General features: G+C 68.5%; 206 protein-coding genes, 1 tRNA gene, 21 pseudogenes and 1 riboswitch (2 of these 229 running past the window's edge). Of the genes and pseudogenes, 124 read left to right on the top strand and 104 right to left on the bottom strand.

Features of this window, described 5'->3' with window-relative positions:
* The 3 genes and pseudogenes from OG302_RS01665 to OG302_RS01655 all read left to right on the top strand — a co-directional run.
* Window positions 1-881 carry the 3' portion of a low temperature requirement protein A gene (locus OG302_RS01665; RefSeq protein WP_371524982.1) on the top strand. It extends 385 nt beyond the left edge of the window, so the window shows 881 of its 1,266 coding nt (coding positions 386-1,266); the start codon falls outside the window, past its left edge; its stop codon occupies window positions 879-881.
* A 246-nt stretch (window positions 882-1,127) separates the two neighbouring features.
* On the top strand, window positions 1,128-1,781 hold the full coding sequence (locus tag OG302_RS01660) for a YrhB domain-containing protein (RefSeq protein ID WP_371524981.1): 654 nt from the start codon (window positions 1,128-1,130) through the stop codon (window positions 1,779-1,781).
* A 142-nt stretch (window positions 1,782-1,923) separates the two neighbouring features.
* Window positions 1,924-2,857: pseudogene (locus OG302_RS01655) on the top strand (transposase); the annotation flags it as partial.
* A 313-nt stretch (window positions 2,858-3,170) separates the two neighbouring features.
* On the opposite strand, the gene OG302_RS01650 reads toward OG302_RS01655, so the two are convergent.
* Entirely contained in the window at window positions 3,171-3,359 is a 189-nt protein-coding gene (locus OG302_RS01650; protein ID WP_371524980.1) for a hypothetical protein, read from the bottom strand.
* A gap of 17 nt (window positions 3,360-3,376) precedes the next feature.
* Window positions 3,377-3,748, bottom strand: coding sequence for a hypothetical protein (locus OG302_RS01645; protein WP_371524979.1), 372 nt, complete (start codon window positions 3,746-3,748; stop codon window positions 3,377-3,379).
* A 423-nt stretch (window positions 3,749-4,171) separates the two neighbouring features.
* Here OG302_RS01645 and OG302_RS01640 point away from each other — a divergent pair.
* Both OG302_RS01640 and OG302_RS01635 read left to right on the top strand, forming a co-directional pair.
* Window positions 4,172-4,952 (top strand): annotated as a pseudogene (locus OG302_RS01640) (transposase); the annotation flags it as partial.
* Window positions 4,953-5,222: 270 nt separating this feature from the next.
* The gene (locus tag OG302_RS01635) at window positions 5,223-6,278 is read left to right on the top strand and encodes a hypothetical protein (RefSeq protein WP_371524978.1); all 1,056 of its coding nucleotides are present in this window, start codon (window positions 5,223-5,225) and stop codon (window positions 6,276-6,278) included.
* A 63-nt stretch (window positions 6,279-6,341) separates the two neighbouring features.
* On the opposite strand, the gene OG302_RS01630 is transcribed toward OG302_RS01635, so the two are convergent.
* Entirely contained in the window at window positions 6,342-6,935 is a 594-nt protein-coding gene (locus OG302_RS01630) for a hypothetical protein (protein WP_371524977.1), read from the bottom strand.
* Window positions 6,936-7,202: 267 nt separating this feature from the next.
* A complete protein-coding gene (locus tag OG302_RS01625; RefSeq protein ID WP_371524976.1) occupies window positions 7,203-8,849 on the bottom strand; it encodes a GMC family oxidoreductase in 1,647 nt (548 codons plus the stop codon).
* Between the two features lie 222 nt (window positions 8,850-9,071).
* On the opposite strand from OG302_RS01625, the gene OG302_RS01620 reads away from it, so the two are divergent.
* Window positions 9,072-9,165, top strand: a tRNA-Gly gene (locus OG302_RS01620).
* A 745-nt stretch (window positions 9,166-9,910) separates the two neighbouring features.
* Complete coding sequence (locus OG302_RS01615) at window positions 9,911-11,089, top strand: acyl-CoA dehydrogenase family protein (RefSeq protein WP_371524975.1); 1,179 nt, start codon at window positions 9,911-9,913, stop codon at window positions 11,087-11,089.
* Window positions 11,090-11,124: 35 nt separating this feature from the next.
* Here OG302_RS01615 and OG302_RS01610 read toward each other — a convergent pair whose 3' ends face one another.
* The gene (locus tag OG302_RS01610) at window positions 11,125-11,295 is read right to left on the bottom strand and encodes a hypothetical protein (protein ID WP_371524974.1); all 171 of its coding nucleotides are present in this window, start codon (window positions 11,293-11,295) and stop codon (window positions 11,125-11,127) included.
* A 665-nt stretch (window positions 11,296-11,960) separates the two neighbouring features.
* On the opposite strand from OG302_RS01610, the gene OG302_RS01605 reads away from it, so the two are divergent.
* Window positions 11,961-13,439 carry an MFS transporter gene (locus OG302_RS01605; protein ID WP_371524973.1) on the top strand — a complete coding sequence of 493 codons (1,479 nt, stop codon included), beginning with the start codon at window positions 11,961-11,963 and terminating at the stop codon, window positions 13,437-13,439.
* A 171-nt stretch (window positions 13,440-13,610) separates the two neighbouring features.
* Here OG302_RS01605 and OG302_RS01600 read toward each other — a convergent pair whose 3' ends face one another.
* Window positions 13,611-14,204 carry a transposase family protein gene (locus OG302_RS01600; protein WP_371524972.1) on the bottom strand — a complete coding sequence of 198 codons (594 nt, stop codon included), beginning with the start codon at window positions 14,202-14,204 and terminating at the stop codon, window positions 13,611-13,613.
* A 58-nt stretch (window positions 14,205-14,262) separates the two neighbouring features.
* Window positions 14,263-14,718, bottom strand: a complete 456-nt coding sequence (locus OG302_RS01595) for a hypothetical protein (RefSeq protein ID WP_371524971.1) — start codon at window positions 14,716-14,718, stop codon at window positions 14,263-14,265.
* 132 nt (window positions 14,719-14,850) lie between these two features.
* Here OG302_RS01595 and OG302_RS01590 point away from each other — a divergent pair, with 132 nt between their 5' ends.
* On the top strand, window positions 14,851-15,408 hold the full coding sequence (locus OG302_RS01590) for a hypothetical protein (protein WP_371524970.1): 558 nt from the start codon (window positions 14,851-14,853) through the stop codon (window positions 15,406-15,408).
* Between the two features lie 27 nt (window positions 15,409-15,435).
* On the opposite strand, the gene OG302_RS01585 is transcribed toward OG302_RS01590, so the two are convergent.
* Window positions 15,436-16,365 (bottom strand): LysR family transcriptional regulator, encoded by a 930-nt coding sequence (locus tag OG302_RS01585; RefSeq protein WP_371524969.1) that lies wholly within the window; start codon window positions 16,363-16,365, stop codon window positions 15,436-15,438.
* 114 nt (window positions 16,366-16,479) lie between these two features.
* Here OG302_RS01585 and OG302_RS01580 point away from each other — a divergent pair, with 114 nt between their 5' ends.
* From OG302_RS01580 to OG302_RS01570, 3 genes are all read left to right on the top strand, one after another.
* Window positions 16,480-17,007: a DapH/DapD/GlmU-related protein gene (locus OG302_RS01580; protein WP_371524968.1), complete on the top strand. Its 528-nt coding sequence runs from the start codon at window positions 16,480-16,482 to the stop codon at window positions 17,005-17,007.
* Window positions 17,008-17,653: 646 nt separating this feature from the next.
* Window positions 17,654-17,797, top strand: coding sequence for a hypothetical protein (locus OG302_RS01575; protein WP_371524967.1), 144 nt, complete (start codon window positions 17,654-17,656; stop codon window positions 17,795-17,797).
* A gap of 228 nt (window positions 17,798-18,025) precedes the next feature.
* On the top strand, window positions 18,026-18,922 hold the full coding sequence (locus OG302_RS01570; RefSeq protein ID WP_371524966.1) for an MBL fold metallo-hydrolase: 897 nt from the start codon (window positions 18,026-18,028) through the stop codon (window positions 18,920-18,922).
* A gap of 317 nt (window positions 18,923-19,239) precedes the next feature.
* On the opposite strand, the gene OG302_RS01565 is transcribed toward OG302_RS01570, so the two are convergent.
* Window positions 19,240-19,686: a hypothetical protein gene (locus OG302_RS01565; protein ID WP_371524965.1), complete on the bottom strand. Its 447-nt coding sequence runs from the start codon at window positions 19,684-19,686 to the stop codon at window positions 19,240-19,242.
* A 131-nt stretch (window positions 19,687-19,817) separates the two neighbouring features.
* Between OG302_RS01565 and OG302_RS01560 the strand changes: the two are divergent.
* A pseudogene (locus OG302_RS01560) lies at window positions 19,818-19,978 on the top strand (MerR family transcriptional regulator); the annotation flags it as partial.
* 61 nt (window positions 19,979-20,039) lie between these two features.
* On the opposite strand, the gene OG302_RS01555 reads toward OG302_RS01560, so the two are convergent.
* Entirely contained in the window at window positions 20,040-20,204 is a 165-nt protein-coding gene (locus OG302_RS01555; protein ID WP_371524964.1) for a hypothetical protein, read from the bottom strand.
* 391 nt (window positions 20,205-20,595) lie between these two features.
* Window positions 20,596-20,931 carry an ArsR/SmtB family transcription factor gene (locus OG302_RS01550; protein ID WP_371524963.1) on the bottom strand — a complete coding sequence of 112 codons (336 nt, stop codon included), beginning with the start codon at window positions 20,929-20,931 and terminating at the stop codon, window positions 20,596-20,598.
* A 68-nt stretch (window positions 20,932-20,999) separates the two neighbouring features.
* On the opposite strand from OG302_RS01550, the gene OG302_RS01545 reads away from it, so the two are divergent.
* Window positions 21,000-22,025, top strand: a complete 1,026-nt coding sequence (locus tag OG302_RS01545) for a cation diffusion facilitator family transporter (RefSeq protein ID WP_371524962.1) — start codon at window positions 21,000-21,002, stop codon at window positions 22,023-22,025.
* A 53-nt stretch (window positions 22,026-22,078) separates the two neighbouring features.
* Here the strand turns inward: OG302_RS01545 and OG302_RS01540 are convergent, their stop codons facing one another.
* The 6 genes from OG302_RS01540 to OG302_RS01515 form a co-directional block, all read right to left on the bottom strand.
* Window positions 22,079-23,476 (bottom strand): cytosine permease, encoded by a 1,398-nt coding sequence (locus OG302_RS01540; RefSeq protein WP_371524961.1) that lies wholly within the window; start codon window positions 23,474-23,476, stop codon window positions 22,079-22,081.
* Window positions 23,473-24,162: a thiaminase II gene (gene tenA, locus OG302_RS01535; protein ID WP_371524960.1), complete on the bottom strand. Its 690-nt coding sequence runs from the start codon at window positions 24,160-24,162 to the stop codon at window positions 23,473-23,475. The genes OG302_RS01540 and tenA overlap by 4 nt, the downstream gene beginning before the upstream one ends.
* A gap of 5 nt (window positions 24,163-24,167) precedes the next feature.
* Window positions 24,168-25,010, bottom strand: a complete 843-nt coding sequence (gene thiD, locus OG302_RS01530; RefSeq protein WP_371524959.1) for a bifunctional hydroxymethylpyrimidine kinase/phosphomethylpyrimidine kinase — start codon at window positions 25,008-25,010, stop codon at window positions 24,168-24,170.
* A complete protein-coding gene (gene thiE, locus OG302_RS01525) occupies window positions 25,007-25,645 on the bottom strand; it encodes a thiamine phosphate synthase (RefSeq protein ID WP_371524958.1) in 639 nt (212 codons plus the stop codon). The genes thiD and thiE overlap by 4 nt, the downstream gene beginning before the upstream one ends.
* A 233-nt stretch (window positions 25,646-25,878) precedes the next feature.
* A complete protein-coding gene (gene thiM / locus OG302_RS01520) occupies window positions 25,879-26,658 on the bottom strand; it encodes a hydroxyethylthiazole kinase (RefSeq protein WP_371524957.1) in 780 nt (259 codons plus the stop codon).
* Between the two features lie 47 nt (window positions 26,659-26,705).
* A riboswitch (TPP riboswitch) is annotated at window positions 26,706-26,831 on the bottom strand.
* Window positions 26,832-26,929: 98 nt separating this feature from the next.
* Window positions 26,930-29,989 (bottom strand): LuxR C-terminal-related transcriptional regulator, encoded by a 3,060-nt coding sequence (locus OG302_RS01515; RefSeq protein ID WP_371749991.1) that lies wholly within the window; start codon window positions 29,987-29,989, stop codon window positions 26,930-26,932.
* 365 nt (window positions 29,990-30,354) lie between these two features.
* Here OG302_RS01515 and OG302_RS01510 point away from each other — a divergent pair, with 365 nt between their 5' ends.
* Together OG302_RS01510 and OG302_RS01505 are read left to right on the top strand one after the other, a co-directional pair.
* Window positions 30,355-32,121 carry a putative Ig domain-containing protein gene (locus OG302_RS01510; RefSeq protein ID WP_371524956.1) on the top strand — a complete coding sequence of 589 codons (1,767 nt, stop codon included), beginning with the start codon at window positions 30,355-30,357 and terminating at the stop codon, window positions 32,119-32,121.
* A gap of 288 nt (window positions 32,122-32,409) precedes the next feature.
* Complete coding sequence (locus tag OG302_RS01505) at window positions 32,410-32,787, top strand: hypothetical protein (RefSeq protein ID WP_371524955.1); 378 nt, start codon at window positions 32,410-32,412, stop codon at window positions 32,785-32,787.
* Between the two features lie 43 nt (window positions 32,788-32,830).
* Here the strand turns inward: OG302_RS01505 and OG302_RS01500 are convergent.
* The 4 genes and pseudogenes from OG302_RS01500 to OG302_RS01485 form a co-directional block, all read right to left on the bottom strand.
* A pseudogene (locus tag OG302_RS01500) lies at window positions 32,831-33,061 on the bottom strand (hypothetical protein); the annotation flags it as partial.
* Window positions 33,062-34,318: 1,257 nt separating this feature from the next.
* On the bottom strand, window positions 34,319-35,038 hold the full coding sequence (locus OG302_RS01495; protein WP_371524954.1) for an SGNH/GDSL hydrolase family protein: 720 nt from the start codon (window positions 35,036-35,038) through the stop codon (window positions 34,319-34,321).
* A complete protein-coding gene (locus OG302_RS01490) occupies window positions 35,035-35,502 on the bottom strand; it encodes a cupin domain-containing protein (protein ID WP_371524953.1) in 468 nt (155 codons plus the stop codon). Before OG302_RS01490 ends, OG302_RS01495 begins: the two co-directional genes overlap by 4 nt.
* A gap of 83 nt (window positions 35,503-35,585) precedes the next feature.
* The gene (locus OG302_RS01485) at window positions 35,586-36,422 is read right to left on the bottom strand and encodes a helix-turn-helix domain-containing protein (protein WP_371524952.1); all 837 of its coding nucleotides are present in this window, start codon (window positions 36,420-36,422) and stop codon (window positions 35,586-35,588) included.
* 323 nt (window positions 36,423-36,745) lie between these two features.
* Here OG302_RS01485 and OG302_RS01480 point away from each other — a divergent pair, with 323 nt between their 5' ends.
* The 3 genes from OG302_RS01480 to OG302_RS01470 are packed head-to-tail and all read left to right on the top strand — an operon-like array spanning window position 36,746 to window position 38,444.
* Window positions 36,746-37,090, top strand: a complete 345-nt coding sequence (locus OG302_RS01480; protein ID WP_371524951.1) for a hypothetical protein — start codon at window positions 36,746-36,748, stop codon at window positions 37,088-37,090.
* 45 nt (window positions 37,091-37,135) lie between these two features.
* Window positions 37,136-38,074: an aldo/keto reductase gene (locus OG302_RS01475; protein WP_371524950.1), complete on the top strand. Its 939-nt coding sequence runs from the start codon at window positions 37,136-37,138 to the stop codon at window positions 38,072-38,074.
* Between the two features lie 22 nt (window positions 38,075-38,096).
* Entirely contained in the window at window positions 38,097-38,444 is a 348-nt protein-coding gene (locus OG302_RS01470; protein WP_371524949.1) for a MerR family transcriptional regulator, read from the top strand.
* A gap of 239 nt (window positions 38,445-38,683) precedes the next feature.
* On the opposite strand, the pseudogene OG302_RS01465 reads toward OG302_RS01470, so the two are convergent.
* Window positions 38,684-38,979, bottom strand: a pseudogene (locus tag OG302_RS01465) (winged helix-turn-helix transcriptional regulator).
* On the opposite strand from OG302_RS01465, the pseudogene OG302_RS01460 reads away from it, so the two are divergent.
* Window positions 38,965-39,877: pseudogene (locus tag OG302_RS01460) on the top strand (NADP-dependent oxidoreductase). The pseudogenes OG302_RS01465 and OG302_RS01460 sit on opposite strands and share 15 nt — an antisense overlap.
* A 271-nt stretch (window positions 39,878-40,148) precedes the next feature.
* Here the strand turns inward: OG302_RS01460 and OG302_RS01455 are convergent.
* Window positions 40,149-41,087: an alpha/beta fold hydrolase gene (locus tag OG302_RS01455; protein ID WP_371524948.1), complete on the bottom strand. Its 939-nt coding sequence runs from the start codon at window positions 41,085-41,087 to the stop codon at window positions 40,149-40,151.
* Window positions 41,088-41,316: 229 nt separating this feature from the next.
* On the opposite strand from OG302_RS01455, the gene OG302_RS01450 reads away from it, so the two are divergent.
* The 7 genes and pseudogenes from OG302_RS01450 to OG302_RS01420 form a co-directional block, all read left to right on the top strand.
* Complete coding sequence (locus OG302_RS01450) at window positions 41,317-41,901, top strand: TetR/AcrR family transcriptional regulator (protein ID WP_371524947.1); 585 nt, start codon at window positions 41,317-41,319, stop codon at window positions 41,899-41,901.
* 472 nt (window positions 41,902-42,373) lie between these two features.
* Complete coding sequence (locus tag OG302_RS01445) at window positions 42,374-43,234, top strand: phosphotransferase family protein (protein WP_371749990.1); 861 nt, start codon at window positions 42,374-42,376, stop codon at window positions 43,232-43,234.
* A 340-nt stretch (window positions 43,235-43,574) separates the two neighbouring features.
* Window positions 43,575-44,591: an aldo/keto reductase gene (locus OG302_RS01440; RefSeq protein WP_371524946.1), complete on the top strand. Its 1,017-nt coding sequence runs from the start codon at window positions 43,575-43,577 to the stop codon at window positions 44,589-44,591.
* Window positions 44,592-44,815: 224 nt separating this feature from the next.
* Window positions 44,816-45,448 carry a DUF6000 family protein gene (locus OG302_RS01435; RefSeq protein WP_371524945.1) on the top strand — a complete coding sequence of 211 codons (633 nt, stop codon included), beginning with the start codon at window positions 44,816-44,818 and terminating at the stop codon, window positions 45,446-45,448.
* Window positions 45,445-45,849: a DUF5958 family protein gene (locus OG302_RS01430; RefSeq protein WP_371524944.1), complete on the top strand. Its 405-nt coding sequence runs from the start codon at window positions 45,445-45,447 to the stop codon at window positions 45,847-45,849. Before OG302_RS01435 ends, OG302_RS01430 begins: the two co-directional genes overlap by 4 nt.
* Window positions 45,850-45,962: 113 nt before the next feature.
* On the top strand, window positions 45,963-46,616 hold the full coding sequence (locus tag OG302_RS01425; protein ID WP_371524943.1) for a DUF6357 family protein: 654 nt from the start codon (window positions 45,963-45,965) through the stop codon (window positions 46,614-46,616).
* Window positions 46,617-46,620: 4 nt separating this feature from the next.
* A pseudogene (locus OG302_RS01420) lies at window positions 46,621-46,911 on the top strand (DUF6357 family protein); the annotation flags it as partial.
* Between the two features lie 112 nt (window positions 46,912-47,023).
* Here OG302_RS01420 and OG302_RS01415 read toward each other — a convergent pair.
* Entirely contained in the window at window positions 47,024-48,037 is a 1,014-nt protein-coding gene (locus OG302_RS01415; protein WP_371524942.1) for a mechanosensitive ion channel family protein, read from the bottom strand.
* A gap of 875 nt (window positions 48,038-48,912) precedes the next feature.
* Here OG302_RS01415 and OG302_RS01410 point away from each other — a divergent pair.
* A complete protein-coding gene (locus tag OG302_RS01410) occupies window positions 48,913-49,410 on the top strand; it encodes a hypothetical protein (protein ID WP_371524941.1) in 498 nt (165 codons plus the stop codon).
* A 541-nt stretch (window positions 49,411-49,951) separates the two neighbouring features.
* Here the strand turns inward: OG302_RS01410 and OG302_RS01405 are convergent.
* Window positions 49,952-50,140 (bottom strand): hypothetical protein, encoded by a 189-nt coding sequence (locus tag OG302_RS01405; protein ID WP_371750392.1) that lies wholly within the window; start codon window positions 50,138-50,140, stop codon window positions 49,952-49,954.
* Between OG302_RS01405 and OG302_RS01400 the strand changes: the two genes are divergently transcribed.
* The 3 genes from OG302_RS01400 (at window position 50,060) to OG302_RS01390 (ending at window position 54,301) form a co-directional block, all read left to right on the top strand.
* Window positions 50,060-51,178, top strand: coding sequence for an IS630 family transposase (locus tag OG302_RS01400; protein ID WP_371528614.1), 1,119 nt, complete (start codon window positions 50,060-50,062; stop codon window positions 51,176-51,178). The two genes, OG302_RS01405 and OG302_RS01400, sit on opposite strands and share 81 nt — an antisense overlap.
* 205 nt (window positions 51,179-51,383) lie before the next feature.
* Window positions 51,384-52,388, top strand: coding sequence for a pentapeptide repeat-containing protein (locus OG302_RS01395; protein WP_371524940.1), 1,005 nt, complete (start codon window positions 51,384-51,386; stop codon window positions 52,386-52,388).
* Window positions 52,389-52,801: 413 nt separating this feature from the next.
* On the top strand, window positions 52,802-54,301 hold the full coding sequence (locus OG302_RS01390) for a HEAT repeat domain-containing protein (RefSeq protein WP_371524939.1): 1,500 nt from the start codon (window positions 52,802-52,804) through the stop codon (window positions 54,299-54,301).
* A 243-nt stretch (window positions 54,302-54,544) separates the two neighbouring features.
* Here OG302_RS01390 and OG302_RS01385 read toward each other — a convergent pair whose 3' ends face one another.
* Window positions 54,545-54,769, bottom strand: a complete 225-nt coding sequence (locus OG302_RS01385; protein ID WP_371524938.1) for an SDR family NAD(P)-dependent oxidoreductase — start codon at window positions 54,767-54,769, stop codon at window positions 54,545-54,547.
* Between the two features lie 175 nt (window positions 54,770-54,944).
* Between OG302_RS01385 and OG302_RS01380 the strand changes: the two genes are divergently transcribed.
* Together OG302_RS01380 and OG302_RS01375 are read left to right on the top strand one after the other, a co-directional pair.
* Window positions 54,945-55,298 carry a beta/gamma crystallin domain-containing protein gene (locus OG302_RS01380; RefSeq protein WP_361835678.1) on the top strand — a complete coding sequence of 118 codons (354 nt, stop codon included), beginning with the start codon at window positions 54,945-54,947 and terminating at the stop codon, window positions 55,296-55,298.
* Window positions 55,299-56,178: 880 nt separating this feature from the next.
* On the top strand, window positions 56,179-56,598 hold the full coding sequence (locus OG302_RS01375) for an MmcQ/YjbR family DNA-binding protein (protein ID WP_371524937.1): 420 nt from the start codon (window positions 56,179-56,181) through the stop codon (window positions 56,596-56,598).
* A gap of 281 nt (window positions 56,599-56,879) precedes the next feature.
* Here the strand turns inward: OG302_RS01375 and OG302_RS01370 are convergent, their stop codons facing one another.
* A complete protein-coding gene (locus OG302_RS01370; RefSeq protein ID WP_371524936.1) occupies window positions 56,880-57,293 on the bottom strand; it encodes a winged helix-turn-helix transcriptional regulator in 414 nt (137 codons plus the stop codon).
* Window positions 57,294-57,394: 101 nt separating this feature from the next.
* On the opposite strand from OG302_RS01370, the gene OG302_RS01365 reads away from it, so the two are divergent.
* The 3 genes from OG302_RS01365 (at window position 57,395) to OG302_RS01355 (ending at window position 60,925) form a co-directional block, all read left to right on the top strand.
* Window positions 57,395-58,246, top strand: a complete 852-nt coding sequence (locus OG302_RS01365) for an alpha/beta fold hydrolase (RefSeq protein ID WP_371524935.1) — start codon at window positions 57,395-57,397, stop codon at window positions 58,244-58,246.
* Between the two features lie 400 nt (window positions 58,247-58,646).
* A complete protein-coding gene (locus tag OG302_RS01360) occupies window positions 58,647-60,620 on the top strand; it encodes a hypothetical protein (protein WP_371524934.1) in 1,974 nt (657 codons plus the stop codon).
* A gap of 59 nt (window positions 60,621-60,679) precedes the next feature.
* Window positions 60,680-60,925, top strand: coding sequence for a hypothetical protein (locus OG302_RS01355; RefSeq protein WP_371524933.1), 246 nt, complete (start codon window positions 60,680-60,682; stop codon window positions 60,923-60,925).
* 380 nt (window positions 60,926-61,305) lie between these two features.
* Here the strand turns inward: OG302_RS01355 and OG302_RS01350 are convergent, their stop codons facing one another.
* From OG302_RS01350 to OG302_RS01335, 4 genes are all read right to left on the bottom strand, one after another.
* Complete coding sequence (locus OG302_RS01350; RefSeq protein WP_371524932.1) at window positions 61,306-61,974, bottom strand: hypothetical protein; 669 nt, start codon at window positions 61,972-61,974, stop codon at window positions 61,306-61,308.
* Window positions 61,975-62,639: 665 nt separating this feature from the next.
* Window positions 62,640-63,017, bottom strand: coding sequence for a toxin Doc (locus OG302_RS01345; RefSeq protein WP_371524931.1), 378 nt, complete (start codon window positions 63,015-63,017; stop codon window positions 62,640-62,642).
* Window positions 63,017-63,256: a hypothetical protein gene (locus tag OG302_RS01340; RefSeq protein ID WP_371524930.1), complete on the bottom strand. Its 240-nt coding sequence runs from the start codon at window positions 63,254-63,256 to the stop codon at window positions 63,017-63,019. Before OG302_RS01340 ends, OG302_RS01345 begins: the two co-directional genes overlap by 1 nt.
* 383 nt (window positions 63,257-63,639) lie before the next feature.
* Window positions 63,640-63,762, bottom strand: coding sequence for a hypothetical protein (locus OG302_RS01335; RefSeq protein ID WP_371524929.1), 123 nt, complete (start codon window positions 63,760-63,762; stop codon window positions 63,640-63,642).
* A gap of 710 nt (window positions 63,763-64,472) precedes the next feature.
* On the opposite strand from OG302_RS01335, the gene OG302_RS01330 reads away from it, so the two are divergent.
* The 6 genes and pseudogenes from OG302_RS01330 to OG302_RS01305 all read left to right on the top strand — a co-directional run bounded on the left by OG302_RS01330 (window position 64,473) and on the right by OG302_RS01305 (window position 69,548).
* Window positions 64,473-64,763: a hypothetical protein gene (locus tag OG302_RS01330; RefSeq protein ID WP_371524928.1), complete on the top strand. Its 291-nt coding sequence runs from the start codon at window positions 64,473-64,475 to the stop codon at window positions 64,761-64,763.
* Window positions 64,764-64,932: 169 nt separating this feature from the next.
* On the top strand, window positions 64,933-65,322 hold the full coding sequence (locus OG302_RS01325; protein ID WP_371524927.1) for a hypothetical protein: 390 nt from the start codon (window positions 64,933-64,935) through the stop codon (window positions 65,320-65,322).
* Window positions 65,323-65,368: 46 nt separating this feature from the next.
* Window positions 65,369-66,198 (top strand): annotated as a pseudogene (locus tag OG302_RS01320) (IS5 family transposase).
* 180 nt (window positions 66,199-66,378) lie between these two features.
* Window positions 66,379-66,762 (top strand): cupin domain-containing protein, encoded by a 384-nt coding sequence (locus tag OG302_RS01315; RefSeq protein WP_371524926.1) that lies wholly within the window; start codon window positions 66,379-66,381, stop codon window positions 66,760-66,762.
* A 594-nt stretch (window positions 66,763-67,356) separates the two neighbouring features.
* Window positions 67,357-67,929 carry a hypothetical protein gene (locus OG302_RS01310; RefSeq protein WP_371524925.1) on the top strand — a complete coding sequence of 191 codons (573 nt, stop codon included), beginning with the start codon at window positions 67,357-67,359 and terminating at the stop codon, window positions 67,927-67,929.
* A gap of 485 nt (window positions 67,930-68,414) precedes the next feature.
* On the top strand, window positions 68,415-69,548 hold the full coding sequence (locus tag OG302_RS01305; RefSeq protein WP_371524924.1) for a PP2C family protein-serine/threonine phosphatase: 1,134 nt from the start codon (window positions 68,415-68,417) through the stop codon (window positions 69,546-69,548).
* 192 nt (window positions 69,549-69,740) lie between these two features.
* Here the strand turns inward: OG302_RS01305 and OG302_RS01300 are convergent, their stop codons facing one another.
* Complete coding sequence (locus tag OG302_RS01300; RefSeq protein ID WP_371524923.1) at window positions 69,741-70,457, bottom strand: TetR/AcrR family transcriptional regulator; 717 nt, start codon at window positions 70,455-70,457, stop codon at window positions 69,741-69,743.
* Between the two features lie 248 nt (window positions 70,458-70,705).
* Between OG302_RS01300 and OG302_RS01295 the strand changes: the two genes are divergently transcribed.
* Together OG302_RS01295 and OG302_RS01290 are read left to right on the top strand one after the other, a co-directional pair.
* A complete protein-coding gene (locus tag OG302_RS01295; RefSeq protein WP_371524922.1) occupies window positions 70,706-71,293 on the top strand; it encodes a flavodoxin family protein in 588 nt (195 codons plus the stop codon).
* 51 nt (window positions 71,294-71,344) lie between these two features.
* Window positions 71,345-72,334 carry an aldo/keto reductase gene (locus OG302_RS01290; RefSeq protein WP_371524921.1) on the top strand — a complete coding sequence of 330 codons (990 nt, stop codon included), beginning with the start codon at window positions 71,345-71,347 and terminating at the stop codon, window positions 72,332-72,334.
* 156 nt (window positions 72,335-72,490) lie between these two features.
* On the opposite strand, the gene OG302_RS01285 is transcribed toward OG302_RS01290, so the two are convergent.
* Entirely contained in the window at window positions 72,491-73,540 is a 1,050-nt protein-coding gene (locus OG302_RS01285) for a zinc-binding dehydrogenase (RefSeq protein ID WP_371524920.1), read from the bottom strand.
* A gap of 93 nt (window positions 73,541-73,633) precedes the next feature.
* Between OG302_RS01285 and OG302_RS01280 the strand changes: the two genes are divergently transcribed.
* Together OG302_RS01280 and OG302_RS01275 are read left to right on the top strand one after the other, a co-directional pair.
* A complete protein-coding gene (locus OG302_RS01280) occupies window positions 73,634-74,191 on the top strand; it encodes a TetR/AcrR family transcriptional regulator (protein ID WP_371524919.1) in 558 nt (185 codons plus the stop codon).
* A 453-nt stretch (window positions 74,192-74,644) separates the two neighbouring features.
* Complete coding sequence (locus OG302_RS01275) at window positions 74,645-75,556, top strand: GNAT family N-acetyltransferase (protein WP_371524918.1); 912 nt, start codon at window positions 74,645-74,647, stop codon at window positions 75,554-75,556.
* 547 nt (window positions 75,557-76,103) lie between these two features.
* Here the strand turns inward: OG302_RS01275 and OG302_RS01270 are convergent.
* Entirely contained in the window at window positions 76,104-76,826 is a 723-nt protein-coding gene (locus OG302_RS01270) for an ArsR/SmtB family transcription factor (protein ID WP_371524917.1), read from the bottom strand.
* A 109-nt stretch (window positions 76,827-76,935) separates the two neighbouring features.
* On the opposite strand from OG302_RS01270, the gene OG302_RS01265 reads away from it, so the two are divergent.
* From OG302_RS01265 to OG302_RS01245, 5 genes and pseudogenes are all read left to right on the top strand, one after another.
* A complete protein-coding gene (locus OG302_RS01265; protein ID WP_371524916.1) occupies window positions 76,936-77,436 on the top strand; it encodes a GNAT family N-acetyltransferase in 501 nt (166 codons plus the stop codon).
* A gap of 518 nt (window positions 77,437-77,954) precedes the next feature.
* On the top strand, window positions 77,955-78,728 hold the full coding sequence (locus OG302_RS01260) for an ISAs1 family transposase (RefSeq protein ID WP_371524915.1): 774 nt from the start codon (window positions 77,955-77,957) through the stop codon (window positions 78,726-78,728).
* A 173-nt stretch (window positions 78,729-78,901) separates the two neighbouring features.
* Window positions 78,902-79,507 carry a dihydrofolate reductase family protein gene (locus OG302_RS01255; RefSeq protein ID WP_371524914.1) on the top strand — a complete coding sequence of 202 codons (606 nt, stop codon included), beginning with the start codon at window positions 78,902-78,904 and terminating at the stop codon, window positions 79,505-79,507.
* Between the two features lie 372 nt (window positions 79,508-79,879).
* Window positions 79,880-80,551 carry a hypothetical protein gene (locus OG302_RS01250; RefSeq protein ID WP_371524913.1) on the top strand — a complete coding sequence of 224 codons (672 nt, stop codon included), beginning with the start codon at window positions 79,880-79,882 and terminating at the stop codon, window positions 80,549-80,551.
* Window positions 80,552-81,106: 555 nt separating this feature from the next.
* A pseudogene (locus tag OG302_RS01245) lies at window positions 81,107-81,319 on the top strand (hypothetical protein); the annotation flags it as partial.
* 143 nt (window positions 81,320-81,462) lie between these two features.
* Here the strand turns inward: OG302_RS01245 and OG302_RS01240 are convergent.
* Window positions 81,463-82,524, bottom strand: coding sequence for an Lrp/AsnC family transcriptional regulator (locus tag OG302_RS01240; protein WP_371524912.1), 1,062 nt, complete (start codon window positions 82,522-82,524; stop codon window positions 81,463-81,465).
* 104 nt (window positions 82,525-82,628) lie between these two features.
* Between OG302_RS01240 and OG302_RS01235 the strand changes: the two genes are divergently transcribed.
* Complete coding sequence (locus tag OG302_RS01235; RefSeq protein ID WP_371524911.1) at window positions 82,629-83,831, top strand: M20 family metallopeptidase; 1,203 nt, start codon at window positions 82,629-82,631, stop codon at window positions 83,829-83,831.
* Window positions 83,828-85,306, top strand: coding sequence for an MFS transporter (locus OG302_RS01230; RefSeq protein WP_371524910.1), 1,479 nt, complete (start codon window positions 83,828-83,830; stop codon window positions 85,304-85,306). Before OG302_RS01235 ends, OG302_RS01230 begins: the two co-directional genes overlap by 4 nt.
* 362 nt (window positions 85,307-85,668) lie before the next feature.
* On the opposite strand, the gene OG302_RS01225 is transcribed toward OG302_RS01230, so the two are convergent.
* The 7 genes from OG302_RS01225 to OG302_RS01195 all read right to left on the bottom strand — a co-directional run bounded on the left by OG302_RS01225 (window position 85,669) and on the right by OG302_RS01195 (window position 90,938).
* Window positions 85,669-86,085 carry a cupin domain-containing protein gene (locus OG302_RS01225; protein ID WP_371524909.1) on the bottom strand — a complete coding sequence of 139 codons (417 nt, stop codon included), beginning with the start codon at window positions 86,083-86,085 and terminating at the stop codon, window positions 85,669-85,671.
* A 47-nt stretch (window positions 86,086-86,132) separates the two neighbouring features.
* On the bottom strand, window positions 86,133-86,456 hold the full coding sequence (locus OG302_RS01220) for a carboxymuconolactone decarboxylase family protein (RefSeq protein ID WP_371524908.1): 324 nt from the start codon (window positions 86,454-86,456) through the stop codon (window positions 86,133-86,135).
* A gap of 52 nt (window positions 86,457-86,508) precedes the next feature.
* A complete protein-coding gene (locus OG302_RS01215; RefSeq protein WP_371524907.1) occupies window positions 86,509-87,285 on the bottom strand; it encodes an SDR family NAD(P)-dependent oxidoreductase in 777 nt (258 codons plus the stop codon).
* A 41-nt stretch (window positions 87,286-87,326) separates the two neighbouring features.
* Complete coding sequence (locus OG302_RS01210; RefSeq protein ID WP_371524906.1) at window positions 87,327-88,601, bottom strand: MFS transporter; 1,275 nt, start codon at window positions 88,599-88,601, stop codon at window positions 87,327-87,329.
* A gap of 34 nt (window positions 88,602-88,635) precedes the next feature.
* Window positions 88,636-88,986 carry a cyclophilin-like fold protein gene (locus OG302_RS01205; RefSeq protein WP_371524905.1) on the bottom strand — a complete coding sequence of 117 codons (351 nt, stop codon included), beginning with the start codon at window positions 88,984-88,986 and terminating at the stop codon, window positions 88,636-88,638.
* 197 nt (window positions 88,987-89,183) lie between these two features.
* A complete protein-coding gene (locus OG302_RS01200; RefSeq protein WP_371524904.1) occupies window positions 89,184-89,849 on the bottom strand; it encodes an SDR family NAD(P)-dependent oxidoreductase in 666 nt (221 codons plus the stop codon).
* Window positions 89,850-89,921: 72 nt separating this feature from the next.
* Window positions 89,922-90,938, bottom strand: a complete 1,017-nt coding sequence (locus tag OG302_RS01195; protein WP_371524903.1) for a zinc-dependent alcohol dehydrogenase family protein — start codon at window positions 90,936-90,938, stop codon at window positions 89,922-89,924.
* Window positions 90,939-91,154: 216 nt separating this feature from the next.
* Here OG302_RS01195 and OG302_RS01190 point away from each other — a divergent pair, with 216 nt between their 5' ends.
* Entirely contained in the window at window positions 91,155-92,039 is an 885-nt protein-coding gene (locus tag OG302_RS01190; RefSeq protein WP_371524902.1) for a helix-turn-helix transcriptional regulator, read from the top strand.
* 456 nt (window positions 92,040-92,495) lie between these two features.
* Complete coding sequence (locus OG302_RS01185) at window positions 92,496-92,864, top strand: hypothetical protein (RefSeq protein WP_371524901.1); 369 nt, start codon at window positions 92,496-92,498, stop codon at window positions 92,862-92,864.
* 266 nt (window positions 92,865-93,130) lie between these two features.
* On the opposite strand, the gene OG302_RS01180 is transcribed toward OG302_RS01185, so the two are convergent.
* Both OG302_RS01180 and OG302_RS01175 read right to left on the bottom strand, forming a co-directional pair.
* Complete coding sequence (locus OG302_RS01180; protein WP_371524900.1) at window positions 93,131-93,730, bottom strand: GPP34 family phosphoprotein; 600 nt, start codon at window positions 93,728-93,730, stop codon at window positions 93,131-93,133.
* Window positions 93,731-93,938: 208 nt separating this feature from the next.
* Window positions 93,939-94,784 carry an alpha/beta hydrolase gene (locus OG302_RS01175; RefSeq protein WP_371524899.1) on the bottom strand — a complete coding sequence of 282 codons (846 nt, stop codon included), beginning with the start codon at window positions 94,782-94,784 and terminating at the stop codon, window positions 93,939-93,941.
* 128 nt (window positions 94,785-94,912) lie between these two features.
* Between OG302_RS01175 and OG302_RS01170 the strand changes: the two genes are divergently transcribed.
* The gene (locus OG302_RS01170; RefSeq protein ID WP_371524898.1) at window positions 94,913-95,845 is read left to right on the top strand and encodes a LysR family transcriptional regulator; all 933 of its coding nucleotides are present in this window, start codon (window positions 94,913-94,915) and stop codon (window positions 95,843-95,845) included.
* 395 nt (window positions 95,846-96,240) lie between these two features.
* On the top strand, window positions 96,241-96,642 hold the full coding sequence (locus OG302_RS01165) for a hypothetical protein (protein WP_371524897.1): 402 nt from the start codon (window positions 96,241-96,243) through the stop codon (window positions 96,640-96,642).
* A gap of 227 nt (window positions 96,643-96,869) precedes the next feature.
* Here OG302_RS01165 and OG302_RS01160 read toward each other — a convergent pair whose 3' ends face one another.
* The 5 genes and pseudogenes from OG302_RS01160 to OG302_RS01140 form a co-directional block, all read right to left on the bottom strand.
* Window positions 96,870-98,225, bottom strand: a complete 1,356-nt coding sequence (locus tag OG302_RS01160; RefSeq protein ID WP_371524896.1) for an FG-GAP and VCBS repeat-containing protein — start codon at window positions 98,223-98,225, stop codon at window positions 96,870-96,872.
* Window positions 98,226-98,854: 629 nt separating this feature from the next.
* A pseudogene (locus OG302_RS01155) lies at window positions 98,855-99,056 on the bottom strand (transposase); the annotation flags it as partial.
* A gap of 310 nt (window positions 99,057-99,366) precedes the next feature.
* Window positions 99,367-102,129 (bottom strand): hypothetical protein, encoded by a 2,763-nt coding sequence (locus OG302_RS01150; protein WP_371524895.1) that lies wholly within the window; start codon window positions 102,127-102,129, stop codon window positions 99,367-99,369.
* A 1,098-nt stretch (window positions 102,130-103,227) separates the two neighbouring features.
* Window positions 103,228-103,596: a VOC family protein gene (locus tag OG302_RS01145; protein ID WP_371524894.1), complete on the bottom strand. Its 369-nt coding sequence runs from the start codon at window positions 103,594-103,596 to the stop codon at window positions 103,228-103,230.
* 124 nt (window positions 103,597-103,720) lie between these two features.
* Entirely contained in the window at window positions 103,721-104,113 is a 393-nt protein-coding gene (locus OG302_RS01140) for a hypothetical protein (protein ID WP_371524893.1), read from the bottom strand.
* 575 nt (window positions 104,114-104,688) lie between these two features.
* Between OG302_RS01140 and OG302_RS01135 the strand changes: the two genes are divergently transcribed.
* The 4 genes from OG302_RS01135 to OG302_RS01120 all read left to right on the top strand — a co-directional run bounded on the left by OG302_RS01135 (window position 104,689) and on the right by OG302_RS01120 (window position 108,338).
* Window positions 104,689-105,879, top strand: a complete 1,191-nt coding sequence (locus OG302_RS01135; RefSeq protein WP_371749989.1) for a sensor histidine kinase — start codon at window positions 104,689-104,691, stop codon at window positions 105,877-105,879.
* The gene (locus OG302_RS01130; RefSeq protein WP_371524892.1) at window positions 105,876-106,544 is read left to right on the top strand and encodes a response regulator; all 669 of its coding nucleotides are present in this window, start codon (window positions 105,876-105,878) and stop codon (window positions 106,542-106,544) included. Before OG302_RS01135 ends, OG302_RS01130 begins: the two co-directional genes overlap by 4 nt.
* Window positions 106,545-106,620: 76 nt before the next feature.
* Window positions 106,621-107,547 carry an ABC transporter ATP-binding protein gene (locus OG302_RS01125; RefSeq protein ID WP_371524891.1) on the top strand — a complete coding sequence of 309 codons (927 nt, stop codon included), beginning with the start codon at window positions 106,621-106,623 and terminating at the stop codon, window positions 107,545-107,547.
* Window positions 107,544-108,338, top strand: a complete 795-nt coding sequence (locus OG302_RS01120; RefSeq protein ID WP_371524889.1) for an ABC transporter permease subunit — start codon at window positions 107,544-107,546, stop codon at window positions 108,336-108,338. The genes OG302_RS01125 and OG302_RS01120 overlap by 4 nt, the downstream gene beginning before the upstream one ends.
* 36 nt (window positions 108,339-108,374) lie before the next feature.
* Here OG302_RS01120 and OG302_RS01115 read toward each other — a convergent pair whose 3' ends face one another.
* A complete protein-coding gene (locus OG302_RS01115; protein WP_371524888.1) occupies window positions 108,375-108,656 on the bottom strand; it encodes a twin-arginine translocase TatA/TatE family subunit in 282 nt (93 codons plus the stop codon).
* 579 nt (window positions 108,657-109,235) lie between these two features.
* On the opposite strand from OG302_RS01115, the gene OG302_RS01110 reads away from it, so the two are divergent.
* From OG302_RS01110 to OG302_RS01100, 3 genes and pseudogenes are all read left to right on the top strand, one after another.
* Window positions 109,236-109,574, top strand: coding sequence for a hypothetical protein (locus OG302_RS01110; RefSeq protein ID WP_371524887.1), 339 nt, complete (start codon window positions 109,236-109,238; stop codon window positions 109,572-109,574).
* A gap of 191 nt (window positions 109,575-109,765) precedes the next feature.
* Entirely contained in the window at window positions 109,766-109,924 is a 159-nt protein-coding gene (locus OG302_RS01105; RefSeq protein ID WP_371524886.1) for a hypothetical protein, read from the top strand.
* A 33-nt stretch (window positions 109,925-109,957) separates the two neighbouring features.
* A pseudogene (locus tag OG302_RS01100) lies at window positions 109,958-110,509 on the top strand (IS3 family transposase); the annotation flags it as partial.
* Between the two features lie 302 nt (window positions 110,510-110,811).
* Here OG302_RS01100 and OG302_RS01095 read toward each other — a convergent pair.
* Entirely contained in the window at window positions 110,812-111,117 is a 306-nt protein-coding gene (locus OG302_RS01095) for a DUF1330 domain-containing protein (RefSeq protein ID WP_371749988.1), read from the bottom strand.
* Window positions 111,118-111,301: 184 nt separating this feature from the next.
* Here OG302_RS01095 and OG302_RS01090 point away from each other — a divergent pair, with 184 nt between their 5' ends.
* On the top strand, window positions 111,302-112,204 hold the full coding sequence (locus OG302_RS01090) for a LysR family transcriptional regulator (RefSeq protein ID WP_371524885.1): 903 nt from the start codon (window positions 111,302-111,304) through the stop codon (window positions 112,202-112,204).
* 632 nt (window positions 112,205-112,836) lie between these two features.
* Window positions 112,837-113,653 (top strand): IS5 family transposase gene (locus tag OG302_RS01085; RefSeq protein WP_371524884.1). Its coding sequence is split into 2 segments (ribosomal slippage): window positions 112,837-113,340 and window positions 113,342-113,653, totalling 816 coding nucleotides; the frame shifts between segments, so codons are not numbered across the junction.
* Here OG302_RS01085 and OG302_RS01080 read toward each other — a convergent pair.
* Both OG302_RS01080 and OG302_RS01075 read right to left on the bottom strand, forming a co-directional pair.
* Complete coding sequence (locus tag OG302_RS01080) at window positions 113,645-114,073, bottom strand: DUF5959 family protein (RefSeq protein WP_362976536.1); 429 nt, start codon at window positions 114,071-114,073, stop codon at window positions 113,645-113,647. The genes OG302_RS01085 and OG302_RS01080 overlap by 9 nt on opposite strands.
* A 127-nt stretch (window positions 114,074-114,200) precedes the next feature.
* The gene (locus OG302_RS01075) at window positions 114,201-115,202 is read right to left on the bottom strand and encodes a pentapeptide repeat-containing protein (RefSeq protein ID WP_371524883.1); all 1,002 of its coding nucleotides are present in this window, start codon (window positions 115,200-115,202) and stop codon (window positions 114,201-114,203) included.
* Between the two features lie 503 nt (window positions 115,203-115,705).
* Here OG302_RS01075 and OG302_RS01070 point away from each other — a divergent pair.
* Both OG302_RS01070 and OG302_RS01065 read left to right on the top strand, forming a co-directional pair.
* A complete protein-coding gene (locus OG302_RS01070; RefSeq protein WP_371524882.1) occupies window positions 115,706-116,176 on the top strand; it encodes a hypothetical protein in 471 nt (156 codons plus the stop codon).
* A gap of 180 nt (window positions 116,177-116,356) precedes the next feature.
* Window positions 116,357-116,584: a hypothetical protein gene (locus OG302_RS01065; protein WP_371524881.1), complete on the top strand. Its 228-nt coding sequence runs from the start codon at window positions 116,357-116,359 to the stop codon at window positions 116,582-116,584.
* A 131-nt stretch (window positions 116,585-116,715) separates the two neighbouring features.
* Here OG302_RS01065 and OG302_RS01060 read toward each other — a convergent pair whose 3' ends face one another.
* Complete coding sequence (locus OG302_RS01060; protein ID WP_371524805.1) at window positions 116,716-117,969, bottom strand: IS256 family transposase; 1,254 nt, start codon at window positions 117,967-117,969, stop codon at window positions 116,716-116,718.
* Window positions 117,970-118,086: 117 nt separating this feature from the next.
* Between OG302_RS01060 and OG302_RS01055 the strand changes: the two genes are divergently transcribed.
* Window positions 118,087-119,193 carry a glutamate--cysteine ligase gene (locus tag OG302_RS01055; RefSeq protein ID WP_371524880.1) on the top strand — a complete coding sequence of 369 codons (1,107 nt, stop codon included), beginning with the start codon at window positions 118,087-118,089 and terminating at the stop codon, window positions 119,191-119,193.
* Here the strand turns inward: OG302_RS01055 and OG302_RS01050 are convergent.
* The 8 genes from OG302_RS01050 to OG302_RS01015 form a co-directional block, all read right to left on the bottom strand.
* Complete coding sequence (locus OG302_RS01050; protein ID WP_371524879.1) at window positions 119,144-119,689, bottom strand: transposase; 546 nt, start codon at window positions 119,687-119,689, stop codon at window positions 119,144-119,146. The genes OG302_RS01055 and OG302_RS01050 overlap by 50 nt on opposite strands.
* 65 nt (window positions 119,690-119,754) lie before the next feature.
* A complete protein-coding gene (locus OG302_RS01045; protein ID WP_371524878.1) occupies window positions 119,755-121,152 on the bottom strand; it encodes a serine/threonine-protein kinase in 1,398 nt (465 codons plus the stop codon).
* A gap of 558 nt (window positions 121,153-121,710) precedes the next feature.
* Entirely contained in the window at window positions 121,711-123,534 is a 1,824-nt protein-coding gene (locus tag OG302_RS01040; protein WP_371524877.1) for an ABC transporter ATP-binding protein, read from the bottom strand.
* Window positions 123,531-123,974 carry a lasso peptide biosynthesis B2 protein gene (locus OG302_RS01035; protein ID WP_371524876.1) on the bottom strand — a complete coding sequence of 148 codons (444 nt, stop codon included), beginning with the start codon at window positions 123,972-123,974 and terminating at the stop codon, window positions 123,531-123,533. The genes OG302_RS01040 and OG302_RS01035 overlap by 4 nt, the downstream gene beginning before the upstream one ends.
* The gene (locus tag OG302_RS01030; protein ID WP_371524875.1) at window positions 123,971-124,225 is read right to left on the bottom strand and encodes a lasso peptide biosynthesis PqqD family chaperone; all 255 of its coding nucleotides are present in this window, start codon (window positions 124,223-124,225) and stop codon (window positions 123,971-123,973) included. The genes OG302_RS01035 and OG302_RS01030 overlap by 4 nt, the downstream gene beginning before the upstream one ends.
* Before the next feature lie 31 nt (window positions 124,226-124,256).
* Window positions 124,257-126,095: a lasso peptide isopeptide bond-forming cyclase gene (locus tag OG302_RS01025; protein WP_371524874.1), complete on the bottom strand. Its 1,839-nt coding sequence runs from the start codon at window positions 126,093-126,095 to the stop codon at window positions 124,257-124,259.
* A 26-nt stretch (window positions 126,096-126,121) separates the two neighbouring features.
* A complete protein-coding gene (locus tag OG302_RS01020) occupies window positions 126,122-126,232 on the bottom strand; it encodes a keywimysin-related RiPP (RefSeq protein ID WP_107473153.1) in 111 nt (36 codons plus the stop codon).
* Window positions 126,233-127,557: 1,325 nt separating this feature from the next.
* Window positions 127,558-127,929: a hypothetical protein gene (locus OG302_RS01015; protein ID WP_371524872.1), complete on the bottom strand. Its 372-nt coding sequence runs from the start codon at window positions 127,927-127,929 to the stop codon at window positions 127,558-127,560.
* 6 nt (window positions 127,930-127,935) lie between these two features.
* Between OG302_RS01015 and OG302_RS01010 the strand changes: the two genes are divergently transcribed.
* Complete coding sequence (locus tag OG302_RS01010) at window positions 127,936-128,685, top strand: helix-turn-helix domain-containing protein (RefSeq protein WP_371524871.1); 750 nt, start codon at window positions 127,936-127,938, stop codon at window positions 128,683-128,685.
* 66 nt (window positions 128,686-128,751) lie between these two features.
* A pseudogene (locus OG302_RS01005) lies at window positions 128,752-129,487 on the top strand (IS5 family transposase).
* A gap of 21 nt (window positions 129,488-129,508) precedes the next feature.
* Here OG302_RS01005 and OG302_RS01000 read toward each other — a convergent pair.
* Window positions 129,509-130,006, bottom strand: coding sequence for a hypothetical protein (locus tag OG302_RS01000; protein ID WP_371524870.1), 498 nt, complete (start codon window positions 130,004-130,006; stop codon window positions 129,509-129,511).
* A 62-nt stretch (window positions 130,007-130,068) separates the two neighbouring features.
* On the opposite strand from OG302_RS01000, the pseudogene OG302_RS00995 reads away from it, so the two are divergent.
* Window positions 130,069-130,878: pseudogene (locus OG302_RS00995) on the top strand (transposase); the annotation flags it as partial.
* A gap of 203 nt (window positions 130,879-131,081) precedes the next feature.
* On the opposite strand, the gene OG302_RS00990 reads toward OG302_RS00995, so the two are convergent.
* A complete protein-coding gene (locus OG302_RS00990) occupies window positions 131,082-131,261 on the bottom strand; it encodes a hypothetical protein (protein ID WP_371524868.1) in 180 nt (59 codons plus the stop codon).
* Window positions 131,262-131,747: 486 nt separating this feature from the next.
* On the opposite strand from OG302_RS00990, the gene OG302_RS00985 reads away from it, so the two are divergent.
* Window positions 131,748-132,197, top strand: a complete 450-nt coding sequence (locus tag OG302_RS00985; RefSeq protein ID WP_371524866.1) for a spore-associated protein — start codon at window positions 131,748-131,750, stop codon at window positions 132,195-132,197.
* Between the two features lie 602 nt (window positions 132,198-132,799).
* On the opposite strand, the gene OG302_RS00980 is transcribed toward OG302_RS00985, so the two are convergent.
* Window positions 132,800-133,999, bottom strand: coding sequence for a serine hydrolase domain-containing protein (locus tag OG302_RS00980; protein ID WP_371524864.1), 1,200 nt, complete (start codon window positions 133,997-133,999; stop codon window positions 132,800-132,802).
* Window positions 134,000-134,570: 571 nt separating this feature from the next.
* Here OG302_RS00980 and OG302_RS00975 point away from each other — a divergent pair.
* On the top strand, window positions 134,571-136,040 hold the full coding sequence (locus tag OG302_RS00975) for a beta-propeller fold lactonase family protein (RefSeq protein WP_371749987.1): 1,470 nt from the start codon (window positions 134,571-134,573) through the stop codon (window positions 136,038-136,040).
* Window positions 136,041-136,367: 327 nt separating this feature from the next.
* Here the strand turns inward: OG302_RS00975 and OG302_RS00970 are convergent.
* The 7 genes and pseudogenes from OG302_RS00970 to OG302_RS00940 form a co-directional block, all read right to left on the bottom strand.
* A pseudogene (locus OG302_RS00970) lies at window positions 136,368-136,898 on the bottom strand (DNA glycosylase AlkZ-like family protein); the annotation flags it as partial.
* 178 nt (window positions 136,899-137,076) lie between these two features.
* On the bottom strand, window positions 137,077-137,316 hold the full coding sequence (locus OG302_RS00965) for a DNA glycosylase AlkZ-like family protein (protein WP_371524862.1): 240 nt from the start codon (window positions 137,314-137,316) through the stop codon (window positions 137,077-137,079).
* 38 nt (window positions 137,317-137,354) lie between these two features.
* Window positions 137,355-137,741: a hypothetical protein gene (locus OG302_RS00960; RefSeq protein ID WP_371524860.1), complete on the bottom strand. Its 387-nt coding sequence runs from the start codon at window positions 137,739-137,741 to the stop codon at window positions 137,355-137,357.
* 296 nt (window positions 137,742-138,037) lie between these two features.
* Window positions 138,038-139,066, bottom strand: coding sequence for a LacI family DNA-binding transcriptional regulator (locus OG302_RS00955; protein WP_371524858.1), 1,029 nt, complete (start codon window positions 139,064-139,066; stop codon window positions 138,038-138,040).
* 75 nt (window positions 139,067-139,141) lie between these two features.
* Window positions 139,142-139,978 (bottom strand): ATP-binding cassette domain-containing protein, encoded by an 837-nt coding sequence (locus tag OG302_RS00950; protein ID WP_371524856.1) that lies wholly within the window; start codon window positions 139,976-139,978, stop codon window positions 139,142-139,144.
* A complete protein-coding gene (locus OG302_RS00945) occupies window positions 139,975-140,988 on the bottom strand; it encodes an ABC transporter permease (protein WP_371524854.1) in 1,014 nt (337 codons plus the stop codon). Before OG302_RS00945 ends, OG302_RS00950 begins: the two co-directional genes overlap by 4 nt.
* Before the next feature lie 189 nt (window positions 140,989-141,177).
* On the bottom strand, window positions 141,178-142,200 hold the full coding sequence (locus OG302_RS00940; protein WP_371524852.1) for a sugar ABC transporter substrate-binding protein: 1,023 nt from the start codon (window positions 142,198-142,200) through the stop codon (window positions 141,178-141,180).
* A 269-nt stretch (window positions 142,201-142,469) separates the two neighbouring features.
* On the opposite strand from OG302_RS00940, the gene OG302_RS00935 reads away from it, so the two are divergent.
* The 3 genes from OG302_RS00935 (at window position 142,470) to OG302_RS00925 (ending at window position 146,508) form a co-directional block, all read left to right on the top strand.
* On the top strand, window positions 142,470-143,432 hold the full coding sequence (locus tag OG302_RS00935; RefSeq protein WP_371524850.1) for a carbohydrate kinase: 963 nt from the start codon (window positions 142,470-142,472) through the stop codon (window positions 143,430-143,432).
* 182 nt (window positions 143,433-143,614) lie between these two features.
* Window positions 143,615-146,176: a GH32 C-terminal domain-containing protein gene (locus tag OG302_RS00930; RefSeq protein WP_371524848.1), complete on the top strand. Its 2,562-nt coding sequence runs from the start codon at window positions 143,615-143,617 to the stop codon at window positions 146,174-146,176.
* Window positions 146,177-146,214: 38 nt separating this feature from the next.
* Window positions 146,215-146,508, top strand: coding sequence for a putative quinol monooxygenase (locus OG302_RS00925; RefSeq protein ID WP_371524846.1), 294 nt, complete (start codon window positions 146,215-146,217; stop codon window positions 146,506-146,508).
* A 389-nt stretch (window positions 146,509-146,897) separates the two neighbouring features.
* On the opposite strand, the gene OG302_RS00920 is transcribed toward OG302_RS00925, so the two are convergent.
* The 5 genes and pseudogenes from OG302_RS00920 to OG302_RS00900 all read right to left on the bottom strand — a co-directional run.
* Complete coding sequence (locus OG302_RS00920; protein WP_371524844.1) at window positions 146,898-147,425, bottom strand: transposase; 528 nt, start codon at window positions 147,423-147,425, stop codon at window positions 146,898-146,900.
* Window positions 147,426-147,448: 23 nt separating this feature from the next.
* Window positions 147,449-148,021: a helix-turn-helix domain-containing protein gene (locus tag OG302_RS00915; RefSeq protein WP_371749986.1), complete on the bottom strand. Its 573-nt coding sequence runs from the start codon at window positions 148,019-148,021 to the stop codon at window positions 147,449-147,451.
* 139 nt (window positions 148,022-148,160) lie between these two features.
* Entirely contained in the window at window positions 148,161-148,442 is a 282-nt protein-coding gene (locus OG302_RS00910; RefSeq protein ID WP_371524842.1) for a transposase, read from the bottom strand.
* A gap of 45 nt (window positions 148,443-148,487) precedes the next feature.
* Window positions 148,488-149,123, bottom strand: a complete 636-nt coding sequence (locus OG302_RS00905; RefSeq protein WP_371524841.1) for a hypothetical protein — start codon at window positions 149,121-149,123, stop codon at window positions 148,488-148,490.
* A 496-nt stretch (window positions 149,124-149,619) separates the two neighbouring features.
* Window positions 149,620-150,161, bottom strand: a pseudogene (locus tag OG302_RS00900) (IS110 family transposase); the annotation flags it as partial.
* An 800-nt stretch (window positions 150,162-150,961) separates the two neighbouring features.
* On the opposite strand from OG302_RS00900, the gene OG302_RS00895 reads away from it, so the two are divergent.
* From OG302_RS00895 to OG302_RS00855, 9 genes and pseudogenes are all read left to right on the top strand, one after another.
* Window positions 150,962-151,699 carry a hypothetical protein gene (locus tag OG302_RS00895; protein ID WP_371524839.1) on the top strand — a complete coding sequence of 246 codons (738 nt, stop codon included), beginning with the start codon at window positions 150,962-150,964 and terminating at the stop codon, window positions 151,697-151,699.
* Window positions 151,700-152,266: 567 nt separating this feature from the next.
* Window positions 152,267-152,671, top strand: coding sequence for a hypothetical protein (locus OG302_RS00890; protein WP_371524837.1), 405 nt, complete (start codon window positions 152,267-152,269; stop codon window positions 152,669-152,671).
* A gap of 97 nt (window positions 152,672-152,768) precedes the next feature.
* Window positions 152,769-153,446: an ATP-binding cassette domain-containing protein gene (locus OG302_RS00885; protein WP_371524835.1), complete on the top strand. Its 678-nt coding sequence runs from the start codon at window positions 152,769-152,771 to the stop codon at window positions 153,444-153,446.
* Window positions 153,427-154,338: a hypothetical protein gene (locus OG302_RS00880; RefSeq protein ID WP_371524833.1), complete on the top strand. Its 912-nt coding sequence runs from the start codon at window positions 153,427-153,429 to the stop codon at window positions 154,336-154,338. The genes OG302_RS00885 and OG302_RS00880 overlap by 20 nt, the downstream gene beginning before the upstream one ends.
* Window positions 154,339-154,630: 292 nt before the next feature.
* Window positions 154,631-155,182 (top strand): hypothetical protein, encoded by a 552-nt coding sequence (locus OG302_RS00875; protein WP_371524831.1) that lies wholly within the window; start codon window positions 154,631-154,633, stop codon window positions 155,180-155,182.
* Window positions 155,183-155,958: 776 nt separating this feature from the next.
* On the top strand, window positions 155,959-156,507 hold the full coding sequence (locus OG302_RS00870) for a DUF3105 domain-containing protein (RefSeq protein ID WP_371524829.1): 549 nt from the start codon (window positions 155,959-155,961) through the stop codon (window positions 156,505-156,507).
* 359 nt (window positions 156,508-156,866) lie between these two features.
* Entirely contained in the window at window positions 156,867-158,177 is a 1,311-nt protein-coding gene (locus OG302_RS00865; protein ID WP_371524827.1) for an LAETG motif-containing sortase-dependent surface protein, read from the top strand.
* Between the two features lie 121 nt (window positions 158,178-158,298).
* Window positions 158,299-158,486 (top strand): annotated as a pseudogene (locus OG302_RS00860) (transposase family protein); the annotation flags it as partial.
* Window positions 158,487-158,719: 233 nt separating this feature from the next.
* Window positions 158,720-158,911, top strand: coding sequence for a hypothetical protein (locus OG302_RS00855; RefSeq protein ID WP_371524825.1), 192 nt, complete (start codon window positions 158,720-158,722; stop codon window positions 158,909-158,911).
* 15 nt (window positions 158,912-158,926) lie between these two features.
* Here OG302_RS00855 and OG302_RS00850 read toward each other — a convergent pair whose 3' ends face one another.
* A complete protein-coding gene (locus tag OG302_RS00850; RefSeq protein ID WP_371524823.1) occupies window positions 158,927-159,505 on the bottom strand; it encodes a hypothetical protein in 579 nt (192 codons plus the stop codon).
* 90 nt (window positions 159,506-159,595) lie between these two features.
* Here OG302_RS00850 and OG302_RS00845 point away from each other — a divergent pair.
* Window positions 159,596-160,442, top strand: a protein-coding gene (locus OG302_RS00845; RefSeq protein ID WP_371524821.1) for an IS5 family transposase whose coding sequence is annotated in 2 segments (ribosomal slippage) — window positions 159,596-159,748 and window positions 159,750-160,442 — 846 coding nt in all. Because the reading frame shifts where the segments join, the coding sequence is not laid out codon by codon here.
* A gap of 24 nt (window positions 160,443-160,466) precedes the next feature.
* Here the strand turns inward: OG302_RS00845 and OG302_RS00840 are convergent.
* From OG302_RS00840 to OG302_RS00820, 5 genes and pseudogenes are all read right to left on the bottom strand, one after another.
* Window positions 160,467-160,808, bottom strand: a pseudogene (locus tag OG302_RS00840) (recombinase family protein); the annotation flags it as partial.
* Between the two features lie 195 nt (window positions 160,809-161,003).
* Window positions 161,004-162,017: an NAD(P)-dependent alcohol dehydrogenase gene (locus OG302_RS00835; protein WP_371524819.1), complete on the bottom strand. Its 1,014-nt coding sequence runs from the start codon at window positions 162,015-162,017 to the stop codon at window positions 161,004-161,006.
* Between the two features lie 60 nt (window positions 162,018-162,077).
* Window positions 162,078-163,085, bottom strand: coding sequence for a zinc-dependent alcohol dehydrogenase family protein (locus tag OG302_RS00830; RefSeq protein ID WP_371524817.1), 1,008 nt, complete (start codon window positions 163,083-163,085; stop codon window positions 162,078-162,080).
* 138 nt (window positions 163,086-163,223) lie between these two features.
* On the bottom strand, window positions 163,224-163,571 hold the full coding sequence (locus OG302_RS00825; RefSeq protein ID WP_371524815.1) for an ArsR/SmtB family transcription factor: 348 nt from the start codon (window positions 163,569-163,571) through the stop codon (window positions 163,224-163,226).
* A gap of 69 nt (window positions 163,572-163,640) precedes the next feature.
* Window positions 163,641-163,937: a Tn3 family transposase gene (locus OG302_RS00820; RefSeq protein WP_371749985.1), complete on the bottom strand. Its 297-nt coding sequence runs from the start codon at window positions 163,935-163,937 to the stop codon at window positions 163,641-163,643.
* Between the two features lie 855 nt (window positions 163,938-164,792).
* On the opposite strand from OG302_RS00820, the gene OG302_RS00815 reads away from it, so the two are divergent.
* Window positions 164,793-164,960 carry a hypothetical protein gene (locus tag OG302_RS00815; protein ID WP_371524813.1) on the top strand — a complete coding sequence of 56 codons (168 nt, stop codon included), beginning with the start codon at window positions 164,793-164,795 and terminating at the stop codon, window positions 164,958-164,960.
* A gap of 447 nt (window positions 164,961-165,407) precedes the next feature.
* On the opposite strand, the gene OG302_RS00810 is transcribed toward OG302_RS00815, so the two are convergent.
* The gene (locus OG302_RS00810; protein ID WP_371524811.1) at window positions 165,408-166,505 is read right to left on the bottom strand and encodes an integrase core domain-containing protein; all 1,098 of its coding nucleotides are present in this window, start codon (window positions 166,503-166,505) and stop codon (window positions 165,408-165,410) included.
* 127 nt (window positions 166,506-166,632) lie between these two features.
* On the opposite strand from OG302_RS00810, the pseudogene OG302_RS00805 reads away from it, so the two are divergent.
* The 3 genes and pseudogenes from OG302_RS00805 to OG302_RS00795 form a co-directional block, all read left to right on the top strand.
* A pseudogene (locus tag OG302_RS00805) lies at window positions 166,633-166,866 on the top strand (winged helix-turn-helix domain-containing protein); the annotation flags it as partial.
* Window positions 166,866-167,588 carry a cation transporter gene (locus OG302_RS00800; RefSeq protein ID WP_371524809.1) on the top strand — a complete coding sequence of 241 codons (723 nt, stop codon included), beginning with the start codon at window positions 166,866-166,868 and terminating at the stop codon, window positions 167,586-167,588. The pseudogene OG302_RS00805 and the gene OG302_RS00800, both read left to right, overlap by 1 nt.
* Before the next feature lie 79 nt (window positions 167,589-167,667).
* Entirely contained in the window at window positions 167,668-168,447 is a 780-nt protein-coding gene (locus OG302_RS00795; protein ID WP_371524807.1) for a sulfite exporter TauE/SafE family protein, read from the top strand.
* Window positions 168,448-168,614: 167 nt separating this feature from the next.
* Here OG302_RS00795 and OG302_RS00790 read toward each other — a convergent pair whose 3' ends face one another.
* Window positions 168,615-169,868, bottom strand: coding sequence for an IS256 family transposase (locus tag OG302_RS00790; RefSeq protein WP_371524805.1), 1,254 nt, complete (start codon window positions 169,866-169,868; stop codon window positions 168,615-168,617).
* Between the two features lie 772 nt (window positions 169,869-170,640).
* On the opposite strand from OG302_RS00790, the gene OG302_RS00785 reads away from it, so the two are divergent.
* Window positions 170,641-172,842 (top strand): hypothetical protein, encoded by a 2,202-nt coding sequence (locus OG302_RS00785; RefSeq protein ID WP_371524803.1) that lies wholly within the window; start codon window positions 170,641-170,643, stop codon window positions 172,840-172,842.
* A gap of 237 nt (window positions 172,843-173,079) precedes the next feature.
* Here the strand turns inward: OG302_RS00785 and OG302_RS00780 are convergent, their stop codons facing one another.
* The 4 genes and pseudogenes from OG302_RS00780 to OG302_RS00765 all read right to left on the bottom strand — a co-directional run bounded on the left by OG302_RS00780 (window position 173,080) and on the right by OG302_RS00765 (window position 177,208).
* Entirely contained in the window at window positions 173,080-173,421 is a 342-nt protein-coding gene (locus tag OG302_RS00780) for a DUF4386 family protein (protein WP_371749984.1), read from the bottom strand.
* Between the two features lie 32 nt (window positions 173,422-173,453).
* A pseudogene (locus tag OG302_RS00775) lies at window positions 173,454-173,588 on the bottom strand (amidohydrolase family protein); the annotation flags it as partial.
* Window positions 173,589-173,892: 304 nt separating this feature from the next.
* Window positions 173,893-174,384 (bottom strand): hypothetical protein, encoded by a 492-nt coding sequence (locus OG302_RS00770; RefSeq protein WP_371524801.1) that lies wholly within the window; start codon window positions 174,382-174,384, stop codon window positions 173,893-173,895.
* On the bottom strand, window positions 174,377-177,208 hold the full coding sequence (locus tag OG302_RS00765; RefSeq protein WP_371524799.1) for a CHAT domain-containing protein: 2,832 nt from the start codon (window positions 177,206-177,208) through the stop codon (window positions 174,377-174,379). The genes OG302_RS00770 and OG302_RS00765 overlap by 8 nt, the downstream gene beginning before the upstream one ends.
* A 462-nt stretch (window positions 177,209-177,670) precedes the next feature.
* Between OG302_RS00765 and OG302_RS00760 the strand changes: the two genes are divergently transcribed.
* Window positions 177,671-178,507, top strand: a complete 837-nt coding sequence (locus OG302_RS00760) for an IS5 family transposase (protein WP_371749983.1) — start codon at window positions 177,671-177,673, stop codon at window positions 178,505-178,507.
* A gap of 53 nt (window positions 178,508-178,560) precedes the next feature.
* A complete protein-coding gene (locus OG302_RS00755; protein ID WP_371524797.1) occupies window positions 178,561-178,998 on the top strand; it encodes a hypothetical protein in 438 nt (145 codons plus the stop codon).
* On the opposite strand, the gene OG302_RS00750 is transcribed toward OG302_RS00755, so the two are convergent.
* Both OG302_RS00750 and OG302_RS00745 read right to left on the bottom strand, forming a co-directional pair.
* A complete protein-coding gene (locus OG302_RS00750) occupies window positions 178,938-179,255 on the bottom strand; it encodes a hypothetical protein (RefSeq protein WP_371524795.1) in 318 nt (105 codons plus the stop codon). The genes OG302_RS00755 and OG302_RS00750 overlap by 61 nt on opposite strands.
* Complete coding sequence (locus OG302_RS00745; protein ID WP_371524793.1) at window positions 179,256-179,645, bottom strand: hypothetical protein; 390 nt, start codon at window positions 179,643-179,645, stop codon at window positions 179,256-179,258. It abuts the gene before it with no gap.
* Window positions 179,646-179,963: 318 nt separating this feature from the next.
* Here OG302_RS00745 and OG302_RS00740 point away from each other — a divergent pair, with 318 nt between their 5' ends.
* Window positions 179,964-180,944 carry a hypothetical protein gene (locus OG302_RS00740; RefSeq protein WP_371524791.1) on the top strand — a complete coding sequence of 327 codons (981 nt, stop codon included), beginning with the start codon at window positions 179,964-179,966 and terminating at the stop codon, window positions 180,942-180,944.
* An 85-nt stretch (window positions 180,945-181,029) separates the two neighbouring features.
* On the opposite strand, the pseudogene OG302_RS00735 reads toward OG302_RS00740, so the two are convergent.
* Window positions 181,030-181,134 (bottom strand): annotated as a pseudogene (locus OG302_RS00735) (Ku protein); the annotation flags it as partial.
* Window positions 181,135-181,516: 382 nt separating this feature from the next.
* On the bottom strand, window positions 181,517-182,455 hold the full coding sequence (locus tag OG302_RS00730) for a CHAT domain-containing protein (RefSeq protein ID WP_371524789.1): 939 nt from the start codon (window positions 182,453-182,455) through the stop codon (window positions 181,517-181,519).
* A gap of 569 nt (window positions 182,456-183,024) precedes the next feature.
* On the opposite strand from OG302_RS00730, the gene OG302_RS00725 reads away from it, so the two are divergent.
* Window positions 183,025-183,540 (top strand): hypothetical protein, encoded by a 516-nt coding sequence (locus OG302_RS00725; protein WP_371524787.1) that lies wholly within the window; start codon window positions 183,025-183,027, stop codon window positions 183,538-183,540.
* Window positions 183,541-184,477: 937 nt separating this feature from the next.
* On the opposite strand, the gene OG302_RS00720 is transcribed toward OG302_RS00725, so the two are convergent.
* The 4 genes from OG302_RS00720 to OG302_RS00705 all read right to left on the bottom strand — a co-directional run bounded on the left by OG302_RS00720 (window position 184,478) and on the right by OG302_RS00705 (window position 191,324).
* Window positions 184,478-184,822 carry a hypothetical protein gene (locus tag OG302_RS00720; RefSeq protein ID WP_371524785.1) on the bottom strand — a complete coding sequence of 115 codons (345 nt, stop codon included), beginning with the start codon at window positions 184,820-184,822 and terminating at the stop codon, window positions 184,478-184,480.
* 446 nt (window positions 184,823-185,268) lie between these two features.
* Complete coding sequence (locus OG302_RS00715; protein ID WP_371524783.1) at window positions 185,269-185,688, bottom strand: hypothetical protein; 420 nt, start codon at window positions 185,686-185,688, stop codon at window positions 185,269-185,271.
* A gap of 25 nt (window positions 185,689-185,713) precedes the next feature.
* Window positions 185,714-189,445: an FxSxx-COOH system tetratricopeptide repeat protein gene (gene fxsT, locus OG302_RS00710; RefSeq protein WP_371524781.1), complete on the bottom strand. Its 3,732-nt coding sequence runs from the start codon at window positions 189,443-189,445 to the stop codon at window positions 185,714-185,716.
* Window positions 189,446-190,754: 1,309 nt separating this feature from the next.
* The gene (locus tag OG302_RS00705; protein ID WP_371524779.1) at window positions 190,755-191,324 is read right to left on the bottom strand and encodes a hypothetical protein; all 570 of its coding nucleotides are present in this window, start codon (window positions 191,322-191,324) and stop codon (window positions 190,755-190,757) included.
* A 950-nt stretch (window positions 191,325-192,274) separates the two neighbouring features.
* On the opposite strand from OG302_RS00705, the gene OG302_RS00700 reads away from it, so the two are divergent.
* The 4 genes from OG302_RS00700 to OG302_RS00685 all read left to right on the top strand — a co-directional run bounded on the left by OG302_RS00700 (window position 192,275) and on the right by OG302_RS00685 (window position 197,172).
* Window positions 192,275-193,051 carry an SDR family oxidoreductase gene (locus OG302_RS00700; protein ID WP_371524778.1) on the top strand — a complete coding sequence of 259 codons (777 nt, stop codon included), beginning with the start codon at window positions 192,275-192,277 and terminating at the stop codon, window positions 193,049-193,051.
* Between the two features lie 2,015 nt (window positions 193,052-195,066).
* Window positions 195,067-195,441 (top strand): hypothetical protein, encoded by a 375-nt coding sequence (locus tag OG302_RS00695; RefSeq protein ID WP_371524776.1) that lies wholly within the window; start codon window positions 195,067-195,069, stop codon window positions 195,439-195,441.
* Between the two features lie 477 nt (window positions 195,442-195,918).
* Window positions 195,919-196,371, top strand: a complete 453-nt coding sequence (locus OG302_RS00690) for a hypothetical protein (protein ID WP_371524775.1) — start codon at window positions 195,919-195,921, stop codon at window positions 196,369-196,371.
* 354 nt (window positions 196,372-196,725) lie between these two features.
* Entirely contained in the window at window positions 196,726-197,172 is a 447-nt protein-coding gene (locus OG302_RS00685) for a hypothetical protein (RefSeq protein WP_371524773.1), read from the top strand.
* 608 nt (window positions 197,173-197,780) lie between these two features.
* Here the strand turns inward: OG302_RS00685 and OG302_RS00680 are convergent.
* Entirely contained in the window at window positions 197,781-198,590 is an 810-nt protein-coding gene (locus OG302_RS00680; protein ID WP_371524771.1) for a squalene/phytoene synthase family protein, read from the bottom strand.
* A gap of 918 nt (window positions 198,591-199,508) precedes the next feature.
* Window positions 199,509-200,720 (bottom strand): FAD-dependent monooxygenase, encoded by a 1,212-nt coding sequence (locus OG302_RS00675; RefSeq protein WP_371524769.1) that lies wholly within the window; start codon window positions 200,718-200,720, stop codon window positions 199,509-199,511.
* Between the two features lie 164 nt (window positions 200,721-200,884).
* On the opposite strand from OG302_RS00675, the gene OG302_RS00670 reads away from it, so the two are divergent.
* Window positions 200,885-201,862 carry a TetR/AcrR family transcriptional regulator C-terminal domain-containing protein gene (locus OG302_RS00670; RefSeq protein ID WP_371524767.1) on the top strand — a complete coding sequence of 326 codons (978 nt, stop codon included), beginning with the start codon at window positions 200,885-200,887 and terminating at the stop codon, window positions 201,860-201,862.
* Between the two features lie 276 nt (window positions 201,863-202,138).
* Here the strand turns inward: OG302_RS00670 and OG302_RS00665 are convergent, their stop codons facing one another.
* Window positions 202,139-202,546, bottom strand: coding sequence for an NUDIX domain-containing protein (locus OG302_RS00665; protein ID WP_371524765.1), 408 nt, complete (start codon window positions 202,544-202,546; stop codon window positions 202,139-202,141).
* 613 nt (window positions 202,547-203,159) lie between these two features.
* Between OG302_RS00665 and OG302_RS00660 the strand changes: the two genes are divergently transcribed.
* The 3 genes from OG302_RS00660 to OG302_RS00650 all read left to right on the top strand — a co-directional run bounded on the left by OG302_RS00660 (window position 203,160) and on the right by OG302_RS00650 (window position 205,868).
* Window positions 203,160-203,831: an HNH endonuclease family protein gene (locus OG302_RS00660; protein WP_371524763.1), complete on the top strand. Its 672-nt coding sequence runs from the start codon at window positions 203,160-203,162 to the stop codon at window positions 203,829-203,831.
* 601 nt (window positions 203,832-204,432) lie between these two features.
* The gene (locus OG302_RS00655) at window positions 204,433-205,662 is read left to right on the top strand and encodes a cytochrome P450 (protein ID WP_371524761.1); all 1,230 of its coding nucleotides are present in this window, start codon (window positions 204,433-204,435) and stop codon (window positions 205,660-205,662) included.
* Between the two features lie 5 nt (window positions 205,663-205,667).
* Window positions 205,668-205,868, top strand: coding sequence for a ferredoxin (locus OG302_RS00650; RefSeq protein WP_371524759.1), 201 nt, complete (start codon window positions 205,668-205,670; stop codon window positions 205,866-205,868).
* A gap of 51 nt (window positions 205,869-205,919) precedes the next feature.
* On the opposite strand, the gene OG302_RS00645 is transcribed toward OG302_RS00650, so the two are convergent.
* Window positions 205,920-206,228, bottom strand: a complete 309-nt coding sequence (locus tag OG302_RS00645) for a DUF6009 family protein (RefSeq protein WP_371749982.1) — start codon at window positions 206,226-206,228, stop codon at window positions 205,920-205,922.
* 139 nt (window positions 206,229-206,367) lie between these two features.
* Between OG302_RS00645 and OG302_RS00640 the strand changes: the two genes are divergently transcribed.
* Window positions 206,368-206,745, top strand: a complete 378-nt coding sequence (locus tag OG302_RS00640) for a nuclear transport factor 2 family protein (RefSeq protein WP_371524757.1) — start codon at window positions 206,368-206,370, stop codon at window positions 206,743-206,745.
* A gap of 1,058 nt (window positions 206,746-207,803) precedes the next feature.
* On the opposite strand, the gene OG302_RS00635 is transcribed toward OG302_RS00640, so the two are convergent.
* Window positions 207,804-208,766 carry a ScbA/BarX family gamma-butyrolactone biosynthesis protein gene (locus tag OG302_RS00635; RefSeq protein WP_371524755.1) on the bottom strand — a complete coding sequence of 321 codons (963 nt, stop codon included), beginning with the start codon at window positions 208,764-208,766 and terminating at the stop codon, window positions 207,804-207,806.
* A 295-nt stretch (window positions 208,767-209,061) separates the two neighbouring features.
* On the opposite strand from OG302_RS00635, the gene OG302_RS00630 reads away from it, so the two are divergent.
* The 19 genes from OG302_RS00630 (at window position 209,062) to OG302_RS00540 (ending at window position 227,329) form a co-directional block, all read left to right on the top strand.
* Window positions 209,062-209,781: a ScbR family autoregulator-binding transcription factor gene (locus tag OG302_RS00630; protein WP_371524753.1), complete on the top strand. Its 720-nt coding sequence runs from the start codon at window positions 209,062-209,064 to the stop codon at window positions 209,779-209,781.
* Window positions 209,782-209,893: 112 nt separating this feature from the next.
* Complete coding sequence (locus OG302_RS00625) at window positions 209,894-211,138, top strand: cytochrome P450 (protein WP_371524750.1); 1,245 nt, start codon at window positions 209,894-209,896, stop codon at window positions 211,136-211,138.
* The gene (locus OG302_RS00620; protein ID WP_371524748.1) at window positions 211,135-211,980 is read left to right on the top strand and encodes an NAD(P)H-binding protein; all 846 of its coding nucleotides are present in this window, start codon (window positions 211,135-211,137) and stop codon (window positions 211,978-211,980) included. The genes OG302_RS00625 and OG302_RS00620 overlap by 4 nt, the downstream gene beginning before the upstream one ends.
* A 41-nt stretch (window positions 211,981-212,021) precedes the next feature.
* The gene (locus OG302_RS00615) at window positions 212,022-213,506 is read left to right on the top strand and encodes an FAD-dependent monooxygenase (RefSeq protein WP_371524746.1); all 1,485 of its coding nucleotides are present in this window, start codon (window positions 212,022-212,024) and stop codon (window positions 213,504-213,506) included.
* A gap of 240 nt (window positions 213,507-213,746) precedes the next feature.
* Complete coding sequence (locus OG302_RS00610) at window positions 213,747-214,367, top strand: ScbR family autoregulator-binding transcription factor (RefSeq protein WP_371524744.1); 621 nt, start codon at window positions 213,747-213,749, stop codon at window positions 214,365-214,367.
* A gap of 270 nt (window positions 214,368-214,637) precedes the next feature.
* The gene (locus tag OG302_RS00605; protein ID WP_371524742.1) at window positions 214,638-215,471 is read left to right on the top strand and encodes a BTAD domain-containing putative transcriptional regulator; all 834 of its coding nucleotides are present in this window, start codon (window positions 214,638-214,640) and stop codon (window positions 215,469-215,471) included.
* A 303-nt stretch (window positions 215,472-215,774) separates the two neighbouring features.
* Window positions 215,775-216,656, top strand: coding sequence for a 3-oxoacyl-[acyl-carrier-protein] synthase III C-terminal domain-containing protein (locus OG302_RS00600; RefSeq protein ID WP_371524740.1), 882 nt, complete (start codon window positions 215,775-215,777; stop codon window positions 216,654-216,656).
* 42 nt (window positions 216,657-216,698) lie between these two features.
* Window positions 216,699-216,827 carry a hypothetical protein gene (locus OG302_RS00595; protein WP_371524738.1) on the top strand — a complete coding sequence of 43 codons (129 nt, stop codon included), beginning with the start codon at window positions 216,699-216,701 and terminating at the stop codon, window positions 216,825-216,827.
* 472 nt (window positions 216,828-217,299) lie between these two features.
* Window positions 217,300-218,262 (top strand): hypothetical protein, encoded by a 963-nt coding sequence (locus OG302_RS00590; protein WP_371524737.1) that lies wholly within the window; start codon window positions 217,300-217,302, stop codon window positions 218,260-218,262.
* Between the two features lie 41 nt (window positions 218,263-218,303).
* Window positions 218,304-219,182 (top strand): diiron oxygenase, encoded by an 879-nt coding sequence (locus tag OG302_RS00585; RefSeq protein WP_371524735.1) that lies wholly within the window; start codon window positions 218,304-218,306, stop codon window positions 219,180-219,182.
* On the top strand, window positions 219,182-219,427 hold the full coding sequence (locus OG302_RS00580) for a phosphopantetheine-binding protein (RefSeq protein WP_371524733.1): 246 nt from the start codon (window positions 219,182-219,184) through the stop codon (window positions 219,425-219,427). Before OG302_RS00585 ends, OG302_RS00580 begins: the two co-directional genes overlap by 1 nt.
* On the top strand, window positions 219,421-220,251 hold the full coding sequence (locus OG302_RS00575) for a hypothetical protein (RefSeq protein ID WP_371524731.1): 831 nt from the start codon (window positions 219,421-219,423) through the stop codon (window positions 220,249-220,251). The genes OG302_RS00580 and OG302_RS00575 overlap by 7 nt, the downstream gene beginning before the upstream one ends.
* On the top strand, window positions 220,251-221,252 hold the full coding sequence (locus OG302_RS00570) for an NAD(P)H-dependent flavin oxidoreductase (protein ID WP_371524729.1): 1,002 nt from the start codon (window positions 220,251-220,253) through the stop codon (window positions 221,250-221,252). The genes OG302_RS00575 and OG302_RS00570 overlap by 1 nt, the downstream gene beginning before the upstream one ends.
* Window positions 221,242-222,111 carry an alpha/beta fold hydrolase gene (locus tag OG302_RS00565; protein WP_371524727.1) on the top strand — a complete coding sequence of 290 codons (870 nt, stop codon included), beginning with the start codon at window positions 221,242-221,244 and terminating at the stop codon, window positions 222,109-222,111. The genes OG302_RS00570 and OG302_RS00565 overlap by 11 nt, the downstream gene beginning before the upstream one ends.
* Complete coding sequence (locus tag OG302_RS00560; RefSeq protein WP_371524725.1) at window positions 222,104-222,358, top strand: hypothetical protein; 255 nt, start codon at window positions 222,104-222,106, stop codon at window positions 222,356-222,358. The genes OG302_RS00565 and OG302_RS00560 overlap by 8 nt, the downstream gene beginning before the upstream one ends.
* A gap of 58 nt (window positions 222,359-222,416) precedes the next feature.
* On the top strand, window positions 222,417-222,935 hold the full coding sequence (locus OG302_RS00555) for a 4'-phosphopantetheinyl transferase superfamily protein (RefSeq protein WP_371524723.1): 519 nt from the start codon (window positions 222,417-222,419) through the stop codon (window positions 222,933-222,935).
* Between the two features lie 100 nt (window positions 222,936-223,035).
* Window positions 223,036-224,574, top strand: coding sequence for an APC family permease (locus tag OG302_RS00550; protein WP_371524721.1), 1,539 nt, complete (start codon window positions 223,036-223,038; stop codon window positions 224,572-224,574).
* 44 nt (window positions 224,575-224,618) lie between these two features.
* Entirely contained in the window at window positions 224,619-226,304 is a 1,686-nt protein-coding gene (locus OG302_RS00545; RefSeq protein ID WP_371524719.1) for a pyridoxal-dependent decarboxylase, read from the top strand.
* A 68-nt stretch (window positions 226,305-226,372) separates the two neighbouring features.
* The gene (locus tag OG302_RS00540; protein ID WP_371524717.1) at window positions 226,373-227,329 is read left to right on the top strand and encodes a chlorinating enzyme; all 957 of its coding nucleotides are present in this window, start codon (window positions 226,373-226,375) and stop codon (window positions 227,327-227,329) included.
* A 5-nt stretch (window positions 227,330-227,334) separates the two neighbouring features.
* Here the strand turns inward: OG302_RS00540 and OG302_RS00535 are convergent.
* Together OG302_RS00535 and OG302_RS00530 are read right to left on the bottom strand one after the other, a co-directional pair.
* A pseudogene (locus OG302_RS00535) lies at window positions 227,335-228,334 on the bottom strand (beta-ketoacyl-ACP synthase III).
* Window positions 228,334-228,827 carry the end of a fatty acyl-AMP ligase gene (locus tag OG302_RS00530; RefSeq protein WP_371524715.1) on the bottom strand. It continues 1,279 nt past the right edge of the window, so the window shows 494 of its 1,773 coding nt (coding positions 1,280-1,773); the start codon falls outside the window, past its right edge — the gene reads right to left on this strand; the stop codon is at window positions 228,334-228,336. Before OG302_RS00530 ends, OG302_RS00535 begins: the two are co-directional and overlap by 1 nt.

Here is a 228,827-nt window from a genome sequence, read left to right as displayed (position 1 = left end):
TCGCCTACTGGATCGCCCACCCCAATGACGTACGGCTGCGGGCCACGCTGCGTAAGACGGCGCTGACCTCGGTCCTGCCGCCGTTCCTGATCCTGTTGGCGGGCAGCTTCTTCACCGGCCTCACGCAGATCCTGATCTGGCTGTGTGCGGTCCTCGTCGACTACGCGGCCATTTACGTCCTGCGCGCTTCGGGTTGGCGGGTGGCCTCGCCAGGGCATTTCGCCGAGCGCCATGGCCTGATGGTGATCATCGCCTTGGGCGAGTCCATCGTGGCGGTAGGGGTCGGTGCCCGCGGTTACCCGCTCACATACCCGGTGCTGGTTGCCGCCGCCGGAGCGTTGCTCATCGCCGCCATGCTGTGGCGGCTCTACTTCCGCCACCTCAGTGACGCCGCCGAGGAGCGCATCCTCGCGGTGGACGGCGACGTCCGTACGCGGCTGGCCGGCGAGGTGTACACCTTCCTCCACCTTCCGCTTGTCGGTGGCATCGTGCTCACCGCGCTGGGTGTGGAGAGCCTGGTGCACCAGGTCGCCGATACAAAACACTACGACTTGTCGGAACCGTTGCATGGTCTCGCCGCGTGGGCATTGCCCGGCGGCGTCGGACTCTTCCTGCTCGCAGTGACCGCGATCCGGTGGCGAATCGGCCGTCTTTCCGCAGTGTTGCTCGCGGGTGGGGCGCTCTGCTCGGTGGCTGGAGTCGGCGTCGTACACATCCCCGGGCTGCTGGCGCTCGCGATGGTTGCCATGCTGTTGCTGGTGGCCGTCGCACTGCATCATCGCGAGGTGCGTACCCGCACCGTCGCGGAACGCGCGCAACCGGGCGGGGCCGGGCACGTAGCCCAGAAGGAGTCCGCGATCGTGCCGACGCCCAAGACCTGATCAACTGCCATTGCCAGCAGGCACGATCCCCGGGCTCGCGCGGCGGATCTGCGCTGCACAGTCGAACTCTGGGCTCGCACCACGTGGATCCGGATTCCAGTCAGCGGCCAGGAAGGCCGATGAACCCTCGGTGAGGTGGGCGGCGCGCCGTAGGCAGGTCAGGAGGCTGCCCCTTCGGGCGGTCGCGGGAAACCGGCTCGCGGGAAACCACTGGCTCGTCCCGAGTCCGTACGGGATGCTACGGGCGTGATCGAGCGAGAAGCCGCGGTTCGCATCGTCGAGGAAGAGCTTGAGCGTGACTACCAGGAGTGGAGGGCTTCGGGCGATGCGGAGGCACTGCGCATGGCTGTCGCGGACGTCGAGGAGCATGAACTGGTGTGGATCGTCTATTGGACGTCCGAGGAGTTCGTGCGCACTGGAAATCCGGAGTTCATGCTCGTAGGAAACGGGCCATACCTGGTCGACCGCGTCGACGGGGGTCTTCATCGTATCGGTGTCGTCTCCGCGGTGACCGAGGCGTGGGAAGACGACTATCGAGCCCGCATACGTGGGCTGCCGGTACGTACGGCGATGGACGATCTGCACGATGCCCTCCGCGAAGTAGCAGCCATACGCGGGCGCATGCACGCAGTGCGGGCCTTGCGTCAGAGGCTGCCGGTGCTTTCTCCCGCCGAGGCCATCGAGTACGTGAGCACGCTGACGGAGGGCGACGTTTCCGCGCGTCTCGTGGCCGTCGCCACCAGGGAACTCGTGGAGCCTCTCAGCCCGGTGCTCGCGGTGGAAACCATTCGGGAAGGGACGTCGCTTCGATGCGGTCAGAGCCCCGATGGAGGAGCGGAAAGCCGCACAACACGAGCGTGTTCAGCGAAAAACACGGCTGCGGTCAGGGTCGAGCCCTGACCATCTGAAGCCTTCTTGGCCTTCTTGGCCTTCTTCGCGAGGGCCTTCGCGACACCGGCGAGCTTGCGGGTGCCTTGTTCGTAGACGGAGAGCGCTGAAGCCGGTCCCACGCGCATTCCCGTGCACCAACGCCTGTCCCGCGCTTGTGCTGGTGCACTCCGAGAAGCAGGACGCCACCGCGACCTGGAGGAACCTTCGGACACCACCCGCTGATGGGCTTCGTCGATCACGGCCCGGGCGGCAGCGGGGAGCCGGTTGCCGCGCTGCGGCGGCCCGGGAACGCGGGCTCCAACACGGCCGCCGATCACATAGCGATCGCTGAACTCGTTCTGGCTCAGACGCCGAAGAAGTACCGCCGTGGCCGCCAGACACTGATCCGTACCGATTCCCGTGGTGGCACTCATGAGTTCGTGGCCTGGCTCGCCAAGCGCGGCCGTTGGATGTCCTACTCGGTCGGAATGACCGTCACCGACGCCATCCACCAGGCCGTTCTGAAGGTTCCCGCCTCCGCCTGGACGGTGGCCGTCGAGCCCGGCGGAGCCATCCGTGACGGCGCCTGGGTCGCCGAACTCGACGCGGGCAGCGACTGCCTCAAGGGCTGGCCAGCAGGCATGCGGCTGATCGTGCGCAAAGAACGCCCGCACCCCGGCGCCCAGTTGCACCTCACCGACGCCGACGGGCTGCGGCTGACCTGCCTTGCCACCACCGTTACCGGCGAGAAGATCGAGGCCCTGGAATTGCGGCGCCGCCGACGTGCCCGCGCCGAGGACCGCATCCGTAATGGCTGCGCCACCGGCCTGCCCAACCTGCCCCTGCACGACGCCGCGCAGAACCAGATCTGGTTGGAGATCGTCCAGATCGCCCTGGACCTGCCGGCCTGGATGCCCATGCTCGCCCTGACGGGCGAAGCCCGCAGGTGGGAGCCCCGACGCTTGTGGCTGGGGCTGTTTTCCGCTGCCGCCCAGCTTGTCGCCACCGGCCGCCGACGGCACCTCAGATTCGCCCGGCGCTGGCCCTGGACCGACATCATCACCGACGCGATCCAGCGACTTGACATCCTCCCAAACCCTGACTGACCAGCACATCCATCCGTCCCGCCGAACCTGAACCACTCCACCGGAACCGTGGAACCCGGCGCGCACCCGACGCGAGAGCCGGGCCTCCGTCAGGCCTGAAGAGCATCGCCGAACGCAAACTGGCCGCAAGCAGGAGCCGACGGCCAATCACGAAAGATCGAGGTTAGACAGCACAACGCCCCCGCCAGCAGCGAGGGCGTTGCGGAGGCTCAGTGGCTCGGCTCGTTGATCTGCACGACGTACACCCGTCAGTACTGGAAGTCGACCTGCCACATCCCGAGGCGGAGCGGAAAGCTCCACCTCGGTATATGAGTCAGCGTCGCCCTCTAGTCGCGACCCAGAAGACCAACAGGCCGCCCGGTACTGCGATGGCCGCGTAGAACAGAGCCGCTTGGGCGACGCTTCCGTCATCAGTCATGAATTCGCTGCTGATCAGCAGAATAAAGAAGAAGATGAATGCGGCAGCGAGCATACCTGTACCTTTTGAGGGTGGTGTGCGCATGCTCAACTCCTATGCCTTTAGTAGCACTTGGCGCCCTTGAACTTTGCAAGGTAGGTAAACTTGAACTCGACGCCCTTCTTGCACTTGTTGATCTTATCAGCCCCCATGGATACCACCGAGGCGTAGACGCCTGCGGCGACGGCTCCACCGATTCCCCCGGTGATGGCGCCGATCAGACCGGCTGCAGTGGCCGCGGACCCAGCGTTGACGGCCTTGGCCTGCGACTTGTTCAGCTTCACGTAGACGTACCAGCCGAGACTGACACCACGCGGCATGGCCTCAGGAGCCTTCCCCTCCGGAATTTCTCCCCGCACCACGGTCGCAACGGGGGAGTCCTTGAAGGCCTCGACGGCTTCTTCGTAGGTGTAGCCCTGCGAAGCGAGATCCACGTAAGCGCCATTATCGTCAATGCCAGCGACGGCGGCAGGATTTGTATCGCGCGGCCCGGCAGTTGAGGCAGACGCTGCGGGTGCAACTGCTACCAGTAGGGCACCGGTCATGACTGCCGAGCAAGTCGCTTTAAAAATACCGGACCTAGTCATTCTCAACCTCAGTGTTCATAACGCGACAGACGTCGCGGGCTGTTCGGACTCAAGGACCGTAACATGATCAAACTATCCTGAATCTGACTCAGTTGGGCATGGCTGGCAAAGGGTCAAAACCCGACTATTTAGAGTGAGTTGGCGGAGCATCAAGCTCTTGCGTGACTGCTCAGGCCGATGCCCAGTTCATTCCGCCTTGCCCAACCGAGACCTGATCGTCACCTGTTGTGAATCAGAGTGCGAACTACTGCTACCTGCAGTACGGAAGGCGCGTTCGGCCCGGTGGCCTCCGCCCCGACACTCTCCCGGCTCATCGACACCCTCGCCGCGTCCGGGCCGGAGGCCTTCACCGCGATTCACTCGGCCCGAGTCCAAACACGCCAACGCGTCGGGGAGTTGGCAGCTGCGAGCATTCCGGCCGCCGACGGCCAGGTGACCGTGGACATCGACGGCGTGCTGGTGCTCGAGCACTCCGAGAAACAGGACGCCACCGCGACCTGGAAGAAGACCTTCGGACACCATCCCCTCGTCGCGTTCGTCGACCACGGCCCCGCCGGATCAGGACAACCGGTGGCCGCCCTGATGCGGCCCGGCAACGCAGGCAGCAACACCGCCGCCGACCACATCACCAGCACCCGACTCGCCCTGGCCCAACTGCCCGGACACCTGAGGCGGGGACGCCAGACACTGATCCGCACCGACTCCGCCGGCGGCACCCACGCCTTCCTCGACTGGCTCTCCCGGCCCGGTCGGTGGCTGTCGTATTCCGTCGGCACGACCATCGCCGACACCATCCACCAGGCCGTGCTGAAGATCCCGAAGAAGGCGTGGACTCCGGCCTACGACGCCGACGGCACCGAGCGGCCCGAGCTCGCCCTGACCGGTAAGACCCGCCGCTGGGAACGCAAGAAGCTCCGCATGCGCCTGTCCTGCCGCCCAGCTCGTGAACACCGGCCGCCGCCATTGGCTGCGCTTCACCGCCCGATGGTCCTGGACCGATGTCATCACCCACGCAATCGACAGGCTCCATGCCTTGCCGAGCCCTGGCTGACCAGAAGCGTCGAACGCCCCGACAACCCGCACCACCACATCGGTGAAATGGAACCCGGCGCCCACCCGACACGACAGCCGGGCCCTCGCCCTGCCCCGGCCCCGAAAAGACCGCACACCACGTACACAGAGTCCCGTCAGCAAGCTGCCGGGAACTCATGAACGATCGAGGCCAACGGAGTGCTGAGGGCCCCTGGCTCCGGACGCCGCGCGCGTGCACCCTCAGGCTCGATAGGCTCTTTCACTGGATCACACGCTTACGGGGGATGACATGAGCCAGGTGCTCTATTCGGAACGGTCGAGGAATCCGCTGGCGAGGACCGTTCAGCTGACGGAGCAAGAACTGCGTCGTGGCAGCAGGGTGTCGCCGCTGAGCGAGCTGAACCTGCCGGCCATGGCCGACGCGTTCCAGCGCGGCCACTGGCTCGGTGGCGGCGGCTCGGAACGTCCGCTGGACCGGCTGGCCACCGGCAGCGGCATCGTCCCGATAACTCGCGTCAGTGGCAGCGCCGTTCCCGTGAAAGTGCGCCAGGCGGCCGAATTCGCGCTGAAACTCGGTTCGGCTGCGGTACGGCACTGTGGCGGGCCCGCCCAGGTGCACGCCTTGGCCGAGCTGGCTCGGACGGAGGGCGTGCCGTTGTGGATCGCCCGACGCTACGCCCACGGACCGGCCGGTCAGGTGGGCGTAGCCGTGGACCGCCGACTCGTCCGTGTGGACGTGTGGGGGCCGGGCGCTCCCTTCGTACGGATACGAGCGCCGCACGGGTTCCTGAGCAGCACCGCGGATCAAGCACAGGGGCTGCGGATGACCGTCGGGAACGTACCCGCCACCCTCGTCCTGAGGAGGAAGCTGCGAAAGTCCAAGAGCTACGCGCAGGCCAGGCTGCCCCAGGGCGTCTGGGAGTTGCGACGGGCGAACGGCGTGAGCTCCTGGCTGCTGCGCGACGAGCAGCGGGTGGCCTTGCTGCAGAAGCCCCCGCGCCGATCCGCCTTTGATCCCGGCACGGTGTTGCTGCCTTTGGCGTCCGTGGAGTACGAGAGCCGGGACCCGCTGGACGCCGTCGTGGCCCAGGCCTTCGCGGCCGCATTCGGCCTGGGTGACACTACAGGCACGGCCCGCTTCCGAATCCAGCGCTCGCGTGGTGACGGTGAGCCGCTGGTCACAGACGACGCCTGGGATCGCCCCTGGTTCAGCAACCTGGGCACGGGCAGGGACGACAACGAACCGGGCGGCTCGGACGGTTGGGGCTCGGACGGCGGGGACGGCGGAGACGGGGGAGGAGATGGCGGCAGTGATGGAGGCGGCGACGGAGGCGGCGGAGATTAAAGCGTGTTGCAGGACCTTGTAGAACCGCGACTGCCCCGGGGGATTTCATCGGTTGCGGTGCCGCTAGGTACTCGTGCCGCGACCGCGAATCCCGCCCCGCCGTCCACGGCGGACGGGGTGGCGCCCGGCGTGGGGGTACGGGGGGGTGCGCGCAGCGGGGCCGTCGACTCGCGCCTTCTTCAGCGGAGGCTCGGCGTCGACACGCAGATCAAGCCCCCACGGGGCGGTCCCGGCGCGCTGACGGTAGCGGGAGACGGCCACGAAACAGGTGTCGGCCTGCTGGCACTTCGCCTCTGCCGCACCCTCGGGCGGGGCGATCATGCGGCTCGTGTAGGCGGCCAGCGGCTGCGCCGGTCCAATCGCGAACCCCGCACCCTTGCGATCACAGCGATGGCCGTCGGCGTCGAGCGTGACCCGCAGCGAGTTCGTCGACGTGCGCTCGGTCCCCGGACTGGGGATGCCCACCACCGATACGTACGTGTGTAACTTCGCGTCGAGCGCGACGCGGAAGTAGACCGGTTCGCTGCCGCCCGGGAGCGTGCTGCGATACGGCGTCCCCTTGGCCAGCTCGGGGGCGCTGAGCAAGCTGGAACTGCCGCGGACGGCCTGCGCGCGGGGGTCGTAGCCGTAGGAGTCCGGCTCCGGGGCCGCGTTCACCGACGGAACCACCAATCGCCGGCAAGGACCACGACGCCCACGAAAAGCCATACCCAGACTCTGTTCCGTGCCCCCGCCAAGCCCCTCCCGACCACCGTGCCGCGGTGTGCCCTGCAAGACCGCGCCCTCAACGCGGCGGCTCGTTCACGGGAGCGATATCCTGCCGTCTGCGGCGCCTGACTGTCTGGCCATCGTGCTGGCCGGTCACGAACTGGCTGATAGAGCGGCTGTCCTACGATGAGGGAGCGGTGCGGCGTCGTCCGGGCCTCACTTGCCGTGGTGGGTCATCAACTCCGCGCACCGCTCGCCGATCAGCATGGCGGGAGCGTTGGTGTTTCCTCCCGTGATGCTCGGCATCACCGCGGCGTCGGCGACGCGCAGGCCCTCTATGCCGCGCACCTTCAGTTCTGGGTCGACGACGGCGTCCTGGTCCTCGTATCCGCCCATCTTGCAGGTGCCGACCGGGTGGTAGACGGAGTGGATGCGCTGCGGCAGCTCGCGGGCGAGGTCCGCGTCGTCGGTGATCGCTCGGCCCGGGTGCAGCTCGTCGGTGACGACCTCCGTGAGGCGCTTGTGCGCCATGACCTCCCGCACGAGTTTCATTCCCTCGACGAGGAAACGGGCATCGTCGGGATCGGAGAGGAAGCCCGGGTCGATCAGCGGGGCGGCGGCAGGGTCGGTGGATGCCAGGCGCAACTCTCCACGGCTCTTGGGGTAGATGAGCGTCGGCATCACGGTCAGCGCCGGCCGCTTGTCGACGGCGTGCCGGATTGGGGCGTCCTGGTTGGGGCTCGGATACGACCACGGAAGGGCGAGCAGCTGCAGATCGGGCTGATCGGCGGGAGTTTCGGCTGCGGCCGTGCGTACGAAGGCCATCGCCTCGAAGACGGTCCGGCCGAGCCAACCGCCGCCGCGCACCGTCTCGGAGAGCATTCCGGCGAAGAAGTGGCCTGCGGTGCCGCGGTGTTGTGCGCTGGGGGCAAGAAACGTCATCGGGACGAAGAGGTGATCGTGCAGGTTTCGCCCGACCGGCAGGTCGGCGGCGACATCGATCCCCAGGCTGCGCAGCTGGTCTGCCGGACCGATCCCGGAGAGCAGCAGAATCTGCGCGGAGCCCACCACACCGGCCGACAGCACGACCTCGCGCCCGGCGCGCAGCACCTGCCGCTGGTTGCCGTCGGCGATCTCCACCCCCACGCACCGGCCCTCTTCCAGCATGACGCGCGTGACCGTGGCCGCTGAACGTATCCGCAGGCCGACGGGCCGACCGTCACCGAGGTAGGCCTGCGCGGCGCTGTAGCGGACACCGTCGCGGGCGCTCATCTGCACGACGCCGACGCCCGCTTGTTCCGCGCCGTTGTAGTCGTCGTTGCGGGGTGAATCCAGTGCGTCGCTGAAGGCGTCCACCAAGGCGTGGGAGGCCGGGGTGAGTCCACTCTGCCGGGTGACCGCCACGGGGCCGCCGGCGCCGCGGTGTTCGGTCGCACCGTCTTCCCAGTCCTCCATGCGCTTGAAGGACGGCAAGATGTCGTCGTGCGACCAGCCGGTGCAGCCGGCTGCGGCCCAGTCGTCGTAGTTGCGGCGGTGGCCACGGACGAAGATCATGCCGTTGATGGCGCTGGAGCCGCCGAGCAGTTTGCCGCGGGTGACAGGAATGCGGCGGCCGGCTGCGTGCTCCTGCGGAGTGGTGTAGTAGCCCCAGTCGAAACGCTTCTTCACCTGGGGGACGGAGTGCATGATCGAGATCATCCCCGGGACCCGGATGACGCGCGAGCGCTCCAGTCGCTTCGCTCCCGCCTCCACCAGGATGACACTCGCGCCGGTGTCCGCGAGCCTGCGCGCCACAATGCAACCGGCGCTGCCTGCGCCCACGACGATGTAGTCCGCTTCATTACCTGATGGTGTGTCAGTCATGTTCGCAGTGAAACATGTTCGAGTTGAAGGGAGAATACGCAGGACCAAGCGAGCTGGGCCGTAATCCATGGGGCTGCGGGGGCGCTCTGAGCTCAGCGCTCCCTCTTCCCTCGCCTCATGTCATGCGGAGGGGCAGCAGCCGCGAGACCCCGGCAGGTCGACGAGTCCCTCGTGGCGCGCGAGCGTCGGGGGGTGGCGGTGTAATCCGGGTGCCCTTGGGGTGCCCGGCGGCTAGGGTCAATGTCGTTCAGGTGCGCAGGTTGCGGCTACTTCTCCTGCCAAGAGAGCAACGCGGGTTCGAATCCCGCCGCCGGCTCGGGCCGGTGTCGTCCAGTGGCCGAGGACGCTTACGTCGCCGCCGCCGATCTTGACCTCTGAACACGTGAGACGTGAGCCGTCCGCCGCGGGGAACCGGGCGGGCGGCTCGGTCGTGTCGGGTCAGCCATCCGACGTCGCGCTCCTTGGGGAGGTCCCTCAGGCGGGCGGTGGTCGAGCACCCAGGCAAGAGCAGGCCGGGTGCAGTTGCCCCAGCGGGCGTCCTTGGTCAGCGAGGGCTGCCGCACGTAGCGCGAGCTCGCCGCCGTCGGCAAAGACGGCCCCCGTGCCAGTGCTCGGGAGCGAGGGCCGGAGCCAGTTCGACACGTGTGTGCCGAAGCGGGCTGCTGCCGTGTACAGGATCTGTAGGGCGCGCAGCGCATCCGCATCGAGCGCACCGATCCGCACCATCCACACCTGACGGGACGGGCCGAAGGTGCCCATGGAACGCAGGAGTTGGCTCTGCTGGTCCCACGCCGGGCTGTCGCAGTGCGCGGATTGGCAGGTGGCCGCCAGCAGCCGGTGTGGAGGAACCACCTGTGCCGAGCGCCCCGCAGGCTGGGACAGGCTGTCGGGGCGCGGCGGATGCGGCAGAGAGCGCACCCGCACCGACCAGTTATCGCTGCCCTGTGGCCATGGTCAATGACCTCAACAGCCGTTTGGGCACGTCTGGTTGAAGCCTGCCGCCGGGCCGCTGGCAGGGTGCGTGAGACGATCTGGAAACAGGCCACAAGGAGAGGAATTTCATGGGGGACAGGGGTCGGCTGCATGTCAGTGGGGAACTGGCGGGGGTGCTGGAGCGGATCGATGCGCTCGGCGGGATGCTCGACGAACGGGCCGATGCTGCCGCGGAGTTGGGAAGACTGCCGCAGGATACGGCGCAGGCGTTGCTGGACACCGGGATCGTACGGGCCGAGCTCCCGCTGAGCCTGGGCGGATACGAGTTCGCGCCGCGGCAGCTGATCGAAGCGGTGGAGCGGGCGAGCTACCACGACGCCGCGGCCGGGTGGACCATGTTCGCGCTGCAGCTGATGACCGGGACCACCGCGGCGTACCTCGCCCGCGATGCGGCGGCCGAGCTGTTCCCCGAGGTGTCGAACGGGAAGTACGCGCTGCTCTCCGGGCACGGCACACGCCCCGGGCGGGCCGTCTCCGTGGAGGGCGGCTACCGTGTCAGCGGCCAGTGGCAGTTCGCCTCCGGGATGGCCCACGCCACCCACATCCCCAGTGCGATCCAGGTCGAGGGCACCGGTGAACTGCGGGTCCTGGCGATGCCGAAGTCGCAGGTGACCCTGGACGGCAACTGGGACGTGCTCGGGCTGCGCGCGACCCACAGCGTCGACTACCACTGCACCGATGTGTACGTGCCGCACGAGTACACCTATCTCGCGACCACAGACACCCCGGTCAACGGTGGCGCTGTCTATCGCCTCGGCCTGGTCAACATGTCAGCGATCGGGCACACGGGCTGGGCCCTCGGCGTCGGCCGGCGGCTCCTGGACGAGCTGAAGCGAGTCGCCGCGGCGCGGACCGGCTCGCGCGGCGCCGCGGTCGAGACCTCCCACTTCCACGCCGAGTACGCGACGGCGGAGGCCGGGCTGCGGGCCGCCCGAGCCTGGATGAACGACGTCTGGCGGGACATCGAACAGACCCTGGACCAGGGCGGTTTGCCGAGCACGGAGCAGGACACTCTCATCCGTCTCGTCCTGAACCATACGACCTCGACCGTGTGCGAGGTGGGTCGCACCGTCCACCGCTGGGCCGGATCGGCGGCGATCCGCCGCGGCCCGGTCGACCGCTTCCTGCGCGACCTGGGGACGGGCGCGCAGCACATCACTTCCAGTCCGGTCGTGCTCCAGAACTGCGGCAAGTGGCTGAGCGGTGCCCGCCCGGACGCCCGGTGGAGCTTCCTCGACCTGACCTGACCCTCCGGGGGTGGAGTCGGCCGTCTGGCACCTCGTCACAGTTCGCCCGCGGTGCTGCGTGCGGCGCGGGTGCGGGACACCCGCAGGCGGTCGGGGTCGGCGGCCGCCCCCTCCAGACCGCCCGGCCCGCGCAGGATCGGCACCCCTTCGTGGAAGTCGGCGAGGACGGCCCGGCAGTGGGGCGCGTACTCGGCTTCGTCGCCCACGCGCGGTTTGATTTCCAGCTGTGCCCAGACCCGTTTCCCCGTTTCACGTCCGGCCCCAGGCGGGTGCCGCCTCCATGCTGGCTGAGTGCGTCCACCAGCAGCAGTCCGCGGCCACTACGTTCCTCGGCGTGCGGGGTGCCCATGCACGGCAGGTCGTGTGAGGTGTCCACGACGGCGACCACCAGGCGGCCCTGGGCCGGGTGTTCGACGACGACGCGGATAGGGCTGCCCCGGGTGCGGCGCTGACGGTCTCCGGGGTATTGGTCAACGTGCGGTTATAGGCGGTGACGCTGTTCCGGGTGTTTGTTGTCGAAGCGTGAGGAGCCCGTACCGCCCTGGGTAAATCCGTTTGCGTCCCCGGCTTGCTGACCTACTCTGTCGGAGGTCATGTGCGGCGGGCCCCCGCCGCACCATTCGGCGCGTTCGGCGTCGATGCGTACCGCGTGCCCGGCCGGGAGGAGGTGGGAAACATGGACTGGAACTGCACAACGAGTGTTGCGGCCATAGTTGCCCCCGGCCGTGTGCCCCCGTTCGGCGCGCGGTAGGACTCTCCCCCTTGCGGCACCTCATGGTGGTGTCCGCTGCTCTCGCGATCCCTCGTGTCGCGTCCCGGGGTGTAGGACCGCGCGTCTGCTCCTACACCTCCGACACAGAATGTGATCGCCTTGACCAAGAAGTCCTCCCCCGGGGGCACCGTGCCCCTGCCGGTCCCCCTCACCACCGCGAACGCGACCGAGTTGCCCGATCCGAAGCGGTGGTGGGCCCTCGCCGTCATCGCAGGCGCCCAGCTCATGGTGATTCTCGATGGCACGATCGTGAACATCGCCTTGCCCTCCGTCCAGGATGGACTGGGCATGTCGGATGCGAACCGGCAGTGGGTGATCACCGCATACTCACTGGCCTTCGGCGGCCTGCTCCTCCTCGGCGGCCGGATCGCCGATCTGGTCGGCCGCAAACGCACCTTCATGATCGGGCTGATCGGATTTGCCGCCGCCTCCGCGCTCGGCGGTGCGGCCGACGGCCCCGGGACGCTGTTCGCGGCGCGGGCCCTGCAAGGGGCCTGCGCGGCCGTCCTGGCCCCCTCCGCACTGTCACTGCTGACGACGACGTTCACCGACCCCGCCGAGCGCGGCAGAGCGTTCGGGATCTACGGCGCGCTCGCCGGGGGCGGCAGCGCCATCGGGCTGCTGGTGGGCGGCCTGCTCACCGAGTACGCGACCTGGCGCTGGTGCCTGTACGTCAACGTCCCCATCGCGCTGGCCGCCCTCGGCGGCGCGCTGGCCCTCCTCAAGGACAGCCCCGGACAGCGCGGAGTGCGCCTCGACATCCCCGGCGCGCTGCTCGCCTCCGGCGGGCTCGTGGCGATCGTCTACGGCTCCAGCGACGCCGAATCCGCAGGCTGGGCCGACCCGTTGGTCCTGACCCTGTTCGCGACCGGTGTGGTCCTGCTCGCCGTCTTCGTGTGGTGGCAGTCCCACGCCAAGCATCCGATGCTGCCGCTGCACATCGTCAGGGACAGAACCCGTGCGGCGGCGCTCGCGACGATGGGCCTGGCCACCGTCGCCATGTTCGGCGCCTTCCTGTTCCTGACCTACTACCTCCAGGCCATCCTCGACTACTCACCCCTACGGACCGGACTGGCGTTCCTGCCGATGTCCGTCACGATCGTCATCGGCGCGACGCAGATCGCCGCCCGGCTCCTGCCCCACACCGCCCCCCGCAACCTGATGGCTCCCGGCATGCTCCTCGCGGCCGTCGGCATGCTGCTCCTGACCCGCCTGAGTGTGGACTCCGCCTACACCACCGGGGTGCTGCCCGCGCTGGTGCTGCTCGGCCTGGGCATGGGACTGACGTTCATGCCGGTCTATGCGACGGCGACCGCCGGGGTCGCCCCGAAGGACGCCGGAGTGACGTCCGCGACCGTCTCCACCTTCCAGCAGATCGGCGGCTCCCTGGGCACCGTCCTGTTGAACACGATCGCGTCGTCCGCCGCCACCCGCTACATCGACGCCCACCCGTCCCGGAGCCGGGGCCTGGGCGAGGGTATGGTGCACGGCTTTACCGTCGCGGCCTGGTGGTCGGCGGGCGTCCTGCTCCTTGCAGCGCTGGTCGCGGCCATGGCCAAGACGCCTGAGAAGCCCTAACGAAGTGATCTCCGAGGTCGTTGGACCACCCCGGATCGGATGGTGTTCCAGCGCATCCCGTTCGCGCTCCACTCCGGGATCGCCTGGGAGCCTCCTTCTCGGTCGGTGCGAGCCTGCGGGCGCGGGTGGCCTTGAAGCCGGTGACGACCATGGGATCGTCCCCCTCGTCGTTCAGGCAGATAAAGCCGAGGTCGGCCAGGGTGCCGAGGGCGGCCTCACGCAAGTGGGCCAGGATCTGGTCGCGGCGGGCGGCGGTATGTCGTGGGTGCGGCCGGGCCGGGCGGCCGGTATCCACACCAGACGGCCGCGCTCGTCGGTCAGCGCGATCACGTGCAGGCCGTGGCGGCGATGTTTGCCGGAGTAGTTCAGGCGGTTCGCCTTGCCGGCGCGGCGCTGGGTGGGGTTGAGGGTGCCGTCGATCAGGACGACCTCGCCGCCCCGCTTGGCGATCGTCTTCAGGGCGCGGTCCAGGCGAGGGGCCTTCGCGACCAGCAGGTGGATCAGCTCGTCGCGCCAGCGCCGGATGGTGGTGGCGGAGATGTCGTTGCCGCCAGCCATGTCGGCCAGGCGCTGATCGTGCCGCAGCACGGCCAAGACGATGGTCGCGATCCTCCCCGGCGGCAGCGCCCGCCACCTCGACCGTATCGCTTTGAGATGGCGTCGCAGCAGGTCGGCGAGGTAGTGCACGGTGTGCGGGGACAGCGGCAGGCGGCACTGGTCGACCAGGGACACGGTGTCCCCGGCGTGCTCTTTGGTTTTCGTCACACAATTCCAACAGCCGTCGGGGGCAGCTTGGTTACACCCCGATCGCCGTGCGGATCGGTCACGGGCGGGCGGTGAACTTCCCGTCGGGATGTTTGTGCAGCCAGCCACGGTCGGCCAGCTTCGTGAGCTTCCCGCGCAACGGCTCCAGCTTGCCCCGTACCTCGGTGTCCAAGTCCAGCACCTCGCCGATCTGCCGGGTGGAGACCGGGCCGACGGCCTGCCGCACCGCGCGCAGGATGCGCTGATACTCCGCCGACAGTGCGGACTCAGCCACCCCCGGCCCACCGTCGGGAACTAGCCGCACCGCCCGACCCGCCACCTGGACCACCGGCGACCCTGCCTCCGCGCGCTCGTCGGCGAGCTGCTCGCTCATCCGCTGCCACACCCGCTCGGCCACGGCCAGCTCATCGGGCTCAGCTCGTACCTCCGACAGCTGCTCGACCAGCTGCTCTTCGAGTCCGTCCAGCTCCGCACGCTGCGCGACGATCCGTTCCAACACCTCGGGATCCATCATGGGCCGGAGCGTAGGAGCGGCACCCGCAACGACGGACGGGAATCCACAAATCCACTCCTGCCAGACGAATGAGGGAGAGCTGTTGCCTGCCCGCCGTCAGCGCCGCCACCCGCACCGGATAGCGTTCTGCACATGACAACGGAGGAAAGGCCGCAACCGCCGATGCCGATGTGCCCGCGCTGCGGTGGAGTTGAGGTACGGACGGTCGAACAGGCGTGGTCCGGCAAGGGCGCCCTGACCAAGAGCCTCGGTACCCGCCTGGCGAAGGGCCCGGAGAAGAGCGGCGACGGCTGCATCCACTTCGTCGAGGGGCTCCTCCTGAGCCTCACGCTCGGCGGCGGTCTGGCCTACATGGGCGTCGAGAAGGGCAACCAGCTGTACACGCTCGGCGGTGTGGTCCTCGGGCTGCTCATCTTCGCCGCCACGCTCGCGGTGGTGCGCGACGACGGCCGGGAGAAGGACGCCGAGACGTCCGGCGAGATGCTGGCCAACGAGTTCTGGCTGCCGGCGCACTACTGCTACGGCTGTGAGGGCGTGTTCTGCCTGGGCGGCACCCCGTGGCGGGGTGTGCTCACCCCGGAGCAGTTCAAGAAGCTGGTCTGGCGTCAAGGCCGCTACGACGGCCAGTTGCAGCCGGGCGACAAGGCGAAGGACGCGGAGATCCCACCGGGGACCCTGATCGAGGGCTGAGGCGTGTCCGTTAATTCGGTCGTCTAGTCAGCGCTCTACCCAGTCCGGTGCCCACACGTCGTGCGGGGTTCGCCGGCCTGCGGTGCGCAGGTGGTCGCGCAGCGCGGTCAGCACGGGGTGCTGGTCTCCGCTGCGGAACAGCAGCATGTGCGGGTAGACCGGGGTCGGGTCGTGCAACGGGATGCGCCGTAGGTCGTGGGACTGGGGCCACAGGTATCGGTCCCCGCTGCCGATGAGGGTGGCCAGTGAGGCCGAGTCGGCCAGCGCGTCCATCAGGACCTCGTCACCGAAGTGGGGGCCGAGCGCGTCGATGCTCAGGCCGAAGGCCTCGGACAGCGCCTGATAGAACGCCGCCCACTCCGTGCCCGGCCTGATCCCGGGGATCCAGATGCGGTGGCCGGCCAGGTCCGCAGGGCTGACCCAGGGCGCGCCGGCCAGCGGGTGGCCGGGTCCGACCAGGAGCTCCACGGGTGCGTCCAGGAGTCGTTCGGCGCTGATCCCGGCCGGGATCTGGTCTGTTGGTAGAGCACGGAAGGACGCGTCGACGGTCCCTTCGAGCACCGCCTGGGCGGCCTCGGCGGCGTTCTCCCTGCTCAGTGTGACCGCGTCCAGGTCCGTCCCGGGGTGGGAGCGGTAGAACCGGTAGACGGCCTGGGCCGGGGAGATGCGCCGATTGAGGACATCGACGCGCAAGGGGCGGCTACCGGGGCGCACGGCCTGCTCGGCCTGCTCGACGGCCGCCAGGACCTTCTTGGCGTGCGGCAGGAAGACCTGCCCGTCCAGGCTCAGCCGCGAGCCTCGGGAGGTCCGCACCAGGAGCCTGACCTCGATGTGCCTCTCCAGGGCCGCGATCCGCTTGGACACCGCCTGCTGGCTGATCCCCAACTCGTCGGCCGCAGCCTGGAACTGGCCGGTCTCGGCGACGGTCATGAACGTCCGCAGCGCTTCAACATCCACGCTTGCACCCTACTTCCACAACCATGGGTTGTGGCGCGTGTGGTGCAGGGTTGTTTGATCGAGTGTCCTGCGCGGTGGTGGGATCAGCGCATGTCTACCCGTACAGAGCGAGTCATGTTCGTCCAGGCAGCTGAGTTCACACGTCATGCGGAGCGGATCGAGGAGGTGACCGATGCGACGTCTCGGCTGAACGTGCTTCCGTTCAGCGACAGCGAAGGTCGCGCGGAACTACTTTCCGTTGTGTTCGGTGGCCCGCTGCCGGAGTCGGTGACGATCTACCCGCCGTTCTTTACCGAGCATGGGCTGAACACGACGTTCGGGGAGAACGTCTTCGTCAACCAAGGATGCACCTTCATGGACAAGGGAGGTATCCGTATCGGCAACGGCGTCATGATCGCCCCGAAGGTCAGCCTCATCACCGGAGGCCATCCCCTGCCCCTGGCCGAGCGCCGCGAGTACCTCTCCTTCGCCCCGATCGTCATCGAGGACGACGTCTGGATCGGGACGGCTGCCGTGATCACGCAGGGGGTGACCATCTGTGCCGGTGCGGTGGTCGCTGCCGGTGCGGTGGTCACGCGTGATGTTCCTGCCGGCAGTGTGGTCGCGGGAGTGCCCGCCCGGGTGGTCAAGGCGATCGACTGAGCCTGGCCGGGCTGCCGCCCCGGGTGCGCAGCACTGCTGCGGTCTGCTCCTGATGCCTCGTCACGCCCGGCTGACCGACCGGCAGTGGGGACGACGTACCGAAGATCAGCGGCCTCCTCTTCACCGACCGGCTCCGGGCGGACAGGCGCGAGGCGACCGGCGGTGAAGGGCTCACTGACCACCTTGATGTCGAACCGCCGCCCCTGGCCTGGCCTGTCGGCGAGCCGAGTGGGAAGCAACTGGGCCATGCGCTGCGCGATTTCCGTGGGAGCGTCCGGATCCGCCAGGAGGGCTGCGACCGCAACACCCTGAGGCGCCACCCGCATGACGGGCCCTTCCTCGTCGGCAGCCCCGATCACAAGTGCCCACAGGTTGCCCCCGAGGCGACGTCGACGGCGAGTGACACACGGGCCCCGCACGTCGGTGGAGGCGGTAGGGCCGGATATGCGTCCAGCCCGAGAAGGACTCATTGAAGGGGCGACGGCAACGCTGTGCTTCTCGCGTTCGGGCGGTGTGAGTCCAACGAGCTCGTTGGACTCACACCGCCTAGATACGGCCGTATGTGCCTCACGCCGCCGATCGAGCCGATGCTCGCCCGCTCCCGTGAGCGACTTCCGGCTCCGGGGGCACGACCTGCGAGCCGTTCGTGGTCGAGCGGTTGCTCGAACTGCGCGGCGAACCCGTCATGCCGGGCCTCCACGCTTCCGACGCGCTCATCGACCCGGCCTATGCGGTCGAACGGATGGCTGAGACCGGCGCCGCCTTCATCGACGCACCCCGCCGCAGCTGACCTTGACTTCAGAGGATCCGGAGCCCCGCTCCTGAGGGTGGCCGTCATATGTCACTTATGCGGCTTTCCTTCGCATAGTTGAAGCTCGCAGAGCCGGATGTCACGGAAAGCACGAGTACCGGGCCCCCTTCCTTTGTGCGTTCGGTCCCGGTTATCACTGGTCGGGGTCGCACATCCCGTGCATCCCGCGTAGCCCGGTGCACCTCACGCGTTCAGGAAGAAGGCCCCATGGAAGCCAGGAACGGCTGGTACGTCGACACCCGCTGCACCAACTGCGACGTCGCCCGGCAGCTCGCGCCCGGACTCGTCGCCGAGGTCAAGGGCCGGTCCGAGGTCGTACGCCAGCCGCGCGACGCGGCGGAGCTGCGCGCGCTGCACGCTGCCGCGTACGCCTGCCACACGCGCTCGATCCGCCACCCCGAGCAGCGACTTGACCCGGCTCTCGACCCGTACCCCTTGGTACTGGACGGAGGCGGCGACGTGCTGCTGTGCGGGCACAATTCGACGCACACGGCCGGGGCCAACGCATACCTGCTGCGCCGTCCGGCGGACGGCACCGTGATGATGATCGACACGCCGCGCTGGAGCGCCGCACTGGCCGAGCGGTATGCGGCGTACGGGCCCGTCACCGACGTGCTCCTCACCCATCGAGACCACGCCGCGCACGGACGGCGCTACGCGGATCACTTAGGCGCCCGGCTGTGGATCCACGAGGGCGACCTCGACGCCGCCCCGGATGCCGACCGGGTCCTGCGGGGGACCGACTCCGTGGAGGTCGGACCCACAGGCTCCGGGGTGATCGCGTATCCGCTCCCCGGTCACACAGTGGGCAGCGTGCTGTATGTGGCCGACCAGCGGTACTGCTTCAGCGGCGACAGCTTCTACTGGTCGCGCACAACCGACGACCTGGAGGTGGCGGCCAGCGTCACCTGGTACTCCATCGAGGTGCTCGCCGCCTCGCTGGAACGGACCGCGGGAGACCTGCGGTTCGAGTGGCTGCTGCCCGGCCACGGGGATCGCATGCGTCGCCCGGTGGATGAGATGGCCCGGCGGATGCGCACCCTGGCGGAGCGCACACGCGAACTCCGCCCGCAGCCGGTCGACTTCGGGGCGCTGCGCTGGTAGGTCAGGAGCGATGAGCGCCCCACGGGCGCACTGCCTGCGGTGTCCGGGGCGGAGCACACCTGTCCAGCTCGCGCTCCGCGCGAGCTGGACCGCGGTACAGGGTGTGGCCCGGCTCCTGGAGTCGGGCCGCCTCCGCGTCCCCGCCCGCCAGACACCGCACCGGGCGGGACGGCAGTACCCGGGCGGGAGGCGGTGCGGCTCGGACCGGTGCCGGCGCGGCCTGTCGGGCGTACAGCGGAGCCTTGTCAAGGCGGTCGGGATCCGGGCGGGGATGTCGGCGGTGTGCTCGGTCTGGTCGGTCCGGCTCGCCGTGGTGATCAGCTCCCGACGGGTACGGGTTCCGCGTGGACCGACACGGCGGTGAAGTAGAGACCGTCGGCGCTGAGCCGGAGCGTCGGGGGCAGGCCCTCGCTGAGGGCATCGGAAATCTCGGCGGCCGGGTAGCCGAACAGGTCGATGCCGCGGAGGACAACCGGGCAGGCCGCCGGCCCGGTGAGCGTGAAGGGGTCGCGGGCGAGGCCGATGCCGGCCAGGCCAGGGGTGTCTTGGTACCGGCCGAGGCGGTCCGTGGTGTCGCCGTATGCGTCGAGCGTCAGGCCCCGGTACTGCGCGCTGAAGGCCCAGTGGGCGCCACAGACCCAGCCATCGCGGACGTCCGCGACGGTGGCGACGGCCCACTGAGCGGTGCGCTCGTCCGTGCCGAAGCGGAGGGTGCCGGCACGGCCGGGGAGCCGGAGACCGACTTCGGGAAGCAACTCGAACATGCGCAGAGGGTCCCAACCAACGGCACTGCGCCACAAGCCCGAAACGACGCTCACCTGCTGCTGACTTCCCAGGGGCATTTCCCGTACCCGCAGATCAGGCGGCTTGCGCGAGCCGGTCCGACCTGACCCGCGCGATCGACAGCCGCGCGGAACCGGTGCTCATCCCCTGGGGCTGCGCCGACGGCTTCTTCGAGGCGTATTGGCGCCGCCCCGAGGCATACCTGGACGAAGCACATGCGCCGCGGGGGCGGTGTGGACGAGGGGCGGCCCGGAGGCGGAACAGCGCGTGGTGACCTGCCAACTGCCTCCGGGCCGGCCTCGGCCTGTGGCCACTCGTGGCCTGAAGGGCGGTGTCAGCAGGGGCGGATGTCCCACGCGTCGGACCAGTTGCCCCAGCCCTTCTTGTTGTTCGGCGGGATCTCCGGCCACACGAGCTTCTTGTCCTTGTCGAGCACCTTGGCGTAGGCGCCGTCCTGATTGTTGATGTAGGCCCCCACCCCTTCCCAGTTGCTCAGCACGTGGGTTCCGCACTTCCAGAACTTGTAGATCTTCCAGCTCTTCTTCGCCGGGTCCCATGTCTCGGTGCAGAAACGGCCCTTGGGACAGGAGCTCAGCCCGTCCGTCGTGTGATAGATGTTTTCGGGAGCGGGGGTACCGTCGGTGACACCGCGAGTGTCGACACGGACTCACTGGCCTGGGCCTGAGTGGCCAACAGGGTGCCTGACAGTGCGGTCAGCGCTACAGCCGCCGCAAAGGACAGAGTCTTGATCGGCATGTGTTCGAACTCCCTCGGTTGCGCGTCGCGTGCTCGTTTCCTTCCGTGCACAGCTGGGCGCACCGGGACAACGAGCGCCCGACCTTTTGGCCCCTGCCAAAAGGTCGGGGAGGGCGGCGCCCTGACGCCGCCAGTCACCAACCAGGCGATGGCCAAGGGGAGTTGCCGCGTGGCAGTGCATGTTTGTCCGCGCGGCGGGATGCGACCAGCCCGCCTTCCCGCAGTATCGCCAGCTGCCGGCTGGCGTTTGGTACGGACACCCCTGTCGCGCACGTGAGTTCGGAGGTCGTGGCGCAGGTCAGTGCGCCGGACTCGTAGAGGAGTGCGGCGCGGGTGGGGCCCGGCAGGCGAGTCAGGAATGTTGGGGAGGCCGCAGTGACAGCGGTGAGGGGGGCCGGAATGCATTGCCAGCCGGACCGTGCTGTCGGCCTCAGGTCCTGGAGGGCGGCTCTGCACGTCTGGAGCCACACCCCCGGGGTACCCGACGGAGTGTTGTTCCCGGCAAGCACCACTGAGACCCCATGAACTGCGAGGCCAGATGACCGCCAAGCCGTCGACCGAGCTACCGTCGAGCATCCCGGCGTCGGCCAAAGGAGCGACCAGCGGGCAGGCCAAGAGGGACGAGTCCTCGAAGGACCAGGAGACGAAGACCACTGTGTGGGTGGCGCTTGCCGCGAACCTGGTCATCGCCCTGGCCAAGGTGGCGGGCGGACTGTTCGCGGGCTCGCCCGCGCTTCTGTCTGAGGCGGCCCACTCGATCGCCGACAGTATGAATGAGGTGTTTCTGCTGGCCGCGCTGCGCCGCAGCCGTAAACCGGCAGACCCTCAGCACCCCTTCGGATACGGCAAGGAACGCTTCTTCTGGTCGCTGCTCGCCGCCGTCGGTATCTTCGTCACCGGTGGCTGCTTCTCGGTCTTCCAGGGCATTGAGGCGCTGCGCTCCGAAAGCTCCGAAACCACGACCGGCTACATCGCGGGTCTCGTCGTACTCGGGGTCGCCTTCTTCGCCGAGGGCGGTTCCCTGGTCCGCGCGCTGTGGCAGGTGCGGCGACAAGAGGGCGGCGTCGGCTCCGACCCGGCCTTGCGTACCGTGATCGCAGAGGACGGTACCGCCGTGCTCGGCGTGACCCTCGCGATGATCGGCATGGGCCTGCACATGGCGACCGGCGAGGTGGCCTACGAGGCTGCAGCCTCCATGGCGATTGGCCTGCTGCTCATCGCGGTGGCCTACCGCCTGGGCAAGGATGCCAGGGAGCAGCTCATCGGAGAGTCGGTCGATCCGGAACTGCGTAAGGAGATAGCCCACTTCCTTGCCGAGCAGCCCGAGATCGACCGTGTCGCGAGCCTTCTCACGATGCGGCTCGGCATGGACTCGACGCTCGTCGCCGCCCGCATCGACCTCGCGCCCGGCCATGACAGCGAGGTCGTAGAACTCGTCATGGAGCGCATCAAGTCCGGTGTGGCCGAACGCTGGCCGCAGGCCGACCAGGTGTTCCTCGACGTCACTGAGGCGCCACCTCTCCCCGGTGCCGGGGTCGACCCGAACGTGCACGCGCAGTCCTGATCCAGGAACCCGCAGGCACGAAACCGATCCTTGATTGAGACTGCCGGGTGGCGCTAGCCGGGGAGCGACTCCTCGGGCGACGGTGCAACGTGCCGACGCCTTCGGCCCGCTGCGAGGGTGGCGAGGGCAGCTACCGCGAACGAGAGCAGGGAGGCGCTCATCCATGGCTGGACGGTGAGGCCCACGGCGTCCTGCAGCCAGGCCCACATGTCGGACCAGCCGGCGATGTTCGTGGGTGCGATCAGCTGGTAGGTGGCGAAGCCGAGGGTCCAGGGCACCAGCATGACCCAGCGGGTGGGGGCCTGTTCGGAGACGTCCCAGGTGCGGTGGCCGCCCAGGACGAAGAAGTCCACGACGAGGACGGCGAACATCGGGATGAAGACCGCGCCGATCAGGTAGAGGAAGCTGGCGTAGCTGTCCATGTTCACCAGGAGCGCCAGGGCGGTGGCCAGGGTGCCGCTGATCAGGCACAGGATGCGGCGGTCCGCCCGGGGGAGCAGGTTCTGGGCGGACAGGGCGGTGGAGTAGACGTTGGCGAAGGACTGGTCGACCTCGCGCAGCACCAGGACACCGAAGCAGATCACGCCGACGCTGGTGGCGGTGAAAGGGTCGAAGACCTTGTACGGGTCGGTGCTGTCGAACGCGATCACCGCCAGGGCGGCCACGCCGAGGACCGAGCCCGCCACGCCCGCGAGGGTCTGGCCGACGACCAGGCCGCCGAACGCCGCCTTCTCGCTGCGGGAGTGGCGCGAGTAGTCGGCGACCAACGGCAGCCAGGAGATCGACACGGCGATCACGCTGTCGGTGGCGAACCAGAAGTCCTTCCAGGAGCCGCCCTCCATCGGGATTCCGCGGCCGGCCAGGTCCCAGCCCAGGTAGCAGATGGCCAGGACGACAGCGATGGTGACGTAGCGGCGGATGAGGCGCAGGGCGCCGAGCGGGCGCAGCGTGAGCGCTGTGGTGACCGCGCCCGCGACGAGCACGTACAGCCAGCCGGGGCCCGGTTCGCCGAAGGCCTGGCGGGCCAGGATCTTCAAGCCGGTGGAGATGACCACCAGTTCGAAGACGGCCCAGCCGACCATCTGCAGCACGTTGAGGACGGTGGGCAGGTAGGACGCCTTCGCGCCGAAGAGGCCGCGCAGCAGCACCATCGAGGGCGCGCCGGTGCGGGCCCCGGTGATGGCGGCGAGGCCGAGGGCGAGAGTGCCGATCAGGGTGCCGATGACGGACGCGGTGACGGCGGCGGCGAACGACAAGGTCGGACTGCCGGTGCCCAGCGGGTCGAGGACGACCAGCATGCCGCTGAAGCCGAGCAGGCTCACACCCAGATTGGCCCAGAAGGTTCCTTGGTCCAGGCCGCTCAGGACCTTGGGGGTGGGCTGGTCGAGGGTGAGCGGCGCCTCGTTCGCCGGCGCCGGTGCCGGGGCGGTGGCATCGGTGGTGGTGGTCACTTTGCGGGCTCCGTAACCGGGGCAGGAGCGGCGCCGAACGGCCAGGTCTCCACGCGCCAGGCGGCGTCCCAGAACATCCACTCCCAGGTGGAGGCCGTGGTGAAGGCCGTACTCATGCGTGCGCGGGTGGCCGGGTCGGCCTGGTCCGCGAGCCGGTTGACGATCTGCCGGGCGTGTTCGGTGGCGGCTTCGAACTCTTCGTCGGCGTACGTGGCGATCCAGTCGCCGTAGGGGTGGGCAGCGAGGTCGCCGGCCTGCTCGAGGAGCCCCCGGCCCACCTCGGCGTAGATCCAGAAGCAGGGCAGGACCGCGGCGGCCAGCTCCGGGTATCCCTGGGTGTGGGCCACGGAGAGCAGGTAGGAGGTGTATCCGGTGCAGGTGGGGGAGGGGGCCCAGGCATCGACGTCGACGACGTTGCTCTGGTGCAGGGAGCTTTCGACGACAACGGCGTCGTGGGCGGACTTCGCGAAGAACGCGATGTCCTGCGGCCGGTCCGCTTTCGCGGCGGCGCTGGCCAGCGCACGGGCGTAGTCGCGCAGGTAGAGGGCGTCCTGGGCCAGGTAGTAGACGAACTTCTCCCGGTCCAGGGTGCCGTCGCCGAGGCCGGTGAGAAACGGCAGCTTGTCGATGGCCGAACGTATCTCGGCCGTGGCGGTCCACAGCTCGTCGCAGAACGTCGTGGTCATGGTGCTCAGCTCCAGTACTGGTGGAAGTGGTGGACAGGACCGTGACCGTGGCCGACGTGCAGGGTGTCGGCCGCGCGCAGGGCCCCGGTCAGGTAGTCCTTCGCGGCGCGGACAGCGGTGTTCCAGTCGTCGTGCTGCGGGCGGAGGGCGGCGATCGCGGCGGAGAGGGTGCAGCCGGTGCCATGGGTGTTGCGTGTGTCCACGCGAGGCGCGGACAGCTCGGTGACGCCCGCGCCCAAGGCGCCTGTGGCTCCTGTGGCGTCGGTGGCGTCAGCGAGGATGTCGACGGATTCTGCGTCGTGCGTGTGGTGGCCGCCCTTGAGCAGGACACGCTGGGCGCCGGCTTGGAGGAGTGCGCGGGCCTGCTCGACGGCGTCGGTGCGGTTCTGTGCGGCGGCGATGCCGAGGAGGTCGCCGGCCTCGGGGAGGTTGGGGGTGATGAGGTCGGCGAGGGGCAGGAGACGCTCGCGCAGCACGCTCACCGCATCGGCCTCCAGGAGACGGTGACCGCTGGTCGAGACCATGACGGGGTCCAGGACGACGTACCGGGGGCGGTGGCGCTCCAGCGCGTCCGCGACGGCTGCGGCGATGGCGGCGTCGGCCAGCATTCCGATCTTGACGGCGTCCACCCGGACGTCGGCGAACAGCGTGTCGAGCTGCTCGGTGACGAACGCCGCAGGCACGGCATGGATGCCGGTGACGCCCTGGGTGTTCTGTGCGGTCAGGGCGGTCAGGACGGCTGTTCCGTAAGCGCCGTTGGCGGAGAACGCCTTCAGGTCGGCTTGGATGCCGGCGCCGCCGGAGGGGTCGCTGGCGGCGATGCTGAGGGCGATGGGCGGGCTGGTCATGCGGGGACCTCCTGGCGCAGGGTGCGGATGAGGGAGCGTGCTGAGGCCTCGGGGTCGGGCTGTCCGCAGATCGCGCTGATGACAGCGATCCCGGCCGCACCGCTCGCCTTGACCGCGGCGGCCTGGGAAACGCCGATCCCGCCGATGGCCACGCACGGCAGCGGGCTCTCCTGGACGATCCGGGCCAGCCCGCCCAGACCGAGCGGGGCGTCCGCGTCCGGCTTGGTGGACTGCTCGAACACCGGACCGACACCGAGGTGGTCGACGGCATCCGGTACGTGCGCCAGCTGCCCGGGACGGCTGACGGACAGGCCGATGTAGGCGTGGGGACCGAGCCGGCGTCGGGCGGTCGTGGGGGAGAGGTCCCGCTGCCCCAGGTGGACGCCGTCCGCGTCCAGCCGGACCGCCACATCCAGACGATCATTGACGATCAAGGGGACGCCGGTGCCCGCGAGTTCGGCCTGGATCGCCTGGCCGAGCGCGCACAGCGTGCGGGCGTCCGCGTCCGGCTCGCGCAACTGGACAGCGGTCACACCGCCCTTGACGGCGGCTGCCACGGTGGCCGCGACACCGCGGTCGCCGCAGAGCCGGGTGTCGGTGACGAGATACAGGGAGAGGTCAAGTGGTGGTCGCATGGGGTGCTCCTTGGGGTCTCCCGGCCGGGCAAGGGCGTGGGAAACGCAGCGGGAGGTGCAGGGAAAGACAGGGCCCTGGCGTGCAGGAACCTTGAGTTGTCCGGCAGGGGTGAGGGTGTGCGTCTGCGGGGTCTGACCGACTTGGTGGTGGGTCGCACCCCAGGTCGGCGGAGGCTGTTCAGCAGGTGGCGTCCGGCCGACCGCTCACTGCAAACCCCGCAACACCCCTGCGCTCAGCGCAGGTTGAGGGCCTCGGCGAGCCGGTCGGGGCTGAGTTCGTACAGCGCATCGATCAGTGCGACCGCGAACGTGCCGGGCCCCGTCGAGCGCGTGGCGGCGCTCTCCGCGGCCACGGTGAGCAGGCCCGTCGCGGCAGTGGCGGCCAGCAGCGCGTCGCCGGTGACGGCCGTGCAAGCAGCCACCAGGGCGCCCAGTGAGCAGCCGGTTCCCGTCACCCGCTGCAGCAGCGGGTGCCCATTGGCCACACGCACCACGCGCGTCCCGTCGGTAAGGACGTCTTCCGGACCGCTCACGGCGACCGCGCAGCCGTAGCGCCGGCCCAGCGCGCCGGCCGCGGCCAGCGCCGCCTCGGGGGCATCCGTACTGTCCACGCCGCGCCCGCCCGTGCCGCCGCTGTCCAGCGCCAGGATCTCGGAAGCATTGCCGCGAATGACCGCTGGCGGCGCGCTCTCCAGGAGTTCGCGGGCCAGGCCGGTGCGCCAGGGCAGCGCGCCGACCGCCACCGGGTCGAGCACCCACGGGCGCCCGGCCCCGGCCGCTTCTTTGACCGCGATGCGCATCGCCTCGGCCGTCGCGGACGTGACCGTCCCCAGGTTGACCAGGACGCCCCCGGCCACCCGGGCCAGTGCTCCGGCCTCCTGCGGGCTGTGCACCATCGCGGGGGAGGCCCCCGCCGCGAGCAGCACGTTCGCGGTGAACTGCGACACCACGACGTTGGTCAGGCAGTGCACAAGGGGTGCGGAGCTCCGCAGCGACGCGATCACGTCGGCCACGGCCTCACGGGAAACGGCAGGGCCGTTTTGGGCAGGTACGGAGGCAGCATCCATCGTCAGCACCCTTCCTACGCCGGCATTACCCGGTCCAGGTTCATGCGGTCGGCAGAAAGGGGAGCAAGTCCCGTCCGCCCTCTCAGCCCGGCTACTCCCGAGCTCCCGCGGTGGTCACCACGCAATGTACCTCCCCCGGGAACGGGAGTTCGCACTCGGGGCACCGCACGGCACGACACGGCTCCGCTGGTGGCGGTCAGCGGTCAGCGGTCAGCGGTCAGTGCTCACGCGTGAGCGCGGTGGCGAGTTGGGTGCGGGAGCGGATGCCGAGCTTGCGGTAGATGCGGCTCAGCATGGTTTCTACGGTTTTGACCGAGATGAACATCTGCTGGGCCGCTTCCTGGTTCGTCGCGCCGGTGCGCACGAGTTCGGCCAGATGCAATTCGTGCTCGGTCAGACGTTGGGGCGTCGGTGCCGGCGAGTTGCTGGGTGCGGAGGGATGGCCTGTCAGGTGAGCCAGGTGGTTGTTCGCAAGCGCGGTCCAGGGGCGTGCTTCGGCGTCTTCGAAGAGCGTACGGGCCCTTTCCCACGCCGTTCGCGCAGCGGCGGCACGCCGGCGGCGGCGTTCGACACGGCCGCGCAGCAGGTGGGTGCGGCCCTCCTCGACGGGGAGGCCGAGCGCTGCGAAACCGTGGGCCGCGTCCGCCAGGAGTTCCGCGGCCTCGGCGACGGCGTCGCCACCGTCGAGGTAGCGGCACAGGCCTCGGGCGCGGGTCAGCGCTGCACGCAGAGCGGCGTGTGCGGGGTGCGCTCCCACCCGTTCCTGCATGTGATCCAGCAGACCGCGGGCCTCGTCCGTACGACCGCAGAGCGCGTACGCCTCCACCGCGTCCCCCTGCCAGCGCAGCACGGCTGGATCAGCGGCCCCCGAGCGCGACTCCAGCTCCGCGACCTCCGACAGCGTCGCGGCGGCCTTCTCGACGCGACCGGTGTGCAGAAGTGCGGCGCCCAGGGCCCATAGACCGCGTGTGGTGTGCAGCGCGTCCTGTTCCTCGCGCGAGGCGCGCACGCCGTGGGCGGCGTAGCGCAGTGCGTGGGCGAAACTGCCGCCGCCGGCCTCGGCCATGGCTGCCGTGTACCAAGCGGGACCGGGCGACAGGCCCGCCGCCGCCGTGAGGTCGACGGCACGGGCCGACCAGTGCAGCGCCTGACCGCAGGCACCACGCCCTGCCTCGACCTCGGCGAGGCTGCGCCACAGATCCACCAGGTCCTCCGGCTCACCGCACTCCTGGGCCGCGGGCATCAGGTGCAGGAGGAGAGCGCGGGCCTCGGGCAGGCGGGCGTCGAACACCGCGTGGCGGGCGGCGAGGTACTGAGGGCTGTTGCGGATCCCCAGCCGCGCAGGCGGCACGGCCAGCGACAGTGCCCGGTCCAAGGTGGCCGTGGCGGTGTCGAGGTGGCCCAGGACGCGCTGCATCCGGGCGGTCATCGTGAGCGCGGCCGCCTCCAGCGGGATGTCGCGAGCTGTTTCGGCCAGGCCGGTGGCGGCCTGCGCGTGGTGCAGGGCACTGGTTGCATCCGCGCCGGAGAGGTTGGCCTGCACTGCGGCGCGCAGTTCGACGGCGGCGAGCAACGCGGGGTCCTGGGCGGCGGTCCTGCGGGCGGTGGCGAGCAACGGGCGCGTTCCGGCGGTGTCCTGACCGTGCGCGTCGACAACGGACAGCAGGGCGTGCACCTGCTGGGCGGGAGCGCCGTGCTCCGCCACGATGCGGTCCGCCGCAAGGCGGGACAGCGCGGCAGAGCCGCCGGCCGCTGCCTCCTGCGCCGCCTCGGCGAGGCGGTCCAGGCGCAGCCGGTGCCGATCGGCGGGAGTGAGGCGTGCGGCGAGGAACAACAGCTCGGCCGCGCGCAGACGTTCGCCCACCGTGCGGGCCACGACCGCCGCGTGTGCGGTGTCTTCGGCGACGGCCAGGTCCGGGGACTCCTGGGCCAGCGCGGTGTGCAGGGCGCGCGCGACGGTTCCACGACAGCAGGCGGCGAGGGCACGGTGGATCGCGGTGCGTCGCTCGCGGGTCACCGTGGCGGCCGCGGCGTCGGCCAGCGCCGGCGCGGCGAACCGGTAGGGGAGAGGTACACCTGCGGGCAAGGGGCCCGTGCTGCCGTCCGTGGTGAGCAGCCCGGCGTCGCGGGCGTGGGCGAGATGGTCTTCGGCGCTGCGACACCCGCTCTGCCGCAGCAGGTCCGCGTCGCATCCGCCCGCGAGCGCCGCGACCTGAAGCGTGGCGCGGACGTCGGCAGGAACGGAGGCGAGCCAGGCGGCGGCGAGGTCGCGCACCTGCCGTGGCGGGTCAGGTGGCCCGGTGCGGCCGTCGGCGACGCCAGGAGGGGATCGCAACCAGGCGTCGAGCAGCCCCCGGTGGCCGCCGCAGTAGCGGTGCAGGGGTGCCGCCCACCGAGCGGGCCACCCCAGGCGCGCGCATTCGGCTGCCGTCTCGGCGAGGTCGCACGCGGGCACGGGCATGACCACCGGATGGCCGCCGAGGAGCGCGGCCGCGGCCGAGGGGTGGCCGCTGGTGCGTTCGGCTGCCACAGCGGTCAACCGATCGGCGGCAAGAGTGCGGATGGCGTAGCCGATCAGGTCCGCGCTGGCGGGGTCCAGCCACTGTGCGCCGTCGATCACGAGCAGGACCGGAAGACCTTCGGCGAGCAGACGGGTCAAGGCCAGCCGCAGCCGCAGCGGGTCGTCGTCGGGGCCGGTGGGCAGGGCGGCGACCCACGCGGGGTCCTGCGTGAGGGCGTGCGTGGCTGGGGCTGATGGGGCCTCTGCGGTCTCTGTGATCCTGGTGCTCCCTGCGATACCCGCATCCCCCATGGCCCCTGTGATCCTCCCGGTTTCTGGCGTCTGAGCGGGTGCCGCAGGCGTGAGTACGCGCGCTCCGCCCTCCGGAGACGCCGTGTCCTGCGAGCCCTGCGCACACCGCGAATGCTGCAGGGACTTGAGCGAGTCCGGGGAGGGGGCAGCGCCTTCTGGACGAGCGCCAGTCACCCCTGCACGTGCGCCGCCACCCTCGGCCCCCTGCACCGTCCCACCGTGCACGCCATCGCCGACCTTCTGCGTCTGTGCCGCACTGAGCAGCTGCACCAACGCGCCGTAGCGGACTCCGGCATCACCCTCCTGCGCCCGCACCCGCAGACACCGACGCATCACACCGGTGTCCCGCACGGCTGAAGCCTGCTCGGCCAGTGCCTCCAGCAGAGTGCTCTTGCCCGCACCCCACGAACCACTGACCGCCAACCGCCCGTGGCGCTCCAGCAGCGCGGCGGCGTCGCGGACCACGGCGGCCCAGCCGTCCTCCGCCGGACCTGCCTCGCCGCCCCTACCCGTGTGTCCTCGCACAGCGGGCACCGTAGGCGCCCGCCAGCCCCAGCACAACGCCTGGGCACGCCCCAGGTCCGGGACGAGGGATCTCCCTGACACGCCCTCTCACCGACCAGGTCCGCCGGGCCCGGCCCCACCGCCTCCCCGGTCGGGAGCGTGCACGACGGGGGCCTTCCCGGATACCGCCCACGCCCCGTCACCAGCACGCTGTGGGCCATCCGGGCGGCATTCCCACCGCTCACCCCACACCGGCCCGCCCCGGATACACCACATCGCTGCTGATGCCCCGTCACCGGCGCCCCTCCCCGAAAGGACACACCCCCATGCCAACTCGCTCTCAACGACCGCTCCTGACCGGCCTCTTGGCCGCGGCAGCCCTCGCCGGACTGGCTGCCGTGCCGGCTCTGCCCGCTCAGGCGGACACCCCCTCCGACCCCTCCCCGAAGACGACGGCCCAGCCGCGACTGCCGGCAGCACTCCGCGCCGCCCTGGCGCGAGACCTCGGGCTGAGCCCCGCGGGCGTGACCGCGCGCCTGGCCGACGAACGGCGCGCCCAGCGCGTGGCCACCGAGCTCCGCGCCACGGTCGGCGACCGGGCCACCTCCCTCTGGTACGACGCGGCCGACGGCCGCCTGCATGCCGCCATCACCACGCCCCGGGCCGCCGAAGCCGCGCGGACGGCGGGAGCGGTCCCGCACCAAGCACGCCGTACACGCGCCGAGTTGGAGGCAGCGGCGCACAAGGCCGGTGCGTGGAGCCGGGGCATACCCGGCGTGCGCTCGTGGGGTCCAAACGCCCGCGCGGGACGCGTCGAAGTGGTCATCGACCCTGACGTATCGTCCGCTGCCACCAAGGCCCTGCGCGCCAAGCTCGCCTCCCTCGGCGGCCTCATGCGGGTGGTCGAGTCCCGCGACCTGCCCCGCCAGCAGGGCGGCAACGTGGTGGGCGGCGAGAAGTGGACGCCCGGCAGCGAATCACCCTGCTCGATCGGCTTCCCCGTGACACGGACCAATGGCACCGGCAAGGCGTTCCTCACCGCCGGGCACTGCACGAACGACGTCAGCCAGCCCGCATACGGCAAGGACGGCACGCGCGTGGGCACCTCGAACAAGAACGGCACAGGGTCGGTCAACGCCCGCGAAGGCGACATGGGCATCGTCGACGTAGACCAGACAGGCTGGTCGCTCGTGCCCTCGGTGGCGGGCTGGGGCCAGGGGGACGTCACCGTGACGGGCTCCGCCGAAGCGGTCGTGGGCACGGCCGTGTGCCACTCGGGCCAGACGACCGGATACCAGTGCGGTGAGGTCACCAAGGTCGACCAGAGCGTCGACTACGGCAACGTCGTGATCGATGGGCTGTCCTACTCCAGCGCCTGCTCGGCAGGCGGCGACTCGGGCGGCAGCTACGTCACCCCGGCCGGGGGCCGGGCCGTGGGTCTGCACTCCGGCGGCGGCAGCGCGACGTGCAGCGGCGGAAGCGGCGAGAAGTACACCATCTTCCAGCCGGTCAACGAAGCGCTCACCAAGTTCGGCGCGCAGCTGGTGACATCAAGCCCGCAGCCCGGCGAAGTGCGAGTGTCGGCGGTCTCCGCGCAGACCACCGCCACCGGCAGCAAGGTGGAGCTGCGCAACAGCGCCGAGGGCGGCACGGCCCCCTATACGTGGACGGCCACCGGCTTGCCCACAGGCCTGTCCATCGCCGCGTCCACCGGCACCGTCACGGGAAGCCCGACGGCCGCAGGCACCCATCAAGTGACGCTGACCGCAACGGACGCGGCCGGAAAGAAGGGAACCACGTCCTTCACGTGGACCGTGACGGCCTCCGGCACCGGCGCACCCAAGCTCGCCGACCCCGGCAGCCAGAACGGCTACGTGGGCAAGCCGCTGAGCGTGCCGCTCAAGGCGACCGGCGGCACGGCCCCGTACACCTTCTCCGCCACGAACCTCCCGGCAGGACTGACGGTCGACCCCACCACGGGCGTTATCGCGGGCACGCCCACGACCTGGGGATTCAGCAACGCGACGCTGATCGTCACGGACGCGACAGGCAAGAAGACCTCCCTCACCGTCACCTTCACCATCTGGTCCTGACCGATGAACGACCGCCGTCCCGGCCCCACCGACCGGGACGGCGGCCGTCCACGCATGCTCCAGCACCCCTGCCGCCCGAACCCCTGACGGCGCCAGCCACCGCCGACCGCTCAGTGCACCCGCAGCCACCGAATCGGTGCCCTGCAAGGAGCGAGGAGGGCTTCTCCTGAGGGCGGGTGTCTGGCGCTGGAGAGGGCTACGTAGGGTATGCGGCGTCGCACGCAGAGCCGCCTGAACGTGGCGTCCGCGGGCCGGGCTGCAGTCAACTGATCAGCAAGGGGGCCCGTCATGAGCACGGGAAACGCGCAGTGGATACGTATCGCGTCGGGCGTCGTCATGGCGGCGGGCATGGTGTGGGCGGTGTTCCTCGCCTTCTGGCCGGTCCAGTACGAAGGCAAGGGATACCTGCGCGAGGGCGGGGCTGCGGAGTGGCCCGCGCCGTGCGGGGCGCCCGCGTTCTACGAGCAGTCGTCCTTCGCCGAGTGGCTGTTCGACGAGCGGGAGTTGACCGACAGGGACGCAAAGCGGTTCGCGGCTGCATGCGCAGACAAGGTGGACACCCGAGCCCGCGGCGCGGTGGGTGTCATCGTGATCACGTTGCCCATCGCCGTGCTGTGGGTACGCTGCGATGTCACCCGCCAGGCCAAACGCGCAGCGGTGGTCTGAGGCGCCAAGTGCCGAGGCAGGCACTGCTCCGATGTCAGCAGGCCGGGGATCCGCTCAAGCAGCGCCGGCAACTCCCGTGCACGTCCACCGGCCCCGGATCACACGCCGGGTCGAGGAGCGTGGAGAACTCCCCGGTCTGCTCGCCGTCTTGCCCGATGGTGACCACGGCGACCGACAGCCCCCGGCCCCGCCGTGGTATCTGCCCGGAGGTCTCCACGTGCGCGGTGGACCCTCGCAGTCGTTGACGGCGAGCGCCGCTTCTGACCTCAGCCAGGCAGTTCAGGTGGAGGATTCCCCACCCGCTCACCGCATGAACAACGGCCCCTGCCAGAACACTTCCGTTCTAGTGGTCGTCGCAACACCCCAGCTCAAGGGGTGCGATGGCCTTCTAGATCCGGGAGAACCGGCAGGAGGCCGTGGGCCGTAAAGCCCTGGTCCGTGAGCGAGCTGAATACTTTCGGCTCATGGACCAGGACTTCCACAACACAGAGGCTTGCCGGATCGTCGGGATCAACCGGCGGACTGGCAAGCGATGGCGGAACGGTCGCCAGGCCACGGGAGTGACACGGGCTGCTCCACCTATCCGCAGACCGCTGTCGCCCGACAGGCCCTCCCGCTGTCCGACAGCGGCCTGCGTGCAAAGCTCCCGTGCACCGCCCGGCACCGTGGCAGCCGTCTTGTGGGCCTCGCGCGGCAGGCTCCGGTGCGGGACTCGCCCCTGCTCGGGGCCTATGGGAGCAGCCTCATCTGTGCCGGTGCGCCCGGCGTCTGAATTGCCCGGCCGGGGGACGCCGGGCAGACGGCTTGCGGTGGGTGAAGAGCCGGCGGACTCTCCCACGCCCACCGATGTGCCGCTCGCAGGGGACCGCGTCACCTGCAGAGGTTTCTTCGGGGCTGGCGAAAACTCCTGAACTGTTGACAAGATCACGGCATGTCATCGCGAAGCCCGGAACTGCCCTTCCCTATCCCGATTGCCACGGTAAATACTGCCTCTCGCAGCACCAGTTGGCGTCAGGGCACGATCTACTGGTCGACCCAGGGAGACTCGCTGGAGGCGGTGTTCTCCTCCCTGTCTGTGAACGCCGCAGCGGACGGAGCAGACGAGGTCCTGGGTGTGAGAGCAGAGTGGATCGGAGGCAGTAGCCGGCACGGCGGATGGCGTGCCTACGGGACAGCGATCTGGTACGAGGAACGAGCCACCTGAGTTCCGCGGGGAGGCCACGTGTGTCCTCACGCTCCCTGTGCGGCGCTCACGGAGGGGCTGTTGACGCCGAAGCGTGATGTCTGAAGGCTGACCGCGAGAGATCTTGCCGTGGGCACACATCCCGTCCCAGTTCACGGCGAGGCGGGGTGGTACTTCGACGCCGGTGGTACTCCAACGGTTAGGCCCGCGCTGTGTCACGTGGACGTCGAATGATGCCGCACAGACCGCGCAAGCCCACGGCCCTTCGGCCGGGTTCAACGTGTTGCCCCGGTCCGCCAAGCGGCTGACCGGGGGAGGGCACGCGCACTGATCAGTCAGCGCAGGCGGTTACGCGCTCTGGGTCAGCAGACAGGTGTCGATGACCTCGGCGACCATGGCGGCGCCGCGGCTGTTCTGGTGGATGTGGTCGGTCGTGAGCACGAGGCCTCGGCGCCGCGAGATCGTGTCGAGACTGCGGCGCAGCACGGCGTGCCGCACGAGGACGCCGAGGCCCGCCGCGGGTGTCAGTTCCCGGTAGGGGATCGGCGGCGGGTCTGCGTGGCGTAGTTCCTCGATCTGGCGTTCGTGGAGCGGGAGGTAGGTGGCCCCGCCGGTGGTGGCGACCTCGGAGATCAGCCGGCTGTAGGTCTGCGATGCCTGTGCGGCCGCTCCGTCGAGTTGTTGGCCCAGGACCGGGAGCGAGAGCAGACCGATCGTCGCGTCGGTCTGCGTGCGCAGCCGTTCGACGACGGCGCCCAGGCACTGCTGGAACCAGCCGGCCGACGGGCGCTGGGGGAGTTGTTTGCGCTTCATGGCGAGTTCGACGGGGTAGCCGGCGAGGCTCGCTCGGGCATCGTTGGTCCCGATCAACACGGTGATCACCTCGGGCGGGTCCGCGACGACGGCATCGAGGTGCCGGAAGAGGTTGTAGGCGAAGTCGCCGTTGGCGCCGAAGCGGGCGAGGTGCACGGCGCCGGGAGGGTGGCGTCGTTTGAGCAGGTCCAGGTAGTCGACGCTGAACTGCGCGCGGGTGAGGCTGTCGCCGAGGCAGGCGATGCGTGTCCTCACGGCGTGTGCGTTTCGGGCGTGCCGGCGTGCTCGGTGGGGCGGGCGTCGATCCGGGGGCGGTGCTCGGTGCCGAGGCCGGCGGTGATGGTCAAGATGGTCGACGGCCCTGCCATGTCGACCGCGTGCCATGTCCCGGCCGGGTTGACGGTGGCCTCGCCCGGCGCGAGCACGACGCGGTCGGTCACCCCCTCCGCGTCGCGGGTGACCGTCACCGACCCGCGCAGGCAGACGACCAGTTCGTCGCCGGCGGGGTGGCGCTCCCAGTCGTCGCCGTCGCTGTCGCCGTCGAAGATCGTCACTATCCGGCCCTCGGCGCCGTCCGCCGCGACCGCGGCGCTGTAGGCCTTGAGTACCTGTGGGTCCCAGGAGAAGCCTTCGATGGGTTTCGCTGTCGATCCCAGCCCGAGGTGCACGGGGGTTGTCCGCAGGTCGATGGGATTGTGTTCGTGGTTGACCAGTCTCATGCCGACGATCGTCACAGCACAGCGACCGGATGGTCTTGAAGGAATGGGAACGAAAGCTGACGCGATGGGCAGCCGGTCGCCGACTACCCGCTGCCCAGGAGGATTTCGCCCCGGCGCCAGGCCGTTGGCGATCGGCCCGTGAACTCGCGCCAGTCCCGCACGAGATGGGCCTGGTCGGCGTAGCCGGAGATACTCGCCACCTCGGACCACGCGAGCGGGTCGTGCGCCGTCGCCAGTTCGTGCGCGTGCTCGAAGCGCAGGACGCGGGCGAAGGTCTTCGGAGAGAGGCCCACCTCGCCGCGAAACCGCTCGGTGAGGTATCGACGGCTCCAGCCCAGTTCTGCTGCGATCGCCCCCACCTGGATGCGGCCCTGCGCGGCGACGAGACGGCGCCATGCCTCGGCCACCTCGGGGCGCACCCGGGGCGCGGGGTTGCCGCCGGAGCTGCGGCCGACGGCTCGCAGGAGTACCTCGTCCAGCGCGGCGAACCGCGCGGCCCACGTGGTCGCCACTCGGAGCCGGTCGACCAACTCGACACCAAGCGCCCCGAGAAGCTCGTCGAGTGGGACCAGTTGGTGGACGAGCGCGGCGGCCGGCACACCGTAGATGGCCCGGGCCCCGAGCGGTGTCAGCGACACCTGCACGCCTTGCTGGCGTCCGTCGTGGTGGATCGCGACGGACCGGCACATCAGACCGCCGCCCAGGCCGTCGAAGCGCGAGATCGGTGACCCGTCATCGACGCCCGCCGCCACCTCCAAAGGGCCGGACAGGCTGATCACCGCAGTGAGCAGGCGGCCCGGCGGACCGCAGTGCACCCCCGACGGGAACCCGCGAAGATCGAAACCGACGTACGAACCGACGTACCGCCGCAAGGCGAGCGCCGGACGTGCTGCCATCCTGGTAGCCGTAAGGTCCTCCACCCTCGTCAGTGTACGAACCGGCGGGACCTTGGGCGCTCTTGTGCTGCACCGCATGGTGAAGGCCGCCAAGGATGCTTCCTGGAGCCGCTGTCCCGGCTGGCGGAGGAAGTGTCGTTCGCTCGTCGGCGAGACCATAGAGGGCAGGCCGCTTCTGGCCCGTGCCCCCCCCGGCACCCACCACCACCCGGCATCCGAACGCAGGCCCGCACTCAGAGTCGGTGCTGGCCTGCGCTTCTTGCTTCGCTCTCACTCAGCGCGATCTCCACCTGTGACTTCTCTTCACAGGTGTCGAACATGCCCGGCTCACCAACCTGGGCCCGAGCGTGCCCACCCCATGGACCTGGCCCGGACCGCCAGTACCCCCCCGCCGGCCCGCACGCCGCCGCACGGCACAGCCCATCCGGCCCGCCCTGCGACAGCTCCTTGACGCGATGACCGACGCGCCCGCCTTCATCCGCAACGGCCGCCTCGACGTCCTCGCCACCAACCGCCTCGGCAAGGCCCTGTACTGGCCGCTGTTCCAGGACCCCGCCCGGCCGGTCAACATGGCCCGCTACCAGTTCCTCAACTCCGGCGCCGAGCAGTACATGACCGAGCGGCCTGCGACTTCGGCACGGCGAAGCACAGCAGCGGTCACCGTTGTCGCCAGGTCGGCGACCTACTTGTGAGCGGCTCTTGACCTGGAGCGCGCTCCAGATCCAATCATGAAGGGCATGAACACCACCGACCCCAAGATCGTCCTCGGGACCATGGACTTCGGCACCCGCGTCGCCCCCGACCAGGCATTCGCGATCCTCGACTCCTTCGTCGCGGGCGGCGGCGTCTGGCTCGACACCGCGAACTGCTACTCCTTCTGGAGCGACCCCAGCGGCATCGGCGGCGCCAGCGAACGCGTCATCGGCGCCTGGCTGCGGGCCCGCCACGGCGCGCGCGACACGGTGCGGATCGCGACCAAGGTCCGGCAGAATCCCCTGGTCCCGCACTCCTGGCCGGACAGCGCCGAAGGGCTGTCCGCCCGCGCCGTCCACGCTGGTGTGGAGGAGAGCCTGGAGCGGCTCGGCGTCGATCGCATCGACCTGCTCTGGGCCCACGCCGAGGACCGCACCGTGCCGCTGGAGGAGACGGTCGGTGCCTTCGGCGAGCTGGTCACCAAGGGGGTGGTCCTGCGGGTCGGGGCGGCGAACCATGCCGCCTGGCGCGTCGAGCGTGCCCGGTCGTCCGCGCGGGAACAGGGTGTCGAGCCGTGGACGGCCCTGCAGTTGCGCCACTCGCTCGTCCAGCCGCGCCCGCTCACCCCAGTCGCGGAGTCCGGCCACCGGATGCTTGCCGCCGAGGACTTGGACCTCGCGCGGTCGGCCGGACTCTCGGTGTGGTCCTACAGCTCGCTGATGTGGGGTTCGTACGTACGCGCGGACAAACCGCTGCCGGAAACCTATGATCACCCCGGGACCGCCCGGGTGCTCGCGGTCCTGGAGGAGGTCGCCGTCGAGCTGGCGGCCTCGCCGAACCAGGTCGTCCTGGCGTGGCTGATGGAGCAGGGCATCGACCCGATCGTCGGCGCGAGCCGGGTGGAGCAGATCGAGCAGGCGCTCGCCGCAAGCCGGGTGCGGCTCAGCGACGAGCATCTGGCGCGCTTCGCCGAAGCGCGGTAGCGGCGGTTACCCAAGGAGATCCATGACCACCCACACCCCGGCGGCAGCCGCCGAGCGCATCGGCGTCTCCATCGACACGCTGCGCTACTACGAACGCGAAGGGCTCATCGGCCCGATCCGGCGCACCGCCGGCGGGCGCCGGGAGTACACCGAGGACGACCTCTTCTGGATCGGCCTGGTCACGTGCTTCCGTGAGGCCGGCCTTGGCATCGCGGACTTGCGGGGATTCGTCGCCATCCTGCGCGCCGAACACTCTCCGCAGGACCGTGTCGCCTTCCTCCGCGAACGCCGCAGGGACCTGGAACAGCAGGCGGCGGCGCTGCGCCGGGCCATGGACGTCCTCGACGACAAGATCGATTACTACAGCTGAGCGTCAAGAGTGGCGCACCCTGCCCGGTGAAAACTGACGTGCTGCAGCTCATCGGCTGTGCCTTGGCGCTAATCGGCCCGATCGGCCAGGCATGCGCTCCGTAGTCGGTGGAGCCGATGCCGATGACCATGGCGTAGATCATCGGGCAGGTCCGGCTCCGGCGGGATGCCGGGTTCGGCTGCGTTCACGACCGGCCTCCGCCTGCGATCCGTCAGCAGGTCGCTGCCCTGGCGGGGGCCTCAGTCGCTATGGGCGACCGGCTCGGAACCGGCGTCGAGCGCATCGAGCACTGCGTCGCCGTTCGCCCTCGCCCACTCGGTCAGCATGTGGATCGGATCGATCAGCGTCGCCCCGAGCGGGGTGATCTCGTACTCGACGCGGGGCGGCACCTCCGCGTACGCGTGGCGGCGGATGAGTCCGTGCGCCTCGAGCCGTCGCAGTGTCTGGGTGGGCATCTTGCGGGAGGTGTCGCCGATCAGCTCGATCAGCTTGCCGTGGCGCACCGGGCCTTGCTGAGGGCATAGAGCACGACCACCGTTTATTTGTCGGCGATCAGCTCGACTGCCAGCCCCGCCCCCTTCCGACCGAGGTCCTCGTCCGCGTCAAGGTGATCGGGCTGAACCCACTGGAGGCGCGCCTGCGCGCCGGCGAGTTCCCGCTGCTCGGCCAGCCGCCGTTCATCCTCGGCTGGGACATCAGCGGGCGTGGTCGAGGATGCGCCGCAGACGTGGCGGTTCAGGCCCCGGGACGAGGTGTTCGGGATGCCGCTGTTCCCGCGGGCGGCCAGCGGGTACGCCGAGGTCGTGTCGGCGCCGGCGCTGCACCTGGCACGCAAGCCGGCGTCGCTCTCGCACGCCGAGGCATCGGCGCTGCCGATCGTCGGACTGACGGCGTGGCAGGGCCTCGTCGACATCGCCGGCGTGACCGAACGCGACCGCGTCCTGGTCCACGGCGGTGGTGGCGGGGTCGGCCACGTCGCGATCCAGATCGCGAAAGCGCTCGGCGCGCATGTGATCGCGACCGCCAGCGGGAGCAAGCAGAAGTTCGTTGAGGGGTTCGGCGCCGATGAGGTGATCGACTGCACGGCGGTCGACTTCACCGAGGCGGTCCGCAACATCGATGTCGTGCTCGACACGATCGGCGGCGACGGCGTCGAGAGGTTGCTCGAAGTGCTTCGCCCCGGCGGTCACCTGGTGACGGCGGTGGCCGAGGGGGATTCAAAGATCATCGCCAAGTACGAGGCGGCCGGCATGCGCTTCAGCGGCATCGCGGTCGACCCCGATCCGGCCGCCCCGCGAGGTCTCGTCGAGCTTGTCGAGCAAGGCAGGCTCCGGGTCCACGTGCAGGAGTCGTTCCCCTTCGAGCGCGTCGCTGACGCGCACCGGCTGCTCGACGGCGGTCACCTCCAAGGCAAGCTCGTCCTCACCCTCTGATCCCGTCGTGGGGACTGGCGTTAAGCGAGGCTCCACTGCGACCCGAGCGTCATGAAATCTGCACATCGGACGGCCTGGTGTGGATAGGCGTCAGGAAGCTCGGGCAGGGCTGGAGCGGCAGGTCACCGACAAGGTCATTCGTCAGCAGGCCGCTTCCCGGTTCGTCAGTACCCGCAGGGCCCGCCAGCGCGGTCGCCCACCTCGGATCCGTGCGGCCCTTGCCGAGAAGCGCGCGGCCCTGGGCGGCGCGGTCGGGTCGGTGCGATGGGTGTCAGTCGTCGTCGACGATGAAGTCTGTTATCGCGGCAGCGATAGCTTCGGGCTGCTCGTCGGGGATGAAGTGTCCGGCGTCGGGCACGACGAGCCGGGTGGTGTTGTCGGCCCATGGGCTGATGGAGGCGGCCATGTCCGGAACGGAGCCGTGGCTGCTGGAGATTCCGAGGATGGGCACGGTCAAGTGCCGCTCCTTGAGCGCCTCGCGGTTCTTGCGCGCTGACTCCGCGGCGTCTCGGTAGTACGCGAGAGAAGCGCGCAGGCCGCCGTCGACGGCGACGGCCGCCGCGTAGTGGTCGAGCTCGGCGTCGGCGAACGTGTCGGGAGACAGGGCCTTCATCTTCAGGAACCAGCCGACGTACGCGCGTTCGCGGCCGGCAAGCAACGTCTCGGGCAGGTCGGGCACGACATGGAACGCGAAATGCCAGGTTTTCCACGCGCGATCCGGGTCGGTGGGAATGGCCTCCGGGAGAGTGATACCGGGAATACCGGCGTCGAGCAGAGCGACCTGGCGCAGGTCGCTCTCGAAGTTGAGGGCGAGCGAGAAGGCGACCCAGGCACCGATGTCGTGGGCGACCAGGGAGTAAGTCGACACTCCCAGAGCCTTCACGGCGGTGTGGACCTGCGCGGCGACCGCGTGCGTGTCGTAGCTGCGCTCGGGACGCTCGGAGTGGCCCTGACCCGGCAGGTCGATCGCGATGACGTGGAACCGGTGAGCGAGGCCGGGCATCACCTTTCGCCAGGCCCACCAGGTCTGCGGGAATCCGGCGAGCAGGACGACGGTCGGGCCGCTCGGACGTCCGCCTTCGATGGCATGAAGGCGGACGCCGTCCGCGTCGACCCAGCGGTGAGTGAATCCGGCCAGATGCTGCAGGGGCAGGTCGCGGATGGGGTTGCTTTCGGAGACGTGCGGCGTGCTGGTCGCTGGGTCGGTCACGGGGATCCTCCGTGGGTGTCAGGTGTCAGGTGTCACGTGTGCGGTTGGGGCGGTGTAGCTGACGGCGTTGGCTGGGACCGCGTGGTGTGTTGCTCGCGCGGTCGCGAAGTGCTCGGTTGCTTGGCGCCATGACCACGCTTGAAGGCTACACATCTTGAACCGATCGGTTCAAGATAGAATGGTGCGCAACGCAGTCCGCACCATCGACGCATCGGCAAGGAAGTTCCGCGTGGCAGGCAAGAAGCAGTTCGACATGGACGCGGCGCTTGACGCCGCGATGATCCAGTTTTGGCGCGACGGCTACGCCGACACCTCGTTGGACGATTTGTCTCGGGCAACCGGTCTGAACCGCAGTTCCATCTACTCCTCCCTCGGCGACAAGGACACGCTCTTCGTGCGCTGCCTGGATCTCTACGCCGCCCGCTTTGGCCAGAAGTACGACGCCGCCCTGTCGTGTGCAGCCTCGGAACCTGTTGCCGCTCTCCGTGCGTTCTTTGACGTCACCCTCGAGCGCATCGCCGATCCCGAACTGCCTGACGGATGCCTGATGGCCCAGTCAGCCATGGCAATTCCCGTGCTGAGCCCGCGCGTCGCAGCGCACGCCAAGCAGGCGCTCGGCTTCCAGCTCCGGCGCCTGCGCGCCGCGCTGAAGGCCGGCCGACTGACCGATCAGGACGCCGAGGTCTTCGCTGTACACGCAGCGGCCGTGAACCAGTCGCTCGCCGTCATGAGCAGGGCCGGGGCGAGCCCGGCGCAGCTCCTGGCCATCGTGGGCGTGACCATTGACGCGCTGTCACAGGCGCTGCGCGCGTAACGGATACGGCCTTCGGGCTAGCAGCGTGATGCGCACACTCATTTCATGAGTGCGAGGCGTGCGCGGTAGTGCTGCCCACGATGAAATACCTGCCCTCAAGGGGGAGTGAGGTCATCTCCCAGGCATCGGTCGACGATGTCGCGGAGGGCTGGCAGCCGTCCGGCGCGAGCGGCTGAAAGCGGAACAATCGAACCTTGCTTGCCAGAGGAAGGGCTATTGCGGCGACGACGAGGCCAACGACGCGAACCCGGTTCACCCGGCGCCGCTTTATCCGCCTCCTGCGGGCTGGACCCGCAATGGCTTCGCGGATGCACCACACGAAGGGCTCACCACATCCCGCAGATCAACATAGGGGAGTTGTAGGGAAGTGTGAGTGGTGATGGGCAACGCCTGTACCGAGAAACGGTAGTTGGTGCCTGGCGCGCTGGTTGGCATCGCCCTCGCTCGACTGTGCCAGGATGCGCAAGTGGATATGAATGACGTCACGCGTGCCATTGCGGCTGCGACTTCGGTCGCCGCGTCGCTCGACCTGCCGGCCACCGATGCAATCGTTCTCCACAACTCGAACAAGCTGGCACTGCGGCTGACGCCGTGCGAGGTCTTTGCCCGAATCGCCCCTGTGGGGCGCGAGGTTGCACGGTTCGAAGTCGAGCTCGCTCAGCTGCTCACCGAGGTCGGAAGCCCGCTGTGTCCCTTGGAACCTCGGGCGGACCCGCGCGTGTACACCCGCGATGGCTTCGCAGTGACGCTGTGGACCTACTACGAGCCCGTGACACCGCACACCTCACCCGTCGACTACGCCAAGGCGCTCGAGCAGCTGCACACCGGCATGCGCAAGGTCGATCTGCCGAGCCCGAGATTCACGGACCGGATCACGGAGGCGCAAGAGGTGGTCGCCGACCCGGATCGCTCGCCGGAGCTCACCGACGCGGACCGTGTGCTCCTCAGCGGCAGGCTGGCAAGCCTTCGACGGGCGATCGACGAGCGCGGCGCCGTGGAACAGCTGCTCCACGGCGAGCCGCATCCGGGCAACGTGCTCAGCACGAAGAACGGCCCGTTGTTCATCGACCTTGAGACGTGCTGCCGTGGACCCGTCGAGTTCGATCTCGCCCACGTTCCCGAGGCGGTCTGCGAGCACTACCCGAACGTTGACCAAGGGCTGCTGGAAGAGTGCCGACAACTCGTCATCGCGATGGTCGCGGCGTGGCGTTGGGAGCTTGGCGACCAGTTTCCCCATGGGAGGCGATTCGGAGAGGAACTCCTGCGCTTGCTGCGCGAGGGTCCTCCTTGGCCGACACTCGACACAGCGACCAGGCGACTGGATGCCCTGTAGAAATCGCCGAAGGTCACGTGAAAGCGGCAAGGAACGAAGCGAGGAGACGGTCGCCGTTGAAACCCCATGCGCCGACTCGTAGCCCACGTGGCCGCCCGGGGGCACCGCGTAGTACCAACCAGGGAAGCTGCGGTCACCGTCGCGACAAGGAAACCCACGCACCGGCGCCACACTCACGAACCGGATGCTTGCGGGGCGTCGAGTACCTCGCATGCAGGGCGAAGTAGCGGTTCGTTTCCGCGTATTCGGTGCGCGACCGGCCATGACCGCAAGGCGCGAATCGGATTCCGGACCGAGACGTATTGCGTTAGAGCGCACGCCAACTCCTAGGTTCGGCCGCATGCGATACGCCAAACTCGGAACAACCGGACTGGAAGTCTCCGCCATCACTCTCGGCTGCATGAGCTTCGGCGAGCCGGGCCGGGGCGGTGAGCCCTGGTCGCTGGGCGCGGACGCCAGCCGGGACATCATCAAGCAGGCCCTCGATGGCGGCGTCAACTTCCTCGACACGGCCAATGGGTACAGCGCCGGAAGCAGCGAGGAGATCGTCGGCCAGGCGGTCAAGGACTTCACCCGGCGAGAGGAGGTCGTTCTCTCCACCAAGGTCTGGATGCGGATGCGCCCCGGTCCCAACGGCGCCGGGCTGTCCCGCAAGGCGATCTTCGCCGAGCTCGACGCCTCCCTGAAGCGGCTGGGGACCGACTACATCGACCTGTACCAAATCCACCGTTGGGACTACGACACCCCGATCGAAGAAACCCTCGAGGCGCTGCACGACGCGGTCAAGTCGGGGAAGGTCCGCTACATCGGAGCCTCTTCCATGTACGCCTGGCAGTTCGCCAAGGCCCTGTATCTGGCTGACCTGAACGGCTGGACCCGGTTCGTGTCGATGCAGGACCACTACAACCTCATCCACCGAGAAGCAGAGCGGGAGATGCTCCCGCTCTGCGCCGACCAGGGCATCGGCGTGATCCCGTGGAGCCCGCTGGCGCGGGGCAGGCTGACGCGGGCCCGGGACACCGCCACGGCGCGTGCCGAGACCGACGAGGGCGGCAAGATCCTCTACCGAGACGAGGACCAGGCAGTGGCCGAGCGCGTCCACGAGATCGCGGGCAAGCGGGGTCTGTCCCCGGCCCAGGTCGCCCTGGCCTGGGTCATGCGCAATCCGGCGGTGACCTCGCCCATCGTCGGGGTCACCAAGCCGGCCCAACTGGCCGACGCGCTCGCCGCGGTGGGCGTTGACCTCGACGAAGACGAGGCCGCTTACTTGGAGGAGCCCTACCAGCCGCACGAGGCGGCCTACTTGGAGGAGTCCTTCTACAAGCCGCAGCAGGTGGCGGGCTCGGGCTCCCGGTAGTCCGGGCTACCGCCGGGCCTTCGACGAGTCCTTGGCCTCGGCCTTTCACAGCCCTCAGGTCGGCCCGGCGGTGCTCGCGGGCGGTCGCGTGTACCTGCTTGATCCGAGCGCTGCCCGCCCCGCGGCCAGCAGCAGGGCCACGCGCAGCGGAACGTGCCGATGACGGCGGACGCGCCCGTGGAAACCTGTGGCACATGCGTACCCGCGCACGCCAGGATGCGGCTATGCGTCACCTCCTGAGCGATCCCGAGTTGCAGGATCTGGTCCGGCGGTTCGTCACGCCTGATCGGCGATACCTTCGGTTGGGCGGGGGCCTTCTGCGGCTGAGCTCGGTCGAGCGCTCCGCGTTTGCGCGGGATCTGGCTCAGGCCGCGTACGAAATCACTCCGGCGGAGCTCGGGGTCCTCTTCGAGGGCGGATGGCGTGAGCGAAAGACTGCTGCCTGGCTGGTTGCAGTAGCTCACAGAAGCGAGTTCCGTGACCGCATAGGCCGGCTCCTGCTGGCCAGCGAGGGACCGTATGCGGGCGCGGCATACTGTGTCGCCCTTGCGAATTTCGGCAGTGCAGCGGACGGCGAACTGCTCAGCGCCTACCTTGAGCACTACTTGGCGCGTCCCGACCTCGACTACGATCAGGCAGTCGTCCTGGGGACGCTCCTGTACCTCGATGAGATGCTCGGCTCCCAGTACGCAACACGGTTCCTGGCCTCGGGTGGTGCCTGGGACCGATGGCTCGATGCCCGGGCCGTGGCGGCACTCGACCCGCAACACTGGCGGCAGACCGTGCAGCGGCTATGCGCTTTCGTCGACGAGACCGCTGAGGCCTTCGTCTCGCCGGACTGCGGGAACCGGTCATGACCGAGCGAGACATCATCCTCAACGAACTCGCCCAAGGCCTGCGCGCGATGTCACAGGGCATCGAGTGGTTCGACACTCACGGCCCGCAGGAGCAGGCCGAGATACTCGTGTTCCTGCGCCATCACTGCGTGCAGGCCCGCGCCGTCACCGAAGACGGACCGGAGAGCGTCCGCCGTGCCGGGCTGCGCCCGACACACACGCCCGCGGTTCTGATCACCCGCGGCCCGATCGACCAGCAACTGGGCAAGATCGCCGGCCTCACCCCCGCCGACGAACGTCGCAAAGCATTTCGGCTGCTGGTCGCCGTACTCGCGGTCGCTGACGCACGGCGCCGCGAACACTTCTGCTCCGGCGGATGCGGCCACTGGTGGCACAACCTGCCCGTTGCCGACGGGCGATGACGAGTCCACCACCGCTGTTCTCTGCCTCTGGACTCCATCGGCGGCAACACGGGCTGACATACCTCTGATGCCACTACGCTGGTGGAGCTGTCGCACGTGATCGAAGGACGCATATGGCTCGCCCCTACGCACCCGGACCAAAACGGTTTGTCTTCGCTGTCGGTGATGGCAACGACCAACAGGTCTCCGTGGGCGACCCTCAGGAAGCCTACGCAGCCTTCTCTGCGTTCTTCCGTGATCGAGATGCTGCCACCTACACCATCAATGATGAACCGTCGGGGCAGAGTCTGGTCCTCATGCCCGGGCAAGGTCTGATCTCGCGGGTCAACGACGCGGAGCCACCTCGGACGCAATATCTCCAGGTCGACAGGGCCAACCGCTACCTTCCGAGCGCGATGCTGTTCTTCGAGAACGGATTCGCCGGCCTCGACCGCTTCGGACAGTGGTTCTCCGACCTTGCCGACCTCGACGCGTCACCGGAGATGCGCGGTGCGGCCCACGCCGCCACGATCACGACGGCAGCAGCGGCAATCGAAGAAGTCGCACGGATCTGGGCGAATTCAGGGATCGTGGACCCGAGCGACCAGTACTACGTCTTCTTCGACGCGCAGGGTGTCGACGATGATCGAGCCGAACGAGCCGTACTGCTCAAGTTGATCGAGTTCCTCGGTATCGAACGAGTCGACGCCCCGGCCGATGCCGCCGAGGGCGAAGTCTGGGTGCGCACCGACACACGCCTCGACGTCGAATGTGCACGGTGGTCGTGAGCCCCTGAGGGACATCGTCTTCACGCGGCAGAGCGGCTGGATCCCGAGCGTGGTCCGCGAGGACGGCGAGCTGAAGCTGACGCTCGGTGCCGGGGCCGACGCAAACCACGAGCCTCGCACGTTCACGTTCACGTTCTCGATCAGCGAAGCCCACCTCGCGGTGATCCGGGAGAACCTGGCCAGACACCTGCTGCTGTGGAGCGCGGCCCTTCCGCTGTGCGACGCCGCCGGCACCCGGGGCCGGCTCGACGAGAACGCTGCCATCGCGCTCCTGGAGCCGATGCTCCTCGCCGCGGAGGTAGCGGACCCACGGCGTCAAGCCCTCTCTGCGTCCCCCCCCAGGGTGCGCCCCGACCGACAACAGGCCGGCACAGGCAATGCCTCCAGTGAGGGCTTGCAGTCCACGATCAGTTCGGGGCCGACGTCGCACTGCCCACGGTGGCGGTGAGGTCGTTGTCCGTGCGCATCCACACCGTGCGCTGTGAGAAGGGCATCCCCACACCCGCCGCATCGAGGGCTTCCTTGACGCGCCGACGCAACTCGCGGGTGACGGCCCACTGCTTGAGGGGCACGGTCTTGACCGCCACCCTGACCACGACGCCGTCCGCGTCCAGCGACTGCACACCCCACACCGCGGGGTCCTCCAGCAACACCGCGGCGAACCGGGGGTCCTGGCGCATGTCATGACCGGCCTGCTCCAAGGCGCCGTAGACGGTGTCGAGATTGGACTCGTAGGCCACCGACACGTCCAGGACGGCGCGCGCCCACTCCTGGCTGTCGTTGCGGACGCGGAGGATCTCACCGTTGCGGATGTGCCACAGGCCGCCGTTGAGATCACGTATCTGGGTGAGCCGCAGCCCGACGTGCTCCACCTCGCCGATGGCCTCGCCCAGGTCCACGGAATCACCGACGCCGTACTGGTCCTCGAGCATGATCAGCATGCCGGACAGATAATCCGCGACCAGGTTTTGCGCGCCGAAGCCGATGGCCAGTCCCACCACGCCGGCGCTGGCCAGCAGTGGGCCCAGTGCGATTCCGATCTGGTCCAGGACCATGGCCAGCGCGACGGCTGCCACGACCACGGTGACGATGCTGCTGAGTACCGAGCCGACGGTGCGAGCGCGCTGCTCACGCCGCTCTTTGGCCCGACTGCGGTCGCGGTGCAGCACGGCGGGGCCGCGGCCGGTGCGGCGCGGCTCGCTCTGCTCCTCGGACGGCTCCAGGATGCGCTGCACGACCCGGGTGATGGCCTTCTTGGCCAGCCTCTTGACGATCATTGCTCCCACGACGATGAGCACGATGCGCAGCGGAACGCCTATCAAGGTATCGACGTGGTCCCGCAGCCAGCCCGGGGCTGCTATCGCCTGCTCGTCAGCGCGGCTGCCAGGGACGTACGACGCCAACGCGCCGGAGGATGACACGGGATTTCGCTCCACTCAGTCGAACTGAATATCTACGGCAGCGGGGACCGTAACCACCATTGCCGAATGCGGTCAAAAGGTGTGGAGGGTGTGTGTGGGGAGAGCGGCATGAGCGTGAGCAGCGTGGGTAAAACGGAGCGCCCTGGGTAGGCGAGGCGGCGGCCTGCGGGCAACGGCAGATGCATCTGCAGGTACGGGGAACGGTGCCAGATTGCGGACAGACGTGCCCCTGGTGGTGGTGGGGCTGAGCGGATCGCGCTGCCGCCACGGGAGTCTCCTCGCGGGCGCAGGCGATGATCCTGCCCCCCTGTCTTCCTCGCACAAGAGAGCGTGAGCGCGCCCACACCGCGGGTTACGCGCCGGTACAGAGCCTTCTGGTAGAGCGGGTCGAGCCAAGCGGACCTCAGACCTGCGAGCGCTATGGATGTCAAAAGGCCCCGGCACGTCCTGCCACAACGCTGACCCGAACGCGCAGGAGCGCCAGCGGATCAACTGCACCTAAAGGCAGGGCAATCGCCACCTTTCAGGACAAGGGTGAGCTCACCAAGCTGCGCTCAGTGAGCTCCATACCGCTGGGCGCACTCTTACCTCACTGCCTGCCGCAGCCAGCCCGGCCGCGTGCGGCGCACGCTCCTTCGCCATGGGTATGGATCCTCCGGGGGAGGAGACGTCGCGCTGCCATGGCCGTGGGAGGTTCGTGAACTCGCCCGCGCGCCGGCCGGTGATGCGCCTGACGGTCACTTCGCGGTGCCAGCCCCGCTGGTCACCGGCGCCTGCCCGCTGAGGCCGGCCTGATTGCAAGTCCCCGGGCCGTAACGCCCTTGGAGACACCTTCAGGGCTTTCCACGATGACGTGCAGGACCCATGCTGGCGGCATGGCTGCTGGCGAAGACCTGCTGTGGGACGCGGACGACAAGAGCATGCAGATGGTTCCGCGGCTCCGGCGCATTGGGGTAACGGCTGGCTTCCTCGGCTTCCTCGGCCTGATGCTGTGGACCGACTCGGACGCCACATGGGTCTTCTACGCAGGTGCCGTCTACCTAATCGGGGAGATCGCGTACTGGGCGTGGGACCGACGGCGTCTGGTCGAGGCGCGCATCGTCCCGGGCGAAGTCGATGGCGCCGCCAGACTGTGCCTTCGCCACGTAGGCGGGCGGATCACCGAACTCGATCCTCACCACGTAGCACGCGTCCTGCTCATCCACGACAACGTCCACGACCTGGCGAAACTCCGTCTGAGCCTGCACGGCAGGCAGTTGTTCTTCGGGCGCCCGGCCCGCCCCCCGGCCTCTTCGGCGTGGCGCCGTATATGCCCGAAAGCTGAAGTCAGCGGCAGAGCAGCCCAATGGGGCATGCCGGGGATCCCCGACTGAAGCCTGTTTCGCAAGGCTGTGTCCGGGCAGGCCAGGGCCCTTTCTTGGGGTCACGGACGGCGGCATCGATGGGGCGTGCGGCCAGCTCCAAGCTGCTCGATGATCCGTCAGGGAGACGTGGAGGGGCGGACAGACCCACCGCTACGAGGCTGCCCGAGTGGGGCCAGGCGTCCGGGGTCTCTCGGGCCCCCTCAGAGACGAGCACCGCGATGCACACCTGACGGTGGTCGGGCCGGGCGCGCCGCCGCGCGCACCCTGGCAGGGCGCACCGCAGGTTGACCGTGGGCCACCTACTCGGCTACCGGAAACCGAGCTCCGCTTGAGGAGTACCGCGAACCCACCGATGACGGGCGCGAGTTCCAGGAGTGCTTCTGCAGTCGCCAGCTCGAACTGGGTGATGGCGCCCGCCCGTACGGACCCCTGCCAGCATGAGCAGGGGAGCGTGCGACATCGGGTGAGGTCTCCCGATCGGCGCTGAGGCTGATCATGGTCTTGCTCGGCCGGGCCGGGACTCTGCAACCGGGCCATGCACGAAGGCTGTCTAGTGCGGCGTCCACGAACGTTCGCCGGGGCGGCGGGAGTTGGCGGGGATGGCTCTGTTGGCCTCACTCTTGATGGTGACGTAGTCGTTGTTGAGGGTGAGGTCGGGATGGTCGAGCCGGTCAGGGCAAGGCGGTTGAGTGATGACGAGGGACAGAGGCTGCAGCGGATCGTCCGGCGGGGCCGGCATGAGTCGGTGCGGGTCCGCCGGGCTTTGATCGTCATGGCGTCGGCGTCGGGGACTTCGGTGACAGCGATCGCCCGGCTCGTCGCCGCGCATGAGGACACCGTCCGCGACGTCATCCACGCATTCAACGAGAAAGGTCTGGCCTCACTGGACCCTCAGTGGGCGGGAGGCCGTCCCCGCCTGATCAGCGATGAAGACCGGGGAATCATCATCGCGACGGCCACGGCCCGCCCCGTGACACTGGGGCAACCCTTCACCCACTGGAGTCTTCGCAAGCTCGCCGACCACCTGGCACACAACCGGGGCCGCACGGTCACGATCGGCCGGGAACGGCTGCGACAGATCCTGCACGAGCACGGCATCTCCTTCCAGCGCACCCGCACCTGGAAGGAGTCCAAAGATCCCGACAAGGACACCAAACTGGACCGCATCGAGCACGTGACCAGGGATTTCCTCGACCGGTGCTTCGCCTTCGACCAGTTCGGGCCGCTGTCGATCCGCCCCTGCCACGGCTCCTCATGGGCCCGGCAGAACAAGCCGGCCCGCCTGCCGGCCACCTATCACCGCACCCACGGCATCCGTTACTTCCACGGCTGCTATTCCCTGGGCGACGACCAGCTGTGGGGCGTGACCCGGCGCCGCAAGGGCGGCGACCACAGCCTCGCGGCACTGAAGTCGATCCGTGCCGCACGGCCCGACGGCGCACCCGTCTACGTGATCATGGACAACCTGTCGGCGAACAAGACCCCGGCCATCCGGACATGGGCCGCCAGGAACAGGGTCGAGTTATGCCTGACACCGACCAGCGCGTCGTGGGCCAACCCGATCGAGGCCCAGTTCGGCCCCTTACGGAACTTCGTCATGGCAGGCTCCCACCACCCCAACCACACCGTGCTGGCCCGCAAACTGCAGGACTACCTGCGATGGCGCAACGCGAACGCCCGCCACCCCGACATCCTGACCGCCCAACGCCGCGAACGCGCCAAAGTCCGCAGCGAACGCCGACAACGCTGGGGACGACCACGACCTCAAGCCGCCTGACCAACCCCGGCCAACGTTCGTGGCCACCGCACTAGCAGGCATGAACCTGTTTTCTGACCTGGCCCAGAGGCGCTCTGCCCTGACCCAGAAACGAAGGAGCGCTCGCCGACGAAAGAGGGCTTTGCGGGTAGGGGCCGCGCTGGACCGACGCCGGGAGCGAGTCAGGAGAGCCGACCGTCTTCGGCGGCGAGGGCTGGTTGCCCTGATGGCGGTAGGAGGCCTCGCACTTGGGGTCGGCCTCCCTTGGCTCATCTGGCGCGGCCCCTACGTCCTGGACGCCAAGTACATCGATCGCAAAGCTCTCGGTGAAGGATCCGCAGCCCTCGTCACCGGTTTGCGTACTGCTCTGGTCGCGGTCGTTGCCGCTCTCGGCGCCGGCATCGCCCTGCTCTACACCGCCCGTACCTACCGGCTCACCCGGCGCGGGCAGATCACCGAACGCTTCACCAAAGCGCTCGAACGGCTGGGCTCGTCGGAGATCTACGTCCGGATCGGTGGCATCCTCGCCCTTGAGCAGATCGTGCGGGACGCCCCCGAACAGGCAGCCACCGACGCCGCCGAGGTCCTCGGCCATTTCATCCGCCACCGGGCTCCCAAAGCCCGACGTCAGAACGACCCCGACCCTGGCGGCCTTCCCAGCGAACTGGAGGCAGACGTACAGGCAGCGCTCACCGCACTCACCCGAGCCGAGTCACGCACCCACGTCGACCCCCGCCAACAGCTTGACCTCCGTGGGCTTCACCTCGCTGGTGCGTACCTGAAGGCAGCAGATCTCACCTATGCCGACCTGCGCATGGCAGATCTGACGGGGGCCCACCTGACCGGGGCAACGCTGACGGATGCCACCCTGATCAGGACGACCCTGACGAAGGCCACCCTTTTCGAGGCAACCATGACGAGGGCTGACCTGGCTTACGCCACGCTGACGGCGGCCAATCTGCGCAGGGCTGATCTGACGGAGGCCTATCTGGTCCAGGCAACGCTGACGGGGGCCAAGTTGGGCAAGGCGACGTTGACGGATGCCAATCTGAAAGGGGCGACGTTGACGAAGGCCGCGCTGCCCGAGGCCACGTTGACGGGGGCTGACCTGTCCGGGGCTGATCTGTCTTGGGCGGTCCTTACGGCGGCCGACCTGTCCGGGGCAGTTACGAAGGACATCGTGACTGACAAGCGCACGAAGATGCCGGCGGGGTGGGCCCCGGAGGCGTAACGGTGGGGGGGTGGGGATGGCGGTCAGGGCCGACGAACGCCCCGGCGTCGCCACCGATGAGATCATCCGGGCCGCCCGCGACCTGCTGCCGACGCTGGTCGCTCGACCACTCGATCACCTCGGTGAACCGAACGGCGAGCTCGGTATCAAGGGCCCATCCCCGCGGGTAGGGGAGCAGTTCGGCTGCGTCCAGGGCCGGACCCTGCAGACGGGACGACCTCCGCGCAAGCGACGTCGGTGTCCGGTCCGACATGGCCCTCAAGAACGCCGCAGACACGCTCCCGCCCCACAGACCAGCGAACCACCGCACAGAAAGCCGCGAGTTCAAGATTTGCACACCCCTCGACGCATGACGCAGGCGCCCGTCGTCGCAACCTCCCGTCGGTTCGGGAGTCTTACTTCCCGGGGTGCACATGACGACAGAGCATCAGATTGCCTTCTTCCTGAGGGAACTGGAGACGGGCGACACCTGGCGGCGGGCAGCGGCGGCGAAAGGGCTCGGCAAACTCGGCGACACCGAGCACGCCGCGGTGCTCCTCCGGGCAGCTGCCGACCCTGCGCCCGAGGTGCGGGAAGGCGCGGCGGTGGGCCTGGGCAGGCTGGGGGTCTCCTCGGCCGGGGCGGCGCAGACCCTGTGCGCGCTGATGGACGACGTCGATCCGTGGGTGCGCAGGCGGGCCTCTCTGGCGTCCATCCGGCTGGGGCTGCGCGATCGCGAGGTCGTGGACGCCTATGGGCGACTGCTCAGCGATCCGGACCATCACCTGCGGATCAACGCCTTGGAGGCGTTGCTGGAGCTGGGCGTGCCCGGTGATGTTCCCGCGCTCGTGCGGCTGATGGGTGATCCGGCACACGGCATCTGGGGTCGGGCGAGGATCCTGGTCTTCATGTTCGAGAAGGACCCGGACGTCGAGGCGGAGCTGGTCCGTACGGCCCAATGGGGTGCGGATGCCGCCCGTGTGTGCGCCGTGTCGATGCTGCCGGACCAGCACGTCGACCGGTTGCTGCCGTCGCTGCTGAGCGAACTGACGGACAGCCCCTCCATCGAGGTGCGCTGCGCAGTGGCTTTCCGACTGGCGCGCGTGGACCGCCCAGAGGTGCGGGACGCGCTGTTCGCTGTCCTGGAGGCGGAGCGGGATCCGACGATGGCGAGGCAACTACTGTTTCTGTTCGGGCGATCGGGTGACGAACGGCTGCTGAATCCGGCCTCGCGCTGGCTGAGCGACCAACGGGCGGGGCCCTCGGCTGCCTCTGCCCTGGGGTGCGTCGGCGGCAAGGCTGCCACGAAACTCCTGCGGGCTCTGCTCACCGACCCGACCACGGCCGCCCCCACGCTCGCGGCAGCAGCCACGGCCTACGGCGACATGGGCAGGTGGGACGCCGTGTGGCTGCTGCTCCCGCTGCTGGACCATGCCGCGCCCGAGGTGTACGCAGGCGCACTGCGCGGCCTGGACGCCATGGCGCGCACCGGGTTCAGGCCATGGGAACGCGCAGCGGTCGCCCGGGCGCTGGTAGCCCGTCTTCATGTCGACGCCACCTTGTTCGGGGTGGCGGAAAGGGTCCTCACGGGCCTGGCGGAAGCCTTGCCCGGTCTGCGAGAACTGGTGGACCGGACCACCTCCCCCCTGGTCCGATCCGCCGCGCTGTCGCTCCTGGACCCGCACAATGCGACGGACGCCGGCACCCCGCACGATCTGCCGCTCTTCGAGCGGCACTTGGACGACGGGGATAATTGGGTGCGCCGGGCCGCCGCGGAGGGGATCGCCCACTGGGTGGAGGAGACGGGCACGCTCCCTGCGGGCCACGAGAGGCTGCGCGAGCGGCTCACCGCCCTGGACTCAGACCCATGGGATTCCGTACGAGAGGCGGCGGCCGAAGCGCTGCGTGCCCTGAACGAGAGCCGGAACAACTGACGAGGCAGGGGTGAGCGTGGCAACACCGGTGACTCCCACCTTCTGCTTCGGAACCGCCCAGCGCAGCACAGTGGCCGACACCGTGCGGGACGGTGACGGCACCGCGGGCGAGGGGCAAGTATGCCGCGACAGACGCGGGACAGGACGCCGACTGAGGTTCCGGGTGGGCGTCGACGAGCTACACAGCCAGCAGATCCGGCTCCAGTTCCGTAGCGCACGCGCTGCCGACCAGCCCGTTGCGCCTCACTCAGCCGACGTGTGGACTGATTCCGCCCCTGCCGCCCCGGACAGGAAGGCTCGGGCGTGCGCCACGACACGCATGCCCTCCTCAAGTAGCGCGGACGCGGTGGCCAGGCCTACGCCCCGGCTCGCTCCGGTCACCAGGGCAGTCGTTCCGGTCGGATACACATCCAGGGGCGCACCGCTTTCGGCGTCATCATTGCCCGAAATTCTGCCCCAAAGGGCCATGGAATCACCCTAATGAAGTCGATCAGGACATTGGGCGGTTGATTTTGGCCGTGTGCCATTTGAGAGATTGCCATGGGCGGGAGCCCTGCGCGATCGTCATCGTGCAAGCGGAAAACGTTTCCCGGAAATGGCCGAGGAATATGGTCACGTACGGGCTCGGAATCAGGGAGTAATTGTGCTTTCGAAAACCAAGAGGGTTGCGCGCTCCGCAACCGTGGCGCTCGCTGCCGCCGCCGCGTTCACCGTGGTGATGCCCAGCGGAAACGCCTTCGCCATCGATAAGGTCGAGTGCCGCGGCGGCGAAAACTTCTTGAAGATCTGGTCGCACTCCAACGGTCGGCAGAGCGTGGACTGCTATGCGAACAAGGGGCGGACCAACTTCGGCAACTGGTGGGTCGACCGGATCTCCACGGGCAACAACGACCTGATCTACTACGACGCCAACGGCGACTCCGTGCGCGTCAACCGGTGGACCGACATTACCTTCCCGAACCGGCCGCCGAAGGTGAAGGACATCGAAATCCTCTGACGAGTGGTGGCTCGGATAAATACGAGTCGATAACTCGGTGAAACGATGGCCATCTTCGCACCATGGCCATTTCACGTACCGCCGGCCACGCCTCTTCTGGCGTGGTCGGCGCAGGCCATTTCGCCCGATGCCTGCACCTGCACTGCCCGTGCTTCCTCGCCCCACTTGCGACAGCCGCCCCGCAGAGTCCGGCAGGGTCAGTTCGAGGACATCGCGGCCCCTTCGTGGGAGCGGCAGCGCCACCGACCCGGCGCAGACCCGAACGAGCCGTGGACCCTTGGCGGCCCACTCACCGATCACCTCGCAGTGGGAGCCGTACCGGCGCACACGATGCACTGTCCACGCGGCCACACCCCCCGGATACGACGTCTCCTGATTTGCCACCGACGGATACGAGTGCACCAGGTGTCGGCGGCAGCAGAGCAGGGCCCTCGGCGACCAGGACGGCCCTCGCTCGGCGCACGGCCGGGCGGGACAAGACGGAGGCCACTGCCAGCGCTTGATCAGTTCACCAAAGATCGCGCCCCGCTTTTTCGGGTTGCTCCCCGCATCCGCGGGGCTGGACCCAGGGCGGACCCGAGCCGACGGGGGGAGCGGATCCTGCTCCCGGGCACAGGGGCGGGTGTGGCGTTGCGGCCCGTGGTGGTCCAGGTGGGCGGCGGCGGTCGGGACTGGTCGGGGGAGGGGGGGTCGGTAACTGCCGTCCCGATTTCTCGTGCCGCCCGCCGCTGGTCCGGCGTTTGGAGTGCCGTATGTGCCCGCCCGACGGGCTGATGCCTGCCGGGTGTTGGGGTTCAGTGCTGCCATGCGAAGGGATCTTCCCTTCCTTGTCTGGCTGCGATCCGGCGCGGAATTCGCCGGCACTGGCTAGGGTCGGCTCATGTCCAGTCCTGGAGACGTTCCGCCCGAGGTGCTGAGCCGGTTGCGGTCGATTGCCGGTCAGTTGCCCCAGTCGTATGAGGAGCCGGCCTGGATCGGCGTGCGCTGGCGGATCCGGACCCGGACGTTCGCCCATGTCTACACCCCAGACCCGGATCGCCACCCGCTCTATGCCCCGTATGTGACCGCGGATCAGGAGCCGGTCGTGCTGACGTTTCGGGTGCCTGTCGACGATCTGCTGGGCTTGACCGTCGGCGGGTTTCCCTTCCTACGTGCCGGCTGGGGCCACAACGTCGTTGCGGCCATGCTCGGCGAGCACACCGACTGGGCTGAACTTGCCGAACTGATCACCGACAGCTACCGCGAGATGGCCCCGAAATTCCTCGCCGCCCAAGTCGCCCTCCAGCCGCCGAGCGGCTGACCGGCACCGGACCCGGTCTCTTGCCGTGCCACGCACGGCGGGTGGACCTGGGGTCGCGATCTCCGCAACGCCCCGCACGTGGCGCATCCGCCCTCCACCCACCCACCGGAACGTCACCGATCACCGGTCACGGGCCCCGGCGCAGCGGGTGCGCCACTGATCGCCTCAAAAGGCACCGCGCCGTGGCCACATGGTGCGACAAGCTCGCGGTCCGCCACGAGGCGACCGTTCGTGTCGCGGCCCTCAACGAGTGCCTGTGACCGGCGCATTCGATCCACGCCCTAGCCGGGAGGTGACCCGTCGGCGCGCTGGTTGCTGCGGTCGATCTCCGGCATGTGGGTCTCGGCCCAGACCCGCAGAACGGAGAGCGGTCCTTCGAGGGACAGGCCGAGCTCGGTGAGCCGGTAGTGGACGGCGGGCGGCACGGTGGGTTCCACTCGGCGCGCGACCAGGCCGTCGCGGACCAGGCTCTGCAGGGTGACGGACAGCATCTTCTGCGAGATGCCGGGGATACGGCGCCGCAGTTCCGCGAAACGGAGCTCGTCCGGAGCCTCCTCGGCCAGCACCTTGATCGCCATCGACGTCCACTTGGTGCCGATCCGGTCGAGCAACTGGCGGGTCGGGCAGAGCGGATCCAGCAGATCACCCCGCTCACCGCGCCGCCGCCTGGGTTCGCCGGTCCTCGATGTGGTCACTCAGGGCTCACCACCTGAAGGGAAAGTGCCGTCTTGGAGGAACCAGGGTAGTTCCTTAGCGTGACGTGGTCACTATTCCTCACCACACCTGGAGCCTCTCCATGCCCGAGCTGCGGCGCGTCCCCGTCAATGGTGTCGAACTGAACGTCGCTCTCGACGGATCGGGCCCGGCTGTCCTGCTGCTGCACGGTTTCCCGCACACCTGGGAGCTGTGGACAGACGTCATGGCCGGCCTGTCCGGCCGCTACCGCGTCATCGCGCCGGACCTGCGCGGGTTCGGCGCGAGCAGCCAGGCCGCCTCCGGATACGACGCGGGCACCCTGGCCAATGACGCCGAAGCGCTTCTCACCACGCTCGGCGTCTCCTCGGCCGCGGTGGTGGGCATCGACGCGGGTACCGCGCCGGCCTTCCTCCTCGCCCTGCGCCGCCCCGATCTCGTCCGGCGCCTGGTCGTCATGGAGTCCCTTCTGGGCAGGCTGCCCGGCGCCGAGGACTTCCTCGCCGACGGGCCGCCGTGGTGGTTCGGCTTCCATTCCGCCGCGCCCGGCCTTGCCGAGACCGTGCTGGAGGGCCACGAGGCCGCCTACGTCGACTGGTTTCTGCACGCCGGCACGCTCGGCGACGGGGTGCGCCCCGCCCTCCGGGACGCCTTCGTCCGCGCATACACCGGCCGCCAGGCGTTGAGCCGCGCGTTCTCGTACTACCGGGCGCTGCCCGAGAGCGCGGTACAGATCGAGCAGGCCGTCGCCACTGCCCGCCTGACGGTGCCGACGATGGCGTTGGGAGCCCGGCCCGTCGGTGCGGCACTGGAACGTCAGCTCCGCCCCCTCACCGACGATCTCACCGGACACCTCATCGAAGACTGCGGCCACATCATCCCGCTGCACCGCCCGCGCGCCCTGCTCACGCTGCTGCGTCCATTCCTGTCCGGTGAGGACGCGAAAGCCACGTGACCGGGACCGGGACCGGGACCGGGAACTGACTGTCCGCACACGCCCCGGGCCGCCCGGCTCGGTAGGAGAGTAAGTGGGAGTGCCAATCGCTTCATGCCGTCGCGTCAAAGTGACCGGTTCATCAAAAGCCCGTCACTCCGTTCGTCGTCGGGTCGTTGGCCAACAAAAGGGCGGCCGTTCACACGGCACGGCCGGAGATCAGGCGTGGTGCTGGCACTGAGTCACCGGTGCAAGGGATCGCGGCGGGATGGGGAATGGGGCGGTTATGGGGGCGGCAGCGCGGCGGGTGGGCAACTTGCCCCAGGAGACCAGTCGCCTGGTCGGGCGGCGGGCGGAGCTTGCGGCAGTGGCCCGGTTGTGCGGGCGGTCGCGGTTGGTGACCGTGACCGGGGTGGGGGGCGTGGGCAAGACCCGGCTGGCCGGACGGGCGGCGGGCGAACTGCAGCCGCAGTTTGCGGACGGGGCGTGGTGGGTGTCCCTGTCCCCGCTCACCGGCGGCTGGGGAGTGCTGCCGTATGCGGTCGGCGAGGCGCTGCCGCTGGCCGACCAGACCACCCGGCCGATGCTGGAGGTGGTCGCTGAGTATCTGGCCATGCGGGAGACGCTGCTGGTGTGGGACACCTGTGAGCACCTCGTCGAGGAGTGCCGGGAAATGGCGGCGATGCTGCTGACCATTGCACCGGGCCTGCGGATTCTGGCCACCAGCCGCCGCCCGCTCGGCATGCACCTTGAGGAGGTGCTCCACCTCGATCCACTTCCGGTTCCGGGGGAGGGTGCGGACGGCGCGGCGGGGGAGTCGGACGCGGTGGTCCTGCTGGCCGACCGGGCCGCGCAGGCTGTGCCGGGATTCGCCCTGACCGACGCCAACCGCGCCGAACTGGCGGCCCTGTGCCGCCGCTTGGAGGGTCTGCCGCTGGCCCTGGAACTCGCCGCTGCTCGCCTGCGTGAACTCTCCGTGGCCGAGCTGAACCAGCGCCTGGAGGACCGGTACACCATCCTCGGCAACACCGAGGCTGCGGACTACGACGCCGACCCGCCCTGGCACCAGGCCCTGCGCACCGCGATCGGGTGGAGCCACCAGCTGTGCACGCCCGCCGAGCGCCTGCTCTGGGCCCGGCTGTCGGTCTTCGCCGGCACTTTCAACGCCGAGGCGGCCCGCGAGATATGCGCCGACACGCTGGTGCCCGGGGAGCAGGTCCGCAGCCTCCTGTACGCGCTGGTGGAGAAGTCGATCCTGATCTGGGAGCCGACCGGGATGGGCGAGCGCTACCGCATGCTGGACACCATCCGCGAGTACGGGGCCCACTGGCTGCGCGGTCTCGGCGAGGACGATGCGCAGCGCCGCCGCCACCGAGACCACTACCTGGCCCTGGCCCGCCGGGGCGACGCCGCCTGGATCGGGCCCGACCAGTTCGCCTGGTACGACCGGATGACAGCTGAGCGTGACAACCTCCGCGCCGCGCTGGAGCACTGCCTGAGTGCATCCGAGGACCATCTCGCGCTGGAGATGGCTGCGGCTTTGTGGTTCTTCTGGTACGGCTGCGGGTTCGTGAAAGAGGGCCGGCACTACCTGGACCGAGCCCTGGCCGCCGACACCGCCCCCTCCCCGGCCCGTGTAAAGGCGTTGTACGCCTGCGGCCCGGTGCTGGTCTATCTGGGCGATCTGAACGCTCTGGAGGAGCGGGCCGTCGAGTGTTCCGCTCTGGCCGCACGCTTCGGCGACACGGAACGCAGTTATGCGGCTGCCACGGAGCTGCGGGTGGCGGCGCTGCGCGGCGAGCTGGCACAGACGGTGGCCTTGGCCGAGGCCCAACTCGCCACCAACTGGCGCGATGAGCCACTCACCTTGATTCCCCTGGCGGCGCTGGTCCTGTGTACCCACTCGCTCGTCGCCGCAGGCCGCTTCGAGGAAGCCGTCGCCTGGCTGGACGAGTTGAGCGCCGCCTGCGAGCGCAAGGGTGAGCGCAGCATGCGCGCCTGGGGCGACTTCGTCCGCTCCCAGGCCGAGCTGGCCCTGGGCCGGTTCCAGCAGGCGCACGAGCACGCCCGGGCCGCCCTGATGGTCAAACACCGGCTTCGCGACGGCGTGGGCACCGGTATGGCCCTGGAATCGATGGCCCGCGCCGCCACGGCCACCGGCCGACATCAGGACGCCGCATGGCTGCTCGGTCTGGCCGCGCAGCTGTGGAAGACGCTTGGCCGGCCACAGGCCGGCGTCCCCCCGGTGGTGGCCGCCCACCAAGTCTGCGTACGCCAGACCCGCGAAGCCCTCGGGCCAGACGCCTACCAGCGCGCCTTCGACGCCGGCTGCACTATCAACCTGGACACCGGCATCGCCAACATCCTCAACGGCGCCTCCGCACCGCCTTCCTGAAGGACCGGATCAAGCGCACCGAGGCCTGCATGAAAAGGGCGACGTCCAGGCATGCACGCATGTACAGCGAATTGCAGGACGGACTTCAACGATTGTCGGCGTACGGACTCTTCACCGTCGTGGAAGTCGAGCGTCTGATGAAACTTTGGGCAGGGACCGACGAGGCGCTTGGGGGCCGGTACTTCTGGGTCTCGGACGGCCTGGTCGTCAGGGATCCCGGCATCGACAGCATGACCGACGTGATCGCCGGGCTGATCGAGAAGGGCGAGTTCTCCGAGATCTTCCAGCGTGTGATCAACGACTGATCAAGTGCCTGGCCGCCGACGGCGACGTGGGTCGTCAGGCCACGTCGTTGTCCCGCCATCGAGCAACGGGGCGCGGCGCTCGACTTCACCGATGACCCGCACCCTCATGCCGTGCAGGTGTTCGGGGAACTGCTGCCCCTGGACAGTCGGCGGCGCGCGCAGAACGAGGTGAGCCTCAGCCCTTCACCAGCTTCTGCCGTACGCCTCGGGCCTTGCCCGGCAGTTCTGGGGTGCTGCTCGAGCGCCCGCCCGGCCAGACGCGGCCCACTCCTCCCAGACACCCTCACCTGCCGAGCGACGTACAACACCACCGGCGCCAGTCGCGGGAGTGATCAGGCGCGGGAGTGACGGGCTGGAGCGGGGTGTGCCGACAGGGTCGATCACTCGTAGAGCAGTGGTGCCGAAGGGGTATGCGCGGATTGCCGGCCCGGTGTGGTGTAGGCGAAGTTGAGGACGGTGCGACGGACGCCAGGGCGGCGAAGGGGTGTGACGCGGTGGGCAGTGGTGTCACTGCGCAGCAAGTAGCCGTCGCCGGGCCGGTGGTGGAGCCGCAGTGCCAGCGGGCTGTCCAGGGCCTTGAGGGTCCGTGTCTGCGGTACGTACTCCAGGAGCCCGCCGTCCTTCGGGTCGTCGGGGGCCTGGAGGAACAGCACCAGCGCCAGGGGGTAGTCGTCGATGTGCGCGCCATGTGTGTCGCCGGGCTGGTGCAGGATGTTCAGGACATGACGTTCGACCGGGTCGTCGACGCCCACGACGTCGAAAGCGGCTATCGGCTCGAGGAGGGCGAGCAGCGCAGGGTCCCGGTAGAGGGCGGACACCACGGGGGACTCTTCGGCGATGACCCGCCCGCCCAGTGTGGTCATGTGGCGGGGTGAGCCGTTCATGCAGTCCATCGCGAAGTCCCGCCGCGTGGCGATCTTCTCCACGCGCTCCATCTCGGCGAGCAGCAGCGACAGCGAGTCCGGGGGCAGCAGCTCTGGCAGAGGCAGATAGCCATGGGTGACGAAGTGGGCCCGAGCCTGCTCGGTGTACGACGGTAAGGAGATCACGGCACGGCACTACCCGCACTAACACCAGATCAGTCAATTAGCGCCGGGGACAGCCAAGTTCAGGACACCCTGCTCCATACCGCAAGGCTCAGCCTGGTTGCCGTCACCGCAAAGACCAACCGGGTCAAGGGAGACTGAGACTCCCCTGTGGCTGCCGCGGGCCCAGATGTGGCACTTAATTGCACACAGTAGGGCTCTTCCTGTCCTCCGAGAGGGGGGCAGGAAGAGCCCTGCACAAAGGCGGTCGCCCCTGGCGGCAGAGCTCTAGCGCTCCAGGTTCTTCTTCATGGCCGTTGCCATCGCCTCTTCAGCCCTGCGGAGAGTCTTCGCATCGGCGTTTTGAGGGCTGCAGCCGCAGCGCGGGTGAAAGGTCGAGCTGGGCTCTGGGGAGAGCTGACGTGAAGGAATAGCGCAGGCTCGGAATACTGCCTCTTCGCCAGCCAAACGATTGTCGGCGTTAACGCAACAGTGATGCATCTGGCGATGGAGGCTGGCGGTGAACCGGCGACAGCGGCATCGCAGCGTTGTCCCCGCCATGTCGGGCGGCCTTTCAAGTCCAGGGTGCTTTGGTCCGGCCGGAGTACGGCGACCGGATGTCGTCGGCAGCCGGGCAGGGGCCGTCACTGCAGCTCCCGTGGACCCGTTAAGGGGCCGGGGGCGGGTTCTCAGACTTTCCAGGTGCGCAGTGCCTGGGCCACGGTGTACACGCTCACTCTGGTTTCGCGGACCTTGCGGACCAGGTCGGACAGAGCGCCGTAGGGCGGGTCGATGCCCTCGCCTGACTGGTCCATGTATTGGGCGGCGACGAAGACCGCGAAGAGGCTGTTGCGGTGCGGCAGCGGCTCCAGCTGCACGATGGTGTGCAGGAGCGCTGCGGCGCGCCAGGCGGCGTCGGGGTCGGATGCCTCCAGGGTCGGCATCCGCGTCTTGTGCCGTGCGACGGCTGCGACGAGCGCGGAGTAGTCGGCCACGGAGACGTCGTCGTCATCCAGGGCGGTCTCCTGGATGTCGAGCAGCCAGGAGACGTCGATGTGTAGGACCATCAGGCGGCTGCGGTCCGGTTGCCTCGCTGGGAGGGCGGCACCTCGTCGGGGAAGGCGGCGTCGAACTCGGCGCGGAGCCTTTCCGCCCACATGGCGGCGCCGGCGACGAATTGCTTGCGCTGCATCTCCCGCACGCCGAGGTCATGGAGGTAGGACTTCAGGCTCTTGCCCTCGGCGGCGGCCGCCGCGCGCACGCCTTCCATTTCTTCCGCAGAGAAGGACACATTCAGTGATGGCATACCGTCCATGGTACCTACCTGGTGCCAGCTCGTGCCATCCCTTCGCGGAGTCTCCCGGGGGAGGGGGCCGGAGGGGTGGCCTCCGCTCTTTTGCGGACGGGCCGGCCCTTCTCGGCGCGCGGGGTGCAACCGTTGTTCGGGAGGGGTAGAACGCAGCGGTTTGCCTGGTGGTACCGGCGGTGGAAGACGCCGGGCCGCTGCCGTTCGCCGCTCTTCCCGGGTGGTGGAGCCGCTGCGACGCCCCCCGACCGGCGCGCTGCCGTCAAGGACGCGCTTGCCGTCCGCCGGGCCGACCGTTACCGCCTCCTGGGCTGGAGGCGCGTGTGCGCTGCTGCCCGCCTGCGTGGGGATGGCCCGCGTAGCGCCCCTTGACCGGTGCGCTGCTACTTGCCCGTCGCCCACAGCACGACGACGGCCACGATGAGGATCGTCGCCCACATCGGCCACCCGGCGGTGGTAAACCGGCCCCGGCTGTCCCTTGGCTGCGGCCGCCTGCGTTTCGCCATGGCCCGCCCCCTGCTGCCCGGCCCCGCGCGGGCCCTTACGTTCAGGGTCGGACCGTGGGGGAGGGGCGGCAAGGACGCGAATCGGCCGCTGTGTCGGATGCCCGGCCCGGCGGGGCGAGGCTCCCGGAGGCCGAGTGTGGACTGCAGGCCCTGCAGGGGCCTACCGCCGGGTCTGCCGCGTCGGCCCCAGGGCAGGCGCGATCGTGGTGTGCGGATAGGCCGTCTGAACGGCAGTGGCTGCCGACGACGCGGTAGCGGCCGGGGAGCAGGGGAGCCGGTTTCTTGCGAGCTCCGGTGAGACCCGGCCCTGACTACGCACTGACACTGGCGGCACAGCAGGTGTACGCGCGCACTCAGGCCGTACTGGGTGATGTGAACTCGGCGGTTGAGCTGATGGCGGCGGTCGTCCGCCGACGCGAACAGAGCCTTGGTGCTGAGCACCCCTTCACCTCCCAAGCCCAGGGACACCTGGAGGCACTACGGGCTCAAGCAGCCGCTCAACTCGCGGACTGACAACCGCCGCACGGATATCAGCCATGGGTGCCAAAAGGCCCCGGAGCGAATCGGGTGGCGGGTGCCAGGTGTCGGGACAACGTGCGTCGGAGGTGTGTCACCAGGGGCTCTAGGAGAGACAGAACTGAGAGGGCGGTTCGCAATGTGATGTCTGTTTCCAGGGGAGGTTGGGGATGGGCTGCCGGCCGTGGGGTTCAGTGGGCTATTCACTGGTTGCTGCCGAACTGGTCGCAGAGATCGACGCGGACACCGCCATCGACCAGGGCGCCTGGCGTCACCCCCTACCGTTCGTCCGGCTGCGCCTCGACGTCGCAGTCGGCGACGTACCCCGCTTCGGCGGCACCGCCCCGCAGCTGGATGAACCTTCGGAAGCGCTGACCGAACCCCAACGGCGCGGTGCTCGCCGCCATCGACCCGCCGCGCCTGCGCAGAACCCGCTGCAGGCGGTTCGACAATGCGGCGTCGAAGTGCTGCGGGCGGCTTCGTGACCCCGCCATCTCCACGGTTCGCGGTGTCTGGTGAGCGCCCTCAGCTGTCTGGTTCCATGATCACCCCGTGGCTCCTGCTAGGGCCTGTCGCCAAATGGGATCTCTGTTGCATGTCCGAGGTGTTCACCGCAGTCCCCGAAGAGTTCTGGCCAGCGCATACCATCCGGGCATGGGGAAAAAGGGATTGGGGTTTCTCGTGGGGTTGAGCGTTGCCGGAATGCTCGGTTGGGCGCTCGCTGGGTCGGTGTACCTCGGTTGTGGACCATCACGTCGAGGTTGCGGTGTTCCTGACGGCGGCGGCTGGTACTTCGCCGCCATGATGACGATGCCGTGGTTACTGGTCTTCTACGGGGACACAGTCCTCCGGGATGACGACTGGCGTCCATCACTGGGTATCTCGGCCGGGGCCGTCGCAGGCATCGTCTTCGCCCTGTCCAAGGAACCCATTCCGCCACGCATGTGGATCTTGATCGTGGTGCTCGCGGCCTTCGCAATCGGTACACCCCTCGTGCTCTGGCACCGGGGCCGTAGCCGGCGGACTCGGCCCGCGCAGAACTGACCCGCTCTACCGTCGGTGCCCTTGAACAGTGGGTCAAGGCCAGGTGATACATCGTCATGAGCTGTCCAACAGGGAATGGGAGTTCGTTCGGCCCCTACTTCCTCATTTGAGGCGAGGCAGGAAGCGGCTGGACGACCGGATGGTCCTCAACGGAATCGTGTGGAAGTTCCGCACCGGGACGGCCTGGCGGGACGTGCCCGAGCGGTACGGGCCATGGGCCACGCTCCACACCCGCTTCCGTCGGTGGGCGGCAGACGGCACCTTCGAGCGGATGCTCAAGGCAGCTCAGGCGCAGGCGGACGCAACCGGGGACATCGACTGGCTGGTGTCGGTCGACTCCACCATCGTCCGAGCTCACCAGCACGCCGCCGGGGCTCGCAAAGGGGGCTTTGCAGCCCCGGCCTCGGACGCTCCAGAGGCGGCCTGACCTGCAAAATTCATCTCGTCCGCGACGCGCTGGGCCGCCCGCTCGCCTTCACCGTCACGGGCGGGAACACCAACGACTGCACCCAGTTCACCGCCGTGATGGAAGCGATACGGGTGCCCTGCATCGGTCCAGGACGACCCCGTGTGGGCCCCTCGTATGTCCTTGGCGACAAGGGCTACAGCTCCAAGGCCATCCGCACTTGGCTGCGACAGCGCGGCATCAGCCACACCATCCCCGAACGGGCCGACCAGGTCCGTAACCGGCTCCGGCGCGGCAGCCGCGGCGGGCGGCTGCCGGTCTTCGACAAGCAGCTCTACAAGCGCCGCAACGTCGTTGAACGGTGTTTCAACCGGTTGAAGCAGTGGCGCGGCATCGCCACCCGCTACGAGAAGACCATCGAGTCCTACCAAGCAGCCGTCACCCTCGCTTCGCTCCTGATGTGGGTGTGACATTTGACGACAACTCCTAGGGGTTACAGGCTCCGCCGCATGCGCCGCACCGCGGCCATCTCGCGAGCCGTCGCTACTAGGTGAAGATGTACTGGAGCGGGTCGGCCACCTCGGCCTGTGTCGTTCGTATCTGTGAGCAGAAAGAGGAACTTGTCGATGTCGAGGCCTTTTGTCCGCCAAGTGTCGGAGAGTTCGTGGACTGACTGGGACGATCCTCGTGATGGCCTGCTGTCGTTCACCTCGACCATCGGTGACGGCACGACTCCGTCGGACACGCTGACGGCGGGACTGACGAAAGTGCCGTCGGGAGGATGGCTCGGGCTGCACAGCCACGAGGCCACCGAGGTCTATCACGTACTGCTCGGAGATGGCATTGTGCACCTTGAGGGGCAAGAGGAGCACGTTGGGCCAGGAAGTATGGTCTTCATTCCATCTGGATGTGTTCATGGAGTCCGCAACACCGGCGACAGCGACCTGGAGTTCTTCTACGTGTACGCGGCAGACTCGGCAATGGATGAGCGAACGCGGTACACCTACCCGGTTGATCCCGCCCCCGACGCGTGAAGGCACGAATCACCCGGCGGTCGACGTAGGCGTTCCAAGGCGCGCCGAGAGGGCGGTTCGTAGGGTGATGTCAGTCTCAAAGGAGGCGGGAGCGGCACGCCCTGGCTGGGCGTTGGGACGCGCTGCTCTACGACCTCTGCAAGGAGTGTGCGGCCTCAGCGCGGCAACTGGTTCATCTGGCCCGTCGGCTTGACCGAGTCGCGGACCAAGACGAGCAACGCAACAAGGCCGACGCTGAGCACACCCGACTCCGTTCCCTGGTGCGGCAGTTGCGCATCCTAGGAGCGGCGGAACTCCAGCAGGCAGCAAGGGAAGTCGAGCACCACGCCTATTGGCTGCGTGCTGTGCACGAGGGCCGTCCGGACGAACTCATCGACCACTATGGCGGCGCCTCCACGCACGGAGAATAAAGGGGCATCTCGCGCGAAGACATCCTGAAGACCATGCAGGAGTACGACGACTTGGAAGCCGAGAAGATCGTTCAGTACGCGGACACATGGCAGCCGTGTGCCCCAGAATGCGGGTATGGACGCAGGTCTCGCAGCAATCCTCGGCGCAACAGTAGGAGCTTGCGGAACGGCTGTCGCAGCCGGCGTGAGCGGATTCTTCTCCCGATCTCAAACGGCGCTGCAACTGGCAGCGCAACAGCAGCAGGCGGAGCGGCAGATACGGGCTGATCTGGCGACGCAGATGCGGGAGCCCCGCCGCCAGGCGTACGCCAGCTACGCAGCAGAGGCCAGCCAGCAGGCGGATGCGCTGCTGTGGACCTGTCACGCGCTGTCTCACGAACCGCCTCGCCGGGAAGCGGCCGTAGAGCATCTGGATGCGTTCATGCAACGAGGCAGCACGGCCTATGAAGGCGTCCTGTTGGAAGGTCCCGAAGAAGTCGCGCTTGCTGCCTCGGAGTTGTCCGGAGCGATCGCTCAAGGGACTGTCATCGCTGCCACGTGGCTTGAGCAAGGCGACGAGAGTGCCGCGCGAACCGGGCCGCGTGACTTCGCAACAGAGCTGCGGGAAGCCCACGAGGTCGCACAGAAGGCCCTACGGGATTTCCGCTTCCTGGCTATGGACGCCATCCGAGCCGACGGCGGACATCCCGAGGCAGAGCAAGCCCGAGCACGGACCGCCGCGCTTCGTGAGGCGCTGGGACGACCAACGTGGGGGTAGTAGGACTCCGTTAGGTCTTCCGGATGCTCCTGATCAGGAGCATCCGGAAGACCTAACGGAGTCCTATTAGGGAAGAGAACCTAGATCAACTGATCCGGCAGGCCCAGCAGCACGGGCGGGGCCCACCGCGCGACCCCGCCGCGGGGCAGCTGCTGCCCGGCCTGGTGGCCAACCTGGACCAGCCACCCCATCTACACCGGCACCTCAACCGCGATCACCCCCATATCAAGACCCGCAGGCCCGTAACGCGCCGTGCTCACCCATCCTTTGGCCTTCCTCCTCATCGATCACCAGGCCCAGGGAACGTACTGGCCAGACAGCTTTGACGAGCAGAGCGCCGTCACCCGTGAGAGTGGCGCATTGCCACCGCAGGATTCCCGTGCGATCTGGCACGTGGACGCAGCCTCGAAAGAAGGGAGGGCAAGGTCACCTACACGAGTGGGTAGGGCTTGTGCAGGCCCGGCATGGCCCCGTAGGTTCCGCGCGTGACCGCAGCGGTGTCCGTAACAGCCACGATCCTGGTCGTCGACGACCACGAGCCGAACCGCTTCGCCATGGGCAGTGTGCTGCGCCGGGCGGGCCACCGAGTGCTGGAGGCCGGCTCGGGCCCTCAGGCGCTGGCCGTTTTGCACGAGGCCGATCCCCTGCCGGAACTGGCCATCCTTGATGTGCGGCTGCCCGGTGTGAGCGGGTTCGAACTCGCCCAAGAGATGAGGGCCGACCCCAAACTTCCACACATCCCGGTTATCCACGTCTCCGCGGAAGCCAACGATCCAGGCGACCGCATCCGCGGCCTGGAAGCGGGCGCTATCGCCTATCTGGCCTCCCCAGTCGCCCCCGAGGAGCTGCTGGCCACGGTCGATTCCGTGTTGCTCGCGCAGCGCGAGGCAAAGACGGCCCGGGAGGAGCGCCGTTTCGCCTTCGACCTGCAGCACGCCTTCCTTCCCCGGGCGGAGAAGCTGGCCGCACTGGAGGCCATCGACCTCGCCGTCGGTTACGTACCGGCGATGGAGCGCGCGCAGCTTGGCGGGGACTTCTACGCGGCCTTCGCCGTGGACAGCGGGGTGCTGCTGGCCGTGGGCGACGTGGCCGGGCATTCTCTGGCCGCAGCCACGGTCATGGTCGAGCTGCGTCACGTCCTGCGGGCCTACGCCCTCGAAGGCCACGAGCCGCACCACATCCTGCGGTTGATGGACCGCCTTCTCGTGCATTTCCATCCCGACATCACCGCGACCATGTGCCTGGTCGTCCTCGACGCGCGCTCCGGCGCCATGGACATCGCCAACGCCGGGCACCTGCCGCCGCTGGTCATCTCACCCGGCGGGCAGGCGCGCTACCTGCCCGTCCATGGCCCGCTGCTGGGTTTGAACCTGCCGCACAAACCCGCCGCGCAAGCCCGTCTCGAGGACGGTCAGGTGCTGCTGATGGTCACCGACGGCCTGATCGAACGGCCCCGCGTCGACCTCGCCGTCTCCTTGGAAGACCTCCGCCGGCGGGCCGCACACGCCCCCTGCACCCCCAACACCCTGCGCGATGCCCTGCTGCAGCACTACAGCAGGGACACCGAAGACGACATCGCCCTGCTCGCCGTGCGCCGACAACCGCCCGAAGCCACCTGAATCGCCGGGACGTGGCACCGGCCCCCGGCTGGCAGCCAGGCCCGCGCCCGTGTCCTGGTTCAGGCACCAGGCGCAACGTAGCGAGATCGCGCCCGCAGCGCGGAGCAGCACTGCGTGGCCGGGACCTGCAGGGGGCGGATCTCGGTGCTCGGGATCCTTCACCGAGAGGCAGGTACGAGATCGACAGCGGTTTCAGCTTGCCAGTTGCTGGAGCCATTCGCGCAGCAGGGCTGTTTCGGTGTCGCGCAGGGGTAGCGCGGTGTCTGTGGCCGGGGGTGTGGTTTCGAGTGCGGCATCGAGGGCGAGTGCGCGTGAGGCCAGGTCCGGCCCGGGTGGGGTGGGCGGGTTGGTGGTGAGGGAGGCGATGACGGTGTCCCGCAGCCGTGCGGATGTGGTCAGGTCCCGTTCGGGGGGCGCTTCGCCGATCAGTGCCAGGGTGGCGCCGGTGGTTGCCGCGTGGATGATGCGGGTGGCCTGCGCGACGGGGATCCGCAGGCGCCCGGCCTCGGCCGTCCGGCGCAGCAGTTTCACCAGCAGGGCGTGCGCTTCGTCGGCGGCCGGGGGGCGCCGTCCGGGCTGCACCGTGCCGTACATGAGCATGTAGAACGCGGGGTGCTGCACCCCGAAGTCGACGTGCAGGTCCCAGCCGCGGTAGAGGTCGGCCACCGGGTCGTCGGGGGTCAGTGCCAGAGCCTCGCGTTTCTCGGCCAGGTACATCTCGAATCCGTAGGCGGCCAGCTCGGCCAGGAGTCCGTCCTTGTCGTCGAACATCCGGTAGAGCGCGGGGGCCGTGATGCCCGCGGCTGCGGCGACGGCGCGCGTGGAGAGCGCTTGGCTGCCACCCTCCTCCAGCAGCTGGGCGGCCACCTGCAGTACCTGGCGTCGCGCGGGGCGTCGTCCTTCATCCATGGAACAACGATATCGCGTTTTGCGTATCACTGCCTTATCGGTGTTACGGTTTTGAGCGTAACGTTGATCCATGCAGCTGCTGGTGGTCGACGCGGGCCCCGTATTGGGGCGTGCGCCACGCCCTGCCGGGGCCTCCTGCGGTACCCGAGGCGGGGGAGGGGCAGTACGGCCGACCGTCACAGCGTGCGGCTCACCGTCCGCCGCCGCACCAGCGAACCCGCCGCCATCGCGGCAGGAGAGGAACACCCGTGTCCGACATATCGATCGTCATCGCGTCGCATTCCGGCTACGGCCACACCGCGCAGATCGCCGCGGCCGTGGCTGATGGCGTGCGCTCCATCGCCGGGACGCACGTCCAGCGCGTGGATGTCGCCGCCCTCAGCGACGCGGACTGGGAAGCGATGGACGCCGCAGACGCCATCATCTTCGGTACTCCCACCTACATGGGCAGCGCGTCGGGGGCGTTCCACGCCTTCGCCGAGGCCAGCAGCAAGCGGTGGATGACCCGTGTCTGGAGCGACAAGCTCGCGGCGGGGTTCACCAACTCCGGTTCCATGAGCGGCGACAAGATGCACACGCTGCAGTACCTGGCGCTCTTGGCGGCCCAGCACGGGATGCTCTGGGTGAGCCTGGGCCTCCTGCCGGGCTGGAACACCACCACCTCCAGCCCCCAGGACGACAACCGCCTGGGCTTCTACCTCGGTGCCGGTGCGCAGAGCTTCAACGACACCCCCGCCGTCCACGAGGCGGACCTGAACACCGCCCGCCATCTTGGCCGGCGCGTCGCCGAGCACACCCGCGTCCACCGCGCCGGACTGATGGCGACAGCGCACTGACTCAGAGGTCCGCCAGGAGATCCCTCCCCGTTTCTTTCCAAGGAGTGAGTCATGCGGCACCGGACACTGGGAAGTCAGGGCCTTGAGGTCTCGGCGATCGGATACAGCGCGATGGGCCTGACGATGGCCTACGGACCCACCGACGAGGCGGCCGGCATCGCCGCGCTGCGCCGCGCGTACGAGATGGGTGTCACCTTCTTCGACACCGCGGAGATGTACGGCTGGGGCACCGGATCCAACGAGATCCTGGTCGGCAGGGCGGTCAGGGACTTTCGCGACGAGGTGGTCCTGGCCACCAAGTTCGGCGTCGACATGTCCGGGCCTGCGGAACAGATCGGCGGTGCTCTCGACAGCCGGCCCGACACCATCCGCAAGGTCGCCGACAACAGCCTGCGCTACCTCGGCGTGGAGCACATCGACGTCTTCTACCAGCACCGTGTGGACCCCGAGGTGCCCATCGAGGACGTCGCGGGCACCGTCAAGGAACTGATCGAGGCGGGCAAGGTGAAGTACTTCGGCCTCAGCGAGGCCGGACCCGAGACGATCCGCAGGGCGCACGCCGTGCAGCCGGTCTCCGTCCTGCAGACCGAGTACTCCCTGTTCGAACGGGACGTCGAGCAGCTCTTCCCCGTCCTGAAAGGACTCGGCATCGGCTTCGTCGCCTACTCGCCCCTGGGCCGCGGGTTCATCACCGGCACCGCAAAGCCCGCCGGTCAGTACGGGGCCACCGACCTGCGCAACACCGACCCGCGCTGGCAGCCGGGCAACTTCGAGAGGAACGTCGAAGCCGTCGACCGGCTCGCCGGGCTCGCGGCGTCCAGGAGTTGCACCGTCTCCCAGCTCGCCCTGGCCTGGCTCCTGACCCGGGGCGAGCACATCGTGCCCATCCCCGGCACCCGCAGCCCCCAGCGCATCGAGGAAAACGCCGGCGCCGCCGGCCTCACCCTCACCGCCGCCGACCTCCATGCCATCGACGAGATCCTGCCCCAGGGCGGCTTCGGCGCCCGCTACACCGAGGGGCACGTGCCCACCTGGACCTGAACCCCCCTGGGGCAGATGCACGCAGGCCCGCTCCGGTGAGGTCAGCGCAGAGCCACGCAGGCGACCGCAGGCCAAGCGATCCGCACATGGCTACGCGCATGGCTGCGCCCGCGATCCCTCGGATGGGTTTGTCGGATGCGTCCTTCGGATGGGAACTCAGGGGTGCATGACGATCTTTCCCACGTGCTCCCTGCGGGAGAGTTCTTCCTGCGCCTCAGCGGCCTGCTCCAGGGGGAAGGCTGCGGCGATGACGGGCTGAACCTCCGCCCGGCGGGCCAGGTCCATGAGGAGGCCGAAGTGTGTGGGCGTGTGCATCGCGGACCCGATGACCTGGGCGTTGTGCAGGTAGAGACGGCGCACGTCAAAGGTCACGTCGTAGCCGCCGAGTGCGCCGGCGATGACCCACCGGCCCCCTTCGCGCAGCAGCGGCAGCCCTTCACCGACCAACTCGCCGGCCACGACGTCGAGTGCGACGTCGATACCGTCCGGGGCGGCGGCGCGGATCTGCTCGGCGATGTCTCCTGCGCGGTCGATGACTGCGTGTGCGCCTGCCTCCCGCACCGCATCGATCTTGGGTCCGCTGCTGATGGCGAGCACCGTTGCGCCGCGCGCACGGGCGAGCTGCACCAGCGCCAGGCCGACGCCGCCGGACGCGCCCGAGACCAGGCCGGTTTCCCCCTTTCGCAGCCGGCCTCGCTCGATCATGCCCAGCGCCGTGCCGTAGGCGGTGGGCAACGAGGCGAGCTGGTCGTCGGTGAGCGGGGATTCCGTCACATCATGGACGCGCTCTGCCGGCGCTGTCACGTACTCGGCGTATCCACCGTCGCGTTCGCTCCCCATCAGACCCACCGGGTTGGCGTCCGGCCCCTCCGAGTCGTAGATCGCGGGATCGACGACCACCCGGCGCCCGACAAGGCTCTGCTCCACTCCGGTCCCGACGGCCACCACGCGGCCGGCCACATCGGCGCCCTGGATACGCGGGAAGCCGACCGGGCCGCGCCAGCCCGACTTGGCCCCCGGGTCTCCCGGCCGGCCATAGGCACCCTCCCGGGTCCACAGGTCGGTGTTGTTGAGGGCCACCGCACCGACTCGGACCAGTACCTCTCCCGCCTCGGGAGTGGGGACGGCGACCTCCGCCAGCTCCAGAACCTCCGGCCCGCCGTGCCCGGTGATACGCACCGCTCGCATGACCTGGGACGCATTCATCGCGTGAACCTCCTCGCAGGTATACTGATCTGTGAACATCTCCCACCGTACACCGATCAGTAAAGGAACCCCGCAGTGCAGGAAGAACGGCCTGTGACGCCGGCCGGCCGCCGCATCCTGGCGGCCGCGGAGGAGCTGTTCTACCACCGCGGAATCACAGCGGTCGGCGTGGACCTGATTGCCGAGCGCTCGGGAGTGACCAAGCGGACCCTGTACAACCAGTTCGGTTCCAAGGACCATCTCGTGGCGGCCTACCTCACGGGCCGCGACCAGCGCTGGCGCTCGCTCGTCCGTGCTGCCGTCGACGCCAGCGAGACTCCCGCCGAGGCTGTCACCGCCCCCTTCGAGGCACTGCGGACCTGGAGCAGGACCAACACCCGCGGATGCGCTTTCATCAACGCCCTGGCCGAGCTCCCGGACCCCTCGCACCCCGCCCACCGCATCGCCGCGCACCAGAAGCTCTGGCTGCTGAACCTGTTCAAGGACCTCGCCGCCACAGCCGGCTGCCCGCGCCCGGCCGCCCTCGCCACCCAGCTCCTCGTGCTGCACGAGGGTGCTGTCGCCACTCAGCCCCTCCCGATCGACTGCCTCGCGGAGGGTACTGACCTGGCACGATCCCTGGTTCAGGCCAGCACGCCGCCCCGCCACTAGGCGCCCTGCCGGAGCACGAGCGTGCGGACGCAGCCTGCTGCGCGCCGGCCTCCGGGGGTGTTTCTGTCGAGTCTGGTGAGTCGTGGCCCCCGACCTCCGATGCAGCACGAGGGTTGCGAAGCCAACTCGTCTGCCCGGGGGTCCTGTTGTCGCAGCTCTAGAGCAGAGTTCATCGTCCCAGGTCAGGATGGTGCTTTCGCGTTTCTGCCCCACCAGCCGCGAACCCGGTGAAACGGCGAGGCCAGGGGCTTCACCGGCACGGTTCGCAATTTCCGTGGACGGGCCCGTCGGTGAGCAAGTAGCGTCTGGCTCCGGACCACGCCGCGTGAGACGAACGGAAGGAGGCGAGTGCCGTGCAGTTCTCAACCATCCAGCGCTCCCTCCCCGTTACCCCGGTGTGGCACCTCTGATCCGACCGGGAGCGCTCCTGCCGTACGCATCCCGGAGGAACCCATGACCGATACGGTCATCCGCGCGCTCGACGAGAGCGACGCCCATCTGTTCGACGCACACCCCGACCCGCTGAACGCTCGTGCCGCGCACCAGCGGACCACGCACCGCCCCCACTGGAAGCGGGTGGCTCTGCGCGACGGCGCCGTCGTCGCCCGCGGCGCCTGGTGGGGCGGTCCCGATGACGAGGAACCCGTAAACCTCAACTGGTTCGACGTCGCCGAGGGCGAGATCGGGGCGGGGGCCGAACTCCTGCGCTCCGCCCCGTGGCAGGTCGAACTAGAGATCAACCTGCCCGGCGACTGGCGCGAGCACCCCGCTCTGGCCGCAGCCGCCGAGACGCGCTTCGCCGCCGCCCGGGCCGCCGACTACGAGCTCCTGGTGGAACGCTTCCTGTACCGCTGGACCCCGGAACGCGGGCTGCCCGAGCGGCCCGGACGCCTCGTCTTCGGCCCTGAGCCCGACGACGCGGTCTTCTTCGACGCGGTGCGCCGCATCCACGCGGCCACGCTGGACGCCCACGCGCTGAAGGCCATCGAGGAGGGCGGTCTTGACCAGGCAGCGCGGGAAGAACTGGAATTCTTCCACTGGTGCCCGTCCCCGCGGGAATGGTGGCAGCTCGCCCGCACCCCGGAAGGCGAACTGGCCGGCATCCACATCCCGGCGCACAACCCCTCCGGACCGACCATCGGTTTCATCGGCGTCCTGCCGGAGCACCGCGGCCACGGTTACGCCTACGACCTCCTCGCCGAGTGCACCCACTTCCTGGTGGAACAGGGCGCGGAGGCCGTCACCGGCGCCACGGACCGGGGCAACTTCCCCATGGCCGCGCACTTCACCAAGGTCGGCTTCCCCGTGGTGCGTGAACGGATCAACTTCCACCCCGTCGTCCGGACCGTCTCCAATACCCGCTGACATCACCGGGTGACACCAACAGCGGTGGCCGTGGGCGAGCACCGGCGAACCGGCGCGGCAGCCGTGGTCCTGTCGACCGTGAGGGCGGTTCTGGTCGAACAGGTTGCCTGGTCAGGTGATTTCGGCCGGGTGGGCGCATGAAGGCAGGACCTCCGGTGCAGCACGAGGGTTGCGAACCCGACTCGTCTGCCCCGGAGGTCCTGTTGTCGCAGTTCTGCGCGGTGTCGCCGGTTGTCTTCAACTCGGTGCGTTCTTCCTGCGATTGCCTCGCTCACCGGTTCGGGAACGCAGCCGACCGGCGCCGGACCGGGGCCCCGGGCTACGGCTCGGACATGACCGACGCCGAGGTGGAGTGAAGCTGCCGATTCGATCAACTATCTCAGCTGCGCCCCGATGGCATCCGTTCTGGAACCGGTGAGAGTGATCCCTGGTGATGATGCCCGAGTGAGTCGAATGGACATTGAGGGCGACGGCAGGGCCCCGGGGAGAGTCCTGTTCGCCCGGCTTGATCACGCGTCGGTGTGGCCCGGTCAGGTCCGGTTCAGGCTCAGAGCTCAGCTGGTGGCAGGCCGAGGTGGTCGTGCAGTGCCCGGCAGCCGGCGGGTGTCACGAGGAGGGCGCGGGTGGTGCCGATGCGCGTCATCCACCCGGTGGCGAGTGCGTGGGCAGACAGGGCGGCGCCCACAGCGCCGGCCAGGTGGGGACGGCGCTCGGTCCAGTCGAGGCATGCGCGCACCGGTGGCCGACGTGAGCCGGCGGGCACCGTGATGCCGACCTCGGCAAGCCAGAGGGCGCCTTTGCCGGTCAGGCCCGGCTCGGGTCCCCACTCCAGGAGTCCGCGTTCGACCATTGCGTCGGTGATGGCCAGTGCGGTGGTTCCGGCCAAATGGTCATAGCACAGCCGGGCGCGGGCCAGTGCCTGCTGCCGGCCGGAGGCCGACAGCGAGCGTGGTGGGGCGCTGTGCTTCGGGGCCAGCGCGGCAAGGCTCTCGATCAGTTCGACCACTGTGCGGTCGGCCACCCGTACGTAGCGGTGGCGTCCGTGGCGCTCCTCGACGAGGAGCCCGCTGTTTACGAGCAGGTTCAGGTGCGAGGTCGCGGTGGACGGTGCGACTCCGGCGTAGCGCGCGAGCTCGGTCGCCGTCCATGCCCGGCCGTCTAGCAGCGCGAGGTAGAAGGCGGCCCGGGTGCCGTCGGCCAGCAGCTTGGCCACGCCCGCCAGGTCCACACCCACATCCTGGCCTGCACGCTGAATGTCCACGGTGCCCATTGTCGCCGACGTCCCTTCGACGTCCGTCGAAGCGTCCCCGTCCTAGCGTCGGCTCGTGCGCCGGGCTCACCGGCCCCGCACCCGCATCCGCTCATGTACTGGAGCATTTATGACTGCGTCCGACACTGCCGTCACCGCTACCCGCCAGCCCGACCCCCAGACGGACTTCGTGCTCACCGACGCCCCCAACCCGGAGGACGTTGCGGCAATCTCCGACGCGCTGGACCGCTTCAACATCGAACACACGGGAATCGCCGACCGCAGACCTCTGGCCGTCCTGGTCCGTGATCCCGAGACACGCCAGGTGGCAGGCGGACTGACCGGGCGTACCTCGCTCGGGCTGTTCTTCCTCGACCTCTTCTACCTGCCGCCCCGGCTGCGTGGCAGCGGGCTGGGAACGGAGATCCTCCGGCGGGCCGAGGATGAGGCCCGTGCCCGTGGCTGCCGCACGGCCGTGCTCTACACGATCACCTTCCAGGCCCCCGGCTTCTACCAGAAACACGGGTGGAAGCGGCTGGGAGAGGTGCCCTGCGATCCGCCGGGCACCAGCCGCGTCTTCATCACCAAGGAACTCACCGCACCGGCCGGTGAACCAGTTCGGTCCCGGTAAGGTCGCCGTGCTCGTTGCACCCTCATCTGTTCCGTCCGCTCTGCACCTGCCACAGGTCGAGTCCGGGGCGTCACGGTCCGAGGCGGTGGTGCCGTCCGGGCAGCTCGACGCACTGTCCCTGGTGCCCGATCCGAGGAATTCGCGCGGGGTGCGTTTCCGGCTGGCAACGCTGCTCGCGGTCGGCGTGTGTGCTCTCACCAGTGCCGGGCACACTCCCTGACCGCCATTGCCGAGTGGGTACGCCGCTGCGACCAGGATGTCCCGGCCCGGCTGGGCTGCCCTTTTGATCCCTTTACCGGCCGTTCAAGGCTCCGGGCGAGCGCACCCTGCGCGATGTATTCGCCCGCGTCGACCCCGCGCTACTCACCGCCGCTGGTTTCACCAGGCTCCCCACACTCCAGGTCCGCCCGGTAACCGCGATTGGCCCGGACGGGACCGTCGAGCGCGAACAGCGCCGCGCCCACCTGATCGCCCAGCACGAGACGGACCCGCCGCAACCGCGTCGTGCGGCCTTCGCCGTGGACGGCACATGCCTGCGCGGAGCGGGCCGCGCGGACGGCAGCCGCGTCTTCGTCCTGTCCGCAGTGCGCCACCACGATGCGTTGACTGCCGCTGTGCGCGAGATCGGTGCGAAGACGAACGAGATACCCGAGTTCGCTCCGCTGCTGGACACCCTCGATGATCAAGACCTGACCGACTCCATCGTCACCGTCGACGCCCTGCACTCCCGGACGAGCCACGCTCGCTACCTTGTCGAGGACCGCCAGGCCCACTATCTGCTGTCGGTGAAGAACAACCAGCCCACCCTGGCCCGCCAGTTGACCAAACTGCCCTGGAAGCAGGTACCGGTCCTCGATCAGTCCCGCGACCGCGGACACGGCCGTGAGGATGTCCGCGAGGTGAAGGTGGTGAGCGTGAACGGTCTGCTGTTCCCCCATGCCCGCCAGGTTGTTCGCATCCACCGCAAACGCCGCCGAATCGGTACATCGAAGTGGCAGACCGAGACTGTCTACGCCGTCACCGATCTCGCGGCCCACCAGGCGTCTCCCGCTGAGATCGCTGCCTGGGTGCGCGGCCACTGGATCATCGAGAACACCGTCCACTGGACGAAAGACGTGACCTTCGCCGAAGACGCCAGTCAAATCCGCAGGCATCGCACCCCCGCCGTCATGAGCGCCCTGCGCGACCTTGCCCGCGCCACCCTCCACCGCTCCGGATGGGCCAACATCGCCAGCGGCCGACGAGCCCACACGCACCCCGCAGCCACGCTCACCCTCCACGGGATTCCATGATCAAACCGGGCGAACGCGACTCTACCGGGGCCCTGAGGGCGACGGTCGTGCGCGAGCGTGTTTCGGATCGACGGGTGCCACCCGTGCACCCCGTATGCGCGCTGCGCCACGAACCTTCCACCGATGAGTTTCCGGCGGTGGTGTGGTCTACCTGTCGACGAAGGGAGCACACCATGCGCAAGATCATCGTTTGCACGTTCCTGACGCTCGATGGCGTCATGCAGGCGCCTGGCGGTCCGGACGAGGACGCGGGCAGCGGCTTCAAGCACGGCGGCTGGCAGAAGATGGTGTCCGACGACGAGGTCGGCGCGGCCATCGCCGGTTGGTACCAGCACTCCGACGCGATGCTGCTGGGCCGCAAGACGTACGAGATCTTCGCGTCCTACTGGCCGAGCGCCGATCCCGGCAATCCGTTCACCGATCGGATGAACAGCACGCACAAGTACGTGGCGTCTCGGACGCTGACGTCCCTCGAGTGGCAGAACTCCACTCTGCTGGAGGGGGACGTCGTCGATGCCGTGCGCATGCTGAGGGCGTCCGACGGCGGCAACATCAACGTCGTGGGCAGCGGTGACCTCGCCCAGACCCTCATGCAGCACGACCTCGTCGATGAGTACCGGCTTACCATCCACCCGGTGATCATCGGCACCGGCAAGCGGCTGTTCGCCGACGGAGCGATCCCCACTGCGCTGGAGCCGGTGAGCGTCTCGACGACAAAGGGGGGCACCGTCCTGGGCGTCTACCGGCCCAACGGTAAGCCCAGCTACGACAGCTACTAGTCGTGCGTCGCGGACCGCTGACGACCATCGTCGCGACTGCTGCGGCGCAGTCGTAGTTCAGTGGAGCGCGACGTTGCCGCAGGTGATGGGGCTCCTTGGAGTTCCCCACCCCCCGGCTCTGGGATGGGACGGAGCCACCGTCAGCTCTGGAGCGATTCCGTTGAGGTGGATGACGACAAGGGGCCGGAGCAGAAGGCACGTGCCTTGAGACCGGCGAGGTGGGACGGACGCCGCAGAAATCAGCTTTCACACGATGACCGGTTGTCCGGCGGGCTCGCCCTGACCGTCCAGGTATGGGTACCCAGGGAGGCGGGGCGGATGTGAGTACCCGCACGGATACGTATGGGCCAGAGGCTGCCTACGGTGACGTCCATGCCTGCACCCGAGCCCGCCTCCACGCCCAGCCGCAGACGACGCTGGATCATTGCCCTTTTGGTCACACCAGTGGTGGTGTTGTTCGGCGGCGCCTGGTTCGTGATGTACGGCTGGCCGGAGCGGTACGACAGAGAGCCGCCGCCGGAAATGCTGCGCCGTATCGCGGCCCACAATCAGGACGCCTACCGTGTACTGGATCTCGGGCCCGCGCTGGAGCCGCGGTCCGGGCCGGAGAATCCTGCTGAACACCGTTCCAGCAACTCCGCTTCGACGGGTGAGTGTTACCCCGATGGTCTGGAAGCGATGAAGGACGAGCCTCTTGACGGTGTCTATAACGTCCATCACGGCTGGACCCATGTCAGGAAGGACGGCTCCGGGGTGCGGGTCGCCTTCGACCGCCTGGAGCGCCATCTCGCGGCCAATGGCTGGGAAGTCGACCGGAGCGAATCCATCAACAAGCAGAACTTCAGCGTGATCGCTGGCAAAGACGGCTACCAGCTGTCCATCCGCTGGGATGCAGAATTCAAGGAGGTCACCGGCCTTGGTCGCAGTCCCTGCGCCCGCTTCCCCGACCGATCGCAAGAGCGCGCTTATCGCCCCGCCGACCACTACGAGGCCCCGGACCGGAAACTGACACCGCCTGCCCTCGTGCCCCGTCGGCGGCACTGATCGGTACACATGATCAAACCGGGGTCACCTGTCAACGACTTTAGTCACGACCGGAACGGGGCATCCCGAGATCAACTACCGGCCGTTGTGCCAGATCCGCGGCTTCCGCCTGCTTGGTGCGCAAGAACGTCAGCGTGGGATCGAGCCCGTCGATCTCGCCGAGCCACTGTTCCTCCTGCGCACGTCGCCGCTTCCAGGCGGGCTTCGCCGCGCAGTTCGCCGATCGCGTCGACCAACCAACTGGGGGAGTGATGGCGTCCGGGTCGGCATCTGCTTGGCCGAGTCACTGTTGACGACGCGGTCAGCGGTTCAGTAGAGCCATTGACTTCCCGTTGGCGGCGCCTGCGGGCGCGAGCTCTTCTCCACGTTCGGCGAGTTCGGATCGGAGACCGAGGAACTGCTGTTCCAGCTTGGCGGCCTGGCGGCCCGACGGCCCGTCAGGATGACTTCCGGCAGCGGGGCGGCGCCCCGCACGTCGACCAGACCGCGCGTATCTCTCGGCCGACCTGTTTTTGGCCAAGCTAGATCGATGCCCCGACCAGGGAGACTCGCGCGATGTGCCGCAGCACGTTGTCTGGACCGGTCGAGCGAGGGTGGGACGAGCCCTGGTATCGGGTCCGTCTGGAGGCCTTCCTGGTGTCGTTCCTGCCCAGCGATGGCGAGGACTTGGACGAGGTCTGCAACGTTGATGTCTTCGTGACGCTGAAGGATGGATCTCGTTGGACCGCGACCGTGTTCACCGTCGTGGAAGTCGAGCGTCTGATGAAACCGACCCGCACCCTCGTGCCGTGCAGCTGCTCGGGGAACTGCCGCCCCTGGACAGTCGGCGGCGCGCGCAGAACGAGGCGTGGGGTCCATGGAACCCCCCCCGTGGTCAGAGCGAGCGGCCGGACTCCTCCCAGCGTTCTAGCCTAAGGTTGGGTCTCCGCTCTGGCCGTGCGAACGTCCAGAGGAACGCCGCCGATGTGGTAGCCCTGTTCGTCGAGGAGGTGGCCGCTGAGCTTCAGTGGCCACAGGGCCACGGCTCGGTCGGTGATCTCCAGGCCGGGTACGCGCTGGGTGAGTCGTACCTCGAAGCGCTGCACGTCGGTGAGGGACTTCACCCAGGCGATGATGAGGACGTTGTTCCGGCCGGTGACGCCGGCGCACAGCCGTACTTCCCGGGCGCCGGTGACTCCGCGTGAGACGCGTTCCAGCTCTCCCGCGGCCGCGCGCCCCCATTGGATCACGGTGACAGGCCACTCCGACAGGGGGCGTGCGACCTCGCAGCGGGTCTGGAGCATGCCGGCGGCGAAGAGCCGGCCGAGTCGTCGGCGGACCGTGTCCGGGCTTGCCCCGCAGGCGTCGGCGAGCGCGCGGTAGGTGGCGCGGCCGTTCATGGAAAGGGCGGCGATGAGGGCGTGGTCCAGGTCGGTGAGCGGGAAGACAGGGGCCTCGGTGCGGGCGGTTTCGGTGTCGGCGAGGCGGGCGATCTGGGTGCGGTCGAGGGCGCGCAGCCGCCAGCGGCTGCCCTCTGTATAGACGGTGCTTGCGAGGTGGGTGCGGCTGGCGACGATGCCCGGCATCGCGCCGATGCTGCGGGTCATCCAGTGGGTGAGTGCCGCGAGGTCCGGGACCATCACAGTGAGCAGCAGGTCGCGGTCCCCGCTGACGTGTTCGACGGTCGAGACGTGGGGCACCTGGGAGAGGTCCTGGGCCACGGTCAGCAGGCTGCCGCTGGCGCAGTCCACCTCGACGAAGGCGAGCAGTCCCTGTCCCGCCGAGGCGAGGGCGGGCGATGGGGAGCAGCTGATCCAGGCGGCGCCGGCTTCGGTGAGCCGGTGCCAGCGGCGGGCCACGGTCACGGCGTCGAGGCCGAGTACGGCGCCGATCTCGTTCCACCCGGCCCGCGGGGCGATCTGCAGTGCGTGCACCAGGGCCTGGTCGACGTCGTCAAGCGCCCGTACCCCCCCATGCGAGGAATGCTGCGTCATTCGATGTCCCTTGCGTCTTTCCTGCGGTTCAGGGCCGATGGGGTGGCGAGCACTTCATTCTTGCCTCACCGAAAGCCGGAACCGTACCAGGAGGTTGACGCAGCGTGTCTGCACTGGAATGCGCCAGGGAACTCCAGCCCGATCTCGTGCGGCTGCGCCGCTCGCTCCACCGTGAGCCGGAGCTCGGTCTGCGGCTGCCGCGTACGCAAGAAAAGGTCCTCGACGCGCTCGACGGTCTCCCGCTCGACATCACGCTCGGCCGGGAGCTGTCCTCTGTCACGGCCGTGCTGCGTGGTGGCCGTCCCGGCGGGGCGGTCCTGCTGCGGGGCGACATGGATGCGCTGCCGGTGGACGAACGCACCGGGGTGGAGTACGCCTCCGAGGTGCCGGGCCGGATGCACGGCTGCGGGCACGATCTGCACACCGCCGGACTCGTCGGCGCGGCGACGCTGCTCGCGGACCGCCGGGAGAGCCTCCAGGGCGACGTGGTGTTCATGTTCCAGCCGGGCGAGGAGGGGCACAACGGCGCGGGCGCGATGATCGATGAGGGTGTCCTGGACGTGGCGGGCAAGCCGCTCGACGCGGCCTTCGCGCTCCATGTGTCGGCCAACCGGCTGCCGGGCGGCTGGGTCGCGTCCAGGCCCGGCACCGTCATGACGGCGTCCGACGTCCTGCGGGTGACGGTGCGGGGCGAGGGCGGGCACGGTTCGGCTCCGCACCACGCCAAGGACCCGGTGCCAGTGGTCTGCGAGATGGTGACCGCGCTGCAGAACTGGGTGACGCGCACCTTCGACATCTTCGACCCGGTGGTGGTGACCGTCGGACGGCTGCACGCCGGAACGCAGCAGAACGTCATCCCCGACACGGCCGAGTTCGAGGCGACCGTACGCAGCTACTCGGAGGCGAACCACGAGCTGCTGGCCCAGGGGCTGCCGCGACTCGTGCGCGGGATCGCGCAGGCACACGGCTTGGAGGCAGAGGTGGCGTACGAGATGCTCTACCCGGTCACGGTCAACGAGCCGGTCGCGACGGAGTTCGCCCTGGAGACGGCGCGCGACCTGTTCGGCGCGGGCGAGGTGTGGCTGGCCCCGCAGCCCGCCAGCGGTTCGGAGGACTTCTCCCTGGTCCTGAACAAGGTGCCCGGCGCGATGCTGCTGGTCGGCGCGGCGCCCGAGGGCGTGGATGTGGAGAAGGCGCCGCAGAACCACTCCCCTCGAGCCGTGTTCGACGACCGAGTGCTCCACCGCCAGGCGGCGCTGCTCGCCGAACTCGCGGAACGGCGGCTCGCCGCGGGGACATCCGTATGAGGGCCCCGCGCGTGACGGAGGAGGTGGCGCCGCCTCGGGTCACCCCCGTCGTCGCTCTGCTGGTCGTCTTCGAGCTGGTGAGCGGCTTCCTCCAGGGTTCAGGCCCGGCGCTGGTGCCGGCCGTGCAGGACTGGCAGTCCATCAGCGCGTCGCAGGCGCAGTGGTACATGGCGGTCCAGTTCCTGGCCGCCGCGGTGGGGGTACCGGTGTTCGGGCGGCTCGGCGATCTGTACGGGCACCGTCGACTGATCCGGGTCGCCCTGGCCTGCGTCGCGGTGGGCACTGTCCTGGTGGCCCTCGCACCGAATCCGACGGTGCTCCTGGTGGGCCGTGCCCTGATGGGGCCGCTGGCGGCGCTGCTGCCACTGGAGATCGGTCTTGTACGGGACCGGCTCGACCTCGAAGGCGCACGGCGGGCCGTAGGGCTTCTCGTCGGCGCGCTCACCCTCGGCTCGCTCCTCGGACACAGCCTGGCGGGCCCCCTGCTCGAACTCACCGGTGGCGTCCAGTTGACGCTCTGCGTCCTCGCCGCGATCGCGTGCGCCTGTCTGGCCCTCGCGTACTGTGCGGTCCCCGAGTCCCGGACGCGCGCGCCCGGCCGGATGGACTGGACCGGGGCGCTACTGCTCGGTCTGGCGCTGCTGCTGTTCCTCGGCACGACGGCGCGCGGCCAGGCGTGGGGCTGGACCTCGCCGCTCACTCTCGGCGGCCTCGCCGTCTCCCTGTCCCTGCTCGCCTGGTGGGTCCGGCTCGAACGGGACCGGCCGCACGCCCTGGTCGACGTCCGGGCGGTGGCCCACCCCCAGTCCGCGCCGTACTACATCTCCGGTTTCGTCTTCGGCGCCGTGATGCTGGGCGGGCAGGCAGTCGCCATCTCCTACCTTGCCGCCTCGCCGGCCGACGAGGGGTACGGATTCGGGCTCACGACCTGGGAGATCAGCGCGTGGGGCGCGGTGCCCCACGTCCTGGCCTTCGCCGGGGCGAGCCTCGTGCCCCGAGTGGCGGCCCGCACCGGCTACCGCCGCGCCCTGTTGCTCGCCTTCACGCTGATGGCGGCCGGCAGCGCGGGGCTGATCGCCGCCCACACCACGCTGCCACTGTTCGCCCTGGCATCCGCCATTGCCGGCTTCGGCATGGGCCTGGCCATGGGTGGCCTGCCCACACTGATCGTGGAGCGCAGCACCCCGGACCGCACGGCGAGTGCGACCGCCGTCTACAACAACCTCAAGACCCTGGGCGGCAGCATCGCGGGCGCGGGCGCGGCGGTCGTCCTTGGCTCCCTGACCGTCGGGGATACGGACGTCCCAGCGCTCTCCGCCTATTTGACGATCTGGGGGCTGAGCGCGCTGCTGTACGTGGGCGCGCTCATACTCCAAGTCCTGACCAACCGTCAGACGGATGCCCCGGGTGCGGCGAAGAATCGCCGCCCAGATACTCGTCCGCACAGCGACGTGGGCACGTCAGCCGGAGCGTAGCGGGCGATATCGCGGATCCAACCCGGCGTCAGGACGAACAGCTGCGGGGTGAGCATCAGCGGCGGGCCCGACGACTACTGCGGGCCCGATGGGTGCCGGTGCTGCACAGTGAGTCTCATCTCGGCGGCACAAGGGCAGTCGAAGTACAGCCAGCCCTGAGACCGAGACTGAGACTGAGACTGTGCAGAGAATTTCGAGACCCCACAGGACGACAAAGGACAGCAGTTGTCCTCTGACAGCAAAGTTGGTCCAGCCGGAGCCGCTGACCTGCGCGGACCAACTTCGCTGTCAAAGCTACTCTCGTGGCGCTGCCTCGTGCCGACCCCCGCCTTGCCTGCGCTGGCCTGGTCGTGTGAGGGCGGTCAGCTCCCGTTCGTGCTGTTGAGAGCGTGGGTGTACTGCTCGTCGGTGACGGGCTCCAGCCAGGTGGTGCCGTCGCTGTCGGCGTCGCCCACGACCATGGCGATGTGCGCCATGAGTGTGGTGTCGGTGCCGCCGTGCCAGTGCTCCTCACCGGCCGGGCACTTGACGATCTGTCCGGCGCTGACACGCACGACGTGGCCGTTGCGGGTACCGACCAGGCCGATGCCGTCGGTGATGTAGAGGGTCTGGCCGTTGGCGTGGCTGTGCCAGTTGGTGCGGGCGCCAGGGGTGAAGCGGACCAGAGCGGCGGCGAGGCGGGCGGGGGCGGTGGGGGCCTCGATCGGGTTGAGGTAGACATCGCCGGTGAACCGCTCGGCCGGCGCCTGGGCCGTCGGGGTGGAGGTGATGTGCTCCATGGTCTTCATCCTTGTCAGATGGGGGCGTTGGGGGAGAGGAGGCAGGTTCAGGAGGAGTCGCGCTGGTCGGCGATCTTCTTGAGTCTGTTGATCGCTGTCATGGCGTTGGGCCAGCCCGCGTAGAAGGCGAGGTGGGTGATGGCTTCGGACAGCTCCTGCACGCTCAGACCGTTGTCCAGGGCAACGCCCAGGTGGTAGTCGAGTTGCTCGCTGCGGTAGAGGGCGGCCAGCGTGCTCACGGTGACCAGGCTCCGGTCGCGGGGCGTAAGGCCGGGGCGGTTCCAGATGTCACCGAAGAGGACGTCGTTGGTGACCTCGACGAGCTTGGGGGCGATATCTCTCAGTTCCTCGGGGGCGGACTGCTCGGGCATGGAGGGTCTCCTTGTTCTGCAACGGTCTGATGGTGGGGTGGAAGCCGGGCGGTTACTGGGCGGTGTAGCCGCCGTCGACGGGCAGGGCGATGCCGGTGACGTAGCTGGCACCGGGGCTGGACAGCCACAGGACGGCCTGGGCGATCTCGTCGGCGGTGCCGAGCCGGTGGATGGCCTGGCCGGTCTCGGCCTGGGTGCGGTTGAGTTCACCGCCGTCGACCATGGCGTCGACCATGGGGGTGCTGATGGTGCCGGGGCACACCGCGTTGATGCGGATGCCTCGGGTGCCGTATTCGAGTGCGGCGCTCTTGGTCAGGCCGATGACGCCGTGTTTGGAGGCGTGGTAGGCGGCGCGGCCGGGGTTGCCGACGAGGCCGCCGAGGCTGGAGCAGTTGACGATGGCGCCGCTGCCCTGGGTGCGCATGTGGCGCAGTTCGTGCTTCATGCTTGCCCAGATGCCGCGCAGGTTGATGTCCTGGACGCGGTCGAACTGGTCGGCGCTTTCGTCGGCGGCGTCGGTGGGCGGGGGCATGATGCCGGCGTTGTTGTAAGCCATGTCGAGCCGTCCGAACGTGTCCACGGTGCGGTCGACGGCGGCGGCGATCTGGTCCTCGACGGTGACGTCGCAGACCAGAGCCAGAGCCTGGTACCCGTGGTCGGTGAGTTCCTTCGCGGCGGCGGTGACAGCCTTTTCGTCGATGTCGGCGAGGGCGACGGCGGCGCCCGCTTCGGCAAAGGCGCGGGCGGTGGCCAGACCCATGCCGGAGCTGGCGCCGGTGATGAAGGCGACCTGCCCGGTGAAGTCGTAGGTGGGGGTCTTGGGGTTCATGGCGGATCCAGGTGAGTGGGGTGCGAGGAGGCCGGATCGGTTCAGCTCTGCGCCGACGTCACTTCAGTGGTCGTGTCAGTGGTCGTGCGCGCCGGCGGGACAGGCGTGTCGCGAACGCTGTGGGCGACGGTGCGCGTCGTCCCGTGCTTGCTGGTGACGGCCAGGGCGATCAGCGGCAGCAGGGTCAGGCCCGTGAGGACGGCACCGATCAGGGCGGGTCCGGTCACACCGAGAGGAGAGGCAAGGGCCTGCCCGGCGAGCGCGGAACCGGCGGCGATGCCGGTGTTGTACGCGGACGTGGTCAGCGCCGAGGCCAAGGTGGTGGCGTCGCCGGCCAAGCGGACGGCGAGGGCGGTGACGACCGGGTTGATCGTGAAGCCGGCCAGCGCCATGAGGAAGATCAGAGCGATGGTGGCGACCGGGGCGGTGGACAGCGGGATCAGCGCGAGCAGGATCAGCGCGGTCGCCGCGGCAGCCGGGATGGTGGTGGCCATCGGACGGCGGTCGCCGAACCGGCCGCCGATCGCGGTGCCGCCCAGCGCGCCGGCGCCGAACGCGATCAACACCAGCGGCACGACACCGGCCGGGATGCCCGCACGGTCGGTCAGCAGGGGTGTGATGTAGGTGTAGACGGCCAGCACACCGCCCATGATCAGAACGGCCGAAGCCAGTGCCAGCCACAGGCGCCCCTGCCACAGCGACCGAATTTCGTCGCGTACGGAGACCCGGGCGCGTTGCTCCGTTCGGGGGATGAAGTGCCCGATCACGGCGGCGGCGAGGGCGGCGAGCGCGGCCAGGGCCCAGAACAGTCCGCGCCAGCCGGTGACGTGACCGATGAGGGACCCAGCGGGGACGCCGACGACGTTGGCCAGGGTCAGGCCGCCCATCATCACGCTGACGGCCCGGGTGGCATTCGCGGGTCCGGCGGCGGTGGTGGCGATGACGAAGCCGACGGCCCAGAACGCGCCGGTGGCCAGCGCGGTCACGAACCGGGCGGCCAGGACGACGGTGAAGGAACTGGTGAGGGCTGCCACGACGTGCCCGGCAGCGAACACCGCCAGGGCGAGGACGAGGGTGAGGCGTTGAGGCAGGCGCAGGGTGGCCAGGGCCATGGTCGGACCGCCGACGATCATGCCGACGGCGAAGGCTGTGATCAGCAGTCCGGCGTGGGAGAGGCTGGCGCCGAGGTCGGGGGCGATTTCCGGGAGGATCCCGGCGATGACGAACTCGGTGGTGCCCATCAGGAAGGTGCCGGCGGCAAGCACCCACACGACGAAGGGCAGCTTGCCCGGCGCGTGAGCGGCGGGAGCGGACATAGGGGGAAGTACTCCTTGGGAAGGGGGACGGGGGTCAGGAGGCGGGCTGGATGGGGACGCGGTCGGCGTCGGCCAGGCGCGCGATGTCGTCCCGGTCGGTGAGGTGGCCGAGGATGACCAGGCCCGGTGAGGGGTGGCCGTCGCGGTAGAAGAGGGCCAGGTTGCCCCACGGCGCGTAGAAGGCCAGGTCACCCGCCTTCGGGTCGGACGACGCCGGGGCGCCGTCGGTGCTCAGCTTGCGCGGCAGGTCGGCGACGCGCTCGGTTTCCTGGAAGTCGTCGAGATCGAGGGTGAGCGGCAGCAGCGCGGCGAAGTCCCGCGCGGTGGAGCTGTCGTTCAAGGCGGCGTCCACGCTGTGGCCGTCGATCATGAGGCGGATGTGCATGGCGCTGTTCTCCTCTGAGGGTTCGGTCCTCGGCCGATCCGTCGCGGACTGCCGCGGTGAACCCTGGGGCGGCGAGGCCGCAGGTGTGGTGGCCGGCGTAGGGCTGCACGCCGTCACAGCGAGCAGCAGCGCCGCGGCCGGGACCGGGTGAGCGATGGTGCGCTGGGCGGTGTGGGGCATGGCAGTCGGGCTCCGGCTCAGTCGGGCATCGGTTCGGCGTAGTGCCGAAAGCCGTCCCGGTCGGTGTGCAGGCTGTACAGCCGCTCGGCCAGCGCGCTCGGGCTGGAGTGCTCGGCGTCCGGGCTGATGGCTCCGGGCACGATGAGCTGGGCGGCGTGGATGTTCTCGCCCGCGAGCGCCTGGTGCAGCATCGCCGCGTACGCGCTCTCGCCGGCGAAGGCGATCGAGGTGCCCGCACGGTCGGGGTGCGGGCGGACCGCGCTGCCGCCGTTGACGAACAACAGCGTGCCGCGCCCCAGCGCCCGCATCTCGGGCAGGACCGCGTTCACGCAGGTCAGCGGGCCCTTGATGGAGAAGGTGAGCGGATCGTTCAGGTCGGCCGGGCTGGTGTCGAGGACCGGCTTCATGAAGTCGGCGCGGGGCACTGGGCTGAACTGCAGGACCTCCACCGGCCCCAGCTCCTCACCGGCCCGTCGCAGGGCGGCACTGAGCGAGTCGGGGGCCAGGACGTCGGCGGTGTAGCCGCGGGCCTGGAAGCTGTCCCGGTTCAGCTCGGCCACGAGAGAGTCGAGGTGTTCGGCGTTGCGCGAGAGGAGGGCGACGGTGTGGCCGGCGGCGCCGAAACGGCGGGCGCAGGCCAGGCCGAGGCCGGGACCGGCGCCGACGAGGGCGAAGGTCGTCATGAAAGGTGCCTCCGAATGATCAGAACAGAGTGAGGGCGAGGACACGCCGCTGGGACGGGCGAGCTGTCCTGCTCAGGGCTTCAGGAGGGCCTTGATGGCACGGCGCTCGTCCATCGCCCGGTAGCCCTCGGCGACCTCGTTGAGCGGCAGGGTGAGGTCGAAGACCTTGCCCGGGTCGATCCGGCCCGACTGCACGAGGCCGATGAGGTCGGGCAGGTAGCGGCGTACGGGGGCGGGACCACCGCGCAGGCCGACGTGGGAGAAGAACAGCTCCTGGCCGTCGACCGCGACATCGTGGGGGACGCCGACGAAGCCGACGTTCCCGCCGGGCCGGGCGGAGTGCAGGGCCTGCTGCATGGCCTGGGCGGTGCCGACGCACTCCAGCACACTGTCGGCGCCGATCCCGCCGGTCAGCTCCATGATCCGGGCCACGCCCTCCTCGCCGCGCTCGGCGACGATGTCGGTGGCGCCGAACTCGCGGGCCAGCTGCTGCCGGGAGGCGTGGCGGGACATGGCGATGATGCGCTCGGCGCCCATCTCCTTGGCGGCGATCACGGCGCACAGGCCGACCGCGCCGTCCCCGACCACCACGGCGGTCGAGCCGGGCTTCACTTCGGCCGCGTCCGCGGCCCACCAGCCGGTGCCCATGACGTCGGAGACCGCCAGCAGGCTCGGCCACAGCTCCTCGCCCGGCACCTGGTCGGTGGCGACCAGGGTGCCCTGGGCATTGGGGATGCGGACGTAATCGGCCTGGCAGGTGGACATGAATTCGCGGTGCAGGCAGTTGGACTGGAAGCCGTTCCTGCAGTTTGCGCAGGTGTTGTCCGAGGTGGCGAACGAGCCGATCACGAACTGGCCCGGCTTGACCGCTGTGACCTCGGAGCCGACCTCCTCGACGAAGCCGACGTACTCGTGGCCCATTGGATGCGGCGCGTCCGTCGGCTCGGAGCCGCGGTAGGGCCACAGATCCGATCCGCACACACACGTCACCGCCGTGCGGATGATCGCGTCGGTCGGATTGAGGATCTTCGGGTCTTCCAGCGTCTCGAAGCGGATGTCGCCGGGGGCGTAGATCATTGCGCCGCGCATGAGAGGGGTTTCCTTTGCGTGCCGAGGCGCCGTACCGAGTGAAAGCGGTCGTCGCCGATTGCAGAGCCGGTGGCTTTCCCCCGGGCCGACTCACGGCCGGGCGAAAAGCACCACGTCATCCAGGTAACCCGCTCTGGGCGCGCGCAGCGAGGCATGGTCAATGGGTGTACTGCCAGTACATCGCTGAGGCCGCGGGCGCGACGTACCGTCGAAGGCGTGGACAACCAAGCAGAGGTCCGCGAGTTCCTGACCTCGCGGCGAGCCAAGATCACCCCCGAGCAGGCGGGCCTGCCCTCCGGCAGCCGGCGCCGGGTTCCCGGCCTGCGCAGGAGCGAGGTCGCCGCCCTGGCCGACATGAGCGTGGAGTACTACTCCAAACTCGAACGCGGCAACCTCGCCGGCGCCTCCCCGGCCGTCCTGGAAGCCCTCGCCCGCGCCCTTCAACTGGATGACGCCGAACGTGCTCACCTGCTGAACCTCGCCCACACAGCGGACGGCTCCGAGGCCCTCACGCGCCCCCGGCGGCGCAGCCCGCAGTGGAAGGCGCACCGCAGCCTGCAATGGGTCCTGGACGCCGTCACCGCCGGCCCGGCCTTCGTCCGCAACGGCCGCATGGACATCCTCGCCACGAATCACCTCGCCCGCGCCTTCTACGACGACCTCTATGTCACTCCCCACAATCAGGCCAACCTGGCCCGCTTCAACTTTCTAGACCCCGCCTCACGGCGCTTCTACCCCGACTGGGACCAGGCCGCCGATGTTGCCGTGTCGATCCTGCGCACCGAAGCCGGCCGCAACCCCCACGACAAGGGCCTGCACGACCTCGTCGGCGAGCTCTCCACCCGCAGCGACGACTTCCGCACCCGCTGGGGCGCCCACAACGTCCGCCACCACGGCACCGGCACCAAACGCTTCCACCACCACGGCGTCGGCGAGCTGACCCTCGCCTACGAAGGACTGGAGATGGCCGCCGAACCCGGCCTCACCCTCACCGTCTACACCGCCGAGCCCGGCTCACCCTCCGAAGAGGGGCTGCGCCTCCTCGCGTCCTGGGCCGCGACCCGAGATGCCGACGCCACGGAGCCCTACGCGTCGAGCTGAGCCTGACCCTCGGCGAGCGCGTGCAGGTTCGTCCTTCGTCAGCGAGGTTGGTCGTGTGCAGCAAGCCTTCTTGGGCCGGCTGGCTGGAATATCAGCGAGTCCGCTCGTGACAATGCCCTTCGGGGGCGTGTGAATCTCATGTAGTGGCGGATGCCGTCGTAGGTGCCCAAGTAGTCGTGGTGGTCGAAGAGTTCTGTCCAGATCTGCCTTCCGTTGAGCCTTCTGCTGATCATGTGCTCGGTCAGCTCGGCGAGTTCGCCTGTGGTGGGGTCGGTCAACGGACCCGTCTCAGTGGCGGTCAGACGTGGGATCTTCAGGGCCAGGCGGACCTCCCAACGGCGGAGGTGCAGCGCTTGGCGAGCGTGCGGACTCGCGTGCCTCTCAGGGCTTCCTGGGCTATCCGGTGAGCCAGATCCCGGCGCCAGGCGAAGGGATTCTGCCGGGGGAGGCGTCGACGTGCGGAAATGGGACGGCGGCCTTACGGTCACCGTTTCCAAGCCGACCAAGTTCACGCCCGGCGCGTACTCGATCGGTCATGAATCCGGTAACCAGGCCGCGAAGTGGCGGATCAAGGTGCACAACGGAACGAGCGAGGCGTTCCAGGGGGCAATGATGAGCGTGTATGTGAAGTCTGGAAGCGACGGTGGTACCTGCGAGCAGATCTTTGACGGAGATCTCGGTGCGGGTATCGCGGGCAGTGTGTCGCCTGGATCTTCAGGTGCGGCCGATTTCGCGTTCGATGTTCCGCAGGGACAGCTCAACAAGATCGACTTGGAGGTGCGCCCTGATTTCGACCAGGTCGCGAAGCACTGGGTCGGCAGGTGAAGTAGTTACAGCCGTGTCGTCTCGGTGGCGCTCCCCCCTCTCTGCTCCAGCACGCGGCGTTCGGTGTCGGGGCGGCAGTGGGGGCACCCATGACGCCCTCGTACAGGGCGCGGTGATTGCCCGCCGCTGGGCGGGCACCTGCCCCACCACGGCGGCGAGTTCGTCTTCGGCAACCCCGAGTCCTGAGGGAGGGGAGGTGGCGGCGGTGACCACGACCGTGACGGAGCGGTAGGAGGCCGCGACCGGGGCCTTGCAGGCGGCTCGGCTCACGGTCCGCGCCAGAGGTTGGCGAAGGCAGCGTTTTCGATGGTCCGCCGCTGGCGTACGGCCTCCAGCTCCATCACCGCGTCGTGGACGGCGGCCAGCACGGTCGTCACCGCCTCGTCATCGAGGCCGGGCTCATCGTCGGATCGTTCGTCGTCGATGCCCACGACCGAGGCGAGGGCGGCCAGGACGGGTTCCCTCTCTTTCCAGCGGTCGGTGGCACGGCGGCGCGCGGGCGTGTCGACCGGTTCCAGGCGTTGCGAGCCGAAAGGCGACCGGCCGCTTCGCTGCGGCTTGAGCTCCTCGTTCTCCTCCAGGGCGGCCTGGTAGGCGGCCGAGAGGTCTCGGCCCCGGCGCCACAGCCAGTCCTCGATCCGCTCGTAGGGCTCCTGATGGGTGATTCCTGCCGCGGCCTCGCCCATGAACCGGTCGTCCGGCGTCGGCTGTCCACCCGGCATGATGCGGTCGCCGTCCACGGTGATGGCCCCCGCACCGATGAGATCGATCAGCTCGGCTCCCGCGAGTGCGAGGGACAGGTCGCCTTGTCCCACGGAACGCTTCGGGTCCATGGCGACGATGAACAGGTCTTTCGCTGTGGTCATGAACGGCTCCCCTCGGAGGCACCGGCAACGGTGCGTCCCCGCCGACCGTGCCCGCGTCCTGGGCCGGCCCGGCGACGGGGCGACTGTCGCCATCAGTATCGCTCCGCCCGCGCGGCCGGGGCGCCCGCCGCCACCGGCCGTGAGCCGTTCCCCGCTCAGGGACAGGGACCGTTCACGGGCCGATGCCGACGCGTGGCGCGAGGGCTGTTCATGAGGCCAGGGCCGCGGCGAGCTCGACCGGCCGGGCGGCGAACGGGCTGTGGCTGCCGGGCAGGGTCTGCACGGTGAACGGGTTGCCGGGAAAGGCCCGGTCGGCTTCCGCGATCATCAGGTCCTGCGCGGCCGGTGCCAGCGCCCGGTCCTCGGCACAGCGCAGGAAGGTTCGCGCAACGCGTCCCCACCGTGCTGCGGTCAGGGTGACGGGAGCCGTCGGGATCGCCAGGGGGAGATCGGGGCTCAGCGCGGACCGCCACCGGTCGAAGCGGTCCAGGGGGGTGTCGTGGTAGTGGGTTTCGCGCAGTTCGTCGAGGTAGGCGGGATCCGGTGAGAGCGGATTGATCCGTACGGCGCCCAGGGCCCCGGGGTCGCCGAGGTTCAGGTTCTGGCCCAGCGCGGTGGCGTTCTCGGGTGAGCCCAAGTAGTCGAAGAACCGCGGCCGTCCGCCCGGGACGAACGCGGACAGGTAGACGATCCGGTCCACCAGCTCGGGCGCCCGCTCCGCGGCCAGGGACGCGGGACCGCCGCCCGCGCTGTGCGCGACGAGCACGACGGTGCGGTGGTGGCGCACCTGGCGCAGGACGTTGAGTACGGTTTCGGCGCAGTCGTCCATCGTCACGGTGGCGAGCTGCGACTTCTCGGTCAGCAGGCCGGGCTGTCCGGGCAGCAGGTAGCCGGTGGGCAGGGGCGCGTCGAAACCGTGCCCCGGCAGGTCGACGGCCACGCTCGCCGCGCCCAGTCCGCTCAGCGCGCGCTGCGTCGCCGCCCACTGTCCAGAGCTGTGCCAGGCGCCGTGCACGAGAACGAAGACGGTGTTGATCAGAGATTCATTGATCATGGCTTCATCTCAGACAGAAACCACAGCGTCATCCATCGAAAGATCTGGTAAGTGGCATGTTGATACCTTTGAGGTATCGCCAGAAGCCTGGGCCAGACGCCCGGTAGGCCGAGAGGAGGGGGCGGGGCATGGAAGCGCGACACCTGCGGTATGCGGTTGCCCTCGCCGAGCACGAACACTTCGGCCGGGCGGCCGGCGCGCTGGGCATCGCGCAGCCGCCGCTCTCCAAGCAGATCGCCGACCTGGAGCGCGAGGTCGGGGCCCGGCTCTTCGACCGCACACGCCAGGGGGTGTTCCCGACTGCCGCCGGCGAGGCGTTTCTCGCGCGGGCGCGCCGGGCGCTGGAGGAGATCGCGGCGGCCGCGGTCGACGCGGGCCGGGCCGCGCGCGGCGAGACGGGACGGCTACGCCTCGGCTTCATCGCCTCGGCGCTGCTCGACCCGCTGCCGGGCGTCCTGAGCCGGTTCGGCCGGGAACGCCCCGACGTGCGGCTGGAACTGCACGAGATGGCGACCAGCCGCAGCAGCACAGCTCTCGTCGCCGGGGAGCTGGACGTGGCCATCACTCTCGGCCCGCCACGGGGTGCCGGGGCCGAGCATCTCGTGTCCGTCCCGATCGGACACGATCACATGATCGCCGTGGTGAGTACGGCGCACCCTTATGCGGGTCAACCGTCGGTAAGCGTCGCCCAGTTGCGGCAACAGCCGCTGATCGTGTCGGCAGGCGAGGACGAACCCGCCGTCGTCGCCGCACTGCATACCCTGCTGGGCGCGGACTCATCGGCACTCGGCGGCGCGACCTTCGCGAGGGACGTGCACACGATCATCGGCCTCGCCGCCTCCGGCGTGGGCGTCGGCCTGGGGCCCTCCCGCATGAGGGCGCTCCCGCGCCCCGGGACCCGGTTCTGCGAGGTGACTCCGCGCACGCCCCTGCCCGATCTCGTCCTGTCCTTCGCGGCACGCGACCCCTCCCCGGTGCTGCGCGCCTTCCTCGACACCATCCGCGACAACTGCCCGGACGTCGGCGCCGCACTCGACGACCGGCTCCGCCTGTCTACCTGATTCGGGTCGGTTCCTTCGCATGCGCATGTCCCGCCCGCTCGTGATCTTCGCGCGTTCCGAGCGCCGCACCTGGGTCGCAGCGTCCGCCACGTGGTCCCCGCCGTGTGCGTGGTCATGGGCGAGCAGCCACCCGGCCCGCTCCCGCACGACGACGGCGTGGGGTGCTGCCTCTCCTGGACCTCTCCGTGGGCCCGGGCTGCTGCGAGTGTCAGTTCGGCCACCGGCACACCGAGCACCCTGGCGAAAGGAGCCGGCCACGCCTCTGGCAGTCCGAACGGTAGCCCGCTCCAAGGCTAGGAATCGATCCACCGGGATTTGAACGCGGAGCAGCTCGGCAGCCCTTGCAGGCTGGTGGGTTGAACGCTGTTGCGGGAACAAGGTGCGATCATGCATGCATGAACCATCCGGGCGACGCGAACCTTCGCACTTGGACGCTGCGCTGGATGGCCCTCCTGGCGGCCGGCACTGGTGATCAGCTTGTGTGGCTGGGCGAGCGGGAGGTGGAGATGAGGGACGTCGTTGAAGAGGTGGAGGTCCTCTGCCGCGTCTGCGAAGGTCTGGCGGAGCGCGGAGCCTTCGATTCCAAGGATCTGCACGATGTTCGGGCCATGGGTCGTCGCCTAGACGAGATCGATGCCGCCTCACGTGGTGGCCTCTGGGGCAACGCCCTTACCGCAGATCCGGTGTGGGACGACCTCCGTCCTCTGGCCCGCCGTTTTCTCCTCACGACGCTGGGCGACTGGCATCAGCCACTGCCACGCCCCGTGCGCCCGTCAGTTCACGGCGTGTTGGAGTGAGGCAGGGGAGCCCGGGCGAACCAAGCCTGCTGCCAAGCCTCTGCTGTCACTGTCTAGACGGGCGTCTCATCCTTCCCTTCAGCCCCAGAACTGCAGGGTCAGAAAACTGCACCAGGTCGCCAAGGGAACGAACCAACCCATCAGTCAGAGCCTGTCTTTGACCCCCTGCCTGCGCCCCAGCGCCCGGCACGGGGGTTCAAAGACAGGCTCCTATTCATCTGGGGGAGTTACTGCAAGAAGCTGTCGATGGGCGCCGCGTCGTATTCCGTCGCGCCCGCTGTGGTGATGCCGCCGGCTGAGCCGGGCAGCCGCAGAGAGTCGAAGGCGCTCACATGCAGGTCGGCTTTTCCGTCACCGTTCGTGTCGCGCAGCCGGACCAGGCCACCGAACTGGTCGTCAGCCGCCAACGGGCCCGGCACACCAGGGGTGTTGCGGGCGAACCACTGCGAACCGGCACCGGACAGGCCGCTCGCCCGCCCCTTGAAGACGTGCACGCCGCCCGCGTAGTCCTGTCCGTCGATCTCCTCGCCCCGCACGCCGACCGCGAGATCCGCGTAGCCGTCGCCGTTGACGTCGCCCGCCGAGACGGATGAACCGAACTCGTCGCGATTCTCCGGGGAACCGGCGACGCCGCTCGTCGACTGGGTGAGGCGGGCGCTTTGGGACGGGCCGCCGGAGGCGCCGTACCAGACGCTGACGCGGCCCTTGTGCTTCGAGTAGAGGGAGGTGCCGATGGCGATGTCGCCATAGCCGTCCTTGTCGAAGTCGGCGATGACACCGTCGCCGCCGCGCTCGGAGCTGCCGCCGTTGCCGGACTGGGACTCCAGGCGCAGGCTCTTGCCCGGGGTGAGCGAGTTCGCGCCGCCCTTGATGAACCAGACGTCGGACGCGATGTTTTCGGAGCTGACCACGTCGCCGATGATCGCGAGGTCGGTCTTCTTGTCGCCGTTGACCTTGCCGGAGATCAGGGCCGAGGCGTAGAAGGACGTTGTCTTGTCGAGCTTGGTCACGGTGCCGGTGGTGCCGGAGCGCTTGAGCGGGCCGCGGTAGACGTAGGTCATGGATTCGTTGATGACAGCCAGGTCCTGCTTGCCGTCGCCGTTGAAGTCGCCGGTCGCCAGGTCCTGCCCCATGTAGTTGTTGCGGCCCGGGTTCTTGTTCGGGAGAGTCGTGCCCTTGGACAGGCCGGAGGCGGAGCCCCACAGGATCGTCACGGCGCCCTGGAAGCCGTTCTCGCCGGTTGCCGCCACCGCGAGGTCGCCGTATCCGTCACCGTCGAAGTCCGCGGCGGCCCGTACCTCGCCGAACATGTCGTCGGCCTCGTCGGTGCCGGGCACGCCGGGGCTCGTCTGGGTGATGCGCTGCTGTCTGGATCCGGGCCCGGCAGCTGTCCCGAAGACCACGGTGACGCCGCCGCCCCCTCTGGCGCTGAAGCTCGAATACGCGTAGTCGCGATAGCCGTCGCCGTTGAAGTCGTCACCGTGCTTCGCGGGCGCGGCACTTGCTGCCGCGGCGGGCAGGGCGAGGGGGACGAGGCCCGCCACCAGGCAGGTGGCGAGCGAGGTGGTTGTGCTGATGCGCATGGGTGTTGGGGTTCCTTGTGAGCCGAGGGTCGATGAGAGTGAAGGGGCAAAGGCGGTGCGGTCAGGCGGCGATCTGGTCGCCGAAGCGGGGGTGCGTGGCCAGGTGGTGCGTGGGGGCGCCGCGCCGTTCACCGGAAGTTGTCCCGAGTGGCGTGTGAGGTCGGCGAACAAGAGACCGGTGGTGGGGCCGAAGGGTTGTACGTTGGCGCAGAAGAACGCCGTAAGCACTTATCAGGAGCCGGTCTTGAACCCTGCCGTCCGTGCGGAACGCGGATGCAGCGGCGGCCGGTGCGTGCGATCAGCGTGTGGGACGGGCGTGAGGCACCCGTATCTGGATCGCGGACGAGGAGCGGCGGCAGGCCAGGCGCGCCGGGGGGCACTGTCGCCCGGCCGCTGGCCCCGGACCGGCTCATCGAGCAGGAGCCCGGTATGGGGGCCGCGCTGCTCATCCCGGCAGTGCGGCGTCGAAGGCGGGCACGTCCACGGCGGTGTCCAGCCGGCGCCGGGCGGAGCGCACCGGAGGCCGCCCGGCTCCCGTTCCCGGGCGGCGCCGACGGTGATCTCGGCGACCAGATGCCGCCCCTGGCCGACCTGGTCGACACCCACGGCACCGTTCAGGCGGATCAGGGTCCCTCGATGATGGGGAGCTCGCCGTCGTGGTCGATCCAGGCGGAACGCTGCTGGAGCCGGGGCGGAGCCGGTCCCGAGCGCGGGCCTTGGCCTTGCCGTAGCGGGGCGTGTCGTTCACCGTGACGACGGAGGCTCCGGCCAGGTCTCCGGGTCGGCGAGGCGGGCCTCCTTGCCACGCCTCGGCGGCCGACCGCCGCTGGGATCCTCGACACTCAAGGGCTTCGGCAGGCGCAGCAGGTCGAACGCGGAAGCACGCTGGTTCCCGAATTCTGCGCGTCGAACACAAGGGAACCCGCGCGCCCCGACCACCGGACGCCGCGTTTTGACGGCATAAGCGCATCATCCGGACGCTCGAAGTGCCTCGCCAAAGGGCCGACTTGCGCAAGCTGGCCGTGGGCGAGACGCACTTGCCCACGGCCAGCTCATCTCCCGGGCGCTCCACACCTTCTCGTTTCGCGCGGTGCGAGCCGTTGGCGCCGGGGAGCCGTCAATGTCGACCCTGTGCCCGGGGCTACTTCTTCTTGCGGGGGGTAGTCCTGGTCTTGCCCTGGTGGATCGTCGCGCGGGTCTCCTCTGCCTGCGCCTGGATGGTCTTCTGGACCGGTGCGGGCAGGCCCTTGCCGCGGAACGTGGTGACCATCTTGTCGAGTACGGCGTCTGCTTCCAGGAGGTTTCCGTCCTTGGCGTGGACCTTGGCGAGGCGGCGCATCGCCTTGTTGAGGGTGATGTTGTCCAGGCCCTCGTCGCCGGTGGAGGCGTTGATGGCGGCGCTGAGTTGCTGGACGCTTTCCTTGATGTCGGGTTCGCGGACGGTGAGGCGGCCGTCGGCGATGTGCTGGAAGTGGCGGCCGGCGTTGGCGCCGCGGGCCAGGCGGGCGTGGGCGGCCAGCGGGTGGTCGCTGTAGCGTTCGATGACTTCCTGCAGGGCGTCGTTGCCGGACTGCAACTGGGGTGCGTCGGAGCCGAGGAAGGTGAGCAGGTGGCCTTGGTCGTCGCCGAGCAGGAGTTCGCCGAGGTGCTGGTCGGCGGCGGAGAGCGGCTGGCGGACACGGAGTGTGCGCGGGGCGGAGGCCACCCGGGAACCGTCGGGCCCCTGGTAGACGGCCGTCACCTTGTACAGGCCGGGTTCGCTGAAGTAGAGGCCGTCGGCTCCGTAGCCGAGGTACAGGCTGGTGTAGAGGGCCGGGGTCTGCGCGGTGAGTGTGGTGGTGTCGTGGTGGTCGCATTCGCGGGTCAGGGGCTGGAACAGGCGGGTGTGGCCGTAGGGGTCGGTGATCGCCACGCTCACGTTGCCCGCCGAGGGGGCCAGGTCGCCCAGGACGGCGACATCTCCGTGGCTGCCGGTGCGGGCCAGCTTGAGCTGGGCGACGACCGGCTCGCCGTAGGCGAAGGCGGCTTGCCCTTCTATCTGCAGTGCGAGGCCGGAGTTGTCGGTGAGCGGCTGGGCGACCAGTTCCAGGGCCGAGTGGTCCTTGGCGGCGCCGGCCGTGAAGTTGCTGCCGCCCAGGATGACGTCGCGGTAGAAGCCGTGGCGCAGGTGGCGGATCTCGTCGTCGGTGAAGCAGAACGGGAAGGCGCGCCAGAACGCGGCGGTGCCCTTGTCTCCCGCCACGCTGGGATCGCCCTGATACAGGTGCGGGTAGGACATCCACGACAGGTCGCCGTACCCGGCGCGCGGGCCCAGCGGCTGGGGCGGGTCCGCGTCGTCCTTGCCGAAGGAGTGCAGCAGGTTGAAGGCGTGCCCGAGTTCGTGCACGTAGGTGTGCAGATCATCATTGGTGCCGACAGCGGCTGCCTTGGTGAACACCGCCATGCCCTGGCGTTGCAGGCCGATGCTGTCGAACATGGTCCCGGCAATGCCTGGTTTGTCGGCGTAGTCGTTCGCGACCAGCGTCCATACCTTCCACTGCGGCACGTCGCGGTACCCGCTGAAGTTCGCCACCATCGCCGCGTGCAGTTCGGCCTTGGACCACAGCAGGCTGGATTCGGTCCCCGGGGTGGAGATGATGTTGCGGCCGCCGGTGGTGCGCAGTTCCACGCCGGCCTCGCCGAAGGCGGAGGACACGGTCAGCACCCGGTTCGCGTATCCGGGCGGGGTGGGGGCCTTGGCGGTGTCGTAGCTGACGATCTCGGTCTCCCCGGCCGCGATGTCGACCTCGTAGTCCACCGTGCGGAAGTACGTGGACGCCTTGGGCAGGTCGTTCCACAGGGAGCGGTAGTAGCCGTTGGCGTCCTCCAGGGTCAGCCACGAGGCCGTCCGCGGCGGCTGGCCGGCAGCGGCGCAATAGATCAGGGTCCGCAACTGGGTGATCTCGGGTTGCGGGGTGGCCCACACGAGGTTCTTGGCCGTGATCACCATGTAGTCCGGGGTCCACTGCACCACCGCGCTGGTGGACCGGAAGGAGTTGGCGTAGGTGGTGCTCTGGCCCGATACCGTGAAGAGGTCGCCGCTGACGGTGGACAGGGTGCCGACCCCGTCGACGTCGAGGCGTGCTTCGATGCTCTGCGTGGTGTTGGTGGCCCGGTAGGTTCCAGAGACCGGCAGATACGGCGTCGCATACGGGGCCGGCAGTTTGCCCAGGCCCGTGGTCAGGGAGGTGAGGGTGCCCGTCTTCTCCACGCCGGTACGCCAGTTGAGGATGAGGCCCTTGTCCGCCTTTATGAGCAGCGAGCGGCGTATGTCGCCGGAGGCGGGCGGCAGCGCGATGACGTGATCGAGGTCGGAGCGGAACCCGGCCGGGAGCTGGGCCCAGCCCGGCGCGTCCGCGTCCGGGCCTTCGGTGATCAGCGCATTGCGCTCGACGTCTACGTCCTTGCCCCAGCTGTAGGTGATCACGCGGCTGCCCTTGAACACATACGTGCGCCACACGTTCGCAGGGGAGTTGGGTGCCTGCAGCAGGGCGTCGACGTTGTTCTGCCAGTCGGCGGGCAGGTAGGAGCGCATGAGTAGCTGTTCGCGCTTGATCGCGCCGGTGCCCACCCGGTAGTGCAGGCTGTCTGCTCCGGTGATGAACAGGTACTGCGCCGAGCCGTCGGTGTGGTCGGGCAGTTGCAGCACCGCCTCCGGGTACAGCTTGAAGTCCTGGTACTGATATTGCGTCAGGTCGGCGAACTGGCTCCCGTACGCCTGGTGGGTGGGGGCGTCGAAGAGCAGGGCTGTCTCGCTGATGCCCGCGGCGCTGGAGGGCCGCAGGAACATCGCGGACCACCCCTGAGCGGTCGGGCACGCCACTGCGCAGCGGAACCCCGTGGACTTGTGCCTGAGGAACGCCATGAGCGTCTCCCTCTCTGAGAAGGTCGCGGCTTCAAGCACGCGAACGCTGGGCCCTCACCACAACACCGAGTCACTCATTCCCCCGGGTTCACTACCGGCCAACCCGGCCCGGTCCGGGCGCCGGTCAGCGGACGTCCGCCCCGGGCAGCTGTGGCACCAGTGGCACGGATACGGCACATGCCCCCCGCCCATGCCCGGCACCCTTTCGAACCTGACCGAAGATGTTCGCACATGTGCAAGTTGCCGGCCCCAGGACACCCACAGGCCCCGCCCGGGGGGAGCGGCGCATTCCACCACCCGGAAACCGGACAACCACCCGGCCGAAACAACAGAAGAGGCCTGTCTGCCCATGATCAATACTTCAGCCAACGGGCCTCCGGGGCGGATCCTGACGCCGGGCAGACGGCCAGCGGGGCCTGCGCGCCCCTGCGGCACAACCTCGGGGGTGGCGCCGCGGGCCGCACGATGGACCGGCACGGTGCACCCGCAGTTCCCACGCGCGGGCGCACAGAAGCCGGTAGCAGGCCTCGCAGAGCGGCCCGGCCCGAAGGTGGCGGACGACGGGCGAGGTGCGGCCGCATACGCTGCACGGCTCCGGTGGGTGGCAGCTGCCGCACGCGGCGCGCAGGCGGTACCTTCCGGAAGCCGGCGACGGACGCGGGTTCGGCGTCGGCAGGCTCTGAGTCCAACGTGACTCGGTGGAAGAAGGCCAAGCGGTACAGCGCCGGAATGACGCGCTTCACCGGAGCCTCGTGGAAGGTCAACCGGAATTTCCCCTATGGCGGGTGGCTGTGCGCCTTGGCCATCAAGTCGAACGGGAACCCGTGCGTTAGGGTCCACCCCTGGCAGACCTGCCTCACTGCCCGAACTGATGTTGGCACAGTGATGCGAGGGCGGGGTCGGCTACACCGTCCCGCCATCTGGCAGGCCGCCCTGCGGTCAGCCGCGGGCGGCGAGACGTTCGCCGAGTGTCGGCGCGCTTTCCACAGCGATCACGGGGCCCAGTACTGCAGCCGGGCCTTCGCCGACGCCTGCCGCAAGGCCGGCGTCACCCCTCCCGCAGGTAGCCCACGATCAGCACATGCCCCCGGAACCGCGTCAACGGGCCGGGGTCGGCTGAGTGAGGTTCACCGGGTTGCCGTCGGGGTCCTTGATGTGGGCGACACGCTGTCCCCACGGCATGTCGTTGGCGCCTCCGCTGACCGAGCCGCCGAGCGCCTGCACCCGGGCGAGCGTCTCATCGACGTCGTCGACACCGATGCTGAGAAGGATCCGCGGTGCTGCCCCGGTCCCCGCGTTCTCCTTGGCCACCAGCCCGAGGTCGGTGTCGCCGATGCGTAGGCCGAGGTAGAAGGTGGGGCCTTCCTCCGGTACCCGGAAGATCTCCTCCGCGCCGAACAATTTCGTATAGAAGCCGAGCAGAACGTCCTGGTCGGCAGTCAGGATCACGGGCTGGATGGTGGACATGGCACTCCTGTCGAGAACGGTCGTGTCGCTGGGTAGACCGTTCGAGGACGGTGAACTCATCGGCAAAACCAACCCCGCCGGACGATCTACAACACAGACTGCCGCGAAGCTGTCGAGGTGCTGGTCACCCCACGCCAAGATCCGCTGAAGCCATGGCCACGCTCAAGGGCTGGCGACTGCGGCGAAGGCTCCGCTGCAGCATCAACCCCGCGCGCACCACACCCGTGACCGCCCGCACCGCCCACGGCAGCCAGCGCATCGCGGTGTCGAGGAGTGCCCCGACCGCGAGGTTGCCCGGCGAGATCGCGATGCCGGAGACCGTGTTGCAGGCGCCGTAGTACGTCGCCACGAGCCGGTCGCCGGAGAGCCGGACCGCGGTGTCCATCTCGAACAAATAGAGCAGCGCCCCGCCCCAGGCCAGCAGCGCCGCGCTCAGCGCGAGCGCGACTACCCCGGCCGCCAGGCCCAGGGTTCCTCCCCGCGGGGCAGGCCGCATCGGCACGAACGCCACTCCCATCAGCACCAGTCCGTAGGTGATGGCCCTTGGCCGGCCCCTGCAGGGTGCGTTTCGCCCACGCCGTGAGCTTCAGCTGTCCCGATAGCGCGGCGAGCGCCGATACGGTTAAGGCCGCGCCGGTCACCGGCCCGGTCCGCTCGCCGAACAGTTCGCGGGAGCGCAGCGGAAGCGCGAGGAAAACCTGGACGGCCGGCACGTACGAGCTGCTCATCGCGGCGGCGAAGAGGAAAAGCGGGCGGTTGGCGGCGATGACGCGCCAGTCGGCGGTCACCGCCCGCCATGCGGGTTCGATTCCCCGGTCGGCCGGTGCCCGTGCGGGAAGCGTACGGGCCTGGAGCACCGCCAAGGCGCCGAAGATCAGCGCCGCCGGACAGACAGCAACAGTGGGCTACCACCAGGGCGCCTGCTACCACTGGGCGATCCAGGTGCTGATCGAGCCGACAGCGCAGGAATGTCCCGCATCTTTTCGCCGAGGTGCTCCTGCAGGGTTCTCCAAGAGGGGATCGCCCCTTCAGGTCGTGCTACTCCCGGCGGTGTATGCGAGGCCGGCACGCGGCACCTACCGTGAACTCGTGATGACCCTCGACCACTTACAGGCCCGTGTCCGGGCGCTGCCGCAGCGATGGGCGGACCTGCTGGTCGTGGTTGTCGTCGGAGTGTTCACCGGGGCGGACTTGGCGGTGAACGCGCCCGGGTACCGGCAGGCCGACTGGTTCTCCTGGGTGCTGGTCGCGCTGTCTCTGTCCGCGCTGATGTGGCGCAGGAAGTGGCCCGCTGCAGTGGCCTCGGTGACGGGAGCCGCGTGCGCGGGCTGGGCGCTGTACGGGCACATCGGGGAGTTGCTGAACCTGCCGGTGATCGTCGCGCTGTACACCGTCGCGGTCCGCGGCAGTCGGCGTCGTACTGCATGGGTGGCGTTGATCGCGGCGGGTGCGTCCGGGATGATCGCCCTGGCCGTGGGCAAGGACGTGGTCAATCCGCAGGGACTGCCGGTCCTGGAGATGGTGTGGCCGCTCGTGCCTCTGCTGCTGGGTGAAGTGGTGCGCATGCGGCAGCAGTTGCTGGCCGGGTACGCGGAGCGAGCTGTACGCGCCGAGGCCGACCGGGAGCGTGAGGCGGCGCGCCGCGTGCACGAAGAGCGGACACGCATCGCCCGGGAACTGCACGATGTGGTGGCGCACACCGTGGCGGCCATGACGGTGCAGGCCGGGGTCGCCCTGGACGCCCTGGACCGAAAGCCCGAAGTGGCACGAGCAGCCATGCGCACAGTGCGTGACGCGGGCAAGGAGGCCGTACGGGAACTGCGCGCCACGGTCACCGTGCTGCGCGAGCCGGGCGGCGAGAGCACTGCCCCGGCTCCTGGGGTCGACCGGATCCCGGACCTGGTGAAGACGTTCACGGGCGGCGGGACCGAGATCACGCTGCAGCAGGATGTCCGGGATCCGGCCGGCATCCCGCGCATGGTCGATCTCGCCGCCTACCGGATCGTGCAGGAAGCACTCACCAACGTGGTGAAGCACGCCCACGCTCGGCACACGGCCGTCTCGGTCGGCCGATGGGAGCGATGGCTGTGCGTCGAGGTCGTGGACGACGGCACGGGGGACTGCGGCCAGGAAACCGCGGACGGGTTCGGGCTGATCGGCATGGAGGAGCGGGCATCTGCGGTCGGTGGCAGCATCGAGTACGGGCCGCTGGCCGAAGGGGGTTTCCGCGTGCGGGCCGAGCTGCCGATGGACACGACACCCGGTGAGGGGAGCCGTTCATGACCGTGCGGGTGGTGCTCGCCGACGACCAGACCGTCGTACGGGCGGGTTTCCGCGCACTGCTCGACCTCACTGACGACCTGGTCGTGGTCGCCGAGGCGGCGGACGGCCTGCAAGCCGTCGAAGCGGTCCGCACCACCCGCCCGGACGTGGTCCTCATGGACATCCGCATGCCCGGAATCGACGGCATCGAGGCCACCCGCCGCATCGCCGCCGACCGTACGCTCGACCAGGTCAGAGTTGTCGTGCTGACCACGTACCAGGTGGACGAGTACGTCTTCGAGGCGCTGCGGTGCGGAGCGGCGGGGTTCCTCATCAAGGACTTGGAACCGGACGAGCTGCGCGATGCGCTCCGCACAGTCGCGGCCGGGCAGAGCCTGCTGGCGCCGGCGGTGACCCGGTCGGTGGTGGAGGAGTTCGCCCGCCTCAAGGCCCCCGAGGCGGCCGGCGCCGAGCGGCTGGCACCGCTGACGGAACGGGAGCGCGAGGTCATGGCGCTGGTCGCGGCGGGCCTGACCAACGAGCAGATCGGCAGGGAGCTGATCATGAGCCCGCTGACCGCGAAGACCCATGTCAGCCGCGCCATGATCAAGCTGGATGCCCGGGACCGGGCACAGCTCGTGGTCCTCGCGTACGAGACGGGACTCGTGCGGCCCGGCGGACGCTAGGGCTACTCCCGCGGGAGTAGCGGCCGACTCCACGCGGCGGATGTCCAAGGCGCACGCCGTCCGTAGCGTCACAGACATGATCGAGGCAACGGAACTGACCAAACGATACGGCGACAAAGCCGCCGTGGACGGCCTGTCCTTCACCGTGCAGCCAGGACGCGTGACGGGCTTCCTGGGCCCCAACGGCGCGGGCAAATCCACCACCATGCGGCTCGTCCTGGGCCTGGACGCCCCGACCCGGGGCCGCGTGACGGTGGCCGGCCACCGGTACGGTGAGCTGCGCGCGCCGCTGCGCACCGTCGGCTCCTTGCTGGACGCGAAGGGCGTGCACGGCGGGCGCACCGCTTACCAGCACCTGGCCGGGCTCGCTGCGAGCAACGGCTTGCCGCGCCGTCGCGTCGAGGAGGTCCTGGAGCTGGTCGGGCTGCCACCCGCCACAGCCCGCAAGCGCACCAAGGGTTTCTCCCTCGGCATGGGCCAAAGACTGGGCATCGCCGCCGCGTTGATCGGCGACCCGGAGGTCCTCATCCTCGACGAGCCGGTCAACGGTCTCGACACCGAGGGCATCCGCTGGATCCGTGACCTGATGAAGTCCCTTGCCACGCAAGGCCGTACGGTCTTCCTCTCCAGCCACCTGATGAGCGAGATGGAGCTGACCGCCGACCACCTCATCGTGATCGGCAAGGGCCGGCTCCTCGCCGACACCACGGTCCGCGACTTCATCGCCTCCCACTCCCGCGCGCGCACCTACGTCCGCGCCCCGGAAGCCGAGAAGCTACGGGCCCTGCTGCAGGCCAAGGGGGCCCAGGTGAGCCTCGCCCCGCGTGGCGGATGGCGGGTGGCAGGGCCGGACGCCGCCGCGATCGGTGACCTGGCCCGCGACCACGGCCTTGCTGTCCATGAACTCGCCCCTGCGCACTCCTCGTTGGAGGAGGTCTACACGGCCCTCGCCCGGGACGCCGCCGAATACACCACCCCCATGGCCACGGAGGTCCCGCGATGAGCACGACGGACAGCTTGTTCAAGGAGTCGGCGCCGCGCACTGCGCGCGCGGCGCTGCCGGAGCAGATCGCATACGAAGGGATCAAGTTCCGTAGCGTCCGCTCCACCATCTGGACTACGGTCGCCACGGCCGTGGTGCCCGTCCTGGGCGCTGTGTTCGTGGCGGCGAGCGACAGCCTTCAGGATGACGACACGGTGCTCGGCGGCAGTCTCACCCTCACCGTCGTCGCCCAGATGCTCGCCGCCGTGACCGGCGCAATCCTCGTCACCGGCGAGTACAGCAGCGGCACCATCCGCACCACGCTGGCCGCCAACCCAAGGCGCACCACGGTCCTGGCCGCCAAGGCGACGGTCCTCGCGGCCCTCACGTACGGCCTCGCCCTGCTGTCCTGCACCCTCGCCTACGTCGTCGGCGACGCGCTGCTGCCCTCCGGCAAGTACCCCGCCGGGCAGCCGTGGCCCGCGCTGTTCGGAATCGCCGCGTCGTTCTCGGTGGCGGCGCTGCTCGGGCTCGCGCTCGGCACCCTGGTGAGACACTCGGCGGGCGCCGTCACCACGGTGATCGGAGTGCTGTTGCTGCCCTCCTTGTTCGGCCCGCTGTTCGGGGACGCTCAGCGGTGGATCGCCGGTCTGTCGCCGACGGCCACGCTGGAGAAGCTGACCCAGACCTCGGACGCGAGCGCGGAGGCGGTCGGCAGCCTCGGCCCCTGGCCATCACTCGCTCTCGTCAGCGGATACACCGTGGTCCTGCTGCTGCTCGCCGGCACGGCATTCCGCCGACGGGACGCATGACACCCCTGGCCCCGACCAGCGTCAGCAGGCCCACGCTCAGGATGCGCTTCTAGCGCGGGCCGCCCTGGTGCGACTGCCTGGAGTCGGGCCTCGGCGCAGGCGGCGGGATGACCTCTCCGTGCAGAACTTGGGGTGGCGGTGCTGCCTGCCCGCCGACGGCGGCTTGCTCCTGTTCTCCTTTTCCTTCATGGCCTTGGACTCGGCATTGAGGATGCGGGCCGACTTGCCTGCGGAGCGCGCCAGTTCGGGGAGATTCTTGGCACCGAAGACGAGGATGACGACGGTGAGGATGATCGCTATTTCGCTCAGTCCGAACACTTCGATCCTGACTGCGTCTGGGCCCACACCAAGTGCGGCGCGGGCCTGGCGGGAGGGCGCCGCCCCTGCGGGTGGCGGGTGACACGGACGTTGTAGTCCGGGCGCGGGAGCCGCACAGGAACAAGGCGTAGAGACCCGTCGGCCGGCCTGTGCTGGGGGTGGGGGAGAGCTTGATGCGGGCACCCATGGGGGCTGGTTGTCTGACAGTTTCGCTGCGGAGGTGGGGCGTCCGGCCGTCCATGGCCGCGAACTGCGTTTTCGGCTGAGGCGAACTTGGGCAGGAGACGCAGGAAGGACAGGACCCGATCGCCTGCCGAGATCGAACCAGCAGCCGTCGCCGACCACACCTCGCTCGCACATCGCCCCATACGGTGCTTCCGTCCCCGTCCTCGTCGAACGCAGGGCACCAGCCACGCTGAAAGACTGCCGCAGGGACATCGCGGACGACGTCGAGCAGCATCCCGCGCGGTTCACAGCGTCGGACCATGGCGATGACGGTCGGGAGGGTGGTGCGAGGGTCTTAGAGTTCCGGTGAAAAGGATCGTCCATTTGCTCTGCACCTGTAGCAAGATCGCCGGTATGGAGATCCTTCGGTATGTGTTCCTCGTCTTCCACCTCTTCGGATTCGCCGCGCTCATGGGCGGCGTCTTCTTCCAACTGCGCGCCAAGGACCCGGTGACCGGTAGCTACATGGCGAGCAGCGCGGTCGTCCAACTGGTCACCGGTGCAGGACTCATCTGGACCCGAATATCCCTGGACCTGCCGGTCGTTGACGCAAAGATGGGCGTGAAACTGGCGCTGGACGCTCTGGTGGCAGTGGCCGCCCTAGTGGGCATGCGCAACAAACAACCGTGGGCCTTCTACGCCGTGGGGTCGCTCACGGCGGCCGCGGCCATCGTGGCCGTCGTGTGGAAGTAGTTCCTCAGCGGGCCCGGGCGCAATTTTGGAGCACAAATACCCCTCAAAGGGCGGCAAATGACGTACTACCAGTTTCGAACTGGCGGCTGCGGCGGTCGAGCCCCGCCTCGCCCGCAGGGCATCTCGCCGATGCGGCAAACCAAACGGTGAGAACCTGTCCTACGCCGCTGAGACTTCAGCTGCTGGGAGGCATGGGCAACGTCGCGGATGGCCCCGAGAAAGTTCTACCCGAGGACCCAACCGAGCACCTGGCGTTCGTCAAAGAGCACGACGAGCAGTCCCGTCCCAGGATCATCGACCGGGACTTCGCGGCGAAGCACGGCATCATCCTGAACCGCTCCCAGAACTGATTCGCACGGGCGCTCCAGCTCAACGTACGCGACTTCACCGCATCCCGATCGAACGAGCGATGGGTCGCGGACTTCACCTATGTCCCCACCTGGCCCGGGATCGTCTACGTTGCGTTCGTCGTGGACGTCTTCTCCCGGGCGGTCGTCGGCTGGTCCGCCGCCACCAGCAAGCGGGCCAAGCTCGTCCTCGACGTCCTCGACATGGCGTTGTGGCGCCGAGACCGGGCCGGAACTCCTGCTGGCCCAGGGCTGGTTCATCATTCGGACGCGGGCAGCCGGTACACGCCTTTCGCGTTGACCGCACACCTACTCGAGGCCGGCATCGACGCCTCGATCGGCACCGTCGGTGACCCCTTGGACAACGCGCTCATGGAGTCCCAGATCGGCCTCTACAAAACGGAGCTGATCAAACCCCGCAAGCCCTGGCACGGCCTCGCCGACGTCGAACTCGGCACTGCGGAATGGGTCGACTGGTTCAACAACCAGCGCCTCCACAGCGCGATCGGTGACATCCCGCCCCACGAGCACGAAACCAACCACTACGCTCAACACCAGCCCCAACCGGTAGCCGGAGTCAACGCATAGAGCCTCCACCGATCCCGGAGCGGTTCATCGAAGCCTTGTGTTCGCTGGACCGATCTGTCGTGTGAGAAACGGTTCGTGGTCCGCTTCGGGCGAGGATGAGTTTCGTCGACGAGGTCAGCGGGACAGGCGAGCTGGCCCGGATGTCGTGTCGCTTCTTGGATCCGCCCGACAGGGATCAGGCCGTCGAAGACGTCCAGGACGAACTGGGACGCGGGGCATGGCTTCGAACAGTCTCGTGAGTCGTCGTTCAGCACCGTGTGCGTATCAGGTGACAGATGCTCAGCGATGGCTGGGCCCTCCAGTCAGCCGATGCCTTCGATGATGCGGAAGTCGCGCTCGAAGCCGTCGGGGAGGGCCACCAGCGCCTTCTGGTACGCCTCGCTCTCGTATGCCGCGACGGCCTGTTCAAAGCTGTCGAACTCGATCAGAACGACGCGTTGCGTGATTCCGGCCTCGTGGGCGACGACTCGACCGCCACGGGACGGGAGGAGGGACAGGAGGCGCCCGCCTCCAGCCTGCACAGCCGGACCGGCCAGCTTGTCGTAGGCAGCCAGCCCCTCGGGACCGGAATCGGAGGGGTAGACACTGACCCAGTAACCCTTAGCCATGGAAACCTCCTGTGTGCGGCCCGACACGTCCGACGTCGAATGGACACGCAGATCGATCCCGGCGACGGGCATTGCGGGCAGTTGAATCGCCATAGGCGCAGGTTAGGGCTTGATATGCGGTCGAGGGAAAGACTGGTACGGGCTAGGCTCAGAACGGATCGTTATCAATCGGCAGGGAGGGAACGTGGCGCCGGACACGGTGAGCCTGCGGTACTTCCTGGTGCTGGCGCAGGAGTTGAACTTCACCCGCGCGGCCGCTTGCATCGGTATCGCACAGCCCGCACTCAGCTCCCGGATACGCCGATTGGAAGCGGAACTCGGTGCAGCCCTGCTGGTCCGCAACACGCGTAGCGTCGCGTTGACCACGGCCGGTGCGGCTTTGGCGGAGTCCGCGCCGCCCGCGCTGGCGGCGCTGGACCGGGCATGGGACACCGCCCGGAGTGCGGCAGCCGGTGAACTGGGCACGCTGCGCATCGGATACAGCCTCAGCGCCGGGGCCGAGACGGCACCCGCCCTGGTGGACAGGCTGATGCGCGGCAACAGCGGACTCGAGGTCGCCGCGGTCCCGATGGCGACACCGGAGATCTCCCCCGCGGTCGCCGAGGGCCGCATTGATGCCGGGATCACCCGCGGTGAACAGCCGGGCCGTGGCGTGCGCCGGTCCCTGCTGCGGCGTGCGCGCATCGGGGTCCAGCTGGCGCAGCACCATCCGCTGGCCGAACACCCGGAGATCGAGATCGCCGACGCGGCCGCGTATCCGCTGCGACTCCCGGCCCGTGCGACCAACCCCGTGATCCACGATCAGCTGTCCGCACTGTTCCAGGACACCCGACCACACCCCCGATTCCACACGTCCGCGGTCTCTTTCGACCTGTCTCAGCGCGACCTGCGCGACGGGCTCACCCTCGCCCCGGCCGGAGAAGCCGCGGCCACGGCACAACCGGCCGGTCTCACCTGGCGACCGCTGCGAGGCGCGCCCAGCCTGACGATCCACCTGGTCCTCCCAAGCGAGCAGTCGCCGCTGCACCGCCGCATCCGCGCCGTCGCCAAAACCCTGGCGCACGAGCTGCACTGGCTGCCGGACTGACGCGCAAAAGGTCAAGCGAGACGGACGCCTGCGGTGGCGAGGCCGAAGACGTCGATGCAATTCTGGCGAAGTTCTCTGGTGGGGGCGCCGTCGGCGAGCCCAGACAGAGCATGGGCTCCGCCGAGGCGGATAACGGCTGAGTCGTCGCCGAGCTGGGATACGGCGACGGTGATCGTTCCGTGTGCAGACGCGTGGCCTCGCGCAGTGTGCCGTCGATGTCACGCGAAGTCCGCCGGGTGCAACCTGGCCACCTGCGCCCAGCGCGACATCGACGACTGGCTGGCCACCGACATCTGGGTCTGTTATCCCGTCCGGACCTTCCTGGTCTGGTCAGTACGAAACCGTCATGCTCACTGTGTCCCGATCCCGCCCAAGGATGCGTCGATGGGCCTATCAAGCAAGATCAATGATGGGCCCACGTCCTCCGGCCCGTGAAGGGAGGCGGACTCGACACCACCACCCGCGTCGCGGGCCTTCTTCTCTTGCTGTTCGCCCAGCTTCTGAGTCGGACTTCCCGGACCCAGCTCGACCAGGTCACCCGCACGGAGAAAGGGGGTTGCGCTTTGAACTCCTAACGAGATGATCTTCGAGATGGTTGGATCACTCCGGGGCCGTTGAGCCGGGGGTGCGGGGTGGCTCGGCCGAAGGCGTGGGAATTCGATGACGAGTTATGGGCGGTGGTCGAGCCGCTGCTGCCGAAGGTGGAGCGCCGAGCTTGCCATCCCGGGCGGAAGCGGCATCCGGATCGGCTGGTGTCCCAGGGCATCCTGTTCGTGCTGCAGACCGGGATCGCCTGGGAACATCTGCCGCAGGAACTCGGCTTCGGTTCGGGGATGACGTGCTGGCGGCGCCTGGCCGAGTGGACTGCGTCCGGTGTGTGGCCCCGGCTGCACGAGGTCCTCCTCGCCAAGCTCCGTAGCGCGGGCGCCCGGGACTTCTCCCGGGCCGCGGTCGACGGCTCCCACATCCGCGCGCTTAAGGGAGCTCCAAGACGGGACGAAGCCCCGTTGACCGGGGGTAAGACGGGCAGCAAGCATCATCTGATCACCGATGCCACTGGCATCCCGCTCGCGGTCACCCTGACCGGCGGCAACCGCAACGACGCCACCCAGCTCATCCCACTGCTTCAGGCAGTCCCCGCCCGTGCGCGGCAAGCGCGGCCGGCCGCGGCGCCGCCCGGACGTCGTACTCGGGGACCGCGGTTACGACCACGACAAGTACCGCCGGCTCGTCTGGGACCTCGCCGTGAAGCCGGTCATCGCCCGCCGGGGCACCGAGCACGGCTCTGGCCTGGGCACCCAACGCTGGATCGTGGAACGCGCGTTCGCTCACCTGCACCGGTTCCGCCGCCTGCGGATCCGCTGGGAGATACGCGACGACATCCACGATGCTTTCCGCGCCCTTGGATGCGCACTCATCTGCTGGCGGAGGCTTGTCTCCCTACGCTGACAGGAGCGGAACCCAGTGCTTCATCACCTGCTGCAGACGCTGTTGGTGGTCAGTAATCCAGTCGTCCGGCGGCACGAGCGGCACCCGAACGGTGACCATGGACCCTGACTCGTCCTCCACGACCACCTCCGGACAGTCACGCTCGCCGGTGAGTTGGATGAAGATCGACGGCCCACTGCTCATCTCCATCCAGGCGACATCCTCGCCGTCCTTGAGCCTGGTCAGCGCATCCGCCCAGCTCTCCAGTCTCGAGGTGTACAGAGCCAGGTCAACACGGCCGGATACGAAAGGTGTCCTGACCACGATCTCGGCTTGCAGCCCGGCGGACCACCTGGGATCACGCCCCAGAACGTTGACGGTGACGCTGTTCCCCTCGTCATCAGCAAGAGAGATGAGCTCTCTCGGAACATTGTCGTCCACAGCTGTCCCTTCATCGGCGAGTACCGAGAGATCCTCGCCCTGGCAGGGACACCTCCGCCATCCCATTTTGTTAGGGCTACTTACGGCACGGCGCCTCCTTACAACAAGTGCGCCAGGACTGCCGTCGCTAGGCGGGATCTTGCGGGAAGAAGCTCAGGGGCTGGAGCGGCGGCGCGTTGTCTGCGCAGAGCACCCCGGCGGCTGCCGCGTCGAAGCCCTGGGGCCAGACCGTGGTGGCGTCGGCCACCGCTTTGGTGAACGTCGCCCCGGTCAGGTCGGTGCCCGTCAGAACCGCGCCGCGCAGATCAGCCAGCTCGAATCGCGCGGCACCGATGACGGCCGCTGTCAGGTCGGCATTGCTCAAGTCCGCCGCGCGCAGGTCGGCGTCGTCGAGCCGGGCGTGGCACAGCAAGACGGACCGCATCGAGGCCTGTCGCAGGTCGGCTCCCAGAAGTATGGCTCTGACCAGCCACGTTCCGGACAGGTCGACTCGTTGCAGCCGGGCCCCCTGGAGGTGCACGTTCGTCAGATCGGCGTAGTGCAGGTCCGCGTCGACGAGATCCGCGTGGTCCAGCATCGAGCGTCGGAGGTCCGCCCGCTGGAGACGAAGTGTCAGCCCCTCGGGGCGTGGAGCACGGCCGAGCACGGTGACCGCGGCGTGCACATCCGGGGAGCGCAGGACCAGCAAGGTGTCACCCGCGTGTGCCAGGGCCACTTCACCGCTTCTCGCTATCTCGCCAGGGGCGGGGCGGGCTTCGAGCGGTGTGGCGAGTGCGTTTCGTTGTGCGAAGAGGCAGAGCACCTCGGCGACGGTCCCGCGATCGTCCCGTGAGTCGACAGCGACCCTCTCCAGAGCGAAGACCGCTCCGATGCGCACCTCCACGCTAGGGCTGCCCAACTGCTCCACCGCCGCGGTAAACCGCTCGCTGAGCTGTCCGTACCGCGTCACCTGCAATTGCCTCCAGGTGAAGAAGGCTCCAACAAGCAATGCCACCCCGGCCAGCCCCTGCAGCAGCGTGGTCCGAATGTCGTTGATTGCCTTCGCGCGGTCCGGAACGCGGGCGTCGGCAGTGTCCCAAGCCAGGAGATGGTGCGGCGCCACGACGACGATCAGCGCGACGAGCAACACGCTCACGACTGCCGCACCGACGCCAAGCACCCACGCCCGGCCGGGTTTTCGCACCCCGGAGCCCCGCGCCGCAGGCGGCGACACGTCCCGCACGAGGTGTCCGGGCAACGCTGCGGGCCTTCTCCTTCTACGCGCCATCCCAGAAGGCTGCGTCCCCGCGCCCGAACCCAAACGCGGGGCGCGCAAACCGCACCGCGCCGCTAACCTCAGCTTCGTTCGCAAGGCAGGCCGGTGGGCTGAGAGTGAAGTCACCAACCACCGCACCGGGTACTGCCCAGACGTCACCTCCTGGCCGACCGTCGCTCGCGCCCTGGAAGATCCGGCGCCCTGGAAGATCCGGGGCTCGGTCGGCTGGCGGCGGCAGCCGAATCCGGACGTTGTCACGGCTGCGCAACAGCACCGCACGCCTCACGGTTCACCCCGGATTCCCGGCTAGCGTTCCCGTCGCCAGCGCTGGAGACCCGGCGGCCGTCCAACGCCGCGGGACATTGGAAGGGAACCTCATGAGGATCAAGCAACTCGGCCGGATCGGTACGGCTGGTGGGCTCACCGTCGCAGCGGTGGGCGCATCGATCGTCTTCACACCGTCCATGGCGTCGGCGGACAGCACCTGGGAGTGCTACGGCAAGCAGGTCAAGCGCTGTGCGACCGTATGGTGGGACGACGAGGCCGACACATACCGGGCACGGGCGAAGATCACCGACACCGTCGGCGGTGGCAACTACACGGTCAAGGTCAACGACGTGAAGCTCCTGCGCTTCAACGGCACCAGGACGCTGACGGTGAAGTCCGCCAAGGACGACGACGGCTGGCACAGCACCCAAGACCTGGCAGGCACCTCGTCGGTCAACCCGTGCAGGTGGCCGACGAACAGTTTCCAGGTGCAGGCGAAGTTCACCTGGAAGAAGCAGGGCGGGACCGCGAGCACCAAGACCTGGCGCCCCGACATGGGCTGGGGCCACGCCTGCAACTGACCGTGTCCGCTCCGGTTCCCTGCCCGAAGCGAACCATCGCGCTCTCGCTCCGGCCAGGGGCACCTGCCCGCCGCCCCTGGCCGGTCCCCGTACGCACGCATTGAGGACACGGTTATCACCTCCTGATCCCTCGCGTTGCGATGTCCCCGCCGGTCGCGCTCAGCGGGGAGAGCCAACGACATGCTGCGCGTCCATTTCAGCCACGCTGCCCCGGCCCGAATTTTGGATCGCCGCCGTACCCGACACGCTCTGGGACATCGCGTCGAGCCAGCACCGGCTCATGTCACGGAAGGGCGCCGGGCCACGGCCACGCTGCGCGAACTGGCCATCGGCGCACTCCGCCTCACCGGCTACGACACCATCACTAACGGCCTGCGCACGCACAGCCGCTACGCCACCCGCCCCTGACAACCCTCGACATCACCTGATCCGAAGATCCTCTGAGTGCCGCAGCCCCGGGCTGACACGATCCAGCCAAATGAGTCGTGCCTCCTGCTGGGGTGTGTCAATTTAACGGTTGATCTTGCCCGTTCGGATGGTTACTTCACGGCCGGGGTGAGTCGGCCTTCGAAGGCGATCTGGAAGGCATTCAAGGGTGCCTTCCAGCGCATGGTCCAGCGTTTGCGGCCCTTGCCGGTCGGGTCGAGTGACATCAACGCCATGTAAACGCACTTGAGGGCCGCGGACTCGTTCGGGAAGTGCCCGCGGGCGCGAACGGCCTTGCGGATCCGAGCGTTCACGCTCTCGATGGCATTCGTGCTGCAGATCACCTTCCTGATTTCGACGTCGAAGGAGAGGAAGGGAACGAACTCGGCCCAGGCGTCGGACCACAGCTTCACGACTGCCGGGCACTTGGTGCCCCAGGCGTCGCTGAACTCGAGGAACCTCTCGGTGGCTGCGGCTTCGTTCGGCGCCGTATATACGGGCTTGAGGGCCTTGGCGACCTTGTCCCAGTCCTGCCTGGCCACGTATCGGAAACTGTTGCGCAAAAGGTGAACGATGCAGGTCTGAACTACCGTGCGGGGCCAGACCGTCTCGACGGCGTCCGGCAGGCCCTTGAGCCCGTCGCAGACGAGCATCAGCACATCCTGCACTCCGCGGTTCTTGAGTTCCGTGAAGACGGAAAGCCAGTGCTTGGCACCCTCTCCTCCGTCGCCGGCCCAGATCCCGAGAATGTCGCGGGTCCCTTCGGCGGTCACCGCCAAGGCCACATAAATGGGCCTGTTGGCCACATGGCCATCGCGGATTTTCACGTTGATAGCGTCCACGAACACCACGGGATAGACGGGGTCGAGCGGACGAGACTGCCATTCGGCCATGCCGTCCATCACCTTGTCGGTGATGGTGGTGATGGTCTGCTTCGACACATTCGCGCCGTACACCTCGGCCAGGTGAGCCGAAATCTCGCCGTGCGTCAGCCCTTTTGCGGAGAGCGACAAGACCATCTCGTCGACGCCGGTGAGCCGTCGCTGCCGCTTCTTGACGATCTGCGGCTCGAAGCTGCCCTCGACGTCACGCGGCACGGATATCTCGACCGGGCCGACGTCGGTGAGCACAGTCTTGGAGCGAGTTCCGTTGCGGGAGTTGCCGCTGTCACGGCCGGCCGGATCGTGCTTCTCATAGCCGAGGTGGCCGGTGATCTCGCCCTCCAGGGCGGACTCCAGCACCCGCTTGGTGAGTTGCTGCAGCAGCCCGCCCTCGCCGGTCAACTGCAGACCCTCGAACCGGGCCCGGTCCACCAGCATCCCGATCAGCTGATCGTCGACCGTGTCCACGGCCTCGACCGCAGGCATCTCAGGGGCCTCTGTTGTTGCGTCAGTCACTTGGTGGTTCCACTTCTCCAGGCCAGCGATCAAGCCAACCTGACATAGATGGGCGATCCACCGTTAATCAGACACTCCCCTCTGACGGTGGGCGTCGAGGAGGAGTACCTGCTGGTCGATCCGGTATCGCGGGAGGTATGCCCGGAGGCGGAAAAAGTGGTGGCCGAGGCGGCATGCGAACTCGGCGGGCGGGTCACCACGGAAATCACCCGCTACCAGGTCGAGGTACGCACCGACCCGCACACCAGCCTCGTTCAACTGGCCGAGCAGGTCAGGTCCCTGCGAGCGGCAGTCGCACGGGCCGCCGAACGGCAAGGGCTGCGCACCATCTCCAGCGGCACCCCCGTGCTCGGCCAGGCCGCCCCGCCTCCCCTCACCGCCGGTCCCCGCTACGACCGAAGCGCCGCCATGTTCCGCGCCTTGGACGACGAGCAGAGCGCCTGCGCCTGCCACATCCACGTCGGCGTTCCCGACCTGGCCACCGCGCTGGAAGTCAGCAACCACCTACGGCCACAGCTTCCCGTCCTCGTCGCCCTCGCTGCGAACTCGCCGTACTGGGCGGGACGCGACACTGGGTACGCGAGCTGGCGCACGACGATCTGGGGACGGTGGCCGGTCGCCGGCCCCCCGCCGTACTTCGAGTCCCCCGACCACTTCGAAGAGCTCGTCTCGGGCTTCCTCGCCACTGGCACGGTCATGGACCTCGGCGGCCTGTACTGGGACATCAGGCCCTCGCACCATGTATCCACACTCGAATTCCGCTTCGCCGACGCGACCACCACGGCGGGCGAGACCGTACTGCTCGCCGGCCTCATCAGAGCGATGGTCGCCACCGCCCTCCAGGCCATCGATTTCGGAGACCCGGCGTTCCGGCCCCAGCCGGAGATGCTGCGCGCCGCATACTGGCGCGCAGCCCGCGACGGCCTCGCCGGCGAGAGCATCGACCTACGTACGGGCCGCCTCGCTCCCGCCGCCGACCAGGTCGAACAACTGCTGTCCTGGCTGGAACCCGCCCTACGAGATCAGGGCGACATCGAGCTCATTGGCACCCTGTGGTCACGCCTTCGCGCGGACGGCGGTGGAGCGGAGCGCCAGCGAGCCGCCTACCAACGTTGTGGCAGTGCTACCGGGGTCGTCGACCACCTCATCTCCGCCACGACCCCCTCCGGGACACGACGAGGGCTGACCAGCTGAGGCATCCCAGTGCACCGCGCCAGATCTTATTGGGCCATCTGCAGACACCTCTGGGCCGATCGACCTCACGACGGATGGAACTCGTCTTCGGCCTGACACCCGGCAGTTCGGGCTCGGCGCCCATTTCGCCCCATGGACACAGCATCTCCGGGGCGAGCCGGCCGTCGCAGACCGGCACCGAGCCACACATCAGAAGCACCGTCGAGCCAGGCACGACGAGCCGGCGGCGCGGTAGCGCGCCCAGAATCTCCTCCCAGCGCCCCTCGATCCGCCACTGCCGCCAGTAGTGGTAGACAGTCTGATAAGGCGGGAAGTCGTGCGGGAGTAGTCGCCCGGCACAGCCGGCCCGTAGCCAGTACGCGAAGGCATCGCTGATCTCCCGGCGCGGATGCTTCGGCGGCCGTCCACTGCGCTTCGGCGGCGGTACGAGCGGGGCCAGCGCTTCCCACTCCGCATCGGACAGATCCGTCGGATACGCGAGTTGACGCCTGGCCATCTGGGCCCCCACCAGCACGGGAAATACCAACTCGCCCGCCCTGAGCGGGGCTTCTCAGACGCCCTCTAGTCGAAAGGGCCAACCGTGACCTGGAGGGCCAACTTGCCGTCCTGCTTGTGGATCTGGGCGTCGAGGATGGATGGCTCGGTGTAGCCGTCTTTGAGGTCGACGGCCAAGATGCAGCCGTATTCCTTGGTCATGCACGAGGCGTCTACGCCGGACATCCCGACCGTTGAGACGCCCGGCACCGCCTGCAGCCATGACCCGATCACTCCCTTTTGGCCGAGGCTCGGCGTACCAGTAACGGGTCCTCCCATGTAGACGACTCGCGCCCGGTCGCCGTCGACACGAGCTTTGGATTTCACGGTGAAGTCCGGTGGATGGCCCATGGCTTCAACTGCCCGGAGATTGTCCTGATAGGCCCCATCCTCCTGATCGGGGATCAGTATCGCGGACGCCACCGAGGCCAGCACTGCCGCACTGATCCACGCGACCCAACGGAATATTCGGCGGCGGGCGGCTACGGGCGTTCCGGCAGGCGCCGTGGGCCGACGCGCCGGACCTGCGGGCGGTATGACGGGGGCCTGCGCGGGGGCCGTGGGCCAATGGGCCGGGGCTGCGGGCGGCGCGTTGGGTGGCGGCGGTGCCCCGGCCACCTGATCCAACTGGGCCTGCAGCTGTTGCATGGTCAGACGGCCGGCCGGTTCCTTGCGAAGCAAGCCCTCCAGCATGGGGGTGAGGGGCCCAGCCTGCACGGCAGGGGCAGGGTCCTCGGTCACGACGGCGACCAGTACGGCGCTCGGGGCCGTCCCTGCGAAGGGCGGGTGTCCTTCCACGGCGGTGTAGAGAGTGGCCCCCAGTGACCAGAGGTCGGATGCGGCGGTGGCCGGAAGGCCCCGTACCTGCTCCGGGGCCATGAATGCGGGAGTACCCATGATCATGCCGGTGGCCGTGAGGGTGGCGTCACCCTCCAGGGCCGCGATCCCGAAGTCGGTCAGGACGGCCCGCCCGTCCTCAAGCAGGATGTTGGCGGGCTTGATGTCCCGATGGGTGATTCCCCTCAGGTGCGCGGCGCTCAGCGCGGCGGCCACCTGTCGCCCGATGTGGGCAACGTGCTGCGGGGACAGCGGGCCCTGCCGGTGCAGCAGGTCGTCCAGTGACCCCCCGGTCACCAACTCCATGACGATCCACGGCCGGCCGTCCGCACCGGTAAGCCGGTCGTAGACGGTCACGATGCCTGGATGCTTCAGCCGCGCGGCCGCCCGCGCCTCGCGTTCCAGCCGGGCAATCCAATTGGCACGCTCCTCGGCCCCCAGATGCTCAGGCAGGCGCAGTTCTTTCACCGCCACGTCCCGCCCCAACTGCTCGTCGTAGGCACGCCAGACCGCGCCCATCCCGCCTTGACCAAGCAAATCGGTCAACCGGTATCTGTCCGCGAGGAGTTGCCCGTGATCGTCGTCCACGGACGGAATATAGCCGAGCGGACCTCGCAGGGCGGGCTGCGGACCCAGCCCCGTGAATCAGGTTTCGGTGTAACTCCTTGGGAGGGGCAGCCTCACCGGCACGGACCTGCGGAGCCGCAACGGGCGTGGATCTTTTCAACCACTTCGAGCGGGTCAACAGCGGGAGTCACTTGGGAGCGACGGGTGTTGTGCCCACGTCCTGGAGTTGGGGCGGGGAGTCATGTGTGGGTGCGGTGTGCCAGGAGGAGGGCGGAGTCGTCGTGGGGGGGGGGTGAGGGTGGCCAAGCGGGTGGCGGTGATGTGGTGCAGAGCGAGGGCGTGGGGCTGCTGTGCGGTGGCCTTCAGGGCCGTGTGCAGACGGTGGAGGGCGTCGTCGGGGTCGGTGTCGGGGGCGTCGGTGAGGCCGTCTGTGTGCAGAAGGATGCTTCCGGCGGGCGGGCGTGCGTGAGGGTGAGGCGGGTGGTGGGGTATGCGGTGTCGGGCAGGATGCCGAGGGGAGGCCCGGGGAGCGTCTCGGGTGTGAGCACCAAACAGCCTCACCGTGACAAAAGGCTCTTTTCAGAGTCTCGTGTGCGGTTGAGGCCGGACGGCGGCGGGGCGGAGCATTTGCCCGGCTGCCAGTTCGCGATAGATCGGATTGTTGGTGAGCAGTTCCTCGTGGCCTGCGCCGGCGGTGGCGCGGCCGTGGTCGAGTACGACGATCTGGTCGGCGTGCTGGACGGTGGAGAGCCGGTGTGCGATCACGAGCAGGGCGCATTCCTGCGCGACGTCCTTCATCACTGTGGTGAGCGCGGTCTCGTTGATGGCGTCGAGGTGGGAGGTGGGCTCGTCGAGCAGGAGGAGTCGAGGACGGGCGAGCAGGGCACGGGCAAGTGCGATGCGCTGGCGCTCGCCTCCCGAGAGGGTGTTGCCGCGGTCGCTGAGCATGCCAGACAGGCCGCCCCGCAACCGTCGTACAACATCGTCGAGCTGGGCTAGTTCGATGACGCGCCGCACTTCGGCCTCGGCGGCGTGGGGCACGGCGTAGGTGATGTTGTCGCGCAGGGTGCCGTGGACGACATGGGTGTTCTGATCGACGACGGCGATCCGCTCGCGGCATTCCGCGCGGGTCAGTTCAGTGGCGGGCTGCCCGTCGAAGAGGAGGACCCCGGAGTCCGGTTCGTAGAACCTGGCCACCAGAGCGAAGATCGTGCTCTTTCCGGCACCCGACCGGCCGACCAGAGCCGTCTGGCTCCGGTCGGGGACCGAGAAGGTGACGCCGCCCAGGACTGGGCGATCGGGGTCGTAGCCGAAGGTGAGGTCCCGCAGTGCGAGAGCGGGCTCCTCGCACGAAGCGGCTTGCCGAGCCGCCTCGCAAGGAGGCGTCCGTAGTGTCCGCCGCCCGGGGTGTGCGGGCTCCGCGGGCAGGTTCAGGGCCTGTTCGATGCGCTGGTAGGCGCCCATGCCGCGCTGGATCAGGCCCACCGCGCGGAAGACCGAGGACAGCGGCAGGACGAGGTAGGAGGCGTACAGCAGGAAGGCGACGAGGTCGCCGAGGGAGTTGGCGTGGCCGGTGACGCGCAAGCCGCCGATGACCAGGACGAGCAAGAAGGAACCCTGGACCGCGAGCTCGACCGCCGGGCTCATCACCGATGCGAGTTTCGCGGTCCGCACGCCCGCGTCGTGAGCGGATTCGATGCGCTCGCCGACGCGCTGTGCTTCGCGGTCCTCGGCCCTGTGGACGCGGACCATCGGCAGAGCGCCGAGCGCGCGTTCAAGATCGGCGGCGATTGCGCCGACGGAGTTCTGCATGTGCTCGGAGGCGGCGCGGATGCCCTTCAGCAGTGAGGCCACGACCGCGGCGGCGATCGTCACGGTCAGGGCGACCAGGACAAGCAGCAGCGGATCGATCCACATCATCAAGGCAATCGCACCGGCTGCGACGAGGGCTCCCGTGACGAGGTCGACGAGAGCCTGGGAGACCACCTCCCTGAGCAGGGTGGTGTCGGCGGTCACGCGGGAGATCAGATCGCCGGTGCGGTGGCGGTCGTACTCCCGCATCTCCAGCCGTAGCAGTCGCGCGACCAGGCCGTGACGGAGCTGGCGTACGACTCTCTCGCCCATGCGTTCCAGGACGAAGCGGCCGACGGCGCCGGTGGCTGCCTCGACGATGAACAGCACGGTGAGGAGCAGCAGAAGTGGCCAGAATGCCCGTCCGTGGTCGCCCGCGTCCACGATCTGCTTGGCGACGAGAGGCTGAGCGAGCCCAAGGACCGAGGCCACGAGAGTGAGCACGGTGGCCACGACGATGGAGGCCCGGTGCCCGGTGGTGAGCCGGTACATGGTGGCCACCGCGGCCCGTGTCGAGCGGTCCGGCGGTGTCTTTGCCTGCAGGTCGGTCATGGGCGGGGAGGCCGGTTCGTGTCCGTCGGTCCCACCGCGAGCAGCCGCGCGAAGTAGTCGTCGGGTACGTCTTCGTCGATGGGCCGTCCCTCCGCCTCGATCCAGGCGTGAGCGTTGAAGGGTGGCACCACGCTTGCCCCGGTGCACCATGTGGGCCAACTGCCCGTCAGCCGGCACAGCAGGGCGGCGGCCAGCGAGCGGGGCAGGCAGCCTTTCGGACCGGCGCAGAGCAGGCTGATCGCGCACACCGCGTCCCGGGCGTTCTTCGCCTGCGCGGCGGTGGCCGGCGCGGCTCCGCGACGCACGATGCCAAGGACCACGCGGATCCGGCGCGGGGACAGCAACGAGAGGACGACGGCGGGAAGCAGCACGAGGCGGGCGGCCAACCGCCGGGTGAAGGGGACGCCTGTGGGCCGCACCAAGGCGCTCGGTGTCGTCATGAGGCCAGCCCCGACTCCCGCAGTTCCCGCACGAGAGCTGTGACGTCCTGCTCCGCGCGGGCCCGGTCGATGTCGAACTCCGTGACGAGCGCTTCGACGGCCGCCCCTTCCTCGCCACCGTCGAGGAGGGTATTCACCACCAGGGTGCCGGTGGGGTTGAGCTCCCAGTAGTCGCCGCTGCGCTGGTCCAGGAGAACTGTTCCGTAATCGGTCTCCGCGGTGGAGACATCGGGGCCGAACCGCAATGCCATGGTGAGTGACTGCCTTTCTCCGGTGGCGGATCTAGCGGGTGCGGGTGGGGGAGAGGCCGCGCAGCCACACTTCGGCGGCGATGGTGGAGTAGAGGATCGCGTCGCGCAGCCCAGGAGCGGAGGGCCGCTGAGCGAGGCGCCGCAGCGCGCGGCCGTCGACCAGGCCCAGCTGCTCCAGCCTGGAGTTCTCCCACAGGGACAACAGGTCGGCGCGGTGCCGACGCAGCCCGTCGGCGGCGTCCATGGCGGCTGCGGCCTTGGTGGTGCGCCGCAGACATGTCTGGGGCACGATGCCGCGCATCGCGGTGGTGAGGACGGGCTTGTACGCCCAGGGCGTGACGCGTTCGTCCGGCCGGATAGCGAGGCACGTCTCGATGACGCGGTCGTCGAGGAACGGCGAGGCCATGGGCACGCCGGCGCGGGAGGCCATGCGATCCCACTGGCGGATGATGCGCGTGCACGAGCGGATTGCCTCCAGGTCGGCGTGCAGGCCACGGTCCGGGTGCAGCGGCGTGACCGTCGCGGCCGCCTCCCTCAGGGCTCGCTGCGCCAGCCGTTGCGCGTCGGGCGTGACCCAGTCGAAGAGGCGGGGCGGCATGCCCCAGCCGAGGCTGGTGGCGACCGTGGCAGGGGCGGGGTCGCGCAGCCGACCGCTGGAATCGGCGAGCCACCTCCCATACGGCCGTGAGTCGGCCAGCGCCCGGACGGTGGCGCCCAGCGGCCACTGCCACAACGCCCGAAAGCCGCGCAACTGTCGCAGCGCGAACAGCGGACGTGTGCGCGCCAGCCGGTGGTAGTACGCCTCGGAGCACCACGCCACATGGTCGCCCCCGATGCCGGTCAGGTGCAGTCTGCTGCCCCGCTCCGCCATGCCGGGCAGATGATGGAGGACCCGCGAACGGTCCATGACACCGATGGTGGGCTCGTCGAGCAGGTCGTCGATGCTGAGGAGATCGTCGTAGACCAGCGGGGAGGCGTCCGCGTCCCAGACCACATGCTCGACGTCCGGCAGATGCTTCGTCGCCTGCTTGGCCCAGTACAGATCGGTGTCGGCGGGATCGCGCCCCGGCCAGGTGCTGGCCACCACCTTGGCGGGGGACCGGTCGGCCAGGAAGCAGATGGAGGTGGAGTCCAGGCCGCCGGACAGGTCGCAGCTCACCACGCCGCCTCGGCGGGTGCGGGCGTCGACGGCCGCGGTGAGGGCCTCGCGGACCAGCGGTGCGCCGTCGGCGAGCGTACGGACCGGCTCCGGCGGGGCCCACCACTGCGAGTGGCGTACGGTTCGACCGTTCGCGGCGACGATCAGCGCGTCCTGTGGCGGGACAGCGGTGACACCACGCCAGAGAGACGTTTCGAACAGCGGATAGGGAACCGGCCACAGCAGTCGTACCGCCAACTGCTGTTCGTCGGGCGCGGCACCCAGCGCGTTTGCGAGCAGGTCGGCGCGGGTGGCGGCCACCGGCACGCCGTCCACGGCGGCATGGAAGACGAGGCGCAGCCCGGACGCGGTGCCCTGAACCCTGAGTTGCCCATCGAGGGAGGCGACGAGGTGGAAGCTACCGGGAAGGGAGTGGGCCAGTGCGTCAAGCTCGGCGAGGTGGCGCAGCCGCCCTGCGCGCCGCTCCAGTTCGGCGGCACTGATCGGGCAGCAGCCGATGACAGCGAGCGCCGCGCTGCCGGCATACCCGGTGACGACCTCCTGGTCGTCCCATTGCCCTACCAGCCATGGCCGGCCCGAGGCGTGCTGGAGGATTCGTGTCCCGGCGTGGGCGAAGGAGCGGGCCACGGCGGCTGCGTCCTCACGGTCGTTGAAGACCGCAAAGTGCGCGTCGCCGGGGCCCGTCCCCGCACTCTCGTGCAGTTCAGTCATGACGTCAGGTCAGAAACCGTCCGTCGTCAGTTCTTGCTCAGGATGAGCCGGTCGTTCCCGGACCGCTGCAGCAGCCCGGTCTTCTTGCGGAACGTCCCGAGCCGGACCAGCGTCGGCGCTTCGTAAGCCTTCTTCATGACCGCTCCTCAGATAGAGGATTGACGTCCGCATCCCTGGTCGACAGCACACGGGGGGTCCCGGTCTGCTGCCGGCCGGCCCGAGGCTCATCTGGAACCCGGGCGGGAATGCGGATGCAGCACCTAGCTACGTGCATCACCGCATGGCATGACAAGGGCACCGAGGGAAATTGCATAATATGTAAAATCAACCGCGGTCGGTATTCGCGGCACTGCTTTCGGATTCGGTCTAAAACTGCATAATGTAAGGCTGCTCTGAATGGAAGAGCGAAAAAACGTTCCGACCTGCCTATCGACAACCGGCCGCTGCTCCTGTCACGAAGAGGGGACAACGAGCCGGGCGGAGCCGCCGGGGCGTACTGGCTTCTTGCGCGCGCGCTTCGTCCCCCTGACAAAATGGCCAGCTCCTTCCCCTGATCCGGTAGCTCCCTTGCATCAACGGCGAACTCCGTGCGATGCGTTCCGGTCAAGCGTCGTGTCGAGCTGATGCAGGGTGAGGAACATGCCCGGTTCCTGCGGGATCTACAGGTGGGCCACGGAGTCGAGTGTGCGTGTCTCGTCGATCAGGCGTGCTGTGGGCGGGCCGGTCTTGTGGGGCATGCCGCAGCAGGTCGAGCGGCACCTGACCTGACCAACACAGGGGCCTGTCACCTTCCTGCGCTTGTGCACCCGGCCAACAGGCCGGTGACGTACGGGCCTAGCCCCTCGAAGTGAACCTAGTAGGCGGGGGCGAGTCGGACGTCGGCGGCGAGCGCCGTGGGCGGGATGCTATTCGCGGAATGCATCAGAACCTCCCGGAATCGGGGCGGCCCCCGTCAGCGGGCCGCTCGTTCTCGAAGGTCGCCCCGACTGGCCCGCTCTGATGAAACCGTTGGCCGCAAGAAACTCCTGTGCCTCATCTGCCGGACGCGGGACGCCCACCGTCCGGACACCGGGCGACCATCTCGGCTGGAGTTGGCGGACAGCCTGAACCGTCAGTGAGGTACTGCGCGCCGGCGCACGCGATCCAGCCGGTGGTATCGACCGCGTCACGCGGCCAACGACCAGCTCAACCGATAAACCGCTGAGCTGTGGCCGCAACGGTCGTTCCACTCCTGGCTGCCCGGCGGCGAGTTGGTGGAGCCGGACCCGTTCCACCAACCGGTCCGAGGCGTTGATTGGAGTGCCGGTCACATCAGTGCGGCGCGGCGCGGCGCGCGGGCGAGGCGCCGGCAGGCCGGCGTAGCCGGCGCCCACGACGACGAGTCGATGACCCATGGCACGACTTTCCCTGTGCTGACGGGCGGTTTCGGCGCCACCTCGGTGGATAGGTCCAGGCTTCGGCGTCAGGCCGCGGAGCGGGCCACGGCAACCGCCCAGGCGATGTACAGCACGTTCACCACAAGCCGCGCCACCGCTCCGGCCGGCCGCTCCAGCAGCCGGGGCCGATCCGGCCGCGCGCGTCGTAACGCGTCCAGGTGGGACACCAGATAACAGGTGATCAGGATGGCGGCGGCCCAGCCCCCGGCCGCTCTGGTGGACGTGACCAGCACCAGCCCACCCACCACGACCTCCGCAGCCCCGCTGACGGCCACAAGGAGCTGCTCGCGGCCGAACCACGCGGGCACCAGAGTGCGGAAGTAGTCGGGGGCCAGGAAATGCATGACTCCCGTGACGGACAGGAACATCGCCAAGACGATGGCAGCGATAGCGTGCATGGCACGATGATCCGTCCACCCAGTGCCTGGGCACTTGAACAAAACGATCGCCGCCTCGTCTTCGCCCGCAGTGCCGAGGCAACGATGTTCGCCGAGTCCCGCCCCTTCCGCGTCAGCTTTCACCGGCTGCCGGCGTGGAAAGCCGTGCTGCCCATCGGCGGGCACGCTGAACTCCTGAGACCAGGGCAGCCCATGCTGGCAGCGCCCGGGCTGATCGTCCCGCCTCAGCTGGCCCACAGCTGTGCGGCGACCGCTCCCTACGTCGCCTTGTTCATCGATCCCTGGTTGCTGCCCTCACACTCGAAGCCGATTCGGCTGGACACAGGCGAAGTTGGCCGTCTGCTCGCTGCGCTGGGTACCACCGGTTCCGACGGGCCCGCCACCTGCGTGGACCTGGCGGCCGGATACACCGAGCTACGAGTACTTGCCGGGCGGCCCTCCCCGCTCGACCCGAGGCTCGATCATGCCCTCCACCTGTGCACGGTGCACGATCCGGACATGCCCATCACCTCCATCGCCCCAGAGGTCGGCCTGTCGGCCCCGCGGTTGCGCGCCCTTGTCCGACAGGACGTCGGCATCCCGCTCGCCCGCCTGCGCCGATGGGGCCGGCTCCGCACGGCGGTCGCCGACCTTCCGGATTCAACCGCCGCGCTGGCAGCAGCCACCGCTGGCTTCGCCGACCAGGCTCACTTCACGCGTACCGCACATGACTTCCTCGGTCGTACGCCTTCGTCGTTGCCGCACGGTGGCGTCTAGTGGGTGTCTGAGAAGCCCCGGTCAGGGCAGGCGAGTTGATAGTCCCTGCGCTGAATGGAGGCCGAGATGGCCGGGGAGCGGCGCGCGTATCCGACCGACCTGTCCGACGTGGAGTGGGCGGTGCTGGCACCGCTTGTGCCGCCGCCCAAACCGGGCGGGAGACCGTCGAAGCACCCCCGCCGCGAGATCATCGACGCCCTGGCCTCCTGGATGCGGGCCGGCTGTGCGTGGCGACTGTTGCCGCACGACTTCCCGCCGTACCAGACCATCTACCACTACCGGCGGTAGTGGCGGATCGAGGGCCGCTGGGAAGAGATCCTCGCCGCACTGCGAGCCAGGGAATGTACTGGCCAGGGCCGTGAACCCACCCCGAGCGCCGGAGTGGTGGGCAGCCAGAGCGTCAAGGCCACCGAACGCGGCGGCCGGCACGGATACGACGGCGGCAAGAAGGTGCTGGGCATCAAGCGCCACCTCCTCGTCGACACGCTCGGCCTGGTCCTGGCGGTCTGTGTCAGCCCTGCGAACGTCAGCGACCGCGACCGGGATCACCATCCAGATCGTGCAACGGAAGCACGGTGGGTTCCGGCGCACCTGGGCCAAAGCCGACGCGGCGCCGCGCGTGGTGCCGATGTTCACAGTGGTCCCGCGCCGGTGGGTCATCGAGCGGAGTTTCGCCTGGCTGGGCCGATACCGACGGCTCTCCAAGGACTACGAGTACCTGGCGAGCAGCCAGGAGAACGCGATCTACCTGGCGACAGTCATGCTGCTACTACACCGCACAGCGGCAAGAACCCAGCCCTGAACGGGGCTTCTCAGACACCCACTAACCGTGGGTCAGGGACTTGAAGTTGGCGAGCAGAATGCCGAGCGCGGCCGCGGCGACCCCGGTCAGCAGGGCATTGGTAGGCGTACGCCCGGACACGGCGCGCGCCGCGCAGCAGAACACGAACAGCAGGATCAGCGTGACCCAGCGGGAAAGCGTGAAGGCCAGGCGCTCGGCGAAGAATCCGAAGCCGGCGAGTACGAAGAACAGGACGGGCGCGACCGCCGCCGACAACGCCAGGGAACGCTCGGCAACCGTCCGCCTCCACTCGCCCCGCGTGGGCGGACGGCCGCGCTCCACCTCCTGCCCGATCAGCGAGGCGAAGGCCTCGGCGGCTGCGATGCCGGTGAGCGTGGCCGCGAGGAGCAGGGCGGCCGCGAATGCCGGCGGTGGGTGGTCCTCCAGGGCCAGGAGGAGCGACAGGACGACGATGCAGCCGTACACGCCTCGCGCGGCGAGCAGCCCGGCCGTCACCGCGACGAGCCCGCTGCGCCTCACCCCGGGGCTCCCGTAGGGACGGCGGGCCTCTCGGGAATCTGTTCCCGCTCCTCCTCGGGGTCGTGCTGACTGCCCACCGCAGCGGCCTGGTGGCCGACCGGGTGCGGATGATCAACCGCCTGCGGGATGTCCTGACGGGCATCTTCCCCGCCCTGGAGCGCGCCTTCGACTACAGCTCGCAGAGGGGCGCGCTCGTCCTGCTCGCGGGCTACGAGACTCCGGCTGTCATCCGACGCCGCGGCCGGGCCCGGCTCACTGCCCGGCTGGCCAACCGCAGGGTCCGGGGTGCCGACGCGGTCGCGGCCATTGCCGTGGATGCTGCTCAGGCTCAGCAGCCGTCGCTGCCCGGCGAGGACGTCGCCGCGCTGATCGTGGCCGACCTGGCCACCCAAATCCTGGCCCTGGACGACCGGCTCAAGCGCATGGACAAACAGATCAGCGAGGCGCTCCGGGCCTACCCGCAGGCAGAGATCATTGAGTCCCCGCCCTGCATGGGACCGATCCTCGGGGCCGAGTTCGTCGTGGCCGCGGGAGATCTCACGCCCTACGCAGACGCCGGCCACCTGGCCTCCGCGGCCGGGCTGGTGCCGGCCTCCCGTGGCTCCGGCCGCCGGAGCGGTAGCTTGCACGGCCCGAAGCGCTTTGGCCGCCGTCTGCGACGGGTGCTTTTCATGTCCGCGCAGACCAGCATGATGCGGGAGGGCCCGAACCGGGACCTTTACCTCAAGAAGTGTGGCGAGGGCTGCAAACACGTCCAGGCCGCCATCGCTCTCGCCCCTCGGCGGGCCGGCGTCCTGTGGGCACTCTTGCGCGACAACCGGGTCTTCACCTCCGCCCCGCCGGTCGCGCAGGCGGTTTGTCTTCGTCATTGAGATTCCCTCCGGTCGTTACGCCTCCATCTAGCCGCAACGGGCCCGACCGTGCGCCACCCGCGAGGGGTGATGGCGGAGCGTCCCGAAGGGATCAGATTGGCCGCACCACCGACGGCGCAAGGCTGGTCGGCCTTGCGGCCGAGGTGAGGGTCCAGTCGCTGTGGGAGAGCACGAGGCTCGGGGGTTCTCAGTGGCTCGTGCCCTCAGGCACGTGTGGGCTCCCCGACGAAGTGCAGGTAGCCGAAGGAGGCGATCGCGAACTCGGCCGCTGTGATGAGCGTTTGCACCGCGCTGTTCTTCTCCCGCTCCGGGAGTGCGTTCAACTCTGTCACGAACCGCCGCAGGTGCAGCTCGTTGAACATGGTGTCGCCGTGGCGGTTCACGGCGCGCAGGATACTGTCCTGCGGCGCCGACTCGCCTGAGCCCCGGGGGCACATCGAACCGCCGTTGCAGACCGGCGAGTTCGTCAGGACCCCACCCGCCCCACAGGGCAAGCCAGTTCAGGTGTCACCCGATCGTGCGGCAGACCCGCCAGCTGCCGTTTACCGCTGGCATGATGCGCGGCGACCTCCTGGCTGCGTCCGTGGGCAGTGAGGTTCCGCATCAGGCGTGGGCTTTGGCCTGGACGGAGGCGAGCCAGTGCCGCTGCCCCCCGGCCGTGCAGTTGGCGTGGGCAGAGGAGGGCCAGTCCACCGTCACGATCGGCACTGTCCGTGTGCGATCTATACCCTGCCAAGCGCATACAGGGGCACAGTTTTCGGACAATGAATCGGCTATCAGCCACACCGCAGAACGCAGGACAACCCTTCCCCCAGCGGACGTGTCACACCTAGCAGGAAGAAACACTTCAAGCGACACAAGGGGGAGATATGGAACTTAAGCGTGCCATGTTGTCCGTAGCTGCAGTGACTGCGCTGGCGGCCGGCTCCACGGTGGTCCTGTCGTCACCGGCGTCTGCGGCGGCGAACACTACCCCGCAGAAGGTCTGCGGAAGCAGCTACAAGACCGTCAACTCCGCACCGGTGGGCTCGCTGGGCACCGTCTACCTGACGTACAACGCCTCCACCGGCCGCAACTGCGTGGCCACCATCCGCAGCACGCCCGGAACGGCCGTGGACACGGGGACGTGGATCTACGTCGCCGACACCGACCAGGGGGCCTCTGACTCCGGCAACTACACGTCCTACGCCGGGCCGGCCACCGTCTACGGCAAGGGCCACTGCGTCGACTGGGGCGGCAACATCAAGAACGTTTACGTCTCCGTCTACGGCTCCAACTGTGCCGCACTGAAGGAGAAGCGGGTCACCTCCATCCGCTGAGGCCTTGCGGCGGGTTCGGCCTTCCCGGCACGGTGCTCGGCCCCGGTCCGGACTGATCCCACCTCCCAGCAGCCGCTACCACCGGGGCTGCGTCTGTCCGAGCGGTGGATCCGGCCGGAGTCCTGAGCCCCGGCCCGATCCACCGCTCGACCCGCACTACAGCACCCCGTTCATCGCGCTTTTCTCTCCCTGCTCTCGCCGTCCTCGAAGTCGCCCTCCTGGACGGTGGTGCCGGGCACCCAACCGCCCCGGACAGTGACGACCTTGCGGTCGTTGCCGGCGCGGCGGGAACACTCCGCTCCGCCGCCGGGACATGGCCGGTGGGGCGGAAGCCCAACTCGCCCACTCTCGGGGCACCCTGCGGGCGGCGAGGGCGAGCAGCCATTTTTCTGTAGGAGACGACGCGCGATAGTAAGGAGTCAAGGTCGCGCTGGGGAGGCACGACACTCCGCGCTGAACGTAGACGTCCGACGGCATCTTCGATCCCCTGCGGGCACACGGCCGTCGTCCTGGCGGTAGGTGGGGCAGCCCCCGGCCCGGCCGGCTGCCGGGGGCGCCATCCTGCCCGTGGTGTGACTGGTCGGCAGGCGAGCGGACGAGCCCTAGCGAGGGGTGACCGAGCCGTCGTAGACGTTGTCCGGAGTGGCGACCGCCGTGATCGCCCGGGCGAGGACGGTGGAGGGCTCCTGGCCCTTGCTCGTGATGTCCGTATTGATCATGATCACGAGGGTGGCCTTCTTTGCGGGCAGATAGACCGTCACGGTCTCGTACCCCGGAATGGAACCGTTGTGCCCGATCCACCCGTTGGTCTTGAAGATGCCCAGACCGTAACTGAGGCCGGGGATGCCGGTCGGCAGCGTCTTGAGTCGCTGCGCCTGGACGTTGGGGCTCAGGAGTTCCCCGGTGGCCAGGACCTTGGCCCACCGGTGCAGGTCGTGCAGGTCCGAGATCATCGCACCGGCTGCCCAGGCCCAGCTTGGGTTCCAGCGCGTCGCGTCGGCGACCTCCCCGCTGAGCGTCTGGTCGGTGTAGCCGCGCGGGTGCGGATGGGGAAACTCGTTGCCCTGCGGGAAGAGCGTGCGCTGCAAGTGCGCGGGGCGCAGCACCCGGTGGTGGATGAAGTCGGCCAGCCGATGCCCGCTCACCTTCTCGATCACCAGGCCGAGCAGGACGAGATTGGAGTTGGAGTACTGGAACTTCTTGCCGGGCCCGAAGGTGTTCTTGTGCTTGAAGCCGTACGCGAGGGACTGCCGGGGGGTGAAGGTGCGCTGCGGGTCGCTCAGCAGGTCGTGGACGAAGCCGGGGTCGGCGGTGTACGGGAACAGCCCGCTGCGCATCTCCGCAAGATGACGCAGCGTGATCTTATGGCCGTTGGGCACACCTCTGACGTACCTGGAGATCGGATCGTCAAGCCCGATCCGGCCCTCCTGCACCAGTTTGAGCAGCGCCGTTACGGTGAAGGTCTTGGTCTCGCTGCCGATCCGGACGAAGGAGTCGGCGGACATGGGTTCGCCGGTGTGCGTGTCGGCCACCCCCTTCGCCCGGACGTAGCAGCCCTTGCCGGGCATCCACAGCCCGACGACGACACCGGGGATCCCCGCCTTCGGGGCGACGTCGTCGATGGTCTTGTCCAGTCGGGCGGTGAGCTTGCGCCCGAGCCCGTCCGACGAGCAGTCGTTGTTGTGGGGACGGGCGTTGTCGGGCACGTCGACGGCTGCGGCAGGAGCGGCTGCTGTCGGTGCCCATACGGCCATGGCGAGCAGCGCGGCGCAGAGTAGACGGCGGGAGGGGGAACGTCTCATGCGGGGTACCTCATCCAGTCGGGGACAGTCGGGGACGGCCCGGTCGGTCGGGGCCGGTCGGCAAGAAGATGACCACCCCGACCCACCACGCCTCTTCCGCTGCGGATTCCACACCGAGGAGTCCACTCGTTCGGAGCCACAGGGACGGCCCGGACAGCCCCTGACCAACTGGGCTTGCCCGGCGGAGTTCGCGGCCGTACCGAGAACGGCTTCACCGTCGCCACGATGGGGGGAGGAGGGGAGCTGTTGTCAGCCGTCTGTTGCAGTGGTGTCAAGGCGGCGGATGGCCAGCTTCTGGCGAGATACGGACAACTGCGGAGTTCCGTACCGGAGCCAGTGGAGGAGCGGGATGCTTCTGTGACTTCACCGGATGCGGCTCTGCGGTATCCAGGACGGAGTAGGGCTACCGCGGCTTGGCTTCTACCGCGGTGGTGCGTGCCATGTGTGTCGCCGTGTCCCGGGAGCGATGGAACCGCCGTGGGCGCGGCGCGCACTGAGTAGGGCCGTGTTTGCCTGCGGGGCGAGTGAGCCGCAGGCGGCAGGGCGTATGTGTCCGCACCGCTGCCGGTCCATGAAGGTCCGTCGGATCTGCCTGGCAGGGTGCGGAGTGGATGAAGGGGGAAGTCCTTTGCGTTCTGCACCTACCAGACCCGGCCGTTTGCCTTCCTGGGGTCGGCGGTTGGTTTCCGTTGTTGCCAGTGGTGCTCTGGCACTGACGGGAGTAGCGGTGCTCAGCGAGCCCGCTCACGCCGTTGCCGGCGCGAAAGCGTATGTCTCCAATTTCGGTGGTGACACGGTGTCGGTCGTTGACACGAGCACCAACACCGTCACCGGCAGCATCAATGTCGGCAGCAATCCCCTCGGCGTGGCGGTCAACCCGGCTAGCGCCCAGGCATACGTCGCCAATTTCGACGACGGCACCGTTTCGGTGCTCGACACGGCAACCGACACGGTCACCGCGACCGTCTCTGTCGGCAGCAATCCGCTGACCGTGGCGTTCACCCCGTCCGGGACCCGCGCGTACGTCACGAACCTCTCCGACGGCACCGTCTCGGTCATCGCGTCCGCGACCAACACGGTCAGCGCCACCGTCGCGGTCGGGAATGACCCGAACGGGGCGGCGGTGAACCCGGCGGGCACCACTGCCTACGTGACGAACAACGGTGACGACACGGTCTCGGTCATCAGCACGGCGACCAACACGGTGACCGCCACCGTCCCGGTGGGCGACCAGCCCTCCGGTATCGCGGTCAGCCCATCTGGGACCAGCGCGTATGTCACCAACAATGGCGGGACCACGGTCTCGGTCATCGACACCGCGACCAACACGGTCACCGCCACCCTCGGGGTCGGGACCAGCCCGAACGGAGTCGCGTTCAACCCGTCCGGCACGCGCGCCTACGTCACCGACGCAGGCAGTGACGACGTCAAAGTGATCGACACGGCGGCCAACGCCGTGATCGCTACAGTCCCGGTCGGCGACAGTCCGGCCAAGGTCGAGGTCAATCCCTCCGGCACAACTGCCTACGCCACCAACCAGTCCGGCGACACCATCTCGGTGATCGACACCGGCAGCAACACCGTCATGACCACAGTCAGCGGATTCAACAGCCCCTACGGCATCGCCTTCAAACCGGCTTCGCCACCGGCGGCCGCTGACATCGACGTGAACCTCACCGCTCAGCCGCACCTGGGCCTCGTGGTGCCCTACCTGTCCTACACCCTCACCGCCCACAACACCGGCCCCAGCGCCGTCACCTCGGCCACCCTCACAGCGAAGCTGCCGCCGGGAGCTGCCGCCACCAACCTGCCCGCCGGATGCACCGCCGCCGCCACGACAGTGACCTGCAGCTACGGAGCGATCGCCGACAACGCGAGCGTCAACAAGACCTTCCGCGTCCCGCTGCACCTGCTGACCCTCGGCAAGGTCAAGGTCACCGGAGCACGCACCACCTCCGCACCCACCGACTCCAACCCGGCCAACGACAGCGCATCCGTCACGTGCACCGCTCTGTCCGTCATCCTGGTCACCTGCCCCTGATACCGCCTCCACAGGATGCTCCCCCCACGCGCGCGAGAGCTGCCCTCCACCAGCGCAAGCCGGCGGAGGGCAGTGGTACGGGGACCGGGCTCCATCGCGAGAGAAGCGACGGCAGCAGACGTAAGTGATTGTTGAGAGCCCGCGATCCTTTGCGTTCACTCCGAACTCCACGACAGGTCCGCCTGCAGGACGGTCGCAACCCCGCACGGGGCGGTGATCCTGTGTATGGCGCGCCCGGCCGGGCGAAGACGATCGTGCGATAGCCGTCGTTCTCCAGACTGCGCGGTGTCTCATGAGACTGGATCGGCTGTCAGCAGCCTTGTGCGGCTATCGCTTCTGCCGTGTCAGATCTGGTTCTTGTCTGGTCAGCCACAACGCGAGCGTGGCAATCAGTGCGCAGCCGGTCATGCCGAGGAAGAGCGGCATGCTGGTGTGTCCGCCTGCGATGCCCATCAAGGGAGCGACGGCCGCGCCGAGGACGCTTTGCAGCGTGCCGAGCACTGCCGAGCCGGTACCTGCCGCGTGCGGTACACGTGCGAGTGCGGGGCCGGTGGCGAACACCTGCCCGAGGCCGAGGAAGCCGATACCGACCAGGCCCAGGGCCCACACCCGGTTGAGATTTCCGGTGGCCGTAACGAGCAGGGCGAGGGCGCTCGACGCCAGGAGGACGGCCAGTCCGGTGTTCAGCAGGAGCCGGGAGCCGTAGCGACTGACGAGGCGGGTCGCGGCGGCGCTGGATGCGGTGGCGGTGAGGGCTTTGCGGGTGTCGGTGGGGGTCCAGCCGGTCCACCACTTGAGGTCCTCGGTGGTGGCCGGGCCGAAGGCGGCCAGGTAGCGGCGTGCCAGCTCCACCTTCGCCGCCCTCGTCTCCCACGCCTTGGCTGCTTCGGCGAGCGGGGAAGGCGTCCAGCGGAACTGGTTGGAGTTGAAGCCACCGCTCGGGCGGCTCGGCGGATGCGGCCCTCGGCGGCCAGGACCCGCAGGATCCGCGAAGAGACCGCTTGCCGCCTCTCGTACGGCCTACCGGGTGAGACGGTCACCTGCTCGCGCAGCGCGGGCACGTCGGCGGCAAGTTGGATGCGCTGGCCTCGCCGCGGGCAGCGAGCGCAGCCAGGACGTCGGCTTCGACCGCCGCGTACCGCTGCGGGCTCCAGCTGGCGTCGGCGCGGAGGTACACGGCGCAGGCCGCCCGTTCCTTCGCGGCGATGGCCCGTCCGGTGGAGGCTTCGATGACGGGGGCCAGCGTGGTGGGGACGACGAACATGGTGCGGCGCATGCACAGCATCCGCTCCAGCGTGAGCGGACCGGGTGGGTCTAGCTCCCGGCGCCGTCCCGGATCAGGAACCTGAATCGGTCAACGCGGTCGTCCAGTGCCATGAGAAGGCCACGGGCCTGCTGGACTGGCCAGTGGCCGGTCGGGCGGGCGGTGACGCCCATCAGGTGCACCCGCCGGGTGCAGATTTCCATGACCACCATGCAGTACAGGCGCCGCAGTAACACGGTGTCGACGTGGAAGAAGTCCACCGCGAGGATTTCGGAGGTCTGGCTGCGCAGGAACTGTGCGCAGGTGGGGCCCGAGCGTCGTGGTGCCGGGTCGATCCCGGCTCTTTTCAGGATCGCCCATACCGTGGAGGCGCCAACTGGACGATCGGCGCGGACCAGTTCGCCTGCAGCAGGGGTAGCCCAGTTCCGGGCACCCACACGCTATCGAGGGAACGGCACCGAGTGGTGCGGCCCGTGAGCGAACTGTTCGGCTCTGAAGTGCTGTCCTCCGTCAACGGTTGGCTGAGGAGAGGCGGGCCGTTGCATTGGGGCGGCTGCCCGTTTGAAAGCACGCCACCGGGCCACCCGGCTGGCGCGATGCGCTTGCCATCTGTAGAAACCCGAATCTGGCAAGCCTCGCCCTGCGAGAACGGATTCACGCAGTGACGACGCTGTACCCCCATGGCTGTGCCCCGTGCTGGCCTCCGTCAACGGAAAGCTCGCCAGGGCGACGTTCAGGTGCAGGCCGCCGCCACGGGCTGCTCGCCCGATCCGCGGACGATCAATCGGGTGGGGACGGTGACGGCGCGAGCACGGGAGCGGTCGCCGTCGAGCCGGGCCAGGGCCGTCACGGCTGCTGTTCTGCCGATTTCTTCGGGGTCCTGGGCGACGACGGTGAGGGCCGGTTCGAGGGCATCAGCCAGTGATACGTCGTCGAAGGCGACGACCGCCACGTGTTTGCGTCCGCTCCGGGCGAGTTCAGCGACGATCCCCAGCGCCATGATGTTGTTGCCTGCGAACAGGGCCGTGGGGGGTTCGGACCGGTCGAGCAATTGTCCGACCGCCGCTTCGGCCCCTCGCTGGTCGTGGGCGTTGAGGACGAGCGAGCGGTCGTAGGGGATATCGGCTTCCTGCAGGGCCGAGCGGTAGCCCGCCACACGTTCACGGCGGGTGTAGAGCTTGGCGGGAAGGTCACCGATGAAGCCGATGCGCCGGTGACCGTGGGCGATGAGGTGGGCGACTCCGTCGTGAGCGCCCGTGCGGTTGGAGCTGACGACGCTGTCCGTGGCCAGGCCTGCCCCCGGGCGGTCGATGAAGACGATCGGCAGGCCCGTGGCACGGTGGGTCTTGAGGTGGGCGTGGCCGGCGCCGACCGACGGCACGACCATCAGAACGCTGACGCGCCGGGCGAGGAACTTGTCTGTCAGCGCGCGCTCACGGTCGGGGTCGTCCGCGGAGGAGCCCATGAGAAGTGTCAGGCCGCGGTCCCGGACGGTGTCCTCGATGGTCCTGGCGACGGCTCCGAAGAAGGGGTTGGCGAGGTCGGGGATGACAAGGCCGACAGTGGTGTCGGGTCCGCCGACGCGGATGTTACGGGCCATCAGGTTCGGCTGGAAGCCGAGTTTGGTGACGGCGGCGAGCACCTGTTCCCTGGTCTGTGCCGAGGCGGGGCCGTCCGCGTTGAGGACACGGGAGACGGTCTTGGCGCTGACGCCCACTTCACGGGCGACGTCTGCCAGCGTTGGGCGGCGGTTCGCTGCCATGGAGAAGATGGCCCCCTTGCGCGTCGGTTCCGGCCGCGGCCTCGGCCGGAACCTGTGAGCGTTGTAGTTGTCCGGTCAGCTGGCCTGGACTCCCGCGGCCTTTGCCGCCTCGGAATCCGCTACGACAGTATCCCCGGACGCGTCGAGTGTGAGCGCGCCGGTCATGATGGCGACGACCTCCGCCATGGAGTAGTCGGCGGGCTTGATCACCGCTGCGCGCCGGCCAAGGCGGTGGACGTGGACCCGGTCGGCGATCTCGAAGACGTGCGGCATGTTGTGGCTGATCAGGACCACCGGCATGCCCTTGTCGCGAACGCGGTGGATGAGGTCGAGGACTTGGCCGGACTCCTTGACGCCGAGGGCTGCGGTGGGTTCGTCCATGACGACGACGCTGCTGGCCCAGGCGACGGAACGGGCGACCGCGACAGCCTGCCGCTGTCCGCCTGAGAGGGTCTCGACCGACTGCGTGAGCGAGCGCAGACCGATCTTCAGGTCGGCCATGTGCTCGGCGGCTTCCTGGCGCATGCGCTTCTTGTCCAGCATCCGGAAGACACTGCCGAGGACGCCGGGGCGGCGCAGCTCGCGCCCGAGGAACATGTTCGAGGCGATGTCCATGGAGGCGGCAACGGCGAGGTCCTGATAGACCGTCTCGATGCCGTGGGCGCGTGCGCTCTGCGGGCCGGAGAAGGCGATGGGATCGCCGTTGAGGCGTATCTCGCCCGCATCGGGAACCACCGCGCCGGTGAGCGCCTTGATCAGGCTGGTTTTGCCGGCGCCGTTGTCGCCGATGACGGCGAGCACCTCGCCGGGCATCAGGTCGAAGTCGGCGCCGTCGATCGCGGTGACCTGGCCGTAGCGCTTGATCAGGCCGCGGGCCTGCAGTACGGGGACGGGGGAGGAGGCGGCGGTCATCGGGTCTTCTTCCGGGAGATCTGGTCGACGGTCACCGCGAGGATCACGAGGACCCCGGTGATCAGCGTCTGGTATGTGGAGGCGACGCCCATCAGTTGCAGGCCGTTGCGGAACACACCGACGATGAGGACGCCGATGAACGTGCCCAGGACCGATCCGCGTCCGCCGAAGAGGCTGGTGCCGCCGAGGACCACGGCGGTGATGCTGTCGAGGTTGTCGGTCTGGCCGGCCTGTGGGTCGCCCACTCCGGTGCGGGAGATGAGCAGCAGGGCCGCGATGCCGTAAAGGAGGCCTGCCACGGTGTAGATGCCGATGGTCAGGCGGGAGGTGCGGATGCCGTTGAGGCGCGCCGCTTCCTGGCTGTTGCCCCGCGCGTACACGTGCCGGCCCCAACTGGTGCTGCTCAGCGCGTACGCGAGGAAGAGGAACAGGGCGATGGTGAGCAGGGAGCCGTAGGTGATGTCGGTGTTGCCGAGGGGGAAGGTCTGCCCGAGGGCGGTCAGCGGCCCGGGCAGGCTGCTGATCGTCTGCTCCTCGGAGTAGATGTGGGTCAGCGCGAACGCCACGTTGAGCATGCCGAGGGTGACGATGAACGGCGGCAGCGGGATCTTCTGCACCAACAGCCCGTTGAGCAGCCCGAATCCGCCGCAGACGGCTATGCCGAGCGCGATGGCGAGGAGCGGGGGCAAGGAACCCTCGGCGGCCATTTTGGCGATCACGATGCTGCCGAACGCCATCACGGCACCGCACGACAGGTCGATGCCCGCCGTGAGGATGATCAGGGTCTGGCCGATGGCGAGGGTGCCGACGACCATCACCTGCTGCACGATCAGTGAGAAGTTCCCGCCGGTGAGGAACTGGTCGTTCGAGAAGGAGAAGAAGGCACAGGCCAGGAGGAGGGCGACCAGGGGGCCGGTGGTCGGTGCCGTGAGCAGTCTGCGGCCCGTGCTCGGCGCTTTCAGCCCGGCGTACGGCGCGGACGTGTCCGGAGGTGTGGTCGTGGCTGTCATGCGAAGTCCTTGTCGGAAGACAGAGGTCGTTGTCCGTCCTGGTCGGAGGGACTAGAGGGCAAGCGGGAGGTGGCCGTCCCGGTCAGGGAGGCAGGAGCGGTCACCCCGGGGGGAAGGGGCGGCCATCCCGATGAGGGGAGAGGCGGCCTGACGAGGGGAGGGGCAGAGTCGTATGGCCTTGGGGTCGGCTCAGCCCCAGCAGCTCTTCAGGCCGAACGCGGTGTCCTTGGACGTGACGTTGGCCTGTGCCTTGGCGGTGATCAGGTTGATGCCCGTGTCGGTGTAACCGGACGCCTTCTTGCCGTTCTTGGCGTACGTCACGACCGCTTCGACTCCCTGAGCGGCCATCTTCAGCGGGTACTGCTGGGACGTGGCGGCGATCTTGCCGTCCTTGACCGCCCGGGTGCCGGTGCAGCCGCCGTCGACGGAGACGATCAGGACGTCCTTCTCCCGGCCCTTCGCCTTGAGCGCCGTGTACGCGCCCAGCGCGGCCGGTTCGTTGATGGTGTAGACGAGATTGATGTCCGGGTCCTTCTGGAGACAGTTCTCCATCGCGGTCTGGCCCTTGGCCTGGTCGCCACCGGTGTCCTGCGAGCAGACGATCGACTTGTCCTTGGCGCCGATGCCGAAGCCCTGCAGGAATCCGTTGTGCCGTTGCACGCCCACGGAGACACCCGGCGCGAGGTCGAGGGTGGCTATCTTCGCCGTCTTGCCCTTCATGGCGGCCTTGGAGTACTGGCCGATCCGCTTGCCGGCATCGAGGTTGTCGGTGGCGAAGAGGGCGTCGACCGCGCTCTGCGGCTCGGTCGGGGTGTCCAGGGCGATGACCAGGACGCCCTTGGCGCGGGCCTTGGCGATCGCGGGCACGATGGCCTTGGAGTCGCTCGGGGTGATCAGGATGCCCTTCACGCCGGAGGCGACCATGTTCTCGATGGCGGTGACCTGGCCGGCGTTGTCGCCGTCGAACTTGCCTGCGGCGGTGGATAGTTGGGCGCCGTTGTCCTTGGCGGCCTTCTCCGCGCCCTCCTTCATCTTCACGAAGAACGGGTTGGTGTCCGTCTTGGTGATCAGACCGACCTTGACTTTGCCTGAACCGGCGCTGGTGGAACTCGATCCGGAGCCGGATCCGCAGGCCGTCAGGGTGAGGGCCGCGACGCCCGTGAGGGCGGCGACTCGGAGGAGGGAGGAGGGCAGGCGAGTGGTGCGAGGCATGGTCGACTCCTGTGGGATGGCGAGCGGCACGGGGTTGGAGGTCAGAGCATGCCGCCGGAGTGTCATCGTTGACTTATGTCATCGTTGACACTTCATGGCGAGGATGATGGACTCCGCCTCCGGGAAACGTCAATGCCTTGCACCCGTCACAAATCGGCAAACTCCCGCAGTCACCCCTCACTTGCAGTGCTCGACGTGCGCGCAACGACGTCCGCTTCGCCCCCGTATCCGTCAGGTTCGCCCACACGTCCGTCAGAGAAGAGCAGTCCATGAGCCCGTGTCAGATCACCGTCCTGGGTGAGTGCGTCGCGGACGCGTTCACCGAACCCGCAAGCACTCCCAATGAACTCGCCCTGCGTGTACTGCCGGGCGGCGGACCTGCGAATACGGCGGTTTCGCTGGCCCGCCTCGGTACTCCGGCCCGCTTCCTCGCGCGCCTGTCCGGCGATGTGTTCGGCCGCTTGTTCCGTACCCGCCTGGAGGCATCGGGGGTGGACCTGTCGAGCTCCGTCCCTGCCGAGGAACCCAGCACGCTCGCCGTGGCGGAGCTGGACGCCCAGGGGCAGGCCGCGTTCTCCTTCCACGCGCAGAACACGGCCGACTGGCAGTGGACGGCCGAGGAGCTGGCCCGGGTTGATCTGTCCGAAACCGCCTGCGTGCACACCGGTTCCCTGGCCCTGGTCCAGGAGCCCGGCGCGGCAGCGGTCGAGGACTTCCTGTCGGCGGCGGCCCCCCGGGCGACCATCAGCATCGACCCGAATGTCCGGCCGCTGCTCGTACAACCCGACGTCTATCGTGCCCGGTTGGCCCACTGGTGCGCCCTCGCCGATGTGCTGCGGCTGAGCGAGGACGACCTGGAGCTGCTGCTGCCGGGCATCCCGCCCGAGCAGGCGTGCGACATCTGGCATGCGGCCGGTGCCCGGCTCGTCGTGATCACACGCGGTGCCGACGGCGCCTTGGCCTCACTCGACGGTGAACGGGTGAAGGTGCCCGCCGTGCGGACAAGCGTGGTCGACACCGTCGGGGCGGGGGACTCCTTCACGGCAGGGCTGCTGCACCACCTCGGTGCCCGCGGGTTCCTGGGTGGCCGGCTGGCGGAACTTGGCCTCGACGACGTCGCGGAAGCGTGCGTCTTCGCCGCTCGGACAGCGGCCCTGACCTGCTCGGTCGCCGGTCCCAACCCGCCGTGGCACGGCCAGTTGGAGCAGCTCGCCACAGCTGAGCGCGCCTGACGCCCCGACGGATCGCGGAGCGCGACATCGCGGCCGAACCGTTGACGCGGCGGCCGGACTGCGTCCATCATCGCCCCACTCGATGTCATCGATGACACAAGTCAACGATGACGCCCCTTCTCGGTCGGTCCGCCCCGGGCATCACGCACCGCTGTGTGGACGACCGCAGCACAGGAGACACCATGAGCTCTGGACGAGTACCCCGGCATGCCCGCACCCGGATGATCGCGGCGGTGGCAACCGTCTGTGCCCTGGCCGCAGCCCCGCTGGCCCCTCAGGCCGTGGCTGCCGACACTTCGCCGTACTCCGAGACCTACCGGCCCCAGTTCCACTTCACTCCGAAGAAGAACTGGATGAACGACCCCAACGGCCTCGTGTACTACAAGGGCGAGTACCACCTCTTCTACCAGTACAACCCCAACGGCAACTCGTGGGGCGACATGTCCTGGGGCCACGCGGTGAGCAAGGACCTCGTACGCTGGAAGGAACTGCCGCTCGCCCTGTCGCACGACGACAAGGAAGCGGTGTTCTCCGGCAGCGCGGTCGTCGACCGGGACAACACGAGCGGGTTCGGCACCAAGAAGAACCCGCCCATGGTGGCGATCTACACCAGCGCCTACAAGGACACGGGCATACAGGCGCAGTCGCTCGCCTACAGCACCGACCGCGGCCGCACCTGGACCAAGTACCAGGGCAATCCCGTCATCGACCTCGGCTCCAAGGAGTTCCGCGACCCCAAGGTCCAGTGGCACGCGCCGACCAAGAGCTGGCTGATGACGGTATCGCTGTCCACCGAGCACAAGGTGCGGTTCTACTCGTCCAAGAACCTCAAGGACTGGAAGCTGCTCAGCGATTTCGGACCGGCCGGCGCGACGGGCGGAGTGTGGGAGTGCCCCGACCTGTTCCCCCTCCCGGTCGACGGCGACAAGAAGAGAACCAAGTGGGTCCTGGTCGTCAACATCAACCCCGGTGGAATCGCCGGAGGTTCGGCCGCTCAGTACTTCGTCGGCGACTTCGACGGCACGAAGTTCACCCCCGACGACAAGGGCACGTACACCCCGCCGGCCGGCACGGTGACGCAGGACTTCGAGGGCACGGACTTCGGCAAGTGGACCACCGCCGGCACCGCGTTCGGCGATAAACCGGCCGGAGGGGCGGTGGCAGGACAGGGGAAGGTCACCGGCTACGACGGCACGGGCCTCGCCAACAGCTTCCACGGCGGTGACGGAGCCACCGGCATCCTCACCTCGCCCGAATTCACCGTCGACAGCAAGTACCTGAACTTCAAGGTCGGCGGCGGACGCCACCCGCACAAACCCGGGACGGTCCTCGAGCAGGGAGACCCGCCCACGGGCACGGTCCTCGCCGACTTCGAAGGCGGAAGTTACGGCGACTGGACGTCGACCGGCGACGCCTTCGGCTCGGCACCGGCCACCGGCACCCTCCCCAACCAGCAGGAGGTCTCAGGATTCCTGGGCGGCGGCCTGGTCAACACCTTCCGTGACGGCGACTCCACCACAGGCACGCTCACCTCGCCCGAATTCACCATCGACAAGGACTACGTCAACTTCCTCGTCGGCGGCGGCAGCCACCCGGCCGGCTCCGAGAACCCCACCGTCGTCGAACTCCTCGTCGACGGCAAGGCGGTGCACAGCACAACCGGAAAGGACACCGAGACGCTCAACTGGGCCTCCTGGGACGTCAAAGACCTCGCCGGCAAGAAGGCGCGGATCAGGATCGTCGACGACCACACCGGCGGCTGGGGCCACCTCAACGTCGACCACATCATGCTGTCCGACACCAAGGCCCAGCCCGTCTCCCAGGAAACGTCCGTCAACCTGGTCGTCGACGGCAAGGTCGTCCAAAGCGCCACCGGCTCCAACAGCGAGACCTTGGACTGGGCCTCCTTCGACATGCGCCCCTACACGGGCAAGGAGGCGCGGATCAGACTCGTCGACTTGAACACCGCAGGCATGGGCCACCTCCTGGCCGACCGGTTCACCGCCGCCGACGCCCCCGCCAAGTCCGTTGTGCAGCGCGCCGATTGGGCCGACTACGGCAAGGACTACTACGCGGCGGTGTCCTGGGAGAACGCGCCGGGCGACAAGCGTCACATGATCGGCTGGATGAACAACTGGGAGTACGGCGGCTCCATCCCCACCTCTCCCTGGCGCGGCGCGCAGAGCATCCCCCGGCAGATGGCCCTGCGCACCGTCAACGGCCGAATCCAGCTGACCAGCGAGCCGGTCGACAGCCTGGCGTCGCTGCGGCGGGAGCGCCCGGCGACGGCAGACGGCGTCACCGTCAAGAGCACCTCGAAGACCCTGACCGGTTCCGCGGCCAAGGGCAAGGCACTCGACATCGAGGCGACCTTCTCCCTCAAGGACGCCGAACGCTTCGGCCTGAAGGTACGCACCGGCGCCGACGGCGAGGAGACCGTCATCGGCTACGACGCCACGACGCAGGAGCTGTACGTCGATCGCACCAACTCCGGTGCCGTCGACTTCAGCGACGCCTTCCCCGGAGTCCAGAGAGCGCCCCTGAAGGCCGAGAACGGCAAGGTGAAGCTGCGGATCCTCGTCGACTGGTCGTCCGTCGAGGTCTTCGGCGGCAGCGGCGAGGCAGTGATCACCGACCAGATCTTCCCCGACCCCGACAGCCAGGGCGTACAGGTCTTCGCCGAGAACGGCTCGGTGAAGCTGGACCGGGCCCGCGTCTGGCACCTCAACTCCTACCGCGACTGACCCCGACCGTCTTCGACCACGAAGGATGACACCACACAGTGAACAAGACCCTGCTCGCCGAGTTCACCGCCCGTGACGGCGCGGAGGAGGAGGTCACCCGCCTGCTCCTTGACTACGCCAAGAACGTGCGCGAGGAGGAAGGCAACCTCGCCTTTGACATCTACACCAAAACGTCAAGCCCGCGTGCCTACTGGATCTTCGAGATGTACCGGGACGAGGACGCCTTCCAGACGCATCTGAAGGCCCCCTACGGTGGGCCGTTCAACACCGCGCTCGCCCCGCTGATCGAGGAGGACGCCTCGGTGCTGACCTTCCTCGATCCGGTGACCTGAACGGCACTTCGACCCGGTGACCTGACGTCGGCCGGGCTCGCCATCGCGGGCCCGGCGGACCGGGGGCCGGGCGGTGTGGGTGCCGCAGGCAACTGAAGCCGCCATCGGCGGTTCCTAGGTCGAGCTGAGTGCCCGGCCCAAAGCCAGCGGCGTGCGAGGGGCAGCCCGCCACCAGCTTGACCGCTTTGCAGTGGTCCTCCGGGCATCGATGACAACATCGACAATGCGCACATCTAAGCGGGCTCCGTAGGCTTCCAATGGGCCAGGCGCGGGCGGACACGGCAGGCGCTTGGTCAACTCACCCTCCCGAGGCCGGAGTTGAGCCCTCCAACCCGGCCTACTCCTCCGCCCGCCCCGCCGTCAACAAACCACCGCTAGTGCTGGATTCCTCAAAGGCGGTATTCAAAACGGCGCCGGAGTGTGCGGGTGGGTGGGGCGGGTCTGCCCCAGATCCAGGGTTTGGCGCGGGCGTTGAGCTGGGCGGTGGCCACGGCAGTGGCCTGGGCGATGTCGTTGGGACCGCAGTAGGAGCGGCCGGCCAGGGCTGCTTTGCGGAAGAGGCGCCACCAGCCTTCCTGGAGGTTGAGCCAGCAGGCGCCGACCGGGATGAACACGTAGAAGATCCGCGGGTGGTCCTGAAGCCACTCGCGGGTCGACTTGCTGTTGTGGGAGGACAGGTTGTCGGTGACGATCCAGATCGCGCCGGTCGGGTTGGCATCCTCGACCTTCTGCAGGAACTGCTGGTAGTTGACGCTGTTGCGGGAGGAGGCGGTCGTGGTGATCTCAATGCCGTAGCGCACCCGCAGACCACCGTAGACCCAGGTCTTCTCCGGACCACGGCTGTAGTCGAGCTCGGCCTTGATCCGGTGGCCGTCGGGTGACCAGCCGGGCGCGGGCGCAAAGGCGCGCGGGATCACCGGCCCCAGCTCATCGGCGCAGATCACCGTCGCGCCGTCGGGCGGCTGGGTATAGAGGCCGACGATCCGCGTCCTTTTGGGACGAAGTCCGGGTCCCTGGAGCAGATCCAGGACCGAGTACGTCGCCAGCGCACCCCCTCGGCCAGCAAAATCCTGCGGACCTGCGAGCGGCCCACCTCGATCCCTTCGGCCCGTGCTGTTGCGGCCAGCGCGTCCAGCGTCCACTCCGATGGCCCGGACTCGTCGGCTGCCCACAGCTCGTTGGACGGCTGGATCTCAAGTCTGCCGGGCGGAGTGAGCCTGACCAGCGCGATGATCCGGGAGCGTTCGGCCTCGGTGATCCGGCGCTTGCGCCCACAGCCCGGCCTGTCACCGAGCCCGTCCAGTCCCTGCTCGTTGAACCGGTGCAGCCACTTACGGACCGTCTTTTCGTGGCATCCCAGCCGCTGTGCGATGTCCGGGACGCGCACTCCGCCCCAGCTCAGCACGATGATCTTTGCCCTCAGAATCCAGTCGGCCGGCGCATGCCGGGCCCCGGCCAGCCTGCGGACCTTCCCCTCTTCTGACCCGTCCGACGCCGGACGGGCCGACAACACCCTCGACATAGCAACTCGCCCCCGAGCAGCCCGAGCACCCCGCACCCCTGATACCTACCCCGCCAAAGAGGAATCCAGCACTAGCTCGTGCCCTCATGCGCGGTCGCCTTCCCGCCCTTGCGGTCGCCGGAATCGTCGATCACCAGCACCCCGCCTGGGTGCGGTGCGGTGAGGTCGCCGGGTCGGCCAGCAGCAGCTGAAGCCGGCGGGCGTTGATCGCATCCTGATCCCAGGTCGACTCCGAGAGGAAGAACTGCAGCCGCTGTACGGCCGCGTACTGAGCCCCGACCACCGGCTCGGTACCGGCCAGGCAAGTCAGGGTCTTGTTCCGATCCCGCGGCAGAAGCAGCCCGGCCAGATACTCACGAAACCCACGCCGCTGGGCCAGAGTGGAGAACAGGTCGACCGACGTGATGAACACGCCCTCGCCCACTTCAGCGCCAACTCTCAGCGTGTCCGGGCGCGGCTATTGATCCGCCGCCTCGGTGGCCTTGCCGTCGAGGGGCCTCACTGTGGACTGAGGCAGCTCCGTCCTGTTCTGGATGAACGAGCCCGACTGGCTGTCCGTGTTGAACCCCGTCTTCCAGTACCCCCGCTGGCGGGAACCCTTGCTACTCAGGTCCCACACCGCCCCGTGGAAGTCTGTCAAGGAGACCTCGACGTTCTCTTGGTCGCTGGTAGTCACGAACTTGGTGCTGTCTCCCGGGAGCGCGGGGAGTTTGTCATCGGCGGCTTGCAGATTCTTGTCGTTGAGGAACCAGCGCTCGCCCGACTCCAGCGAGCCCTTGAGCACGACGTACCGGTACTCCTTGGGCGCGTACGCAAAGCGCACGACGAGGCCCTTGATCGGTCCGTCACTTCGGTTCGTCACGACGAACTCCCGGTCACCATAGGAGTAGGTGATGTTCTTGATCTGTCCTTCGCGGCTGTCCTTGGCGCGTAGTTCCTCTGTGTCGCCCTTCGTCTGCAAGGTGACGGCGAGCGTGCCTGCTGACAGGAAGACGGCGATCGACGATACGGCGACGCTGGCCCACTGAGCGCGGTCCGATCCCACTCGGCCCCCCCCTTCGGAAGCTATCCCGCCGCTGATGACGAGACGCATAGTGCTCATACTCGCCACAAGGAGGATTGATCACTCAGAGCGACTGGATCTGTTGCCATCCAGTGACAGAACCGGCAGAGGATGCACGTGTGGGTCTCTCGCGACCTTCTTTGAACTGCTGGTTGTGGGCCGGGCACCCCGAACTTCGGGAGTGCCACATGCCAACCTCTGCCTGGTGCGGAAGCCACACCGCTCTGATCACCGACCGGGACGGCGCGGTTCTGGGCAGGTGAGGGCATGGCTCCACTACCTGAGTACCCGGCTCAACAGCAGCCGCCCAGTTTGGGCCGGGTCCATCCTGCAAGTCGGAGCGGCTTCCCACTCAGATTCGTCCTACTTCCCAACGCCGTCGCTCGCACCCATTCTGGGGAGCATGAGCGCTCCGTACAGAATCAGGCGACGGGCAGTCACCCGGGTCGGGCGCAGTCCCGGTGAGGACGTCAAGCAACACCTTGATCACCTGATGCGCGTCATCCCCGGAGATGTGCTGGCCCTCAGCCCGTTTGAGCTGCTTGTTTCCCCTCCTGGACGGCTGTTCGTCGCGGATCGAGGAGCCCGAGCTCCGGGTCGCCGGAGCAAGTCCGGCGTAGGCCGCGAGGTGGCCGGCGGTCGGGAAGGTGCTGCCGTCACCGACCTCGATCAGGCTCCGGGCTCCGGTCCTGACGCCGACTCCCGGCATGGACGTCAGGACCTTCGAAAGAGGGTGAGCCTCCAGCAGTTCCTCTCGGTCTTGGCCTCACCCGGGTAGAGGTCGGCGATCCGCCGCATCGTCAGGCCGGGAAGGTAGGCGACCGGGCAGCCCATGTCCCTTGCGACGGCCAGCGGCAGGGCACCGATCGAGGCCGGCTGATCGACCACGACGAGCACCCGTCCGTGCTTGGCCTGGAGCTTCGCGAACAGCTCGCGGAGTTTGGGTTCGGTGTTGGGCAGTCGTTTGTCGAACGCATTCTTCCCGGCCGGGGTGAGTGCGGTGGCGTGGTGTTCGCCCTTGCCGACGTCCAGGCCGAGGTAGACGTCGCTGCTGCTGGTATCGCCCACTCCACGTCGGACAGGTCGGTCGGATACGCGCGCCGCTCCCCGGCCATCTTGGCCTCCATCAGCGCAGGGACTACCAACTCACCTGCCGTGAACGGGGCTTCTCAGACACCCACTATCGGAGTCCTAGTAGGTCCTCCGTCTGCGCGATGGCAGAGACGCGTCCTACCTCGATGGTCCCAAACCCGGCTTATGAGTCCATAAGTTGACACAAGGTAGCGAAAAATGGGACAAGCACGAAGGATGGGTGACTGCATCTCAGATCGACAGATTTGGTTATTCCCTTGAAGCGCATACGTCTGGCAGTCCTGGCCGCTGCCTCGATGGCCACCCCGACGCTGTTGGCTGCTGTACCCGCGGCGGCGGCAGAGGTCAGCCCGCCGGCCCTCTCCATGCCAGAGCCTGCTCCGAAGCCGGGAAACCCGGAGCCCGCCACAGAGGGAAGCAGGGCGTCGGCCGGCGATCCGGCCAGCCCCGGTGTTGCGACATCACCCCAGCCTCCTGTGGCGCCGAGGGCAGGAACCAGCCCGGCGGTGCCCCCCGTCAGTGGTCCCGCCGAGCCGACGCCGCCTACCCCATCCCCGGAGCAGAGCCGTGTCCCCACCACTCCGTCCGAGGCCCCGGCCACCGTAGGTGAGACCCCCCGGGGCGGCGGGAGCAGCACCGGCGGCGGGACCAAGTCGGCCTCCCCTGCTGCCGTCCCGCGCGGCACCCCCGGGCCGACCGGGATCACTAAGCCGACCCTCAGCCCCGATAAACACCCGACCTCCAGTGTTACGTCAGGTGAGGCGCTGACCGCCTCCGTGCTTGGCCTGCCCAGCAAGATCGTGGCTGGCTCCGGCTGGCACCACTTCACCCTCCGCGTCGCCAACACCTCCGACAAGGCGATGACGTCGGTCTCTGGCGGCCTCTACGTGGTGCCCGCCTCCCTGAACGGCGACGACACCAGCAGCCTGCTGACGGTGCAGTGGTATGACGAGGACGCTGGCGTCTGGAAGGAAATGACTGACGAGGAATACTGGCGTTACGACGCTTACTTCGCCGACCTGGCGGCCGGTGAATACGTCGACGCACAGTTGCGACTGAAGGCCGACGCCAGCACGCCGGAAAGCTACGGCACGGCCGATGTCGTCGGATGGTATTGCGACGAGAACGGCGTCTGGCACCACTCGATACTGTCGGGCTACGACGTCGTAGCTGCGGGCGGCGAGCCTGGCAGGGTGCCGCCGGCCAAGGGCAAGCCGACCAACGGCAACAAGCCTGCTCCGCAAGGCGACTTGAAGGCACGTCCGACCATCGGCAAGCCCACCGTCACCGACACGGGCAAGCCCCCCGTTATGGGGACCGGGGGTGGCGACGTCAGGGCGGCCGCCGGGCGGCCCAGCACAGCTGATGATTCCGTCGCCGACTCGGGCGCCTCTTTGGCTGAGACCGGCAGTCATGCGGTTGCCGGCTTGCTGCTCGGGGCCGGTGGTACGTCGATCGCCCTGGGCACGGCACTTGCCGCTGCTGCCTACAGGCGTCGCCGACACCCTTCCTGACCCAGCCGATGTGGGCTACTGGTATGGGCTGGCTTATACCCCCAGCGGGCCCGGAACGACCCTGGCTGCGGGGATGTCGACGAAGAGTGCGGGTGCGTCCGGTCATCGGCATGTCCGGTGGGCGGTTGCGGACTTGCCCGCGCCTGATCACGGCACCTAGCGCACCGGTGCGGTCCGGCCCCTGCGCTGAAGAACAAGCGGCAGTTCACCGTGACCGCCCCACACTGTGCGGCAGAACATCCTCGAGGACGGAGGGGCCCGCCGTCGAGCGGCACCCCCGCCAACGGCCCACAGGTCATCAGCGTCCGCGCCTCCGTCGTCGCTTCGCAGGGTTCAATGACACCTGCTCAGTAATTTTGGAGGGGGAGTCACCCCTCAAGGGCTTTTGGAAGTAGCCCGTCAGGACACCTTATCTCCGGGATTTTTGCACAGCGCCGGCAATCCTTCGTGTGGGACTTTAGTCCTGAGATTACGGTAGATCACCCGAATCCCCTTCCGTGGTCTGGTGGCACGTGGCAGGATCTAAATGATCTTTCCCGCCTTCAAGAATCGGAGAAATCGATGAGAATGCGTTCTGCCGCTGCAGTTGCATCCAGTATCTCTGCAGCTGAATCTGGCCTTGCTCCCGAAGAGCCGGGCACCCGGGCCGCCGTCAAGACCAAATACCGTAAGGCTCAGTTCAAGCGGGGTAGCGATTTGATGTGGACCCGCGACACGGTCTACTTCGGTTACAACGGGAAGAAGGTAACGTCTTCCAAGGCATGGCAGGAAAGCGGGCACATTTTCCCGAACATCGCCAAGAATACTGGTGTGACGCGCTATCACAATACGGCAGTTACCCATAAGTGGCGAGCGAAGGACACTATCGGAGCGGGCGTTCTCACGTCGTGGGGAAGCGTGCAGCTTCATTCGAATGACTACACGCACTACTTCTCGGGGAGTAAGTCCGGCGCGTGGAGCTGGAAGTCCTGACATGCCGTGTGTCGCATGACTTACCAGGCGGGAATGTGGTTCAGAGTCCTTCTGCTTTGCTGCCCGCCACCCGCACGTAGAAATGGAGTTGACGTTGATGATCAGTGCGCGACACCTCACGAAGCGCTACGGCCACCAGACGGTACTGAATTCAATTTCAGTAGATTTTCGCAGGGGTCGGGTGAGTTACCTGCTGGGCCCCAACGGGTCAGGGAAGACCACCCTGTTCAAGTGCCTCCTGGGTTTGGAGAACTATTCGGGTGCCGTGCGGTACAACGGGCGCCATTTGGCGGAAGTCCGAGGTCAGGTCTTCCCTGTGTTTGACGACTGCGCCCTGTATCCGCAGCTGTCGGGCCTGGAAAACCTGCGTTTCCTGCTCGGGAGGAGCGTCGGCTGGGAAGAGGTCCAGGCGGTCGTCAAGGGAACCCTGGACGAGACCGACATGCACAGACCAAGCAGAACGCTGTCAAACGGGCAGCGCAAAAAGGTGTACGCCGTCGGCCTGCTGCTGGCCCGCCCCTCATACGTCTTCCTGGACGAGCTGGCCAACGGGCTCGACTACGACAGTTTGCAATGGCTTAAGGAAGTCATCGAGGAGCTGAGGAAAGACAGTGTCGTGATCGCTTCCGGGCATCAATTCGAATTCTATGAACGTGTGGCCGACGATGTGTTTGCCATATCCCAGAATGGACTGAAGAAGATTGATTTTCACCACACTGATGGCGACCGACTCGAAGACGCGTACGCCACTCTTCGTGCAAACCGTCCTCGGTGACATCCGTTACCAGTGGATGTCCCGATATTTCTTCTACTCTGTAGGGTGTTTCGCACTGACAGCAGCCATATTCGCCGTCGGCGCCTACGGTACTGCGCGCTGTGCGGTCAGCGCTCTGCAAAGAGAATGGCAATTCTTGCACACCGAGGGCGGCTATACCTTCGAGCGTGCCACAGGGCAGGGGGCAGACCCGTCTGACGCTCCTCTGAAAGAAACCTGGGATCAGGCAGGACACGCACTTGCAAATCTCCATCCCATCCAGGGCGCGGTGAATCTCCTGGAGGTCCTCTGCTTCGTCGTCGCCCCACTGCTCTTCTTCGCCTACGGCGCCATCGCAGCCACCCGGGACGCTCATCACCAGACGCTGAAATTCCGTGCCGTCCGCGAAGGATTTCCCCGCCTGTTTGCCGCTCAGGCGGGAGCTCTATTTCCGGTCGTTATCCTCCTCTCGATCGCTGTCTTGGTGGTGGCCTTGCTGACCAGTTCGACACTGAGTCTCACCGTAGTCGGCAACATAGACGCCACCCTGACTCAGTCCCCCAGAGATATCCCCTTCCTTGATGTTCTGCCAATCTTGGGTACTTTCATGCTCACGGGTATATCGTTTTCCATTCTCGGAATGGGGGCGGCTCATATATTTCAGCGCCCACTGTATGTGATACCAGCATTCTGTGTTTCCTTCCTGCTCGTTCCAGTCTTGGGGAGATTCGATCCGCGGAATCTGTTGATGGCGATTTCGTACCCACACCTGCGGTTTGTTGGCGGACTCGAGCCCGTCCCTCCGGTATTCATCCCGGAACTCGTAGCCCTTTGGGTGCTCATCTGTGGTGGGGTCGCTGTCCTGGCCTCGGCATACACAATATCCTCGCGCAGGTCGCGGTACACGGTCTGACGCATGTTGCAATTCCTGGGACGAGAAACCTGTCAACCCCGTCGCCGGCAGGCGCGTGCTTCCTTCTGCAGCCGGCGCCTCGTTGGCAGAGATTGGCAGGGAGCACTGAGCCGCTTATCGCTCGACATCAGCGCCCCTGTGTTGACCGCATTGTGCAGGATGGGGTCCGTAAACGCTGTCGGCCATTCTCTGCGCAGTGACGCCCAAGACGGCCAAAGCCAATCAAAACTAAGTCAACTCTCCGTGGCAGCTGGCCTGGCTGCCACGGGGTCGGTCAGGAAGAAGCAAGAGAATGTTCGATCAGTGGGGCGTGTGGGATGTGTTGCCAGACAGCGAGCGGCGGCGGTGGGCACTGGAGCCGTTCGAGACCATCGGCCCGCTACGATTTGGGATGCGCCCCAGGGGCGTCACCGCTGCGCTCGGCGGAACCGCGGCGGGTCCCCAGCGCTGCACACGTGCGACCCTCCCGAACGGCAGTTACGGCACAGTCAAAGGCGAGTGCTGGAGGCTGGGTCTGACGTTCTATTACGGTATGGACGAGCGACTGCGAGGGATATCTGTTGATGCTCTCAAGGGTCCTCAGGTCTACGCGGACGGCATAGCGCTGGTTGGTCGGGCGCCCTCGGATCTGGAGCAGTGGCTCGTCGATCGCGCCGAGATCCGTGAGTCATCTTCTGAGCTGTTCTACCTGAACCTTGGCGTACCCGGGTCACTCAGTCTGGGCGTGGTGATCTGCGCGCAGCGCGCGGGTGACCATGTGCTCACGCGGCCGGTGTTCCTCCCCGCAGAGGCCATGAACGCCCCGCTGAGCTACCTCCCCCCGGAAGTATGGGCCGTCCACTGAGCTCATTCCTTGTGGCCCGAGATACTCGCGTTTGACAATGCTCCGGGTCACCTGGCTGCCTCAGACGCAATGCCGTTGCTTCAGCTTGCGGGCTTAGGCTGCTTGATTGTACTCGTCGGGGGTGGTGCGGATGCCTGCGAGTGATTCCGAGGTTTCGGGATTATGGCTGTTGACTTGGGTGTATCCACCGGCCTTGATGGACCAGGTGGCGGCGGCCTGCGGGCGGGCGAGCGTCGCAGACTCCTGCTGCCCGCCCGGCCGGTGGTGTATTTCGTGCTGGGGCTGGCGCTGATCTCGCCGGCACCGGTGGACGCTCCCATTCCCCAGGCGCCGGTTTTGCGGGCGCACCGATCTGTCGTGGCATGCGGTCAGGGTGAACTGGCCTTGGGATTCTGGCTGATAACGCAGCCTCCGCTATAACTCCCCTTCCCTGTCGCCACCCTCGCCTCTCAGCCATAGAAGCGCCTTATGTACTGGTAGGGCAGATGGGGCTACCGGGCCGCCTTCCCAGCGGAAAGGATGTATTTGTGCACGGCAGCTACACCAGGTCGAGGAGATCGTGCGTCTGAGACGACGCATCTCGCTGCCACAGCCCGGCCCCGTGTTTTTCTGGCCACGCCGGCTGCCGGCGACCGTGGCCCCGTAGGCCCTCTCTGCTGTTCGTGCTGGGCGTAGTTGGCCGCGCCCACGTTCTCTTGCCCGTTTCGACCGGGCTGAGGATGCCGTGCTCCCCCTCCGGCCTCTGCTTTCCCGGCTCCTGAATTAAAGGACACCACATGACCCCAAGACACCTCTGCCGGTTTCTGATCATTATCGCGGCCGTTACGTTCGCCGTCTTCGCCGCCGTGGGGCTCCTTCTCCGCGACAAGGAGTCCGCACCGCCCACGCTCGTCAAGGGTGAACGGACCTGGTCCGGCCTCACCCGCAACCATGTGACCACCAAGGTCAGTTACCCGATGAACCCGCCTGTCGGCGGGGACCACCACCCGGTGTGGCTCAACTGCGACGCGAAGGTCTACACGAAGCAGGTCCCGAACGAACACGCCGTGCACTCGCTGGAGCACGGCGCGGTATGGGTCTCGTACAACGACGAGGCATCACCGCGCGACGTGCAGAGGCTTAGCAAGAAGGTATCCGCCACCCCGTACTCCTTCATGAGCCCCTACAAGTCCCAGGACGCGCCAATCATTTTGACCGCGTGGGGTCATCAGCTGAAGTTGGACACGGCGTTCGACCGCCGGTTCGGGGAGTTCATGGAGAAGTACGTCCTGGGCGAGCAGACTCAGGAACGAGGCTCCCCATGCGCCGACGGAATAACCCCGTGAGCCATGCGGACGTCGGCGGCCGGTCGTGGCGATTATCCCTCCCCCCTGCTTCGCAGCCCGGTGTCCCGTATCGGGCGCAGCAGCTCACTCGGACAACGAGGCCACCTTCCAAGCAGAGGCATCCTCGTGAACAGAGCCGCACCGGTGGATTGGCAGTACAGGGCAGTTGGTCCCGCAGGGGATCTCCTATGCGCTGTGTCGCGCGAAGGGCGATAGCCGGGTGACGTGGCCATCGGAAGGGTTTGCACCCTCAGCTATGACTAGTTGGGAAGCCAATACAGCCGCGCCGTCCATCGTCTGCATGACAGGAGCACGTCCTGCCTGGATGCTCCAAAACATTAGTCAACCCAAAGGAACCCGTGAAGATTCACCACGCACTCGCCAGCGCTGTCGCCCTCGCCGTGACAACCTCCGCCGCGCCGCTCTCCGTAAGCCCCGCGTTCGCTGACGTCAACTCGGCGGTACAGACGCAGGGCCGGCAGAGCAAACCGACCATCAAGAAGCTGGAGGCAGCCGCCGCCGAGGCACATAGGGCGTACGACAAGGCCGCCCAGGCGAAGGCCAACGGCACCAGCAAGCTGGAGAAGACGCTCGACGAGCTCGGTGGCACCCACCCCCTTGCGGTGGCCTCGGCCGGCGCCAAGCAGGCCGCCAAGGATGCCGCCACCGCGAAGATGAAAGCCGACCAGGCCGTGACCGACGCGGTGGCCGCGCTCGACGCCCTGCCCGAGACCGCCACGGAGGAGGAGAAGGCCACCGCCAAGGCCGCGGTCTCCAAGGCCGAGGCGACCGCGGCGACGGCCGCCACCGCCAAGACCGCCGCCGACACTGCGGCCGTTGAGGCCAGGGAGAAGGTCGACGACGCACGGGGCGCGGCGGTCCGCGCCCACGGCGTGCTCGACGAGGCGGCGGACGACGCGCTCGCGGTGAAGATCGCGGCCGACGCCGCGCTGGTCCAGGCCATCAAGGAGGCCGAGGAGGAGGGCGAGGACTGCGCGCCCGAGCCCGACCTCACCGCCGAGGTGAACGGCCTGCCGGACAAGCTCGTCGCCGGGACGGCCACCGACTTCTCCGTCCGGGTGACCAACGGCTCCGATCGCCACATGGACGACATCATCACATTCACCGGAGTCCACGCGACCGACAAGACCGGCCTCAAGGACACGGGCAGGTTCTTCCGCCTCCAGTGGTCCACCAAGTCCGCCCCGAAGTGGCAGAACGTCGAGGACGACTACACCGACGGCGTCGGCGCGCTGAAGCCCGGCGCACACGTCGATGTGAAGCTGCGCCTCACCCTCGACAAGGCCACCCCGGTTGGCAACGGCGTTCTGTTCATCGCGGCCGACTTCTACAACGAGGACGGTACCTGCGGCGGAACGCCCGGCGCGGACATGTACGAGTTCGACGTCGAGGCCGACGGCAGCAAGCCCAGCAAGGCGGAGGACGCCAAGCCCTCCAAGACTACGAAGCCCGGCACTGGCAACACCGGCACCACCCCGCAGGGATCGACGGCGGGCACCCCGGCGACCACCGGCACGCACGGCAACCTCGCCGAAACGGGTTCGTCCTCCGACACCACCTCGATCGCCCTCGCGGGCGGCGCGGCCGTGCTGCTCGGCGCGACGGCGGTGTTCGTCGTCCGCCGCCGGAAGACCGGCTCGGACACCTGAGGGAAAACCACGAGCAGAGTCCTGAGGGGGTGGTGAGCCGCATCTGGCTCACCGCCCCCTCAGGCCAGGCTCCTATCCTGCCGCACTCGACCTGCCGCATGCGCTGGTCGAGTGGATCACCATGCTCATCGTCACTCGCGAGTGTGCCCGCCGCTGCAAGCTCCCGCCGCACCAACGCGGGCTCGTCAGTCTGGTGTATGCGCGCATACGCGACATCCGGGCCCAGATTTGCCGCCTGCTTCGGCATCTCGGTTGGCACCCGCCTACGCCTACACCGCCGTGTTGATCGACCTCCTCGCCGCACGGGCGCAGCCACAGTCGACGCGCTCTTCGCCGAAGCCCTCGCTGAAGAACTGGCCACCGCCCTCCGAAAGGAGGCAACGGAGCGGCCCTCGATCGTCCTGCCCGGCATCGACGCGCTCATCGCCCAGGCGGGCATCGTCATCGGCCCGGGCCTCAAGGACGCACGCCCGCCGTTCCTCACCGCTCCTGCCCTGCACGCATCCGGCCATTTCGCCTGCCGGGCCGCCTGGTGGCTGTTGATGTACACCCTCCACGACGTCCTCGCAGCGTTCAGCACGACCGTTCGTGACCAACCCGGCGGCCGCATCATCGGTTACCTCACCGAAGCGCCCATCCATCCCGACGACATGACCCGCTGTCGCGCCGTCCTCAGCCCGCCCAAGGAGCTTGTGGACAGCAACCAGCCCCACGAGCAGGCCCTGTACTCGTGAAGCTGCCGTTACCCGTCATGTAGCGGAGCGTGACCGACTTCCGAGGTTCGGAGCGGGGGCATGCAGGTTGACCCGGTTCTCGTACTCGCGACGGGCCTTGCGCTGGGCCGGGACCGCCGCGGTGCCGTCGAGGGCTTGGCAGAGGTCGAGGAGTCGGCGGTGGATCGCGGGCACGGCAGTGACGCGCAGGGTGTAGCCCTGTCCGCGCCGGACGGTCACGCCCTGGTCGAGTGTGGTGCGTTCGGCGGGCTCCAGTTCGGTGGCGCGGAGGAAGTCGGCGACCTTGCCCGGCATGTCGAGGATGACCGGCAGTGCAGGGGTTGAGGTGTCCGGGTCGGCGGCCGTGTACTCGGGCAGGAGGTCGGCGACGGCGGTGCGGATGGCGCCGCGGCTGACGTTGTGGTCGCGGGCGAGGGCCGCGATGGACCGGCCTTCCAGGTACGCGGCGCGTACGGTCTGGGTTTTCCCGTCCGGGATGGCCGGGCGGCGTCCGCCCTTGTTGCCTTTGGCCTCGGCGGCTCGCAGTCCGTCGTAGGTCAGCTCGCGCTGGAGGTCGCGCTGGAGTTCGCCGGCGGCGGCGAGGGTCTGCGCCATGAACTTCACGGTGGACAGCAGCTAGAGGGTGTCTGAGAAGTTCCGTTCAGGGAAGGTGAGTTGATAGTCCCTGTGCTGCTGGAGGCTGGGATGACCGGGTCTCGACTCGCGTATCCGACGGATCTGTCGCAGGTGGAGTGGGCCGTGCTGGCGCCGATAGTGCCACCGCCGAAGCCTGGTGGGCGTCCGCCCAAGCATCCGCGGCGGGAGATCATCGATGCCCTTGCGTACTGGGTCCGGGCCCGGGTGTGCCTGGCGGCTGCTCCCGCATGATTTTCCGCCCTGGCAGACCGTCTACCACTACTGGCGGCAGTGGCGCATCGAGGGCTGCTGGGAGGAGATGCTGGCCGCGCTGCGGGCCCGGGAACGTACTGGCCAGGGACGTGAGGCGACGCCGAGTGCCGGGGTGGTGGACAGCCAGAGTGTGAAGGCTACCGAGCGCGGCGGCTGGCACGGGTACGACGGCGCCAAGAAGGTGCAGGGCATCAAGCGCCACCTGTTGGTCGACACCCGCGGCGTGGTCCTGGCGGTCTGCGTCAGCCCGGCGAACGTCAGTGACCGGGACGGGGTCATGGTGCTGCTGGCCCGGTGCGCCGGGAAGTTCCCTCGGCTACGACATGTGTGGGCCGACCAGGGCTATCGAGGCCGGGACTTCCTGGCCTGGGTCCAGGAGGAAACCGGGATCACCATCCAGGTCGTGCAGCGCAAGGACGGCGGCTTCCGCAGTACCTGGGCCAAGGCCGACGCTCCACCACACGAGGTGCCGATATTCGCGGTGGTTCCGCGCCGTTGGGTGATCGAGCGGAGTTTTGCCTGGCTGGGCCGGTACCGCAGACTCTCCAAGGACTACGAGTACCTGGCCACCAGCCAGGAGAACGCGATCTACCTGGCCACAATCATGCTCCTGCTGCACCGGGCCGCAAAAGCCCTGCCCTGAACGGGACTTCTCAGACACCCTCTAGCCGGTACGTGGGTGGCGGGCGGTGAGGTCCATCGCGGAGAACGCGCCGTCGTGGATGCGCAGGGTGAGACGGTCGCGGTGGAGGACGTCGAGCACGTCGAGGATGTGCCCGGTGCCGCGCACGAGCCGGAACATCTCGGAGATGTGCACGGAGTCGCCCGGCCGCGCGTAGGTCAGCAGTTCGGCGAACTTCGGGCGCTGAAGCGGGTGGAGACGGCTGGAGGTCCCGGCCTGCTCCTCGAAGACGACCGGGTCCTTGATCCCGGCCTCCGCCAGAACGAGGTTCTGACGGTCGGTCGACTGCTGGTCGGTCGACACCCGTTTGTAGACCAGGTTGGCCATGCCGCTCCCCGTGTCGGTGCTGGCATTCGACCCTAGCTGTCAGCAAACCCTGTCAGCAGCCGTCATCGGATCTGATTGGATCTGCGCCGCTGCCGACCCCCGGAAAGCCGGGGTTCATTGGACGCCCGCCGTGCCTGTCGTCATTCGAACGTTTGACGACAGGCACCGCGGCTGTCCTTGCGATCGTGAGCGGTGTCAGTCGGCGATGCGAATGACGATCTTGCCGAAGGCGCCGCGTGCGAGGTGCTCGTACGCTTTGATCGCGTCTTCGAAGGTGTAGACGGTGTCGATGACCGGGTCGAGGCCGTTCTTCTCGATCCAGGCGTTCATGTCGAGGAAGGCGCGGCGGTGGCCCACCGCGATGCCGCGGATGGCGGCCTGGCTGTAGAGGAGGGACAGGACGTCGAGTGGGGCGGTCATGCCGCCGAGGAAGCCGACGAGGGAGATGTGGCCGGCGGCCCGGGTGGCGTGGACGGACTGGTTGAGGTTGTCGCCGCCGACGACCTCGATGACCTGGTCCACGCCCTGACCATCGGTGAGCTCGCGTACCTTCTCGGCCCAGTCCGGGGCGGTGCGGTAGTTGATGAGGTCACTGGCACCCAGGGCGGCCGCCTTCTCCAGCTTGTCGTCGCTGCTGGAGGTGGCGATGACGCGGGCGCCGAGCGCGCTGGCCATCTGGATCGCGAACAGGGACACCCCGCCGGTTCCCTGCACCAGGACGGACTGGCCGGGCTGGAGCTGGCCGTACTCGACCAGCGAGTACCAGGCGGTCAGCGCGGCGATGGGCAGGGTGGACGCCTGCTCGTCCGTGAGGTTGGCCGGGGTTGGGACGGCCGAGTTCGCTTCGAGGATCATGTATTCGGCGAGGCCGCCGTCGATCGGGCCGCCGAGCTGCCAGTCGGGCTCGTCCCGCGCCGGGGCGCCGTCGAGCCAGTGTGAGTAGAAGTGCGACATGACGCGGTCGCCGACCTTCCACTCGGTGACACCCGGCCCCAGCTCAGCGACCACGCCGGCGGTGTCGTTGACCGGTATGAGGTTCTTCGGCATCTTCTCTGGGTTGTAGACGCCGTCGACGATCGCCTTGTCGCGGAAGTTCAGAGAGACCGCGGAGACCTTCACGAGGATCTGACCGGGACCGGGCTTGGGGGTGGGGCGCTCCGCGAGTCGGAGGTTGTCCAGGCCGAAGTCTTCGAGCTGCCAGGCACGCATGACACGTGCTCCTTTCGTTTGCATGTGGGGGAGAGCGGTGGGGAGCGGCACGGCTGGCCTTTAGGCGGTGGTGTCGTCGTGGGTGACGGTGACGACGATCTTGCCGACCTGGCCGTTGGCCTCCATGTAGCGGTGGGCGTCGGCGATGTCGGCCAGGTCGAAGATCTTGTCGACGACGGGGGTGAACGAGCCCGAGGCGAGTCCGGCGTTGATGAACGCGACCGCACGGCGCAGCCGCTCGGGGTCGCCCGTGATTTCGAAGAGGGTGTAGGTGCTGGTGTTCAGTGCCGGGAAGGACTGTGCGTTGGGCAGCGGGGTGATGCACGGGTCGAGCGCACCGTAGACGACCAGGTGTCCGCCGGGGGCGATGCCCTGGGCGAGGGTTTCGACGCCGGGGCCTGCGATCGGGTCGAAGGCCAGGCGCACCCCCGTGCCGCCGGTAATCTCCGCGATGCGGGCGGGCAGGTCATCATCGTCGGTGACGATGACGTCGGCCGCGCCGGCGTCCAGGAGGCGCTGCTTCTTGCTGGCGCCGCGGGTGGTGGCGATGGGGATGGCGCCGATGTGGCGGGCGATCTGGATGGCGGCCAGGCCGACGCTGCTGGAGGCCGCGGTGATCAGGACGTGGTCGCCCGGATGTACCCGGCCGCTTTCGGCGAGGGGGCCGTAGGCGGTGATGTAGGCCATCCACACGGCCGCCGCGGTGACGGCGTCCACCGGTGCGGGGCGGGGGACGACGGCTGCGGCCGGCAGGACGACGCTGGTGCCGTATGTGCCGTACTCGCTCTGCAGGAACGCGGGCACGACGGCCACCGGGTCGCCCGCGGCGAACCCGCTCACGCCCTCGCCGACTGCCTCGATGACGCCTGCGGCCTCGTAGCCGAGCGTTGAGGGGAAGACCGGCTGGTAGAAGTAGGCGCCTTCGCGGTACATGATCTCGGCCCGGTTCAGGCCGATCGCGTCGACCCGGATACGTACCTCGCCCGCGCCCGGAGCGCGGGAGGCGACATCGCGGAGGGCGAGGACCTCGGGTCCGCCGATCCGGTCGAACTGCACGAGCTTTGCCATGGTGCACCAGTCCCGGGGGTAGAAAACGGGAGAACACCGGATGATCCCGGCGCGCTCTCCACTCTGCCCCAAGCTTTGACCACGGTCAAATTACGACGACCATCGAAGTATGTACCTGGTGCGATGCCCTCGGCGGGCTCAGGCGGTGTCTGCCGCCTCTGCAGCCAGGGCGGCCAGCACCGCTGGCAGCAGCCCCGGGAACCGCTCATCCATCTCGTCGGTGCGCAGCGCGTTCATCTTTGTCGTCCCCATGTAGTACTGGCGGATCACACCCGCCTCGCGCAGCACGTTGAAGTGGTGCGTCAGCGTCGACAGCGACACCGGCGCGACGAAGGTCCCGCAGCTCAGGTCCGCACCCGCACCTGCCAGCTGGGCCACCACCGACCGGCGCACCGGGTCCACCAGCGCCTCCAGGACCTGGTGCAGAGAGACCTGTGACAGGTTTGGGTGCTCCACCGTCCGGGGGGCGGTGCGGGGGCGGGCCACGGTGACTCCTTGCGGCTGATGAATACGGCCGTCCCATACTACGACCGCCATCGAAGCATCGCCTGGCCCTCACCCGGAGGCCGTGGCCGGTTCATCGCCGGGGGCACGTGGGCTCGGCACGATGCGGGCGGTCAGGTCCAGATCGAGGCGCCGGTTCATGTCCAGCTCGAACAGGCCGTAGGGATTCACGTGCGTCCAGAACAGCGGAGACAGTGCGCGCCGGTCCGCGTCAGTGAGGGTGTCGGCCCACTTCGGATCGGCGAGGACTTGCTGCACCAGCAGCGTGTTGACATGGACCAGAGCGGACTGAAGCAGGTGCAGCGCGAGCATGCTGACCTCCTGGGATTCCTTGTCCGCGCCGGCCAGGTCGCTGGGGGAGCGGGGCGCCGTCCGCCCTCAGTTGACAGCTCTGCCTGCGCGGTGCCGTTCCAGAATTCCGGAACGGCACCGCGCAGCATTTGCATGGCCCCGGTGGTGCCCGCGGTGCGGGCACGATGCCGGCCAAAGCGCCCGCCGTACGGGATCGGCCGTGAAGTTCTGGTGAACTTGCCCGCCCCACGGGATCGTGCTTTTGCACAGCTCAGAGCCGGTGTTCGCTGCGATGATGATCGGTGTTGCGAAAGTTCAGCGGCGGAATTCCTGGCGGCACTACACGCGGGGGTTGCTTTCGGGGACGGCCGCCGTCCCGTCGGCCAGGCGTTGCACTCGGTGGTCCACGACGGGATCCAGTCCTCGTCCACGGCCGCCAACGCCGCTTCCCACTCCGGGTGTTCGGCCAGCGCACCGGGGCGGCGCAGGTTGGACAGCCGCTGCCCCACCGGCTTGTCCAGTGTCGCAGCCTCATTGCGGTCCGGTAGATCATCGCCACTGTAACGCGATGCGAGTTCCGGACGTGGCGCCGTCTAGCAGGCCCTTGGGATGGCGGGCCAGGCTTGTCGGGGGTCACTCAAATGAGAAATCGTTTCTCCAGCCTGGGTTTCATCTCTGGCGGCTCTCTTTCGTAACTCTGACGGGGTCCGGGCGTTGTACAGGTGAACAGGTCTGGTGGGCCCACGTCCTCCTTTACGGGGGAGTGGGTCCTTTTGCTGTCTGAGGCCCTGCTCCCCAGCGAAGTGGGTGTCAGGGCCTCCACTGCTTTCCGCGGGATCGGGGCCGAAGTTGACCCGCCCGCCCGCCGGACCATGGCGTAGCGGCGGGTCTTGGAGCTAGCGGAGAGAGCAAGTGAACCGACCGAACGACGACATGAGCTTGAACGCCCTGGTGCTGCTCGCACTGGGTGGACTGGCGGTGTTCATCGCCTACCGAGATCCTCAGCTGGGACAGGCTCTCGGTATCGGTGCCGTCGTGATTACCGTCCTGGTCCTACTGCTGAAGGGGGGACGCCAGTAGCCGACCAGTCCAACGGCTCAACTGGTGGCCCGGTCCTTCTCTGCATGCGGGTCACTTCAGCAACAACGTCACACGAACGCTTGCAGATTGGCGTCGAATCCTTGCCGCCGCAGCTGTTGCCGCGGTACGCGCAGCTGCAGCGCTTCCAGTGCAGGCGAGCGCTGATGAGGGCAAGACCGTGACGATCAGGTGTGGTCCGAAGCGGGCGAAGGGACTGCGGCAGGCACTGGTAAAAACGGCCCCCTTACGGGGAGCCCGTCACCGTGCACTTGAGCGCGGGATGCACCTACACCTACTCGGGCAAGCCGAAGTGCTGCTCGCCGCCGAGCGGGCGGACGATCATCGCACCCGGAGCGAAGCACAGATGGAGGCCGCAATGTCCGAATATCAGCACTACCAGTTTCTTGCGGCCGACCGTGTCCTTGCCGAAAAGCTCATCCGTTCAGGTCAGGCTGCATGTTGGTACTCGTGGAGGATGCCGCCCAGGCGGTCGCGTCTTCGTATGTCGAGGCGGTTGATCTGCTCGGGATCGGTGATGGGTGCGGGGAGGGTGTGCAGTGGGCGGGAGTTGGCGATGCCCTGATGCGGCCGATGCTCGTTGTAGAACTGCTCGAACTCGCGGAGAGCGTGGAGAAGATGCCGGTGGTTCCAGACGAGGGTGCGGTCCAGCAGTTCTCGTCGGCAGGTCTCCACCCAGCGTTCCATGATCGCGTTCATACGCGGTATGCGTACGCCGCTGAGGACCACCTCTATGCCGGCGTCGGCGAGAATGGCGTCGAACAGGGCAGGGAACTTGCCGTCCCTGTCCCGGATCAGGAACCGCGCTCGGCTGCAGCGGTCTTCAAGGTCCATGACGAGGTTCTTGGCTGTCTGCGTTACCCAGGGCGCGTTGGGATGCGCGGTGGCGCCCAGAATGCGGATGCGGCGGCTTGCGTGTTCGATCACCGCGAATACGTAGAGCCGGGCTCCTGACAGGGTGACGGTTTCGAAGAAATCGCAGGCCAGGAAGGCGTCGCTTTGGGAGCGTAGGAAGTCCGCCCACGTGCTCGACGCCCGTTCGGGGGCGGGTGGGATGCCGGCGTCCTTCAGTATTTCCCAGACGGTTGACGCGGCTGCTTTCACTCCGAGTACAAGCAGTTCGCCGTGCAGGCGCCGATATCCCCAAGTGGGGTTCTCTCGGGCCAGGCGCAGGACGAGGGCTCGGATGGAGCGGACGGTCCGCGGTCGGCCTTCTCGAAGGGGTCGGGACCGGATGGCGTGCCGGCGCGCGACCAGGTCACGGTGCCAGCGCAGGACCGTGTCAGGTCGCACCAGCAGCCGCATACGCCGAAGAACATTCTTCGGGAGGCCGTTCAAGAGCGCTGCCAGGAACGCTCGATCGCCTGCGGTGAAGGCGACTCGGTTTCCGTTCAGCTGCCGCTCCAGTACCGCGATCTGGTGGCGCAGGGCCAGGATCTCTGTGTCCTTGTCCCGGTCGGTCATGGGGAGCAGGCGCAGCATCGCGAAGGCGTTCGTCACGCCCAGGTAAGCGAGTTCCCACAGCACGAGCGATCATCATGCCGAGGTCATGGCCGCGCCGCCAGAGCCCCGGGCCACACCTGCGGAGGCAGCAACTCGGTGATCAGGTGTGTCCGTTCTGACCAGGGTGGATGAGGTAATCGGCAAGGACACGGCCTACCCGGCCGACCTCGCCGACGCGCTCGGCGTCTCGCGCACCCGTCTGTCCAACCACTTGGCCTGCCTGCGCGACTGCGGCCTCGTCGTCACCGTCCCGGACGGGCGCCGTACCCGCTACGAGCTCGCCGACGAACGCCTCGGCCACGCCCTGGACCACCTCCTGGCCGCCGTGGTCGCGGTCGAGTCCGACCAGACCTGCCCGGACGCCGCCACGAAGGACTGCTGCTGATGACCGCGATATCCCTCGGCCCGTCCCCGGCCCGCCGCGACGCGCTCGCCAAGCGAATACGCCTGCTGGTCGCCGCCACCATCACCTACAACGTCATCGAGGCAGTCGTCGCCATCACTGCGGGCACGATGGCCTCGTCCACGGCGCTGATCGGCTTCGGCCTGGATTCGGTGATCGAGGTGTCCTCCGCCGCGGCGGTCGCCTGGCAGTTCTCCGCCCGCGACCACGCCGTACGCGAGGCCCGGGAGAAGGCGACCCTGCGGATCATCGCCGTGTCCTTCTTCGCGCCGGCCGCCTACGTCAGCGTCGACGCCGTCCGCGCCCTGACCGGCACCGGCGAGGCCGACCGCTCGATCCCCGGCATCGTCATCGCCGCCCTGTCCCTGGCGGTCATGCCGTTCCTCTCCGCCGCCCAGCGCAAGGCCGGTCGTGAACTCGGCTCCGCCTCCGCGGTCGCCGACTCCAAGCAGACCCTGCTGTGCACATACCTCTCCGCCGTCCTCCTTCTCGGCCTGGTCCTCAACGCCACCCTCGGCTGGTCCTGGGCCGACCCCATCGCCGCCCTCGTCATCGCCGCCATCGCCCTCAAGGAAGGCCGCGACGCCTGGCAGGGCAAGGGCTGCTGCGCGCCCGCCGCGAACACCCCGCTCCCCGCCGTCGGGACTGTGGCGGCCGAGGCGGACGCGTGCGGCTGCAAGCAGGGCTGCACCTGCTGCTCGTGAACATCTCGTTGCCGACCCGCGGCACCGCAGCCTTCCCCGTCGATACTGACCGGGCGATCGAGGAGCGGCGGGGGCAGCGGTGGAGTGGACGATCTGGGCCGGGTTCGCGGCCGGCCTGCTGATCTCGACGGTGACCGCTCCGGTCGGCGTGTCCGGGGCGGTCTTCCTCCTGCCCGTCCAGCTCAGCGTCCTCGGCGTGCCGAGTCCCGCAGTCACGCCGACGAACCTGCTGTTCAATGTGGTGGCCGGGCCAGGCGCACTGTGGCGCTACCGCCGCGACGGCGCTCTGCGCGGCGCACTGGCCCGGCGCCTCATCACCTGGACGCTGCCCGGCGTCATCGCCGGAGCCGCCATCCGCGTCTTCGCCCTGCCCGACCCCGACGTCTTCCGCATCCTGGTCGCCGCCTTCCTGCTGCCGCTCGGCACCTGGCTGTGCCTGCGCACCCTACGCCCCGCCCGGCGGCCGGACGCGGCCGAACCGTCGGCGCCCGCGCTCGCCGCCCTCGCCCTGACGGTCGGGGTGGTCGGGGGGATCTACGGGATCGGGGGCGGTTCCCTGCTCGGGCCGATCCTCGCCGCGCGCGGCGTGCCCATGGCCCGCATCGCACCGGCCACCCTCACCGCGACCTTCACCACCTCCGTCGCGGGAGCTGCCGCGTACGCCGTGCTGGCCCTGGCGAGCCCCGGGCCCGTCGCGCCCGACTGGTGGCTGGGCCTGGCCTGCGGCGCCGGAGGGCTGATCGGCGGCTACCTCGGCGCCCGCTTCCAACCCCACCTTCCCGAGAACGCGCTACGGCTCCTGCTCAGCGCCCTCGCGGCGACCCTCGGCGCGCTGTACGCCGTTCAGGCCCTGAACTGACCCCACCCCAGTGGGCAACTGCGAGACCTGAACCAGAGTTCGGCAACGGACAACGGACAACGGACAACGAGAAACCCTGTCCATAACGGGACAGCCCTCAACACAATGACGTGCGTCGGTGCTGGCGGGTGTGTCAATTTAACGGTTGATCTTGCCCGTTCGGATGGTTACTTCACGGCCGGGGTGAGTCGGCCTTCGAAGGCGATCTGGAAGGCATTCAAGGGTGCCTTCCAGCGCATGGTCCAGCGTTTGCGGCCCTTGCCGGTCGGGTCGAGTGACATCAACGCCATGTAAACGCACTTGAGGGCCGCGGACTCGTTCGGGAAGTGCCCGCGGGCGCGAACGGCCTTGCGGATCCGAGCGTTCACGCTCTCGATGGCATTCGTGCTGCAGATCACCTTCCTGATTTCGACGTCGAAGGAGAGGAAGGGAACGAACTCGGCCCAGGCGTCGGACCACAGCTTCACGACTGCCGGGCACTTGGTGCCCCAGGCGTCGCTGAACTCGAGGAACCTCTCGGTGGCTGCGGCTTCGTTCGGCGCCGTATATACGGGCTTGAGGGCCTTGGCGACCTTGTCCCAGTCCTGCCTGGCCACGTATCGGAAACTGTTGCGCAAAAGGTGAACGATGCAGGTCTGAACTACCGTGCGGGGCCAGACCGTCTCGACGGCGTCCGGCAGGCCCTTGAGCCCGTCGCAGACGAGCATCAGCACATCCTGCACTCCGCGGTTCTTGAGTTCCGTGAAGACGGAAAGCCAGTGCTTGGCACCCTCTCCTCCGTCGCCGGCCCAGATCCCGAGAATGTCGCGGGTCCCTTCGGCGGTCACCGCCAAGGCCACATAAATGGGCCTGTTGGCCACATGGCCATCGCGGATTTTCACGTTGATAGCGTCCACGAACACCACGGGATAGACGGGGTCGAGCGGACGAGACTGCCATTCGGCCATGCCGTCCATCACCTTGTCGGTGATGGTGGTGATGGTCTGCTTCGACACATTCGCGCCGTACACCTCGGCCAGGTGAGCCGAAATCTCGCCGTGCGTCAGCCCTTTTGCGGAGAGCGACAAGACCATCTCGTCGACGCCGGTGAGCCGTCGCTGCCGCTTCTTGACGATCTGCGGCTCGAAGCTGCCCTCGACGTCACGCGGCACGGATATCTCGACCGGGCCGACGTCGGTGAGCACAGTCTTGGAGCGAGTTCCGTTGCGGGAGTTGCCGCTGTCACGGCCGGCCGGATCGTGCTTCTCATAGCCGAGGTGGCCGGTGATCTCGCCCTCCAGGGCGGACTCCAGCACCCGCTTGGTGAGTTGCTGCAGCAGCCCGCCCTCGCCGGTCAACTGCAGACCCTCGAACCGGGCCCGGTCCACCAGCATCCCGATCAGCTGATCGTCGACCGTGTCCACGGCCTCGACCGCAGGCATCTCAGGGGCCTCTGTTGTTGCGTCAGTCACTTGGTGGTTCCACTTCTCCAGGCCAGCGATCAAGCCAACCTGACATAGATGGGCGATCCACCGTTAATCAGACACTCCCGTGCTGGCAGCCGTGCCTGACGGGCGAGTTGGATGTTCCGAGATCGTGAAGGGGTCTGAACTCATGCATCTGGCCCCCTTGACGCGACCTTCTGCTGGCGGACCCATGGTTCGACGTCGTCGATCTTGAACTTCAGCTTGCCTCCGAGGTAGTACCTCGGTATGCCATGCCGAGGAGACGTGCGGTACATCCACCGTTCGGTCATGTCCAGGTAGGCCGAGGCGTCACGGGCCCCACATACCGCCGTTCCATCAACACACCCCTCGCGCTGAGCTGCTGGAGAGCACCGGCGAACCCCGGCCGCCCCCCCCGAGAGGGGTACTCACTTCCCCCTTGCGGGACAGCTGCGGGTGAGCGGAGCAAGGAGGTGCGGTGCGGGTTGGTGCTGAGGCAGGGCCTTCTTGGCTGGGGGAAGTACGCCAGGTGGCCGGGGGCGGGCGACGGTTGTGCGTATTGACGGTTTGTGGTGGCGGGGGAAGCGTGAGGCCCGGAGCGCGCGGGGGTTTGCGTCGAGAGGCGTGTGTGTGGTTCGCCAACGGGGCGAGCGCGTGGTCTGTGCAGGGGCCCGGCCGTAGCGGATGGCCGACGCGCCTGGAACGTCGGGTGCCGGGTGAGGCAGGGACGTCCTGGTTTTCGGCCGCCGACGTGGAAGGGGTGAGGGCAATGGCTGGAATCCTCGATGTCACCGAGCGTGCGGTACTGGGTCCGGATGCCGCGCAGGAGAGCGCGGACCCGTCGTGGCCCGGGGGCGGGTACACGCTGCACCGGTACGGGCGGGTCGCCATCGTGGCCGTGCCCGAGGGACCCGACGTCGATCTGGGAGGGCCGGAACCCGGCGAGACGGACGGCCTGAGCGAGGCCGAGGCGCTGGGTCTGGCGGCGCTGCGGCTGCGCGAGTCGGAGGCGTACCGCCTAGCCAAGGAGAAGCGGCCACGGGCCGGTGAGACCTGGGACATGCAGCGCTGTCTCGTGGCGGGGGATCCCCGGTCCGATTCCGGTGAGCGAAGCGCGGTTCCCCAGCGGCATTCGACGAACAGCGAGTACATGGAGGGGCCCGTCGCGGTCGGCATCGTCTTCGTGCAGGGACCGACGGCCGAGCTGCGGTTCAACCAGGATGAAGTGGTGCAGGCCGTGGCCGAGGTGCAGGGCGGCCTGGGCTTCTTCGCCACGGCCAACCCGGTCGCAGGCATCCGCTTCGTCTACGACATCCAGAACGTGTCACTGACCGTGTCCCCGGACCCGGACGCGGGCACCGACCCGGACCCGGACGTGCGTGCCGAGAAGCTGGAGGCGGTCTGGCGCGATCCGGCGCTGGCGGAGCTCGGCCACACCGCCGGCGTGGCCGGGGTCCGCTCCTACATCGAGGACCTTCGCCAACGCTTCAGCACCCAGTGGACGTACTGCGTCTTCTTCGCCAGGTACCCGATCACTAACTTCGCCTACGCCAGGGGCGAGCGCACCCACGTGGTGATGGACTACGACAACGGCTCCTACACTCCGGCCGGCATCGACATCGTCTTCGCCCATGAGACCGGGCACATCTTCGGCTGCCCGGACGAGTACGCGACGGCCACGAATCCCTGTGACTGCGGTGGTGCCCACGGGCGCTACGGCCTGGTCAACGGCAACTGCGAGAGCTGCGCGGCCCTCACCGGCGTGGACTGCCTCATGAAGACCAACGCCCTCACGCTGTGCCAGTACACCCCCGGCCACCTCGGCTGGTCCCCGCGGCTGAGGCTGCGCGACTTCGGCTACAAGAAAGGGGGCTACCGGACCGACCGGCACGTGCGGGGCATGGCGCGCGTGACGGCCAACAGGCTGCCGGGCATCTTCGCCTTCGCCGAGGACGGCGTGTATCTGTCAGTGGGGCAGCCCAACGGACGCTTCGGGGCCGCCCAGCGCGTCGTGCCCGACTTCGGCTACCAGTCCGGGTGGCGCGTGGACAAACACCCCCGCTTCATGGCGGATATCACCCACAGAAGCGGTGACGACATCGTCGGCTTCGGCGAACAGGGGGTGTGGACCGCGCTGGCCATCGGCGACGGGACGTACGAGGACGCCACGTTCGTGGTCGCCGACTTCGGCTACCAGTCCGGGTGGCGGGTCGACAAGCATCCGCGCTTCATGGCCGACATCACCGGCAATGGCACCGCGGACATCGTGGGCTTTGGTGAGCACGGGGTGTGGACCGCGCTGTCCAAGGGCGACGGGACCTTCACGGACCCCCGCTTCGTGATCGCGGACCTGGGTTACGAGTCCGGGTGGCGGGTGGAGAAGCACCCCCGCTTCCTGGCGCGCCTCACCAGCGACCCGGTGGCGGACATCGTGGGCTTTGGCGAGCACGGGGTGTGGACCGCGCTGTCCAAGGGCGACGGGACCTTCACGGACCCCCGCTTCGTGATCGCGGACCTGGGTTACGAGTCCGGGTGGCGGGTGGAGAAGCACCCCCGCCTGATGGCGCCCCTCACCGGCGACCCGATGGCGGACATCGTGGGCTTTGGCGAGCAGGGGGTGTGGACCGCGCTGTCCAAGGGCGACGGGACCTTCACGGACCCCGGCTTCGTGATCGCGGACTTCGGCTACGTGTCCGGGTGGCGGGTGGAGAAGCATCCCCGTCTGCTGGCGGACACCACCGGCGACCGTGGCCTGGCCGACCTCGTCGGGTTCGGTCCCGACGGCGTGTGGATGGCCCGGTCGCTCGACAACGGTCAGTTCGACACGCCGGGGCTGGTCAGGCCGCATTTCGGCTACGTGTCCGGGTGGCGGGTGGAGAAGCACCCCCGCTTCCTGGCGGACACCACCGGCGACGGGAAGGCGGACATCGTCGGCTTCTACGACGACGGCGTATGGATCGCCCGCGCGTGAAGCCCCGCACGGTCATGTTCTTGCCGCACCGCGATGCCCAGCCGATCCGGGTACGTCCCGCATCTGGATACACCGACGTCATAAGGCAGGCGCGTGGCCGGCCAGGAGGACGTGTCCAGGGGCTTGGACGGCGCACCGCCTGCCGGAGGACATGCAAAGCAGCCATCCGCGCCGAGCGTCCGCCGCACCGGACACCGGCCCAACCGCAACGCAGAGGAGGCGGCACGGAACGCCCTCTCAGGGCGCCGTCTCGGCCTGTATCGGAAGCCGCGAACCGATGTTCCGGCCTTTGGCCAGAAGCCAGATCATGAGAATGAGTTCGCCTACGCCGGTGAACACGGACACCGCGGCCGAGCACCCGGCGGAGAGGAAGGCGTCGAAGCTCTCCACGAGATAGCCGAGCCCCGCGAGGGCCAGCAGGACGCCCAGCACCCGCGGTGCGTAGCCCGACCTGAAGGCGAGGGACCCCAGCAGCAGGTGGACGCCGAAGAAGATGAGCCCGGCGTCCCAGATGTCGTGGAAGGCATCGACGCGCATGAGTGCTTCGGCGTCCAGTTGCTCCGCGCTGTACGCCCCCAGGGACTCGGCGTCCTTGGCCGGGGGGGCAACGCGATGTGTGCGCGGTTGGCGGCGGTGTTGGTGCCCTGCATCTCCACGGTGGTCACTCCGAATCGCAGGGCCTGGGCGAGGGATTCGGCGTTGGTGTGGACGTGGGCGTCGATCAGGCCGGGCAGGAGTGTTCCGCTTGCGACGTCGATCACTTGCGCATCCGCGGGGTGGCTTTGTACACGAGTGTGGGCTCTGGTCCACTTTCTGGATGTTGTTGGCGATCTTCGGTGGGGTAGCAGTCGCATTCCCGTAAGCACTGGTCAGCCGTCGCCGCCCTGCAGCAAGGGCGCTGGTCGAAGACCGCCTGGGGGCGAGTCCCGGACTGCCGAACCAGCACACCGCACAGGGCATAGCGGCGCGGTTCCACGAGGGCACTGCAAGATCGCCAACAGCATCGCTTCCGTGACGGCTACGCCAGCGAGACGGAAGCAACGTGTTGGCTCAGTCAGTGGGCTGGGCTTCGTCGAGTGGGGAGCGCCAGCGGCTGCGGGTGTGGTCGTAGTGCAGGGGGCCGAGGTGGTACCGGGTCAGGTCGAGGGACATGAGCTGCTGGTAGGCGGCGTGGGGCAGGTCGGGGTCCAGGACGATGCGCAAGCCGGTGGCCGGATCTTGGAGCACTACGGGGCGTGACGGGTCGGGTGGGGTGGCTGCGGTCGCCGTAGCGGAGGAGGCTCGTAGGTTGCGGACGGCGTTCTGAAGGCGGTGGTAGGCGGCCTCGGCCGCCTTGTTTCCCACGGTGGTTAGGAAGGCGTGCAGGGGCAGAGAGACAAGGATCAGCCAGGGAAGCGGGTCGACTACCCGGCGTGGTTGCAGTACCCGGGTGCTGGGGGCGAAGCCGAGGGCGGTCAGTGCGTCGGTCAGCAGTTGTTCCTGTTCGCGTGTGATCCGGTGGTCAACGACGAGGTCTGCGCGCATACGGCCCGGCTCACTCATCGTCGCCCTCCTCTAGTTGCCATATCCGCGCCGTCTCCCCGCTGGCGGTGGCGAGTCGGCGACCGTCGGGGCTGAACGCCACCCCGTACACCTCGTAGTCGTGGGTGAGGGTCAGGAGTTGTGTGCCGGACTCGGCGTCCCATACCCGCGCCGTCTTGTCGCGGCTGGCGGTGGCGAGTCGGCGACCGTCGGGGCTGAACGCCACCCCGCACACCAAGTTGTCGTGGGTGAGGGTCAGGAGTTGTGTGCCGGACTCGGCGTCCCATACCCGCGCCGTCTTGTCGCGGCTGGCGGTGGCGAGTCGGCGACCGTCGGGGCTGAACGCCACCCCGCACACCAAGTTGTCGTGGGTGAGGGTCAGGAGTTGTGTGCCGGACTCGGCGTCCCATACCCGCGCCGTGGTGTCCCAGCCGGCGGTGGCCAGTCGGCGACCGTCGGGACTGAACGCCACCCCGCACACCTCGTAGTCGTGGGTGAGGGTCAGGAGTTGCGTGCCGGACTCGGCGTCCCACACCCGCGCCGTCTTGTCCCAGCTGGCGGTGGCGAGTCGGCGACCGTCCGGACTAAACACCACTTCGGTCAACGAGTAGTCGTGGGTGAGGGTCAGAAGTTGCGTGCCGGACTCGGCGTCCCACACCCGCGCCGTGGTGTCCCAGCCAGCGGTGGCCAGTCGGCGACCGTCCGGACTAAACACCACCCCAATCGGTTCCCCCCTCCATACTCTCCAGTTCTTGTGCCGGAGCGTGAGGCGCTTCTGCCCGTGGCCGTCAACGATGAGCGCGGTCTTGCCACATCCCAGGGCGAGGCTTTCGCCGTCAGGGCTGAACGCGACCGCCGTGACCACGCCGAGCCCCTTAATGAGGACCGAAGGCTCGGCTTTGAGAGTGCGGTTGATCTTCTGACGGGCCTTGGAGGTGAGTTGTGCAGTGGCGCGGAAGGCAGGGTCTATCTCCCGGACTTTGTCCAGTGCCTGCAGGGCCTCATGCCAGCGGCCCTCTTCGATGTGATCGAGGGCCTGGCGGTAGTGGCTTTTGAGGGCCTGGTCACGGTTGCTGGTCTCCGCAGCTTCCCGGGCGGCTTTGACGATCGCCTCCAGCTCTGGGTCGGGCGCCCGTGCCGTGTTTTGGGGGGTGCGCTGGTTGAGCTGTTCGGCTGCGGCCAGGACGGCCTGCCACTGCCCCGCACGGTGCAAGGTGGTGATCTCCTCGCGCAGCCGGGCACAGAGCTGTTCGGTGCGGGCTTGGTCCAGCAGGGATCGGGCGTCACGGTAGTCGGCTTCTGTGGCGACGACCGCTTCGAGGTGCTCGATGGCCGGGCCCCAATGACGGGTGCCTGCTGCGTTCATGGCTGCCAGATACAGCGCGTTGAGGCGTTGGCTGTGGCGCGCCTTGGTGAGTTTGGCTTGACTGTCGCGGTAGTTGCGGTCGCAGGCGATGATCGTGCGGAACGCCTCCACGGCCTCGTCCCACCGTTCGGTGTGAAAGGCAGCGAGCCCCTCGGTATACAGCTCATCCAGGTCTGCTTGCCCCTCCTCGCGGCGTTGTTTCATCAGCCGGCTACCCGCCTGCTGAAGACCGGTGCCCGGGGCGTTGGATGGCTGTGTGGTGGGGCCGGGGGTGTCGGTGAGGTCGAAGAGGTGGCCGTGGCCGTCGGGGGAGCGCATGTACAGCACCGGTGTGCCCCACTCCAAAGAGCCGGGGCGGGCCAGCATCATGGCCTGGCGGGCTTCCATGACCGCCACGTCGATCGGCAACTGCCGGGCCAGGGCCGAGTAGAAGGCGTGCGCGCACTCCAACGCGGCCTCGTCGCTCACCTCGTACTGCATCGCCAGCACCGCGGGCAGGGCCTTGTGCATCAGTGCACCCGCCACGCTGGAGAACGGGTTGAGTCCGCCCGCGCGGCCGGTCTCGCAGGCGTTGAGCACCGCCAGCCGCAGCGAGGGGTGACCGGCCACCAGCATCGCCAACTGCCCTGCACTCAACAGGTAGGTTCCCCCCTGCTCGCCGGCCAGTGCCAGGGCGCCTTCCTGCGCGCGGGTGTCGTACCCTCCGTGCCCAATGAAGTGCAGCACATGCCACTCACGCCGAGCCCCACCCGGTTGCAAGACACCCTGCACAGAAGCGCTGCGAGCATCTCGGCGCAGCGCCTCACGCAGATCACGCCAGGTCTGCCCTTCCGTCCACCCCAGCTCCACCCGGCCCTCCGCCACCAGGTCGGACAGAGCTTCGCGCAGAAGCCGCTGCTCGGCCCGGACCGCCAGCGGATCTTGATCCTCCGGGCGGGCGACCATGCCCAGGATCCGCAGCGGCGGCATCACCCGCAGCGGCGCCACCGGCCGCGCCACCTGCGGATGGCGCACCAGCGGGACCTCCAGGCACAGATAGTCGCCCTCGCTGGTGTCGTAGAGAAACTCCCATGGCAGCCGCGCAAGTTCGGGAGCCTGGACGCGCAGCACCAGACGGACTTGGCCTCCCTGCAGCGCGGCACGGTTGCGCGCAGCCCGCAGCAACCCCGCTCCAAGCCCCCCCAGCAGGGCGTCGAACAGTGTGCGACCCAGCTCCCGCACCGGTGCCTCGCCGTCGGCCAGGGCGCGGCGCACCAGGGCCGAGGAAGCCACCACCGCATCCGGTATCCGTGCCGCCCGAGCCTCCAGTTCCTGCGCCGGCGGCAGTCGCATCACCCCCGGCGTTTCGTCTCCGCCCGTCGTCCGGAACACCACCGGGTATCCGTCGCTGCCACCCGGCCCGACCTCAACCTGAAGATCGACATCCACCACAGCGCCCCCCACGTCCTGCCGGTCAACCAGACCGCCGGCGACCGGCATCGCCGTTCCCTCCACGCTACGGCCATTGCCCCGGCCCGTCCCCACAACGGCACCAGCCAGCACGCGGGAACTTCCGTCAACTCAAACGCTCGGCCCTGCCAGCGAACAGCGAGGCCACGTGAGGGAGATCCCCTGGCGAAACGGCCCGGGAGCCTGGGGCGGCGCTTCTGAGAGGACGTCAAGTCATTTATGCGCTGGTTTAGGGTAGTTGGGTGGCGCCGGGATTCGCCGCGTGCAGGTAGAACAAGCGATATGTTTCTTCAGCTGAAGCGCGGCCCGGCATGCGTTTTACTGCGATTCTCACCGATAGCTTCTGTCCGATTCGAATGCGTACCTGAAGTTCGCTTTCGTCTCATCTGAACGAACGATATGCCCGGTTGAGGCCTCGTGCGTGAGTGTTCCCATGACCTCTTCGCAGCAGCGCGAGCCTTGCCGAGCGATCTGTCCGATGGCCGCTCGTCGATGGAGCCGACCTTGACTGCCTGGCGGACCGCGCGGCAGAAGACCTCCCTCAACCTCGGCGGAAAGGTTACTGACCTGCGGGAAGTCATGAACGCGATCCTTTTCCTCAACCGGACCGGCGTCCCCTGGCGCTACCTGCCGCACGACTTCCCGCCGCACACCACCGTGTTCGGCTACTTCAGCAGCTGGACCGCCGACGGCACCATCGAGAAAATCGGCCTACACCTGCACCGGATGGTCCGTGAGCAGGCAGGAGGCACCGCCGAGCCCACCGCCTGGGTCGTCGACGCCCAGTTCATGAAGACCGCGCCCAGCGTGCCCACCAACACCCAGGGCACGGACGCCGGCAAGAAGATCGTCGGCCGCAAGCGCAGCATCGTGGTCGACACCCTCAGCCTATTACTGCTGGCCATGGTGACCGCCGCGAGCGTTTCTGACAACGAGGCCGGCATCCAGCTCCTCACCCGCGTCGCCGCCGACCACCCCACCATCAGCAAGGCGTGGGTCGACACCGGCTACAAGAAGAAGGCGATCGAGCACGGCGCCTTGCTCGGCATCGACGTCGATGCCGTTCCACGAAACGAGCAGGTCAAAGGCTTCGCCGTGATCCCGCGGCGCTGGGTCGTGGAGCGCAGCTTCGGGTGGATCATGCTGCACCGCCGCCTCGCCCGGGACTACGAAACCAAACCCGCCCACGCCGAGAGCATGATCCGCCTCGCGATGATCTCCAACCTCGCGAAACGAGCAAGCGGCAGCGAAGGCGGCCCACAGCCGACGTCCGCACCCGGCCCCGCGGCAGCGGCTCCGGCACACACGGAGAACTCCACCAGGGTCTGACGGGTGGGAGCCTGTAGTGCACAGGCACCGGCACACGTGAGTGGCTGGTCCGGATGCACGAGAGGAAGACGGCGGCGGAGGACGATGCCCGGCAGGGGCGCCGGAGGGAAGTGTGGGAGGCGCGTGAATCCCGCGCACTCCCCACCCCGAGCCCCCGCAAGATCACGGGCTGGATCATGCGGCCCCGCGACACGCTCACTGATCACCTGGAGGAACACCTCCTGCAAGTCCGCCTGGCCGGCCGGGACATCACCCGGGCCTGTGATCTCGCCCGTGTCTTCCACGAGCTCGTCCGCCACCGGCGCGGCGACCAGTTGCTGGAGTGGATCCGCGAGGCCGAGCAGGACGCACCGGCACCGATCCGCAGCTTCGCCGGGTTCCTGCGCCAGGACCTTGACGCGGTCACCGCCGGACTCACGCTCACCTACAGCTACGCCGTGGCAACCTCGCCGATCTCGCGCCGTACGTGCTCGGAGTCCAAGAGCCCCTGAACCTGTCGCCACACCCGGTTGCCGTGCCGGTCGAACTGCATGACCGCGACCCGGTCGATGGCCTCACGCCGCCTGTCCTGGCCGATGCGGTAGTACGCCTGGCTGGTCTGCAGCTGGCGATGGTCCATGAGGTCCTTGAGAACCTCCGGCTTGACTCCCGCGTCGGCGTGCCGCTGGGCGAAGCTGTGCCGGTACGCGTACGGGAAGATCTTCTTACTGTCGAACGGCAGGAGCTTCGTGACGAGTTCGCCGTCCACCTACACTTCGAGGGGCACGAGGAATTCGAGCAGGGCGCGGACCCAGTTCCGGTGGTGCTCCCAGATGCCGGAGATCGGCTTGGTCCCCCACGGGTTGGCGACCGGAGAAGGCAGCAGCTTCAGCTCGGATGACGGGGCGTCGGGGAAGCGCCGTCGTACGCGTTCCTGTTGAGCGGTGACTACCGCCGCGGTTACTTTCGCGATCGGAAGCCGTCTGCCCAGCCGGAAGGCCTTGTGGTTGTCGTAGAGGAGCACGGGGCTGTCGTCCGGATCTCGCTCAAGACAGTCCAAGGGGAGCCGGCAGACTTCGTCGGGCCGACGGCCCGTGTCGATCAGCAGTTCCGTGCAGACCCGCACTTCGGGGTGTTCTTCGCGCTTGCGATGTCTCATGAGACATCGCAAGCCTCACCGTCGTGCAGAACTTCTACCGCTGCACCCACCACACAACTGTCGTCACGATGGCACCGCCAGTAGCAGCCGCCAAGCCGCGAACGAGGGCGAACAGCGCTGCCTGCCGCAGTCGCTGGCGGGTCTTCACGTCAACGTTCATTGCCGTCTCCAAGCACGTCCATCGGGTGGGATGCACCCACCGTGCCCGGCACGTCTCCACGCAGTTAGGGCGGTGGACGGGCCTGCGACGGGACTAGACGGCATCAGACAGTTCCGGCACGCTCGTGGACGGAATTGGACAGCAGAAGAGGCATCAACATGGCCAGACTCGCCCACCCCGACCTCCCGCCCGGACGCCTGAAGGACTTCAACGAGGCTCTCCACGAGCTCCACTTGCTGGCCGGATGCCCGTCCTTAAGAACCATGCGCAGCGAGATCGGTAGGGAGTACAGCGTTGGCACCATTCACAACGCCTTCAGTAAACCTTGCTTACCAGTATGGGGGCTCGTGAAATGCCTGATTACCGCATTGGTGCCGCTAACACCCAGCGGCTCCAATAAAATTGATGCAGAGTACGACGGCTTGCACCTACTGTGGAGCAAAGCCTTCAAGGATTCCGACCCCGCGGGATACATAGAGCCAGAATCCAACCCAATCACCCAAAGCGTAACGAAAGACGATCCATACCCTCAGGTGATGCATGACGAGGCGGATCAAATCGCCCGCTTCTATATCATTCTGGATTGCTCGGCCGGAATGGAAGATAATGGCCAGATCGGAGAGCTCAATTTTTGCATGCGGGAAATAGTTCCGGAGTTCATAGCGTCCTCCGAAGGTCAATCCCAGCCGCTCTCACTCCAGGCCATCACCATCGGGTCCAAGCCTAGATGGCATTTAGAGGCGACCCGCGTCGGCGAAGTGAATTGGAGAGATTTCCATGCCGAAGGGGATACGAGTCTCGGTGCGGCATTGGCTCTACTCGCTGCGGAGCTTAATAGCCCGGCCATGCCGTTGTGGTGTCCACCTCCGACGGTTGCCCTCTTCTTGGGGAGCGAGCCCACAGACGACTGGCATGCCGGGTTGAAAGAGCTGGCGTGCTCAAAATGGGGTCCGCACCTAACGCGCTTGGCTTTCGCGATTGGCGACCTCGCCCCTAAATCTGCCCTTGATCGATTTCTAGGACACTCCCCGCCTGCGGCTTCCCGGTTGCATAGCCCGCGATCTATTGCCCAGAATATAATCTGGGAACCATTCAAGCTCCCGGACTACCTTCCTCCTGGCGAAGACGATATCTGGTGAGAGGCCTAGCTAAGCTCTCGGGCTTAGCAGTGCTGGCGGAGGCCATAAGCTGCTTGACGAGTTGAGCGCGGAGTATGTCTTAACTATGGATTAGGGGATAGCTGCGCCCGACATCCTCGGTCGCGGCCACAACCTTGATCGGGATCGTGACCAACCCAAATGAGATGGCTCCGGACCAGACGGGACGCATGGAAGTACCTCCGTGACAGCCCCGAGAACTCCAGGTGTGGGTTCTCAGAACCGGCGCCATATTCTCAGCGCCGACAGCACAGCGAGGCCACATGTGGTGACTTCCTGAGAATCGCTGTTCAGAGGGCTCACCTTTTCGGGTGATGCGGGCCGGTTCTGCCTGCCCGATTGGACGGGGCCGGGATCGTGTGGTTTTCAGGTACTGCCCGAGCTGGGGGTAGGCCATGGCGGGGCCGAGGTCCGAAGCCACATGCCGGACCTTCGGCTGGTCACCGGCGAGGGGCCGGTGGTGGACGTCAAGCCGCACCGGCAGCTGACCAGGACGAACCGCCAGAACTGAACTGGAGAGGATCCGCTTCCTGGCTGGGCAGTGGACTTCTCGTCTAGGCGCAGGCGTGTAGGTGGGCGGCCCACAGGGATGGGGTGAGGGGCAGTTGGTCGCGCAGGCTGCGGATGGTGTCGTGCAGGGCGTGCGCGGCCCGGCTGGTGTCCACGTTCTTCTCGCTGTCGGTGAGGCGGGTGTAGAAGCTGTCGGCGATATCGGCGGCGTACTTGTCGTTGATTTCCCAGAGGGAACCGATGACGTGGGGGAATCCGGCGAGCTGGAATGCCGCGGTCAAGTGGAGCGACTCGTCGAGCAGTTGCTGGCTTCGGGTGAAGGTGGTGGAGCAGGCTGACAGGCAGGCCAGGCGGGCGTGGTCGAGGTTGACCGGAGCGAGGCTGGCAACGGTGAGCGGGTCCTGCTGCCAGTCGTGAAGCAGCAGCAGGCTCCGGGAGGGGTCGGTGGGGTGGCTAGCTCCATGACAGGCGAAGTGCGCGATCGTGACCTCGGAGAGGTGGTCGAAGACCGCTGTCCGTGTCGGGATCTGATTACCCTTTTCGGCGTTGCCGGTATCGCCGTCGGATTCGGGTTCGTTGAGCAGGATGGGGTGGGGCAGCCGGGCCTGGAGTTGGGTGGCTTCGCGGGTCACTTCCGCGAGGTCGCCCCAGTACCGCAGGCCGGGGGTGGTGGGCATCGCAACGATGAGTGTCTGAGCCTGTATGGGTGGCGCTGTGGTGTGCTGGCGGGCGTAGCGGAGGGCGCCGATGGTGGGGGTGTAGGAGGAGACGACCCGGTCCAGGGCTGTTCGGGTCCGGTAGTCGGGGTCATGGCGTGAGGTGTGGTGGCCGGCAGCGTGGAGGGGCAGCAGGCTGAGCAGACCGCCCGATGCCCACCACACCTGCGGCCACTCCTGCCCGTCAACGGAAGACCCGTTGAAGCCGAGGGCGTCCAAGACTGGGCCGACGGCCGTGTCCCACAGCCAGGCCAGGATCTCTCGCACCCGCTGTTGTGCGGCACCCCGGTCAGCGTCGGGATCGGGGTCGCTGCTGTCTGCCAGGGCCTGGCGGAAGGCGTTGATGTGGTCGATGACCAGTGCCGGTGTCAGGTCGGGAAGTTCTACGATGGTGACGCCTCGTTTAGTTAGGAGCAGGGCATCACTGCGGTAGTGGTTGACATGAACGTCACCACGGGCCCCTGCCGGGCTTGCCCACGCAGGTCCTCGACCGTCGGTGGGAGCGCGAAGGAGGCGAACCCATCCAGGAGGCGAATCTGATCCAGCAGCACGCCCAGCTCAGCGGCCACCCGTCGTCGATTTCGCACCTTCCGATCCTGCACAGGGGGCAGCCCAGCGTCGCCCCCGGTGGACCAGATCGAACTGGACGGCGGTTGGTCGAGCAGATCGCGGAGCGTCGTCGGCGATCGCGACGTCTCATCGCGGGGGAGCGGGTGCAAGACCGCCGTTCCAACGACGACGCCTGGACGACTCCAGGTGGCGTAGCTCCACGCGCAGAGCGCGGCCCCTCGTGCCTAGATGGAACCCGGTGATCTTCAGGCGAAGAGGGAGGTGCAGTGGCCGCCGATGCTGGAGACAGCGCGCTGAGTGTCGTAATTGCCCCAGCCCTGACCGTGATTGTGGGTGCACTTCTGAGTGCCCTCGGGCTGTGGATCAAAGAATGGCGCCTGCGGCGAAACGATGAAGCACGGCGGCGACAGGACCTTGCAGCTGCCCACGCTCACTTGTCTTACATCACCGAGTGGTTCAGCACCCGAGAGTCTCTGGCCCCTGAGGCCGACCTCGGCACCATGCGCGTATGGGCTGCGGCGCTCCTTGACAGGCAGATGCGGTCGCTGCACAACAACATCACTGCGGAACCCGCACCACGGAGGCCGGTTTCGCTCTGGGCGCTGGTCAGGTCCGTGCTGCTCCTCTACCCCCTGCGTTCCGTGGGCGGAACGCTGGTCCGCTTGGCCTTCTGGCTGCTCTTCGTTCTCACGTGTTCCATGCTCCCGGCGCTGTTCTTCAGCAGTCAGGACGGCTGGGGTTGGGCGACCGCATCGGGTCGACTGTCCTCTTCGCAGCCCTGATGACCGGACTCCTCTATGGCCTGCGACGGTTGACCATCCGACTCTCGCCAAGGCATTCCCTAGCCCAGGCGAGCCGACGGCCGTCCAACGATCCTTCTAGTGACCCCGGAAATAACTGAGCGGGTGGCGAGGCAGAAACTACGAACACCTTCTTGTGCCAGAGCGCTCGCATGAAGGAAGCTCACCGGACGTCACAGGCTCATTGCCCGTCTCGCGGGCTACGCCTGCAGGCTCAACGGACGGGAGCTGCTGGTGGGTTGGGACGGGTGGAGCGCGGTCGCGGGACTGGGATCGGCAGCATTGGCGATCGCGGCCGTGGCGGTGGCACTGGCCGCCTTCCAGTCGGAGAGGCGCAGAGCGCGCTGGGAGAACGCGCGGGCTCTGCACCACGACCTCACGACAGGGGAGGTCGCGACAGCCCGGAATCGCATGGGGCGTCTGCATTACGGGTCGTACACCAACAGTCCTCTGAGCACAGCTGAGGCCGAGACGGAGTTGGACCTGCAGGCGTACTACACCGTCTTGTGGTGCTTCGAAAGGATCCAAGCCGGGCGCGAGTCCCTCGTACGCTCCAGCAGCAAGCTGCCCTCGGACGGGGCGGTCGCATATCTCGAGGACTTGATCTGCTGGCATGTCGCTGAGTACGCGTGCGGATTTCGACGGGCGCGCATCGCCCTGACTGCCCGCACGGGTAAGGACCCCTCCGACAAGGAATCCCAAGCCGGGTTCGGCGCACTCGCGCACAAGGTGCTGGAACATCAGCCTGCGGGCTCCGTGTACCTGGGGGAGCACTGTGCCCCCAACGGTGTGCTTGTTTGCCCCTGCTCATGTCATCAGTAGCGATCCGCACAGGGAACGACGCTCTGATGGTTCAGGCTGCGGCGTTCCCTGGCTGATTGGCGTCTCGACCAGCCCCGCTCCGACTGTCTGTCGACGATCACCGCCCCCGGCGGGGGCTGTACTTGGTCAGCCGTAGCTCTGCTCCGCCTGACGGGCTTCGCGTCCGGCCTCGGGCCTCTGCATTCTGGTGCTTCTGGACAACTTTGCCGATGATCTTGTGTGGGATCTGGTTGGCCTCGGATTCCATGTCTTCCTCGGCCCGGTGCAGGCGTCGCGCCTTGCCGGGCGTCAGGACGTGGGCCCCCATCTCGTGCCGGGTCAGCACGATACGCCGCTGGATGGCGGCCTTATCCGAGAGTTGATCGACTTCGATGAAGCCGTAGACGAGGCCGGCTTCGAGCTCCCGGGGCTTCGTCCTGGCGAGGCGGCTGTTGAGCAGCATCCACACTTCGCCGTTCGGGGCGATGACGGTGACGTAGATGTCGTGGGGCCGGGCAGTGATGCTGAGGTTCTTGTCCTCCCAGACCGTCTTGGGGCCCCCGCGGCGGGCCCTTGGGCGGATGCGGCCAGCCTCGGGATGAATCGTGGCTTCGCCACGATGACCGTGACGGCCCCCAACGGGCGATGCCCGTGGTCCTGGACCAGGCGCTGGGCCGTGGGCACCGTGGCTTCGACATCCGCACGGACTTGGCGCGGGATGGACAGCCCGGCCTTGCCGAGGTGGACCCGGTCGAGCTTCGTCCTGCGTCGGAACACTGTTCTTGTGCTTCGACAGAGCGGTGCGGTGTAGGGCTGATTGGCCACCGCACCGCCCCGGCCGGGGGAGGCCGGGGCGGTGCGGGCAGTGCGTCAGACCGCGTGGACTCCGGTGAGGTCGTCGTTGAGGACCTAGTTGTCGGCGGGGGTGACCGGGGCGGTGGGAAGGCTGGCTGCGCGGGCGGCGAGCTGGTGGCGGATCTGCTCCATGCCGGTGATGGCCACCGGCGTCTCGCCGTCACCGGTTAGCAGCGTGAAGCGCGGCTCGGTGTCGCCGTACTTGTTCCTTTCGCTGCGGTAGTGGAGCCAGACGCAAGGGGCGAGGCAGAAGCTGGCCTCGCCGTCCTCGTAGCCGCGCCACCAGTCCACGTCCCGCAGGAAGTTGTCGCCCTGGTCGATCCGCCACGCGGCGCTGGCTGCGCGGTTGGCGGCGTCGTCCTCGGTCGCCGTGGCGAGCTGGGCGAGGGCCTGGTCCAGGGTGGCCGCCGGGGCCGGGGCCGGGGCCGGGGCCGAGGCGCGGCCGGTGGCGGGGCCTTCGACCGGTGGATGCAACGCCGCGGTGGTCGTGAGTTGCGTATCAGGTCGGCAGCGGGTCGAAGGTCCAGACGGGGTGGCTGTGGGCGTGGGCGGCGGTGGTGAGCCGGTGCTGCCCGCCCAGGGTCTGTGTGAGGTCTGCCAGGGCGCGGGCCTGCAGCACGGCCGCTTCCTTGTGGGAGCCCGTGGAATCGAGCTGCGCAGCGAAGGCCACGCGCGCCAGCAGTGTCTGCGGGTGGCGGGGTCCCAGCGCCGCCGTCGCCTCTCGCGCCGTACTCCTCGCCAGCGCAAGGGATGCCTCATAGCGGCCATGGTGGCCCAGGTCCGAGGCGAGGTTGTACGCGATGCCCAGCGTCCAGGGGTGATGAGGGCCAAGGCAGGCCGCGGCAGTCGTCCTTGCCTGTTCGCCGAGTGTCACCGCGCCCGGCGTATCCCCTCCCATGCGTAGGGCCACCGACTGGTTCATCAACGCTCCTGCTGTGTAGGGGTGTTCGGGGCCGAGCAGGCACCGGTAGCGGTTCGCCACGTCATGACACAGCGCCGTGCCGTCATCGAGGTCGCCGTGTGAACGCTCTGCCGCCGCGAGGCTTGTGGTGGCCCTGAGCGCGAGCGGGGAGTTGGGGCCCAGGAGTTCGTCGGCGGCCTGGCGCACCTCCCGAAGCCTGGTCAGGCCCTCTCCCACGGCGTCGTTGCGCAGTTCACAGAGCGCCAGGTGGTGTTCGGCGCACAGGGTGGCGGGGTTCTCGAAACCGAGCAGTTCGCGGTATCCGTGTGTGGCCTGCAGTTGTTGAGCCAGTGCGTTTTCGTAGTGGCCCAGCAGGCGAAGGTCCATTGCGTGGCGTGCCTCCGCGATCAGGCTGTCCATGTGCAGGGGTTCCGCGAGGCTCTGGTATCCCGCGAGCGCCCGGCGGTCGAGGGACAGTGCTTCGGAATAGCGCCCGAGCAGCCGCAGGGTGTCGGCCACGCTGACGACCGCTCGCAGGGTGCACGGATGGCTCGGACCGTGCAGATCCTCGCGGCCTCTGCACGCCGTGCGGGCTTGCTCCAAGGCGTCCTCGTAGTGGCCAAGTCCGCGCAGATCCGCGGCCACGTCGCCCGTCGTCTCGATCGGGTCGGCGCACTCGGGTCGCTCTGCGGCACGTAGCCGCGCCTGCTCCGCACGGTCGGATTCCAGCGCCCGGCGGTAGTGGCCGAGCCCGCGCAGGACTTCGCCGTGACGTGCTGCGAGGTGGTGTGCCTGAGGGGGGATGTCGTCGCCCAGGCGGTTGGTCCACGCGCGCTCGACGCGTTCGATGAGATACAGCGCGGATCGGGACTCACCGCGCAGGTGGAGGTAGCGCGCACAGTTGAGGATCAGCCCCGAGTCCTCCGCGATGGCCGCGCCGGGCGCCGCCGAAGGTTCCAGGTGCGGCACGATCTGGGCGTACTGGGGCCATGCGCGGACGTTCTCGGGGTCGCGCGGATCCGCGGCGGCCAGCGCGTGGCGGACTCGATGAAGGAGCGTCGAACGATAGCCGCCGGCCATGTCGTCGCGGACGACTCGGCGGACCAGCGGGTGCATGCGCAGGGTGGCGCTGGGCGTCTCGAGCGTCTCGTCGCTCTCCTCGTTGTACTCCAGGTCGGCCAGGGAGTGAGCCACGATGGTGCCGACCAGCTCCTGCCAGCGGGGGGCATCGAGGGACTGCCCGCGCAGGGGTTCGGGAAGGCTGAGCCTGAGCAGTCCGAGCGGGGCCCCGCTGTCGGCGAACAGTACGCAGACGTGCAGGAGGTCCACCGCTTCGGAGGACGATTCGCGGAGCCGCCTGAGGACGGCCAACAGGGCGTGGGAGAAGGTCGTCGGGTAGTCGCCTGTAGCCCGCAGCGGCGCCCTTTCCCATGAGGTGTCACGCAGCCGGTCGAGGTACTCCGTCACGGGGATCCGGGTGTGGTCGAGGTAGGCGAGCGCCTGGGCGATGGCCAGGGGATGGTCGCCGAGTTCGTCGGCCAGCCGGTCGGCCTGGGAAGGCTTCATCCGGGGAATCCTGCGGTGGATCAGCAGAATGCTCTCCGGGCGGTCGAGCGGGAGAACCCGCATGGTCTCCACCTGGTGCTCTGCCCAGTCGCTGTTCTGAGAGGTGATCAGTATGTGGCCAGGGCCGTCGGGAAGGGAGCCGGCGATGTCCGCAGGTTCGCCTGCACCGTCAAGGACCAACAGCCAGCGGCCGTAGGGGGTTCCGCGGCGCAGGGCCCTGAGGATGGCGTCCATCCGGCCATCGGCTGCATCCATCCCCTCACCTGCCCCGTCCACGCCGAGGGCCGGAGCGATGGCCGCGAGCCCCTGCCGGAACTCCTCCCGCGTACCCGCCAAAACCCACCACACCACGTCGTACTGAGCGGCGAACCGATGGGCGTACTCGGCGGCGAGCTGCGTCTTGCCGATGGCAGGCATGCCGACCAGAGCAGCCATGGCCGCGCCCGGCGGCGCTTCGTCAAGCCAGTGGCGCAGCTGCCCCAACTGCGCGCCCCTGCCGGTGAAGTGCGGATTGCGCCGGGGAACGTCGCCCCACACCGGTGGTGGCTCGGCGGGGTAACGCGGGGCGCTGGCGCCGGTCTTGACGCCGCCGAGGCCCGGGTCGATGGTGAGCCGCTGCAGAACGCGGCGTTCGTCGTCGTCCGCGTCGGTGCCGAGCAGGCGCGTGCTGGGCAGTGCGGCGGCCAGGTGGGGGAACTCGCGATCGGTGAGGGTGAACGCGGTGAGGCGCTGCGGCTGTACCGACGGGGTGGCGGCGCGCAAGGCCTGTGCCCATCCGTCCTCGGTGTGCCCGCCGGCCAGCACGAACTCCTCGCTGAGGAGCAGTATGTGAGTGCCGTCCACCACCAGAAGCGACCGCAGGGCCTCCTGCAGGGACAGGCCGATGGGCGGGTCCCAGCTCTGGATGGCGGCGTCGTGGCCGATGGTCTCAAGCCGGTGCCTGATCCACACCGCCCACGGCCGATCCGGACCGGTGTAGCTGATGGTGAAGCGGCTCGGGTCGGTGCCGGAGCGCGCTTCGACCTCCACGGCCAAGGACTCCTCGGCCGCGAGCATCTGGTGTTCCAGCGTCTCGCACCGTTGCTCCGCCTCGATGGCCTGGCGCTGCGCCTGGTCCAGAGCTCCACGCAGCTGCGAGACATCGCTCAGCAGACGGTCGCGTTCCTCCAATAACCGGTGGTGCGCGGCGTGCAGGGACTCCAGCTCCTGCCTGCCTTCGTTCTGTTGGACGGTAAATGACAGTCGCAGCCGCTGCTTTTCGGCGTCCATCTCGGCGATGCGCCGCTTCTTGTCCAGGAGCACGTCTGACAGCGCCTCCACATTGGCCTCGGCGGACCGGAGTTTCCTGTCGGCGTGGACCAGCAGGTCCTTGAGGACCTGCAACTCATAGCCCAACTTGCTCGTGGCCTTCAGCGCGGTCCGTTGCAGGACCGTCACCCGGTCGGTGACCTGGACGGAGACCGGCCGTCGCAGAGCCTCTGCGGCATCCGTCAGGAGCCGGTCGATGAACTCCGCCGGGGCGACCGCCGTGCCGTTGAGGTAGCGGGAGACCGTGCCGGGGTCGTAGTGCGCACGGACCGCGTAGCGGCGGACGGATATCCGCAGGCCGACGAAGAGACTGCGCAACGCCTCGGCTAACTCACGGCATTCGGGCGCCACATGAGGAGGTATCGGCTTCAGGACGCTCCCGCCGGCCTCTTCGAACTGCGTCGGCGCGAGCTCTTCGCCAACCGCGCTCTCGGGCTGCTCCGCCAGTTCGTCCACGTCTCGCCCCCGTCGGACTCACACGGCGTTGGAACGACTCGCAACGCGTGCGTACCCCCACAACACCTGGTCCGCCGAGCAGGGTGAACGCACCCGGCAACGATGCCGTACTCACCAAAGGACTTCCAGAATGGCACGTTTGAGCCGCATGAGCCCGACCCAGGAAGAGCCCAGAACGCGCCCCGCTCTCACGATCGCGTGCGCAGCCGTGTCGGGAGCGGTGGGCGCCGTTCTCGCGTGGCTGTTGGACGCGATCCCTTGGCCGTGAGGCAAGGTCGGCCGCCCCTGCCGCCGGCAGGGGCGGCTGTGGCCGGGTCACTTCTCTGCGCCAGGCCTGCTCTCATCCCGGTGGGGGATATTCCCGGTGAGCAGAGGGTGACGGGGGTCCTTGTGCGCGCGGCGCAGATCCAGCAGTTCCTCGCTGGGCCGGGTTGCCGCAGCTCACCGCTGCCGCGCGAACTGCGCGTCCGTGTCGAGGAGGGAGGTGGCCGGTGCGGGGGCGGTGAGGCAGGCGGTCACGGCCTGCTGCCGGCGGGTGGTGTGGGGTGTGGTTGGGGTGGTGGCCCGGGTGCGGTGCCGGGCGTGGCTGGCGGGCTGGCGGTGCGGGGGTGGGGGTGTGGTCCGGGATGGCGGTGGTCTGGTCGGAGGGGAGGGCGAAGGGGTGGTGGGGGTTGAGGGTGAGGCGTTCGTCGGGGGTGGGGGTGTCTTAGACGACGAGCAGGGCGATGTGCACGGTGTCGGTGGCCTGCGCCTCCTGTTCGGGGCTGGGCCGTCCGTCGGGGCGTTCGTTGCTGTGGGTGCTGTGTAATTCTTGTTTGCGGTGTGCGGGTGCAGGTGTGCGGGAGGTTGAGGCGGGTGCGGGTGCGGGTGCGGGTGGTGGGTGTGGAGATTCCTGAGGCCATGGCCCGCCCCTGGACTGCCCCCTGCGCATGCGGGGATGGACCCGGGGAGGTGAACACCAGCGCCCAGGTACCCAGCTGCTCCCCGCGCCCGCGGGGATGGACCCGGCGCCGCGGAGCTGCTTCCCGCGCTTGTCGCTGCAAAAGGCTGCCCGTTTGTTCGATGCGCAGGAGTAGGGCGCTGCCGAGGGCCAACTCGAGGAGATCGCCGCCGTCGCCGCCAGGGGGGGGTATTTCCATGACGGCAGCTGCCGTGCCGGCTCTCTTAAGGAGGTACAGCTCAACGGCGTCCGCAATCTGGAGTTCGGCCTGTGGCTGCACTCGTGGGACGGAGTCTGAGTCCTTCGCATGGTGACGGACCCTTCAGTTGGCCAGTTTGGTACTCAGCTTCGTCTGGTGAGGCTGCTGGATCAGGGCCCGCTCGTTCCTTGGTGGTTCGAGGGGCGCCATGGTGGGGGCCAGGGAACGTCGTGGGCTATCTGAGAGCCGCGGATGCCTAGGTCGCAGCGCGCGGCCTTCAGGAAGTCTCTGCGCGCCTCACGGAATTCGAGGAATGCCTCAGGCCAGGTGGCGATACCGGTGGTTGGTACGCCGCGAGCCAGCCACTCAAGGTGCCAGAGCGCGTGGTTCAGTTTGACGGCGGCGGTATTGCTGTCAACGTCGCCTAGGAGCCAGAGGGTTTCTGCGAGCGCGGATCGGTGGGCCTCTGCTGCTGCGAGTTCCTCGAGCACTGCATCGGTTGGCTCCAGCGGGGTTGGCCCGGTGGTGACGCCGCGCGCGATCGCCAGCCGGGTGTACCGGCTGCTGAGTTCCTTGACGGTGTGGGCGTATTCCGCATAGGCGTTGAGACGCCGCTCGTCCCATCGGACGGACTGCTGGCGCCGCCATTGGGCGCGGTCCTTCACGGCGGAGACAACCAGGGACACCACTGCGCCGATGGCGACACCGACTAGGGGTAGTGCCTGACTTACAAGACTCATCCTCCCCTCCCGGCGGGTGGAACGAACTGCCTCCCGGATTCATATCCTTTTGCACGTGCGGTGACACGCGGGGTGGAGACCGAATCAGTCGTGACCAACTGAATGCTCAGTCACAATGGTCATTTCATTTGCCGGGCGCGGTGTTGCGCATCGCAGTGCAGGTAGGGCAGATCACCCACAGGTGCGCGATGAGAGCCTGCTCCGCAGATGCGAGGAGGACGGGGGACCACCCACGCGTGCGTGGAGCGGGCCCTGCGTGACCTGAGTCAAGGCCGGGCCGTGCATGCCGCTGGCCCGGGGAACCGCCCGAGACGGGCCGGCTGTTCACCCCGCGGGTCGACCGCTATGGCCAGATCCCGTCCGCACCAACTGCTACTCGGTCCCGATCCGGCTGATCGGGAAACGCGTGCGTGTCGTGCTGCACGCCCCACCACCTGGTTGTTTGCGGCCAGAATGTGGAAGTCGGCAGCCTTGGGCCCACCACCGGACATTGCGGAGGCGAGGTCCATCCCCGTGTGCGCGGGGGAGCAGTCAGATGGACCCAGCCGCGCCTGACGGTCGGTCAGTGCGGTGATCTGCTCCCCGCGCACGCGGGGATGGGCCCAGCGTGGCGAGGGTGGCCGCGGGGCAGGGCGGGCTTGATGGCGGGTGCGGGTGCGGGTGCGGGTGGTGTGGGTGGTGAGCTGGCTGTCGGGGTTGGTGACTGTGCTGGTGTGGGCGGTGGATGCCGGTAGTCAGGTGTCCTGCACCGTGTCCTTGGCGGTGGCGTGCGAGCGGGGCATGCGGCAGGCGAGCGTGCGCGGGTGGTGGGTGGTGGGTGTGGAGTTTCCTGGGGCTTCAGCGGTTTTTCGCGATTGTTTTCGTGGGGTTGTCACATCTGCCTGTGGTGGTGCGTCAGAGGAGCAGAACCAACAGTGCGCACCAGCAACCGGGCAACTTTTAAGGGGTAGATGATGAGTGTTGACGCTACGATTTTGGTCACTGGTGGTACGGGAACGCTGGGCCGTCATGTGCTGCCGTTGCTGGGGCAGGCCGCGCCTGGGCGTCGGGTGCGGGTGCTCAGCCGCAGCCGTCGGCAGGACACCGGCCAGGTCAGCTATGTCACCGGTGATCTGATGAGCGGTGAGGGCGTTGGGGACGCGCTGGCGGGGGTGGATACGGTGTTGCACCTGGCCGGGGGCGCCAAGGGCGATGACGTGATGGCGGGCCACCTGGTCGCGGCGGCCAGGGAGGCCGGGGTGCGGCATCTTGTGCACGTCTCGGTGATCGGCGCGGAGCGGATGCCGATGGCGTGGTTTGCCACGCAGCGCGCGGCGGAGGAGGCCATCACCGGGTCGGGTATCGCCTGGACGATGCTGCGGGCCGCCCAGTTCCACGACCTGGTGCACCAGATGGTCGCCAAGATGGCCCGGCTGCCGTTTGTTCCGGCGCCCGGCATGCGCCTGGAGCCGGTCGATGTACGCGATGTCGCGCAGCGCCTGGTCGAGCTGACGCTGGGTGAACCGGCGGGCCTGGTGGCGGAGTTGGCCGGGCCGGCGGTGTACACGATGGATGATGTGGTCCGCTCCTACCTGGGTGCCACTGGGCGCCGCCGTCCGGTGGTGGGGATGCGGGTGCCCGGAAAGGCGGGCCGCGCCTACCGCGAGGGCGTGAACCTGGCCCTGCCGGTGCACGTGGTGCACGGCGAGCGGACCTGGGAGGCGTTCTTGGCGGAACGGGCCGCCTGAACCCGGTGCCACGCCGTGCGCCTCCCCGGCCGCCTGCGCGCCGGCCCCGGCCTGGTCACGGCACCCCCCCGGCCTGGTTTCCGGCATTCCCTGGCCTGGTCGCGGCACCCTCCGGTCTGGGCGTGGCACTCCCTGGTCTGGTTCCGGCACCTCCCTGGCTTGGTCGGGGCCGTGGTGGCCGGCCTTGCTGCCGGGACCGGTGAAGTCCGGGACGGCGGGAGCCTGGTGCGCCTGGCGGGTGCAGTGCAGCAGCAGCCAGGGAGCCGGCCGTTCAAGAGGTGTTGCACAACCGGGCGAGGGCCGTGCGGACAAGCGGCCGGGGTCGCCTGCTGGGCTGGCGTATCACCGGACATCGGTGGCGTCCCGCCGAGTGGTGTAGCGACGGCGGGCCGTGTGGCTCCGCTCAGGGCCGAGGTGGCGATTGCCAGCTGGCTCACCCGGCCGCAGCGCCTGCTGCTCGCGGGCGTAAGCACCCCTATCCGACGCCGAGGTGACTGCGTCGGCCAACTGGCCTGCGGGGCCACGAATCCCGCGCCGCTACACCACTCAGCGGGACACCATCCGGACATCTCCTGCCCGCGTACCGGCACGGACCTGTCAGGGCAGGGGCTACACATGATCGGTCCGGGTCTGCGGATACCGCGTGCGATGGCTGCAATGGCTGCGGGAGTCGCTGGCTTCCGACTCGTTCGTCTCCTTGCCGTCGAGGAGGCAGGCCGGTGAACGCGCGGGCGGGTAGCGCCCCCAGTTCGCCGGCGCGGCCGGCCCGGCAGGCGAAGAGGGCCGGTGTGCCTCTCTGGCAGGAGGCCGGCATGTGGCCCGTTTGGCGGAGGGGGCGCGGCGGTATCGGGCGACACCGTTGGGGCGTGCCGGCCCGGCCCTCACGACAGGGTGGCGCAAGGGGGGGGCTGGGCCCGGAGAGTGCCTGTGTGGCTGCGGTCCATCGGATGCGGGGGAGGGCCGGTGTGACGCTGCGCCCTCTCCGACCGCGACGCAAAGGCACCTCGCGGCGCGCCCTTCTGCGTGCGACGTCATGGACGTGGCGGGCGGGCGGCACTGTGCTACGGCTCTTGCGCGCCCCCCCGGCAGCCCTGCCGCGCCGCCGTCGGCCCTGCGTCGCCGGTTGCACGGCGTGCCTGCCCGGTCAGCGGAAGGCCTCGGCTGTTTGTGGGGGAGTGGTTGTCCGCCCTTTTCGGTCGCGTGGTTGTGCGCAGGAGGGGCGGAACGCTGCCGGCTCTGAGCGGGGATTCGTCCGTGACGGCCTGGAGTGTGAAGGCGTGCCAGCGGGCTGGCGTCTTGGATGTGCAGGGAAATCCATGCTTCTGACCTGGGAACATGTGGGACTTGATGGCTGTGGGGGCTGTGGGGGCTGTGGGGGCTGTGGGGGCTGTGGGGGCTGTGGTGGGGGTGGGCGGGCGATGTCCGCTCGCCCCCACCGCAGCCCCGTCTGTTCACCGCGATCGAGGTGGGGGTGGCGTCTGCCTGTCATGCCTGAAGAAGGGTGGCGGCGGCGGGCCGTGCGCCTTGATCTGCAGGGGCCGGGCGCGTTGGTGGCCGTGCTGCGCCCGGGGGGCCCTGCGGGGGGTTCGGGGCGCAGGGGGACTCTCTGGCTGTGTAGGCGAGGCAGGAGCCGAAAAGCGGATGCTGGTGGGGGCCGGGAGAGTGCTGGGGGCCTGCGAGCACCGTGCCACGTTTCGAACGCAACGGGTTCACGCCCACCGACCGTTTCCTTTCCGAGGACTGGGCCGGACAGGTGCTGGCCCGGCGGGTCGGCTGACGACGCGCACAGGGCGTCGGCGGCAGGCTCATCTGCCGTATCTGGGAACGGCTGACCGCCGTTGGAAAGGCGACTCAGCACCTTGATCCGGGGCATCGAGACGGGTTCTGAGGGCGGAAGTCATGCCCTCAGATCGGGACTACGTAGGGTGTGCGACGCCAACAGACGTGATCATCGGGGGCCCTAGGTGACAACGGGACATGCGCAGTGGATACGTATCGCGGCGGGAGCCGTCGCGGTGGCAGGCATGCTGTGGGCGCTGTGGCTCGCATTCTGGCCACCTCAGCACGAAGGCAGGGGCTATCTGGGCAGCGGCGGGTTTGAGGACGCGCCTGTGTCGTGCGGGGCACCCGTGTTGTTCCAGAATTCGTCTTTCGCCGATTGGCTCTACAAGGAGCGGGAGCTGGGGGCCGACGATGCGGACGAGTTCGCTACTTCCTGCGCCGACAAGGTAGACGAACGTGTTCACGGCGCGGTGGGCATCATCGTGGTCACTCTGCCCATCGCTGTGCTGTGGGTGCGGAGCGATCTCGCCTTCCGCGCCAGGCGTGCAGCCATGGCCTGGCCCTCCTGCGATTCCAAGGCTGCGAGACGGGTTCTGACCCCCTCGTGAGCCGCGCGCACCGACGAGCTCACCCGCGCGTACAGGCGGCGGGGTTTCTTGACGGACATCGCTCACCCGCCAGCGCTGATCCGCACGCCGCGGCCGAGCCCGCCGCGCTGCTGACATCGTGCAGATAACCGCCTTCACGGACGCGTCAGTGTTCGAGCAGGCCCCGGTCATGCGGGCGTCGAGCCGGTCGGCATCCCTATTCATGATCCGCGTGCCCGTCATGAACGAGCTGAAGTTCGAGCCCATGGACTCCTGGTTGTAGATACCGGAGATGGACGAACGGGTAGGTCTGGAGCTCGTGTACGCGGTGCACTCGCGCCAGCCGGGCGGTACACGGTGGCTGGCTCTGGCGCCGACCGCGACTAGGGCTGACAGCATGGCAGGGGCGCCGTCAGCCGCGGCAGCCCTGGCCGATACGATCCCCCATCAGAGTCGAGAAGATCACGGGGAAACGTCGCCATGTCAGAAGCCATATCTGTGCAACAGCAGGCTGCCCTGAGTCAGTTGGCGCCAGGTGAGCAGCTGCTCGCCTCCGGAATCGTCGTGCCGGTGAAGAGTGCTGAAGGCGTCAAAGTCAAGCACGGCAAGATCGGCGGGATGCTCGGTGACCACCTGATGCACCGGTACGGCGCCCAGTCCGGTGGTGCGCAGAGCATCGCGGCGGCCATGCCGTCCACGTCCGGCGCGCTGCTGATGCGGGTGACGGACCAGCGAGTGGGCCTTGTACGGCACCTGGACGGCACCCCCGTCTGGGAAATCCCCCGCACCTGGGTCGCACAAGTGGAGCGCCGCCCCCGCCTCCAGCTCATGGCTCGTTTCCGAGTCCACTACGCGGACGGCACCTGGCTCGCCTTCCTCACCGCGCGCCGCCGCACCATCGAGGCATTCACCATCGCCCTGAACAACAACGACAGCACCGACGGCAGCTGAGCCAGGTCCGCGGGCGTAGCGCGCTCACCTTCGCACCGTGGTGGCTGCGCACCGCCTTCTTCGTCGGCTCCGAAGCGCACGCCGTCGCATCCCACGGCACTGCCCACAGGGCAAAGATCAAGAAAGGCACTGCCGGCGCTGGATGGTCTGGGGGTGCGATGGCAGCCCTCATGTTTTCATCCCGCCTGACTGGGCGCATGCTGGAAGAAGGGGCAGTCGCGATCAGGAATCAAGATCGTCATGAAACATAGGACCGGCTCAAGTTTCGCTGTCGTCGCCATCCTCGCCCTCGGCTGCCCCGCTGCCATTGGAGCTAGTGGGGGCAGCGCCGTGCCGCATGAATCGTCCCGCAGCGTGTCGACGAGTCAGGCTCTGTCCCACCAGGCGCTGCGCGAGCTGAAGCCCGGCAAAACAATCACTGTCACAACCGAAGACGGCCGTGCTGCCATAAAGCTGCTGGCCGTGGCCGGCACCACTTCCATCGGACATGTCAAGGCGGACACCGGAAAGCAGTTCGTCGTCTACAGCATGCAGGTCAAGAACCTCGGCCAAACCGAGTGGGACACGTCTTGGCTGGAGAGCCCCCGCTGGTCCGGCGCCGACGGGGAAGCTGTCAGCCCAGTCTTTGTGGCCGGCCCCACGGACGCGAAGCTGGTCCCGTACCGGCCGTTCTCCAGTACGCCTGAGCCGCGTTCTGGAGAGCACATAAGGGCAACCGAGATTCTTGGGGTGCCGAACACCTTTGGCACCTTGCAGTTTGAGGACGGCGACACCGAGTTCAACGTCAGAGTCGAACGGTGAGGGTCCGGACTGGCCGCTGCGGTGGACTCCGCCGGGCCGGTCGTGAAACCTTCAGTTCAGCATCCGAGTCCGTGCACCACGCGGTCCCTGCCCAGTCAGTCTGGGTGTTCAGCGGGATCGTTACGCCGAAAGCGACGGATAGATCATCAGCGATCGTTGTCCTGCCGCCCTCATCCGCCCCCTCAACCCCGCCTAGGGAATCTGAGAGGTCGTTTCAGAGGTCGTTTTCACCTGTGAAGCCTGTTTGATCCCAACATGTACCTGCGGCAGGGCGTGACTTGAGGGGAAACAAGGGTGAAGGAGCCTCATGGGCCGACTGTGAGGCCCGACTTGCCGGTCTCGTCCTGCGAAGCCTGTCTCATCCCACGACGTGCACCGATGCCCCCTCCGTCCAGCAGAGGCGTGCCGGAAATCAACACGCGTGAGATCCAGGACAAGTTAAGAGATACACGGGGCGGCGCAAACCAGCTGAAAACGACCCCTGAGAAGACGCCTCACTATGCCAACGGGTCAAGCGGCGGCCACGAGTTGGGTGGGGAACGCGGTGCTCTCGTCGAACAGGCTGCGGTGCTGCTGGATACAGCTTCTGACCTGGACCTGGGGCGCCGTCATCGCGTGCATCGCTCCATGATCGTGGCGACCTCTTCACGGCTGATCTTGCCGCGACCGTTCTTGAACGAGGCGGCCGTTGCGCGGGCGAGCTCGAAAGGGATCATCGAGAAGACCCGGATCGGTCCCGCAGGCAGCGCGGTAACGTATCGGTCGGCAGCGACGGCCTTGCGCTCGATATAAGCGTCTAGGTCCGTGACGGTCCATGTGTCTGGAAGGAATGTCATGCCCCGCTGTGCGTCCATGACGAGGTCCTTGCGGATGTTGACTGCTTGGAGCATCCGGCCGTAATCCACCCCGGCGGTCCGGTTGGTGCCGACGTTGTCGTGCCAGTCCCACAGATCGCACAGCAGCAGCCCGACCGATCCGGCCATGGCGAAGGTGTAGCGCTCGAAGCATTCCTCGTCGGCCATGTGCCAATTGCACTCAGCCCAGTCAGCCATCCGGGCAGCCATCACTGAGGTCGTTTCCATAACCCGAGCCCTGATGTCAGCGGGAGCGTAACCGACCCACGCGGCCAGGCGCATCGTCACTTCCGGCAACATTTCTCCGTGCGGGCGCAGGACGACCCCGATGCCTTCTCCGGCGCTGTCTGTCTGCAGCACCCGGTCGATTGCGCGCAGAAGCTGCACCTTCGTCTCCGCAGACAGAGAGGGATGGTCCTCGATCTCGTCGATTGCCCGCAGGCACAGGTACGAGGAGGCCACCGCCTCGTGCAGGACCGGCGGCAGCTGGCGGATAGGCAAGTAGAACGTGCGGCTCGTAGTTAGCAACGCATGGTCAACGTCGTCCTGAGTAGCCACAGTCACGGCAGGAATCCAGTCGTAGGCAGCACTCGTTTCCCTCCTCAGACTGGGACTACGGCTCGTTCGCCACCACTGCAATGCGGTGAATGGGTGCTCGGACCACGCTTGCGGTTTGCACCCAGCCAGCCGGCCGCGGTACACCTGGCGAATCTCACTCCGTCGCTGTAGTAGATCGCCAGGCCGAGGCGGTGGCGGGCCTCCTGCACGGCAGCTGGCGCCTGTGCCCGTCGAACTTTTCCGCGAACCCGAATGGACCGCACCCGAGGGACCCCACCGGTCTCGGAAATCACTCTCACCTGAGGCGGCTCCCACTACAGCGGACTACGAAAGCCGGAAAACAGACCCGGTGCACGCGGCGGAGGCGGGGAGAGCGAGAGGGACGGAAAGTTGTGCGGCAGGTAGCATCACTGCCTTTTGGTGCTCCGGTACAGACTGTCAATCGCCGCGGTGGGTCCGGCGAGCAAAGTCATGGCATCGCACTGTGGGAGCTGCTGCCCAAGGTCGCGCCCCCTCGTCGTTCCACACCGCCGAGCTGAGAGGAAACCGCAGGTCAAAGCGGCGGCTTCCACGGGTTTTGCGTCGATGACGGCGTGGGCCCGACCGGTGACCTTCGCGAGGGTGCGTCCCGCCTTCTGCAGACGCTTTTGGGCGTGCTGGGCGCCGAGGGGCGACCGCTGGGTTGTCCTCCCCTCGGGCATGCGGGCCTTGTCGAGTCGGTCCGTCGCCTGCTCCACGGCGTCCATGGCCCCGGTGCAGGGATCGGCTGCCGGGCACTGGCGCTTGGGGGCCGTTGCGGCGGCCACGGGGATGGGGTGGATGCCGAAGGGGCGGGGGCCGTTGCCCACCGGGGCGACGGCGTCGGCAGGGCGGCGGTCTCCTCGGCAGGCTTGTGAAGGTTCGCTGACCCGGGGTGGGGGCCGCTCAGCGTATGTCCGCGGCGAGAGTGTATTGCGGCAGTGCGATGTTCCCGGCCTTGGCGAACTGTGCAGCGAGCAGGTTCCGCATCGGCCAGCGGGTCAGCTGGCGCATGGAGAGGTCCCGCAGGCGGATGCCGAGCCGGCCCGAAGGCGCGAATACCGAGGCGCCGCCGGGCGGGAGCTGATGGGCCTGGCTCACGTAGGGGCGCATCACCTCGTCGTAGCGGCGGAAGGCGGTGCGGTGGTCGCCGTCGGCGGCCGAGAGTTCACCGGCCAGGACGTATGCGCCGACCAGAGCCAGGCTGGTCCCCAGGCCGGTCAGCGGCGTCGCGCAGTATCCGGCGTCGCCCAGCAGTGCCACACGGCCGCGCGACCAGCGGTCGAGGCGGACCTGGCCCATGGAGTCGAAGAAGAAGTCCGGGGCGGTGCGCATGGCCCGCAGCAGGCGTGGGGTCTGCCAGCCGACGCCGGCAAAGCGCTGGGACAGGAGTTCCTGCTGGGCGGCGGCGTCGCGGCGGGCGTAGGCGATTGGTGCCGAGCGGAAGCTCAGGCCGGCCTTGATCTCGCCGGGGAGGCGGCCGGGCCGTGCGGAGGCGACCAGTCCGCCGGGCGCGTTGTGCATCAGGTACCAGCCGTCGAGTTCCAGGTCGTCGGTGGCGGTGAACCAGGCTGTGTAGAGGCCGAGTGGGCGGACGAAGTCCTGCTCCGGGCCGAAGGCCAGCGCGCGTACCACGGAGTGCGGTCCGTCCGCGCCGACGACCAGCCCGAACCGGCGCGGCGCGGCTTTCTCGAAGGTGACGGTGACCGCGTCAGCGTCCTGATCGATCCCGGTGACGGTGTCGTCGAACAGGTACTCGGTGTCCGGCAGGCTGGCCTCGTGCAGCAGGTGAGCGAGATCGCCGCGGAGGATCTCGATCTCGGAGACGATTCCCTGGCCGCCGAAGCTGTCGGCGGGCATCTGGGCGGTGGTCCGGCCGCAGGCGTCGACGAGTGCGAGGCCGCGTTGGTCCACGCTCTGTGCCCTGGCCCGGTCCATCAGACCCATTCGCTCGATCACGGTGCGGCCGGCGCCGCGCAGATCCACGGTCTGCCCGCCCGGCCGGGGGTGCGGCGCGCGTTCCACGATCGTGACTCTGGAGCCTGCCTTGCGTAGCCAGTACGCCAGCGCGGGCCCGGCGATGCCAGCCCCGCAGATGAGTGTCTCGTTGTTCGGCATGATGGGAACGTACGCCGTACGCAAGAGAGTGCGCAAGCATGAAATCCCTTATCAGAGTGGGGTGTTGAGCAGTACTGCACTAGTGCTGAGGGGCGGGGGAGGGTGCTCGTGCGCGGGGATCGCCCGGAGTCGGGCGCTAGGATGACACTCATGCAGGTGCACTAGTGCAGGGGGTGTCGGTGGGCGGGCAGGCGGTGCCGCGCTACAGCCAGATCGTCGGCGAACTGCGGCAGCGGATCGAGACGGGTGAACTGGCGCCGGGCGATCGCGTGCCCTCGACCCGCGAGATCACCAAGCAGTGGGGCGTCGCGATGGCGACCGCGACCAAGGTACTCACCGAGCTGCGCCAGGAGGGGATGGTCCGTGCCGTCCCTGGCGTCGGGACGGTTGTGGCGGCCCCGAGCCGCCCGGTGCGGGCCGCCCGCCCCGCGGCCGCCTCACGCCCGGGCGGGCCGTCTGATGCGTCATCGGGCCAGGCGGCTCTCACGCTTGGACGGATCGTCGGTGCCGCCGTCGCGGTCGCCGACACGGAGGGGCTGGCTGCGGTCTCGATGCGCCGGGTGGCCGCCGAGCTCGGGGTGGCGACCATGTCGCTGTACCGGCACGTGGCCGACAAGGACGATCTGCTGACGCGGATGATGGACACGGTCATCGCGAAGTACCCGTTGCCCGCCGACCCGCCGGAGGGCTGGCGCGGGGCGATCGAGCTAGCGGCCCGGCGGCTCTGGGACCTGTTCCGCCGCCACCCGTGGTTCGCGCCGGCCCTGTCGATGACCCGCCCTCAGATGATCACTTCAGCGCTGCCGTACAGCGAGTGGACGCTTGCCACCCTGCATGCCCACGGACTCGACCTGCAGTCCGCCTTCACCGCGCACCTCATGTTGCTCAATTACGCCCGTGGTGTCGCAGTCCACCTGGAATCAGAGCAGGAGGCCGAGGCGCACAGCGGCCTGGACAGCGAGGAGTGGATGGCCACTCAGGGGCCCGCGCTCCTGGCGATTTTGGCCACCGGCCGCTTCCCCGCGCTCTCACGCCTTGCCACGGCCGGTTACGCCCTCGACCTCGACGCCCTCTTCGAGTTCGGCCTCCAGCGCCTCCTCGACGGCCTTGCCTCACTCCTCAACGAGGGCTGCGCCCACTGAACGCAGAACTCAAGGCCCTCCGGCCACCGACACCAAAAGAAGCGGCTCCAAATCGGATCCGGCCCAGTTGTGGCTGGTGGCCCTTGGGTTCGTGCCGGTTTCACGAGATCGATGATCGTTCTGCCTGTGTCTGAGCGTGCGATGGGCCATCCAGCCGGATCCTCGCGGTGTCCGGCCCGTGCGCTGGTTCTGCGCTCCTCGCCCACCGTGCGGTTGTGGTGCGGCCGTACCGCAGGAGAAGACCGCAGCAACGACCGTAAGGCCGCGGTCACGGGATCAAGAAAGCCGCCCGGCCTCGTGAAGCGCGTGGAGGGCCATCTCGTCCACGGCCGAGACTCGGTCCCGATCGGCGTAACGGAACCATGCGTGCTCGGCGATCTCCCGCGACGGGGTCAGCCCACCGCGGTGGTCGGCGGTGTAACAGATCATCCGGAAGGGGCCGTGATCCGGGTGGCCCTCGCCGATCTCGAACGTGCCGAAGTGCACCATGGAAGCGGGGTCGATCGTCGCCTGCAGTTCCTCATCGATCTCCCGCACCAGGGTCTGGCCGTCGGACTCACCCGGCTCACGATGCCCGCCCGGGAAGTAGAAGCGATCTCTGCCATGACTACGCGTCACCAATACCCGCTCGTTCCGAAGCAGGATCCACGCCACCTTCTGTGGCACGCCGTTGCCATTCGCCATGGCTTGGGACCGTATCGGAGGGCATCGTCTGCGTCAGCACCGACCGCACACTGAGCTTCTGGGAGGGTTTTGTGGGCGGGCTGGGTGTGCGTACGCCGCAGTGGGTGTGCCGTTCGGCACGGTGGTGGAAATGCCCGAGTCTTTGAAGGTTGCTCAGAACGGCAACACAGATACCCAGGAGACCGAGCTGCCTCGTTGCCGGGGGAGGAGCTCACCGTTCTGGCACCGCACCAAGCGGCGCCAGAACACTCCTTGACCCGCTGCCCCCGCGCCTCGCGAGGCCTTCCCGCCGGGCCTTCCTGCCGGGCCTTCCTGCAAAAAGGCATCTGCGACGTGCCCGTTTGGCTGTCAGAGACGACAGGTCAGGCCCCCTTTCCTGATCGGGTGTCAAGGAAGAGCGGTCGCTGACGTGAGGGGTGTGTACATCACGCCCCCACGGCGGAAGCAGGGGCAGAGACGGCAGGTGGGACGGCCGCCGCGCCGTGGCGTCCATGAGGGTGGGCCACCCGGTGCTGGGCGGCTCAACGTTTCTGCGGTGAACCTTTTCGCCCACCCGGCTGAGGCTCCTGTCGAGTGCCCGGTGTCCGCGCGCGCCGGCGGTCAGTCTGCCGGGGTGATCAAGAACTTTGTTCGCGGCCTTGCCGCGCTCAGCCTGTCCCTGACCCCTCTCCTCGCGCTGTCGCCGGTGCAGGCGGTGGGTCCCACCGAGACCACGACGCTGGCCGACGCCGTGCACCGCATTCCGGTCGCCGACGAACACCGCGAGGGCTACACCCGTACCGCGTTCAGGCACTGGAGCGCCGGTGCGGTGAAGTCCGACGGCTGCAACACCCGCGCCGAGGTACTGATCGCCGAGGCCGGCGAAGCACCGTCCGTCGGCGCGCGCTGCAAGATCACCGGTGGTGAATGGCTGTCCTACTACGACGCTCAGGAAGTCGAGGACGCCAGGGCGCTCGACGTCGACCACATGGTCCCGCTCGCCGAGGCCTGGGATTCGGGTGCCTCCGCCTGGAGCCCGGCCCGCCGCGAGGCCTACGCCAACGACCTGGCCGCTCCGGCCTCCCTGGTCGCGGTCACCGCCCGCACCAAACGCGCCAAGGCCGACCAGGACCCCTCCCAGTGGCTGCCGCCGCTGCCCGCCGCGTACTGCCGCTACGTTTCGGAGTGGGCGGCCACCAAGCTGCGCTGGGACCTGGCGGCCGATCCGGCCGAACTCGACGCCCTCGCGGTCTTTGCCTCCGGCCACTGCAAGGACACCCCCGTCACCTACACCGCCGCTTCGTAGCACGCACGGCCGGGTCCGTGCCTGGTGGTGGGGGGAGTTGTGCCTCGGAGCGGGGGGTGGTGGTGGCTCTCTGGTGGCCGGTCGGGTGGCCGCGCCTGCTTACTTCAGCCTCTGTGCAGCGTTGTCTGCTTGAGGCGACTCGGAACCCTACTTGGGAACTGCCGGTGTGTGGGGATGCTGTCCGGTGGTCCGCTTTGGCCGGCTGCGGGCTCTGTCGGGTGGGGGGCCTTCGCGTCCTTGGCGGGGCGGCGGTCTTGCGGGTCGCTGGCACCGCGTGGCGTGCTGGGGTGTGTGCCGGTGCGGAGTCGGCCTGTGGGGCGTGTGGGGTTTGCTGGACGTGTGCTGGAGGCTTGCTGGATGTGTGCTGGATGCCTGCTGCAGGGGGGTGTTGGTGGGGTGTGCGGTGTGGGCGTTGTGGCGTCATAGTCGGTTGTGGGTTGCGGTCGCGGCCCTGTGACCGTGCGGAGTTGCCGGTCTTTTCGGTGTCCCGGGGTGGGTGTGCCGCGCGTTGGCGCATCGGCGGGTGCCGAAGAACCTGGAACCCGTGGCTTGGTCGCCGTTGTTGAGGGATTGCGAGGCTGTTGGGCGCATGAGGTGCATCATGGACGAGTTGAGCGTTCGGGATCCCCATCCGGCGGACCCGCAGGACACGCAGTTCTTCCTCCCGCAGGGGCGCGGTTGCCCCCGCCAGGTGCCTGCGGGCCACGCTCGGCTGCGTGGCTTTTCACCGCTGGGCCGGGTGACGTGGCATGACGGCAGGCCGGTGTGGGCCGTCACCGGGCCTGGGCTGGCCCGTGAACTGCTCACCGACGCACGGCTGTCCTGCGAGCGCACATGGCCTGGATTTGCGGCGCCCGGTGGGCAGTTCGCCGCGGCCGGGGCGCGGGGAGTGCCGCTGGTCTGCGTCGAGGGCGCGGAGTGCGAGGCTCGGTGTCGGCTGCTGAGCCCGCTCTTCACAGCGCGGCGGGCCGCGTTGATGCGGCCGCGGATCCTGCGGATCGTGGATCAGTTGCTGGATTCCATGGAGCGGCAGGGCCCGCCGGCGGAGTTGGCGTCCACCTTCGCGCTGCCCGTGTCGTCGAGGGTGATCTGCACGGTGCTGGGCGTGCCGGAGATTGATCACGAGTTCTTCGAAGAACGCACCGAACGGCTGCTGAGCGGCCAGAGCGTGCAGGAGGCCGCCCTTGCCCGTGCGGAACTGGAGAAGTACCTGGGCGAGTTGACCGGCCACAGGCGGCGCGTGGCGGGCGAGGGGCTGCTCGGTGATCTGATGCGCCCTGACACTCCGAGTGGCCCGTTGAGCCGGGAGGAACTGACCGCGCTGGCGGGGATGCTGTGGGCGGGCCACGAGACGACGGCCGGCATGATCTCGCGCGGGGTCTTCACGCTGCTGCGTCATCCCGAGCAGTTGGCGGCTGTGCGGGCAGGGGAAACAACCATGGACGCTGTGGTGGGGGAACTCCTTGGGCATCGGCCGGTGCCGGACGGGCTGCTGCGGGTCGCTGTCGAGGATATTGAGGTGGCGGGCCACACGATCCGGGCCGGCGAGGGCGTCCTCTTCATGACGGCGGTCATCGACCGGGACGGCTCGGGTTTCGCGCAGCCCGCCCCGCTCGACCGGGACGGTTTCGTAGGCCGGCACCTGGCTTTTGGCTTCGGCGCCCGTCCGTGCCCGGGTCAGGATCTCGCGCGCGTTCAACTCGAGATCGCGCTTGGGCGTCTGTTCGAACGGCTTCCCGGGCTGCGGCTTGCCGGCCGGGCCAAGGAGATCCGTTCCAGGCCCGCGGCCTTGAGGGTTGAGGGTCTGCTCGAGCTGCCGGTGGGGTGGTGAACAAGATGAGGATCGAGGTCGATCTGGACCGCTGCGTGGGGGCGGGCATGTGTGCCCTGACGGCGCCGGCGGTGTTCACGCAGGACGACGACGGGTTCAGTGTGGTGCTTGCCGGCCAGGACACGGCGGCCGACGTGCCTCCGATGGCGAGGGAAGCCGCACGGGCCTGCCCCGTCAGCGCGGTATCGCTCCTGCACGAGGACTGACGCCTCTCGTGCAGGAGGGCCGTCACAGCGGGAGCGTTATCCCCCTTTCCTTCAGCGCCGTGGACGGCGGGCCGCCCTTCGAGCACGTGGGTCTGGTACTCCTTGACGCACGGCGTGAGGGGAGGGGGATCCACTGCTTCGCCCAGGGGCTGCGATGGCATAGAGGCCTTCGGGCTGGCTGTCGCGGTCGTGGGGCAGCAGCCAGAACACACGGCGCCGGAAGGTGCCCGGTGCCCGGGATGCTTGGGCGGTGGGGCCGGGCACGGCAGAGCCGGCCATGCGCCGCTCACGGTGGGCGGGCTTTCCCGTGCGGGTGGGAAGGCGGTCCAGGCTCTGGCGGAGGTAGTCGAGCCGGTCGATGTCCGTGGGCCAGACGAGGGCGGTCTCGTGGCTGATCTCGCCCTTGAGTGATCAGGGAGCTTATGAGGTGGCGTCCCCACCGTGATCGGAAGGCGGCTCGCGGGACGAGCGCCCGCGCAACGGCTGGTATTACTGGGGTATGCAGGAAGAGACGGCATGCTCCGCGATCGACACGTTCATCTCCGCGTTTAACGCCTCGGACGACAGTTATGTGACTGCCCTGCTCTCCCAGGCCCTGACCTCAGATGTGGTCTTCTGGGGGCCGTTGGGTCGCAGCGAAGGAATCGCGGCGGTCGAGCGGTTCGTGCTGGACATCCGGCGCCACCCAGCGGGGACCGGCACGATGGTGCGCTGCTCAGCGGTGGACATGCCTGACGAGTGGGCCCGGTACCAGTGGGTCTTCACCATGCCGGATGGAGGCCCCCGTCTGGCGGGAACGGACGTCGTCCATCTGCGGCTGAACCTCATTGACCAGGTCATCGTCTTTGCTGGGGAGATCGAGCCGTCCGCCTCCTGAGTCGTCCGTCTGTCGCCGTCCTTCTCGTGAAGCGGTGAACTACACCTCCACGGAGCGACGCGGATGAGCCCATCGGCCACGAGATGTGTCATCGGACCTGGAGCTGGACAAGGACCAGAACGGCACATTCCTGGCCTAAAGGGGGCTCGGCCGTGGACTCGGTCTCCCCGGAAGACGCGCAGCAATGCGTCGGCCGTCCAGTCGCTGTCGCTGCTCTTAGCGACCCGGGTCACCTCCCGAGCCCTGGGGTGGTGTGCACCGCCGACGCGGCCGAGGTAGCGCGAGCTCCTGAAGAGATCGGGAACCTGACCAAGCTCACGCTCACGAAACTGGGGCAGCCTCCGCGTGGATGTCCTGAGGTGACGCAGGCCTGGGGGAGACTGCGCCGCACTCACGCGAGCGTGCTGGGCTTGTTCGAGATACTCCACACCGTCCCGACGCGGCCTGCACGCCACCGAAGCACTCCGGCGGCTGCTTCAGAACTGCCCCGAGCTGGACCGAACCCATGACCTGGTGCGGCAGTTCGCGGCGATGCTCGCCGCCCGCGACGCCGGCCCGCTGCCGGACTGGCTCGAACACCTCGCGGCCTGCCCTCTCCCACCCTGGCCAGCCTGGCCAGAGCCATCGGCGAGGACCGACACGCAGTCGTTGAGGGAATCACCACCCGTTCAACTCCGGCGTCAACGAAGGCCGGATCACCGGCCTGAACTCCAGAAGAGGATCATGGCCGGCCATGCCGGAGTTCCACTCCTGCGTCACCGTGTCGTCCTCATGGCCGGACTCCGACGCCGCTACCCGTGACGGAGTGTCACCGGCGCACGGTGGCACACTCCCACTTCACGAAAATCCTGCCAGGGCCGCGTTCACTTGTCCGCCGACATGCCCGGCCGCTGCCCGCTGCCCGCTGCCCGGCTGCTGCCCGGTGCCCGGTCGGTGCTTGGTGCTTGGTGGTGTGGGTCGTTCTGTCGTCGGGTCGAGGCCGGGTGTCGAGGCTGGGTGTTGGGGTGTTGGTCTGGGTGCTGGTTGGGGTGCTGGTTGGGGCGGGGAGGCTCCCCTGGTCAGGCCGGGGCGAGTTGGCCGGAGAGTTCTGTGCGGAAGACCGGTTTGTCGTTCTGCCATCCGGTGACGGCGACGCGGGCCGTCCCGTCGTCGGCGCCGGGTACAGCCTCGGCGTCGATCCAGCAGGGGGCGTCGTATTCCACGTACCGGTGAAAGACAGTGGTTGCCCCGCAGGCGGCGAAGGCGCGGGGGGACAGCAGGGCGAACGCAGCCTGGCGTGCTGCTTCGATGAGGACCATGCCGGGGACGTGGTCGCCGATGTGGTCGAAGAGGACCGGGTGGCGGGCGTCGGTGCTCAGCAGCCAGCGTTGGGGGCGGTCGGCCTCGGAGAGGACCACATCGCGGGAGAACATCCGGCCCACGAGATGGGGTGCGAGGAGGGGCGGCCGGACGGTGGACGGCGTGGCCGCACTCTGTTCACCGCGCAGCCGACGGTAGGTAGCGGGTGCGATGCAGGTGAAGTGCCCGCTGCCGTGCGCGGTCGGCTGTCCTTCGCGCGTGATCGTGACGTGCATGGCGAACTGCGCGAGACGGTTGCCCTTCCACACCAGATCCGTGCAGTCGGCCTCCAGGTCGAGGTTGCTCGGATAGTCCTTGATCAGGAGGTGGTCGGGATGGGTCGCGTACTGCATGTCGTGGAGCAGGAAGTGATGACTGAGCGGAACGTCCCACTCCGAGTGAGCGAGGAACATCCCGACCTGGCGGATCGTTTCGGCCGCCTGCAGCGGGTCGTGGCGGAGTCCGTCCGTGCTGGTGAAGAACGTGTGGGCGCGGGGCCATTGGCCGGTGAGAGCGAACCGCGTGCCGTCCACCTGGCGGCATCCGGTGAGGAACACCTCGGCCAGGCAGGCGCGGTGTACGTACTCGCGTGGCACGGTGGTGGTGAGTTGGGGGGAAAGGACCCCGGCGGCGGGCCGGGGGGCCGGTATTGCTGCCTCTGTCTGGTGGGCGAGCACAGTCATGGCGTCTCCATGGCGGCTGTTCGAAGGGTGGGGCCGGCAGGGCAGATGGCGCTGGAACCACTAAGATACGTACCCACCGGTTTTGTTCAAGCGGTTCTCGACAACTGTGCGTTCGAATAAACCGCGAGAAACCAGAGCTCTGAACCCGTTTCAGGGCAACTGGGGCACATTTCCGGCCCGGAGAAGCCCGTGCACACCTGGGCGCGCCAGAGGGCGAGTGATAGAATACGGGCTTGCCGGTTTTTTTGGGATGGAGCAAGGGGCTCTGCCCAGCCAGTTCCTGGAGGTGAGTCGCATGGCCCAGCAGGAGCGCGCGGTCAGAACGCGGCAGGCGATTCTCGCGGCTGCCGCCCAGGTCTTCGACGAGGTCGGCTATGAAGCGGCCACCGTGTCAGAGATCCTCACACGGTCGGGGGTGACCAAAGGTGCCCTCTACTTCCACTTCGCGTCCAAGGAGCAGCTCGCGCAAGGCGTCCTCCAGGCGAACGCCCAGGTTGTCCCCCCGGTCCCGTCCCAGCGCCTGAAACTGCAGGAGGCGGTCGACCGAGGCATGCTGCTCGCCTACCAGATGGGCGTCGACCCTCTGCTGCGGGGCAGTGTGCGGCTGGCCCTGGAGAGGTCGGGCAACGACAACCTGGACCGCAAGATCCCCTTCGAGGCGTGGACGCGCGAGAGCGAAGGCCTCCTCGAACAGGCCCGGCTGGCAGGCGAGCTGCAGCCGCACGTGGACACCAAAGAGCTGGCCGGGGTGTTCGTCGGGGCGTTCGCCGGTGTTCAGCTGATGTCCCAGGCCATGACCGACCGGCAGGACCTGTGCGACCGCATCGCCGTGCTGTACCGCGTTTTGATGGCAGGTGCCGCCGTGCCCAGTGCGCTGGTCCAACTGGACGTCACCGCCGACCGAGGGGCCAAAGTCCAGGCACTGGTCGATCAGCTCCTGCGGGAGACACCAGAGCCACAGCGGGAGGCGCCAGACCCGCGGGGCGACCGGCCCTTTCTCGTAGGCCAGGGCTGAACGTGGGCCGCACCGCAAGGTGCGGCCCACGAGTATGTGAAGCCCCGCCGCATGCCGGAACGTACAGCCACGTACCCAGCAGACGTCACCCCCCCAGGACGGAGTGCACCACATGGCCACTTCTGTATGCCCTTATGCGATAGACCTGACGGGCAGCGACCTCGCCGGCGAAGCGGCCCTGCTGCGAGGGGACGGCCCCGCCTGCCGGGTGCTGCTTCCCGGCGGGGTCATGGCCTGGGCCATCACGCGGCACGACACCGCGAAGCGGCTGCTGAGCGACCCGGCCGTGTCCAAGGACGCCTTCCAGCACTGGCCGTCGCTGCAAGAGGGCCGCATCGACGACGCCTGGCCGCTCCACCACTGGGTCACGGCCAAGAACATGCTCTCCGCCTACGGCGGCGAACACAGCCGGCTGCGTCGCCTCATCGCGGGGGCTTTCACCCACCGGCGCAGCGAGGCCCTGCGCCCGCAGGTGGTGCAGTACACCACCACCCTCCTCAAGTCCCTGGCGCAGCGCCCCGGTGACGAGCCCGTGGACCTCATCGCACACTTCGCACTGGAGCTGCCGATCCAGGTGATCTGTGAACTGTTCGGTGTCTCGCAGGCCGAACGCCCCCTGCTCAGGCACGGGCTCAGTGAGTCCTTCCGCACCTCTGCCACGGCCGATGAGGTCCGTGCGGCCCAGGAGAGCCTGCACCAGGTGCTCGCCGAACTCGTGGCGGCCAAACGCCTGGCGCCGGCCGACGACCTCGCGTCCGCCCTCGTCTGGACCCGGGAGACCGACGGCGCACGGCTGACCGAGCAGGAGCTGGTCGACACCCTGCTGCTGATGATCGGCGCGGGGCACGAAACGACCGTGAACCTGCTGGGGAACGCCATCGTGGAACTCTTGTCCCATCCAGAGCAGCTGGAGCAGGTCAGCAACGGCGCCACCGGGTGGGACGCCGTGATCGAAGAGACCCTCAGGGCACGTGGCCCCGCGGCCTACGTGCCGCTGAGGTTCGCCGTGCGGGACATCGACCTGGGGGAGCACGTCGTCATCCGCCAGGGCGATCCGGTGCTCATCTCCTTCGCCGCGGCCGGCCTCGATCCGCAGCAGCACGGCCCGGACGCACACGAGTTCAAGGCCGACCGCCCGAACCGCCACGACCACCTGGCCTTCGGGCACGGCGTGCACCACTGCCCCGGGGCCTCGCTCGCGAGGCTGGAGGCGGCGGTGGCCCTGCCCGCGTTGTTCGCCCGCTTTCCCCGGATGCGCCTGGCGCGCGCGGTCCAAGATCTCGATCCGACGCCGTCCTTCATCACCAACGGTTTCCGCGAGATCCCCATACTGCTGGACCCGGAGAGCGCCCGGTGATTGTCGTGACGGGTGCCACGGGCACCGTAGGGGGCCACGTGGCGCGCCTTCTGTGCGCCGATCACCCCACAAGACTGCTGGGCCGCTCCCTCTCCCGGCTGCGCGCAGTGGTACCCGCCGCCGACGTCGTCACCGCCGATTTCGCCGACCAGAGCTCGCTGGAGCGCGCCCTGGAGGGCGCCCGGGCCCTGTTCGCGGTCACTGCGAACCCGTTGGAGCCCGCCCACGACGCACATCTGCTCGCGGCCGCCCGCACGGCAGGCGTTCAGCACGTGGTGAAACTCTCCGCGCTCGCGGTCACCGACGACCGGGCCGACGACCTGATCACCAACTGGCAGCGCGAGAACGAGGACCGGGTCCGTGCCAGCGGCCTTGCCTGGACGCTGCTCCGTCCTCGCTCCTTCATGTCCAACACCCTCTCCTGGGCCCGCTCGGTCCGCGCCCACCACACCGTCGCGACGCCACAGCCGCAGTCCCGCAACGCATCGGTCGATCCCCGCGACGTCGCCGAAGCCGCCGTCATCGCCCTCACCACTGCCGGTCACGAGCAGCAGGAGTACGCCCTCACCGGCCCTCAAGCGATCTCGCCTGCCGAGCAGTGCGAGCACCTCGCCCAGGTCCTGGCACGTCCCGTGCGCTGTGTCGAGATCTCTTTGGAGCGTGCCTACACCGCCTGGGCACAGCACTACCCCCAGCCCATCGCGCGGGCCCTGCTGGACAGCGCCCGCCGCCAGGGTGATGGGGCCAAGCAAGGTGTGGACCCCACCCTTGCCAGACTTCTGGGGCGCCCGGCCACCACGTACCGGGCCTGGGCCACAGATCACGCACATCGCTTCAGCTGACTGCCCGGGCCAGGGCCCGGGACATCGAAAGGGGGGCGGACGTGCTGACACGGCACGCCGAAGTGGTGATTGTCGGAGGGGGCCCGGTCGGCATGTTGCTGGCCGCCGAACTGGGGGCGTACGGCGTCGAGGCCTGTGTCGTCGAGTCGAAGCCGCGGACGACCGACGAGCCCAGGGCAGGAACCCTGCACGCCCGGACTGTGCAGAGTCTGGCCCGCCGAGGCCTCATGCAGGTCCAAGCGGGCCGCGCGCAGCGTGCGGGCCACGATCGCGAACCGTTTCACTTCGCCGGTCTGCCGCATCTGAGCATCACCGCCCCGGCCACCGAACCTCCCATCCTGGTCAAGTGCCCCCAGGCTGATCTGGAAAGGCAGTTCGAGGCTGTCGCACAAAGCCGCGGTGTCACCGTCCTGCGTGACAGCCAGGCCGTGCGGATCGCCCAGGACCCGGACGGCGTCGAGGTGACGACGAAGAGTCCGCAAGGTCCTGGGCAGGTGCGCGCCGAGTACCTCATCGGGGCGGACGGCGCCCGCAGCACGGTGCGCGACCTGTGCGGGTTCGTCGCGAAAGTCCATCCCGCGACCGTCTCCGCCCTGATGGGGCAGGTGCGTCTGATGGACCCGGCGGCGCTGGCGCCGGGCTGGCAGCGCACCGAGCGCGGCTGGACCACCGCCAGGTTCGACGCGCACGGGTACGGCAGGCTGATGACGCTGGACTGCCGGGGCCCGCACCCCGACCGCGGCAGCCCGCTCACCGTCGAGGAACTGAGTCTGGAGGCCGCGCGGATCGTCGGCCACCCCGTCCCTCTGGCCGAACCTACGCACCTGTCCCGGTTCAACGACTTCTCCCGGCTGGTCGGCAACTACCGCCAGGGCAGGGTCTTCCTCGCCGGCGACAGCGCGCACGTGCACTTCCCCGTCGGGGGCCAGGGGCTCAACACCGGTCTGCTCGATGCCCTGAACCTGGGGTGGAAACTCGCTCACACCCTGCGCGGCACGGCAGGAAAGGACCTGCTGGACACCTACGACCAGGAGCGCAGACCGTCGGGACAGCGAGTCCTCGACAACACCCGAGCCCAGCTGGCTCTCATGCGCCCGGACCCGCAACTCGATCCCCTGCGCGCCCTGATGGCCGATCTGCTGCCGTTGCCCGATGTCGGTGCCTACCTCGGCGGCATGCTCAGCGCGCAGGACACCCGTTACGGCGACGGCGACACGGCGCGGAGGGACTCCGGCTGGCGGGGCCGGTTTCTGCCAAATATCGCACTGGCCGGACAGCAAGAGGCAGACCTCGTGGGGCTGCTGGCCAGGGGCCGTGCCGTGCTGCTGCTCAGCAGCGGCGCCCTGCGGCCTCCCCGCCCCGCCCAAGGGTGGGCGCATGTCCTGCACACCGCCCGCGCCGCAGGCCAACTCCCTAGCGGAATAACAGAATCCGCGGTGATCCGGCCTGACGGCTATGTGCTGTGGGTATCCGATGATGGGGATCTCGGGGGAGTCCTGCGGCAATGGTTCGGTGATCCGCGCTGAGGTCTCTGTCGCTCTCGGCGAGGTGGTACAAGTGAGAGGCGCACCCTTCTGAGGTGCGGCTTCTTTGCGCCAAATAGACAGCGCGTAGCCCTCAGGCGGTACAAACCGCCTGTGCGGTTTGTTAGTGTTCTTCGCATGGGCGTCGGTTCCCCCTTTGGGGTGTGCCGATGACGGGGGTGTCGTCTCCGTCGCCCGCGTCATCTCGCGAGCGACGGCCGCCTGGAGCGATGGAGCACCTCGATGGCCAAACAGGAACGCGCTGTACGCACTCGCAAGGCCCTGATCACCGCTGCCGCTGAGGTCTTCAGCCGGGAGGGGTACCGCACGGCCTCACTCACGGTGATCAGCCGGCTTGCGGGAGTCAGTAGTGGGGCACTGCACTTCCACTTCCCGACCAAGTCGGCGCTCGCCCTGGCGGTGGAGGAAGCGGCCGCCGACCGCCTGCGCGTCATCGTCGAGCGCTGCGAAAAATTCGAGCAGCCGGAAGGGCCCATACGGCTGGTGGTGGACGCCAGCTACCAGGTGGTCGAACAGTTGGCGGCCGACCCTGTGCTGCGGGCCGGCTTCGAACTGGGAGGCCATACCGTGGAAATGGGCAGCAGCGGAAGAGTCTGCGATCTGTGGCAGCGCTGGGTCGCCTCGGTGCTCGAGCATGCCCAGGGGGCCGGAGGGCTGCGCTCGGAGGTGGTGCCCGGCCACGTGGCCGGCCTCGTGGTCGCGGTGACCGCGGGCCTGGAGGAACTCGGCCGGCGGGACCCCCGGTGGCTGGCGCACCCCACTCTCACCACGTTCTGGCGCCTGGTGCTGCCGCAGGTGGCCCCCGCGGGGACGAGCGTTCCACTGCAGTTCGCGGGCTCCTGACACCTCCGCCACCTGTACGCCGCCTGGCTGGTGCACCATCCCCCGGAAAGTACCAGTCAGGCGGTTTTTTTCGTGCCCTGTGAGCTGGGCCTTCCTGGATGGGCCCTCCAGGTGCAGCCTTCCCGCCGTCGCGCCCCGCTCCAGACTCCCTTGGCACCCACTAAGAAACCGACTATGCTGTTTGTATTCGGGGGCCTTGCGTCGGATCCCACACCCGGCGGCACGTCAGGAAGCAGCGCGTGCAGGCTCTGTGCGGACCGGGAGACGGACATGGACATTGAAGTGCTCGGCGGTTTTACCGTACGACTGAACGGCATGCAGGTAGTTCCCACAGCCCCCAAGCCGCGCCAGGTCCTGGCTCTCCTGGCCCTCAACGCCGGCCGGGCCGTGCCCACGCGCACCCTGGCCGAGGAGCTGTGGGGCGCGCAGCCGCCGCGCAGCTCGCGAGCCACGCTGCAGACCTACATCCTTCAGCTGCGTGAACTCATCGGCGAGGCCCTCATCGGCGTCGACGGCCTTCGGTCCGAGGGCCGCACCGGCAAGGACTTACTGGTCACTTCGCCGGGCGGCTACCGGCTTGAGACCGGCGGCGGCACCCGCGACTACAGCGAGTTCGCGCGCCTGAGCAACGAGGGCTACCGGGCCATGGACAACGAGGACTACGCGGGCGCGGCACGCACCCTGCGCGACGCGCTCGCCCTGTGGCAGGGGCCCGCGCTGGCCGATGTGAACGCGGGAAGCCACCTCGACATGGAGACGCGCAGGCTGGAAGAAGCCCGCCTGTGCGCCCTCGACCAGCGCATCGAGGCCGACCTCTGCCTGGGACGCTACCGCGAACTGCTCCCCGAGCTCACCGTCCTGGTCGAGCGCCACAGCATGCACGAGAGCCTGCACAGCCAGTTCATGCTCGCGCTGTACCGCTCGGGCCGGGGCGGCGACGCGCTGAACGTCTACCAGCGGCTGCGCGGCACTCTGGTACGCAACCTCGGGCTCGAGCCCAGCGCTCCGGTGCGACGGCTGCAGCGCTCGATCCTCAAGGCGTCCTCCGACATCACGCAGGACGCACTGCTCGACGGCCGCACGGCGCCCGCACCGGTCAGCTGAGCGCAGCCGTGGCCGGCCGGTCCACCACCACGGCCGGCCATGCACCACGAGTACTCACCGTGGCGGCACCACGCCCCACCAGGCACGACACTCTTCCTGCCCCAGCGCGACTTCATTTTCGTTGAAGTCTGCATCCACATCCTCTCGAAGGTGACTCGCAGGGCAGTGCAGACCGGTGCGCGACCCTTGCTCCCCTGCACGAGGCGAACCTAGATTCGCACTCCTGACGCGTGTCAGCAGCGTCCTCGTGCGAAGCGGCCGCGCAACAGTCGGCTCACGACCTCGCATGCCCTAGGGGGAGACATGTTCGTGGGATGGGGATCACGCCATGCCCAGATCCGGTCGGTCGCCGGATACCACCCCCACCGTGCGATCGTCCCCGCCGCCCTGAGCGGTGCCTACGCCGCCCAAGGCGATCAGGCACGCCGGCCCGCGGCCGGCACCGATGGGCCCCCGCCCGGCACCGAGGAGAGCCTGGCATCCATGGGCGCCCGCGCGGCCGCCGACGCGGCTGCCCGCGTCGGTGTCGACACCGACGACGTGGACTGCGTGCTCGTTGCCTCGCTGAGCAAGCGCGACCAGCGCCAGCACCTGGCGCATGCCGTCGCCGACCGGCTCGAGGGCACCCCGCGCGCCGCACTTGACGTGGATGCCACCTCCGGGGGGTTTTGCTCGGCACTGGAACTGGGGCGCTGCCTGGTATCGGCGAGCACCTACGACCGTGTCCTTGTCGTCGGCGCCGAGCGCGCGCACGACACGGGCACCGCCGAGGCGGCCGGCACCACGGGACTCCACAGCGCCGCCGGCGGGGGAGCCGTCCTCCTGGAGGCCGGCGACGAGCCCGGTATCTGCACTCCCGCCTGGGGTGAGGGCGCGACGCCGGCTCAGGTGGCAAGGGCGGCGGTGAAGCGTGCGGGGCTGCGCACGCAGGACATCCGCGCGCTCGTCTCGCACCGTCATCCTGACGGACGCGTACGCCGGGAGGCGGCAACCCTCCTGTCGCTGGCGCGCGATGTGACGGTGGCCCATGACGCCTGCCTGTCGGGCAGCGCCTCGATCGCATCGATCCCCATGGCCATCGCGACGCTGCTGGCCGAGTTTCCCGCGCTGTCGGGCGAGTTGGCCCTCCTGGTCGGCTTCGGCGCCGAACTCAGCCTCGCGGCCCAGGTGGTCCGCCTCCCCTGACAGAACCTGCGAACCGTGAACCCTATGAAGAGGAGCGACCGCATGGATGTGATCGACGAGCAAGAGGTGTACACGCTGCACCACGACGCCCTGATCGCGCCCCCACTGCTGCTGCCTGGTGAGGAGGACGAAAGCAACGACGAACCCCAGCTCGTGCGAGGAATGGACTGACAGCACAGCACAGCACAGCACAGCACAGTACGGAGCGGCGCTCGCCGGGCGGGCCCGGGCAGCACGGCCAACGGCCGCCCGGGCCCGCAAAGGCGGGCCGAGGCCCGACAGACGCACCGCGCCGCGCCGCTCATCCACGCCGCTGGGCGCGGCCCGCCCCGGTCGCCGCGCGTCCGCCGGCCGCTGAACAGCCCGGCACCGCCCCGCACTTCGGCCCGATCGCGGCGGGCGCCCGCCCGGCCACGGGTCACCGCACGTCGCCGGGCGGGGGCGGGTTCTTCGCTCCGCGCCGCCACGGGAGATTGTTAATGACCGGGGCTTGATTCCTCCAGGCCACCCATGGGAAATGCACGAGCATCCATGTGGAAACACCGTTCCTCATCGCAATCCACGACTGCTAACTTCGGGACAGTCGGCGCCGGGCAGTCGGCTCGGTATTTGCTTGAAAGGACGGTCTGTGTCACCTCAAGCCGTGAAAATAGATGCTCGCGCCTGGGAAGAAGTAGCGGATTCCATCGAATTCGTTCCTGCCGCGTACTCAAGCAAGACCCGGCCGGAGTCAGCGGCGCAGGAAATGCTGAGGTGCGGTCCGGGTGATATCGAGACGCTGGTCGCCGCAGGTCTGCCGTTCGATGTGCAGTCGGGCGTGCGGCACTTCGACGTGAACGATCTGTACAACCTCGGAATGTATTCCGGTAGGTCAAACACGCAGCCTGAGCTCGCCTTTCGGATGCTGTTCCGCTTCGCGGGCCGCCCGGTCGAGGACCTGCTGCACCCCAAGTCATGGGACTTCCAGGTCCGGTTGGACTGCGCCGAGTGCGGCGGAGCAGCGCCCTGGCACTTCGAGGCACCCGATGCCGTCCGGTTCGGAGGGGCCGTCACCGATGTGGTGGCGCCGACGCGAGTGAGCGAGGGAACAGCCGAGTACACGGCCACCGTCACCACGACGGGCGTGCGCACCCCCCTGGTCTCCACCGAACTGAGGCGCCTCACCCGCGACTACCTCGAGGCCGGATACCGCTGGCAGATGATCCCGGTCGCCATGCAGGCCGACTACCAGCTGGTGCACAGGCTGGGATCGACCAGCTGCATCGCGGCGAGCCTGCTGCTGGCCGAGCGCTTTCGTGCGGCCGGCCACCGGGCCGAGGCGAAACGCGGCTGGTTCTGCGGTGTCCTCGGCGGCGCGCTCGACCTCCCGCACGCCAGCGTGGAGGTCGAGGACGACGACGGTGTGCTCAAGACGGTGGACATCGCCAAGGCGCAACTCGCCGCCCGCCTGTCGTCGGACACCAAGGCCTTCCAGGAGCTGTGCCTCGGCTCGATCTACAACAAGGTGATCCCGTCCACCGCGTCCGGAAACGCGCCCTTTGCAACCCACGAATGCGGATCGCGGATGCCGGTGCACGTGCGCGCGGACATCCGCTCGCTGCGCTGACATCAATTTCCCGCGCCATTCAGTTTGGGAGGACGAGTGTAATGGCGGTACGTGAGATAGAACCGGTCGTACTGGACCTGGATCGTTTGGAGAATCTCGCCGAAACCGGCTACTACAACCCGTACACGATGTTCGACTGGCCTGAATCCATCGAGCCGGATCTGCCGTGGATGTCCGAGGGGCTGACCACGCTCGCCGGTACCCCGATGTGGGACGAACTCACCAGGGAACAGCAGATCGCCCTCACCCGGTACGAGGCGATCAATTTCTTCAGCCTCAATATTCACGGTATCCGTGAACTGATGAGTGAAGTCGTGATGCGTATCCACGAGCGAACGTACGCGGACGTCTCGGAGTTCTTGCACCACTTCATCGGTGAAGAGAACGAGCACATGTGGTTCTTCGCGCAGTTCTGCCTGCGCTACGGCGGAAAGCTCTACCCGGCCCAGCCGACGCTGAAGGCCGACTCGGTGGAGCACCTCTCATCGGTGGCCCGTGAGCTGATCGTGTTCGCGCGGATCCTGATATTCGAGGAGCTCGTCGACTACTTCAACGCGAGCATGGCCACGGATCAGTCGCTGCCGCACATCGCCCGCGAGATCAACCGGGTGCATCACCAGGACGAGAGCCGGCACGTCGCGTTCGGCCGGATGATCTTCACCCATCTCCTCGGCCAGGTGGCCAAGCGGGACCCGGACGAGGTGCCGTTGGTCGCCGAGTACCTCGAGAACTACCTGCAGTACAGCATCGGCACCCTCTACAACCCGGCCGCCTACCGCGACGCGGGCATCCCGGACGCGCTGGCCCTGCGGCGCAAGGCCCTGGAGCACCCCGCCCGGGTGGAGGCACACGACCAGGTACTCAAGCGCACCAGGAAGTTCCTCACCAAGGCCGGCGTGGGACGGGAAGTGATCGCGTGATGTCGGAACCGATGCAGGCCATCCGCGCATTCATCCAGGGCCGCAACTCCAAGATCGGGCCGCTCACCGAAGACCTGGACCTGATCGACAGCCGCGCCATCGACTCGCTCGCGTTCGTCGAGTTCATCTTCCTGCTCGAAGAGCTGACCGGTGAACCGATCGACCCGGAGGACCTGAACCTCGACGACTTCCGCACCCTCAAGGCACTCGAAACCCGATTCTTCATGAAGGAAGCGGCATGCTGACGACAACAACCGACAACGGCCTGGGAGTTCTCGACGGCAGCCAGCTCAGGTTGCTGCGGGCCATCGACGCGGTGTTCCTGCGCCTGGCCGCAGACTGGCAGGCTCCCGAGTTCCGGTTCCCGTTCCTGATGCGGTGCCAGGACCTCGACACCTTCGACTACTACGACAACTTCCCGCATCTGGGTCTCGCCGCGACCCGGCTCGATCCCGGGCTCCTGGCCGGCGAGCTGGCCACCACCTCGCGACCGGTCGAGCGGATGCCGGCCGAGGTGATGGAGTCGACCGCCTTCGCCCTTCCCTCGGCTTCCTGCTACTCCATCTACGTAGACCTGGCCGGGTCCGTACTGCCCGCCGACGGCGTACTGCGCACCACGGTCGGCACGTGCTTTCGCAACGAGGACCACTACGAGGGCCTGCAGCGCCTGCTCGGCTTCTCCATGCGCGAGATCGTCTGTGTCGGACCGGAGGAGGCGGCCAAGAGCCATCTGATCCGTGCGAAGGAAGCCGTGGTGGCCCTGTGCAGCGAGCTCGGGCTCGACCTTCGCATCGAGGTCGCCACCGACCCGTTCTTCGACAAGAACAGCGGCAAGGCCAAGATGCAGCGGCTCTTCCCGGTGAAGGAGGAGTTCGTCGTGGGCGGCCTGGCGATCGGCTCCGTCAACTACCACCGGAACTTCTTCGGTGACCGGTGCGGCATCAGGGCCGGCGACGACACCGCGCACACGAGCTGCCTGGCCTTCGGCCTGGAGCGCTGGGTGCACGCCCTGACGGACCGGTTCGGCGGCGCGGACGCCGCGGCGTCCGTGGTCGAGAGCCTGAATTGATGCGTGCCACCGCGGCCGGGGTGCTCGGCCTGGAGGTGAGCCTGCTGCAGTCGGGCATGGGCGGCGTCGCAGGCACGGAACTGGCCTGCGCGGTGTCCAACGCCGGGGCGGCCGGCTGCGTGGGCGGCTACAAACTGGCCGGCGGCGCGCTGTCGGCCATGCTCGACCGGTTGGTCACGGGCACCGACCGGCCGGTCGGCGTGAACCTGATCCCGGAGGTGGTCGGGCCGGCCGAGCTCGACCGGCAGGTGGCGCAGGTGCTCGAGGAGACACCGCAGCGCGTACACCTGTCCTTCTTCGGAATGCCCGACGACGCGGTCCTGGACCGGGTCGCCGCGGCGGGGCGGCAGACGGTGGTCCAGATCGGGACCGCCGACGACGGAATGCACGCGGCCGCCCGGGGCGCGGTGGTGGTGGTCCAGGGAACCGAGGCGGGCGGTCACCTCCTTGGCACGTCGCGACGCGACGACCTGGTGGGCACGCTGCGCGCACTGGTGCCCGACGCCTGCCTGGTCGCCTCGGGCGGGATCGGCTCGCCCGAGGAGGCCGAACGGGCCCTGGCCGCCGGCGCCGACGGGGTGCTGCTCGGCACCGCCTTCGTCGTCGCCCACGAATCGCGGGCCCACGCCCGGTTCAAGTCGGCGGTGACCGGTGCCGACGAGGCCGACACCGTGATCACCGATGTGTACGAGATCGGATGGCCGGGCCGACGGCACCGCGTGCTCGCCACGAGCGTCACCGCCGATCCGGAGCAGCCCACGAAGTTCATCGGCAAAACGGTGGTCGAGGGCAAGCCGTACCTGGTGCCGCGCTTCAGCTCGGCGGTGCCCACAGAGGCGACCAGCGGTCGTATCGAAGAGATGGCGCTGTACTGCGGCCAATCCTGCGGCGCGATCTCCGGCGAAGTCCCGGCGGCCGGTGTCGTCGCCACATTCGCACAGGTCCTTTCGGGGGCCGCATTCGTCAAGACCAAAGAGAGGGCGGAAAGTCATGTCGGCTGACGCAGCGCAGGGCGACTACTACCACGACCTGAGTTACCGCGAGGACACAGCACCGATACCCACCAGGGAGGGCGTGGAACTCTACTGCGAGTCCACAGGTGAGGGCATTGCCATCACGACGCTCAACAACTTCTTCTTCACCGCTCCGTTCTGGCGGGACTACACCGACGAACTCGCCAAGCACCACCGCGTGGTGAGCTACGACCTCTGCAACCACGGCCACTCCACACGGATGCCGGAGGAACCGACCTGGGAGGAGCACGCGGCCGACCTGGTCGGGCTGCTCGACGCGCTGGAGATCGACTCGACGTATCTGCTCGCCTCGTCGGCCTCCACCCAGCTCGCCCGTGACGTGGCCCTGGCCTACCCGGACCGGGTCCGGGGCCTCGTGCTCGCCGGACCCGTCATCGGCCCGCAGATGCGGCGCCACCGGATGCTCCAGCGGGCCTGGCTGCGGACGCTGAACAGCCACGACATCCCCGTGCTGTTCGCCCACATGTACCCCGAGTTCGTCAGCACGGAGATGATCGAGGAGTACGGCGTTCCGGGCTTCCTCGGCCTGCGGGAGAGTTTCCTGGCCATGTCGACGCCCGAGGAGCTCAACAACGGCCTGACGCTCGCTCAGCAGGGCGACGCCAGTTCCGAGTTGCTGACCCGCATTCAGGCGCCCACGCTGATCGCCCTCGGCGACGACGACATCCTGCTGGGCCCGACGGCGGGCCACGAGCTGGCCGCCATGTTCCCCAACGGCCGCTGCGCGATCATGCCGAAGGCCGGCCATGTGCCCTTCCTCGACGACCCGGTGGGCTTCCAGGAGCTCGTCCGGAAGTTCATCGGCGAAGCGGAAGCGCATGTCTGATACGGCGGTGGAGGTACGGCAGCGGATTCGCGAGCTGCTGGTCGACGTGTTCGGCGGCCCCTCCTTCGTCAGCGGAGTGCACGACGCCGTGTCGCTCCGCGAGGCGGGGGTCCCCTCCACCGCGCTGGTCGCCCTGCTGGTCGCGATGGAGGACGCGTTCGGTTTTGAATGGGACGACGACGTCCGGCCGGAAGCGTTGCGTTCGATCGACTCGCTGGCAGGCCACGTCGTGGCGCTGCGCAACTGAGGGCCACACGGTGACCGTTGAGCCGGCCGTGCCCCGGGGCGTGGCACCGGAGATGTCAATGGAGACGTCTCCGGTGCCGGCGCCCCACGGACCGGCCGAGCAGTTCGTGGCCGGACGTCGTGCGGCCGCCGCGGCACTGGCCGCAGCCGGATCGCTCCAGCGGACGGTGCCACGGGCCCGAGACGGCAGACCACTCTTCCCCCGGGGGTTCGCCGGTTCGATCTCCCACACCGACCGGCTCGCGATCGCCGCGGTGGTCCCCGGTGCCGAGGCCGTCGGCGTCGACATCGAGTCCGCGGTCATCACCCCGCGCATGGCCGCGTTCCTCCTGCGGGAACAGGAGCGGCGTCTGCTGCTCGCCCCGATCGGGCCCTACACCGCGCGCGACCTGTTCGCCGCCAAGGAGGCCGCCTTCAAGGCGATGAACGGCATCGACACGCTGGAGGAGTTCCTGTTCTGGCAGATCGACCTCAAGCAGTCCGACGGCGCGTTGATCGCGACGTACCGCGGCGAATCGGTGCCCCTGTGGACGCGCGCGGAGGCGGATCTCTCGTTCGCCGTGGCGATACGGCGCTGAAGCCCATGGATCTGCCCACTCGCCCTCATACGCGCGTGATCCTCCTACGAGCGTGATCCTCCGCTCGGTTCCATGCCGTTGTCCTCATCTGGAGACCTTCATGACCAGCACACCTCTGCCCGAGGGGGGCGCACGCTTTCAGCGCACGCTGACCACTCCGAAGATCGTGTTCATCATCATCGCCGCGGCCGCCCCCCTGGCCGCGATGGTGTTCACCGTCCCGCTCGCCTTCGCCATCGGCACCGGCCCCGGTGTGCCGGCCATGTTCCTCTTCGCGGGCCTGACCCTGCTGTGCTTCTCCGCCGGATATGCCGCCATCGCACGGCGGATCAGCCACATGGGCGGCTTCTACACCCATATCGCGCACGGCCTCGGCCGCCGGGCGGCGGCCGGGTCGGGACTGCTCGCGGTCCTCGCCTACAACGCCGCCACGGTCGGGGTGCTCGGCGCCTTCGCCTACTTCACCCAGAGCGTGGCCGCGGCGCACGGCCTCGACCTGCCCTGGCAGCTGTGGGCGGGACTCGGCTTGCTCCTGGTCGCCATGCTCGGCCACCGCGAGGCCAACCTCAGCGCCCGGCTGCTGTCCATCTGCATGGTGTGCGAGATCGCCATCCTGGTCGCACTGGACATCGCCGTCCTGGTCCGTCACGGCGGCGCGGCTCTGCCTTCCGCCTCCTTCGTCCCGCACGAGGTGTTCGCCCCCGGGCTCGGGGTCTCCGTGATGTTCGGCTTCGCTTCGTTCCTCGGCTTCGAATCGGCCGCCCTGTACGGCGAGGAGGCCAAGGCGCCGCACCGCAGCGTGCCCCGCGCCACCGTCATCGCCGTGCTGACGGTCGCCTCGTTCTACGCCCTGACCAGCTGGGTCGCAGTCGGCGCTCTGGGACCCGAGCGGGTGGCCGCCCAGGCCCAGGGACACCTCGGCGACCTGTTCTTCCTGCTCAGCGACAGCTACCTGGGCCATCCGGCCACCGTCACCATGCAGGTCCTGCTGTGCACCAGCCTGTTCGCCGCCTGGCTGGCGCTGCACAACGCCGCCAACCGGTACATGTACGCCCTCAGCCGCGACGGGCTGCTGCCCTCCGCCCTCCACTCCACGCACGCGGGGCACGGCTCCGTGCACCGGGCCAGTCTGGTCCAGTCCCTCATCAGTGCCGTGGTGGTCGCCTTGTTCGCGCTCGCGGGTCTCGACCCGTACGTGAACATGTCGACCAGCATGCTGGGCCTTGGCACCCTCGGCATCATCCTGCTGCAGGCCGTGGCCTCGGTGGCCGTGATCGGCTACTTCCGCAATCGGCGTGAGGGACGCTGGGCGACGGTCATCGCGCCCGCCCTGGGGGCCCTGGGGCTGATCACCGCAGCGGTTCTGGTGGTGTCGAACTTCGACGTGCTGACCGGCACCACCGAACCCGCCGTCACCGCCCTGCCGTGGCTCCTGCTGGTGGCCGGCGGCCTCGGCGTCGCCCATGCCTCCTGGCTGCGCCGGGCCCACCCGGACCGGTACGCACGCCTGGGCGGCGCAGCCGAGCCGGCGGCGCCCCCCACCGCCGTCCCGGCCCCCACCGCCCCGGCCCCCACCGCCCCGGCCCCCACCGCCCCGGCCGGGGACCCTTCCGGCAGCCTCTCCCAAGCCGCGCCGTGACTCCCACCGGATCGGGGAGCCGCGCAGTGAAAGGACCAGCTCCAATGCCTCGTGAAACCGAGACGCATGCAGACATCCCCTTCGGTCCCGAAGACACGCCGTGGCAAAAGACCTTCAGCGGCCTGCGGGTCGTCGGCGGCCGCCCCTACGGCACGCCCCCGTCCTCCGACCCCCGTACGGCCTACATCGGCGTTCCCGAAGTGCCGCACCACAAGGTGCAGTTGCCGCCCACCGGACTGGACCCGGAGCAGTACACCGAAGCCGAGGAGCTGTTCCGCCGCCACATAGACACCCAGACGCGCAACTTCGCCGGCTACCAGGTCACCAGCGCCCTCGACTACGAAGCACGCCTGGGGCACTACCTCAACCGGCACCTGAACAACGTCGGAGACCCCTACCAGTCCAGCTCGTACACGCTCAACTCCAAGGTCCTGGAGCGGGCCGTACTCGACTACTTCGCCTCACTGTGGCACGCGAAGTGGCCGCACGATCCACAGGACCCCGAGTCGTACTGGGGCTACGTCCTGACCATGGGCTCCAGCGAAGGGAACCTGTACGGCCTGTGGAACGCACGGGACTACCTGTCGGGCAAGCCCCTGCGCACGCACCCCGGCCGGCCCGACCGGGCGGCCTTCGAGCAGGCACGGCGCGGCGAAGGCCCGCATGCCTACCATCCGGTGGCGTTCTTCTCCGAAGACACCCACTACTCGCTGACCAAAGCCGTACGCGCGCTGGACATCGACACCTTCCACGCCCTGGGCTCCACGCGCTACCCCGACGAGAACCCCCTCGCACCAGGAACCCCCTGGCCGCGGGAGGTGCCCTCCACCGAGCACGGCGCCATCGACATCGAGCAGCTCGCCCTCCTGGTGCGGTTCTTCGCCAGCCGTGGCTACCCGATCCTGGTCAGCCTCAACTACGGGTCCACCTTCAAGGGCGCGTACGACGACGTCGAGACGGTGGCCGACACGGTGCGCGCCATCTGCGCCGAATACGGGCTGGACAACCGCAGCGTCCCCCGCGACCGCGACCGCGGCACGGACAGCGACGGTGACCAGCGGTCGGGGTTCTGGCTGCACGTCGACGGGGCACTGGGGGCCGGCTACGCGCCCTACCTGGAGATGGCCCGGGACGCCGGCATGGTGGAGCAGGCACCGCCGGCTTTCGACTTCAGGATCCCCGACGTGCACTCACTGACCATGAGCGGCCACAAATGGATGGGGACACCGTGGGCGTGCGGAGTGTTCATGACCCGCACCGGACTGCAGATGGCCCCGCCGAGGTCATCGGAGTACATCGGCGCGGCCGACACCACCTTCGCGGGCTCCCGCAACGGCTTCTCCTCGCTGCTGATGTGGGACTATCTGGCCCGTCACTCCTACGACGACCAGGCCCGGCTGGCGGCCGAGTGCGACGGCCTCGCCGCCTACACGCATGAGCAACTACTGCTGCTGCAACAGCAGTTGGGCCACGACCTATGGGTGGCCCGCAGCCCGCAGTCGCTGACGGTGCGGTTTCGCCAGCCGCACGCGGACATCGTCCGCCGCTACTCCCTTTCCAGCGAAACCGTGCACGTCCAGGGCGCCGCACGCGCCTACGTCCACCTGTACGCGATGCGCCACCTCACCAGGCAACGCGTCGACGAGCTCATCGGCGAGCTGCGCCAGCCGGGCGCCTTCCCCCTGGCCCCGCCCGCGGACAGCACCGCCGGCCAACGACTGCCGCAATGACCTCGAGACGGGGACGGGCCTGAGCGCCCGGCCCCGGAGCGTGTCTTGAGCCCACACCGAGGAGGAACATGTCCGCTCAACAGCACGACTTCCGGCTCACCGCCGACGAGGTGGCGCAGTTCCACCGCAACGGATACGCGGGCCCCTTCACCCTCTACGCACCCGAGGAGATCGAGCGGGAGTGGGCCCAAACCCGCCAGGACCTCACCGACCGCAGCGGCGCGGTGTACCGGGAGGAATCCGATGGCCCGGGGACGGCGAACCTGTCCAACTACGACCGGCACCTCGACAACGCCTTCCTCGCCGACCACATCACCCAGCCGCACATCGTGGACCGGGTCGCCTCCGTGCTCGGCCCGGACGTGCTGTGCTGGCGCTCGGACTTCTTCCCCAAGTACCCGGGGAACGAGGGCACGGACTGGCACCAGGCCGCCACCTTCGCCAACGCCTGCGGCCGGCCCCAGGTCCAGTGGCCGCAGGGATCCGAGCCGGGCGGCTCGCTCACCGTGTGGTGCGCGTTCAGCGACGCCACCGCCGACATGGGCGGCCTGCAGTTCATCCCCGGCACGCACCGCACCATGTACTACGACGAGACCAAGCCGATGCGCTACGACCCCGACCGGAACATCTCCGTGCTCAAGCACGGGGTCCGGCGCGGCTTCTTCGGCTACGACTACCGCGAACTCCAGATCGACCCGGCCTGGCAGCCGGACGAGTCCAGGGCCGTGTCCGTGGACATGCGGGCCGGGCAGTTCGTCATCTTCTCGTCGCGTCTCCTGCACGCCTCCCACCCGCACAGCGGCCGGACCAGGCGGATGCGCATGGGCTTCTCGGCGCGCTATGTCCCCACGTCCGTACGGGTCTACCCCGGCGCCTCGGAGGTCGAGGAGTACGGCGGACGGGCGAGCCTCGAACGGTATGGGACGGTCCTGGTCAGCGGCGAGGACCGCTTCGGCCACAACCGCATCGCCGCGAGCACCACCACCGGCCGTGCCTTCCGCCGCCGTGGCGTGCCCGTCAGCTGAGGCCGTCAGGGCAGGACCACGACCTGGGCGGCGTGGGTCAGGCCCGCGCCGAATCCGACGAGCAGGGCCAGGCCGCCGCTGGGGACGGCCCCCTGGGACATCAGCTGGTCGAGGGCCAGCGGGATCGACGCGGCCGAGGTGTTCCCGGCGGTGACGACATCCTTGGCGACGACCGTGTGCGGGGCGAGGCCCAACGACGTGGCGGCGGCGTCGATGATGCGGCCATTGGCCTGGTGGGGGACGAACGCGTCGAGGTCGGCGACCTCCACACCCGCTTCATCGAGGGCCTGCCGGGAGATTTCCGGCACGGTCCGGGTCGCCCAGCGGAACACCTCGGGACCGGCCATCCGCAGATACGGCCACGGGGCCCGCGCGCTGCGGACATCCAGCCAGCTGCGGTCGTGGGCGATCATGTGGTGCCGCTCGCCGTCCGCCCCCCCAGACCACCGGGCCGAAGCCGGGGGAGCCGGACGGGCCCACCACGACCGCGCCCGCGCCGTCCCCGAAGAGGAACGCGGTGCCGCGGTCCCTCGGATCGACGATGTCGCTCATCTTCTCGGAGCCGACCACCACGACGTGGCGCGCATCGCCGGAGCGCACCAGCGCATCGGCCAGCCCCAGAGCGTAGGAGAAGCCCGAGCAGGCGGCACTGACATCCAGGCTGCCTGCGCCGCGGGCGCCCAACAGCCCGGCCACTCGGGGCGCGGCGGCCGGCGCCTGCTCCAGGAAGGACATGGTCGCCACCAGCACCATGCCGACCTCGGCGGGCTGGATGCCCGCCTGGGCCACCGCCTTGCGGGCCGCCTCCGCGGCCATCGTGACGACTGTCTCGTCCGGTCCCGCGAACCGCCGGGAAGTGATCCCGCAACGGCGGCGGATCCACTCGTCGCTGGAGTCGATGCGGGCGCAGATCTCGTCGTTGCCCACCACGCGGGTCGGCCGGTACACGCCGACACCCAGGATGCGCGCCCCGGGCGGGCGCTCGGCCGGACGCAGGGCGCCCATCACGTTCCCGCCCCGGCGGCCGCCGCTGCGGGCACGCTCACGACGGGCAGGTCGCCGTTCTCGTAGCGCCGCTTGCACGCCCGGCGCTGTACTTTCCCGCTGGAGGTCTTCGGCACGGTCCCGCGCCGCACGACGAGCACCTCGTCCGGGGTGATCCGATTGCGCCCCCGTACGGCCTCGTGCACCCGCCGGCATATCTCCTCGGCGCCCAGGGAGTTCAGCAGCCGGCCATCGGCCTCGACGAGCACGACGAGCCGCTCACGCTCACCGTCCTCGCTGGAGAAGGCGGCCGCGCAGTTGGGATGGGCGCCCGGGATCGCCAGCTCGGCGGAGAGCTCGATGTCCTGCGGATAGTGGTTGCGTCCCTTGCGGATGATGACGTCTTTCAGGCGCCCGGTCACAAACAGTTCCCCCTCGTGCAGAAACCCGAGGTCCCCGGTGCGCAGCTGGGGTATGCCGGACAGCTCCGGGTTGGTGACCCGGGCCTGGAACG

The organism is Streptomyces sp. NBC_01283 (assembly GCF_041435335.1).
GTDB lineage: Bacteria > Actinomycetota > Actinomycetes > Streptomycetales > Streptomycetaceae > Streptomyces.
This window is presented reverse-complemented; position numbering and strand designations above follow the sequence as displayed.

Coding starts and splice junctions, on each gene's coding strand:
- OG302_RS01650 (WP_371524980.1), bottom strand. CDS start 3,359: ATGCGCACACCACCCTCAAAAGGTACAGGTATGCTCGCTGCCGCATTC.
- OG302_RS01635 (WP_371524978.1), top strand. CDS start 5,223: ATGAGCCAGGTGCTCTATTCGGAACGGTCGAGGAATCCGCTGGCGAGG.
- OG302_RS01625 (WP_371524976.1), bottom strand. CDS start 8,849: ATGACTGACACACCATCAGGTAATGAAGCGGACTACATCGTCGTGGGC.
- OG302_RS01615 (WP_371524975.1), top strand. CDS start 9,911: ATGGGGGACAGGGGTCGGCTGCATGTCAGTGGGGAACTGGCGGGGGTG.
- OG302_RS01595 (WP_371524971.1), bottom strand. CDS start 14,718: ATGATGGATCCCGAGGTGTTGGAACGGATCGTCGCGCAGCGTGCGGAG.
- OG302_RS01590 (WP_371524970.1), top strand. CDS start 14,851: ATGACAACGGAGGAAAGGCCGCAACCGCCGATGCCGATGTGCCCGCGC.
- OG302_RS01580 (WP_371524968.1), top strand. CDS start 16,480: ATGTTCGTCCAGGCAGCTGAGTTCACACGTCATGCGGAGCGGATCGAG.
- OG302_RS01570 (WP_371524966.1), top strand. CDS start 18,026: ATGGAAGCCAGGAACGGCTGGTACGTCGACACCCGCTGCACCAACTGC.
- OG302_RS01565 (WP_371524965.1), bottom strand. CDS start 19,686: ATGTTCGAGTTGCTTCCCGAAGTCGGTCTCCGGCTCCCCGGCCGTGCC.
- OG302_RS01545 (WP_371524962.1), top strand. CDS start 21,000: ATGACCGCCAAGCCGTCGACCGAGCTACCGTCGAGCATCCCGGCGTCG.
- tenA (WP_371524960.1), bottom strand. CDS start 24,162: ATGACCACGACGTTCTGCGACGAGCTGTGGACCGCCACGGCCGAGATA.
- thiD (WP_371524959.1), bottom strand. CDS start 25,010: ATGACCAGCCCGCCCATCGCCCTCAGCATCGCCGCCAGCGACCCCTCC.
- thiE (WP_371524958.1), bottom strand. CDS start 25,645: ATGCGACCACCACTTGACCTCTCCCTGTATCTCGTCACCGACACCCGG.
- OG302_RS01510 (WP_371524956.1), top strand. CDS start 30,355: ATGCCAACTCGCTCTCAACGACCGCTCCTGACCGGCCTCTTGGCCGCG.
- OG302_RS01505 (WP_371524955.1), top strand. CDS start 32,410: ATGAGCACGGGAAACGCGCAGTGGATACGTATCGCGTCGGGCGTCGTC.
- OG302_RS01490 (WP_371524953.1), bottom strand. CDS start 35,502: ATGAGACTGGTCAACCACGAACACAATCCCATCGACCTGCGGACAACC.
- OG302_RS01475 (WP_371524950.1), top strand. CDS start 37,136: ATGAACACCACCGACCCCAAGATCGTCCTCGGGACCATGGACTTCGGC.
- OG302_RS01470 (WP_371524949.1), top strand. CDS start 38,097: ATGACCACCCACACCCCGGCGGCAGCCGCCGAGCGCATCGGCGTCTCC.
- OG302_RS01445 (WP_371749990.1), top strand. CDS start 42,374: ATGAATGACGTCACGCGTGCCATTGCGGCTGCGACTTCGGTCGCCGCG.
- OG302_RS01440 (WP_371524946.1), top strand. CDS start 43,575: ATGCGATACGCCAAACTCGGAACAACCGGACTGGAAGTCTCCGCCATC.
- OG302_RS01435 (WP_371524945.1), top strand. CDS start 44,816: ATGCGTCACCTCCTGAGCGATCCCGAGTTGCAGGATCTGGTCCGGCGG.
- OG302_RS01430 (WP_371524944.1), top strand. CDS start 45,445: ATGACCGAGCGAGACATCATCCTCAACGAACTCGCCCAAGGCCTGCGC.
- OG302_RS01425 (WP_371524943.1), top strand. CDS start 45,963: ATGGCTCGCCCCTACGCACCCGGACCAAAACGGTTTGTCTTCGCTGTC.
- OG302_RS01410 (WP_371524941.1), top strand. CDS start 48,913: ATGGCTGCTGGCGAAGACCTGCTGTGGGACGCGGACGACAAGAGCATG.
- OG302_RS01400 (WP_371528614.1), top strand. CDS start 50,060: ATGGTCGAGCCGGTCAGGGCAAGGCGGTTGAGTGATGACGAGGGACAG.
- OG302_RS01405 (WP_371750392.1), bottom strand. CDS start 50,140: ATGCCGGCCCCGCCGGACGATCCGCTGCAGCCTCTGTCCCTCGTCATC.
- OG302_RS01395 (WP_371524940.1), top strand. CDS start 51,384: ATGGCGGTAGGAGGCCTCGCACTTGGGGTCGGCCTCCCTTGGCTCATC.
- OG302_RS01390 (WP_371524939.1), top strand. CDS start 52,802: ATGACGACAGAGCATCAGATTGCCTTCTTCCTGAGGGAACTGGAGACG.
- OG302_RS01385 (WP_371524938.1), bottom strand. CDS start 54,769: ATGGCCCTTTGGGGCAGAATTTCGGGCAATGATGACGCCGAAAGCGGT.
- OG302_RS01375 (WP_371524937.1), top strand. CDS start 56,179: ATGTCCAGTCCTGGAGACGTTCCGCCCGAGGTGCTGAGCCGGTTGCGG.
- OG302_RS01365 (WP_371524935.1), top strand. CDS start 57,395: ATGCCCGAGCTGCGGCGCGTCCCCGTCAATGGTGTCGAACTGAACGTC.
- OG302_RS01355 (WP_371524933.1), top strand. CDS start 60,680: ATGTACAGCGAATTGCAGGACGGACTTCAACGATTGTCGGCGTACGGA.
- OG302_RS01345 (WP_371524931.1), bottom strand. CDS start 63,017: ATGGTCCTACACATCGACGTCTCCTGGCTGCTCGACATCCAGGAGACC.
- OG302_RS01340 (WP_371524930.1), bottom strand. CDS start 63,256: ATGCCATCACTGAATGTGTCCTTCTCTGCGGAAGAAATGGAAGGCGTG.
- OG302_RS01335 (WP_371524929.1), bottom strand. CDS start 63,762: ATGGCGAAACGCAGGCGGCCGCAGCCAAGGGACAGCCGGGGCCGGTTT.
- OG302_RS01325 (WP_371524927.1), top strand. CDS start 64,933: ATGGGGAAAAAGGGATTGGGGTTTCTCGTGGGGTTGAGCGTTGCCGGA.
- OG302_RS01300 (WP_371524923.1), bottom strand. CDS start 70,457: ATGGATGAAGGACGACGCCCCGCGCGACGCCAGGTACTGCAGGTGGCC.
- OG302_RS01290 (WP_371524921.1), top strand. CDS start 71,345: ATGCGGCACCGGACACTGGGAAGTCAGGGCCTTGAGGTCTCGGCGATC.
- OG302_RS01285 (WP_371524920.1), bottom strand. CDS start 73,540: ATGAATGCGTCCCAGGTCATGCGAGCGGTGCGTATCACCGGGCACGGC.
- OG302_RS01275 (WP_371524918.1), top strand. CDS start 74,645: ATGACCGATACGGTCATCCGCGCGCTCGACGAGAGCGACGCCCATCTG.
- OG302_RS01270 (WP_371524917.1), bottom strand. CDS start 76,826: ATGGGCACCGTGGACATTCAGCGTGCAGGCCAGGATGTGGGTGTGGAC.
- OG302_RS01265 (WP_371524916.1), top strand. CDS start 76,936: ATGACTGCGTCCGACACTGCCGTCACCGCTACCCGCCAGCCCGACCCC.
- OG302_RS01255 (WP_371524914.1), top strand. CDS start 78,902: ATGCGCAAGATCATCGTTTGCACGTTCCTGACGCTCGATGGCGTCATG.
- OG302_RS01250 (WP_371524913.1), top strand. CDS start 79,880: ATGCCTGCACCCGAGCCCGCCTCCACGCCCAGCCGCAGACGACGCTGG.
- OG302_RS01240 (WP_371524912.1), bottom strand. CDS start 82,524: ATGACGCAGCATTCCTCGCATGGGGGGGTACGGGCGCTTGACGACGTC.
- OG302_RS01230 (WP_371524910.1), top strand. CDS start 83,828: ATGAGGGCCCCGCGCGTGACGGAGGAGGTGGCGCCGCCTCGGGTCACC.
- OG302_RS01225 (WP_371524909.1), bottom strand. CDS start 86,085: ATGGAGCACATCACCTCCACCCCGACGGCCCAGGCGCCGGCCGAGCGG.
- OG302_RS01220 (WP_371524908.1), bottom strand. CDS start 86,456: ATGCCCGAGCAGTCCGCCCCCGAGGAACTGAGAGATATCGCCCCCAAG.
- OG302_RS01215 (WP_371524907.1), bottom strand. CDS start 87,285: ATGAACCCCAAGACCCCCACCTACGACTTCACCGGGCAGGTCGCCTTC.
- OG302_RS01210 (WP_371524906.1), bottom strand. CDS start 88,601: ATGTCCGCTCCCGCCGCTCACGCGCCGGGCAAGCTGCCCTTCGTCGTG.
- OG302_RS01205 (WP_371524905.1), bottom strand. CDS start 88,986: ATGCACATCCGCCTCATGATCGACGGCCACAGCGTGGACGCCGCCTTG.
- OG302_RS01200 (WP_371524904.1), bottom strand. CDS start 89,849: ATGACGACCTTCGCCCTCGTCGGCGCCGGTCCCGGCCTCGGCCTGGCC.
- OG302_RS01195 (WP_371524903.1), bottom strand. CDS start 90,938: ATGCGCGGCGCAATGATCTACGCCCCCGGCGACATCCGCTTCGAGACG.
- OG302_RS01180 (WP_371524900.1), bottom strand. CDS start 93,730: ATGACCACAGCGAAAGACCTGTTCATCGTCGCCATGGACCCGAAGCGT.
- OG302_RS01175 (WP_371524899.1), bottom strand. CDS start 94,784: ATGATCAATGAATCTCTGATCAACACCGTCTTCGTTCTCGTGCACGGC.
- OG302_RS01170 (WP_371524898.1), top strand. CDS start 94,913: ATGGAAGCGCGACACCTGCGGTATGCGGTTGCCCTCGCCGAGCACGAA.
- OG302_RS01165 (WP_371524897.1), top strand. CDS start 96,241: ATGAACCATCCGGGCGACGCGAACCTTCGCACTTGGACGCTGCGCTGG.
- OG302_RS01160 (WP_371524896.1), bottom strand. CDS start 98,225: ATGCGCATCAGCACAACCACCTCGCTCGCCACCTGCCTGGTGGCGGGC.
- OG302_RS01150 (WP_371524895.1), bottom strand. CDS start 102,129: ATGGCGTTCCTCAGGCACAAGTCCACGGGGTTCCGCTGCGCAGTGGCG.
- OG302_RS01145 (WP_371524894.1), bottom strand. CDS start 103,596: ATGTCCACCATCCAGCCCGTGATCCTGACTGCCGACCAGGACGTTCTG.
- OG302_RS01140 (WP_371524893.1), bottom strand. CDS start 104,113: ATGGGAGTGGCGTTCGTGCCGATGCGGCCTGCCCCGCGGGGAGGAACC.
- OG302_RS01135 (WP_371749989.1), top strand. CDS start 104,689: ATGACCCTCGACCACTTACAGGCCCGTGTCCGGGCGCTGCCGCAGCGA.
- OG302_RS01130 (WP_371524892.1), top strand. CDS start 105,876: ATGACCGTGCGGGTGGTGCTCGCCGACGACCAGACCGTCGTACGGGCG.
- OG302_RS01125 (WP_371524891.1), top strand. CDS start 106,621: ATGATCGAGGCAACGGAACTGACCAAACGATACGGCGACAAAGCCGCC.
- OG302_RS01120 (WP_371524889.1), top strand. CDS start 107,544: ATGAGCACGACGGACAGCTTGTTCAAGGAGTCGGCGCCGCGCACTGCG.
- OG302_RS01110 (WP_371524887.1), top strand. CDS start 109,236: ATGGAGATCCTTCGGTATGTGTTCCTCGTCTTCCACCTCTTCGGATTC.
- OG302_RS01105 (WP_371524886.1), top strand. CDS start 109,766: ATGGGCAACGTCGCGGATGGCCCCGAGAAAGTTCTACCCGAGGACCCA.
- OG302_RS01095 (WP_371749988.1), bottom strand. CDS start 111,117: ATGGCTAAGGGTTACTGGGTCAGTGTCTACCCCTCCGATTCCGGTCCC.
- OG302_RS01070 (WP_371524882.1), top strand. CDS start 115,706: ATGAGGATCAAGCAACTCGGCCGGATCGGTACGGCTGGTGGGCTCACC.
- OG302_RS01065 (WP_371524881.1), top strand. CDS start 116,357: ATGCTGCGCGTCCATTTCAGCCACGCTGCCCCGGCCCGAATTTTGGAT.
- OG302_RS01060 (WP_371524805.1), bottom strand. CDS start 117,969: ATGCCTGCGGTCGAGGCCGTGGACACGGTCGACGATCAGCTGATCGGG.
- OG302_RS01050 (WP_371524879.1), bottom strand. CDS start 119,689: ATGGCCAGGCGTCAACTCGCGTATCCGACGGATCTGTCCGATGCGGAG.
- OG302_RS01040 (WP_371524877.1), bottom strand. CDS start 123,534: ATGACCGACCTGCAGGCAAAGACACCGCCGGACCGCTCGACACGGGCC.
- OG302_RS01035 (WP_371524876.1), bottom strand. CDS start 123,974: ATGACGACACCGAGCGCCTTGGTGCGGCCCACAGGCGTCCCCTTCACC.
- OG302_RS01030 (WP_371524875.1), bottom strand. CDS start 124,225: ATGGCATTGCGGTTCGGCCCCGATGTCTCCACCGCGGAGACCGATTAC.
- OG302_RS01025 (WP_371524874.1), bottom strand. CDS start 126,095: ATGACTGAACTGCACGAGAGTGCGGGGACGGGCCCCGGCGACGCGCAC.
- OG302_RS01020 (WP_107473153.1), bottom strand. CDS start 126,232: ATGAAGAAGGCTTACGAAGCGCCGACGCTGGTCCGGCTCGGGACGTTC.
- OG302_RS01015 (WP_371524872.1), bottom strand. CDS start 127,929: ATGCACGCTATCGCTGCCATCGTCTTGGCGATGTTCCTGTCCGTCACG.
- OG302_RS01010 (WP_371524871.1), top strand. CDS start 127,936: ATGATCCGTCCACCCAGTGCCTGGGCACTTGAACAAAACGATCGCCGC.
- OG302_RS00985 (WP_371524866.1), top strand. CDS start 131,748: ATGGAACTTAAGCGTGCCATGTTGTCCGTAGCTGCAGTGACTGCGCTG.
- OG302_RS00980 (WP_371524864.1), bottom strand. CDS start 133,999: ATGAGACGTTCCCCCTCCCGCCGTCTACTCTGCGCCGCGCTGCTCGCC.
- OG302_RS00975 (WP_371749987.1), top strand. CDS start 134,571: ATGAAGGTCCGTCGGATCTGCCTGGCAGGGTGCGGAGTGGATGAAGGG.
- OG302_RS00965 (WP_371524862.1), bottom strand. CDS start 137,316: ATGCGCCGCACCATGTTCGTCGTCCCCACCACGCTGGCCCCCGTCATC.
- OG302_RS00955 (WP_371524858.1), bottom strand. CDS start 139,066: ATGGCAGCGAACCGCCGCCCAACGCTGGCAGACGTCGCCCGTGAAGTG.
- OG302_RS00950 (WP_371524856.1), bottom strand. CDS start 139,978: ATGACCGCCGCCTCCTCCCCCGTCCCCGTACTGCAGGCCCGCGGCCTG.
- OG302_RS00945 (WP_371524854.1), bottom strand. CDS start 140,988: ATGACAGCCACGACCACACCTCCGGACACGTCCGCGCCGTACGCCGGG.
- OG302_RS00940 (WP_371524852.1), bottom strand. CDS start 142,200: ATGCCTCGCACCACTCGCCTGCCCTCCTCCCTCCTCCGAGTCGCCGCC.
- OG302_RS00935 (WP_371524850.1), top strand. CDS start 142,470: ATGAGCCCGTGTCAGATCACCGTCCTGGGTGAGTGCGTCGCGGACGCG.
- OG302_RS00930 (WP_371524848.1), top strand. CDS start 143,615: ATGAGCTCTGGACGAGTACCCCGGCATGCCCGCACCCGGATGATCGCG.
- OG302_RS00905 (WP_371524841.1), bottom strand. CDS start 149,123: ATGCGTCTCGTCATCAGCGGCGGGATAGCTTCCGAAGGGGGGGGCCGA.
- OG302_RS00890 (WP_371524837.1), top strand. CDS start 152,267: ATGCGTTCTGCCGCTGCAGTTGCATCCAGTATCTCTGCAGCTGAATCT.
- OG302_RS00885 (WP_371524835.1), top strand. CDS start 152,769: ATGATCAGTGCGCGACACCTCACGAAGCGCTACGGCCACCAGACGGTA.
- OG302_RS00875 (WP_371524831.1), top strand. CDS start 154,631: ATGTTCGATCAGTGGGGCGTGTGGGATGTGTTGCCAGACAGCGAGCGG.
- OG302_RS00870 (WP_371524829.1), top strand. CDS start 155,959: ATGACCCCAAGACACCTCTGCCGGTTTCTGATCATTATCGCGGCCGTT.
- OG302_RS00855 (WP_371524825.1), top strand. CDS start 158,720: ATGTACACCCTCCACGACGTCCTCGCAGCGTTCAGCACGACCGTTCGT.
- OG302_RS00850 (WP_371524823.1), bottom strand. CDS start 159,505: ATGGCGCAGACCCTCGCCGCCGCCGGCGAACTCCAGCGCGACCTCCAG.
- OG302_RS00835 (WP_371524819.1), bottom strand. CDS start 162,017: ATGCGTGCCTGGCAGCTCGAAGACTTCGGCCTGGACAACCTCCGACTC.
- OG302_RS00830 (WP_371524817.1), bottom strand. CDS start 163,085: ATGGCAAAGCTCGTGCAGTTCGACCGGATCGGCGGACCCGAGGTCCTC.
- OG302_RS00800 (WP_371524809.1), top strand. CDS start 166,866: ATGACCGCGATATCCCTCGGCCCGTCCCCGGCCCGCCGCGACGCGCTC.
- OG302_RS00790 (WP_371524805.1), bottom strand. CDS start 169,868: ATGCCTGCGGTCGAGGCCGTGGACACGGTCGACGATCAGCTGATCGGG.
- OG302_RS00785 (WP_371524803.1), top strand. CDS start 170,641: ATGGCTGGAATCCTCGATGTCACCGAGCGTGCGGTACTGGGTCCGGAT.
- OG302_RS00770 (WP_371524801.1), bottom strand. CDS start 174,384: ATGAGTGAGCCGGGCCGTATGCGCGCAGACCTCGTCGTTGACCACCGG.
- OG302_RS00765 (WP_371524799.1), bottom strand. CDS start 177,208: ATGCCGGTCGCCGGCGGTCTGGTTGACCGGCAGGACGTGGGGGGCGCT.
- OG302_RS00760 (WP_371749983.1), top strand. CDS start 177,671: ATGGAGCCGACCTTGACTGCCTGGCGGACCGCGCGGCAGAAGACCTCC.
- OG302_RS00755 (WP_371524797.1), top strand. CDS start 178,561: ATGCACGAGAGGAAGACGGCGGCGGAGGACGATGCCCGGCAGGGGCGC.
- OG302_RS00745 (WP_371524793.1), bottom strand. CDS start 179,645: ATGAGACATCGCAAGCGCGAAGAACACCCCGAAGTGCGGGTCTGCACG.
- OG302_RS00740 (WP_371524791.1), top strand. CDS start 179,964: ATGGCCAGACTCGCCCACCCCGACCTCCCGCCCGGACGCCTGAAGGAC.
- OG302_RS00720 (WP_371524785.1), bottom strand. CDS start 184,822: ATGCTGCTCAACAGCCGCCTCGCCAGGACGAAGCCCCGGGAGCTCGAA.
- OG302_RS00705 (WP_371524779.1), bottom strand. CDS start 191,324: ATGAGTCTTGTAAGTCAGGCACTACCCCTAGTCGGTGTCGCCATCGGC.
- OG302_RS00700 (WP_371524778.1), top strand. CDS start 192,275: ATGATGAGTGTTGACGCTACGATTTTGGTCACTGGTGGTACGGGAACG.
- OG302_RS00675 (WP_371524769.1), bottom strand. CDS start 200,720: ATGCCGAACAACGAGACACTCATCTGCGGGGCTGGCATCGCCGGGCCC.
- OG302_RS00665 (WP_371524765.1), bottom strand. CDS start 202,546: ATGGCGAATGGCAACGGCGTGCCACAGAAGGTGGCGTGGATCCTGCTT.
- OG302_RS00655 (WP_371524761.1), top strand. CDS start 204,433: ATGGACGAGTTGAGCGTTCGGGATCCCCATCCGGCGGACCCGCAGGAC.
- OG302_RS00650 (WP_371524759.1), top strand. CDS start 205,668: ATGAGGATCGAGGTCGATCTGGACCGCTGCGTGGGGGCGGGCATGTGT.
- OG302_RS00640 (WP_371524757.1), top strand. CDS start 206,368: ATGCAGGAAGAGACGGCATGCTCCGCGATCGACACGTTCATCTCCGCG.
- OG302_RS00635 (WP_371524755.1), bottom strand. CDS start 208,766: ATGACTGTGCTCGCCCACCAGACAGAGGCAGCAATACCGGCCCCCCGG.
- OG302_RS00630 (WP_371524753.1), top strand. CDS start 209,062: ATGGCCCAGCAGGAGCGCGCGGTCAGAACGCGGCAGGCGATTCTCGCG.
- OG302_RS00625 (WP_371524750.1), top strand. CDS start 209,894: ATGGCCACTTCTGTATGCCCTTATGCGATAGACCTGACGGGCAGCGAC.
- OG302_RS00610 (WP_371524744.1), top strand. CDS start 213,747: ATGGCCAAACAGGAACGCGCTGTACGCACTCGCAAGGCCCTGATCACC.
- OG302_RS00605 (WP_371524742.1), top strand. CDS start 214,638: ATGGACATTGAAGTGCTCGGCGGTTTTACCGTACGACTGAACGGCATG.
- OG302_RS00600 (WP_371524740.1), top strand. CDS start 215,775: ATGTTCGTGGGATGGGGATCACGCCATGCCCAGATCCGGTCGGTCGCC.
- OG302_RS00595 (WP_371524738.1), top strand. CDS start 216,699: ATGGATGTGATCGACGAGCAAGAGGTGTACACGCTGCACCACGACGCC.
- OG302_RS00585 (WP_371524735.1), top strand. CDS start 218,304: ATGGCGGTACGTGAGATAGAACCGGTCGTACTGGACCTGGATCGTTTG.
- OG302_RS00580 (WP_371524733.1), top strand. CDS start 219,182: ATGTCGGAACCGATGCAGGCCATCCGCGCATTCATCCAGGGCCGCAAC.
- OG302_RS00575 (WP_371524731.1), top strand. CDS start 219,421: ATGCTGACGACAACAACCGACAACGGCCTGGGAGTTCTCGACGGCAGC.
- OG302_RS00570 (WP_371524729.1), top strand. CDS start 220,251: ATGCGTGCCACCGCGGCCGGGGTGCTCGGCCTGGAGGTGAGCCTGCTG.
- OG302_RS00565 (WP_371524727.1), top strand. CDS start 221,242: ATGTCGGCTGACGCAGCGCAGGGCGACTACTACCACGACCTGAGTTAC.
- OG302_RS00560 (WP_371524725.1), top strand. CDS start 222,104: ATGTCTGATACGGCGGTGGAGGTACGGCAGCGGATTCGCGAGCTGCTG.
- OG302_RS00555 (WP_371524723.1), top strand. CDS start 222,417: ATGGAGACGTCTCCGGTGCCGGCGCCCCACGGACCGGCCGAGCAGTTC.
- OG302_RS00550 (WP_371524721.1), top strand. CDS start 223,036: ATGACCAGCACACCTCTGCCCGAGGGGGGCGCACGCTTTCAGCGCACG.
- OG302_RS00545 (WP_371524719.1), top strand. CDS start 224,619: ATGCCTCGTGAAACCGAGACGCATGCAGACATCCCCTTCGGTCCCGAA.
- OG302_RS00540 (WP_371524717.1), top strand. CDS start 226,373: ATGTCCGCTCAACAGCACGACTTCCGGCTCACCGCCGACGAGGTGGCG.